Origin of the sequence: Shewanella maritima (assembly GCF_004295345.1) — a bacterium.
In the GTDB taxonomy this organism is placed as follows: domain Bacteria; phylum Pseudomonadota; class Gammaproteobacteria; order Enterobacterales; family Shewanellaceae; genus Shewanella; species Shewanella maritima.
This window is the reverse complement of the sequence record NZ_CP036200.1, coordinates 3,402,843-3,633,528: the sequence shown is the minus strand read 5'-3', so window position 1 is coordinate 3,633,528 and position 230,686 is coordinate 3,402,843. Positions and strand designations below refer to the sequence as shown.

At 44.4% G+C, this 230,686-nt stretch carries 171 protein-coding genes, 1 other RNA gene, 4 pseudogenes and 1 riboswitch (2 of these 177 only partly in view); of the genes and pseudogenes, 90 read left to right on the top strand and 86 right to left on the bottom strand.

Annotation, left to right across the window (positions count from 1 at the left end):
* A protein-coding gene (gene nhaA / locus EXU30_RS15380; protein ID WP_130601487.1) for a Na+/H+ antiporter NhaA crosses the window boundary here: on the bottom strand, positions 1 to 968 show its 5' portion. 205 nt of this gene lie to the left of the window's left edge; 968 of the gene's 1,173 nt are visible here — the first part of the coding sequence; it begins with the start codon at positions 966 to 968; the stop codon falls past the left edge of the window.
* A 433-nt stretch (positions 969 to 1,401) separates the two neighbouring features.
* Here nhaA and EXU30_RS15375 point away from each other — a divergent pair, with 433 nt between their 5' ends.
* The gene (locus EXU30_RS15375) at positions 1,402 to 2,253 is read left to right on the top strand and encodes a thymidylate synthase (protein WP_130601485.1); all 852 of its coding nucleotides are present in this window, start codon (positions 1,402 to 1,404) and stop codon (positions 2,251 to 2,253) included.
* A 200-nt stretch (positions 2,254 to 2,453) separates the two neighbouring features.
* Here the strand turns inward: EXU30_RS15375 and EXU30_RS15370 are convergent, their stop codons facing one another.
* From EXU30_RS15370 to rppH, 7 genes are all read right to left on the bottom strand, one after another.
* Positions 2,454 to 3,242, bottom strand: a complete 789-nt coding sequence (locus tag EXU30_RS15370; RefSeq protein ID WP_207234079.1) for a hypothetical protein — start codon at positions 3,240 to 3,242, stop codon at positions 2,454 to 2,456.
* 361 nt (positions 3,243 to 3,603) lie between these two features.
* Positions 3,604 to 6,744 carry an efflux RND transporter permease subunit gene (locus EXU30_RS15365; RefSeq protein WP_130601481.1) on the bottom strand — a complete coding sequence of 1,047 codons (3,141 nt, stop codon included), beginning with the start codon at positions 6,742 to 6,744 and terminating at the stop codon, positions 3,604 to 3,606.
* The gene (locus EXU30_RS15360; protein WP_130601479.1) at positions 6,741 to 7,790 is read right to left on the bottom strand and encodes an efflux RND transporter periplasmic adaptor subunit; all 1,050 of its coding nucleotides are present in this window, start codon (positions 7,788 to 7,790) and stop codon (positions 6,741 to 6,743) included. Before EXU30_RS15360 ends, EXU30_RS15365 begins: the two co-directional genes overlap by 4 nt.
* A gap of 983 nt (positions 7,791 to 8,773) precedes the next feature.
* Complete coding sequence (locus tag EXU30_RS15355) at positions 8,774 to 9,901, bottom strand: hypothetical protein (RefSeq protein WP_130601477.1); 1,128 nt, start codon at positions 9,899 to 9,901, stop codon at positions 8,774 to 8,776.
* Positions 9,902 to 10,250: 349 nt separating this feature from the next.
* Entirely contained in the window at positions 10,251 to 11,051 is an 801-nt protein-coding gene (locus tag EXU30_RS15350) for a sulfite exporter TauE/SafE family protein (RefSeq protein WP_130601475.1), read from the bottom strand.
* A gap of 37 nt (positions 11,052 to 11,088) precedes the next feature.
* On the bottom strand, positions 11,089 to 13,329 hold the full coding sequence (ptsP, locus tag EXU30_RS15345) for a phosphoenolpyruvate--protein phosphotransferase (RefSeq protein WP_130601473.1): 2,241 nt from the start codon (positions 13,327 to 13,329) through the stop codon (positions 11,089 to 11,091).
* Positions 13,330 to 13,537: 208 nt separating this feature from the next.
* Positions 13,538 to 14,059, bottom strand: a complete 522-nt coding sequence (gene rppH, locus EXU30_RS15340; protein ID WP_130601471.1) for an RNA pyrophosphohydrolase — start codon at positions 14,057 to 14,059, stop codon at positions 13,538 to 13,540.
* A 758-nt stretch (positions 14,060 to 14,817) separates the two neighbouring features.
* Here rppH and mutH point away from each other — a divergent pair.
* On the top strand, positions 14,818 to 15,486 hold the full coding sequence (gene mutH / locus EXU30_RS15335) for a DNA mismatch repair endonuclease MutH (RefSeq protein ID WP_130601469.1): 669 nt from the start codon (positions 14,818 to 14,820) through the stop codon (positions 15,484 to 15,486).
* A 227-nt stretch (positions 15,487 to 15,713) separates the two neighbouring features.
* Positions 15,714 to 16,736: an adenylate/guanylate cyclase domain-containing protein gene (locus EXU30_RS15330; RefSeq protein ID WP_210147182.1), complete on the top strand. Its 1,023-nt coding sequence runs from the start codon at positions 15,714 to 15,716 to the stop codon at positions 16,734 to 16,736.
* Positions 16,737 to 16,843: 107 nt separating this feature from the next.
* On the opposite strand, the gene oxyR is transcribed toward EXU30_RS15330, so the two are convergent.
* From oxyR to mnmL, 3 genes are all read right to left on the bottom strand, one after another.
* A complete protein-coding gene (gene oxyR, locus EXU30_RS15325) occupies positions 16,844 to 17,755 on the bottom strand; it encodes a hydrogen peroxide-inducible genes transcriptional activator OxyR (RefSeq protein WP_130601465.1) in 912 nt (303 codons plus the stop codon).
* A gap of 311 nt (positions 17,756 to 18,066) precedes the next feature.
* Positions 18,067 to 18,432, bottom strand: coding sequence for an Hpt domain-containing protein (locus EXU30_RS15320; protein ID WP_130601463.1), 366 nt, complete (start codon positions 18,430 to 18,432; stop codon positions 18,067 to 18,069).
* 225 nt (positions 18,433 to 18,657) lie between these two features.
* Positions 18,658 to 19,584: a tRNA modification radical SAM protein MnmL/YtqA gene (gene mnmL, locus EXU30_RS15315; protein ID WP_130601461.1), complete on the bottom strand. Its 927-nt coding sequence runs from the start codon at positions 19,582 to 19,584 to the stop codon at positions 18,658 to 18,660.
* A 515-nt stretch (positions 19,585 to 20,099) separates the two neighbouring features.
* Between mnmL and gltB the strand changes: the two genes are divergently transcribed.
* From gltB to EXU30_RS15275, 8 genes are all read left to right on the top strand, one after another.
* Positions 20,100 to 24,548: a glutamate synthase large subunit gene (gltB, locus tag EXU30_RS15310; protein ID WP_130601459.1), complete on the top strand. Its 4,449-nt coding sequence runs from the start codon at positions 20,100 to 20,102 to the stop codon at positions 24,546 to 24,548.
* A 6-nt stretch (positions 24,549 to 24,554) separates the two neighbouring features.
* Positions 24,555 to 25,964 (top strand): FAD-dependent oxidoreductase, encoded by a 1,410-nt coding sequence (locus EXU30_RS15305; protein WP_130601457.1) that lies wholly within the window; start codon positions 24,555 to 24,557, stop codon positions 25,962 to 25,964.
* Positions 25,965 to 26,263: 299 nt separating this feature from the next.
* On the top strand, positions 26,264 to 27,493 hold the full coding sequence (locus EXU30_RS15300; RefSeq protein ID WP_242620418.1) for a Xaa-Pro dipeptidase: 1,230 nt from the start codon (positions 26,264 to 26,266) through the stop codon (positions 27,491 to 27,493).
* A 138-nt stretch (positions 27,494 to 27,631) separates the two neighbouring features.
* Entirely contained in the window at positions 27,632 to 28,324 is a 693-nt protein-coding gene (locus EXU30_RS15295; RefSeq protein WP_130601453.1) for a 5'-methylthioadenosine/adenosylhomocysteine nucleosidase, read from the top strand.
* 141 nt (positions 28,325 to 28,465) lie between these two features.
* Entirely contained in the window at positions 28,466 to 29,476 is a 1,011-nt protein-coding gene (locus tag EXU30_RS15290) for a cobalamin biosynthesis protein (RefSeq protein ID WP_130601451.1), read from the top strand.
* 81 nt (positions 29,477 to 29,557) lie between these two features.
* The gene (locus EXU30_RS15285; RefSeq protein ID WP_130603536.1) at positions 29,558 to 29,938 is read left to right on the top strand and encodes a DUF2721 domain-containing protein; all 381 of its coding nucleotides are present in this window, start codon (positions 29,558 to 29,560) and stop codon (positions 29,936 to 29,938) included.
* Positions 29,935 to 30,555: a trimeric intracellular cation channel family protein gene (locus tag EXU30_RS15280; RefSeq protein ID WP_130601449.1), complete on the top strand. Its 621-nt coding sequence runs from the start codon at positions 29,935 to 29,937 to the stop codon at positions 30,553 to 30,555. The genes EXU30_RS15285 and EXU30_RS15280 overlap by 4 nt, the downstream gene beginning before the upstream one ends.
* A gap of 24 nt (positions 30,556 to 30,579) precedes the next feature.
* Positions 30,580 to 31,056, top strand: a complete 477-nt coding sequence (locus tag EXU30_RS15275; protein ID WP_130601447.1) for a nuclear transport factor 2 family protein — start codon at positions 30,580 to 30,582, stop codon at positions 31,054 to 31,056.
* Between the two features lie 377 nt (positions 31,057 to 31,433).
* On the opposite strand, the gene tyrS is transcribed toward EXU30_RS15275, so the two are convergent.
* Positions 31,434 to 32,633: a tyrosine--tRNA ligase gene (gene tyrS, locus EXU30_RS15270; RefSeq protein WP_130601445.1), complete on the bottom strand. Its 1,200-nt coding sequence runs from the start codon at positions 32,631 to 32,633 to the stop codon at positions 31,434 to 31,436.
* Positions 32,634 to 32,765: 132 nt separating this feature from the next.
* Here tyrS and EXU30_RS15265 point away from each other — a divergent pair, with 132 nt between their 5' ends.
* The 4 genes from EXU30_RS15265 to EXU30_RS15250 all read left to right on the top strand — a co-directional run bounded on the left by EXU30_RS15265 (position 32,766) and on the right by EXU30_RS15250 (position 36,497).
* Positions 32,766 to 34,265 carry a peptidoglycan DD-metalloendopeptidase family protein gene (locus EXU30_RS15265; protein ID WP_130601443.1) on the top strand — a complete coding sequence of 500 codons (1,500 nt, stop codon included), beginning with the start codon at positions 32,766 to 32,768 and terminating at the stop codon, positions 34,263 to 34,265.
* Positions 34,266 to 34,304: 39 nt separating this feature from the next.
* On the top strand, positions 34,305 to 35,417 hold the full coding sequence (locus EXU30_RS15260) for an anhydro-N-acetylmuramic acid kinase (RefSeq protein ID WP_130601441.1): 1,113 nt from the start codon (positions 34,305 to 34,307) through the stop codon (positions 35,415 to 35,417).
* Positions 35,418 to 35,522: 105 nt separating this feature from the next.
* Positions 35,523 to 35,909 (top strand): DUF2750 domain-containing protein, encoded by a 387-nt coding sequence (locus EXU30_RS15255; protein ID WP_130601439.1) that lies wholly within the window; start codon positions 35,523 to 35,525, stop codon positions 35,907 to 35,909.
* Positions 35,910 to 35,951: 42 nt separating this feature from the next.
* Positions 35,952 to 36,497, top strand: coding sequence for a hypothetical protein (locus tag EXU30_RS15250; RefSeq protein WP_130601437.1), 546 nt, complete (start codon positions 35,952 to 35,954; stop codon positions 36,495 to 36,497).
* A 129-nt stretch (positions 36,498 to 36,626) separates the two neighbouring features.
* On the opposite strand, the gene erpA is transcribed toward EXU30_RS15250, so the two are convergent.
* From erpA to EXU30_RS20310, 3 genes are read right to left on the bottom strand one after another with little or no spacing between them, the layout of a single operon-like run.
* The gene (gene erpA, locus EXU30_RS15245; protein WP_055024237.1) at positions 36,627 to 36,977 is read right to left on the bottom strand and encodes an iron-sulfur cluster insertion protein ErpA; all 351 of its coding nucleotides are present in this window, start codon (positions 36,975 to 36,977) and stop codon (positions 36,627 to 36,629) included.
* A gap of 19 nt (positions 36,978 to 36,996) precedes the next feature.
* Positions 36,997 to 37,509, bottom strand: coding sequence for a DUF6776 family protein (locus tag EXU30_RS15240; protein WP_130601435.1), 513 nt, complete (start codon positions 37,507 to 37,509; stop codon positions 36,997 to 36,999).
* A 20-nt stretch (positions 37,510 to 37,529) separates the two neighbouring features.
* Positions 37,530 to 37,685 carry a hypothetical protein gene (locus EXU30_RS20310; protein WP_165398933.1) on the bottom strand — a complete coding sequence of 52 codons (156 nt, stop codon included), beginning with the start codon at positions 37,683 to 37,685 and terminating at the stop codon, positions 37,530 to 37,532.
* A 167-nt stretch (positions 37,686 to 37,852) separates the two neighbouring features.
* Here EXU30_RS20310 and EXU30_RS15230 point away from each other — a divergent pair, with 167 nt between their 5' ends.
* The 4 genes from EXU30_RS15230 to hemL all read left to right on the top strand — a co-directional run bounded on the left by EXU30_RS15230 (position 37,853) and on the right by hemL (position 43,663).
* On the top strand, positions 37,853 to 39,577 hold the full coding sequence (locus EXU30_RS15230) for a chloride channel protein (RefSeq protein WP_130601431.1): 1,725 nt from the start codon (positions 37,853 to 37,855) through the stop codon (positions 39,575 to 39,577).
* Between the two features lie 111 nt (positions 39,578 to 39,688).
* On the top strand, positions 39,689 to 40,876 hold the full coding sequence (locus EXU30_RS15225) for a glucosaminidase domain-containing protein (RefSeq protein ID WP_242620239.1): 1,188 nt from the start codon (positions 39,689 to 39,691) through the stop codon (positions 40,874 to 40,876).
* Between the two features lie 454 nt (positions 40,877 to 41,330).
* Positions 41,331 to 42,350 (top strand): aspartate carbamoyltransferase, encoded by a 1,020-nt coding sequence (locus EXU30_RS15215; protein ID WP_130601429.1) that lies wholly within the window; start codon positions 41,331 to 41,333, stop codon positions 42,348 to 42,350.
* A gap of 26 nt (positions 42,351 to 42,376) precedes the next feature.
* Positions 42,377 to 43,663, top strand: a complete 1,287-nt coding sequence (gene hemL, locus EXU30_RS15210; RefSeq protein WP_130601427.1) for a glutamate-1-semialdehyde 2,1-aminomutase — start codon at positions 42,377 to 42,379, stop codon at positions 43,661 to 43,663.
* A gap of 393 nt (positions 43,664 to 44,056) precedes the next feature.
* On the opposite strand, the gene EXU30_RS15205 is transcribed toward hemL, so the two are convergent.
* Positions 44,057 to 44,311 (bottom strand): hypothetical protein, encoded by a 255-nt coding sequence (locus EXU30_RS15205; RefSeq protein ID WP_130601425.1) that lies wholly within the window; start codon positions 44,309 to 44,311, stop codon positions 44,057 to 44,059.
* 60 nt (positions 44,312 to 44,371) lie between these two features.
* A complete protein-coding gene (locus EXU30_RS15200) occupies positions 44,372 to 46,273 on the bottom strand; it encodes an alkyl/aryl-sulfatase (RefSeq protein WP_130601423.1) in 1,902 nt (633 codons plus the stop codon).
* A gap of 121 nt (positions 46,274 to 46,394) precedes the next feature.
* Here EXU30_RS15200 and EXU30_RS15195 point away from each other — a divergent pair, with 121 nt between their 5' ends.
* Both EXU30_RS15195 and EXU30_RS15190 read left to right on the top strand, forming a co-directional pair.
* Positions 46,395 to 47,294 carry a LysR family transcriptional regulator gene (locus EXU30_RS15195; protein WP_130601421.1) on the top strand — a complete coding sequence of 300 codons (900 nt, stop codon included), beginning with the start codon at positions 46,395 to 46,397 and terminating at the stop codon, positions 47,292 to 47,294.
* A 345-nt stretch (positions 47,295 to 47,639) separates the two neighbouring features.
* Positions 47,640 to 48,950 (top strand): MipA/OmpV family protein, encoded by a 1,311-nt coding sequence (locus EXU30_RS15190; protein ID WP_242620238.1) that lies wholly within the window; start codon positions 47,640 to 47,642, stop codon positions 48,948 to 48,950.
* 42 nt (positions 48,951 to 48,992) lie between these two features.
* Here EXU30_RS15190 and cobO read toward each other — a convergent pair whose 3' ends face one another.
* The 8 genes from cobO to EXU30_RS15150 all read right to left on the bottom strand — a co-directional run bounded on the left by cobO (position 48,993) and on the right by EXU30_RS15150 (position 57,064).
* Complete coding sequence (gene cobO / locus EXU30_RS15185) at positions 48,993 to 49,628, bottom strand: cob(I)yrinic acid a,c-diamide adenosyltransferase (RefSeq protein WP_130601417.1); 636 nt, start codon at positions 49,626 to 49,628, stop codon at positions 48,993 to 48,995.
* Positions 49,625 to 51,163, bottom strand: a complete 1,539-nt coding sequence (locus tag EXU30_RS15180) for a cobyric acid synthase (protein WP_130603532.1) — start codon at positions 51,161 to 51,163, stop codon at positions 49,625 to 49,627. Before EXU30_RS15180 ends, cobO begins: the two co-directional genes overlap by 4 nt.
* A 150-nt stretch (positions 51,164 to 51,313) precedes the next feature.
* A complete protein-coding gene (gene cobU / locus EXU30_RS15175; RefSeq protein ID WP_130601415.1) occupies positions 51,314 to 51,946 on the bottom strand; it encodes a bifunctional adenosylcobinamide kinase/adenosylcobinamide-phosphate guanylyltransferase in 633 nt (210 codons plus the stop codon).
* On the bottom strand, positions 51,943 to 52,731 hold the full coding sequence (locus EXU30_RS15170; protein ID WP_130601413.1) for an adenosylcobinamide-GDP ribazoletransferase: 789 nt from the start codon (positions 52,729 to 52,731) through the stop codon (positions 51,943 to 51,945). Before EXU30_RS15170 ends, cobU begins: the two co-directional genes overlap by 4 nt.
* A gap of 71 nt (positions 52,732 to 52,802) precedes the next feature.
* The gene (cobT, locus tag EXU30_RS15165) at positions 52,803 to 53,852 is read right to left on the bottom strand and encodes a nicotinate-nucleotide--dimethylbenzimidazole phosphoribosyltransferase (RefSeq protein ID WP_130601411.1); all 1,050 of its coding nucleotides are present in this window, start codon (positions 53,850 to 53,852) and stop codon (positions 52,803 to 52,805) included.
* Between the two features lie 51 nt (positions 53,853 to 53,903).
* A complete protein-coding gene (locus EXU30_RS15160) occupies positions 53,904 to 55,013 on the bottom strand; it encodes a FecCD family ABC transporter permease (RefSeq protein ID WP_130601409.1) in 1,110 nt (369 codons plus the stop codon).
* Complete coding sequence (locus tag EXU30_RS15155) at positions 55,007 to 55,864, bottom strand: ABC transporter ATP-binding protein (RefSeq protein WP_130601407.1); 858 nt, start codon at positions 55,862 to 55,864, stop codon at positions 55,007 to 55,009. Before EXU30_RS15155 ends, EXU30_RS15160 begins: the two co-directional genes overlap by 7 nt.
* Before the next feature lie 72 nt (positions 55,865 to 55,936).
* Positions 55,937 to 56,102, bottom strand: a riboswitch (cobalamin riboswitch).
* A gap of 260 nt (positions 56,103 to 56,362) precedes the next feature.
* Positions 56,363 to 57,064 (bottom strand): histidine phosphatase family protein, encoded by a 702-nt coding sequence (locus EXU30_RS15150; RefSeq protein WP_130601405.1) that lies wholly within the window; start codon positions 57,062 to 57,064, stop codon positions 56,363 to 56,365.
* 225 nt (positions 57,065 to 57,289) lie between these two features.
* Between EXU30_RS15150 and metH the strand changes: the two genes are divergently transcribed.
* From metH to EXU30_RS15130, 4 genes are all read left to right on the top strand, one after another.
* Positions 57,290 to 61,006 (top strand): methionine synthase, encoded by a 3,717-nt coding sequence (metH, locus tag EXU30_RS15145; RefSeq protein WP_130601403.1) that lies wholly within the window; start codon positions 57,290 to 57,292, stop codon positions 61,004 to 61,006.
* 230 nt (positions 61,007 to 61,236) lie between these two features.
* A complete protein-coding gene (locus EXU30_RS15140) occupies positions 61,237 to 62,265 on the top strand; it encodes a YHYH protein (RefSeq protein WP_165399031.1) in 1,029 nt (342 codons plus the stop codon).
* Positions 62,265 to 62,858, top strand: a complete 594-nt coding sequence (locus EXU30_RS15135; protein ID WP_130601401.1) for a hypothetical protein — start codon at positions 62,265 to 62,267, stop codon at positions 62,856 to 62,858. Before EXU30_RS15140 ends, EXU30_RS15135 begins: the two co-directional genes overlap by 1 nt.
* Positions 62,859 to 63,019: 161 nt before the next feature.
* Positions 63,020 to 64,033, top strand: a complete 1,014-nt coding sequence (locus tag EXU30_RS15130; protein WP_130601399.1) for a TolB family protein — start codon at positions 63,020 to 63,022, stop codon at positions 64,031 to 64,033.
* A gap of 34 nt (positions 64,034 to 64,067) precedes the next feature.
* Here EXU30_RS15130 and EXU30_RS15125 read toward each other — a convergent pair whose 3' ends face one another.
* Together EXU30_RS15125 and EXU30_RS15120 are read right to left on the bottom strand one after the other, a co-directional pair.
* Entirely contained in the window at positions 64,068 to 65,267 is a 1,200-nt protein-coding gene (locus EXU30_RS15125; RefSeq protein WP_130601397.1) for a GGDEF domain-containing protein, read from the bottom strand.
* A 233-nt stretch (positions 65,268 to 65,500) separates the two neighbouring features.
* Complete coding sequence (locus EXU30_RS15120) at positions 65,501 to 66,502, bottom strand: cytochrome-c peroxidase (RefSeq protein ID WP_130601395.1); 1,002 nt, start codon at positions 66,500 to 66,502, stop codon at positions 65,501 to 65,503.
* Positions 66,503 to 67,078: 576 nt separating this feature from the next.
* Here EXU30_RS15120 and EXU30_RS15115 point away from each other — a divergent pair.
* Complete coding sequence (locus EXU30_RS15115) at positions 67,079 to 67,747, top strand: cold shock domain-containing protein (RefSeq protein ID WP_130601393.1); 669 nt, start codon at positions 67,079 to 67,081, stop codon at positions 67,745 to 67,747.
* A gap of 133 nt (positions 67,748 to 67,880) precedes the next feature.
* On the opposite strand, the gene pbpG is transcribed toward EXU30_RS15115, so the two are convergent.
* Positions 67,881 to 68,771, bottom strand: coding sequence for a D-alanyl-D-alanine endopeptidase (pbpG, locus tag EXU30_RS15110; RefSeq protein WP_130601391.1), 891 nt, complete (start codon positions 68,769 to 68,771; stop codon positions 67,881 to 67,883).
* A 220-nt stretch (positions 68,772 to 68,991) separates the two neighbouring features.
* Here pbpG and rpiA point away from each other — a divergent pair, with 220 nt between their 5' ends.
* On the top strand, positions 68,992 to 69,651 hold the full coding sequence (gene rpiA / locus EXU30_RS15105; protein WP_130601389.1) for a ribose-5-phosphate isomerase RpiA: 660 nt from the start codon (positions 68,992 to 68,994) through the stop codon (positions 69,649 to 69,651).
* 115 nt (positions 69,652 to 69,766) lie between these two features.
* Here rpiA and EXU30_RS15100 read toward each other — a convergent pair whose 3' ends face one another.
* Positions 69,767 to 71,629, bottom strand: coding sequence for a methyl-accepting chemotaxis protein (locus EXU30_RS15100; protein ID WP_130601387.1), 1,863 nt, complete (start codon positions 71,627 to 71,629; stop codon positions 69,767 to 69,769).
* Between the two features lie 327 nt (positions 71,630 to 71,956).
* On the opposite strand from EXU30_RS15100, the gene EXU30_RS15095 reads away from it, so the two are divergent.
* The 3 genes from EXU30_RS15095 to EXU30_RS15085 are packed head-to-tail and all read left to right on the top strand — an operon-like array spanning position 71,957 to position 74,162.
* Positions 71,957 to 72,481, top strand: coding sequence for an RNA polymerase sigma factor (locus tag EXU30_RS15095; protein WP_130601385.1), 525 nt, complete (start codon positions 71,957 to 71,959; stop codon positions 72,479 to 72,481).
* Positions 72,478 to 73,155 (top strand): hypothetical protein, encoded by a 678-nt coding sequence (locus EXU30_RS15090; protein ID WP_130601383.1) that lies wholly within the window; start codon positions 72,478 to 72,480, stop codon positions 73,153 to 73,155. The genes EXU30_RS15095 and EXU30_RS15090 overlap by 4 nt, the downstream gene beginning before the upstream one ends.
* Entirely contained in the window at positions 73,152 to 74,162 is a 1,011-nt protein-coding gene (locus tag EXU30_RS15085) for a DUF4097 family beta strand repeat-containing protein (RefSeq protein WP_242620237.1), read from the top strand. The genes EXU30_RS15090 and EXU30_RS15085 overlap by 4 nt, the downstream gene beginning before the upstream one ends.
* A gap of 119 nt (positions 74,163 to 74,281) precedes the next feature.
* Here the strand turns inward: EXU30_RS15085 and EXU30_RS15080 are convergent, their stop codons facing one another.
* The 4 genes from EXU30_RS15080 to EXU30_RS15065 form a co-directional block, all read right to left on the bottom strand.
* A complete protein-coding gene (locus tag EXU30_RS15080; RefSeq protein ID WP_130601381.1) occupies positions 74,282 to 77,866 on the bottom strand; it encodes a S8 family peptidase in 3,585 nt (1,194 codons plus the stop codon).
* A 51-nt stretch (positions 77,867 to 77,917) separates the two neighbouring features.
* On the bottom strand, positions 77,918 to 81,721 hold the full coding sequence (locus tag EXU30_RS15075) for a S8 family serine peptidase (protein WP_165399030.1): 3,804 nt from the start codon (positions 81,719 to 81,721) through the stop codon (positions 77,918 to 77,920).
* Positions 81,722 to 81,909: 188 nt separating this feature from the next.
* The gene (locus EXU30_RS15070; protein WP_130601377.1) at positions 81,910 to 84,033 is read right to left on the bottom strand and encodes a DUF5050 domain-containing protein; all 2,124 of its coding nucleotides are present in this window, start codon (positions 84,031 to 84,033) and stop codon (positions 81,910 to 81,912) included.
* A 576-nt stretch (positions 84,034 to 84,609) separates the two neighbouring features.
* Positions 84,610 to 87,198, bottom strand: coding sequence for an acylase (locus tag EXU30_RS15065; protein WP_130601375.1), 2,589 nt, complete (start codon positions 87,196 to 87,198; stop codon positions 84,610 to 84,612).
* A 946-nt stretch (positions 87,199 to 88,144) separates the two neighbouring features.
* On the opposite strand from EXU30_RS15065, the gene EXU30_RS15060 reads away from it, so the two are divergent.
* From EXU30_RS15060 to EXU30_RS15020, 9 genes are all read left to right on the top strand, one after another.
* Positions 88,145 to 88,570, top strand: coding sequence for a DUF4339 domain-containing protein (locus EXU30_RS15060; protein ID WP_130601373.1), 426 nt, complete (start codon positions 88,145 to 88,147; stop codon positions 88,568 to 88,570).
* 64 nt (positions 88,571 to 88,634) lie between these two features.
* The gene (locus EXU30_RS15055) at positions 88,635 to 89,576 is read left to right on the top strand and encodes a DUF4339 domain-containing protein (protein ID WP_130601371.1); all 942 of its coding nucleotides are present in this window, start codon (positions 88,635 to 88,637) and stop codon (positions 89,574 to 89,576) included.
* 235 nt (positions 89,577 to 89,811) lie between these two features.
* On the top strand, positions 89,812 to 90,480 hold the full coding sequence (locus EXU30_RS15050) for a DJ-1/PfpI family protein (protein ID WP_130601369.1): 669 nt from the start codon (positions 89,812 to 89,814) through the stop codon (positions 90,478 to 90,480).
* Between the two features lie 307 nt (positions 90,481 to 90,787).
* Positions 90,788 to 92,848, top strand: coding sequence for a TonB-dependent receptor plug domain-containing protein (locus EXU30_RS15045; protein ID WP_242620236.1), 2,061 nt, complete (start codon positions 90,788 to 90,790; stop codon positions 92,846 to 92,848).
* Between the two features lie 42 nt (positions 92,849 to 92,890).
* Entirely contained in the window at positions 92,891 to 93,394 is a 504-nt protein-coding gene (locus tag EXU30_RS15040; RefSeq protein WP_242620235.1) for a YfiR family protein, read from the top strand.
* Between the two features lie 5 nt (positions 93,395 to 93,399).
* A complete protein-coding gene (locus EXU30_RS15035) occupies positions 93,400 to 95,445 on the top strand; it encodes a putative bifunctional diguanylate cyclase/phosphodiesterase (protein ID WP_130601367.1) in 2,046 nt (681 codons plus the stop codon).
* A 108-nt stretch (positions 95,446 to 95,553) separates the two neighbouring features.
* Entirely contained in the window at positions 95,554 to 96,978 is a 1,425-nt protein-coding gene (locus EXU30_RS15030; protein ID WP_130601365.1) for a DEAD/DEAH box helicase, read from the top strand.
* A gap of 652 nt (positions 96,979 to 97,630) precedes the next feature.
* Entirely contained in the window at positions 97,631 to 100,963 is a 3,333-nt protein-coding gene (locus EXU30_RS15025) for a hypothetical protein (RefSeq protein WP_130601363.1), read from the top strand.
* Between the two features lie 436 nt (positions 100,964 to 101,399).
* On the top strand, positions 101,400 to 101,630 hold the full coding sequence (locus EXU30_RS15020; protein ID WP_130601361.1) for a cytochrome c3 family protein: 231 nt from the start codon (positions 101,400 to 101,402) through the stop codon (positions 101,628 to 101,630).
* 96 nt (positions 101,631 to 101,726) lie between these two features.
* On the opposite strand, the gene EXU30_RS15015 is transcribed toward EXU30_RS15020, so the two are convergent.
* Both EXU30_RS15015 and EXU30_RS15010 read right to left on the bottom strand, forming a co-directional pair.
* Positions 101,727 to 103,541, bottom strand: coding sequence for an alpha-amylase family glycosyl hydrolase (locus tag EXU30_RS15015; RefSeq protein WP_242620234.1), 1,815 nt, complete (start codon positions 103,539 to 103,541; stop codon positions 101,727 to 101,729).
* A gap of 29 nt (positions 103,542 to 103,570) precedes the next feature.
* Complete coding sequence (locus tag EXU30_RS15010) at positions 103,571 to 104,539, bottom strand: aldo/keto reductase (protein WP_130601359.1); 969 nt, start codon at positions 104,537 to 104,539, stop codon at positions 103,571 to 103,573.
* Positions 104,540 to 104,735: 196 nt separating this feature from the next.
* On the opposite strand from EXU30_RS15010, the gene EXU30_RS15005 reads away from it, so the two are divergent.
* Positions 104,736 to 105,626, top strand: coding sequence for a LysR family transcriptional regulator (locus tag EXU30_RS15005; RefSeq protein ID WP_130601357.1), 891 nt, complete (start codon positions 104,736 to 104,738; stop codon positions 105,624 to 105,626).
* 167 nt (positions 105,627 to 105,793) lie between these two features.
* Here EXU30_RS15005 and EXU30_RS15000 read toward each other — a convergent pair whose 3' ends face one another.
* Positions 105,794 to 107,917, bottom strand: coding sequence for an alkyl/aryl-sulfatase (locus tag EXU30_RS15000; RefSeq protein WP_130601355.1), 2,124 nt, complete (start codon positions 107,915 to 107,917; stop codon positions 105,794 to 105,796).
* Between the two features lie 277 nt (positions 107,918 to 108,194).
* Here EXU30_RS15000 and EXU30_RS14995 point away from each other — a divergent pair, with 277 nt between their 5' ends.
* Positions 108,195 to 109,019: a LysR family transcriptional regulator gene (locus EXU30_RS14995; protein ID WP_130601353.1), complete on the top strand. Its 825-nt coding sequence runs from the start codon at positions 108,195 to 108,197 to the stop codon at positions 109,017 to 109,019.
* Between the two features lie 130 nt (positions 109,020 to 109,149).
* Here EXU30_RS14995 and EXU30_RS14990 read toward each other — a convergent pair whose 3' ends face one another.
* Positions 109,150 to 109,821 carry an energy transducer TonB gene (locus EXU30_RS14990; RefSeq protein ID WP_130601351.1) on the bottom strand — a complete coding sequence of 224 codons (672 nt, stop codon included), beginning with the start codon at positions 109,819 to 109,821 and terminating at the stop codon, positions 109,150 to 109,152.
* Positions 109,822 to 110,212: 391 nt separating this feature from the next.
* Here EXU30_RS14990 and EXU30_RS20305 point away from each other — a divergent pair, with 391 nt between their 5' ends.
* From EXU30_RS20305 to EXU30_RS14975, 4 genes are all read left to right on the top strand, one after another.
* Positions 110,213 to 110,386: a hypothetical protein gene (locus tag EXU30_RS20305; protein WP_165399028.1), complete on the top strand. Its 174-nt coding sequence runs from the start codon at positions 110,213 to 110,215 to the stop codon at positions 110,384 to 110,386.
* 457 nt (positions 110,387 to 110,843) lie between these two features.
* The gene (locus EXU30_RS14985; protein WP_130601349.1) at positions 110,844 to 112,916 is read left to right on the top strand and encodes a M13 family metallopeptidase; all 2,073 of its coding nucleotides are present in this window, start codon (positions 110,844 to 110,846) and stop codon (positions 112,914 to 112,916) included.
* A gap of 309 nt (positions 112,917 to 113,225) precedes the next feature.
* Complete coding sequence (locus EXU30_RS14980; protein ID WP_130601347.1) at positions 113,226 to 113,681, top strand: hypothetical protein; 456 nt, start codon at positions 113,226 to 113,228, stop codon at positions 113,679 to 113,681.
* Between the two features lie 11 nt (positions 113,682 to 113,692).
* Complete coding sequence (locus EXU30_RS14975; RefSeq protein ID WP_130601345.1) at positions 113,693 to 114,073, top strand: hypothetical protein; 381 nt, start codon at positions 113,693 to 113,695, stop codon at positions 114,071 to 114,073.
* A 109-nt stretch (positions 114,074 to 114,182) separates the two neighbouring features.
* Here the strand turns inward: EXU30_RS14975 and EXU30_RS14970 are convergent, their stop codons facing one another.
* From EXU30_RS14970 to acuR, 3 genes are all read right to left on the bottom strand, one after another.
* Positions 114,183 to 114,536 carry a hypothetical protein gene (locus EXU30_RS14970; RefSeq protein WP_130601343.1) on the bottom strand — a complete coding sequence of 118 codons (354 nt, stop codon included), beginning with the start codon at positions 114,534 to 114,536 and terminating at the stop codon, positions 114,183 to 114,185.
* Positions 114,537 to 114,704: 168 nt separating this feature from the next.
* On the bottom strand, positions 114,705 to 115,685 hold the full coding sequence (gene acuI, locus EXU30_RS14965) for an acrylyl-CoA reductase (NADPH) (protein WP_130601341.1): 981 nt from the start codon (positions 115,683 to 115,685) through the stop codon (positions 114,705 to 114,707).
* Between the two features lie 89 nt (positions 115,686 to 115,774).
* Positions 115,775 to 116,473 carry an acrylate utilization transcriptional regulator AcuR gene (gene acuR, locus EXU30_RS14960; RefSeq protein WP_130603520.1) on the bottom strand — a complete coding sequence of 233 codons (699 nt, stop codon included), beginning with the start codon at positions 116,471 to 116,473 and terminating at the stop codon, positions 115,775 to 115,777.
* A gap of 293 nt (positions 116,474 to 116,766) precedes the next feature.
* Here acuR and EXU30_RS14955 point away from each other — a divergent pair, with 293 nt between their 5' ends.
* From EXU30_RS14955 to EXU30_RS14945, 3 genes are all read left to right on the top strand, one after another.
* A complete protein-coding gene (locus tag EXU30_RS14955; protein WP_130601339.1) occupies positions 116,767 to 117,219 on the top strand; it encodes a hypothetical protein in 453 nt (150 codons plus the stop codon).
* A gap of 29 nt (positions 117,220 to 117,248) precedes the next feature.
* Positions 117,249 to 118,751, top strand: coding sequence for an ATP-binding protein (locus EXU30_RS14950; RefSeq protein WP_130601337.1), 1,503 nt, complete (start codon positions 117,249 to 117,251; stop codon positions 118,749 to 118,751).
* Between the two features lie 86 nt (positions 118,752 to 118,837).
* The gene (locus tag EXU30_RS14945; RefSeq protein ID WP_130601335.1) at positions 118,838 to 119,527 is read left to right on the top strand and encodes a response regulator; all 690 of its coding nucleotides are present in this window, start codon (positions 118,838 to 118,840) and stop codon (positions 119,525 to 119,527) included.
* A 191-nt stretch (positions 119,528 to 119,718) separates the two neighbouring features.
* On the opposite strand, the gene EXU30_RS14940 is transcribed toward EXU30_RS14945, so the two are convergent.
* The 3 genes from EXU30_RS14940 to EXU30_RS14930 form a co-directional block, all read right to left on the bottom strand.
* Positions 119,719 to 120,912, bottom strand: a complete 1,194-nt coding sequence (locus EXU30_RS14940) for an OmpP1/FadL family transporter (protein WP_207234078.1) — start codon at positions 120,910 to 120,912, stop codon at positions 119,719 to 119,721.
* A gap of 144 nt (positions 120,913 to 121,056) precedes the next feature.
* The gene (locus EXU30_RS14935) at positions 121,057 to 122,046 is read right to left on the bottom strand and encodes an efflux RND transporter periplasmic adaptor subunit (RefSeq protein ID WP_130601333.1); all 990 of its coding nucleotides are present in this window, start codon (positions 122,044 to 122,046) and stop codon (positions 121,057 to 121,059) included.
* Positions 122,043 to 122,696 carry a magnesium transporter gene (locus EXU30_RS14930; RefSeq protein ID WP_242620232.1) on the bottom strand — a complete coding sequence of 218 codons (654 nt, stop codon included), beginning with the start codon at positions 122,694 to 122,696 and terminating at the stop codon, positions 122,043 to 122,045. Before EXU30_RS14930 ends, EXU30_RS14935 begins: the two co-directional genes overlap by 4 nt.
* Before the next feature lie 247 nt (positions 122,697 to 122,943).
* On the opposite strand from EXU30_RS14930, the gene EXU30_RS14925 reads away from it, so the two are divergent.
* A complete protein-coding gene (locus EXU30_RS14925) occupies positions 122,944 to 123,879 on the top strand; it encodes a LysR family transcriptional regulator (protein WP_130603518.1) in 936 nt (311 codons plus the stop codon).
* 112 nt (positions 123,880 to 123,991) lie between these two features.
* Here EXU30_RS14925 and EXU30_RS14920 read toward each other — a convergent pair whose 3' ends face one another.
* From EXU30_RS14920 to rimK, 11 genes are all read right to left on the bottom strand, one after another.
* Entirely contained in the window at positions 123,992 to 124,486 is a 495-nt protein-coding gene (locus EXU30_RS14920; protein WP_130601331.1) for a hypothetical protein, read from the bottom strand.
* 167 nt (positions 124,487 to 124,653) lie between these two features.
* The gene (locus EXU30_RS20690) at positions 124,654 to 125,007 is read right to left on the bottom strand and encodes an MBOAT family O-acyltransferase (RefSeq protein WP_242620231.1); all 354 of its coding nucleotides are present in this window, start codon (positions 125,005 to 125,007) and stop codon (positions 124,654 to 124,656) included.
* Positions 125,008 to 125,171: 164 nt separating this feature from the next.
* Positions 125,172 to 125,831 (bottom strand): nitroreductase family protein, encoded by a 660-nt coding sequence (locus EXU30_RS14910; RefSeq protein ID WP_130601329.1) that lies wholly within the window; start codon positions 125,829 to 125,831, stop codon positions 125,172 to 125,174.
* A 563-nt stretch (positions 125,832 to 126,394) separates the two neighbouring features.
* Complete coding sequence (locus EXU30_RS14900; RefSeq protein WP_130601327.1) at positions 126,395 to 127,054, bottom strand: nitroreductase family protein; 660 nt, start codon at positions 127,052 to 127,054, stop codon at positions 126,395 to 126,397.
* 505 nt (positions 127,055 to 127,559) lie between these two features.
* A complete protein-coding gene (locus EXU30_RS14895) occupies positions 127,560 to 127,805 on the bottom strand; it encodes a hypothetical protein (RefSeq protein ID WP_130601325.1) in 246 nt (81 codons plus the stop codon).
* A gap of 74 nt (positions 127,806 to 127,879) precedes the next feature.
* Entirely contained in the window at positions 127,880 to 128,962 is a 1,083-nt protein-coding gene (locus EXU30_RS14890; protein WP_130601323.1) for a GGDEF domain-containing protein, read from the bottom strand.
* Positions 128,963 to 129,221: 259 nt separating this feature from the next.
* Positions 129,222 to 130,166, bottom strand: coding sequence for a zinc transporter ZntB (locus EXU30_RS14885; RefSeq protein WP_130601321.1), 945 nt, complete (start codon positions 130,164 to 130,166; stop codon positions 129,222 to 129,224).
* A 24-nt stretch (positions 130,167 to 130,190) separates the two neighbouring features.
* Complete coding sequence (locus EXU30_RS14880) at positions 130,191 to 131,057, bottom strand: mechanosensitive ion channel family protein (protein ID WP_130601319.1); 867 nt, start codon at positions 131,055 to 131,057, stop codon at positions 130,191 to 130,193.
* A 24-nt stretch (positions 131,058 to 131,081) separates the two neighbouring features.
* Complete coding sequence (locus tag EXU30_RS14875) at positions 131,082 to 131,513, bottom strand: ATP-dependent zinc protease family protein (protein ID WP_130601317.1); 432 nt, start codon at positions 131,511 to 131,513, stop codon at positions 131,082 to 131,084.
* Entirely contained in the window at positions 131,510 to 132,553 is a 1,044-nt protein-coding gene (locus tag EXU30_RS14870; RefSeq protein ID WP_207234077.1) for a succinylglutamate desuccinylase/aspartoacylase family protein, read from the bottom strand. Before EXU30_RS14870 ends, EXU30_RS14875 begins: the two co-directional genes overlap by 4 nt.
* 9 nt (positions 132,554 to 132,562) lie before the next feature.
* Entirely contained in the window at positions 132,563 to 133,468 is a 906-nt protein-coding gene (gene rimK, locus EXU30_RS14865; protein WP_130601315.1) for a 30S ribosomal protein S6--L-glutamate ligase, read from the bottom strand.
* Positions 133,469 to 133,640: 172 nt separating this feature from the next.
* Between rimK and EXU30_RS14860 the strand changes: the two genes are divergently transcribed.
* Both EXU30_RS14860 and EXU30_RS20680 read left to right on the top strand, forming a co-directional pair.
* Positions 133,641 to 134,210, top strand: coding sequence for a LysR family transcriptional regulator (locus EXU30_RS14860; RefSeq protein WP_242620230.1), 570 nt, complete (start codon positions 133,641 to 133,643; stop codon positions 134,208 to 134,210).
* Between the two features lie 50 nt (positions 134,211 to 134,260).
* A complete protein-coding gene (locus tag EXU30_RS20680) occupies positions 134,261 to 134,482 on the top strand; it encodes a hypothetical protein (RefSeq protein ID WP_242620229.1) in 222 nt (73 codons plus the stop codon).
* Positions 134,483 to 135,288: 806 nt separating this feature from the next.
* On the opposite strand, the gene EXU30_RS14855 is transcribed toward EXU30_RS20680, so the two are convergent.
* The 7 genes from EXU30_RS14855 to EXU30_RS14825 form a co-directional block, all read right to left on the bottom strand.
* A complete protein-coding gene (locus EXU30_RS14855; RefSeq protein WP_207234076.1) occupies positions 135,289 to 135,777 on the bottom strand; it encodes a phosphatase domain-containing putative toxin in 489 nt (162 codons plus the stop codon).
* Positions 135,778 to 135,834: 57 nt separating this feature from the next.
* Positions 135,835 to 136,854 carry an ACR3 family arsenite efflux transporter gene (gene arsB, locus EXU30_RS14850; RefSeq protein ID WP_130601313.1) on the bottom strand — a complete coding sequence of 340 codons (1,020 nt, stop codon included), beginning with the start codon at positions 136,852 to 136,854 and terminating at the stop codon, positions 135,835 to 135,837.
* Positions 136,855 to 137,072: 218 nt separating this feature from the next.
* Complete coding sequence (locus EXU30_RS14845; RefSeq protein WP_207234075.1) at positions 137,073 to 138,932, bottom strand: DUF885 domain-containing protein; 1,860 nt, start codon at positions 138,930 to 138,932, stop codon at positions 137,073 to 137,075.
* Between the two features lie 276 nt (positions 138,933 to 139,208).
* The gene (locus EXU30_RS14840) at positions 139,209 to 141,383 is read right to left on the bottom strand and encodes an OsmC domain/YcaO domain-containing protein (protein ID WP_130601311.1); all 2,175 of its coding nucleotides are present in this window, start codon (positions 141,381 to 141,383) and stop codon (positions 139,209 to 139,211) included.
* Positions 141,384 to 141,760: 377 nt separating this feature from the next.
* Positions 141,761 to 142,000, bottom strand: coding sequence for a hypothetical protein (locus tag EXU30_RS14835; protein ID WP_130601309.1), 240 nt, complete (start codon positions 141,998 to 142,000; stop codon positions 141,761 to 141,763).
* 400 nt (positions 142,001 to 142,400) lie between these two features.
* Positions 142,401 to 143,675: an NADH:flavin oxidoreductase/NADH oxidase family protein gene (locus tag EXU30_RS14830; protein WP_130601307.1), complete on the bottom strand. Its 1,275-nt coding sequence runs from the start codon at positions 143,673 to 143,675 to the stop codon at positions 142,401 to 142,403.
* 50 nt (positions 143,676 to 143,725) lie between these two features.
* Complete coding sequence (locus tag EXU30_RS14825; protein WP_130601305.1) at positions 143,726 to 144,376, bottom strand: TetR/AcrR family transcriptional regulator; 651 nt, start codon at positions 144,374 to 144,376, stop codon at positions 143,726 to 143,728.
* A 324-nt stretch (positions 144,377 to 144,700) separates the two neighbouring features.
* Here EXU30_RS14825 and EXU30_RS20675 point away from each other — a divergent pair, with 324 nt between their 5' ends.
* On the top strand, positions 144,701 to 144,949 hold the full coding sequence (locus EXU30_RS20675) for an EF-hand domain-containing protein (RefSeq protein ID WP_130601303.1): 249 nt from the start codon (positions 144,701 to 144,703) through the stop codon (positions 144,947 to 144,949).
* A 377-nt stretch (positions 144,950 to 145,326) separates the two neighbouring features.
* Here EXU30_RS20675 and EXU30_RS20670 read toward each other — a convergent pair whose 3' ends face one another.
* From EXU30_RS20670 to EXU30_RS14810, 3 genes are all read right to left on the bottom strand, one after another.
* Entirely contained in the window at positions 145,327 to 145,617 is a 291-nt protein-coding gene (locus EXU30_RS20670; RefSeq protein WP_242620228.1) for a hypothetical protein, read from the bottom strand.
* Positions 145,581 to 147,068 carry an AMP-binding protein gene (locus EXU30_RS14815; RefSeq protein WP_242620227.1) on the bottom strand — a complete coding sequence of 496 codons (1,488 nt, stop codon included), beginning with the start codon at positions 147,066 to 147,068 and terminating at the stop codon, positions 145,581 to 145,583. Before EXU30_RS14815 ends, EXU30_RS20670 begins: the two co-directional genes overlap by 37 nt.
* Positions 147,069 to 147,545: 477 nt before the next feature.
* Positions 147,546 to 147,956 (bottom strand): ribosome recycling factor family protein, encoded by a 411-nt coding sequence (locus EXU30_RS14810; RefSeq protein ID WP_341274631.1) that lies wholly within the window; start codon positions 147,954 to 147,956, stop codon positions 147,546 to 147,548.
* 157 nt (positions 147,957 to 148,113) lie between these two features.
* Here EXU30_RS14810 and EXU30_RS14805 point away from each other — a divergent pair, with 157 nt between their 5' ends.
* From EXU30_RS14805 to EXU30_RS14795, 3 genes and pseudogenes are all read left to right on the top strand, one after another.
* Positions 148,114 to 148,950: a mechanosensitive ion channel family protein gene (locus EXU30_RS14805; RefSeq protein ID WP_130601301.1), complete on the top strand. Its 837-nt coding sequence runs from the start codon at positions 148,114 to 148,116 to the stop codon at positions 148,948 to 148,950.
* A gap of 314 nt (positions 148,951 to 149,264) precedes the next feature.
* Positions 149,265 to 149,968 (top strand): annotated as a pseudogene (gene trmH, locus EXU30_RS14800) (tRNA (guanosine(18)-2'-O)-methyltransferase TrmH).
* A 263-nt stretch (positions 149,969 to 150,231) separates the two neighbouring features.
* Positions 150,232 to 150,840 carry a DsbA family protein gene (locus EXU30_RS14795; protein WP_130601299.1) on the top strand — a complete coding sequence of 203 codons (609 nt, stop codon included), beginning with the start codon at positions 150,232 to 150,234 and terminating at the stop codon, positions 150,838 to 150,840.
* Between the two features lie 145 nt (positions 150,841 to 150,985).
* Here the strand turns inward: EXU30_RS14795 and EXU30_RS14790 are convergent, their stop codons facing one another.
* Positions 150,986 to 151,411, bottom strand: a complete 426-nt coding sequence (locus tag EXU30_RS14790; RefSeq protein WP_130601297.1) for a MarR family winged helix-turn-helix transcriptional regulator — start codon at positions 151,409 to 151,411, stop codon at positions 150,986 to 150,988.
* A gap of 148 nt (positions 151,412 to 151,559) precedes the next feature.
* Between EXU30_RS14790 and EXU30_RS14785 the strand changes: the two genes are divergently transcribed.
* The 4 genes from EXU30_RS14785 (at position 151,560) to EXU30_RS14770 (ending at position 154,690) form a co-directional block, all read left to right on the top strand.
* Entirely contained in the window at positions 151,560 to 152,051 is a 492-nt protein-coding gene (locus EXU30_RS14785) for a DUF2798 domain-containing protein (protein ID WP_207234074.1), read from the top strand.
* A gap of 78 nt (positions 152,052 to 152,129) precedes the next feature.
* Positions 152,130 to 152,432, top strand: coding sequence for a DUF3861 family protein (locus EXU30_RS14780; protein ID WP_130601295.1), 303 nt, complete (start codon positions 152,130 to 152,132; stop codon positions 152,430 to 152,432).
* A 246-nt stretch (positions 152,433 to 152,678) separates the two neighbouring features.
* The gene (locus EXU30_RS14775) at positions 152,679 to 153,836 is read left to right on the top strand and encodes an acetyltransferase domain-containing protein (RefSeq protein WP_130601293.1); all 1,158 of its coding nucleotides are present in this window, start codon (positions 152,679 to 152,681) and stop codon (positions 153,834 to 153,836) included.
* Between the two features lie 182 nt (positions 153,837 to 154,018).
* Positions 154,019 to 154,690: a transposase gene (locus tag EXU30_RS14770; protein ID WP_130601291.1), complete on the top strand. Its 672-nt coding sequence runs from the start codon at positions 154,019 to 154,021 to the stop codon at positions 154,688 to 154,690.
* A 244-nt stretch (positions 154,691 to 154,934) separates the two neighbouring features.
* Here EXU30_RS14770 and EXU30_RS14765 read toward each other — a convergent pair whose 3' ends face one another.
* Entirely contained in the window at positions 154,935 to 155,576 is a 642-nt protein-coding gene (locus EXU30_RS14765; protein WP_130601289.1) for a LysE family translocator, read from the bottom strand.
* A 363-nt stretch (positions 155,577 to 155,939) separates the two neighbouring features.
* Here EXU30_RS14765 and EXU30_RS14760 point away from each other — a divergent pair, with 363 nt between their 5' ends.
* Together EXU30_RS14760 and EXU30_RS14755 are read left to right on the top strand one after the other, a co-directional pair.
* The gene (locus EXU30_RS14760; RefSeq protein WP_130601287.1) at positions 155,940 to 156,557 is read left to right on the top strand and encodes an NAD(P)H-dependent oxidoreductase; all 618 of its coding nucleotides are present in this window, start codon (positions 155,940 to 155,942) and stop codon (positions 156,555 to 156,557) included.
* Between the two features lie 2 nt (positions 156,558 to 156,559).
* A pseudogene (locus EXU30_RS14755) lies at positions 156,560 to 158,466 on the top strand (monovalent cation:proton antiporter-2 (CPA2) family protein).
* A gap of 113 nt (positions 158,467 to 158,579) precedes the next feature.
* Here EXU30_RS14755 and EXU30_RS14750 read toward each other — a convergent pair.
* The 10 genes from EXU30_RS14750 to EXU30_RS14705 all read right to left on the bottom strand — a co-directional run bounded on the left by EXU30_RS14750 (position 158,580) and on the right by EXU30_RS14705 (position 169,259).
* Positions 158,580 to 158,825, bottom strand: coding sequence for a DUF3297 family protein (locus tag EXU30_RS14750; RefSeq protein WP_130601285.1), 246 nt, complete (start codon positions 158,823 to 158,825; stop codon positions 158,580 to 158,582).
* A gap of 130 nt (positions 158,826 to 158,955) precedes the next feature.
* On the bottom strand, positions 158,956 to 159,921 hold the full coding sequence (locus EXU30_RS14745; RefSeq protein ID WP_130601283.1) for an ABC transporter substrate-binding protein: 966 nt from the start codon (positions 159,919 to 159,921) through the stop codon (positions 158,956 to 158,958).
* A 336-nt stretch (positions 159,922 to 160,257) separates the two neighbouring features.
* Entirely contained in the window at positions 160,258 to 160,686 is a 429-nt protein-coding gene (locus EXU30_RS14740; RefSeq protein ID WP_130601281.1) for a CBS domain-containing protein, read from the bottom strand.
* A 258-nt stretch (positions 160,687 to 160,944) separates the two neighbouring features.
* On the bottom strand, positions 160,945 to 162,153 hold the full coding sequence (locus tag EXU30_RS14735; RefSeq protein ID WP_130601279.1) for an acetyltransferase domain-containing protein: 1,209 nt from the start codon (positions 162,151 to 162,153) through the stop codon (positions 160,945 to 160,947).
* 159 nt (positions 162,154 to 162,312) lie between these two features.
* A complete protein-coding gene (locus EXU30_RS14730; RefSeq protein WP_130601277.1) occupies positions 162,313 to 163,584 on the bottom strand; it encodes a DUF3526 domain-containing protein in 1,272 nt (423 codons plus the stop codon).
* Complete coding sequence (locus EXU30_RS14725) at positions 163,584 to 165,005, bottom strand: DUF3526 domain-containing protein (protein ID WP_130601275.1); 1,422 nt, start codon at positions 165,003 to 165,005, stop codon at positions 163,584 to 163,586. The genes EXU30_RS14730 and EXU30_RS14725 overlap by 1 nt, the downstream gene beginning before the upstream one ends.
* On the bottom strand, positions 165,002 to 165,724 hold the full coding sequence (locus EXU30_RS14720) for an ABC transporter ATP-binding protein (protein ID WP_130601273.1): 723 nt from the start codon (positions 165,722 to 165,724) through the stop codon (positions 165,002 to 165,004). Before EXU30_RS14720 ends, EXU30_RS14725 begins: the two co-directional genes overlap by 4 nt.
* Positions 165,725 to 165,914: 190 nt before the next feature.
* On the bottom strand, positions 165,915 to 167,732 hold the full coding sequence (locus EXU30_RS14715; RefSeq protein WP_130601271.1) for a TonB-dependent siderophore receptor: 1,818 nt from the start codon (positions 167,730 to 167,732) through the stop codon (positions 165,915 to 165,917).
* Positions 167,672 to 168,028, bottom strand: a complete 357-nt coding sequence (locus EXU30_RS20815) for a TonB-dependent receptor plug domain-containing protein (RefSeq protein WP_130601269.1) — start codon at positions 168,026 to 168,028, stop codon at positions 167,672 to 167,674. Before EXU30_RS20815 ends, EXU30_RS14715 begins: the two co-directional genes overlap by 61 nt.
* A gap of 337 nt (positions 168,029 to 168,365) precedes the next feature.
* Positions 168,366 to 169,259, bottom strand: a complete 894-nt coding sequence (locus EXU30_RS14705) for a helix-turn-helix domain-containing protein (protein ID WP_130601267.1) — start codon at positions 169,257 to 169,259, stop codon at positions 168,366 to 168,368.
* Between the two features lie 169 nt (positions 169,260 to 169,428).
* On the opposite strand from EXU30_RS14705, the gene EXU30_RS14700 reads away from it, so the two are divergent.
* The 16 genes from EXU30_RS14700 (at position 169,429) to EXU30_RS14595 (ending at position 197,270) form a co-directional block, all read left to right on the top strand.
* Positions 169,429 to 170,805 (top strand): acyl-CoA dehydrogenase family protein, encoded by a 1,377-nt coding sequence (locus tag EXU30_RS14700; protein WP_242620226.1) that lies wholly within the window; start codon positions 169,429 to 169,431, stop codon positions 170,803 to 170,805.
* Complete coding sequence (locus EXU30_RS20665) at positions 170,694 to 171,233, top strand: acyl-CoA dehydrogenase C-terminal domain-containing protein (RefSeq protein ID WP_242620416.1); 540 nt, start codon at positions 170,694 to 170,696, stop codon at positions 171,231 to 171,233. Before EXU30_RS14700 ends, EXU30_RS20665 begins: the two co-directional genes overlap by 112 nt.
* Before the next feature lie 398 nt (positions 171,234 to 171,631).
* Positions 171,632 to 172,663 carry a CPBP family intramembrane glutamic endopeptidase gene (locus EXU30_RS14695; protein WP_130601265.1) on the top strand — a complete coding sequence of 344 codons (1,032 nt, stop codon included), beginning with the start codon at positions 171,632 to 171,634 and terminating at the stop codon, positions 172,661 to 172,663.
* 1,333 nt (positions 172,664 to 173,996) lie between these two features.
* Positions 173,997 to 174,446 carry a hypothetical protein gene (locus tag EXU30_RS14685; protein ID WP_130601261.1) on the top strand — a complete coding sequence of 150 codons (450 nt, stop codon included), beginning with the start codon at positions 173,997 to 173,999 and terminating at the stop codon, positions 174,444 to 174,446.
* 108 nt (positions 174,447 to 174,554) lie between these two features.
* Positions 174,555 to 175,055, top strand: coding sequence for a Na+/H+ antiporter subunit E (locus EXU30_RS14680; RefSeq protein ID WP_130601259.1), 501 nt, complete (start codon positions 174,555 to 174,557; stop codon positions 175,053 to 175,055).
* Positions 175,055 to 175,351, top strand: coding sequence for an MrpF/PhaF family protein (locus EXU30_RS14675; RefSeq protein WP_130601257.1), 297 nt, complete (start codon positions 175,055 to 175,057; stop codon positions 175,349 to 175,351). The genes EXU30_RS14680 and EXU30_RS14675 overlap by 1 nt, the downstream gene beginning before the upstream one ends.
* On the top strand, positions 175,348 to 175,689 hold the full coding sequence (gene mnhG, locus EXU30_RS14670; RefSeq protein ID WP_130601255.1) for a monovalent cation/H(+) antiporter subunit G: 342 nt from the start codon (positions 175,348 to 175,350) through the stop codon (positions 175,687 to 175,689). The genes EXU30_RS14675 and mnhG overlap by 4 nt, the downstream gene beginning before the upstream one ends.
* Positions 175,690 to 175,715: 26 nt before the next feature.
* A complete protein-coding gene (locus EXU30_RS14665) occupies positions 175,716 to 176,726 on the top strand; it encodes a Na(+)/H(+) antiporter subunit B (RefSeq protein ID WP_242620225.1) in 1,011 nt (336 codons plus the stop codon).
* Positions 176,707 to 177,069: a cation:proton antiporter subunit C gene (locus tag EXU30_RS14660; protein ID WP_130601251.1), complete on the top strand. Its 363-nt coding sequence runs from the start codon at positions 176,707 to 176,709 to the stop codon at positions 177,067 to 177,069. The genes EXU30_RS14665 and EXU30_RS14660 overlap by 20 nt, the downstream gene beginning before the upstream one ends.
* Positions 177,069 to 178,544, top strand: a complete 1,476-nt coding sequence (locus tag EXU30_RS14655; RefSeq protein ID WP_130601249.1) for a monovalent cation/H+ antiporter subunit D family protein — start codon at positions 177,069 to 177,071, stop codon at positions 178,542 to 178,544. Before EXU30_RS14660 ends, EXU30_RS14655 begins: the two co-directional genes overlap by 1 nt.
* The gene (locus EXU30_RS14650; RefSeq protein WP_130601247.1) at positions 178,541 to 180,031 is read left to right on the top strand and encodes a monovalent cation/H+ antiporter subunit D family protein; all 1,491 of its coding nucleotides are present in this window, start codon (positions 178,541 to 178,543) and stop codon (positions 180,029 to 180,031) included. Before EXU30_RS14655 ends, EXU30_RS14650 begins: the two co-directional genes overlap by 4 nt.
* Entirely contained in the window at positions 180,021 to 180,392 is a 372-nt protein-coding gene (locus EXU30_RS14645) for a hypothetical protein (protein ID WP_242620224.1), read from the top strand. Before EXU30_RS14650 ends, EXU30_RS14645 begins: the two co-directional genes overlap by 11 nt.
* Positions 180,379 to 182,079 (top strand): Na(+)/H(+) antiporter subunit D, encoded by a 1,701-nt coding sequence (locus EXU30_RS14640; RefSeq protein WP_130601245.1) that lies wholly within the window; start codon positions 180,379 to 180,381, stop codon positions 182,077 to 182,079. The genes EXU30_RS14645 and EXU30_RS14640 overlap by 14 nt, the downstream gene beginning before the upstream one ends.
* Positions 182,080 to 182,490: 411 nt before the next feature.
* Positions 182,491 to 194,088 (top strand): PKD domain-containing protein, encoded by an 11,598-nt coding sequence (locus tag EXU30_RS20660; protein WP_242620223.1) that lies wholly within the window; start codon positions 182,491 to 182,493, stop codon positions 194,086 to 194,088.
* Between the two features lie 277 nt (positions 194,089 to 194,365).
* On the top strand, positions 194,366 to 195,046 hold the full coding sequence (locus EXU30_RS14600) for a response regulator (RefSeq protein ID WP_130601243.1): 681 nt from the start codon (positions 194,366 to 194,368) through the stop codon (positions 195,044 to 195,046).
* 10 nt (positions 195,047 to 195,056) lie between these two features.
* A complete protein-coding gene (locus EXU30_RS14595; protein WP_165399026.1) occupies positions 195,057 to 197,270 on the top strand; it encodes a tetratricopeptide repeat protein in 2,214 nt (737 codons plus the stop codon).
* A 257-nt stretch (positions 197,271 to 197,527) separates the two neighbouring features.
* Here EXU30_RS14595 and EXU30_RS14590 read toward each other — a convergent pair whose 3' ends face one another.
* Positions 197,528 to 202,543, bottom strand: a complete 5,016-nt coding sequence (locus EXU30_RS14590; RefSeq protein WP_130601239.1) for a S8 family serine peptidase — start codon at positions 202,541 to 202,543, stop codon at positions 197,528 to 197,530.
* Positions 202,544 to 202,981: 438 nt separating this feature from the next.
* Here EXU30_RS14590 and EXU30_RS14585 point away from each other — a divergent pair, with 438 nt between their 5' ends.
* A complete protein-coding gene (locus EXU30_RS14585; RefSeq protein WP_130601237.1) occupies positions 202,982 to 203,881 on the top strand; it encodes a LysR family transcriptional regulator in 900 nt (299 codons plus the stop codon).
* 7 nt (positions 203,882 to 203,888) lie between these two features.
* Here the strand turns inward: EXU30_RS14585 and EXU30_RS14580 are convergent, their stop codons facing one another.
* Together EXU30_RS14580 and EXU30_RS20920 are read right to left on the bottom strand one after the other, a co-directional pair.
* Positions 203,889 to 204,692 carry a LysR substrate-binding domain-containing protein gene (locus EXU30_RS14580; protein ID WP_242620222.1) on the bottom strand — a complete coding sequence of 268 codons (804 nt, stop codon included), beginning with the start codon at positions 204,690 to 204,692 and terminating at the stop codon, positions 203,889 to 203,891.
* 39 nt (positions 204,693 to 204,731) lie between these two features.
* Positions 204,732 to 204,878: pseudogene (locus tag EXU30_RS20920) on the bottom strand (LysR family transcriptional regulator); the annotation flags it as partial.
* A 265-nt stretch (positions 204,879 to 205,143) separates the two neighbouring features.
* Here EXU30_RS20920 and EXU30_RS14575 point away from each other — a divergent pair.
* Positions 205,144 to 206,688: a phospholipase D-like domain-containing protein gene (locus EXU30_RS14575; protein ID WP_242620221.1), complete on the top strand. Its 1,545-nt coding sequence runs from the start codon at positions 205,144 to 205,146 to the stop codon at positions 206,686 to 206,688.
* 292 nt (positions 206,689 to 206,980) lie between these two features.
* Here EXU30_RS14575 and EXU30_RS14570 read toward each other — a convergent pair whose 3' ends face one another.
* Entirely contained in the window at positions 206,981 to 209,203 is a 2,223-nt protein-coding gene (locus tag EXU30_RS14570) for a M3 family metallopeptidase (protein ID WP_130601233.1), read from the bottom strand.
* Positions 209,204 to 209,765: 562 nt separating this feature from the next.
* Here EXU30_RS14570 and EXU30_RS14565 point away from each other — a divergent pair.
* The 5 genes from EXU30_RS14565 (at position 209,766) to EXU30_RS14545 (ending at position 215,265) form a co-directional block, all read left to right on the top strand.
* Positions 209,766 to 211,070 carry a hypothetical protein gene (locus tag EXU30_RS14565; RefSeq protein ID WP_130601231.1) on the top strand — a complete coding sequence of 435 codons (1,305 nt, stop codon included), beginning with the start codon at positions 209,766 to 209,768 and terminating at the stop codon, positions 211,068 to 211,070.
* Between the two features lie 356 nt (positions 211,071 to 211,426).
* The gene (locus EXU30_RS14560; RefSeq protein ID WP_130601229.1) at positions 211,427 to 212,335 is read left to right on the top strand and encodes a nuclease-related domain-containing protein; all 909 of its coding nucleotides are present in this window, start codon (positions 211,427 to 211,429) and stop codon (positions 212,333 to 212,335) included.
* Positions 212,332 to 212,643, top strand: a complete 312-nt coding sequence (locus EXU30_RS14555; protein ID WP_130601227.1) for a CU044_2847 family protein — start codon at positions 212,332 to 212,334, stop codon at positions 212,641 to 212,643. Before EXU30_RS14560 ends, EXU30_RS14555 begins: the two co-directional genes overlap by 4 nt.
* Positions 212,636 to 213,769, top strand: a complete 1,134-nt coding sequence (locus tag EXU30_RS14550; RefSeq protein WP_130601225.1) for a S1 family peptidase — start codon at positions 212,636 to 212,638, stop codon at positions 213,767 to 213,769. The genes EXU30_RS14555 and EXU30_RS14550 overlap by 8 nt, the downstream gene beginning before the upstream one ends.
* Positions 213,745 to 215,265, top strand: a complete 1,521-nt coding sequence (locus EXU30_RS14545; RefSeq protein WP_130601223.1) for an STAND family AAA ATPase — start codon at positions 213,745 to 213,747, stop codon at positions 215,263 to 215,265. Before EXU30_RS14550 ends, EXU30_RS14545 begins: the two co-directional genes overlap by 25 nt.
* A 469-nt stretch (positions 215,266 to 215,734) precedes the next feature.
* Here the strand turns inward: EXU30_RS14545 and gcvP are convergent, their stop codons facing one another.
* The 6 genes and pseudogenes from gcvP to EXU30_RS14515 form a co-directional block, all read right to left on the bottom strand.
* On the bottom strand, positions 215,735 to 218,623 hold the full coding sequence (gene gcvP / locus EXU30_RS14540; RefSeq protein ID WP_130601221.1) for an aminomethyl-transferring glycine dehydrogenase: 2,889 nt from the start codon (positions 218,621 to 218,623) through the stop codon (positions 215,735 to 215,737).
* A 529-nt stretch (positions 218,624 to 219,152) separates the two neighbouring features.
* Complete coding sequence (gcvH, locus tag EXU30_RS14535) at positions 219,153 to 219,542, bottom strand: glycine cleavage system protein GcvH (protein WP_130601219.1); 390 nt, start codon at positions 219,540 to 219,542, stop codon at positions 219,153 to 219,155.
* A 164-nt stretch (positions 219,543 to 219,706) separates the two neighbouring features.
* Positions 219,707 to 220,801, bottom strand: coding sequence for a glycine cleavage system aminomethyltransferase GcvT (gcvT, locus tag EXU30_RS14530; protein ID WP_130601217.1), 1,095 nt, complete (start codon positions 220,799 to 220,801; stop codon positions 219,707 to 219,709).
* 219 nt (positions 220,802 to 221,020) lie between these two features.
* Positions 221,021 to 222,244 carry an FAD-dependent oxidoreductase gene (locus EXU30_RS14525; RefSeq protein ID WP_130601215.1) on the bottom strand — a complete coding sequence of 408 codons (1,224 nt, stop codon included), beginning with the start codon at positions 222,242 to 222,244 and terminating at the stop codon, positions 221,021 to 221,023.
* A 51-nt stretch (positions 222,245 to 222,295) separates the two neighbouring features.
* Positions 222,296 to 223,563: pseudogene (gene ubiH, locus EXU30_RS14520) on the bottom strand (2-octaprenyl-6-methoxyphenyl hydroxylase).
* Positions 223,564 to 223,735: 172 nt separating this feature from the next.
* The gene (locus tag EXU30_RS14515) at positions 223,736 to 224,311 is read right to left on the bottom strand and encodes a UPF0149 family protein (RefSeq protein WP_130601213.1); all 576 of its coding nucleotides are present in this window, start codon (positions 224,309 to 224,311) and stop codon (positions 223,736 to 223,738) included.
* 211 nt (positions 224,312 to 224,522) lie between these two features.
* Here EXU30_RS14515 and EXU30_RS14510 point away from each other — a divergent pair, with 211 nt between their 5' ends.
* From EXU30_RS14510 to EXU30_RS14490, 6 genes are all read left to right on the top strand, one after another.
* Entirely contained in the window at positions 224,523 to 224,831 is a 309-nt protein-coding gene (locus tag EXU30_RS14510; RefSeq protein ID WP_130601211.1) for a cell division protein ZapA, read from the top strand.
* Positions 224,832 to 224,876: 45 nt separating this feature from the next.
* Positions 224,877 to 225,059, top strand: a non-coding RNA gene (ssrS, locus tag EXU30_RS14505) — 6S RNA.
* A gap of 372 nt (positions 225,060 to 225,431) precedes the next feature.
* Positions 225,432 to 226,901 carry a glycerophosphodiester phosphodiesterase gene (locus tag EXU30_RS14500; protein ID WP_130601209.1) on the top strand — a complete coding sequence of 490 codons (1,470 nt, stop codon included), beginning with the start codon at positions 225,432 to 225,434 and terminating at the stop codon, positions 226,899 to 226,901.
* A complete protein-coding gene (locus EXU30_RS20655) occupies positions 226,891 to 227,535 on the top strand; it encodes a hypothetical protein (protein ID WP_242620220.1) in 645 nt (214 codons plus the stop codon). Before EXU30_RS14500 ends, EXU30_RS20655 begins: the two co-directional genes overlap by 11 nt.
* Entirely contained in the window at positions 227,514 to 229,373 is a 1,860-nt protein-coding gene (locus tag EXU30_RS14495) for a hypothetical protein (RefSeq protein WP_242620219.1), read from the top strand. The genes EXU30_RS20655 and EXU30_RS14495 overlap by 22 nt, the downstream gene beginning before the upstream one ends.
* Before the next feature lie 69 nt (positions 229,374 to 229,442).
* Positions 229,443 to 230,686: the 5' portion of a hypothetical protein gene (locus EXU30_RS14490; RefSeq protein WP_130601207.1), read on the top strand. It continues 649 nt past the right edge of the window; only the first 1,244 of its 1,893 coding nucleotides appear in the window; it begins with the start codon at positions 229,443 to 229,445; its stop codon lies off the right edge, out of view.

Here is a 230,686-nt window from a genome sequence, read left to right as displayed (position 1 = left end):
ACACCTTGTGGCAGCTCAGCCCACTTCATCTTCACAGCTAACCAACTCATTAATAGCACGCCTACAGGCTTACCTAAAACTAGGCCAAGAATAATGCCGATAGTGATTGGCTCAACAAATGACGCCATTGTCATACCTGATAGCGATAGTCCCGCGTTAGCAAATGCGAATACCGGTAGAATCAAAAAGGTACTCCACGGGTGCAAGCTGTGCTCTAAATGCTCTGATGGAGACGAGCCATCTTTTGCACGCAGTGGAATACAGAACGCAATAATCACACCAGCTAAGGTTGCGTGCACGCCAGACTTAAGTACGGCAATCCATAAAATCACGCCAAGTAAACCATATGGAATTAATGAGCTTACGCCTTTTCGGTTGAGACCAACCATCAGTGCAATCGAAATACCTGCCACTATTAGGCTGACCATTGATAGCTCTGCACTATAAAACAGGGCAATAATCACGATAACACCAAGGTCATCTATAATCGCCAGCGCCAACAAGAATACCTTTAGCGCCACAGGTACGCGATTACCCAACAACGCCATGATACCAAGTGCAAACGCAATATCAGTTGCCGCAGGAATAGCCCAGCCAACCTGAGTTTCAGGATTACTCATGTTAAAAATCAAGTAAAACGCGGCTGGGAACACCATACCACCTACCGCAGCAAACGTCGGTAGCGATGCTTTAGAGCGGCTAGATAGTGCACCTTCTAACAACTCTCTCTTAACTTCTAAACCAATAAGCAAGAAGAATAGCGCCATTAAACCATCGTTAATCCATAATAATAACGGCTTGTCGATGTCTAGCGAGCCTACGCGCACCTGAACTTCTGTGCTTAACAACCCCTCATATAACCCTGCAATCGGAGAGTTAGCGAAGATCATCGCTAGTACAACTGCTCCCATTAACAAAATTCCCCCAGCCGACTCTTGGCTGAGGAAGTTCTTAATTGCCTTTTCCATAAATCACTCCAAATTCATTCTGCGAGCAAGGTTATACGACAAACAAAATTCATAAAAATCGAATCTTTTTACCATTTAACTCGAAAAAACCGAGCCTTTAATTTTAACTTAAGCCTAAAATAAACAAAAAACCAGTAAATTCAGCACTTAATCAAACGCTACAACAACATAATTTAACGCAATAAATGCATAAATTCGCAATTAGCATAGAGCTTTACAGCAAAAAAAATGTGACAAAAATCACTTCTGTAAAATCAACATTAAGTTATGCCATTAATCTATTAAGATATTTTTAAGGTTTACAGCTCAATTATGTACAACACTTGATTGCATATTTTTATTATCGATTGAGCCTTCGCTATCAATTACACCTTTGCTTTAGTTATAATCTGTTCACAAAACTAAAAATACAGATCAATTAGGTTTCCTACACATGAAGCAATATTTAGATCTATGCCAGCGCATCGTCGACGAAGGTGTGTGGGTAGATAACAAACGTACCAATAAACGCTGCTTGACTGTGATTAACGCAGATCTCACTTATGATGTTGCGAATAATCAGTTTCCTCTGGTAACTACTCGTAAGAGCTTTTGGAAATCCGCCATTGCTGAAATTCTAGGTTACCTACGCGGCTATCAAAATGCGGCACAGTTTCGCGAACTAGGGACTAAGACTTGGGATGCCAACGCCAATGAAAATGAAGCTTGGTTAGCTAACCCTCACCGCAAAGGTAAAGATGATATGGGGCTGATTTATGGCGCTCTAGGTCGCGCTTACCCTAAAGTCACTGGCGGCAGCGTTGATTTGCTGAAGAATATTGTTGATGATTTATCTAACGGCATAGACAACCGAGGTGAAATCCTTACCTTTTTGCATCCTGGCGCATTTGAACTGGGGTGCCTGCGTCCATGTATGTACGAGCATCATTTCTCGCTACTCGGTGACACGCTTTATTTGAACAGTACACAACGTAGCTGTGACGTACCACTTGGATTAAACTTTAATATGGTGCAAGTGTATGTGCTGCTGGCATTAATGGCACAGATTACCGGCCATAAGCCTGGTAAGGCATACCATAAAATTGTGAATGCGCATATTTATGAAGATCAACTTGAGCCGATGCGTGATATTCAGCTAAAGCGTGAGCCTTTCCCTGCGCCAAAACTGATTATCAATCCAGACATTAAATCACTAGAAGATATTGAAACCTGGGTAACCTTGGATGACTTTAAAGTTGAAGGTTATGAGCACCATGACGCCATCTCATATCCATTTGCAGTGTAGATTAAAAAACTCAGCACATCGGTAAACGGCCTAAAGCCACAAACACAAGTTTGTGGCTTTTTCATTTATCGACCCTTTACGGGTAATTACAGGACAGACCAAGTAAAGAATTCACCTTCTGAAGTAGGTGGTTCAGGGACTGAAAACAAAAGGGCCAAACACTATGTGCTTGGCCCTTGTTAGTGTTCTACAAACTTCGATTAGAAGTAGTAAGAAACACCAATTTCGAATTTGTTGTCGTTGTCGACGCCAGTAAAATCGATGGCTTTAACTGCTGCATCAGTACGAGTGTATGTGTGACTTAACTCTGTCCACCATAGACCGTCTGCACTGATTGGCATACCGAAGCCCGTTTTTACTTTAAATACGTTTGCTTCGCCTTTACCTTGAACACCTTTTGGCTCAAGGTCAACGCTCATGAACTGAGGCTGGATAACAAGGTACTTACCCGCTTCATCTAGAGCAATAGAACCAAATAGGTTGACTTGGTAACCTTTGATGTCAGCTTTGATGCTTGGGTCTTTAGACTCCGCGCTACCAGTTACGTAAGCAAGGTTAGGGAAAATAGAAACCGCTTCCCATGGCGTCGTTACTTTTGCAATCGCACCTAATGCGACAATGTCTGTCGAAATAGACTGATCTGTAGCAGCCCACCATTTCATGTAATCAACAGAGAAACCAGCTTGTGGAAGCGCCGCACTGCCGGTGTCAATGACTTGGAAGTAACGTAGGCGAGAGTTTTGTGCCTTGTGACCGTTGTCAGTAGTCTTAGTCGATACGCCATGCTCAACTAGACCGATAAAGTTATTGCCTTCAGAGTAAGCACCTGCAACACCAACCATACCTTGGATTTTACCTTGGTCGTCAACAGTTGCGAATGCGAAAGAGTTAACTGCTGTTAGATCAGATGGATCTGGTTGCTTGTCTTCTGCGAAAGTAGGAGCTGCAACACCTACGGCAAGAGCTAATGCTAATAGAGATTTTTTCATCTTGTACCTCATCTTGAATAAATACCTTAGCGGCATTGTTGGTTACTAAGGCAGGTCAACTTCCTCATATATCGAATTGGTCAAACTTAGTAACTTTGCTTTGGTAACTATTCTAAGGATTAGCATTTGCTAGACATCATTAAGAGAACTGGAAACAATTGGTAATAGACGAATTTGGCAAGTTAATTCTTGGTAATCTAACTAGTGGAAGTTGGGCTCCAGATGCTAACGACTTGAAGTCAACAAACCCGCAGATAGAAAAGTGATCGGTAAAGGCAGTATGCCTAAAACCACCTATTGAAGTAGATGGTTTTAGGCAGAAAAAAGCCCTGGCAAATGCCAGGGCTTTCAAGCGTGTTGATTAACTCTGCGCAGCTTGTTGCTCTGCTGGCTTGTTAATCTTTACGTCAATGCACTTTTCACGCAATGTTTGCAGCATGATGTAGATAACTGGAACCACAATCATACCAATTACTGTTGCCGAAATCATACCACCACATGCGGCCCAACCAATTGCTTGCTGCGCTGCGTAACCCGCACCATCAGAGAACATAAGTGGTACCAGACCTAAGATGAAACTTAGTGCTGTCATTAGTACCGCACGGAAACGCATCTTAGTCGCAGTTACACCTGCATCAACAATGCTATAGCCCTGCTCTTCACGTAGTTGCTTAGCAAATTCAACAATCAGAATTGCATTACGTGCCGCCATACCTACAAGTAGTACCATCGCAATCTGTACATAGATGTTGATATCAGTGCCCATAGCCCAAACGGTAAATAGCGTACCTAGAAGTGCTGTTGGAACACACAGAATAATACACAGCGCGACAACCCAAGACTCATACTGAGCAACCAGTAGTAGGTAAGTAAATACAATCGCTAGGATAAATGCTACAACTGCCGCGTTACCCGCTGCTAGCTCTTGCTTAGTTAGACCTGCCCATTCGATTTCAAAACCTGCTGGTAAGTCTTTTGCTGCTTCTTGTACTGCCGCAATCGCATCACCAGAGGCATAACCTGGAGCTGGGTAACCGTTAATGTTAACCGCCTGCATTAGATTGAACTGCTGTATAACCTGAGGACCAAATACAGTCTTAGGTGTGACTAGCGAGCTGATGTTGATTAACTCACCATCTTCGTTACGTACAGTTAAGAAGTTTAAGTCTTCAATATTCTTACGTGTCACCTGCTCAGCTTGAACAAACACGTAGAAGTTACGACCATCGCGGTTAAACTCACCTGAATATGCACCAGCAAATTGTGCCTGAATCGTGTTGAACACTTGGTCCATACGTAGCCCCATCATCTTGATCTTTTCACGGTCAATCTCAAGCTTGATGTTTGGTGTGTTAGCATTAAAGGTAGTGTAAGCACCAACAACACGTGGGTCAGCGTTAATTTTCTCGATGAATGCATAAGCAGCATCAGCTAGTTCAACTGGGTCACGAGCTTGAGTGTCTTTGAACATCAAGTCGAAACCAGATACTAGACCTAGTTCAGGAATAGCTGGCGGTGCGAAAGCAAAACCGTATACAGACTCGTTACCATCAATTGCAGCTTGTACTTGCGCAAGAATAGTCCACTGATCTTGGTTACCCGCTTCGTTACGCTCTTCAAGATCCGCAAGTGAAACAAGTAGCAGACCCGCGTTAGGACCTGCAGTGTTAGTAATAAGGTTAAAGCCCGCTACCGAAAGCGCCGTGTTAACACCATCAATCGCTTGTACTTTGTCAGAAATATCTTGCATGACTGCGTCAGTACGGTGAAGTGCAGCACCATCAGGAAGCATGACTACGGCGAATAAGGTACCTTTATCTTCATCTGGTAAGAAACCAGTAGAAGTGTTGTTACCAAGGAAAACAATCGCGCCAATAATCGCTGCCATGAATGCGCCAGCAATTAGGAAGCGACGACCCATGAAGTTAACTAGACCACCTAGACCATCACGCGTGGTATCAACACCAGTGTTGAATACGCGGAATAACCAGATTTTCTTAGACTCGCCGCGCTTCATCAGCAGCACACACATAACCGGAGTAAGCACAAGAGCAACAACGGTCGATACAACTACTGCAGCACTAATTGCGATACCGAACTGACCGTAAATGATACCTGTCATGCCTGGCATAAATAAGGTAGGACCAAATACAGACAGTAGTACCAGCATAGATGCGATAATAGGACCGGTTACTTCGTCCATAGACTGAAGAACGGCATCACGTATAGATAGGCTTGGGTCTTCCTCCAATAAGCGCTCAACGTTTTCAATAACGATGATCGCCGCATCAACCACAATACCAATCGCAAGGATAAGACCGAACATCGAGATGATGTTAATTGTCATACCTGCTGCAAGCATGATTGCAAAGGTAGCAATAAGCGAAACTGGAATAGCTGTTGCGGTAATTAGCGTTACACGCCAGCTTTGAAGGAATAGTAAAGTAACGATGATTACTAGGATAATCGCATCAAATAGTGTACTAAAGATGTCATCAATCGCAGCCTGTACGAATACAGTACCGTCATATGGCACATCAATAACAACACCGTCTGGTGTATTTGCAGCGGCTAAGTATTCTTTTACAGCGTTACCTACATCCATCGCGTTAGACGTTGGTGAGCGATACATAAATACTGTGGTTGCAGCTTGGTTGTTATGGTACGTATTTGCAAGGTACTGGGCAGAACCTAGTTCAACGCGAGCAATGTCTTTAACCTTAACTACACCGTATTGATCAGAGCGAACAATCACTTCTTCAAACTGTTCAGCGCTGTTAAGTGCACTGTCTACTTTAAAGGTGTATTCCCAAGAGTGCATACCAACGCTTGGCTCAATACCAGAGCGACCAGCAGCAAGAATTTGGTTTTGCTCCATTAGCGCCGCTTGTACATCTTCAACAGCCAAGTTCATTGAAGCCATTTTAGATGGGTCTAACCAAACACGCATAGAGTATTCTTTTTCACCAATTACGGTTACACGAGAAACACCTGAGATGCGTTGTAGACCTTCTTTAAGAGCTACCGAAGTCCAGTTAGATAGCTCAATCGCGTCCATCTTCTGGGTTTCGTCACGTACAGAGAACGCCATCAACATACCAGAAGATACTTTCTCAACCGTTACACCATAACGACGAGCACCTTCAGGTAGACGCGATAGCGACTTGTTTACACGGTTTTGTACTAGGGTTACCGCGCGGTCAGCATCAAGACCAATCTCAAAACTGATCTCTAACGAGTAAGAACCATCGTTACCGATGTTTGACTTCATGTACGTCATGCCTTCAACACCGTTCACTTCTTTTTCAATAATAGAAGCAACCGACTTTTGCATTACATCAGTAGAACCACCGTCCATGTTGACGTAAACCATTACGGTTGGTGGTGCAACGTTAGGGTACTGACCAACGGGTAGCTGGGTAATAGCAATTGCGCCGATTAGGGTCATGAACAATGCCACAACCACGGCGAAATTAGGTCGTTCAATAAAGAATTTACTCATGGATTACCCTTAATTTGAACTTCAAGACCAGGGTAAAGCTTCATGGTCGCACTAGTGATCACTTGGTCACCTACGCTTAGGCCTTCAACAATTTCGTTTAACTCGTGAGTACCATGAGTGGTTACGCGCTTAGCTTCAATCTTGCCGTCAACGACTACGTATACGAAACGACCTTGACGGTCAGTTAGTACAGAAGCTTGAGGAACAACGATGTTACCGCGCTCAGATACGTTAGAAAGCACAACTTTAGCGAATTGACCGTCTAGTAAGTCGCCTTTGTTTTCAAAACGGTAACGTACACGTAGCGTGCCTTTTCGAGGGTCAATTGCACCATCAACAGCGAACAACTTACCGTTGTCAGCGTATGGTTGGTTGTTAACAACTAGGTCAGCAGATAGATTGTCGATGCTGTTGATGAAGCTGTCGCTACTTGGAATTTCAACAACTGCGTCAATAAGCGCGTCATTAACAATGTAGCTAACTTCATCACCACGTGAAATCACCTGACCTTCATCTACGTATAACGCAGTGATTTTACCGCTAGTCGTTGCACGGATTTTAGTACGCTCTAGCTCAACTTTAGCGCGCTGCTCAGTAGCAATCGCAAGTTCATACTGAGCTTTAGCCGTTTCATAAGCGGCTTCCATGCTGTCAAAGGTAGACTCAGATAAGTCACCACCTTTACGTACTTTAACAGCACGCTCATAAGCCGCTTTCTTCTCTTTAAGTGTTGCCTTAGCCAGGCTCACATTCGCAACCGCTTTCTTATGCTCAATTGCGTAATCAATATCTTCAAGCTCAACCAGTAAGTCACCTTCTTTAACAGTTTGACCGTTGCGAACGCGCTTGTTTTCCAGGAAGCCTGTTGTCAATGCGATGATTTGTACGCGCTCAGAAGCAATCAAACCAGTACTGTATGTCTTGGTTTGGTAGATTGGCTGGAACTGTGCTGTTTGAACACTAACTTGTGTAGCTTCGTTAGCGTGAGCGGCGACTAAGACGGTTGGTGACAATGCAGCTAGCATGACGAGAGTGGAATTTTTCATTATTTCTCCTAGCGGAAACAAACCAAAAACTTGTTTCCAAATCAAAAATTTGTCTTTAGCAGATAATCATGGCCAACAGGTCATTCCATAGTTTTTCCAAAATTGTTCCTTGATACACGAACATGGACCTATATGGATTTATCTTTAGCTTGAAATTAATGACATCCCGATTACTACGCATCATTATGAATTTTAATTAATAAATTCGAGTGTTAGACATGCCCTGTTAACATTCCGCCTAACTTGATCCACACCACATTCACACAAAAACCGTGAAGCTGATGGGTTAGCAAATCGACAAAGTGATGGAGTTATGTGACTCACCTCAAACTCCAAACTATTGTTTAGTTATTTGCAGCTAATGAGGAGATTTAATGAAAACGTTAATCCATTTATGGTAATTACCAAGTTCTCACACGCTATGCTCAGTAATATTTCTGCCTTTACAACGCAAAAAACCACTAAAAAAAGCGGTTTTCAAAGTTATTCAACTATATTTTTCAGTCAAATTTATACAGTCAAAACCAAATCAATAACGTTATTAATCATACAAATCAAATCGTTAGTTAACTTAGTCAGGTTCTATGGACAAAAAATATCAAACCCACGTAACCATAACTGTCATTCATCACTAATAATTACCAATAAGGAGATATGTAACTAAGCAGGAAAACTAGCGACTAGACGTGCGAATCACTAGGCCTGTTGAATTTGGCACTGTTGAAGTCACAGCAACTTGGCAACAAGAAACTGTAAGCGGTTGATTAATAGTGGTTTGCAATAACTATTCAATACTAAGCAACTAGGAGAGGTTTGCTAATGTTAAGATTGCCCATTAACAAAATAGCTAATTACAATGAATACTTGATGAGCCCCAAATAGACCTCAGGGCCAGACTAGATGATGTACAGTTTGTTTTGTGTGACTCAAGCTTTTTCACTCGCGCTTTGATGTCACTGTCGCATTAGCATGACTTTACTAATTTAAAAGTAATAAGCCATATTACAGTTGACGCGTTTATCCCAGTTATTGGCTTCAAGAGGTAACCCAACATGATTATTCGCTTTAGATAAAAACACCAGGTTATGACCGACAATGTAATCTAGCATCACCTCAATAGGACCGACTCGCGTGGTAACGCCTGTGACATTTTGCACACTGTTTGCAAACTTAGGATCATTTACATTTGGCGTCATTAGTCCAAAATCGTTGTATAGCTTAAGCTCACCCCAACTTGTTTTCACTTTACGAGCGAGGTTGGCATTGTACACTTTTGCCTTTGAGGCAACTTCGTAACTAGAGCCTGCTAACGACATTGCAATACGATTTTTATCTTGCGAATCTGGAGCATTGAACTGATATTCCATCATTTGCAGTTGCAGTGTCCAATCGTCAACTTTTGACTCTAGGTGCACAGCCCAAGCACTGCGATCACCTTTAGTCTTATTCTTTTGATGAATAATCTGACCATATTGATACGACACACCTAGCGCGAACGAGCCGCGTGAGTGATTAAAACTTTCGGTATGGCGTAAGTTAAGCTGATTAGCTTCTTCATTGTAGTACTGCTTACCACCAACTGCACCAACATGTAAATCAGCCGCGTATCGATTTTTATTAGTGGGTGAGTACTCAGAACTAACATAATAAGCGAACTCAGTCGTCGCGCCATCATGCTTAATGATTGACTTCAGTCCCATGTCCTTATCATCTTCAAAGCCAAGGTAGTAAGGTAAACCGAACCAGTAACTGTTTGAAATTAGGTTTTGATTACCAAAAGGAACGGTGTTCAACCCAAGCTGGAAATGCAGAGTATCACTAGGCTGATAGTAGCCATAGGCGTATTTAATGTATTGATGATCGGTTTTAAATCGATAATCGGCAGATAAGCCAAACTTACCTTGCTTTGAATCAAAGCTCAGTGAGCCAACATCATAGTAAAAGTCACCGGCAGTGCCTTTAGAGTCTGGCGAATCTACCATGTACTTATAGTTAAACTTTAACGCACCACCAATACGCATAAAGTCATCAGACTCACGTGCCTGCAACGGAGAAAAGACAATGGTTGCAACACATAAACAAACTGCACTGACTAAAAAACCAAGCTGCATTAACTACTCCACTGTCTTAGCATCAGCTCTCTCACTGCTAACTACAACCGCCAGTTATAATCACCAGTTATAATCACCAGCTAAGAGAGAAATTCATCGAATGCTCTGATGCTAAGAAAGGAGCGTTAATTAAACATCACTAGCAATCATAGTTTTAATAGGGAGTAGTTTTAATAGGGAGCAATTTTAAAGGGAATACAACAGCGTTAACCCAAGGTTAACGCTGCGGAGCATAAAGCTAGTCTATGGCTAGAATGACTTAGCGTTTAAAAGCGCTAAGCTAAATGAAGAATTACAGAACGTAATGAAGAGCGCAATAAAGAGCACATACACAGAGGAGGATTTCAAGTTAAAACCACATCAGCTTGATACCTACAACAAACAGCAATAACGCGAAGATCCGCTTGAGCACTTTTGTCGGCCACACAGTGGCGGCTTTGGCTCCGAAAGGTGCAACTAACATGGAGCTTAATATAATGCCAATCAGTGCAGGAATATAAATGTAACCTAAGGTGCCCATTGGCATCTGATCAACATTTAACCCCGCCAATACATATCCCACGGTTCCTACGAACGCAATAAGAAAGCCTGTTGCAGACGAAAAGCCAACCGCTTGACGCATTTGCAAGCCACAATAGCTTAAAAATGGCACTAACAACACACCGCCACCAATGCCCATTAGGCCAGCTACCATTGCAATCAGCAGTGAGCAGATAAACATAACCGTTAAGCTTGGCATGGTTTCACTTTTACTGGGTTTAAACTGAAATGCCATTTGCAGTGCCATTAACACCACAAATACCGCAAACACTTGCTGCAATTTGTCAGATGATATTTGCTCAGAAATAAACGCTGAAGATAATGCGCCGACGGCGATGCCCGGCACAATTGATTTGAACAAAGGCCAGGGAATATTGCCTTGTTTGTGATGAGCCCTTGCAGAAGACAATGAAGTTAAAATAATTGTGGCTAGTGAAGTTGCGATTGCAACATGGGTTAATTGCTCGTTGTCAAATCCAGCCCAAGGAAGTAGATAAATCAGCGAAGGCACAATAATCAGCCCACCGCCAATACCTAGCAGTCCAGCCAAAAAGCCGACAATCGCACCGATAGCCAAACAAATAGAAAAAATTAGAAAAATATTATCCACTTAACTTCTCGCTTGAATATTTAGTTAGCCTGAACTCTTAATCAACGATATGACACAACTCATGTTTGCGTACGAACGCCATCATGGTCTCGCGAACCTGATGGCCATTCGCAAGCATCATGACTTGCTTTAACACACCCTGCAGCTCATGCTGGTTTACTCGGCGCAATAAATAATTAACTCTAGCTAGGCTTGCCTGGTTCATACTCAATTTGTGATACCCCATCGCAACCAGCAATAGCGCGCCCAAAGGCTCACCTGCCAGCTCGCCACAAATACTGATATCAAGATCATATAAACGGCAATCTTCAACCGCACGCTTAAGTGCTCTCAGTACGCCAGGATGAAAACTATCAAACAAGGTACTGACACTCGGGTTATTGCGATCCACTGCCAGCAAATACTGAGTTAAATCGTTGCTACCCACTGACACAAAATCAACCCGCTGAGCAACATCTTGAAGCTGAAACAGCAATGCTGGTACCTCTAACATCACGCCAATTTTAGGTTTGCATATCTCTATATTTAACTCTTGTGTCAACTCTTGATAAGCTTGCTCAAGATAACCGAGCGCAGCATCGACCTCGGCAAGATTACTGACCATCGGCAGCAGAATATGTAGCTGCTGACACTCGTCGGCAGCTTGAAGCATTGCTCTTAGTTGCACCAAAAAAAGCTCAGGGTGATCTAGCGATAATCGTATGCCGCGCCAACCCAAAAATGGATTGTCTTCATTAATAGGGAAATAAGGTAAAGGCTTGTCACCGCCAACATCTAAGGTGCGCATCACTACTGTCTTGCCTTGAGCGGCCTGCAATATGGTGCGATAGACTGAAATTTGCTCGAGCTCACTTGGAAACCGCTGCTGCAGCATAAATGGGATTTCACTGCGATATAACCCTATGCCATCGGCGCCGTGGGTCGAAACATTTTCTACACCAGAAATTAGACCTGCATTCATTAGCAACTCAATACGCTGACCGTCTATGGTAACCGTAGGTTGATTAATTTCTGACTCAAATGCTTGTTGCTTCTGTATATCCGCAGTTAATAGCGCTCGATATTCATCGACCACTGAATTTGATGGAGAGACAAGTAACTCACCACGGTTTGCGTTAACGATCAGTAATTGCTGCTCAGTGCCTGCTGAAAGAATTTGCTCAACACCAACAAGCGCAGGGATCCCCATAGCTCGCGCAAGGATGGCACCATGGGCATTGACACCACCTTGTTCAGTAACGACCCCCGCTAGCTTATTTCGCGGGAATGCAACCAGCAAACTTGCATCAATCTCCTTGGCGAGAATGATCACAGGCTCATTGTATTCAAACTGTAACTGCTCAGGCTCAATAAGCTGTTTTAAAACCTTTTGCCCTAACTCGCGAATATCACTGGCTCGCTGCTGCAAGTATGGATCATCCATTTGCTCAAACTGAGCGATATAACGCAGCGACACACGGCTAACGGCTGACTCAGCTTGCCAGCCTTGGTTAATCTCATTGATATACTCGCCACCAAGACTATGCTCATCAAGCAAGAGTTGAAATGCGTTAAAAATAGATACTACGTCAGCAGCACTTTCTTGTTCGAAACGTTGCGACAGTGAAGACAGTTCTTCCATGCACGCTTCTTTTGCAAGTTTTAGCCTAGCTATTTCAGCATCTACCGCATCGGGTTTAATGGCAACGTCTTGCTGCTCCAACGCGATCGCACCACCAAACACGACCCCTTTAGCAATGGCAATACCACTCGATGCAGGTGTACCTTTATACACAACCTGATGCGCTGCACTATCGATTGAATCTTTATATTTTAAACTCTTTATCACTACGGCAAGCTGAGCGGCTAGCGTCATCAAAAAAGCTTCTTCACCCTCATCAAACTGCCTTGCTTGAGGTTGCTGCACCACAATGACGCCAACGACCACTTTTTGATAGATGATCGGAGCCGCTAAAAAAGCACGGTATTCATCTTCTTTGGCACCTGGGAATAATTTAAAACGAGGGTGAGTGCGTGCGTCAGCAAGGTTAACTAATTCTTCGCGCTGGGCTGCAAGACCAACTAACCCCTGAGTAACTGGCATCGCGACTTTGCCAATCGCATCAGGACTTAATCCATCTGTTGCCGATAACACCAGTTGTTGTTGCTCGAGAATATACACTGAGCAACATTGAGTTTGCATGGCGAGTTTAGTTTGCGTAACTAAGGAGGCTAAGGCATGCCCAAAGTCGCTAGCAGTAGCTACGGCTTGTGTGATATCCCTTAGCGTTTTAATCACTGTTTCACTCCTTATGAAATCAGCCTAGTTGTTGGCCTAAACTCAAACGGCGATGTTCTAACTTAAGCAGGCGCCAAAGCTAGAGCGAATAGGATGGAGAGCTAAAACTATTGAACTGGTATTGCAGCTCTAAGTTACTGGCTAGGAATAGTAAATACTGGAAAGTAGAAACGCATCATCACTACTATAGCTATGTGAGTAAACTCCCCTAACCTCTGCCGTGGCGCCCCCTTTTACGGTACGACTCTTTGCTCTGCAGCGACAACGTCGTCGATGCAAACTCCTTCATTACCTTTCTATATACATCACGTTTAAAAGACACGACTTGCCTAACAGGATACCAATAACTCACCCAGCGCCAGTCATCAAACTCAGGATGGCCGGAAGAATCAAGGTTAATCGCACTATCGTGACTTTTTAATTGTAGTAAATACCATTTCTGTTTTTGGCCAATGCACACAGGTTTGCTGTCATGACGCACCAAGCGCTTTGGCAGGCGGTAACGCAGCCATGAACGGGACGTAGTCAGAATTTTTACATGTTCTGGCTTTAGACCAACCTCTTCATATAACTCGCGGTACATCGCTTGCTCAGGCGTCTCACCATCGTCAACGCCGCCTTGCGGAAACTGCCATGAATGTTGACCGAAACGTCTAGCCCACATGACTTGACCAAACTTATTACAGATAATGATGCCCACATTGGCGCGAAAACCGTCGCTGTCAATCACATGGACTCCGAAATCATAAATCTTGTTAATACGTCTGATTGTTTCACAAAGCTCCTGTATCAGCAAATGGGGTTTAGCGCCATTTCTTTGGATAACCCTACGTCATTTACACTTTTATCAACAGATAAAGGTAATCAGTTTTATAGCTATCCACAATTTCTGTGGATATCTCTGTTCGAAACTCATTTATATCTGTGATTTTTTGCAAAAGATTAAAATATTACATATTAAAAACAGCTAACCAAAACACATAAACACAAACTAAATCATCAGTTTAACTAAAATCCCAAATAGATGACACCAACACCAACTTAAAGTGTATAAAAAAACACCACAAAAATTTATCAACATCGATTGTTATAACATCAGCTAAAGTTATTCACATAACGCAAGATAAAAATAGCAAAAAAACTGAAAAAAAAGCGTGAAAATGCCGTTGACGTCGACAATATGATCCTTTATAGCGTGTATTTTATTGGAGTTATCCCAATATTCTGTGGATAACTATGTTGGAAAGCGGCGGGAAAAGGTTAATTAACGGCTAACTCAAATAGCGAACGAGACTACCATTTCGACAAAAGTCTAAATAAAACAGTGTGATAATAAATATCCATGAGTAACTAATATCCTCAATGACTCGCTATGATGATATTTTGAACGCTACTGATAAATCTCAGTAACGCCACTTGCGAACCAAGAAAAATTACTGGAAGCTATCACTGGTAACCTCCCATTATTTGTCAACTAGAGTCACACCAATGCCAAGTTCTAGCCCTACATCAATTAGTGAACTCATGGCGCGTGCCAACCATATGGCTGGTATTCGCCTAGCCGATATTGCAGGCGAACATGGTATTCCAGTGCCTGAGAATCTCAAGCGCGAAAAAGGCTGGGTTGGACAACTCATCGAAACCGAGCTTGGCGCCCTAGCTGGCTCAAAACCCGAACCAGATTTTGCCCATCTTGGTGTGGAGTTAAAAACCATCCCAATTGATAATCAAGGCAAGCCAATGGAAACCACCTACATTACTGTTGCACCACTAACCGACATTGGCGGTCTCAGGTGGGAGCAAAGTGTGGTTTATCATAAACTGCGCCATGTACTTTGGATCCCTGTGCAAGGAGAACGCCATATTCCAGTGGGAGAACGCCGTGTGGGCAACCCGGTTTTATGGCAGCCTAGCGAGCTTGAATTAGCTCAGCTTCGCCAGGATTGGGAAGAGATAATGGAGCTTATTGCTCTTGGTAAGGTCGATACCATTACTGCTAAACATGGCGAAGTGCTGCAACTAAGGCCTAAAGCAGCTAATAGCCGTGTGTTAACTGAAAGCATCGGCCGCAACGGAGAAATTAAACTTTCTAACCCACGTGGCTTCTATTTAAAAATTGCATTCACTCAACAGATTTTGCGACGCGCATTTACATAAGTCCTTAGACTGAACCAGAGCAAGAAAATAATTCTACGGTTTTATCGACATAGGTTGGAATTTATCGACCCGAATTGATCTAGGTCACAATATTTACTAACACTCTGTGCAGATTTTCTATAAACTACTGGCTTTGATTTTTCAGCCAAAAGTACCGAATACCCCTAGTGAGAGCACGTCGACAAACAAAAAAATTACTCTTTGCCATACTGGCATGGTTTGTCGCCATGGCTGCGTTTGTATTTTTCCGTTATGCCCAATCACCTGAACTGCCGCAATGGGCTATTGGCGCTGCAGATCTTGCCACCCTTGCTGTGTTTATGGGCTTTGTATTTGGTAGCCTGCATTGGATGTCGAATGTCATTGCCGACATCAGTGCCATTAGTCGCCTGCCCTATATCTTCTCGGTAATTTTCAAAGGTTTATTCCTGTTGCTAGGGGCGATGACGCTGGCTTATGTCACCCAATTCTTAAATATGTGGGCTATTGAAAACCACATGGTGACGCTAAGGCAAATGCTCACAGCGCACATTCTATATACTCCAGCGTTTCAATCACTCATTCTATATTTAGTTGCGGTACGTGTTGGCCTGGCTTTTATTGAGCAAATGGGGCTTTTAGTAGGCCCACGAGTGCTACTTAACATTGGTATGGGCAAGTATCACCAACCAAGGTACGAGCAACGCCTGTTTCTATTTATCGACATGGCATCTTCTACCGCCCATGCAGAAAAGCTCGGTGACTATCGCTTTAGTCGCTTGATTCAAGATAGCTTTAGCATGCTTGCTGACACAGTAACTAACAACGAAGCTGAAATTTACCGTTATATGGGTGATGCAGTGCTAATTCATTGGCCGCTAAAAGAAGGCGTGAAAAATGATCGCTGCATGAACATTTACTATGAGTTTTGTCAGCAACTTAACTGGCAACGCAGTTACTTTGAAGAGCAATATGGATTTGTGCCTAAGTTTAAAGCCGCAGCACATTGTGGCCAGGTCGTAGCAGCCGTAGTTGGTGTACACAAACAAGAGATTAGCTTCTTTAGCGATGTACTCAATACCTTAGCAAGACTGCAAGACCAGTGTACGCCGCTAGGTCAGCGCATGCTTATTTCTGGTAGCTTACAACAGCGTCTAGACTTGACTGACAGCCAGTATGTTCTGGATAACTTAGGTCTTGTTACCCTCAAGGGCAAACAACACCCCACTGAAGTTTTTGGCGTTGCCCCTAAACGCTCTGCCAGTAATTAGCGCCAAACAAATCGTCCCAAACACCTATATCCTACATAACAAAACGGCGCACATATTCATATGTACGCCGTTTAAGTATCTATTCCACTTGTGTTCAATTGCTATATTTATTCAGCTTGTTGCAACAACTTCTCTCTAATCGCTAGACCTAAGGTTCTAAAGGTTTTAATGCGACTGGTAGTTTGGCGCCAAACCAAACCAATATCACGATACGGAGACTCACCTGGCGGCAACATGATATTCAAATCAGTGTCGTGCAATATCCCTGCATCGATAGCCATTTGCGGTAAAAAAGTAGTACCTAACTTGCTATTCACCATTTGTACCAAGGTATGCAGGCTCGTGGCGGCAAACGGATTAATCTTAGCGCTGTTACCTAGCTGGCAAGCAGTTATTGCGTGGCCCGTTATACAGTGCTCAGCCTGCAGCAGAAAAATACTTTCATCAGGCATTTCTTGGTAATTAATTGGCTGTGCCATGTCTAATGACAAATCTTGGTGGATCACCATTTTGAAAGGATCAATACCCACCTTCATACTGTGGAAGCCGCTAGTGTCCACAGGCAAAGCCAAAATAAGTAAATCGAGCTCACCCTTACCTAGCGCATCAAGCAATCGTTCTGTAGTGTCTTCTTTTAGTAGCAAGCTCAACTCAGGGTAATCCTGATGACACATCTTAACCACTCGGCTTAGTAAGAATGGTGCAATAGTCGGGATACAACCTAAGCGAATTTCACCAGTCATCGGCTCACCCTGATTCTTCACTAGCTCAACCAGATCATCAACATTGGTCAGAATATTACGCGCTCGCTCAACCACTTCTTCACCCGTTGCAGTGAACATAAATGACTTATGGTCGCGCTCAATTAACTGATGTCCAAGCTGCTCCTCGAGGTTTTGAATACCACTAGAAAGCGTTGATTGACTAACAAAACACTTCTTAGCCGCGCGGTTAAAGTTCTGCTCTTGATGCAAGTTAACCAAGTAAAATAGGTTTTTTAAGCTAGGTAGATTTTTCATAAAACCGATTGCTAAATTAAGATTTAATGAAGATAGTGAATTATCAACGCAGTTTTCACAAGTTAAGATGCTGTTATTGTGACCGGGATAAACAAATATCGCAGAGCATAGTACACGTAGAATCTAGATATGTGTGTTGGTTATTGACGCAATAGCTAGATAGGGGACTTAAGCTACTCGAGAGAGGGAATGAACAGCAGTGAATCGACTGGAAGTCACAAGCCGATAAAACAAAAACGCACAAGACGAATCAATCGCTTGTGCGTTTTAGCTAGAAACTTTTTACAGTCTAAACTTTCTTTCGATCGTGATTATGACTTAGCTTCTAAGAATAACTTTAGTTGTTGTAAATCTGCTTCTGCATGCTCTACAACCTCAGCTAGCCAAGCTTGGTTTTCTGTTTCCCAGCTCGCTTCTTCACCATGCTGCAGCTTTTGTGCAAGCTGTTGAATACGCTTAAGACCAACTGAACCAGCGGCACCTTTGAACTTGTGAGCTTCTGCACAAAGAGTATCTTTGTCACTAGCTTCGCTAGCTTTAACTAAGCTACCAACATACTCAGGCATAAGTTGCTCAAATAACACTACACTTTTAAGTAATGTTGCTGCACCAATTGCGCTGATATATTGCTCAAGTGTGTTGAGATCTAATACTGTCTCTAGTTCTGTCGTGGCCATTAAGGGCACCTCTAATTACAAGTGTAAGACATTGAAGTTAGGAATATCATACTCAGTAAAAGCGCCCATGCAAGAATAGCGACCGCTAGGCAGAGATATTAGCCAATACCCGCACAAAACTTTAACATTTTAGCAAGATTAATATTACCACCGCTCAAAAAAGATACGATTTAGTCGACTTTTGCACATTTAGTAACATTTAACCATAACTATTTGTTGGTAGTTTTAACGTTCAAATAAGGCACTGCCTTGACCACCAAATTCGCGTAGTTGATCGACAATGGCAACTAAGCCCTCCCACCTAAACGCACACCAATCTGGCGCCAACAACATTGGCTTTTTAGCATAAGCAGTGACTCGGTGAAAAATCACATCGCTTGGAGTATGACGAATAAGTTTAGCAACGTTTGTTGCATAATCTTGTTTTGAGATAGTATCGAGTGAACCATAGCGCCATTGTTTGGCCATAGTACTACCTTCGACTATATGTAGCGGGTGTACCTTCAGTCCTTCAACGCCGACCTTGAGCACATAGTTAAGACTATTCATATAATCTGCTTCAGATTCACCGGGTAGCCCCAAGATCAAATGAGTACAAACTTTTAGCCCTCGTTGATGAGCTCGTTCAACTGTATCTTGATACTGTGCAATACTATGACCACGATTAATGCGCTTCAACGTTTGCTCATTGGCAGTTTGTAGTCCAAGTTCCAGCCACACATAGATACCACGGTGTTGATACTCAACCAACAGGTCTAACACTTCATCTGGCACACAGTCTGGGCGCGTACCTATGTGCAAGCCAACGACGTTCTCATCAGCAAGCGCCTGATCATACTTATTTTTGAGTACTTCATACTCATCATAAGTGCTGGTGTAAGCCTGAAAATAAGCAATATACTTAGATTTTGACTGACGTGCACTGGGCAACAGGTTCTGCTTACCTTGGTGCAATTGCACCTCAATGCTTTGGCCTTTGCCTTGTTGCTCGTTGAACGAAGAAACATTGCAAAAAGTGCAGCCACCTTTACCTAAAGTGCCGTCGCGATTGGGGCAAGTAAATGCAGCGTCAATAGTGAGCTTTTTAATGCGTCCACCATAACGGCGTTTGCACTCTGCCCCAAACGTGTTGACGTAATCATCTAAGCCCATTGCTACTGCCTTTCATTAAAAAAGGCGCAATTTTAGGGAAAACTTAAACAGGAAACTTGGCGCTAAATCAAAAAACATGCTTTTTTTGCCCATATCGCAGGCAATCTAGCTAATTAACTGTCAATGTTTTAAACAAAACTGTCCTACAAACTCAATCAAAGTGAATAATTATACAAATAAACCCAATTAATCCCACAAAACTGTACTTGAAATAAAATTCAATATTTCTATATCAAAAACAATACATATGAAAATTTCAAACTAGGTCACACAATCGACAAAAACCAAACCAAAACACTATATATCAACAACATAAACCAACAGACCAACTCTTTACGTCAACGTAAACTTGACCGATATTTTCAAAAAATCAGTAATTAACTTTCATAAACTGCAGTTTTTTTGGTTTGACCTTTATTCATTCTCGGTTTAATTTGGATGGTTCGGGTGCATATATATGGAATATTCTAATTTTAACCCCGATGTCGTGTATCTATATAGCTTTAGGGGGTTGTATGAGCCTATATCATCCCAGTTTCGAAAGAGACAATTGTGGGTTTGGTCTGATTGCACAAATGGATGGTGAAGCCAGTCACCGAATTGTACGTACTGCGATTCATGGTCTTGATCGCATGAAACACCGTGGTGGTATTGCCGCCGACGGACGTACAGGTGATGGCTGTGGTTTGCTAATGCAAATGCCTAGAGAGTTTTTCAAAGCTGTTGCAGCAGAAAACGATTGGCACCTTAGCCGTAACTTTGCGGTGGGAATGTTGTTTTTAAGCCAAGATCAGCAAAAAGCTGACGAAGCCAAATTTATTCTAGAAAAAGAACTACAACGAGAAACCTTAGGTGTTGCAGGCTGGCGTAAAGTGCCTGTTAACAAAGAGGTACTAGGTGAGATTGGTCGCGAAAGTCTGCCGCAAATCTATCAAGTATTAATTAATGCACCTGTTGGCTGGCGTGAAAAAGATCTTGAGCGCCGCTTATATATGGCGCGCCGTCGCCTTGAACAACAAATTCAGTCAGAGCAAGACTGCTATGTCGCCAGCCTGTCTGGTCAGGTTATCGTTTACAAAGGTCTATTAATGCCTGCGGACCTACCGCATTTCTATCAAGACCTTGCTGACCTGCGCCTAAAAAGTGCGATTTGTTTATTCCATCAGCGCTTCTCTACTAACACTTCACCTAAGTGGCCGCTTGCACAGCCATTTAGATACCTTGCCCACAATGGTGAAATTAATACCATTACCGGTAACCGCCAATGGGCACGAGCGAGGGCTTATAAGTTTAGCTCGCCGCTACTACCTGATTTACAGCAAGCAGCGCCGTTTGTGAACGAAACCGGCTCAGACTCATCGTCGCTCGATAACATGCTAGAAATGCTGCTATCGGGCGGTATGGATCTATACCGCGCCATGCGTTTGCTTATTCCACCAGCGTGGCAGTCAAATCCAGAAATGGATGACGAGCTAAAAGCGTTTTACGACTTCAACTCTATGCACATGGAGCCTTGGGATGGCCCTGCGGGTATTGTAATGACCAATGGCCGTCATGCTGCTTGTGCGGTTGACCGCAATGGTTTGCGTCCGTCTCGCTATGTGATCACCAAAGACAGAATTATCACCCTAGCCTCAGAAGTGGGGATTTGGGACTACGCGGCAGATGAAGTTGTTGAGAAAGGCCGAGTTGGCCCTGGTGAGCTATTGGTTCTCGATACCCTTAATGGCAAGCTTTATCAATCATTTGAAATCGATAATGACTTAAAACGCCGTCATCCATACAAAGAGTGGATGGCGAAGAATAGCCAAACCCTCATTCCTGCTGACAAAGTTGATCAAGCAAAGCTGGGTGCGAGCGTGTTTGACAAAGACACCCTACTGCAATACCAAAAACAATTTGGTTATAGCCGCGAAGAACTTGAACAAGTCATTTGGGTATTGGCAAACAAAGGCGAAGAAGCCACTGGCTCTATGGGTGATGACACGCCGATGGCAGTGCTGTCGAAAAAGTCACGCTCGCTTTATGACTACTTCCGTCAAAAGTTCGCTCAGGTGACTAACCCTCCGATTGACCCGTTACGTGAAAAGCACGTAATGAGTCTGGCAACCTGTGTCGGCCGTGAGCAAAACCTGTTCTGCGAAACCACAGGTAACGCCTACAGGGTGATGTTTGACTCACCTATTTTACTGTTTAGCGACTTTAATCAATTGTTGGGGCTAGATAGTAATTACTACCGCGCCAATACGGTCGACTTAAATTACGATGCCAGCGAAAGCTTGGAGCAAGCTATCGAGCGTATTACTGACGAATCTGAGCGATTAGCTCGCAGTGGCACAACCTTGTTGGTGCTATCTGATCGCGCCGTCGGTAAAAATGTACAAGTTATTCCTGCGGCGATGGCCGTAGGTGCGGTGCAAACTCGTCTAGTCGATAAAAGCCTGCGCTGCGATACTAACATCATTGTTGAAACCGCATCTGCGCGCGACCCGCATCACTTTGCCGTGCTGCTTGGCTTTGGCGCAACTGCGATTTACCCATATCTGGTCTACGAGTCAATCTCGGCAATGGCTAAGCTTAACCAGGTAGACGACACAGCAGCACTAATGCTTAACTTCCGCTCAGGCACTGAAAAAGGCCTACGCAAAATCATGTCGAAAATGGGCATTAGTACCGTTGGCTCTTACCGCTGCTCGCAGCAGTTTGAAGCTGTGGGTCTGTCAAAAGAGGTGGTTGAACTATGTTTTAAAGGTGTTGTGAGTCGTATTGAAGGCGTGAGCTTTGAGCACATTGCTAGCGACCAAAAAGTGCTACACAAGAGCGCCTATCGCAAGCATGTACCCCTGCCTCAAGGTGGTTTACTGAAATACGTTGAAGGCGGTGAATACCACTGTTTCAACCCAGATGTCGTTAATACACTGCAAGCTTCACTCAATACTCGCGACTTTGCTAAATATCAAAAGTTTGCCGAGTTAGTTGATGACCGCCCAGTTGCCACCTTACGCGACCTTATCGGTATTAACGGCAATCAAAGCAGCATTGATGAAGCTCAGGTAGAAGATGCCAGCAACTTATATGGCCGCTTTGACAGCGCCGCCATGAGTATTGGTGCACTTAGCCCAGAAGCCCATGAAGCTTTAGCAGTAGCCATGAATCGTTTAGGTGGGCGCTCAAATTCAGGTGAAGGCGGTGAAGATCCAAGTCGCTTTTACTCAGAGCGAAACTCCGCGATTAAGCAAATCGCATCAGGTCGCTTTGGTGTAACGGCGCATTATCTGGTTAACGCTGAAGTGCTACAAATTAAAGTTGCCCAAGGCGCAAAACCGGGTGAAGGCGGTCAGCTGCCGGGTCATAAGGTAAGTGTGGAAATTGCCGGTCTGCGTCACTCGCGTCCGGGCGTGACCTTGATTTCACCGCCGCCGCACCATGATATTTACTCGATTGAAGATTTAGCTCAGCTAATTTTCGATTTAAAACAAATTAACCCAACAGCGCTGGTATCAGTGAAACTGGTATCTGAGCCTGGCATCGGCACCATTGCTACAGGTGTGGCAAAAGCCTATGCCGATATGATCACTGTCTCTGGCTATGATGGTGGTACAGGCGCAAGCCCAATCACCTCAGTTAAATATGCCGGCTCACCATGGGAGCTTGGCCTTGCCGAAGTGCATCAGGCGTTAGTTGAAAACGGCCTGCGCCATAAAATTCGTTTGCAAGTTGATGGCGGCCTAAAGACAGGTACTGACGTCATTAAAGCCGCGCTACTAGGCGCAGAAAGCTTTGGTTTTGGCACTGTGCCTATGATTGCATTAGGTTGTAAATACCTGCGTATTTGTCACCTGAATAACTGTGCGACTGGTGTGGCGACGCAAGATCAAAATCTTCGCGACAATCACTACCACGGCTTACCAGACAAAGTAGTCACCTACTTTGAATTCGTTGCCAAAGAAGTGCGTCAGTGGATGGCGAAACTAGGCGTAAGTGAGTTTGATAAGCTGGTTGGCCGCAGCGATTGGCTGCAAGCTTTAGATGGTCAAACCGAAAAACAACAAGGTTTAGACCTAGCACCAATTCTGTACCAGCCACAAGTACCACAAGGCACTGATATTACTTGGAAAGAGACTAATCCACCGTCTGATCCTGGTGCGCTAAACCAAACCTTAGTGACCGATTGTGAAGCCGCAGTATTGAATGCTGAGCCTTACGCAAATCAGTACGCAATTAACAATACCGACCGCTCAGTGGGCGCGAGTCTTTCTGGCTTTATCGCTACAAAGGTTGGCGTAAACGGCGCCAAAGAGACTATCTCGCTTGGCTTTAACGGCAGTGCAGGTCAAAGCTTTGGCGTGTGGAATAGCCCAGGCCTTGAGTTAAAACTATGCGGCGATGCCAACGATTATGTGGGCAAAGGTATGAGTGGCGGCAAGATTGTCATTCACCCACCTGTGGGCAGCCCGTTCCAGTCAGAGCGCAGCGCGATTATGGGTAACACCTGCCTTTACGGTGCCACTGGCGGCCGCGTATACGCTGCAGGTAAAGCCGGTGAGCGTTTTGCTGTGCGTAACTCAGGCGCTATTGCGGTAGTCGAAGGCCTAGGTGACAACGGTTGTGAATACATGACTGGTGGCATCGTGGTTGTGCTGGGTAAAACCGGGGTTAACTTTGGTGCGGGTATGACAGGTGGCTTTGCTTACGTGTTTGACCAACATCGCCGCTTCCACCGCCGGGTGAATACCGAAATGGTCGACACCCATAAGATTGAATCAAGCATTCAGCAGGCACACTTAAAAGAGCTGATCCAAGCCCATGTGCAAGAAACTGGCAGCGAACACGCCAATATGATTTTAAGCGACTTTGACAACTGGATTGACTGCTTTGTTCTGGTTAAACCTAAGAACATTGCAGTGGGCGATTTATTAAAAATCGAGCAGAAAAGTCCAGAGTTAGCGGTAAAGGCGGGGTAAACCAAGATGAGTAATGATTTTCAATTTATCGAAGTCGGCCGCGTAGACCCAACCAAACATGCTGCCGAGAAACGTGCGATAGAGTTTATCGAGATCTATCAACCATTCACACAAGGCCAGGTTGATGAGCAAGCAGACCGCTGCCTTGATTGTGGTAACCCGTATTGTGAGTGGAAGTGCCCACTACACAACTATATTCCAAACTGGCTCAAGCTGGCTAAGCAAGGGCGGATTATGGAAGCGGCTGATCTAGTTCATGAAACCAACACCTTGCCTGAGATTTGTGGCCGCGTGTGCCCGCAAGACAGACTTTGCGAAGGCGCATGTACCCTAAATGATGACTTTGGTGCCGTTACCATTGGTAATGTAGAGAAATACATTACCGACACAGCTATCGCTCAAGGCTGGCGTCCTGATATGACGCATGTTACGCCGCGTAAAGAGCGTGTTGCTATCGTTGGCGCGGGGCCTGCGGGCCTTGGCTGTGCAGATATTCTCGCTCGCAATGGTGTACAAGCCGTGGTGTTTGATAAGTACCCACAAATTGGCGGCCTACTTACTTACGGTATTCCGGCGTTCAAGCTAGACAAGTCTGTGATGGCAACTCGCCGCGCAGTGATGGAAGGCATGGGCATTGAGTTCAAGCTTGGCGTGACGATTGGCAAGGATATTAGCTTCCAGAGCTTACTGGATGAGTATGATGCCGTGTTCCTAGGTATGGGCACTTACAGCGCAATGAAAGCGCGCCTGCCAAATGAAGACGCTGAAGGCGTGATTCAAGCGCTGCCCTATCTTATTGGTAATACCCACCAGCTAATGGGTACAGAGTCAGCTGACACGCCTTACTTAAGCCTTGAAGGGCAAAAAGTTGTGGTACTCGGTGGTGGTGATACCGCTATGGATTGTGTGCGCACAGCTGTGCGTCAGGGCGCTGCGAGCGTAACTTGTGCATATCGCCGCGACGAAGCCAATATGCCAGGCTCGGTGCGTGAAGTACAAAACGCCAAAGAAGAAGGGGTTAACTTCTTATTCAATCGCCAACCAACGGCTATCAAAACTCAAAATGGCAAGGTAACTGGCATTGAATGCGTTGAAACCCAAATGGGTGAAGCTGATGAGTCTGGTCGTCAACGTGCTGAAGTGATTTCTGATAGCGAGCAAGTGCTAGAAGCTGACGCCATCATCATTGCCTTTGGCTTCCAGGCAAGTCCTGCTGACTGGTTTAAAGACTTTGGTATTGAGACCAATGATTGGGGTCTAGTTAAAGCAACTAAGCTTGATGACAATCCATTTCAAACCACCAATCCTAAAGTGTTTGCCGGTGGTGATATGGTGCGAGGCTCTGACCTAGTAGTTACAGCCATCGCCGAAGGTCGCGATGCTGCACTAGGCATCCTTAATTATCTTGAAGATTAATCACCTAACCTAGCTACAGAGCTAAAACGGCTCAAATAGCTAAAACGGCTCAAATAGCTAAAACGGTTAAACTAAAAAGTGCGCGGCTTTTATCAGCTGCGCACTTTTTATTGTCAGCCCTTTAACATATATCTAGCTGGCCTTAAATCCGCGCATTACAAAGGCTAGATTTTAATCAGCACTATCGCTTATGATGAATCTAGATTCACAATTTATACAGGACGTTCCTAGATGTGCCTTATTGCAAAAGTTGATAACAACAAAATAAAAAAAACACTACTGCTAACTCTGGGGCGGCACTGCTATCGCCGCTAGCAAATGCATCAGACACCCTGATTATTGCTGATGCTTATGTCGATGTCGCCAAGGGCAAAACCATTGAAGATGCAGCGATTGTGATCAGCGGTAATCAAATCACTCAAGTCACCCAGTACGATAAGCTCAGTAACCACAACCTATACAATGTCATCGACCTTAAAGGTAAAACACTAGTACCAGGTGTGATGGATATGCATGTTCACCTTTCGAGTAATGCCGATGACAACTTCCTCGCGGCAAAAAACCAATCGATACCGCGCAAGACCATTAAGGCGGTTAAAAATGCCCGTAAAAGCTTAATGGCAGGTTTTACCACGGTGCGCGATCTTGGCTCATCGGGTTATGCGGTTATCGCCACCCGAGATGGCATTAACGACGGCGACATTGTTGGCCCGCGTATATGGGCTGTGGGTCACTCCATTAGTGTCACCGGCGGCCATTGCGACGACAACTTCTCAGCCCCTGAAAAGCAAATTCGCGCCCAAGGTGTGGCAGATGGCCCATGGGCAGTGCGCGCGAAAGTGCGCGAAAACATTAAATATGGCGCTAACGCCATTAAAATTTGCGCCACTGGCGGGGTATTTTCTAAGGGGACTAAAGTCGGCATCCAACAACTTAGTGATGAAGAAATTAAAGCTGCGGTAGATGAAGCTCACATGCAAGGCATGGTGATTGCTGCTCACGCCCATGGCACTGGCGGCATCAAGGCTTCTATTAAAGCTGGCATCGACAGTATTGAGCATTGCAGCTTTATGGACCAAGAAGCCATTGATATGGCGGTTAAAGCCGGTACCTACTTATCTTGCGATATCTACAACACCGAATACACCCTCGCCTTTGGTGAAGCTAATGGTGTCCCGGAAGAAAACATCAACAAAGAAAAGCTGGTTTCAAAAGCCCAGCGTGATAGCTTTCGCCGCGCAGTTAAAGCGGGTGCAAAAATGGTATTTGGCTCAGATGCGGCGATTTACCCACACGGCGACAATGGTAAGCAATTCTCGCGTATGGTGAAGTTTGGTATGACGCCCGCTCAGGCCTTGCAAGCCGCCACCATCAATAGTGCAGCGCTGCTAAAACAAGACAAATTAGGGCAAATTAAGCCCGGCTTTCTAGCCGATATTATTGCAGTAGATAGCGACCCACTGAAAAACATCAGTGTGATGGAACACGTACGCTTTGTGATGAAAGATGGCGTGGTTTATAAGCAGTAATTAGCAATGACTCAGTGATTAACTCACCAACCTAAACCTGTGAGATAAAGCTCACCTCTGGCCGCCAACGATTTTCATTAATCTTGGCGGCCATGTTATATTGTCGCCTTTAATTTCAGTTATTTTTTAAGGTTGATTATGACTATCGCGATTATCGGCGCCATGGAACCAGAAGTGGTTCACTTAACTCAGGCTATTGTCGAACCTGTGCACACTACAATTGCAGGCATCGAGTTTGTAAGCGGTAAAATTGCTGGTAAAGACGTGGTGGTCACTCGCTCTGGTATTGGTAAAGTGGCTGCAGGTATCGCCACTACCTTAGTGATTGAAAAATTTGGCGCAACTCAAGTTATCAACACAGGCTCTGCAGGCGGCTTCGCTAAAGAACTTGCCATTGGCGATATTGTTATCTCATCAGAAGTTCGTTACCACGATGTAGATGTCACCGGCTTTGGCTATGAAATTGGTCAAATGGCAGCGCAACCAGCAGCTTTCATTCCAAATGCTGAGCTTGTACAAGCTGCGCAAAAAGCCGTTGCTGAGCTAGGTGAAGTAAAAGCCATTGAAGGGCTAATTTGTACTGGTGATAGCTTTATTTGCGATCCAGAGCGTACCAAAGTAATGGTTGATAACTTTCCAACCATGGCGGCATGTGAAATGGAAGCGGCAGCTATTGCACAGGTTTGTCATCAGTTCGGCACGCCTTTCGTGGTGATTCGCTCAATTTCAGACAATGCTAACGATGACTCATCAGTCGACTTTGACACTTACATTGTTAAAGCAGGTCATCACAGCGCACTAATGGTAATTGCACTGCTGCAACAGCTATAGCTTCTCCACCAGATATAGCATCTGCTACGCTAGGTTAGCGCATCTTTAAAAGGTAAAGGTTTTCGAACCTGATCGCTAACCTTGTAGCAGCGGCAAAACAAGCATATCCAACCTAGAGCCTCAAGGATTGAACCAGCCTAAATGAATAGCTTAGAGCCTATATGGCAACAGCTCACATCAGCCGAGGGCAGCTTACTGCAAAGTTGCGCGGTACTACTGTCGGCAATCTTGCTCGCCCGTTATGTGCCTATCATCAATGCATTAAACCCACTTATGGCATTTAGGCGGCTGGCTCACGGTATGGCGACAAAGGTCAATAAACCAGGGCGAGCCAATAGTCAGCGGCAAGTAGCCGGCATAATGGCAACCCTTTGTTTAACGCTGCCAATCATTGTCGCCAGCTATTTTATTACCTCACTTGCCGCTTACCCTTGGTTCTTTGAGTTCCTCATCTTATACCTTTGCTTGCCTGAGCTAAGCTTTTCAAGTGTTGCCGCGCAAATACAAAAGTTGCTAGCAAATGGTGACAAAGCCAAAGCCCGAGAACTACTTGCCAAGCATATTGGTTTTAAAACCGATTCACTTTCAGAAGTGGGCATCGCCAAAGCCACCATTGAGCTACAACTCACTGCGCCGCTGCATGGCTTTATTAGTGTTATTTTACTGTTCCTTATTGGCGGGCTGCCGCTAGTCATTGCAGCCAAACTGCTACGTCAGCTAGAGCTAAGCTGGCCAAGCTACCATCCCCAATATCAGGCGTTTTCGTCACTGGTATTTGCCTTAAATCGGGTGATTTACTTCATTCCTAAACTATTGTGGCTAGCTACCCTATCCCTGCCGCTAGGCCGCTCGCCAATGCCTTCATTTAATGCTGAGCTTACAAATCGTCAGCCAAATAATGACTATGCGTGTCATCATTTGGGCGCACACCTGCTTGGGATTGAGCTTGGCGGGCCGCAGCAGTTCGAGTCGACCACAAAAGGTGAAGTCACCCGTGTCGCGCGCGATAAAATCATCGCCGGAGCTATGCCGAGCAGAGATACAATAGGCGCAGCGACTAAGCTAGTGAGCCCAGCTTTTTACTTCTGGCTGGCACTTACCCTAGCGTTGCCGATTATCTGGTTTGCGCTAAAGTGGATTCGGAACATGTAATTTCCCCAGCAAAGGCGTTATTATCGCGCCTATCCTTAGCATCATGATTACGACCGAAAAGGTATCGCTTTGTTTGAACATATTCAGGTGTCACTCACTACACCAGCACTATTGTTTCCTGCTATTTCACTCCTGCTGCTGGCCTACACTAACCGCTTCTTTTCATTGGCGGCGCTTATTCGTAGCTTGAGTCAGACAAACGAGCCAGTACATCAAAACCAAATTAAGAACCTTAAGCAGCGCATTACCATCATCAGACGCATGCAAGAAACTGGCGTCAGCAGTTTTGCCCTATGCGTGCTGTGTATGATCTTAATTTACATCGGCTTTAATAAAGTTGGTTCACTGGTATTTGGTCTTAGCCTACTGTTGCTGCTGTATTCACTGATTTTATCTGTGATTGAAATTCGCATTTCAGTAGACGCATTAAACATTCACTTAAAAGAAATGAGTGATTCATGAACTGGATTTACTTTTTTGACCTATGTGGTACAGCCGTGTTTGCATTATCAGGCGCGTTAGCAGCAGGTAAGCATCGCATGGACCCATTTGGGGTTATCGTGCTCGCGGCGGTTACCGCTGTGGGTGGCGGCACAATTCGCGACGCCATTATTGGTGCCACGCCTGTATTTTGGATTACCGATCCTAACTATATTGCGGTAATTTTAGCCACTGTAGTGGCGTGTCTTATCTTTATTCGCAAGCCATACAAACTTTCTAACAAATCTTTGCCGATTGCCGATGCCTTTGGATTAGCCCTATTTACTGTGATTGGCGCTGAAAAGGCACTATCGCTTGAACTATCCGGTATGGCAGCCGTAGTGGTAGGATTGATCACCGGCGTCGGTGGTGGCATTATTCGTGACGTGTTGTGCAGGCAGGTGCCTATGGTGCTTCGCACCGAAGTTTACGCAACGGCATCAATTGTTGGTGGTATTAGTTACACCATAAGTTTACAAGCTGGGATGGGCAGCATGACGGCATTATCGTTAGCCATGTTAAGTACATTGATTATTCGTCTTAGTGCCATTCATTGGCATCTATCATTGCCAGCTTTTGATCTAAAAACCAAAAAATAACCAAAAGATATAAGAGATAGTACTGTGCGTGTAATTGTTTTGCTGCTGTGTTTGTTGTCACTTCCAACTAAAGCCAATGGTTTTGGCGAAATGCCTATGGAGCAACAATACGCCCTGCAATACATTCAAGCGCTCACCCACCACAACTATAAAGAGCTACGCAAGTTCTACTCGCGCGATAGTACCTTTTTCGATAAAACGGCTAATGTGAAATACACTGGTAGCCGTAACATTATCGAGTTTTTCACCCGCGCCCACAGTGGTGTGCTGGAATATCGCTTCGACCTCGACCACATGTTTAATCATGGCTCGCTAGTCGTGCTAATTGGCAGTTACCGTCTTCGCGGCCCAGGTGAACAATACGGCAAACCTGGTAAAGTGATTGATATCGCCGTACCCGGCATTACCACTTTAAAGTTTGATATGGATAAAAAGCGCGTTACCGAACATATTGATTTGATGGACTATCAAACCATGTCAGATCAATTGGCATCACAGTAATTGCAACCGAATCCACCATAGTCAAATTGTAAATTACCTCCTTCTAAAGAAGGTAACTTTGTGTTTCCTCCCTAAAAGGGGACTTTCAGTCATTTTGTAGTCTCAATGGTAGCTATAAGTAATGATATTTAAAGCCATTGAAAACATGGATGTTTTCGTTGAGCCCACAGGGAGGTGCTTGCCGCGTGCTTTTAATATCATTGCATAGCTAACTCAACCTCAAGCTAATCATGTCATGTAAACAAAAATACAGGCAAAGCCTAATTGATTGTGGCCACCTACTGAAGTGGGTGGTTTGGGACTTATAAGTGAAAACAAAAAAGCCAGTCTTGCGACTGGCTTTTCTACTTTTAATAACACCCAAGTGTCAAACGGGCTTAACCAACGGTTACTTTGGCAAACTTACGTTTACCAACCTGGAATACCGCGGTAATACCTGCTTCAAAGCGTTGGCGTGTATCAGTAACTTTCTCGCCGTCCATCTTAACAGCACCTTGCTTGATCATACGCATGCCGTCAGACGTTGAGTTAACTAGACCTGCATCTTTAAGTAAGTTAGCAATCGCTAACCCATCTTCTGGCGCAGTTAAGGTCACTTCTTCAATATCATCTGGCATCGCACCTTTTTGGAAACGATTGATAAAGGTTTGGTGAGCAGCTTCAGCTTGTTCATCGTCATGGAAGCGAGCGATGATCTCTTTAGCTAGTGCAATCTTAATGTCACGCGGGTTAGTGCCGTTCGCCACATCTTGTTTAAACTGAGCAACTTCTTCCAATGGACGGAAAGATAACAGCTCAAAGTAGCGCCACATTAGATCGTCAGAAATTGACATAATCTTACCGAACATGTCATTAGCAGGCTCGCTCACACCAATGTAGTTGTGTGCTGACTTAGACATCTTCTTAACGCCATCAAGACCTTCTAGCAGCGGCATCATGATAACTGTTTGTGGTTTTTGACCTTCAGCCTTTTGTAGCTCACGACCCATTAGTAGGTTGAACTTCTGGTCAGTACCACCAAGCTCGATATCAGCTTCTAATGCAACTGAGTCATACCCTTGCAGCAGTGGGTACATAAATTCATGGATAGCAATTGCTTGGCCAGAGCCGTAACGCTTTTTAAAGTCATCACGTTCCATCATACGCGCAACGGTTTGCTTTGACGCTAAACGGATCATACCCGCAGCACCTAACTCTTCTAACCAGCTTGAGTTGAACTCAATGCGAGTTTTTTGAGGGTCGAGGATCTTGTAGACCTGCTCTTTGTAGGTTTCCGCGTTAGCGATTACTTGCTCACGTGTCAGTGGCGGACGTGTGCTATTTTTACCACTTGGGTCACCCACCATGCCAGTGAAGTCACCAATCAAGAAGATCACTTCGTGTCCAAGCTCCTGGAAAGCACGTAGCTTGTTAAGAATAACAGTGTGACCAAGGTGAATATCTGGTGCGGTAGGGTCAGCGCCTAACTTTACGCGCAGTGGACGCCCTTCTTTAAGTTTTTCAATCAGATCTGCTTCCAGAAGAATCTCATCTGTACCACGTTTGATCTCTGCTAATACTTGCTCTAACTCAGCCATCTGTGCCGCAACTCCCACAGCCTAAATAAAATATAAAAATAAAGAGGCCTATGTTACTTGTTAGCCACAGCAAATGAAAGAGTGTACACTGGGCTGATAACAACGAAAAAGGCGAAATTGGTACATAAGTCAATGGCAAAGCTGATCACATTATTTAAATTACTGCCAAAGGCACATCAAATAATCATTAGTGTGCTGGCTGTATTTACTCTTGTTATCTTAATGATCCCTGCCGACAACGCTCAAGCATCAAAGCAAACTGGCAATGCCAATGAGCAGACTGACGAGCTCGCCCTTAATACGCGTTATCAAGTTCCCCTTTCTCAGCGCACACCAACGGCGCCAAGTCGCCGCTCAAGCACAGATGGTACAGATACCGAAGACGATCGCATTCTTGCCGAGCATCTCGCTAACCAAACCAGACTGGTAAAAACCCAAAAACACACTCAAGGCCAAGATGATATCACTCAGGATACCCCTCCTTATGATGAACAGGTTGCCGAGGTTGAGCAGGCAATTGACCAAGCCAAAGCTGAGTTAAGACAAGATCATAAAATTGAATACTATGAAGTCGCTAAAGGCGATACCTTAGGCGGCTTATTTAACCGCGCTGGGTTAACTCCAAAAGATGTTTACGACATCACCCAACTGCCACTCGCGAAGAAGAACCTGCTTAAGATTATGCCAGGTGAAGAAATCGCGATCACCAAGAGCCAGGACGAAAAACTCGTCCAGCTAAGCTATCAAATGAGCAAGATTGAAAAGCTCATCATTGATAAAAAAGACGGCAAGTATCACGAGCAAGTAGAGAAGAAGCAGGTCGAAACCCGCACCGCATTTATTGAAGCTAAAATTAGCAGCAACTTCTGGAATGCTGCCGCAAGTGCAGGTTTGTCAGCCAACCATATTATGCAGCTCGCCAATATCTTTGGTTGGGACGTCGATTTTGCCTTAGATATTCGTAAAGGCGATCATTTCGCGCTGATATTTGAGCAAGAGTATGCGGATGGTCAGTTCCTGCGTGACGGTAATATCCTGGCTGCGGAGTTCTATAACCAAGGCGACAGATACACAGCGGTGCGATACACCGACGGCGAATACTACTCTGAAGAAGGTAACAGCATGCGCAAAGCCTTCTTACGCTCACCAGTTGATTTCAAATACGTCAGCTCTAACTTTAACCCGCGCCGTTTGCACCCAGTAACTGGTCAGGTAAAAGCCCACCGCGGCGTCGACTATGTTGCCGCTATCGGCACACCAATTAAAGCCGCCGGTAAAGGTAAGGTCATCAAGTCTAGCTATAACAAATACAATGGTAACTATGTATTTATCAAACACAACGACACTTACACCACTAAGTATTTGCATCTTAACAAACGCAAAGTAAAGCAAGGCCAAACCGTTAAACAAGGGCAAATCATTGGTACCCTTGGGCGAACTGGTCGCGTCACCGGCGCGCACTTACATTACGAATTCATCGTTAACGGCGTACACCGTAACCCGCGCACAGTTAAATTGCCTAAGTCGACACCAATAGCCAAAGCCGAAAAAGCCAAGTTTAAACAGCTTAGCGCGCAGTTAATGGCTAAACTTAAATCTAATCAGCAACAGCAACTCGCTAGTAGTGAATAACAACAGCTAGCGGCTTGCCGAGTTCATAGTTTAACAATCATGACTAAACCTCAGTATTATATTGGCCTGATGTCAGGCACAAGTATGGATGGCGTAGACGCCGTATTAGTAGACTTTGCCGCAGGCGTGCCAGCCTTTGTTGCCGCCCATAGCGAACCTATTCCGCCGCATATTCTCGCCAACTTGCAGCAACTTTGCGCGCCTGCAAACAACGAGATTAACCGCGTAGGCCAAACCGACAGACACGTTGGCCAACTGTTTGCTAAAGCCGTCAATGCATTACTAGAACAAACTGGGCTTAACTCGACCGAGATTATTGCCATTGGCTCCCACGGCCAAACCGTGCGTCACATGCCAAACCTTGACCCTGGCTTTACCTTGCAAATTGGTGATGCCAATACCATTGCGATTGAAACAGGCATCGATGTAATTGCAGATTTTCGCCGCAAAGACATTGCCCTTGGCGGTCAAGGCGCGCCGTTGGTGCCAGCGTTCCACCAGCAAGTATTTAGTCAACCAGAGTTAGACCGAGTCATACTCAACATTGGCGGCATTGCTAATATCACCTTCCTAAGCGGCGATGGCGAAACCGTAATTGGTTTTGATACCGGCCCAGGCAACACCTTAATGGATGCCTTTATCCAACAAGAAAAGCAGCTTGGCTATGATGAAAATGGCGACTGGGCGCGCTCGGGTGAAGTACACAAAGGCTTGTTGTCGCAACTGTTGTCTCACTCGTATTTTGAAATGAGCTACCCAAAAAGCACTGGGCGAGAGCTATTTAATAACGACTGGTTAAGCCAACAACTGGCTAACTTTAGTCAAATTGAGCCACAAGATATTCAAGCAACCTTGCTTGATTTCACCTGCTATTCCATTGCTAATGATATCCGCCGCTTGACCTCAACAGGTGAAGTAATTGTTTGCGGTGGCGGCGCACTTAACCAAGCGCTGATGGCAAGGCTCACGCAAATTCTTGAGAACCATAAGGTGACCACCACCCAAAGCCTAAATATCGACCCTAAATGGGTTGAGGGAATTGCCTTTGCTTGGTTAGCTACGCGCTTCAACCACAGACAAACCGGCAACTTGCCCGCAGTCACAGGCGCTAGCCGCCGCGCAGTGTTAGGTTGCTTGTATCCTGCCAACTAATCACAGATTAACCTCAGCGCAGATGAATGCTATTATCTGCGCAATTAAATTATGTCGCTAACGGCTATACAGCCGTTAGCCCTCTACAGAGATAAGAGAATCGTCATGAGCCAAAAACAAAAGTCTGTATCAGAGCTAGTTAACGCTACTCCTGAAGCACGTTACGACTACCTAGTTGAACAGGTTAAAACCACCAAACAAATTTGGACACTTCAAGACCAAGACGGCTGCGTGATGCTAACCACAGAAGATGAAGACTGTATCCCAATGTGGCCAAGCGAAGAAACCGCTAACCTATGGGCAGTTGATGATTGGAAAAACTGTGAGCCACTGATGATCCCACTAGAAGAGTTTCAAGCTCGCTGGGTTCGCGGCATGGAAGATGACGACCTATTCATCGCGGTATTCCCAGTGCAAGAAGACCTAGGAGTGGTTGTACCGCCTTACGAAGTCGATCAGCGTTTAACACCACGCGCTAAAATCAAGCACTAATTCACTGTTACAAATGTAAGTTAGCAACGAGAACTAACCCATATGAGCGACAACAAGCTTGAAGTAACTGCCTCAGCCCAACAGCAACCTTCTCAGCAGCGATCTACTCAAAAAGAAAGTGAGCTACCAGAAAACGCGCAAGTGGCAAATGGGCAGTCAGCAAATGAACAAATCAGTCTAGCGCGCTTTCCTAAGCGATTACTGATTTTGATGGTAGTTTATATCCTAACCTCAGTCAGCGGCTTGCTCGCCAGCGATACCAGTAACAAACAATCACTGCTGTTTTGTGTACTCACGCTAATGTTGGTTGCTGCAGTATTTGGCCGCCAAAAAGCGGCGCTGTATATGCTGCGGGGTTATGCTGTGGTGCAAATGGCATTTTACAGCATGTTGCCGCTATTGATGTCAGGCGATGCGACGCCGCGAGAGCCCACTCGCTTTGAAGTTGGTCAATACTTTATTGAACTTGGTGATTGGTTTATTTACGGCTTGTTATTCGCGCTTGGTTTATGGCAACTGTGGGTAGGTTTCAGTAAGAGTGTCGCTAACTGCTTTGTGCGCAAAGTAAATATGAACATTCTCAGCTAGCTTAATTAAAGCGACTAGTAAAAACTAAAAAAGCCGTCATAAGACGGCTTTTTGTTTTTACTACCCTAGATACTTTATGTGCACATACCAAATACACTATGCGCATCTATCAGTTAGTGACAATTCTCATTAAACCGAGAAGCTAGCACCACAACCACAAGTGGTGGTCGCATTTGGGTTTTTCACGAAGAAACGTGAACCTTCAAGGCCAGATGTGTAATCCACCTCACCACCCACTAGGTACTGCAGGCTCATTGGATCGACAACTAGCTGTACGCCTTGCTTCTCAATGGTGAAATCACCCTCATTTACCTTTTCATCAAAAGTAAAGCCATACTGAAAACCTGAGCAACCACCGCCTGTCACATACACACGTAATTTTAGCTCTGGGTTTTGCTCTTCTTCCAGCAAGCCCTTCACCTTAGTTGCCGCAGCATCGGTAAATTGAATTGGCATTGCTGCATCAGTTTGTTCAGTCATTACTACCTCATACTTCTGTTTACTGCTCGGGATTATCCTTTACCTGACTATTTTGTTCAAGTATTACCCGCTGTTCTTTTTCACCTTGCAGTAGCTCAGGCACATGGAAAGTTGCAAAGGTTTCGCCACCTTTCACGCCACGCCTAGCTTTTACTTTTACTCTGACTTCAATACGCTGCAAGTTAAAGTCCTCAGGCACATTAAACTCGCTGTCAGCTACCTGAAAATATTTAAAGTCAAATTCGAACTTGTTATCAACAAGCTCGCCTAAATCAATTTGTTTGGCTTCACCCTGCTCAATACCAACAAGGGTAATAAACGCTTGGGCCTTAGACTGCTGCTTGCGCTTTTGCAGCTGAGTCAAAATCAAGCGCAACTTAAACTGATCAGGCAACATGCCATGAGACAGCTCTAGCGCATGAATACCAATGCCGTCTACGCTGTCATCTGGCACCATTAAGCTACGATAAAACTTAAGCTCTGTTTCTAACGCTTGCTGCTTCTGAACCTGCTCATTGAACATCTGCCGCATTGAAGTATTCGCTTGCTGCGCTACCCCAATGTCAATTTGATGTTGGCCAACTCACGATTAAGGCTTTTTATTTGGCGCTCAAGTTCAAGCTTTTGCTGGTCTTCTTGATGCTCCTGCACCTCTTCCCAGTCGAGAGCGATATTGTAAACGCTGCCCCAAGTAAAAATGCTACACACATCAAACTCAGCAAATAAAAGCTAGATGAGCGACTTTTACGTTCAAATACTTGCAGTCGATCTAACCAGCGGTGATAATTTAGCATTAAGTAACAAGCCTTTAATTCAAAATTGATTCGGTTTTGAGTACGTTTATTTAATTCGCCAACTTGGTTTAAAGCAAACTTGTGCAATCGAAACTAAATAAAGCCGCTATTATTCACGCCAAGCGGGCGACACGCAAATATCTGCGTAATGAATTTCGCGACAAGTTGTCGCAGGCCAAAATCAGTGTGCAATTGTGTGCGCTGGCGCTTATCTTTGCCTTGATTGCCTCAGGGGTGATTATCCTATTTCGTTTGCTGCTTAACTGGGCGAGCGACTTCACCATATCAGAAGCCAGCAACTTTAACGAAACCATTACCGACTGGCGCAGTTATCTGCCCATTGTCGGCTCAGGCATTATCTGGCTATTGTACAAAATTGGCTCTAAGCGCCACCGCCGTATGGGTATCGCCTATGTACTACACCGCATGAAGCTGCATTACGGAAAACTGCCACTGCAATCTGCACCTGGACAGTTTTTTCAGGCACTTGCTGCGCTCATCACCAACTTCTCTGTCGGGAGAGAAGGCCCAGCCATTCACTTAGGTGCTGTCAGCGCCAGTGTATTGGCTGAGAAATTCCAGCTACCCGATAATAGCGTACGCATTATGAGCGCAAGTGGCATCGCCGCAGGTATTGCTGCTACCTTTAACGCGCCGTTAGCGGCGGTGATTTTTGTTTTTGAAGTCATTATCCGTGAATATAAAATCCACTACTTCTTCCCGATTATGCTGTCGGCGATTTGTGGCGCATTATCCAGTCAATTAGTGTTCGGCAATATTCACGAGTACGATCTCATTAATGTGATTCACATTCCGTTGGATCACTACCCTATTTTATTACTCGGTGGCGGCGTACTTGGCGTAGCGGCTGCGACCTTTAATTACTCATTGCTCAAAGTCACTGAAAGCAGCCAAAGCTACCCATTACACCAAAGGCTGCTGGCCGCAGGTGTTATCACCACGCTTATCGGATTAGTGCTACCACAAGCACTCGGCTCTGGTGATTTAGCCATCCATGAAGCGGTGAGCGAAAGCCCAAGCATCTTATTCTTGTTGTTACTACTCACTGGCAAAATCATCGCAACCATTGCTGCAATCGGCTTAGGTGTACCCGGCGGCTTAATTGGCCCGCTTTATGGCATTGGTGCGCTGGTTGGCGCTATTCTCGCACTAGTTAGTATGTTGATGTTCCCTGGTATCGAGCCTTTTGTTGGGCTTTACACCATTGTCGGCATGACAGTTATGATGGGTGTATGTTTAAGCGCGCCATTGGCGGCATTAGTTGCGCTGCTTGAGCTGACCAATGATGCCTCGATTATTTTGCCAGCAATGTTCGTGACCATTCCAGCATACTTGCTTGCTTATCAGGGCTTAGGGGCAAAATCGGTGTTCTTAAAACAGCTTGATATTATGGGGCTTGGCTATAAGGTGCCGCCAATGAACCAAGGGCTGCAAAAGAAAGGCGTTCGCACTCTAATGGACAGCCGCTTTGTGATTGTAAAAGATGACTCAGAGCTATTATTAGAGGTACTAAAACGCGCCGAGGGTCGCCCTGTGTTGGTGAGAAATGACAATGATGAAATTGAAATGCTGCAACTGGAAATGCAATCATTTGAAGACTCTACCACGCTTTCACGTCACACCATTGAAGGGCTAAGCGATAACCGCACCCTTGACGATGTTTATCAAGTACTGTCGAAAAAACGCAGCGGCGAAGTGTTCATCTACCGTGGAAACCCGCACAACGTCGTTGGCGTGATCAGCTGGAATATGCTTTATCAAGAGATCCGCTCAGGGCAGCTATAGTACTCGTAAATGCAGCCAAGCGAGCTATGCTTACAAAATTGAATAACATCATTTACTACGATTTCTCAGTGTCGAATGGCTGTACAGCTGTCGCAAGCGCAAGGAATAAATATGACCAGGTTGATCTCGACAATGAACAGGGAAGCTAGCTTGTTGTGCGGTTTATTTATCACTTTATTTATTATGGCCAGCATTGGGTTAGTTGGTTGCAAAGATAATAGCGATTTACCGCAAGCTGGGAGTCTCGATGCCGCAAATGTTGAAGGCGCTAACGCTAAAACCGCTAGCCAGAGCAATACTGCGCCAAATGACGGGGCAGATAACAGCGAAGCTGATGAGCAGAAAAAGTCAGAGCAACATGCAGCAAATGCCAATAATTCGACCGCAATCGTGGAAGAGGTCGAGCTACCACATCTTGAGAATCGCAATAATACAGGGCTACAAAAAAGCTTTCGCTATGTATCTAACAATCGCCCATCAAAGCCAGCTAAAGATGTAGAAATTGACTCTCTTGATGATCTAATGGCGCTGTTCTCGTCACTTAATTATGATTATGAAGCTTGGCAACGAGGGCATCGCGCAGTGCCAAGACTGACCTTCAATCACGTTAGCAAGCATTGGCAACAAAGCTCACATAACCTGCCGGTTAATGTAAAAAAAGAAGTGTTCTTTCGCTTAATGGCACCGTTAATTTTAAGGGCCAATGAAGAAGTGTTACTCACGCGCAAATTCATTCAAGATGCTAGAGCGGATGACTCCAACCTCATTATTCTTGCCAATCGTTATCGAGTAACTAAAGACAATCAGCAACCATTGACTGACGAACAGCGTACACAGCTTCTTGTTAATGTGGATATTGTGCCGCCGTCGTTAGTCCTTGCCCAGGGCGCTGAAGAGAGTGGCTGGGGTACTTCACGCTTCACTCTTGAAGGCAACGCCTTTTTTGGCCAGTGGGATTTTAGTGGCAATGGCATGGTACCGAAGCAGCAACGCAAAGAGCTAGGTAACTATGGTATCGCTCGTTTTGACAGCCCATTAGATTCAGTCAAAGGCTACCTATTTAACCTCAACACTAACCCAGCTTATCAAGCCATGCGCCAATATCGCGCCGAGCTTCGTGCGCAAGACAAGCCAATAACAGGGCTTGAACTTGCCACCACGCTCGACAAATACTCAGAGCGCGGTCAAGCGTACATTGATAGCATTCAAGGGATGATCCGCTATAACCACCTTGAGTTAGTTGATGAAACCTATTTAAGTGACGATGCGCCGCTGCATTTAATTCCACAGGGTGACTAGGGCCGGTTGACCTTTCAAGATTATTTTTGCAGCTGCTTGTTGGAATTTTATACAAGGCAACGACTTTGATGTGTGGTGTTCCACATGATAAGTCGTTAACGCAGTAGAAATGACAACAAGCGCTGCCTGAAAGGTTCGTTTAAAAGCACTTTACTCTTTGTTGCGAGCGAATTTGTGTAGATGACTAGACGTCATCGCTCACGCCGCGATTAAAGTGCTTTTAATTCGAACAAATTCTAATCAGCAAAGATCAACAGGCCCTAGCTGCTATCAAGCCTTGTTAAAATCACTGTGGATCAGCATCTGCCACACTATCTGGCGCTATGTCTAAGTTCAGCTTATGCGTGTAGCCTAGCTCATTAGAGTTTGCTACAATTGCGCCTCAGCCACCCTACACAACAATAGGTATTATCACAGCCCAGTGATACTGCCCCCAAACTTGGAATATAGGCTGATGACTCAGTTTGAAGGTTCACACATCCTCTCGGTAAACCAGTTAGATCTGGACGCAATTAACACCATCTTTAACGTTGCCCACAAAATGACTCCTTACGCGCTACGTGAAAAACGTACCAAGGTGTTAGACGGTGCAATTTTAGGTAACTTATTCTTTGAGCCAAGCACGCGAACTCGCGTCAGCTTTGGCTGTGCATTCAACCTACTTGGCGGCGCCGTGCGCGAAACCGTTGGTATGGGAGCTTCTTCACTGTCAAAAGGTGAGTCGCTGTATGACACTGCGCGCGTGTTATCGACCTACTCAGATGTCATCGCTATGCGTCATCCAGATGCATACTCGGTTGAAGAGTTCTCAAAAGGGAGCCGCGTGCCAGTAATTAACGGCGGTGACGGTTCAAACGAGCATCCAACTCAAGCCTTGCTTGACCTATTTACCATTCAAAAAGAGCTAGCACATGCTGGCCGCGACATTAGCGGCATGCACATTGCGTTAGTAGGTGACCTCAAATATGGCCGAACTGTGCATTCTTTGTCACGATTGTTATGCATGTATAAAGATATCCAGTTCACATTGATATCACCGAGTGAATTAGCAATGCCTGATTATGTGATCGCTGACATTGAAAAAGCCGGCCATAAAATCACAATAACAGAACAGTTAGAAGGCAACTTAAACCAAGCCGACATTCTGTATCTAACTCGAATTCAAGAAGAGCGTTTCCCATCACAAGAGGAAGCGAACAAATATCGTGGTAAGTTCCGCTTAAATCACGCCATTTACACGCAACACTGTAAATCGAACACTGTGATCATGCACCCGCTCCCACGCGACTCGCGCGAGGCAGCGAATGAACTCGATAATGATTTAAACAGCCATCCTAGTCTGGCAATTTTCAGACAGGCAGATAATGGCTTACTTATTCGTATGGCACTTTTTGCATTAACTCTTGGAGTTGAAAATCAACTCGAAAAGTATGAGTGTCCAGTAAATTGGTATTCACGCAAAGCCGATAGATAATCGGTTGTATAAGGTAAGGAACACAAATGACTCGTTCTGCAGATTTGTTCGAACAAGCTAAACAAACCATTCCAGGCGGCGTTAACTCGCCAGTACGTGCATTCAACGGTGTTGGTGGTAACCCACTATTCATCGAAAAAGCTGACGGTGCATACATTTACGATGCAGACGGCAAAAAGTATGTTGACTATGTTGGCTCTTGGGGACCAATGATCTTAGGTCATAACCACCCTAAAATTCGCCAAGCAGTACTAGATGCAGTTGAGAACGGTCTATCTTTTGGTGCACCAACAGAGCTTGAAGTACAAATGGCTGAAAAAGTCATTGAAATGGTGCCATCAATGGAACAAGTTCGCATGGTAAGCTCAGGTACTGAAGCTACCATGAGTGCGATTCGTTTAGCACGTGGTTTCACTAGCCGTGACAAAATCCTAAAGTTTGAAGGCTGTTACCACGGCCACGCTGACTGCTTGCTTGTTAAAGCTGGTTCTGGCGCGCTAACTTTAGGTCAGCCAAGCTCGCCTGGTATCCCTGAAGACTTTGCTAAACACACCCTAACAGCAACTTACAATGATTTAGATTCAGTACGTGCATTGTTCGAGCAACACCCAGAAGATATCTCTTGTATCATTCTTGAGCCAGTTGCGGGCAACATGAACTGCATTCCACCAGTTGAGGGCTTCCTTGAAGGTCTACGCGCGATGTGTGATGAGTTCGGCGCACTGCTAATCATTGATGAAGTAATGACGGGCTTCCGCGTTTCAAAAAGCGGCGCGCAAGGTCACTACGGTATCAAGCCAGACCTTACAACCTTAGGTAAAGTTATCGGCGGCGGTATGCCAGTAGGTGCTTTCGGTGGTCGTAAAGATGTAATGCAGTTTATCGCGCCTACAGGCCCTGTATACCAAGCGGGTACGCTTTCAGGTAACCCAATTGCAATGACTGCGGGTCTTGCGCAAATGGAAGCCCTAAGCGAACCTGGCCTATACGAAGAGCTAGCAGCAAAAACTAAACGTATTGCTGAAGGTTTCAAAGCGGCGGCAGACAAGCACGGTATTCCACTAAGCATCAACTATGTTGGCGGCATGTTCGGTTTCTTCTTCACTGAAGACACTGCGCCGATGACTACATTTGATCAAGTAACCAAGTGCAACATGGAGCACTTCCGTCACTTCTACCACGCTATGCTAGATGAGGGTGTTTACCTAGCACCATCTGCTTATGAAGCAGGCTTCTTATCTATGGCGCACGGTGAAGAAGAGCTTGAGTACACGCTAGCAGCAGCTGAACGTGTATTTGCAGCGATGAAGTAAATCCTAACTGAGGATTTATTGCTTAGAGGATTTAACGCTTAGAAGTTTTAAAGCTGTAAGACTTTAAAGCTTAAAGATTTCAAAGCTAACAGCAAAAGGCTAATCGAGAGATTAGCCTTTTTTGTTGGTTGGTAATTTTTTGGTAAGGGCGAAACGAAGGACTTAGCCAATCTGATACTGCGTTTGCTGATTTCTTGCTACAGGACGCCGTTAAATCGTCCCTGATGGCTTCACCATTGCATCCAAACAGCAAAGTTCTGAATCAATAACACCAACTGGTAGTTCACTGTCACCCTATACTTGAACAGTGTCGGTGAATATTTCGATTGATATTTTAAATTGGGCGTAGAAACCTATTATCTGATAGTCAAAGTTGATAAGCCACTACACTCACTAAAAGCTTCTAACGTTGTGACAGACCTTTTTACCTTCTTGCTTATGGCAGACCTTGATCAGTTTCAGGCTCGCTTTCGTTTTCATTATCGACTCGAGGTCATAACCTGCTGGTTGCACCGACTTGCCTTTCTCCAACGAAGCTAAAAAATCATCGGCGCTAGTCACTTTGGGCAGTGTGAAAACGACATCTCCATCGCAAGCAAATACAGACTGAGAAGCAAGAAAAAGTGCTAGATACATTACTTTTTTCATATTTGAGCCTTAACTAGTGGCACTCTCTAATCTTTAGACAGTGCCACTATTTCAACGATCTTAGCGTACGGTTAGAGCAGGATTCTCTACAGGTTTATCAAGCAAATTAAAGAAGATTGGGACAAGGTTAGCCTCTCCCTCTACTTTTAACTGACCACTAGAGGCTGCTTGGTTAAGATCTAGATTCCTAGTCAGCAAACCGAGAAATGCCATCTTAGACATGCGAATAGTGGTTTGTGCTTGCCCTTCAAAATCTTCATGGAACTGAGCTACTCCACGTCTAACTTCCAACGCGTGTGTTTCGTCAGTATCGGTAAACGCAAACGCAATAGTAAAGTGCTTGTCTATACTGCGTTCAGCATTCAATGAGTACTTCAAACCATCAACCAATTGGTTAGTCGTAAACTCTTTCAAGAGATCAGGCGCTTGCAAGTTGATTTTTTTACTGTAATCAATAGTCCCATCCAGCTCTTGCGCCGACGTCAGATACCAGTTTCTCCAGTTATTGTTGGTCTCTTGATATGCCAATGCACGCAACGCTCTTGCTTTAAGTAGACGAGGTTCCATATCTTCAAGGTCAAGTCTCACAACATGAGTAGATAGTTCCGCACACCATTGCCAATCTTGATTGTCACAAGCATCAATCGCAAACTTCATCATCTTAGCTTTGCCGCCAACCATATCAACATAGCGCTTTGATGCTTCCACCGAGTGAAGTGGGTTGAGGGTCGTTGGGTCACCATCAAACCAACCTAGTTCGCCAACAAAAATTTGCTTAGTTGCGTGACGAATAGAACCGTAAAAATCACCAAGCCATGGATGGTTTTCAAGGTGTGGTGGTAGGGTAATATCTCGAATGAGATCCTCTTGAGTTGCACCACTATTGATGGCTTTGATGGACTGATCATAAGTAAACTGGATCGCATCCCGATAGGCGGTCAATGTATCATCAACATGGGCTTTTCCGACTACTGGGCGACCATGAGAAACTAAAAGAACATCCGCGTTAAACTCGCGAAGCACATCAATGCCTGGATACCAAACACTCGGATTACGATATTTAGTGCCGCGGATTGTGTGTAGATTCGGGAAGCTCTCACCTTGTATTACTTCTGCGCCCCATAATAATTCTTGCTCAGGGAAGTAAACGATGATTTCATCGGACGCTTCAGAGGGAACGTGAACAATCTGCATATCCACACCTGCTATTGTTGTTCTCAGCTCGCCTCTATACCCAGTAACTAATTCATTTGGCACAATTAGACTGTGTTCCCGAATCTCAAAGTCTGGACCTAAGCCACCATTGATTCTTCCGCCCTCTTCTACGTTAAGCAGCGTACCCAATGAGTAATCCACACGGAACCCAAGCGCAGGTCCAGTGCCACCCATAGAACCTTTAACTACGTTATCCATAAACGATTCATGTGCAATAATCTTGGCATTCTCAGCGCCTGCAATACCACGAACACCGGCATAGTGATCTGGGTGCCAATGCGAGTATAAAATCGCACTCACCGGCTTTTTGTTTCCCGTAACGCGACGAAAATCAGTCATTACATCACGCATTTTGTCGACAGACTCAACAGGGTCAAGAACAATCAGGCCATCTGTACCATCAATGATAGTTGGCGATGTCAAACCATAGCCATATACAGTATGGAAAGTGTTTTTGTAGCTAAATATGCCCCTATCCATTTTTTGAGAGTGGGCTGTTAGTGTTGGATTTACCTTAGCTGAAGGCTTGCTATACGCATCGTTACCACCTGTCGGTGTCCATGTCATATCACCTCGATTCTCACCATGCCAATAGTGTGTCGCCGTCGAGTCTTCACCAAGATAGTGCTTATGAGAAAGCACCGGAATCATTGGCTCATTTATCTCTAAAGGTTCAGCATTCGCTAACGCCAGTGCATTTGCACCAAATAAAGCAGTAACAATACTCGTCGCTATGATTGTTCTCATTCTGTTTTCCTATTAATCAACTCAATACGGATGAAGTATTTCAAAATTTAATCAAAATGAGCGAATATCATTTATAATCAGAGCTTATAATCATTGGAAAATAAGCTTTATATATAAGAGAATGAAGCATACAGACCTAAGTTTAATCCCAATATTTGTCGCCGTAATGGAAGAGCGAAACCTATCCAAGGCAGCCCAGCGCCTAGGTATTAGTCAACCTGCAGTGAGCCAGTCTCTAAAAAAGCTCAAGGTACTTTATGACGATCAACTCTTTACCCGTTCCGGCAATGGTGTGACACCCACTACGTTAGCAATAGACATCTATCCCGCCTTGGCACAATCCCTTGATACCGTCACCACCACGTTTCCAAATAGCCGTAATTTCAATGCGAAAAGTGTTGATAAAACTTTTTCGATAGCAGCGATTAGTGTGGCAAGTTATAACGTCCTACCTGAGCTGTCGCATCTTTTGCAGCGTGACGCCCCCAATGTAAAAATGGAGGTACATCCACTTTATGGTGCAGATCTAGAGTCCGAGCTGCGTTTTCAAAAGTTTGACATTATTTTGAGTGCGTACCCTGAGAACTATAAACACCTAAGAAACGCTGTAATACTCAGTGAAAATCTCGTCGTTCTCGCTGCTAAAGAGCATCCTCGAATACATGACTCGATAAGTGCTGAGCAGTTCATTACAGAAAAGCACGTTGTTCATGCTCAATGGGATTCACGTACAAGCTACTTGGAACCGATGGGAGTGGAACTGTTAAATCAACGAGAGACTTACTGGCGCGCCGCTAGTATTTTAGAGATGTTTCCTATCGTACAAGGCTCTGACGCGATAGCTGTTGTCCCTAAATCCTTAGCTAAAAAGTATGCCAACGTATTTGATTGCCGTATCGTAGAAGCCCCTTTCCAACCAGACTCAGTATCAATGTCGATGCTTTGGCACCCATCACGCACCAATGAACCAGCACATAAGTGGTTTAGAGCCATGTTGTTAAGAGCGGGGGAGCGGCTATAAGACAACAAATTAAGAAGAGCTTGACCACGCTAGCAGCAGCTGAGCGTGTTATTGCTTAGAAATTTTAAAGCTCAAAAGAAAAAGTGAGTTCAACAAGCATGGTTTGGTATTTAGGGATGCTCAATAATCATAGGCAGCAATGTTTTAGCGCTTGATTGCAACTGCTAGCTCAGCAACCTTTCCATTAATCATTCATTTTCAGACTAATTCGCCAATAATCCGCTATCCTGATAACATTCCTTTATCATTATTCGTGTTAAAGCCTTTCGTACCAAATACAGTGCCACTATGATTCGAAATATGTCTTACCAGCTCATCAAATTGATTAGCTTATTAATACTCCCAATGAGCTTGGCATACGCCAATCCCTCTCAACGCGACAATGACGAAACCACTCAAACGCAACCACAAATATCCGATGGTCTGCGGTATGACACCTGGGGCATAGCTATCGGTGTACGCCGAGGAGATATCCCATACGCTGTTGAAGATGATGAAGTATACGATGTGTTGCCACTACTCAAGTATCAAGGCGCATATGGCTTCATTGACGGTATGGAAGCCGGGCTACATCTTTGGAAAAATGATACTCACCAAGTGAACGCGTATACCCGATTTCGATTTGTAGACATCCCCAAAGAGCTACAAAATGAATCTCAGGCACAGGCCTTTGATTTTGGTCTGCAATACAAGTTTAACGATGGCCCATGGGAAGCAGATGTCGCACTGCTTTCTGACTCCAACAAACGTGGTTACATGTATACACGTGCTAAATACCATTGGCATAATGGTGATTGGGATCTGATCCCTTATGCAGAGCTCCAATGGAAAACCGATAAATTTAATCAACACTATTATGGTGTCGGTACATATGATGCCGAAGGAGGGTTACAATTCAACGCCGGCATCACCGCCCGCTACCATGTGTCACGTAACCTCTACTTATTAGGCAAGTTTGGCGTCGGCCGACTTGAAGACGCTGTCGCAGAATTGCCGACAATTGATAGCCAATATCAGTATGAAAGCTTCCTAGGATTTGGTTTCTTCCCCGAACCAGGCAAACAACGTTTTGACCACAGAAACCCAAGTGCAACGAAAGATAATGATCAATTCTTACGTATTGCTCATGGGTGGGCCACCCCTTCAAACCTTAGTGATATTTTATCGGGCAACGCCGAAAAAGACCCTTACAATAACCAAATGACATCCTTGTTTTACGGCACAAGGTTGACTGATACCTTGTTTACTTTGCCTATAGAGTTGTATTTCACTCCTGGTGCGGTTTGGCATTATGACTCTGAAGTGCAAAACGATATTGTCGAGGCCGTTGTCGCCATCAAGGCATTCTATACCTTCAAGTTTGGCCCTCGCTGGCGTTTAGGGGTAGCGGAAGGCCTATCTTATGTTAGCGATCTTACTTATATTGAAGGCTCAGAAATCGCAGAAAAAGGCTACAAGCCATCTAAACTGCTCAACTATCTAGATTTCTCATTTGAGGTCAATATTGGCGATATTATTAACAGTCAATCAATGCAAAATTTGTGGCTCGGGTATAGTATTCACCACCGCTCTGGCATATTTGAATCCAGCTCAGCGTTTGGTCGAATTAAAGGGGGCAGTAACTACCAAACTGTAACCCTGCAATGGCATTTTTAGCCCAGTCACTTTTGGGCGGTTATGCCGTTCTGCACAACTAAACTAATAGTCAAAACCAAGCTGAGCTTTTACACCCGCATTAAAAGCGTGTTTGGTTGGCTGAACTTCGCTGACGGTATCTGCAAGTTCAATAATGTCTCGGTGACAAGCGCGACCTGTGATGATCACGTGTTGCATGGCTGGGCGTTTATTGAGTGCGTCAATAACCCGTTGTAAATCTAAATATTTATAAGTCACCATGTAGGTTAGCTCGTCCAGCAATACTAGGTTAATTGACTCATCTTGCAGCAGCTTTTCAGCTGCTTGCCAAGCTTCAAGTGTTGCGGCAGTGTCCTTTTCTCTGTCTTGCGTTTCCCAGGTAAAGCCGGTGCCCATAACATGAAAATCAACGCCGTTTTTCTCAAGTAAGTTGCGCTCGCCGCATTCCCAACCGCCTTTAATAAATTGCACGACAGCCGCTTTTTGCCCGTGCCCTACCGCACGAGTAACTGTGCCAAATCCGGCAGTCGATTTACCTTTACCATTGCCGGTGATTACCATTAACACGCCTTTTTCAATTTGCGCGGCTTCAATTTTGGCATCAACTTGTTGTTTTACTTTTTGTTGCCTTTGCTTGTGACGCTCGTTCTTGTCGACCTTGGCATTCTCATTAGCGCTGTTATCTAGTTCGGTACTCATCTGATTATCCTTATCAATTTTTCAATGTCTAAATGCAGCTCAAGCACATCGGCTAGGCGCTCTAATTGCTGCTCGCGTATCTGATTAATATCAATGGGTTGTGCCTGCTCTAGCCCTGCCCAGCTAAGTAGCTGCTGACAAGCCTGCTTTGAGTCGAATAGGCCGTGTACATAGGTGGCAAAGATTTGCTTATCTTGGCTTTCAAAACCATCTTGATAATGATTACCTCGTAAGTCACTAATGGCTACTGGTTGTTTATCTATTAGTGGTTCGGCTGCTGATTGTGCGGTGCTGTGCGCGAAAAGTTGCGACTGGCCGCAGTGGATTTCATAACCTGTAATTTCTGTAGTTTGTCCGTTAAGAGTTAACTTGCCAGTGACTTGCTTGAGAGCTTTATCTTGCTGCAATACCGTGTGCATTGGGATTAAGCCTAAGCCCTGTGACTCCCCCGGTTTATCTTCAATACCATGTGGGTCGTTAATGCTTTGCCCAAGCATTTGATAGCCGCCACAAATACCAATAACCTTGCCGCCGTAGCGAAGGTGTCTTAGCAGTAATTCATCCCAGCCCTGCTGCTTTAGGAAAGCTAAATCGGCGCGTACACTCTTACTGCCGGGCAAGATAACTAAATCAGCCTGCTCGAATGCGGCTTTGGCATCATCATTAATGCTAACGTAGTTAAAGTTAACTTGTGGGTGCAGCCTTAGCGGGTCAAAGTCAGTGTGATTACTAATGCGTGGCAGCACTAATACCAGTACATTCAGTGCTTGCTTAGTGGTTACTGCGCCGCCTGAAACAAGCGCATCTTCAGCGTCTAAATGCAGATCATGCAAATAAGGCAGTACTCCAAGTACTGGCTTTTGGGTGTGCTGTTCTAGCCAATCAATGCCAGGTTGCAGCAAGCTAATATCACCGCGAAAACGGTTTATTACAAAGCCTTTTACTCTGGCTTGCTCAGACTCACTCAGCAGCGCTAGGGTGCCAACAAGGTGAGCGAACACACCGCCTTTATCAATGTCTGCGATGATAATCACTGGGCAATCAGCTTGTTCAGCAAAGCCCATATTGGCAATATCGCCTTCACGCAGGTTAATCTCAGCAGGGCTGCCAGCTCCTTCAATAAACACTAATTGGTATTGCTGTTTAAGCCTGTTGTATGACTCAAGTACGGCTTTTAATGCTAGCGATTTATAGTGTTTACTTTCTGGCCCAAAAAACGCTTTTGCTTCGAGCGTTGATAACGCCTTGCCGTGAATAATCACCTGCGCGCCAGTATCTGAGCTTGGTTTTAGTAGCACAGGGTTAAAGTCGGTATGCAGCGGCTGTTTGGCAGCTATGGCTTGCAGTGCTTGGGCGCGGCCTATCTCGCCACCATCTGCGGTAACTGCGCTATTGAGCGCCATATTCTGTGGCTTAAATGGCGCAACGCGAGCATCACAGTTCACACCTTGGTGGGAAAGCATGCGAGTAAACAAACGGCAAAGGCCGGCAACTAACGTGCTTTTACCTGCATCTGAGGTGGTGCCTTGCACCATTAATGCGCCAGTAACCTGCTCGGTTTGCAATAACTCTTTGTTGGAACTTTTATTTAAATCTTTAGACAAGGGCTGTCGTTACTCTTTTGATTGGCTTGCTGGGTTATCTTTTATGGGTTTGGGTTGCTTTAAACGCAGCCGCTTTGTCGATTATTTATCGCCTTTTAAACTCAGTGGCAAACCTGCAACCACCAGTGTTACTTGGTCAGCGATTTGAGCAATAGCCTGATTCAGCCAGCCTGCTTCATCAACAAACTCGCGCGACAACTCACCCATCGGCACTATGCCTGAGCCAACTTCGTTACTAACAATGACCAAATTTGATTTCATTTTTGGCAATACCGCTAATAACTGCTGCTTTTGTTGCTGCCAGTTCTGGCTGAGATTGACCTTATCTAACTGGGCGCGAACAATAGCGTTGGGCTGAGCATCACGCAGCGCAACCGCTTCGTCGCTGCTGTCACCTTGTTTTAGCAAATGCTGGGTTAAATAAAGGGTTAGGCAATCAACAAAGATGGTTTGATTAGGTTTATCAATCAGTTTGAGGGTTTCAGCTAGATACAGTGGCTCTTCTAATAACTGCCACTCAATCTTTAGCTCGGGATGGGTCACGTGGGCGCGGTCTTGCTGATGACGCTCAATGCGTTGGTGCATTTCATCATCAAACGCCTGTGCGGTTGCCAAATAAACGCAAGACTGACCAAGGTTGGCAAACTTTGCTACCGCTGACTCACCAAAGTGACTTTTGCCACTGCGGGCACCGCCTAGAATAAGTTGGATCATGAATTAAACCCCACTGCCAATAAAATCATATAACAGACAATTTCAGCGACTTGCTGACTTGCCCCTAAGGTATCGCCCGTGTAGCCACCAATTTGACGATTAAAACCAAAGCATAGCAACTGCCTAAGAATATAAAGACCCACTAATAAACTAAACCCTGCCACTGACGGTAAACAAAACAACACAGCTAATCCCGTCAGCAATAGAATCATTAAGTCATTAATGTGCTGCTCGTTAGCCAGCGGCTTCACTTTACTGACATCAATATCTTGCACATAGTTTTCGGTAAATATCATGCTCGACGCCAGCACACGGCTAAGCGTATGCGCAACAACTAATGCGCTACAAGCCACCCATGGGCTGTATAGTGCCAGCTCAATCAACAACTGCCATTTAAGCGCCAGTGTCAGCACTAGCGCTAACGCGCCATAGGTACCAAGGCGCGAGTCTTTCATAATGTTGAGCTTGTCTTCTAGTGTCCAACCGCCACCAAAACCGTCGGCGGTGTCGGCTAAACCATCTTCATGAAAACCGCCAGTGATCAGCACACTGGCGATCATCGACAGCATTACCGCAACGCCGATAGGTAACACTAGCTGAGCCAGATAAAACACCAGTGCAGAGAGTGCGCCCACCAGCAAACCAACCATGCCAAAGTAACGACTGGCGCGATTCAAATTATCATCGCCATAATCGACCCACTTAGGCACAGGGATGCGAGTGAAAAAGCTAAGCGCAACTAACAACAGATTTAGCTGACTTGCACTCACGCTCGGCTTTTCCATCTATAACACTTCCCTTTTAAGTCATAAACTGATCAAATTAATTGAGGCTTAAAGTGACCGCGAAAAAACGACTAAACCACATCTTCAACACCAGCTGCGGCAAAGCTTGCCATGTCGTTATAAAAGTTAATTGCAGCTTGAACCAGTGGCAGCGCTAACGCCGCACCCGTGCCCTCACCTAAACGCATATCTAAATCTAGCAGTGGCTCAGCTTTTAAGTGCTCAAGCATGATTCTGTGTCCTTGCTCATTAGATTTATGAGCAAAGATTAAGTAATCGCGCGCATCTGGGTGCAGTTTAACCGCAGCAATCGCTGCCGCTGTGGCAATAAAGCCATCGATAATCACCATCATTTTACGGTCTGCAGCCGCCATAATAGCGCCAGTCATTTGCACAATTTCAAAACCGCCTAAGTGCGCCAAAATGTGGATAGGAGATACAAGCTTACTGCGGTGCAGTTTCAGCGCCTCGTTAATTAGGGCAGATTTACGCTCAAAGGTTTTATCATCAATACCTGTGCCGCGACCAACACAGCGGCTTACATCTAGCTCCAATAACGCTGCCATCATTGCCGTTGCCGCAGAGGTGTTACCTATGCCCATTTCACCTAACGCAATGAGGTTTGAGCCAGATAAATGATGACGCTCAACCACTTCTTCTGCGTAACCAAAGCCGTGACGAACTTGATCAATACTCATCGCAGGCGCTTGGTGAATGGCGTTGGTACCTTCACCTAATCTATGCTGAGTGACACCGCGATAGTTATCCAATGGTTTCGCGATACCGCAATCAATCACTTCAAGGTTAAAGCCCATTTGCTTGCTAAACACGTTAATCGCTGCGCCGCCAGCAACAAAGTTTTGCACCATTTGTCTGGTGACATCAATCGGCGCAATCGACACGCCAAACTTGGCAATGCCATGGTCGCCAGCAAATACCAACATGCCGGGTTGGGTGATTTCCAACTTTTTACATTCAGAATCTTTGCTGAGCTGCACTCTAGCAATTTGCGCAGCTAGCGGCTCTAATTTACCCAAAGCGCCTAACGGCTTGGTTTTTTGATTAATGGTGAGAGCGATTTGCTCATCAAACTTGCGACTAACCGGATCTACTGCAAACATCTTGACTCCGAAGTACAAAATCTAATAACGCCGGGCACTGAACTCAGTGAGTTAACGACGGCGACGTAAAATTAATAAGAAAAATACACTACCAATGGCTGAGGTAATAATCCCCACCGGCAGTTCCTGATTCGCTAGGATGCATCTAGCGACCACATCAACCCAAACTAAAAATAATCCGCCAAACAAGGCAGTAAGTAATAATGGCGACCGCCCAGGTAGGCACAAGCGTATAGTATGCGGGATCATCAAGCCAACAAATCCGATGCCTCCGCAGCTTGCCACCAGCACCGCAGTGATTAGAGAACAAAGTAACAACATGCTTAAACGCAAACGCGCCACATTAACACCCAGCGTGTGCGCAGACTCATCGCCCGCCTGCAGCGCCATAATTTGTCGTTTAAATGCTAAAATCACCAGCAAGCCGCCAACCACCACCAGCGTGGGCAATAGCAAGCCGCTCCAACTGGCTTTGGCAAAACTGCCTAAGGTCCAAAACAGTACCGACGCTGCCGCTTGCGGGTCTGAAAAATACAACACTAGTGTGGTAAGTGCGCTAAACATGAATGAGGTGGCAACGCCCGACAACAACATGCGCTCAATTTGCGCATGTAATCCACTGCCGGATAAAGCCAGCACCAGCAGCACCGACAAGCTAGCGCCTATAAATGCACCGATTGGCAAGCTTAACTGCGCAAGCGGGTTATCTTGCCATTGGGCGAGCAATGAATAGTCAAACCACTGCCCAAATAAGCTAAATACCACCACAGCGCCAAATGATGCGCCAGCACTTATGCCAAATAAATAAGGGTCGGCCAGTGGGTTGCGAGTCACGGTTTGCAGCACACTGCCCGCAATGGCAAGGCCAGCGCCTGCCACAAACGCCAGAATAACCCGAGGAAAACGAAGCTCAAAAACGATGCGCTCAACTAATGGGGATACAGACTCACTACCTGAACCTGCAGCGCCCGAAAAAGTAGCGCCGAAAACTTTAGCGCCTAAGCCAGTTACAATATCGCTAAAGCCAATATTGGCTGCGCCAAAGCTGGCTGCCAGTATCGGGGTAATCATCAGCATGATGCCAGTTAACACACAAGCGAGATAGTAGCGCTGCGTCTGTTTATCTACCTGCGCTATTGGTTTAGTTAACCGCCCTAGCATTGCGCAGACTCCTTTGACCCAAACTCCGAGTCCAGTTGAGAATATTTGCTATAGCTAGGAGTATTAAGCTCGCTTGAACCTTGGTAACCATAGAAATAAGTAATCAATGGGCTTTGGTTTTGTGGATGCTCACCTACCTGGCAGCACACACCAAATACATCACCAATGCGAGATTCGGTCAGTACCGTTTTAGGCTCTCCATGGGCAACCACTTTGCCTTGATGCAACATAACTAACTCATCACACAAGGCGCTTGCGAGGTTTAAGTCATGAATTGAGGCAATCACGGTAATGCCTAGACTTTTTACCAGCTCAAGAATTTGAATTTGATAGCGCACATCTAAGTGGTTAGTCGGTTCATCTAGCACCAAAATTTGTGGCTGCTGCACTATGGCGCGGGCAATGAGCACTCGTTGTTTCTCACCACCTGAAAGCGCATTGAACATCTGCAAGGCTTTATCGCGCAGCCCTACCTGCTCAATCGCATCACTCACTTGCTGTTTATCTTCTTTGGTAAGCCTTGCCATTAACCCTTTGTGCGGAGTCAGCCCCATCGTCACTAGCTGAGTAACAGTTAACTCCACATGGGCTGGGGTATCTTGTTGCACCACAGCAACATTGAGGGCTAATGACTGCGACGAGTATTCCTCAATCGGTTTGCCTAACAAGGTAATGTCACCGCTATCTGGGGTGATGTAGCGGTATAAGCAGCGCAGCAAGCTAGATTTACCCGCACCATTCGGGCCGATAACGCCGAGCATCTTGCCTTTATCAAGACACAAACTCACATCATCAAGAATAAGCTGTTTACCCACCGTCCAACTCACGGCGGATACAGAAATGGCTGTCATAAACTACTCCGCTGAGTAACCCGCTCAGCATCAATTAGGTAAACTGGATTTGATTTATCCTGCAGGACATCTGCAAGACATCGGCATAGGTATCTGACTTAGGCGGCTTGTTTCACTAACTTCACTCACTTCAAAGGTGAAGTTAAACAATAACCACCATCACAGTTGCGGGTACAGTTCGGGATTGCCCGATTCCCTGATGCCAAATCAAAATGAATTTAAATATGGGTTAACCGTCAAGGCAAGAGCATGACTGCTCTAACCATCGGAGCACACGAACTTTGATAGCGCAAGACGCCGTAAAATCGTCCCCTATCTTTACATTATGGGCTCCACTTTAGCATCCCTGCTAAAGAGGCTTGCTACCTCAAAGCTCATATACTCCCAATACACATGAATAACAGGTGCGATAGACATTCACAATTGAGGTCAACCTTCATATAACGCTTTGATTATCGCTTAACTTAAGCGACTCTCCAATAGCCGTTACAAAATCCTTTATATTTCAGGCCAGTTCAAACAAAACTGACAGTTATCAATATCATCGCCCTCGACATACACATCCAAACTTAACAGCGCAGCATAAGGCAGTTTAAAGTGACTGAACATTGAGGCTGTTTGCCCCGTACTTAATACATGTGCCAGCAAGGCTTTTATCACCCCGCCGTGAGTCACTATTAGCGCGCTAGGCACAAATGCCTCTGTTTCCCCACTGTGATTAACATGAGTGTTGGAGCTCATATTGGCACTAATATTGGTATCAGGTTCAATCTGCGCCACCTGATTAATCACAGGCTCTAATGCTAGCAACACCCGCTGCTGAAAACTCAATAAAGACTCACCATTTTCTGGAGTATGTTGCTCATCCCATGGATCGCACCAGTAGGCTTGCATTTGTTCATCATAGTCTTGATAAAGCTGCTCGAAAGATTGCCCATCCCACACGCCAAAGTCGATTTCTTCTAGCCCTTCAACCAGCTGACATTCAAGGGATTTTTCCTTTGCGTACCCCTGACTCCAATTGGCGCAGCGCTGCAGCGATGAGCTAAACACTCTATCAACGCTTGGCTCAATGCGTGATGCTGCGCGGCTCATTTGTGCTTGTCCAGCATCAGATAACGCGACATCAACCTTACCACGCAGAATTTGTCCGCCCTCACATTCACCGTGGCGCAATAACCACAACTTAATAATTTTCATAAAACCGCCTTGCTCTATTCTAAGCAACTCGCTTATTATGGACGTCTATACGTATAAAAGTCTAAAACTCCGAACTGCTAGACTCAACTAGTTTAGTTATTTAAATCATTAAATACCCATAAATAGTTAGTTAACTAGCGACATTGTGGTAATAAATAATACTCAGCACAATGCTACACGCGGATGATAAACGACAGTAAAAGCTTACTTAGAGGTACCTTAGTAATGGATAAAGCGCGTTCCCATAGCCAAACCCTACAGCAAATAGAGCAATTGCTAGAGCAGCGCACGCTGTTTTTAGATGGCGCTATGGGTACCATGATCCAGGACTACAAGCTTGAAGAAGCTGACTTTAGAGGTGAGCGTTTTAAAGACTGGCACTGCGATGTCAAAGGCAACAATGACATGCTGGTGTTAACCCAGCCAAATATCATCAAGCAAATCCACCGCGAATATCTGCTCGCAGGTTGTGACATTCTTGAGACCAATACCTTCAATGCGACCACCATCGCCATGGCCGACTACGATATGCAAGCGCAGTCAGCCGAAATTAACTTTGAAGGTGCGCGCCTTGCCCGTGAAGCCGCAGATGAAGTAGAGGCCGAGACAGGTCGTCGCTGTTTTGTTGCCGGTGTGCTTGGCCCAACTAACCGTACTTGCTCTATCAGTCCAGATGTAAATGACCCAGGCTTTCGTAATATCCACTTTGATGACCTTGTCGCTGCCTACACTGAGTCTACTCAAGCGCTAATCGATGGCGGCGCTGACATCATTCTGGTTGAAACCATTTTCGATACCCTAAACGCAAAAGCGGCGCTATTTGCCATCGAGTCAGTATTTGACAATATTGGTGAGCGCTTGCCAGTGATGATTTCAGGCACGATTACCGATGCGTCAGGCCGCACTTTAACCGGGCAAACCACCGAGGGGTTTTACAACTCGTTAAGGCACATCAAGCCTTTATCTATCGGTCTTAACTGCGCCCTAGGCCCAAAAGAGCTGCGCCCTTACATCGAAGAACTTGCACGTATTTCTGAGTGCTACGTGTCCGCGCATCCTAATGCGGGTCTACCAAATGAGTTTGGTGGCTACGATGAAACGCCTGAAGAAATGGCTGAGGTGATTGGCGAGTGGGCTCAAGCTGGCATGCTTAATATTGTCGGCGGCTGCTGTGGTAGTACGCCTGCCCACATTAGCGCGATAAAACAAACCGTTGAGCAATTTAAGCCGCGCAAGCTGCCAGATATTCCGGTGGCCTGTCGTTTATCGGGTTTAGAGCCGCTGACCATTGATTCAGACTCACTATTCGTAAATGTGGGTGAGCGCGCCAACGTGACTGGCTCAGCTAAGTTTTTGCGCCTTATTAAAGAAGAAAAGTTTGAAGAAGCGCTGGATGTAGTGCGCGAGCAGGTTGAAAACGGCGCGCAGATCATCGACGTCAATATGGATGAGGGCATGCTTGATGGCGTCGCCAACATGCAAAAGTTCTTAAACCTTATCGCCTCTGAGCCAGATATCTCCCGCGTGCCGATTATGATCGACTCATCTAAGTGGGAAGTGATTGAAGCTGGCCTTAAGTGCGTTCAGGGCAAGTCCATTGTTAACTCCATCTCGATGAAAGAAGGCGAGCAAGCCTTTATCGAGCAAGCTACGCTGGTTAAACGCTATGGCGCAGCTGCCATTGTGATGGCATTTGATGAAGATGGTCAGGCAGATACCCGCGAGCGTAAAACCGAGATTTGTACTCGCGCCTATCACTTACTGGTAGATGTGGTTGGCTTCCCGCCTGAAGACATTATTTTCGACCCAAATATTTTCGCGATTGCCACAGGTATTGACGAGCACGACAACTATGCTGTCGATTTTATTGAAGCGATTAAAGACATAAAAGCCACCCTGCCCCACGCCATGATCTCAGGCGGCGTGTCGAATGTGTCATTCTCGTTCCGTGGTAATAACTTGGTGCGTGAAGCCATTCACGCGGTGTTCTTATACCATGCGATTAAAGTCGGCATGGACATGGGTATTGTTAACGCCGGTCAGTTAGCGATTTATGATGACATCGACCCAGAGTTAAAAGAGAAAGTTGAGAACGTGGTGCTTAACCTTCCATGCCCAGTTGAAGGCACCAGCAATACTGAAATTTTATTGGACGTAGCAGAGAAGTTCCGCGGCGACGGCAAACAAGCAGGTAAAAAAGAAGACCTAGCTTGGCGTGAGCTACCTGTTGCAGAGCGCTTATCTCACGCCCTGGTAAAAGGCATTACCGAGTACATTGACCAAGACACCGAAGAAGCGCGCCTACAAGCCTCAAGACCACTGGATGTCATTGAAGGGCCGTTGATGGACGGCATGAACGTGGTGGGTGACTTATTCGGCGCAGGTAAAATGTTCCTGCCGCAAGTGGTGAAATCAGCTAGGGTAATGAAAAAAGCGGTTGCCTACCTCAACCCATTTATTGAAGCCGAAAAAGTCGAAGGACAGTCCAACGGCAAGGTGTTGATGGTGACCGTAAAAGGCGATGTTCACGACATTGGCAAAAACATTGTTGGCGTCGTGCTGGCGTGTAACGGTTATGAGGTCATTGACCTTGGGGTAATGGTGCCGGTTGAAAAAATCATTGAAGTCGCCAAAACCGAGAACGTCGATATTATTGGTATGTCGGGGCTAATCACTCCAAGTCTTGATGAGATGGTACACAATGTAAAAACCTTTGAGCGTGAAGGCCTAACCTTACCCGCCATCATTGGCGGCGCTACCTGCTCGAAAATTCACACAGCAGTAAAAATTGCGCCGCACTATCCACATGGCGCTATCTACATTGCTGATGCTTCACGCGCCGTACCTATGGTCTCTAAACTAATCAATGACGACACCCGTCACACTACGATTGATGAGATATATAAAGAATACGACGTAATGCGAGAAAAGCGTCTGTCACAAACCAAGCGCAAAAACATTGTCTCTATAGAAGATGCGCGGGAAAACCGCTGCCAACACGATTGGGATAACTACACGCCGTTCACTCCAAAAGTGCTAGGCAAGCAAGTGTTTGATGACTACCCATTAGAAGATTTAGTTGACCGTATCGACTGGACACCATTTTTTAGAAGCTGGGAGCTACACGGCCGCTTCCCAGATATTCTTGAAGACGAGGTAGTCGGTGAAGAAGCGCGCAAGCTGTTTAAAGATGGTAAAGCCATGCTTGAAACCATTATCAAAGAAAAATGGCTGACCGCCAAAGGCGTCATTGGCTTGTTCCCTGCCAATACAGTTAACCATGACGATATTGAGCTATATACCGATGAAAGCCGCGAGCAAGTACTGATGACGACTCACCATCTACGGATGCAACTTGAGCGCGTAGGTAACGACAACTTCTGTTTAAGTGATTTTGTCGCACCAAAAACTAGTGGCGTTGCGGATTACATGGGTGGATTTGCAGTAACCGCGGGGCATGGCATTGATGAGCATATCGCACGTTTTGAAGCCGCTCACGATGACTACAACGCGATTATGCTCAAATGCTTAGCGGACCGCTTAGCTGAAGCCTTTGCTGAGCGTATGCATGAACGTGTACGTAAAGAGTTTTGGGGCTACGCGTCTGATGAGGCCTTAGACAATGAAGCGCTTATTCGCGAGAAGTATAAAGGCATTCGCCCAGCCCCAGGCTACCCTGCTTGCCCAGATCATACAGAAAAAGGCCTGCTATGGGATTTACTTAAGCCCGATGAGTGCATTGACCTGAATATCACAGAAAGTTACGCCATGTACCCAACGGCAGCAGTGTCTGGCTGGTACTTTGCTCATCCACAATCGCGCTATTTTGGTGTGACTAATGTCGGTAAAGATCAGGTAGAAGACTACGCTAAACGTAAAGGGATGACAGTTGCTGAAACCGAGAAATGGTTAGCACCTGTGTTGGATTATGATCCTGAGTAGTTTTTGATGTTAAAGACGCGGCTGAGTACAACCGAGACTCAACAGTAATTATCAGCCGCAACTCACATCTCGAAATAACAGTAAGCCCAAAAACACCTCCAATCACCCAGCGGTTAGCTTATTAAACTACTGGACAGACAAATCTGCACGATCTCTGCACATTTTCTACATCAACGATGCACATTTGCCTACTAGGCTACAATTAACAAACTGTTAACTGGAGCCTGGTTATGACATTTACCCGCTTGTTCAACCTTCAATGTACTCACCTTGCAATCATATCAATGGCTAGCCTAACGCTAGTCGGCTGCGGCGGTGGCTCTGATAATCAAGCTGCGAGCGAATCACCTGTCTCTGACGGCTCCGGGGACAACTCTGGAGAAGATTCGGGTGGCGACTCAGGCGATAATTCGGGAGACACAGGTAGTTCGGGGCTGACCGCTAATGTGCTTTGTGATTATGAAAATAGCAGCTACAACGAGTCGCCATCGGTAATGAATACCAGTAATGCCAAATGGACATGCGATAGCAACGCTAGGCTGCTAGATGCCAACGGCATACCTGATCATGCAACTGGCGAGTTTCCCAACTCTGGCAACCCAAACTACATCTATGAATATGATGTAACTGCTAGCTACAGCTTAGACCCGGTGCAAACCGATAATGCCACCACACTTGGTGGCCCACGAGGCGTGCTGGGTTACGTACTTAATGGTGTAAAAATCGATGCCAGTACAGCAGGTACCTGCGATGACTCGGGCAATAACTGTAGCTTAATTGGCAACGAGGGCAACTGGAATATCGAAGCTCTCGGCCAATCAAACTTTAATTTTGGTACCGATGACAATAACGCGCACGTACAACCTGACGGTCAATATCATTACCATGGCATGCCGGAAGGGTTTATCGAATTACAAGGAGGCGGCGAAGGTCGTATCACCTTAATTGCCTGGGCGGCTGATGGCTTTCCTATCTATGCGCGCTATGGCTATGACCAGGCTGAAAATGCTAGTTCAAGCATTCGCCCCATGCTGGGCAGTTATCAACTCGTTAGCTCTACAAGTAGCAATCGCCCCAGTGTTGATATCTACCCTTTAGGTACCTTTGCTCAGGACTGGCAATACGTCGCTGGCAGCGGCGATTTAGATGAATGCAATGGCCGCTTTGGTGTTACACCCGAGTTTCCGCAAGGCATCTATCATTATTATGCCACTGACACCTACCCTTACTTTCAACGTTGCATCAAAGGGGCGATATAATGTCACTAAAGACCTCTCCCCTTTGGCTCGTGTTAACGCTAGTAGCAGCGTTTGTTAGCGGCCAGAGTAACGCTCACATGATGGTGGCACAAAAAGGCACGCTGAACATAGTCGATAACCAAGTGTATATGGTGTTATCTCTGCCGGTGTCAGCCTTTAATGGAATTGATGATGACCAGGATGAACTGTTATCAAGTGCGGAGCTTGAGCGTCATCGCCAATTCATTAAGCAGCAAGTCTTATCGCGAGTGCAACTGTCTAGTGTGGCTATCGCAGCGGAAGGTGCGGCGGGAAGTACAGTAAAAAATGCCGCCGACAAAGATCTACTGCCACTTCGCGGCATCATGCTATCACTGGCTTCCCATGGTAAATCGCCCTCAAAACAGCTCATTGTGCTGGGTCAATTTACGCTTAAGAGTAATCAACTCGATAACCAAAATTATCGGCACGCCAGCCTTGAATTCGCTGTAGACACATTTGGCACCGAGGCAAATGAACAGCAAATTGAAATGACCGTGACGCAAGATAAAACCAATCGGCGAACATTGTTGTTTACACCAAAGCTTGCCAGTCAACAATTGCAGCCACACTGATAAATGCGAACTTTAATTCACATTAGTGTTTAATCAGGTTATGATGTCGACAATTTAACCAGTGCCTGTATTCGGCAGGTTCTTCGCTATGCCGTAAGTTGCTGGTTTTGTATCGCAAGCCTTGTGTTTATGACCAAGAGCAGCCCCTAACAGGAAACATCATGACCGACATTCACCACAAAGCATCGACTCAGCTGAAAAGTAAACTGACATTTGCAGCAACCCTATTACTCACCGGAAGTGCGCTAATTAGCAGCCAAATAGCCTGTGCGGCTGATACGACTAATATCAAAAAGGCTAGCAAGGCTCCATATTACAACCCTGCGGCTTACGATAAAGCAGTCGAGTTTGCTCCTGGCATCATCTCAACCAAAGCCCATTTTGAGATCAACACTGTGTTTAATAAAACTGGCGATAAGGTGTTATTTGCGCGCTGCAGTGATGATTTTAGCCGCTGCACCATGATGGAATCTGACTACAAAAATGGCCAATGGCAAACGCCAAAAGCCCTACCATTTTCCGGTAAATATCTTGAAGCCGACCCTTATTACAATGCCGACTATAGTCAGGTCTACTTCGTATCAAAAAGACCAATTAATCAAGGCGAGGCGCTGGCAGAGACTGTCAACATTTGGCGGACTAAGCTTATTGTTTCAGCAGACGGTGTGTCTGGAGACAGTGTTTCGGGAGATATCTCAAGCTGGGAGGCGCCAGAATACCTAGCAGAGCTAAGCTCAAATGCCGATGATTTATATCCATCGATTACAGATAGTGGTGACTTGTACTTCCCTTCATTTAGAGATAACCGTCGCACCATGTATGTGGCGAAAAAACAGGGGAAAAATGGCTTTGCTAAACCTGTCGCCTTAGATGAAGCTATCTTTGGTAAAAATGCCAGTATTGGCGACTCTATGGTAAGCCGCGATGGCACGGTAATGTTGCTGAGCATTAAGGGACGTGCAGACAGTTTAGGTAAAGGTGACTTGTACATTGCCCGTAAGGTCAATGGCGAGTGGACCAAGGCCAAAAGCTTAGGTGATAAAGTGAATACCGCTAACCATGAGTTCACCCCAATTATATCGCCAGATGGCAAATACCTATTCTTTACCCGAGTAGAAAATGGTCGCGGCAACCTTTATCAAATTCATCTGAATGCGCTAGATAATGTTGAGTAACCGAAGACAATGAGGGGCTTTGCCCCTCAGCAAATTAAAATGACGGTCTGGCTTCCAATAAAATAGGCGCATCACCATCATGGAAGCTCACCTGATTGCGTCCCTGGCGCTTTGAGTGGTACAGGGCAAGATCTGCTCGGTGTAATAGCTCTTCCCAATGAGGATCATCCCGCTCTTGCTTGGCAATACCAATGGATACAGTCAGCGGAATTGAATGCCCTTTAAACTCCAGCGGCGAGTTCTCAATCCGCTGCTTAAGCCGCTGTGATAACAGGTGCAAGTTCACCACATCTTCACCGCTAAACAACAGCAAAAACTCCTCTCCACCGTAGCGGAACAAATGATCACTGGTTCGCATCGACTCCTGAGCTAATTTGGTTACATGCTTAAGCGCCATATCACCAAACTGATGCCCGAAGTCATCATTAATCTTCTTAAAGTGGTCGATGTCGATCATCACAATACAAAAATCGCTATTACCTTGTTTGCCCGCATCAAATGCTTCCGATGCCACGGTATCAAGTGCGCCGCGATTCATCCAGCCGGTCAGCTGATCTGTATGCGAAGCCTTGCGCAGGGCTATTTCTTGCTTGCGGAACACAATCAAACCACAAGCCATGTTCACCAAAGACAAAAATGCTAATACCGCGAGGGAGCCAGAAGTTTGCAAGAACTCATCACCTGCTTTGGTTAATGGTAGTTGCTGATCAAATACCACCACCAAAAAGCGCACAAACTGCTGAGTGAAGAAAATCACCTCAGCAAACATTAAAGGAAAATAAGCAATGTGATAATCCGGCGCCTTAGATACAGCGCGGATAAGCACCCACAGCACCGACAGGTTTATCACCATCAATAGCGGGTAAATAATTAATAAGCGATTGGTAATGGTATCAAGCAACCCAGGTACATAATGACAAATAAACAGTGCCAGTGACGCGAGAATTGCCACGTCCCATCTTGGTAATAATCCAAGGTGACGACGAATGCCAACCCAAATCGCAAGATGAGCCAGCAGGTACAACATATTGGCTAGAGCTGGGCCAAGAATATACGGTACAGGACCATAGTAGCTGAGCAAACCAATACAGTTACTGATAAAAAAGAACAATCCAGATAACGACCAATCTACAAGGCAGCGGTTGCGGTTGCTTGATAGGTATAGCGATAACAGCGTAAGGAACATAATGGCACTGGCCATCGCTGTCGAGACTTGTAGGGTGTAAGCGTCCATTGCTTGTCACTCGAGAGATTATTTACAACATAAGGGTTTTACCACTATACCGATTCAGGCAAAGCATTTCAGTATCGGTGATAAACATAACCCTCGCAGTCAGTATTAAGTAGGATAATTTGCATTAAATTCCATCACTGGTAGCGTTAAACATAACAAAATCTAAAACTAAAAAGCGCGCCAGAGTATCTGACACGCTTTTAACCTAACTTGGTTATTCAACCAAAAAATGCTTACTTAAACGGCACTGGGCGAGGTGTATTAGCATTTGATGGCGGTAAGATTGGCAAGGTTATTTGTGGTTGCTCGCCAGTTAATGTTTTTAAGAACTCAACCATTTGCTTAGTTTCTTGCTCGGTTAACGCCTGCCCTAACTGAATGTCTGCCATGGTGTTTACGGCTTCTTCTAAGGTCCATACGCTACCATCATGGAAGTATGGGTAGGTTAGCTCAATGTTTCTCAGCGTTGGCACCTTAAACACAAATTTGTCGGCTTCTAAACCCGTTACCGCTTTGCGCCCCTCTGATGGGTTATCGGTGTGGAAAGGTTTCACTAAGCCCATCTTCATATACATGGTACCGCCTACTGCTGGGCCATTGTGGCATGCAGTACAACCTTGATCTTTAAACACCTGATAGCCAGCTTTAGCATCTGCACTAATGGCATTTTTGTCGCCTTGAAGATACTTATCAAAATCACTGTGTGGCGTTACCAAGGTTTTCTCAAAGGTGGCAATCGCATCGGTAATACGGTCGATGTTCACTTCCTCTGAGCCATAGATTTTTTCAAAACGAGCAACATAAGCTGGCATTGAGCGAATCGTGTCTACTGCTAAGTCATGGGTATAACCCATCTCTTTTGGATTCGCGATAGGCCCCGCCGCTTGCTCTTTTAAGTCCTTAGCGCGGCCATCCCAAAACTGTGCCAGCATAAAGTCGGCATTAAGCACAGTTGGAGAATTAATCGGTCCTTGTTGCCACTCGTGGCCGATGGATGTAGGTAGTGCATCAACACCGCCTAGCGATAAGTTATGGCAAGAGTTACAAGAGATAAACCCCGACATAGACAGTCTTGGCTCAAAGAACAGCATTTTGCCTAGCTCAACTTTCTCAGGCTCAGTAATTTTTGCAGGCTCAATAATGCTGATAGGCTCCTCGGCATTAGCAACCCCAAAGGATAATGCACAGCTAACAGCGAGAGTCGATAAACTCAAAGACGTAAGTGACTTGGTCATGTTTAAACCTTATAAACTATGTGGATTTAGATACAGAGTAATTAGTCACTGTTTATGGGTAAATCAACATAAATAGATTAAGTCTATCTAGAGATTAGATAATAAAAACATGACCTTAGTCACTGATTAATTCGATAGAGGTGGTAGGTTAAGCGCTAACGCTCAATTTGTATGACTTTTTTGACTGCTTAGATAGCAAAAGTGTGACACGTAATTGGATGTAAATACGGTAAACATGATTAAATGTCGACTAAGTGTATAAAAAAGTGACAACTGTGCCGCCCTCTCAAAGATACAAATTGAAAAATAGTTTGTCTTTACTCTTTGCTTTCCCAGTAATTATCATATTTTAAAACAACATGTTACAGATTCATTAATATTTGTAGTAGTGGGCCCAACGGACCATTTGTTTAATGAAGTTACTATGATTGCCTAAGTACGCATATATACCGTACTTTTGCCTATTTGCGCATCACCGCTCAACGCCCCTTTAGGGGTTAAGCGGTGATAAAGCTTTGTTTAAACATCACCCTACCTGGCTCCTAGTCCACTATATAAAGTAACTAAGGAAAGCACGTGAAAGGTGAAATCATCTCGTATATGTCGAGCAAGAAATATGGTTTTGTAAGAGGTGAAGACGGCGAGAGTTACTTCCTCCATATTTCGAGCCTTGGCAATCCAGAATTAGAACCTCAGCTTGTACCAGGCGTTCAGGTAGACTTTACCCCTACCCCAACACCAAAAGGTATTGCAGCAAAAGAGGTCAGCATTTGTCGCTCATATTTTGTTAAGTCACTTTCTGACTTTATTACCACTAAACATAAGACGCCAAAATCGGGGGCAATTGAAGTTGGACACAGTGTTACTACCCGCTTCTTTAAAGACCCTAATCAAGGGCGTGAGCATTTACGTCAAATCGCAGATAAGATGGGCTGTAATGCCATCTTAAATCTACGTAGTGAAAAAGAAATGTTTGCCAAGGGTAGCCAGCGCATCACTATGTATGCATTTAAAGCTGATATATCAATTGTGACAGAGCTGTCACCGTGCAGTGAGCAGTCTCAACAAGATGCTTCATTTGCTGAAGTTGATACTAAGGTAAAACAAGCAAGTAGCCTTGTTGCTAGCATTAACGATACTGAACAAACAGAGCGTAACAAGCAGCTAAGAGACAACTCTTGGATGTACAAGGTAGCGGCAATTGCCTCCATCGCACTCCTTGGTTTAGCCTTGCTAATTGATTAACGTGCTTTAGCAGTTAGCAATACAAACTCAGGTATAAAAAAGGAGGCTAGATTTAGCCTCCTATTTTCGTTGCTAACAACAGCAAACATCTATTCGGTGAACTGCTGAAATCGCAAACGACTGATATTAGTAACTACTGGGTTTGCTTCTGCTGTTTGTATTTTTGCGCCTCTTTTGGCACCTTGGATACCTTGCCAGTTTCAAGATACCGCTTAAAGCGATTGGCGTCAGCTAGGTGAGTGTATTTACCAAATGCGTCTAGCACCACAAACGCAACTTCGCGCTTATTCATTTCAGCCAGCATCACTAAACATTGCCCAGCTTTACTGGTGTAACCCGTCTTGGTTAGCGCTATATCCCAGCTATCCTTAAAAACCAACTTATTGGTATTGTGAAAATCGAGCTTGTAACGTGGTTTAGAAAAAATAACATGGCGCTTTGGCATTGAGCTCAAACGCTTTAGCTCTGGGTAACTCTGGCTGGCTTTTAACAGCTTAATCAGATCGCTGGCGCTAGATACATTGTTCTCCGACAAACCACTTGGCTCATCAAAATGGGTTGAATTCATCGACAGCGCTTTCGCTTTCGCGTTCATTGCTTTAACAAACGCTTTAAAGCCGCCGGGGTAATGATGGGCAAGTGACGTTGCCGCGCGATTTTCTGAGGCGATAAGCGTCATGATCAGCATATTTTCGCGGGTAACTTTACTGCCGATACGAATACGTGAGTGCACGTTGCGCATAATAGGCGATTGCGATACATCAACGGCAATCTTTTCTTTTAACGGTAACTTAGCATCAAGCACGACCATAGCCGCCATTAGCTTAGATACCGAAGCTATTGGGCTCACCTCATCGGCATTTTCAGCATGCAAAACTTTATTGGTCTTTAAATCCACCACCATCACGCTATTAGCGGCAAGCGGTTGTTTAGAAATTACATCTGACTGAGCAAACGCATTGAAATGGCTTAACGCCAACAAACACCCAGCAACTAATGCGGATGAAAAACAAAAACGAGACATATTATTATGATAATTAACCAAACCCACCCGAGTATACGACAATTACATAGGAATTTAACCTAAGCGAAAACACTCGCCGAAAGTTTAAGCAATTGCTAACCTAAATGGTTTATCACAGGCACAATCTCTAGAGCAAAAAATACCTCAAGTTCTCCCTCTTATTTGAAGCAAGTTTTGCTATAATCTCGCCAATTTAATCATACCCTATGGAATTCAGGCCATGACTCAAGACGAAATGAAAAAAGCCGCAGGCTGGGCTGCACTAGAATACGTTGAACAAGGAGCGATTGTTGGCGTAGGCACAGGCTCGACTGTGAATCACTTTATCGACGCATTAGCAACGATCAAAGATGATATTGAAGGCGCAGTATCTAGCTCAGAAGCTTCAACTGAAAAGATGAAGTCTCTTGGCATCGAAGTGTTCGACTTAAACAGCGTGCCTGAGTTCGATGTTTATGTTGATGGCGCTGATGAAATCAACGGTCATATGGACATGATCAAGGGTGGTGGCGCTGCGCTAACCCGCGAAAAAATTGTTGCCGCTGTGGCCAAGAAGTTCGTTTGTATTGTCGACAACACTAAACAAGTCGACATTCTTGGCGAGTTCCCACTACCAGTTGAAGTTATCCCTATGGCGCGCTCTTATGTAGCTCGTGAACTAGTAAAACTTGGTGGTGACCCGGTGTACCGTGAAGGTGTGGTGACTGACAATGGCAATGTGATTTTAGATGTTTACAACATGAAAATCATGGATCCGAAAGCACTAGAAGAAAAAATAAACGCGATTGTAGGTGTGGTAACTAACGGTTTATTCGCTCATCGCGGCGCAGATGTACTGCTTGTTGGTACGCCTGAAGGGGTAAAAACCATTAAGAGCTAATTGGGCTTTATCGTCTATCTTTGCGTGATAGGCCTAAAGTTGCCGACACAAAAAAGCCTAACTTACGTTAGGCTTTTTTAATGGGTAAATACTGCCAAGTTAAAGACTCATAAAGCTACACCTTAAACTGGCTAACTGCCTGCTGCAGACCATCTGCACGCTGACGGACATCATCAGAAGATGCGGCATTTTCTTCAGCTGCATGTGATGACGCCTCTGCAATATCACGGATCACCACCACATTCTTATTTACCTCAGCAGCCACCGCTGACTGCTCTTCAATCGCCGCGGCTATCTGAGTGCTCATATCCATAATATTGGTCACGTCTTCGTTAATCTGCTGCAGTAAATCACCGGCACTAGCAGCCTCTTGTGCACTCTCGGTGCCCTGCTGCTGACTTGTTTCCATCAAACGCACAATGGCTTGGGTGCGGCTTTGCAAATTACTAATAATGCCTGAGATCTCTTCTGTAGATTCTTGAGTGCGCATTGCAAGATTACGAACTTCATCAGCAACCACCGCAAAACCACGCCCCTGCTCACCCGCACGGGCGGCCTCAATTGCCGCATTTAGCGCTAACAAGTTGGTTTGCTCAGCGATACCTCGGATCACATCTAACACACTACCAATGGTTTCACTGTCGCTTTCAAGATCAGACACCACTTGCGATGAGTCATTAAGCTGTTTGGCTAACAGTTCAATCTTATCAATTGTTTGCTTGACGCCTGTTTGACCAACCTGAGCGTTGTCGTGGGTTTGCCCAGCCTTTTGCGCAGCAAGCTCAGTATTTTTAGCAATTTCCTCAATAGTTGCCCCCATTTCGGTTACCGCGGTGGCCACCATATCGGTTTCATTTAGCTGACGTAACACACCTTCTGACGCTTGATTCGCATTGTCAGAAAGCTCATGACAAGAATGGTTCATCGCTACTACAGAATCATTCACCTGCTCAATAAGGTGCTGGAACGAGGCGACCATAGCATTAAAATGCTGAGCAATGCGTGAAAGTTCATCGTTGCCGCTCTCATCGCAACGCAGAGACAAATCTTTGTCGATTTCGATTTGCGTTATCACCTCGGTAATATCTTCAACTGGACGAATGATATTGAGAATAATGTAATAGGTCACTGAGCCTAAGGTAATCGCAATTAACAGGAAGGCAATAAGACTCGTATAAAATGCGCTATCAATCGCCGAGTCAACCTCAACGATAGTTTTTTCACGCAGACTCTTAATAACAGCATCTGTTTGGAAAATGGCCTCACGTAGCTGACCCAGCTTGCCGTCATTTTCGGTTAACCCTAGCTTGATTTCATTATCCGTTAAGTTATTAAAGTCAGTACGATACTGGGCTATTTTTGCTTTGAGATTGTTTTTAACGCTGTAATCTAAGTCTGATGCATCAACTGCGGCACTAAAAGCCTCAATATTGCCATTAAAGCGCTGAATGTATTTAGCATCACGGCGCAACATAAAGTCTTTTTCGTTACGTCTTAGCTGCAACATCATCACTGACAAACTGTCTTGCTGATGCTGCTTTAGTATTTCCTCGACTCCGTGCACTGCAGAACGTAGAGTGCCATAAAGGCCGGTTTTAGGCGTGAAACCGATCACCTGCTTCATGGCGACCAGTTCATTAAAGTAGGAGTGATAAACCCGCACGCTTTGCGCTAAGCTCTTGAGCTCATTGGTCGGCATACCGCGATCTTCCATCGCCTCATCTACATGCCCAATAAAGCCCATAATATCGTCAAAGTTCTTTTGGTGGGCCTCGACATATTCCATATCTAAGCGTGCAAGAAAGTCTTTTTCTTCTTTACGCAGTTCCAATACTTCTTTTTCGATACTTAAGATGTCTTCGGTCACTGTGCCAAGATCTTCTAAAGTCGAAGTGGTGAAGGTTTGCAGAAAAAACATTGCTAGTACGGCCACTAAAGACACTGTTGCGTTAGCTATTAGTTTTGTTCTTATCAGCATTCTTAGCTCCTTACAGGTGCTGCGATAAAAAGGGTTAGCCTTTATAACGGCAACTATTTAGATTTCTAAATAGTAAAATCAGGTATTTACTAATGATATGTTAATGAGTTGCTACTCAACACAATATCAAAACCTTAGCTGGCGGCAAGCACTATCTGCCATCGCTATTCGTTAGTGTTAAACCCAGCATGTAAATTATAGTTGGCTTTCAATTTTACGAAAAAAATCAAAAACAAATTTTTTGCATAAACCATTTTCAACCTGCTTGTGTCTAATTAGTTAAACAAGGAAACCGTTATCAAAAAGGACACCACTATTAACAGCCCAATGTCAGACCCTGAGCTTGTCGCGCTGGCACGCCAAGGAGACAAACACGCATTCCATAGCTTGTACTTGCGCCATCATGGCCGGGTGTATGCCATCTGCTTGCGCATGGCAGGGCAAGCAAGTGTGGCTGAAGATATTACGCAGGAGTGCTTTGTTCGCCTTTGGCATAAGCTGGCGCAGTTTGAGGGTAACAGTGAGTTTAGTACCTGGCTGCATCGTTTGTGTGTGCGTCAGGCGATCAACAGCATTAAGGCACAAAAGAGCTTTTGGCAACGGTTTGTATCCCATGAGCAGTTAAATCAGCAAGATCAAGCTTTTGCTGATGAACACACTAGTAGCACTGAGTACCACCAACTAGATAAGTTGATTGTGCGACTGCCTGAGCGCATGCGCATGGTGTTTGTGCTAGCCGCGCTTGAGGGCTACCAGCACGATGAAATTGCCAAGCTGCTTGGAATAGCCGTGGGCACCAGTAAAAACCAGTATTTTAAAGCCAAACAACTATTAAAGGAGATGCTGTCATGAGTGAAAACCCTGTCATAAATGAAAAGACTGTCACGAATGAAAACAACGTTAGCAGCAATGACTCCAGCACGTCACCAACAAATGGCAACAATGGTCAAATCGATTTGCAGTCGCTTATTGACTCGGCACCGAGCGACATTAAACCCCAGCGCGATTTATGGCGCGCTATTGAGCCCGAGCTCACTGATTGTAGACAAACCAGCCATACGCAAACAGACAATAGCGACAGTCAGTTTTGGCAACCACTGGCTATCGCCGCCAGCTTTGCTTGCGTGTGTTTACTCACCTGGCAGTTGATTGATACCAATGCACCTGCACCAGTGGAAGACTCAACTGCTGTTATTTCCGAACCTGTTAATTATGTTGAGCCAGTTAATCATGCCGAGCTAGTCGATGAAATCCACGCCATTGCTAAGACGCACCAACAGCAGGTCAGCACGCTGGAGCATTATATTCAAAGTGTAAGTTGGCAAGATAGCGCATTGATACAAGGGCTTAGTGAGTTAAGACTCGCCGCTGAGCAAACTCAAAAGGCCCTAGAACAAAGCCCTGCTAATCAACAGTTGTGGCAACTGTGGCTTTGGTTACAACAAAGAGAATTACGACTACTCAAACAACAAAGACAACAATCTCAACATTACTTTCAGCAACAGACTCAAGGAACCTCAATATGAAGCTAAGCACTCATTTACTAGCAAATAAGGCTATGCCGCTTGCCAATAACTTAACCAGCGCAATTAAAGCAGGCCTTGTTATCGCCGCGACTCTAAGCTTCAACGCTTACAGCGAAGAGCAGGTTTCAAAGCAAGTTGCTGTCAGTGGCTCACCGAATATTGATGTGCAAGTACAGCGCGGCAGTGTGCAAATTATCGGTTGGGACAAAAATGAAGTATCAGTAACCGGCACCTTGGATGAGCTATCAGAAGGTCTGATATTTAAGCAACGCGGCAACAACATTGAAATTGAAGATAAAATGCCAAAGCAGTATCAAGGCAATAACAAGCAAGGCTCAAATCTGATCATTAAAGTGCCCAATGAATTGCAGCTTGAAGCCGAAGGCGTATCGGCAAACTATTCACTTAATGATTTGCAAGGAAAAGTGGAACTCGAGGTGGTGAGCGGCAACATCGAGGCGAAAAAAATTAGCGGCGATACCGAGCTAACCACAGTATCTGGACACATTAATAGCCAAAATACCCAGGGCAAGCTAGAGCTAGAAAGCGTGTCTGGCAACATTAAAGACATAAATAGCATGGGCAAAATTAGCTATCGCCTAGTCAGTGGAGACCTTATTGCCAGCAGCAAAGCAACCAAAGCCACTGTTGAAACCGTATCAGGCGATATTCGCGGCCAATTTAGCGATGTAGGAAAAGTGAAGGTGGTGACGGTTAGCGGCGATGTTGAGCTTGGTTTCTCAGACAGCTTGCGTAAAGGCCATATTGAAAGCGTCAGCGGTAACCTTAGTATCGGCTTTTCGACTATGCCATCCATGCAAGTGTCTATTGCTGGCGGCCCAGGTGGAAAGATCCGTAACAAGCTGACAGAAGATAAGCCAGTTAAGCCTAAGTATTTGCCAAGTTCAGAGCTTAACTTTGTTGCCGGCAGCGGAGATGGCAAGCTAAGCGTAGAAACCATTAGCGGCAATATCACAGTTCAAAATGCGCAAGTGACGGTTGATTAAACAAAAAAGGCCCGCTAGGCGGGCCAAACACATCCAAATGGACTGAACACTTTTTTATTGAAAACAGCTCTCTATTGAAAGCTGCTTTGTAACAAGCGCTAATTGAGCAAACAGCTAAATTAGCTAGCCATTGCAACCTTTAGTAAGCGTCTGCGACTCGCAGCGACTAGCATCAATAGCGCAGCGAAATAGCCTAGCGCACCACCACTGTCTGAAGATGGTGTTGGCTCCGGTTCAGGTGTTGGGTCAGCAGGCGCTGGCGCTTCACTCACCACCACATCAAAGCTTTCACTTACCGTTAATTCGCCATCTGATGCGGTCACTGTCAGGGTAACAGTCGCAGCGGCGTCTACAGATAAGGTCAACATTGTGCCATCAATGTTTGCACCGTCATGGCCTGCGACTGAAAGCGTTAACGCATCACCGTCAGGATCGCTAAACACGTTAGCCAGATCCATAGTCATGGTCGCAGCGCCATTATCATCTAACTCAAGCTCGGCATCGGCAATAGCATTTGCCAACACAGGTGCTTGATTTGGTGTGACTTCAACTGGGGCTTTAGCTTCCACTTTGATTAACGTTGCACCCACGTTGCGCTTAAGATTTGCTGTGGTGCCTAGCTCTAGTAAGCCGTAATACACCTCACCTTCTTGCATTACTTCGAGCTGCTCGTTGTCATCTAAATAACCATTCACCGTCAGGGTGACGTCAAAGGCTTCATCTTGAGCAACACTGGTTGGCGCGTCGATATCAAAGCTTTCATTGTAGGTGTATGCGACCTGAGTGATACGCAGTGTCACATCGTCACTCTCACCATCAACACTACCTTGATAGTTATGGGCGAAAATCCAGTAGTTACCCGTAGCAGGCGTTTCTATCACGCACAATTCATTCGAGTCCACCTGACCACTGATACACAGTAATGAGTAGTAGACTTCCCATGCATCTGGCTGACCATCACCGTTTTCATCAATACCGACATATAAATCCATATCTGGCGCGGTAGATGACGTAATTTCAGCAATCAGGCGCTTAGTGTAAGGCTTAACCACAACACCCACAGAGTGAATGGTGTCTAGGTTATTCCATGGCGACTCACGCTCATCACTAGTACTTGATGCAACAGCGTCGCCCGGATATTCAACCGCTGGGAAGAAACCGAAACCTTTAGTTTGTAAGTCATTGGTACCCGATGTAGTCACATCTTTAATCACTACTTGATTGTCTACATTGTTAAGCTCAGCCGTCATTATCTCAACTAGCTTGCCCGCTTTAAAACCAACGGTAGCTTGCAGATGAGTGTCGCTCATTGAGGTATCGGCATTAGTAAGTTTTACATAGCCATGTACCCACTCGTCAGCTAACTCAATGTTTGCCGCTGCGGTAATGGTTAACTCTTGCGACTCACCTGCGGCCAAACTAAAGCTTGCTGGCGATACAGTTAGGTCAAAGCCAGGTGTGAGGTACTCATAACTTGCACTCCAGCTACTTGCTTTAACTGCCGTCACTGTACGTGTCCATGTGCAGCTAGACACACACTCACTTTGCACCATAGATGTACTATTTAGTGCACTTGGATCACCGCCATCTTCTGGGTTGGCATCAACGTATTCTTGCTTGCTGATATCAAGTACTAAACCTGCGTTAATGGCATCGGCAATACGGATACTACCCGCACCTTGGTCGAAGAAATCTGAGCGCTGTTTTGTGCCAGAATATTCATCATCCTTATATGTCATCTGATGCGCAGTCGACATGACCGCTGACTGCACTTGCGCAGGGCTCCAATCAGGTTGAGACGCATGAATCAGCGCTAGTGCACCCGCAACATGAGGACTAGACATAGAAGTACCAGACATAGTGACATAAGGCGTGCCGCCACCTGTTTCAGTAAATGGTCTATCTTCAGCATTAGCAGCGTAAATATCGACACCTGGCGCGGCAATATCTGGCGCAAAGATGTTTGGATAAGGCAAGTTAGGGCCACGTGATGTGAATACACCAGCGATATCGCCTAGCTCTGGATCTTTAATCAGCTGTGAATCGCCAATGGTAGCCTGATGACCTTCACCAGCAGCTAGCCAGTCAACGACAGTTTGACCGTCAGTTGCCGATAGGTGGATTGCCGGCAGCAAATGGTGGTCTGAATCAATTGACTCTGCGCCGCCAGCCACATTGATTAAGATAAGGCCGCCTGCGCCGCCATCGAGCACGTTTTTACCTTTACGAACCCTAGCAATATCGCCGCGCTCACACACCACGATTTCGCCGTCAAAGGTGCCCGCTTCAAACGGTGTTAAACACTGACCATCACCAAAATCAGCAGCGTTAACAACGCTTGCAGTATAGGCCGCTGTTGCGCCCTTGCCCGTTAATGCTGCTGGTTTAGTATCGCCGCCGACAAAGTCAGATAATTGCTTTTCGCTAAAGCCGCGATCGTGAGTATAAGCGGCAACTGTGGTGATCCAAGGTGAGTTACCCGGCGAGCCAATCGTCTGCGCATTAGGGCCCGAGTTACCAGCTGAGGTTGCCACATGAATCCCTGCTTCACGTGCATTTAAAAACGCTACGCTGTCAGCTGAGCTCCAAGGGTCTCTCGCTGAGCCACCCACAGAGTAGTTAAGTACGTTAACGCCATGAGTAATCGCATGTTCAACTGCGCGAATGGCAAGCTCTGGATAACAAGCACCGTTATAAGTACATACCTGATATGACACGATATTAGCGTGAGGTGCAACACCGCTAATGTCATCAAATACAAAGCCACTAGGCCCAGAGATAACGCCTTGCTCGTCTTCCACTGCAAGATAATAGTTAACGTCTTTAACTATGTTGCCCGCAGCGGTTGAGGCAACGTGAGAGCCGTGACCATTGAAGTCATAGCCTATTTGTACTTTTTCTTCGATATCTGCATAACCTTGACCAACAATTTCAGGGCGGTTATCGACAATCTCTGGGTAACTGACAATACCAATCAGTTTATCGTTACAAAACTTAGCAAAGGTTTGGCAATCTCCCAGATATTGGCCTTCACCTAATGGGTTGACATGCTCATAACCATCAACACCAACCGCAGCAAAAGACGGATGGGTTGCGTTAATGCCGGTATCAATAATACCCACAATCACACCTTCACCTTGAGTGGCTAAGTTGCCATTAGCGCCCTGCCAAACCTGCTTAGCACCAATAAATTCTGGCCCTGATGAAGTATGTAATTGATGCATGCCCACAGGCTCTACGCTGGCAACATCCGCATCGTTGGCAATAAGCAGCGCTTCTTCAGCGCTTAGCTCAACAGCAACAGCATTCAGCACAATTTGATAGCTATGTTTAATGTCTAAACTACGCTTTAGTTTTTTGCCTAATCGAGAAGAAATAGTTTGCTGTTTATTGGCTAAATAGCGGCTGTAACTTACGCTCGCAGCAGATTTTACATCCAATGTACCAGCTTTAGTGGTGTTGCTGCCTTTGCTCATTTGCGTGGCGGCTAAACCCATAATATCGCCGCGATAAGTAGCTAATGGCTCATCGTTAAAGCGAATAAAATATAAATTGTCACTGCGGGTTTTATCGTTTTGTACTTGTTTTAGTTTTTCTTTACCCGGAATAACTGTGTGGATTGGGCTGGCGTCATCGGCGATCACATTTGCCGACATCGCTGACATAGCAAGGCCCATAACCAAATTAATGCGACTTAATTTCATTTGATTTCCTTAATAAAAAGGGAAAGCCCAGGTGGGCTTTCCCAATAAGCGCTAGGCGCGGCGACGTAGACCAATAAAGCCTGCAATTAACAATGACAACCAACCTAGGCTGCTGCCAGAGTCATCGTCAGTGGCAATCATTTCTGCTGCCACATCAACGCTATGGCTCACTTCATGCTCGCCATCAGAAGCGGTAACAGTAAATTGATAGTTACCAGACGCTTCCACTTCACCCATGACCATCATCCCGTCTAGGCTCAATGACTTAAAGCCATCACCCATTACCGAGTAACTCAGCGCATCACCTTCAACGTCAGTAAACAGGCCTGCAATATCAACACTAAAGCTTGCGCTCTCGCCTTGATTAAAGCTAAGCGCTGGTACGCTAATCGCATCAGCAACCGCAGAGTTTAGAGTTGGCATGACATCATTGATGTTGCCAACGTTTACTGTGACGACTGCAGTTTCACCAATAGTATTACCACTCTTAGCTAGCAACTTGATGTCATAGCTTTGCTGGGCTTCATAATCCAATGCGTCAGGGTTAACCACATATAGCTCATGGGTTACCTGGTTAATCGCAAATGGTGTGCCCGGAAGTGAGTTCACAATCATTAACTCGAAGTCTTCGGTCGAATCACCGTTAATAGCAAAGAAACCTGATGTTTCTAACTCAAGTTCACCAACCACAGTGCCAGCGGCGGCGTTTTCCTCAACCATAAACATTTGGTTGTCGACTACTTTAGCAATCACGTTACCGTCTGCATCACGGTAGCCATTAACACCAAACTGGAAGAAGTCATCATTGCTACTCATCACCATAAAGGCTTTATCGGGCTCACCGACTGGGCCACCCCAAACCTCTGGTGCAGAAGCTGATGCGATATACACTTCCTCACCTGGTGCCACGGTAATTTGATGCGAGAAGGTTAAGCTTGATACATCATCACCGTCTGACTTTCTGGCGAAACCAACATTAACTGACTTATCGGTCACCACATCTTCACAGTATTCGTTACCAAACCAGTCAGTGAAGCACTGAGTTTCTGAGGTGTAGTAACCTTTGCGTAGTGGGTTAACCATAATCAGGCCGTCCCCTTTATCGATACCCGCATCACGGTCAGTCTCGATATGGAAACCAAAGTTTTGGTCAAAGTCTTCCACGCTGTCTAGGTCATGGTGGAATAAGTCTTCAACACATAACTGAGACACAATGTTGCGGCCATTGTTGGTAAAGTAAGTCGGCACGCTTGATTCAGTGTAACGACCATTGCGGTTTGCCGGGTCAAACGCCTTGTTGTAGTCGATAAAGAAAGTCGTTGGCTGACCACTGTCATTTAGGGCTACAAAAGGTTGGTTAACTATCATTGCTTCATCGTAAATGTAAGCGCCTAGAAAGCTCTCATCCCAGCCATTATCGCGGACTAACTGCTCGTAAAATAAATCGTAGAAGAACAGCAGCGGACCGATTTTATCGCTGTAATTGGCTGTCGCCATTTGTGCAGGCTGAAAAAAGTTAACTGCAACCACGAGTTTCTTACCGGTTTCGCCACACATAGCATCATCATAAATACCGCCACCTACTGCGCGGATTTTATGACCAGCGACCTCTTCTTTTCCCTCTGGTTCCATGTCTTTCTTGATCCAAAGTGGGAAAGCTTGAAAGGTCGTTTCCGTTTGTGAGTTGTTGGTAAAAGAGGCGGCAAACGCCTGATAATGAGGGTCACCATACTGGTTGTCAGGGTATAGGCTGCGTGCCCAGTCAAAATGTGACCACTCAGTTTGCCCCAGATCTGAATTCCAACCTAAGTACTCTGGAAACTCTTTAGCCATCGGCTTTTTGCTGATTTTAGTGCTGTTACGCGCTTGCACCATCCAGCCAAGTTTTAGTGGAGGTTTACCTTCAGCGGTAAACTGTAAGTAGCCGTTTAGCTCTGTCGCCGTCAGGTTTTCATCTGTGTGATCTTGAGTCATAAATAGCGGCCAGCGCGGGAGCATGGTGCCATCAATGGTCAAGGTGACATCCACAACCACAGTCGCATTTGCAGGAATGCTCACTGATTGAGGCAGGTTTACGGTAATCGCATCTTGCGCGGCTTTGTCACCAAATGGATTAAATTCAACGGCGTAGGTTTGCGCAGTATCTGACACATTCTTAATGGTTACTTTCTTATGAATGACTTTTTGCTCATCCACTTCGTGCATACCAAATTGTATGTATGGCTGATGACTGCTTGACTCCCACATCACTACTGGCGACGCCACTGCAGCTGCAACATCTTCTACACCATGGCCCACAGATAGCAGCTCAGCGGTGGTTGTACCGTCAGTACGTAAGATACCGTCATTTACCGCGGTATTAGCCAACATGGCTTTGATTTCAGTTGGGCCAAATGATGGATGGTGACTCTTAATCACTGCCGCAGCCGCCGCAATTTTCGCAGCGCCCGATAGAATATCTGAGCGAGTGCTCATGCGCGGCGCATCTGGGTCTTCATTAGAGATTTTGACCACAGGCACATCATTGGTGTGAGTGACAATTTCAGGCTTTAAAGCTTGTGAGCCGCGTACTGGCCCCATTGGTGCCCAGGCTGGGACGACTGTATTGCCATCTTGCAGCTCAACGCCACCAACCGTAATGGCTGATGTTGGGCTACCTTCGTATGAAATCCAGCTGCGGTGTTTAGCCTCTGCCATCCCAAATGTTGAGTACTCAGCACCATTACCCGCGTGAGTCACGATAGTCATACCTTGACCCGCGGCTTTTTCAATCATCAGCTGCATCAGGCCAGGACCAGCGTTACCGTCAATATCAAAAAACGCTCCTGCGCCGCCCGCATCAATCAAACTGATATCCAGACGGTCTGACATATCGCCATCTTGGTTAGGGTCAAGTGCATGCTCAAGTGCCATGATGATTTTTTCCATGGTCGGCACTTGTACTTCAAGAGTGTCTGGGTCCCAGCTCGCAGGAGACACATTTGCTACTTTGTAAGCATGTAGCTCAGCGCCAGGCGCAAGCTGGTGGACGATACTGGCAATCTCAGTACCTAACCCCGTTGGGAACACCCAACCATTCCAGCTTTCATACTGGTAGTTTTGATCGATTGGGTTGGCATCGTTACCCCAGTTTTCACCCGCAAAATCCCAGCCACCTGTGACAACAGCAGTCGGGAAGCCATCATATTCAATCGCGCCATTTACTAGCGCATCCATGTAGGTGCCTTTTGCTGGTGGCACTTCAGGATCTGAGGTATCACCATATTCACCAGAGCCGCCGAACTCGGCTAAGGTGTAATCAATACCAGTGGAAATAATCGCAACACTGACACCATTACCCGCGGTTTCGCTACCTGTGTATGGCGCTAACTTAGCTACATCACCTGCTTCACTCATTTGCGCTGATTGGGTTGCACTTAACACCGCCTGATTGCTCATTAAATCAGTGCTTTTACTGCTTCCCAACACCACGGTTTCTGCAGCTTTAAAGGTGTACTTAACGTCGGTTAACGCTTGAACTGCCGGCAGATTTTCTGGGTTTAATTCAATGGTAACTATGTTGGCTAACAGGCGAGAGCTAGACACCAGTTTGGCATTACCGTCAATCTGGTTTACCGCATCAAAAAAGGCTTGCTGCTGCTTTTGAACCTGCGCCAAGCTAGCCTTGGCTTGGGTTTCACTCGCAAGCATAGACACATCATTAAGATAAAAAGTGTACGCGGTTCTTAGCGCTTGTTGTTGGCCATATGCCGGTTTTACATCTGTCGAAACAGTCGCATCAACCTGAGTGGAAAATGCGGTCGTCATGAGTGCGGCTGAAACGCACATCGCGAGAGTACAGTGTTTGAATTTCATTTCCATTCCTTGTCGTTATAGTTGTTTTTCAGCCTCGTTAACAAAGCTGTCACAATTAATAACCTTGAGCGAAATGGGGCTCAATCTGATAAAGCTCAGATAATACTCAGTTTTTAATCTTTAGATATCTTTTTGACCTCTTTTAAAAATCTATTACCATAACAATCATTAGCTTACGTAAAATTAAATTAATCGTTCGCTAATGGGTATTTCATTACATCAGCCTCATTTGCCACCTTTAAAGTCAGCAAAATAGACCCTCCATCGGCGGGTGATAAGCCATAGAACTTGCGTATGGTGTTAGCAGAAAAACTTAACACGGTTTGCTGCTCGCCGCTTAACGAAATACGCTCAATTTTGTCATGCTCATTTGTTCGCATCACAAAATAAACATAACCATCTTGGTAGAAAAATGAGCCAAAATCGTACTTGGTTAACGCATCAGTAATTCGGGTAAGCTGTGAAGTGTTGCGGTCAAAACGCCAGATGCCATTTTGGTTAAATTTAGACAAATACAAAATATGCGGTGCTTCACCTTCGAGTGCGTAATTGCCCTCACCTTCAAGCACCACCGTTTGTTGCTTGGTGGCGATATTGTATGCATAGATCGCATTTTCGCCAGCTTTGGTGCCTTTAAAATACAAGGTGTTACCGTCGCTAGACCATGACAAGTTCTCAGCTGTCACCCCTTGGGTATCAACTGGGGTAAAAATCGCGCTATTGATATCACCCAGATACAAGGTTTGGTCATTATCTTTATTAATGCTGACGGCAAATTGCGACGATGTGGGTGACACACTGGGCACGCCAGCATTGCCCATATCCTTGGTTAGATTAATGCTACTGGCACCATTGTTTTTCCATACAGCCCAAAGCTGGGCGCGGTTCGACAAAAACAGCACATCTTGAGTTTGTTTGGAAAAGCGCGCGTACATGTCGCGTGAAGATGATGAAATGGTATTGATGGTTTGTTTATCGGCAAGCTTCACCTGAGCTATGTACTCTTTGGAAATATGTTGACTGCTAAACAAGGTTTGTTTGGCTTGGTCAAAACTCAGATTACTCGGCATGCCGCTATGGGGTATTGATTGTAACAATTCACCATCAAGGCCGATTTTCGACAATAATAACTCACCGCCATCTAGGTAATTAACGTAGAACACTTGCTCGCTAACGTCATAATCAAAGTCGACGATGGTCACCCGATTTTGAATGAGTGGCGTCAGGCTTTGCTGCTTTTCATCATCAGTGATTGGCGTTTTTACTTTAGCGCCATTTTGCACTAGTAGGCTCATCTGCATTGAGGCACTTTTCTCGCGTATAAATGCAAAACGGTTTTGGCTAGCTAATTCGTGGGGAGCAAAATCGACTTCGTTTTCAGCAGGAAAGCTCACCTGCTGCGACTGCCCAGTTAGCTCTGAGTAGGCAAAGAGTGCAACTCTGTCTGCTAACTGCTTCGCGTAAATCAAGGTGTCATCATCATGACTTGACCAGGTTAATACCCGCTTAAACGGCAAGTAAAAACAATCGCTTGCGACTAGGGTATCGGTATTATTTTGTAAATGGCGTACCCTCACCTCGCAGCTACCAGCGTCATCAATGCGCACATAGGCCAGCTTACTATCCGACAAAGACCAAGCTGGTGAGGCCTCTTCATGTTCACCTAAAGTTATTTGATTAAGCGGGGCTTGTTGCTGGGTAAGGTCTTGAATATAGATCTTGCCTAGCTGCTCTCCAGCGCGCCACTGCATCGCTAAATACTGCCCAGAATGCGAAACGGCAATATGCTCTTCAACACCTTCGTAGTTAGTGACTTTGCTTTGTTTTACCGTGTTAGTTTGCACTTTTACTGGCGCTTGCGGATCCTTAGGCCAAAAAGCCTGAGCCACAATCACCATGATTAACAAGACGACGACACCTGGCCACAACCAAGGCTTCGCTTGGCGGCCTGCTTGCGGTTTTGTCTCAGTATTAATCGTTGCTACACTGTTTAGCGCTTGGTTGCTCAGCAACAATTGATAGCCCACTTTGGGCAAGGTAAGAAAAACTTCGTCTTCGACACCTAGATCTTTAAACGCTTTACGAATAACCCAAACCGAGTTGGTAAACCCCTTTTCGCCAACGCCTTGATTCCCAGCCCAGATCTGCTCAATAGCATCAGCTCGTGAAACAATATTCTCTTCACTGGTCAGAAAAAGCTGGAGTAGTTCACACACTTTTGCGGGGAGTTTTTGCTGCAACTCATTACAGCTAAGCAGCAAAAGATTTGTATCTAGGGTGCAAGGGCCAATTTGGTATTGAGCCAGAGTCATCCGCTCTCCTTGGGATTATTGTTATTATTTTAAGCTATGACATTTAATTACCGGCTAGCCGATAAATTCTGAGACAAGTATGTAAAGGCCGCGTTTACAAATAGTTAGCCGCAGCTGTTACTCGCCTGTAACATTTATAATAAAGACAGACTAAAAACTCGCTCAAGTAAAAACTGATACAAGTGCAACAACAACTGTATAAGCCTTTGTAATTTATTAAAAAGCAAAACGTAACAGTTTGTAATGCACACGTAGAGCATCATCTTTATGCACTATTTTTGACTAAAACAAAAGTGCGCAGCCAGAAGAGTTAAACAGTTTTACCATCAACAAGCCTGTTTAACATGCTAAATCGAGCGCTTTTTGTAGATTAATCACCCTTAAAAAGGCTCAAGTAGTTTGGTAGCCAGTTATTTCTTCCGATAATGGTAAAACACATGCAATAAGCTCAGCAGTAACTCAAAGTAAAAAGCCCGCATAATGCGGGCTTCAAATCACTCATTTGTCAGTTTAGCTAACAGACAGCTGTGGACTCTAGTTATCTATGGCGTTCAGCTATCTATTGAGGTTAGTCACCTATTGAGCTTTAACCATCGACAGTTCAACTGTTGATTCTACATCTGCAGCAATTTCTGCTTCAGTGAACAACATAGGGTGGAACTGCTTTTGGCTTGAGTACAGCTGAGTCTGGTCACTAGCGTTTTCGCTAAGCACGTTACCTGACTGGGAATAAGTCAAAATACCGCGTGCTTTTGGACCTTCTTCAGTAAAACTTACCGCCATCATCCAGCTTGAGCCGTAACGAATATGGTAGCCCTCTTCGGTCATTCCTGAACGTAAATTTGTGCCAGATACAGGGTCGACTACACGAGTATAGGCATGCTGTGGAATAAGCGTATCATCTCCACTTGTACTGGTTGAAAATACGTTAAAGCCGCCTTCAGCATTGTGAGTACCAGGCCAAGGTAACTTGGCACCAGAGGCTTCACCTGTTGGCAGAGACGCCTCGACAAACTGCACCTCACCCAGTGGCGCATCTAATGCAAAGCCAGCGGCTTCAACGTTCAATGCTGCACGCGCTAATGCCACTAATGCACTGCCATCTGTGGTTAAAGTGTTAGGCGTCGTTGCCGCCATAGTGTAATCAAATGGCACAGTTAGCATGTTCGACTGACTAAACTGGTGAGCAAACTCACGAATAAGTGCGCCAGCTTTGCTGTCATTATCTTGCACACCATTCCACATTTTCAGTGCGTTGCATGCGCCGCTGATATCTTTGCTCACGCCAGTTGCAACATCCACTGGTGTATCGCCTTGCGCTTCACACTGAGCAATTAAGTCAGTAAGTACCATTTCTGGTAAATAAGCGCGGTTATTGAGCACCGCAGCTTCAAGCTCATCAAGGTTAAACTTGCCATCGTCACCTGCAGCATCTTCAAGCAGCTTCAAACCTAAGCGGGTACGCATTGATAGCTGTCCACGCTCCACACCATACATAGGTGAGTAACCTTCTAATGGTGCTTCTAGGTTAGTCGACCAGAACGAATTATTTGAGTTCTGTACAAAGTCACTGCGCTCAAGCTTAGGTGCCCGCTCATAAGGTGTCGGTCCATCAAAGGCAAACATCGACAAGCTTCCTGGCAATACCGTAAAGCCAGCCATTTGCTTAATGGCAATGATCTCAGGGTTAGTTTTTAACTGAGCAACTGCTACTTCAGATAGGCCTGGTACAGTTGAGTCATCGATATAAAAAGTATTACCTTCTTTATCGGCGTACATGGTGTTGTTGAAGATCACCCCATCAAAGTCTTTAAAGGCTTGTTGGAACTCATCTTTATTTGATGCACGGTTCATCGCTAACCAATGATCCAGTGGATCTTTGTTCGCCATATTAACGTCTTGCACCATAAAGGCTTGATTGTCATCCCAACCAAATGGCGCAACATTCGCTGGCGCTTCAACGATAGGACCTTTGGCTGTGGTGTAGATGTCTTTCTCCACCGTTAACATGCCAGCAGGGCCACCATTAACCACAATTGAAACTGTCTCTTTGGTGATTGGCATTGGCTTACCGTCCACCAAATAAGTCATTCGGTCACCCTCAGCCAATGTGAGGTTGTACATCACAAAATGCTCTGCGGTCGAGAAGGTGTGAGTCCAGGCAACGTCTTTGTTAAAGCCGATGTTAACCAAACCAGGCATACCTACAAGTGAGCCGCCCATAACATCTATCTGATTTGGAATAGTTAAATGTGATTGCCAGAAACGCAGGTTACCTGTGTGTGGGAAGTGAGGATTACCCAGCACCATGCCCATGCCGTTTTCTGTTTTATCTTTACCAAGACCCCAACCATTTGAGCCAAGATCGCCTTTATTTAACTCCGGTGTGGTAATACGCGATGCTCTATCAACCAGGCCGCGCTGCATATCGGTAAAGAAGGCTGTTGATTGCGCGGTTGTTGCTGCGCCAACTGTTCTTGGCAGATATTCATATCCATCCCCAGGATTAGCAAAGAAAATCAAATCGAGGAAGTTAGATGCGCCAGGCAGCAGTGCAATTGAGAACAGGTAAGTAGCAATATCTTCACCGGTAATCGGTTTAACCCAAGGCTGACCAGCACAGAATGGGTCTGCCGCTTGTTTTTCTGCGGCAACATCAGCTAAGTACTGGTTGTAACCAGCACTAAACCCTTCCATTAACGCGCGCGAGTTATAACTAAATTGCGAATATTGCTCTTCAGCCAGCTGACGAATTTTCAACGCCTTGTAGCCAAAATCTGAAATAAGGTTGCCGTTGTCTTCCGCCGTTGGCATACCTGTGGTGAAGTCAATTGACGCATGAGGGCCAAAATACATTGAGCGCTCAGAGTTCGCTTTGACAAAGTTGTCGGCCAAAATACACAGGTTGTCTTGAGCCTGTGCGTAACCACTACCAAAACCTAAGCTTTCCAGGTTATCGGCTTCAATATGAGGCACACCATAACTAGTACGGCGAATCGTCGCGTTAAGGGTACCATCAGTATCAAACGCCTGTAGTGGCGGAATGACTTCTGGCTCTGGTTTTGGATCGATAGTGAATTTTTCGAAGGTGGTGTCGTCGCCACAACCGGTAATAAACACCCCGGTAGCTACGCCGATGGCTAGCATGAGTTTGTTGAGTTTCATTATTATTATCCTTGATGTATTTCGTCACTCGCCGCTGCATTACACCCAATTACTATTGATTGTAAAAATGCGACTAAGTTATTCGAATAAGGCTTCACGTCCTGTGTGTCTCAACTTCACTTCCCTACCGCCCCTCTTAGGGAGAGCAAATACATCAAAGACACCTCCGACCATTTAAGCAAGCATTCAAACGTCTGTCTACATTTTATCAAAACCCGATCCCATAAAATGTAAGCAAGTCTTTGAAGTGTTAAAATTCAAACACTTAAAATCGAAGCGCCAGAAAGAGAGCTATCTATATTCGCAAGTAGCATAGCTATTTATTTCCCCCAAATCAGCGCCAAGCACCTAGCAAACCTCCCCGTTTCGCAGAGGTCTTTGTAAGTGGTAATTTACAACGGCTAGGACTTGAGTCGTAGTTCATAATTTTAGCTTGATACAAACACGTAAATGTCATTCGACTTCCCACAGATAAATACATCGCGAAAATGACTTAATGATCTGCGATCAGCTCGAGCACAGATCGTCAAGATCGCCAGTGAGGATAAAATCCCTTCCGAACAAACTTTAATCCTTTATAACAAGCTGTGATGAATTTAATTCCATCCTATGTAATGCCCCGCACACGGGGTTTATATAACTTATTCATTTTTAGAACACTGTTTTTATATTTTTTGATCCAATAAATTGATCTGCGCGATCGCCTTTAATCAAGGGATCGAGGCTAAGGCAGTTTAAACTGCATTAAAAAATTTCAATTGAATTAATGACAAGTGTAGCGATGTGAACAAATTTAAGTTAATGTAACGAAATTGTATCGGTGCTATTTGCGTTACCCTGCCAGTGCAGCCTACGCCTCTAGAATCTAATTGTTTCGAGTGCACCGTAACAATCTGATTTAATAGGAATAAGTTAGCTAAATGCTAGTTAAGGATAAGAGTCGACAATGAAACAGTGGTATTTCTCAAATAACGGTGAGGTAAGTGGACCGCTTGGATTAGCTGATTCAAATGAATTTATTAAAGCCAATCCTCAAAGTTATGCATGGCACCCATCTTACGCTCATTGGATCCCAGTTTGCGACGTCGAAGAATTCGATATCGCTGTATCTCCACCGCCTCCGCCAATCGATGTGCCACAAGAGCTGATTGAAAAAATGTTGGCAAAAGAGCAAGAACTAAACTCTGCGTTGAATCGTATTGAAGGCACACTTCAGGTTATTCACGGTTCTCTGAACGATCTAGACCGTGATACCAACAAGTGTAAAACCACAACGCAAAACTTGAACGAGCAAGTGAAGAATACCCTCCGCAGTGTAAATGAGCAGTATGCGGCATTACAGAAAAACCTTGCTGGCGTTTCAGATAATTAGTTCGAACATATTTTTACCACTTGAGTTAGCTCATGTTGGTTAACCTGATATAAGAGTCACGATTATGACTAAATGGTTTATTTCAAAAAATGGTGAAGTAACAGGTCCCATTTCTGAAGCAGAGGCACAAGCCATTGTTCAAAATGCACCTGATTGTTACGGTTGGAATCCAGCTTTTACCCACTGGAAACCTGTAGGTTCAATTTCTGAATTTGCTGGTCTAGTGCCCGAAATGGCACCACCAGCGCAAATTCCGCAATCTATGATTGATGGTTTTGCCGAGAAAAAGCAGGAATTATTTACCAAGCTTGAAGCAATGGATGATGTAGTTAAGTTTACCAAGACTTATCTGTACGAGCTTGAGCAAGAGATCAATATCTATAAGCGCCTAACGAATAATTTAACTGACGAAGTGAAAGGTAACATCAAGCCGTTTGAGCAAAAGCACGATGGCTTCCATGCGACGTTTGATGAGTTAGCTAGCGCACTTAGTATTGCCAAGGCCGAAATTAATGAAGTCGTTGCAGAGTTTGATAAACGAGTGGCAGAACGTGAGGCTGAATCACTTGCAAGCCAATCTGTACCGCCATCAGCGGTAAGCAATATTGCAGACCTGCATGACAATGTCGCTGAGATAAAGCCTAAGTCAGCTTCATTAGACAACGTCGCAGTGCGTCCAAAAGATGCTGCTAGCCTTGACCCTGTAGCTGAAGCGCCTAAAAAAGCTGCTAAAGCTAAAATAGACAAAATTGAATTTACTGAAGAGCCACAAGCTAAAGAGCCTCAAGTTGAAGAAGAGAAGTCTAGTGTTACTGGTATCTTAAAGTCTGTGTTCAAAGGTGACGCAAAAAAGTCGGATAGCCAAGTCGAAAGCAATGTCACTCAGTTGACGACTGGCGAAGACGACCCTCAACCAGCAAATGAACCCGTTCAAGAACTTCACGACGAGGAAGAGGTTGAAGCGGATCGCGAAGGCCGTATGAGAAGACGTAGAAGACGTCGCTAACTCAGTTCGCATGTGACATACAAAGGCCAATCAGTTGATTGGCCTTTTTCATACATAGAAGCAGATAAAAAACCTTAAAACTCGAATTTTTTCTAGATTTAGCGCTTCACATCAAGGTTCTAGCAGTAGCAGTGCAATATAATGCTCAGCTAAATTACTCACATGAGCTTTTATTATGACTTCTCGCCGCCATTTTCTAAAAACTAGCCTCATTGGGCTCAGTGCAGCTCCTTTCATGTTATCTCCGGCTCTGGCGGAGCCACAATCAGGTTTAGTTAGCCAAGCCCCACTATTTCAAGCAGGTAAATACCGAATTCTAGCGTTAGTATTTGATGATTATGAAACACTTGACCTTCATGGACCAATCGAAATGCTAGGGCATATGCCAAATGCCGAAATTAAGTTAGTAGCAGCAAAAGATGTAGTAAGAAGTTATCAAGGGCCGCGCGTGGTTGCCGACTGTTTGACCAACGCCTTGTATGAGTGTGATTTGTTCATTATTCCGGGCGGCTTGGGGACACGAACCTTAGTTAATGACGCAGCACTAATTAACTGGATGGAGCGTCAGGTTGCATTGAGTCAGTCAGTTTTCACCATTTGTACCGGCACTGCGCTTATCGCAAAAACCAAGGTTATGAATGGCTTAAAGGCCACCACCAATAAAATGGCTTACCCTTGGGTTACCTCACTCAACGAACACATTGTGTGGCAACCAAAGGCACGTTGGGTAGATGATGGTAAGTTCCTCACCTCATCCGGTGTATCAGCAGGCACTGACGCAGCCCTATATTGGGTTGCTAAACTTCACGGTGACAAAGAAGCAAGACGCATCCAAAGGTTGACAGAGTATCAATGGATCAACGATGCCAACAACGACCCATACGCAGCTCACTTTGATCTATAATTTCTCATAATTCTGTGGTTCAGGCCATGCTATATTTATAGATAACATGGCTTTAGCTAATTTCATCACCGGAGCTTCAACCACATCAACACCCAACTAAGCAATATCCAGATTACTTGATCGACTACTTCTCCTAAGCCCATCATTCTAAAGTCTGACTTATTTCATTTCCGTACACTTTTTAAACGAGCAAGCATAATCTATTAGCCTAGATCTTCGCTCTTTAGTGCTTATGTACTAGGTTTTATTGTACGGATTGATGATAAAAATAAACCTTTGGATATTGATTTAGCTAGCAGGAGGCTCATTGTTTAAAACTGTCGTTGCGCTAAGCAGTTTAGCGCTTTGTTATCATGGCAATGTGGTTGGTGCCGATCTGCTGCCAGCTCTTGATATTGAGTCGCTAATGTCAATGGATGTGCAAGCCACATCAGCTATGAAACGCGCCGAAACAGCATTTAATACACCAGCCTCAATCTACGTGCTCACCAATGAACGCATCGCCCACTCCGGGGCGCAATCGGTACCCGAAGCACTTAAAATGGTGCCGGGGCTAGTCGTACGTCAACTCGACAATAATCAATGGGCGATTACGAGTCGTGGTGTTGCCTCACGCTTTTCTAGCAAGATGTTAGTGCTGATTGACGGCCAAAACTTATACACGCCTAAATTTTCTGCGGTTTATTGGGAAACGCTCAATGTCCCTTTATATGACATTGAACGCATTGAAGTTATTCGCGGTCAAGGTGGCTTATTATGGGGCAGCAATGCAACCAATGGCGTGATTAACATCATTACCAAAAACAGTTTCGACACCCGTGGCATATATGCGGATATGGCAACAGGTAGCTTGACAAATTATCAAACTAATTTTCGTTATGGTGGCGATATTGGATCAAAAGCGAGTTATCGCGTCTATGGCCAGCTGCGCGACGGTGAGCCGTCTTCCACTGCACTTGATTTACCGCCGGTAGATAACATAGAGCAAACATCATTTGGCGCCCGCTTTGATGTCAATATCAATGACAGTTGGTCCGGGTTTATTCAAACTGATCATACTCGCTCTGACTATGGTCAGAATTATCGCGGTGTAATTGATGAAACAAACTTAAACACTCCGCTTAGTGGTCAATTTAATCGTAAAGACATCCGCGTGATGGGGCGAATTGAAAACCGTATCTCGTCGCAAGCCAACCAAATGCTCCAGTTATCCTGGCTTGAACAAACAGGCTCACACATTTATTTAGAAGAAGAGTTCACATCCATCGATGCTGATTATCAACTCAATTTTCTCTACCAAGACTTGAGATTCGATTTAGGCTTAATCTACCGAGCTATCGACGTGAACTTTAACGACAGTCCTTTTATTTTTAGTGATACAAGACTCAACACCCTGCACCAATATGGCGGATTTGTGCAGGCGCAATATAGTATCATTCCGGAGCAACTCAAACTCATTGCAGGTATTCGTAGCGAGCATAACGAGCTGACCGAATGGGAGCATCAGCCATTAGTGAGAATGTTATGGCACCCAAGTCCTAGGCATACATATTGGGCTTCCGTTTCTCGCTCCAGCCGTATCCCAGCGCTAATTGAATACAATGACAATTATGTAATCAATGGTACTAAGGTAAAGAGTATTCTGCCTACTGAAACAGGGATTGAGTTCATCGACAACTATGCAGTCAGAACCATTCTTAATGGCAATAACCAAGTAGACTCTGAAAAATCCACCTCTTACGAGTTAGGTTATCGCTACAGTGATCATAAGTGGCAGTTAGACTTATCGTTATATCGCACTCAATCTACTGATGCGACGGTACTGACGATTGAGCCGGATGTTCATCTTTTCGATAGCTTTTTCAATCATTTAAATCAAGGACAGCTAGCCAATGCTCTTGATGCGCTGCGCTCAACCAGTATTAGCCTGGACATGGTATCTAATGCTGAACTTAATACCTATGGCGGCGATATTGGCGTAAGCTGGCAAGTATCAGACAACTTCAACACTGAACTTGGCTACAGCTACAACCACTTTGAATACGATCTGCAAGCTAACACCTTCCCCGCCATCGGGCGCAACTCCACCAGCAAACAAACCTTTTTTAAAGCAGATTGGCGCTATGTTGCAGGTCAAAACCTTTTCGCCGTACTCAGACATGAGCAAAGCAATGCCTATAACACTGATAACTACACTGCATTAGATGTTACCTGGAACTGGGCGATTAGTGACTACATCACCTTTTCTCTCATAGGCAAAAACCTGATTGCTAACACCCATTTAGAATTTGAAAATACCAACGAGACATACACCATCCCCAACTACATAGACGAGAGTATCACTGGCAAACTAGCGGTGGACTTTTAAATTATGCTTTGGCGCCAGTTAAATCGGCTCGTGACCAACCTTATGGCCATTACCCTTATGTGCGGCGCTGCCATACCTTCAGTACAAGCCAGCGACAAAGAATATGCTATTAAAGCAGGCTTTTTATACAACTTTGCCTTATATGGACGTTGGAGCTCATCATTTACGGAGCGCGACAACTTTGTCATTTGCAGTCAGGACCATAACTTCATTGCTATAGCTAACCGAGTACTCGGTGACCGTAACGTAAAACACAAACCGATCACCACCCAAACGATTTCCCATTCTGCTGCATCGATACAACAGTGTGACATGTTTTTTGTCAGCGCCAATACTCAAGAAAATTGGCCAACCATCAATCATCAGCAACACCAAAATACTATGTTCATCGGCGAAACAGAGCATTTCATTAAGCAAGGTGGTCACATACGTTTTTTTCTAGCAAGTGGTAAAATTCGTTTCGAAATCTCCCCCAAACACCTCAAGCAATCAGGGCTATCCATGAGCTCAAAAGTGCTTAGGCTTGGCCGTGTGGTTGAGAGGTAGTGCCAATGGGAGACATATTTGCACTCAACTCTATCGGCAAGAAGCTACTGCTTATCTTAATGAGTGTGGCAATCACAGCTATTGTCATAATCACCTTTACCTTCAGTGCTTATGAGTACACCACAGCTAAACAAGAACAAGTTGATAGCCTGAATACCCTTGAGGAAATTCTATCGCCAACCATTACCGCTGCCGTATTGTTCGATGATAAAGATGCTATACAAGAACTTATAGACCCAATACTTATACGCAGCGACATTGTGTCAATTCAAGTCACCGACATTCAGCACAATGTACTCGCCAGTGCTAATAAAGTCGTCAGTAACGACAGTCATTCGATACGCGATCAATTAATTGATACGACTACTATCGCCCATGAGCTCGTACTCGACGGCAGGCGCTACGGTTATTTGGTTATTGTTGCCGATGACAGCTACATCGTTAATAAAGCCACTGTATATGGCTATTTTGTGGTGGGATTGTTGATATTTACGCTCGCGATGAGTTTGTTACTGTCGTTAATTTTGCGGCGTAGATTCCTCAAACCAATTTTACACCTTGCTAAAGTAGCTGACGATGTAAGTCATTCAAATGACTACAGCCTGCGCGCCAAAGAGCTACCCAACGATGAGGTCGGCCAGCTAAGTAATCGATTTAACGACATGCTTAAAACCATTGAACAGAGGGATAATATCCTTGAAACCAAGGTGAAAAGGCGTACAGAAGAGTTAGAAACCGCTAATGAACAGTTACTCGAATTAGCCTACAAAGACGGTTTAACAGGTCTACCGAACCGGCGTTACTTTTATGAGAAATTACAAGGGTTGCTACTCATCAAAGACAAGTTTTTCGCACTTATCTTTCTTGATTTAGACGGCTTTAAAGAAGTTAACGATACCTTAGGCCATGACTATGGCGACTTATTGTTGCAGCAGGTTTCTAAACGTTTAAAGAACTGTGTCCGTGAGCATGACACTGTAGCTCGACTGGGCGGCGATGAATTTACCATCATTCTCGAAGATGTTTGTAGTAAGCAGCAGCTAACTAAAATTGCGAACCAGATAAAAACAACACTGATGGATCCCATAGTTATTAAAAGCGAACGGATTCAGATTACAGGTAGCATCGGCATCACCATTGCACCAAAAGATGGCGATACGCTAGAAGAATTAATCAAACATGCAGACCAAGCTATGTATTTGGCGAAAAACAAAGGTCGTAACCGCTTTGAGTTTTTCTGCTATTCCATTGAAGAACAAGCTATTAAAAAACGCCAGCTAGTGGAAGACTTAAAGACAGCTATTTACGACTCACAACTAACGCTGCATTATCAGCCAATCTTAAAAGCTAATGAGCCACTAATCACCAAAGCTGAAGCTCTGCTTAGGTGGCAACACCCAGACAAAGGTTTGTTGGGTCCCAGCGAGTTTATCCCTCTAGCGGAAGAATATGGGCTGATTAAAGAGATTGGTCAATGGGTCGTTAATCAGGTGATCAACGATGCTTTAGAGCTGCAGCAAATTAACACCGACATTCAAATTAGCCTCAATACATCACCACTTGAAATTGACGAACGCGGAAAGTGGGCAAGAAATTGGCTGCAAACCTTGGCAAATAACCCGATTAAGCCTGGCTCTATTTTAATCGAGGTTACCGAAAACACCTTAATGACACCAGGCACTTCTATCCAGCAACAAATGCAATTGCTCAGCCAGCAGGGAATTAAATTTGCTATCGACGATTTTGGAGTAGGCTACTCATCGCTTTCATACTTACAGCAGCTTGAAATCGATATCATAAAAATCGACCATTCGTTTGTCGCCAATCTAGAAACAACACCATCAAGTCACGCGTTAATACGAGCCATAGTTACCATGGCACACAATATTGGTTTAAAAGTAGTGGCAGAAGGGATAGAAAATCAGGCTCAATATCAAACACTCAAAGATCTTGAGTGTGATTTTTTCCAAGGTTTCTTGTTCTATCGACCGTTAAGCAAACAAGAATTTATCAGCCACTGCTTACGCAAAACTTACCATCGAAATGAATAACGACGTGCATTCACTACGCCAGCACCGTGATTGCTGATACAATTGACCTCTATGAGCAGCGCTAGGTACTGCTTAGTCAATATCACTCCCATAAATCGAGATTCATTCATGTCATTTGCCAAGCTTGGACTATCCCAACCTATCGTCAACGCCTTAGATGAGCTGAATTATCAGCAGCCAACGCCTATTCAAGCTAAAGCGATTCCAGTGGCGCTATCTGGCAATAACATTATCGCAGCGGCACAAACCGGTACCGGTAAAACTGCTAGCTTTGTGTTACCTATTTTACAGCGATTAGTAGCAAGCGGCGCAGCGACTCAAGGCGTTAGACCAAAACGCATTAAAGCACTGATTCTAGCCCCAACCCGTGAACTGGTGTTGCAGGTCCAAAGCAACATTAAAGCCTATAGCAAAAACCTTAACATTAATGCGTTAGCCATGTACGGCGGCGTTGACAGCAAACCACAAAAGCAAGCATTGATTGAAGGGGTACATATTCTGGTAGCCACACCCGGCAGGCTCTTAGACATGTACACCCAGCGAGCATTGCATTTTGATGAGCTTGAACTGCTGGTTCTTGACGAAGCTGACCGTATGCTCGACATGGGGTTTATTGATGATATCAATCGTATTGTTGAGCGTTTACCTGAGCGCCGTCAAAGCATGTTGTTCTCAGCGACCTTAAATAATGCGGTTCGCAGCCTAGCTAAAACCAATATCAAAAAAGCCACAGAAATATCACTGATAAGTAAAGAACGTAAACCACTTATCGAGCAGTGGGCAATCCCTGTAGATAAAGATAAAAAATCAGCCCTATTAAGCCACCTTATCAGCCAAAATAGCTGGCTGCAGGCACTTATTTTTATCGGCACTAAACATGGCGCAGCAAAACTTGTCAGTCAGCTAGAAAAGCGTGGCATTGAAGCGGAAAGTTTTCATAGTGGTCGTAGCCAAGCTGTGCGTGAGCAAATCCTGCATGACTTTAAAGCGGGCAAGGTCAAATATATTGTCGCTACTGGTGTGGTTGCTCGTGGTATCGATATTGACGATCTTAAGCTAGTCATCAACTACGACCTGCCCTACCCAGCTGATGAATACATTCACCGCATTGGTCGTACCGGCCGCGCAGGCAATCAAGGTCAAGCTGTGTCACTGCTGTCTAAAGATGACTTTAAGAACTTCTGCGCGATTGAACGTAAGCTACAACAGATCATCGAACGTAGAGTCGAAGCTGAATTTGAGCCCAAAAAGCCTCTGCCAAAGTCTGACTTAAATTTTGTGCCTAAGAAAAAGCCTGCAAGCAAACTTGATGACACAAAACCTTCCAAGCCCGAGCGTATGTCAAAAAGTCATGGAGCTAAAGGCCACAGTGTTACTCAAATAGGTAAAAAGTCGAAATCGAATAAAGCTAAGCGCACCCAGCTTGAACGACAAAGATCTGACAAGCCAACTAAGCGCGAAAACACTGACAACCAAAACACCAAGGCTACACCAAATGGTGATGGTAGTTTTAACCCTTGGCTGAAACGCTAACCACAGATTAAGTTATTGCGTTTAGGCTGTTGCTTACATATAGCCCAGCCTGAACGCTCTATCCTTTTTACCTTTAGCATTTAGCATTTAGCATACTCACAAGCAACCTTTTCAAATTATCTTGTACAACCCTCCCGTAGTCATTTTTTAGTCTGCATGCTTTTTGTTCGCGGCATAAATTTACTCAAACAGCACTTCGTAAGACCAAGTTAACACCAGCCAGCTTTGACTGTTTGCCTGTATAAATATCAAAAACGCAATACATTGAATTACTTGATGAAAATCCTGGTGATACACAAATGATAACGAGTTGTTAAAAAAATTTGATAAATTGAACAAAACTAATGTATCTTGTCCTTTTATTGGGAATCAAAGACATAAGAAAATCATTTACTTTGTCTGCTATAACAACAAATAACAATATCAGGTGTTACGCACCAATTTTGACATTGCATTTAGCATTCTAGAGTTTGAAATAACAGCATAAAAACAGCAACTCGCTGCATAGCTGTTATGAAAATGACCAGCAACAATCATTGCTTAGGGATAAGTAATCATGCCCAAGTTGAGTCTTTGCAAAGCCGTTTTTTTAAGACGATAACCCTAACTCGAACATCGCCTGAGAATTCGACAACATTTGCCGGAAAAACAAATGAATGCAACTAGTGCCAACACAACTAATCAACAAAATTTGATAGTTGAAGAGATTAAAAATCGCGTCTTGGAAATTGACGCACTACGTCATGGCAACAAACATCCTGACAATATCGAGCTCCCCCTTGATTACATCGAAGCACTTGATGAAATCACTATCCTAGAGCGCCAAGAGATCGAAGAGATTGCTCGCAGCGTTATCGCCAAGCACAAAAACATCGTCCGCACCCCTGCGCCAAAGAAAAAACCAAAAACCAAAGAGCGTGGTATCAACGAGTGGCTAATTAACATTTCCGGTGTGTTAATAGTCGTTGTGGTAGTCAAAGTCGCCTTCGTAGAAGATGAAGAGCCGCGTGATCTTAATGAGCCTTCGCTATTTACTCGTATAGCCAAAGTCGATTACGCGGGTATTAAAGACTCAATTGTTGATGGCGCTGAATCGGCTTACACTACAGTAGCAGAACTCATTCCAGAAGCTACACCAGAGCCGCATGCGACTGCAGCTGAAGAAGCGCAGCTGGCGAGCACTGCTGATACGCCAGAGCAAAACCTCGAATTTGAATACCAAGACGCACGTGAACTTACTACTAATCAAAATGACAATGAGCAAGTTAACGTTATTGCTGCGCAATCGAATTCAGTAGCAAATAAAGCTCAAGCAGTAAGTGAAACTCAAACGCTAAATGAGGCCGCTGCGAGCGAGCCAACCCCAGAGCCAGTACGACTCACAGAGTTAGCATCAACAGCACAAAGCGCGGTTGAAGCCGACGAAAACAACAAGCCAGATACTGAAATCAAAGATACTGAACCTGCCATTGCTGAGCTAGAAACAGTTGTAGTTCCTGTTGCAGAAACTTTGATTGCTGAGGCCAGTGCGAATCATACAGCTGCAGAAGTTAGCGACAACCAAATCGAAGCACAACAAGAAACGCAAACACTGTTAGCCGAAGCCGCGACGATTGAAAACAAGGTTGATTCAGCTAATAATCTCACTAACAGTGTTACTGGTAGCAATGATACTAAGCCAGTAGCAACAGAGCTCCTAGCAACAGAGTCCGCAGCAGAGCTAGCCTCAACAACCGCTAAAGCAACCTTATCAGAAGACACCTCGATTGAAGTTACTGCAGAAGGCACGCAAATAACTGACAAGCAATTAGACAACACTCTGTTGGCTAACGATTATCTAATAACTGACGCAACAATCCCACAAAGTGCAGATGAAGCCCCTACGGCCAAGGTGGAAGCCATACAAGCTTCAGCGACAGGCGTCGATACAGAGAACCTTGAGCTAGCTACTGAACTAGTGACGACCGAACTAGCCACTACTGAACCCGCCACCCCTGAAAAACTTATCCCAGAGCAAGCAACAGAGTTAGTCGCGGCGAATGAATCAAACGTTCCTGAAACTTCAGTTGAATCACATATAAATCAACAGACTGCTGCAGACGTGGAGTCTGAACAAGATCAAGTTGTCGCCAAAGCTACAACGCAGAGCATCAAAGAAGTATCAACACAAGCGCCACGCGCTCAGGTGAAAGAGCCTGGCTTTTTTGACAAGCTAGTCATCGCATTTAATGATTTTATGGCTGACGATGAGCCCGCTTCACCGCAATTAGCAGCAACTAACAAGCAAGCTAGTACGGCTAGTAAGAGTAATAACCCTGCAGATACTCAGCTCAACGACGTTCAAGTACATTTAGATAAGCCAAATACACTTGCTGAGGTTAATGACGTTTCAGTGGCTAGTGATGTTTCAAAGGTCGTAAATAATGGAGGCAATGCCGCGGCGATAGCATCTGAGCATACTGTAAATTCGCAGGAACCAGATACAAGTAGTGAAGTGATTCAGATTGCAATTACTGAACAAGACAATGTAGATGACATTACTCAAAATGCTATTGCTATGGCGCAACCTCCACAGCTAGATGATGACGCACAACAAGTCGCTGATCTCAACGCAGATAGCAAGGTAGCAAAAGAATCGCCTAGCTTAGATATGCAACCTGTTGAAGCGACTGTTTCTAATGAGCCGGTCGTACTCGCTGACGCCGCAGAAATCGTTGACTCCGAAGAAATTGTTAACTCAACGGAGGCTATCAGTACTCAAGAAAGCGTGGCGCAAACTACGCAAACAGATATGCAAACCGATGTTGTAAAAGAGTTAGCTACTGATGAGCTAGTCGCCAATAACAACCAAGTTGAATTAATAAACGTTGATGAAACAGAAATATCGACACAAGCCACACAACCTGCTGAAAAACAGTCAAACATTGCAGTCGCAGAGCAATCAGTTAAGCAGGAAGAACAACTTGTTACGGCGGCTAGTACCAATATCAACCCAGTTGAAGTTGATGCCCAAGCGACTCCAGAAAGCATGGATTCTAATGACACACAAGATCAACTAGCATTAGCTTCCCAAACACCTTCAGAGACCGTTGGAGCCTCTGCTGTAGCAAATCCAATTGACGAGCCAGCACTAGTTACGGCGGCTGAGGTAACGGGTCAAGCACTAGAAGAAACCAGTACAAATACTGTTGTTGATACTCAAACCATCCAAGCTGAGGTTGTTGATACACAGGACGTTGTTGATACACAGATAGCAGATATCGAGGCTAACGTTGGAACAGAAGTTGAAACTAGCGTAGCTGAGAATACTGAAACGCTCGTTGCCCAAGCACCAGAGACTGACGAGTCTGCCAATCAAACCTCTGATGAAGTGCTAGTAGACAATACCCAGGTGACAACAGAAGATGCCAGTCAGCTCGCTCCTATCTCAACTGCACCGGTAGCATTCGAAGAGCCGGTAACCCAGATTATTGCTAATGCAGAAAATGGCACTGAACAACAGCCGGATGCAATCGATAACCTTCTTGCTATCGAAACAGCTGCAACCAATGCCAATCCTCAAATTGCAGCTATTCCTGAAGTAAACCCAAATGCAATTGATATGACTGAACAGCTCGACGCTATCGTTGATATGGCTGAGCTAGCAAAGATGTCAGTATCTGAGTTTTATCTGTTTAAGAACCGCTTACCTAAACCAGCAGATAAGATTGTACTACCAGTAAACTACTTTAAAGCTCACCCTATGGTAGACAGTATTTACCTGTCAGAGCGCAGCCATTTAGTCGTTGAGCTAGCAGATGATTTTGGTAGTCAAAAGCAAATTACCTTTGTGCCAAATGTATCAGGTAACACCAGCCTAATTGACTGGGAGTGCGATACTAATATCAGTTCAGACATGATTGCTGAGCCACAAGGCGCAAGCTGTACAATTTCAACGGCTAATGCGGCAAATGCAGATTCGAGCGCAGGTACAGCGCTAAAATAACAGTGGAGAAAACCTCTTTGCTCAGTTGTAGATAACAACATGAGCAAAGATTAATTATCAGTCAAAGGTAGCAAAGTACACAAACCAAGACGGGTCGAAACTTTGTTGTTTTTACAAAAAACTACTGAAAATTAGGTATTTGACTTACACCTTATCCGACAAATAAACATGATCAAGATCTAATTTTTTTAACAATTGTTGGTGAAAGTTCTCAGAAACGACCACAAATTTCAGGATTTCGAGTGCAAATCAGTTTAAAATTAACTTTGAGTGAGAAACACAGGCTGTGATGTCAGCCTAACAACAAATGTGCTTTCAATGAACTATCTAATGATTCGCAAATGGATGATTGTCGAATGTAGACTGGCTTCATGGTAGTACACAACCTTCAAGCTAGGTGATGTTACTTAGCTAAAACGATGAGACTGGAGCGACGATGAAATATTTAGCCCTAATTGCTGCACTTGCTTTTACTGGTTCAGCTTACGCGACTGATTGTGTGGAATGCCACGAAGTTAACTTAGAAGAGCACGTAGAGATGGAAGCTACTCTAGGTACTTGTAACGACTGTCACGGCCTAGCTGACGCGCATGACGTTGACATGGAAATGCACTCTGAAGAGCTAACTATCACTGAGTGTGCAGACTGCCACGAACTAAGCAAGTAATATAAGCATTTAAATTGCTTATAAACGAAAGGGGCTTAATCGCCCCTTTGTTATTTCTGCCTGCAGCTAATCTCTAGCTACAACCTCAACCTTATGTTATCGCTTCTCTAGAATGGCATAACTTAGTCTTGGCAGTTGTACACTAATGATTTGCCCTTCAACATTAATATCCACGCCATCTGGCGCACTAATTAACTGGTAATCTGCTTTATCTAGGCTTATTTTCCCCGCTTGTCTGCCTGAGTTAAACACCATTAACCACTCAGTATCACCATAAACTCTAGCAAACGCGAACATTGGGTTATCTTGCTGGTAAAACCTTGGCTGATACTCACCGCGGCGCATGACTATATTACGCTTGCGCAACTCACTTAGCTGCGCAATTGCGTTAAATATAGGGTGCTCTGTATCAAAGTTATCATCAGCGGTCGACTTATCTGTGCCTAAAAGCGCATTGTCATTGTAGCTAGCCACCTGTGATGCAAACATATCTTCTCTGGCATAAATATCGTTACCGTCGCCAGTAAAACCCTGCTCATCGCCATAGTAAATCACCGGAATACCGCGGGATAAAAACATATAAGCATGAGATAAAATACTGCGTTTAAGCTTGTCAGCATCACTTTGCTGAGCGTCATGTTGATTAATGAAATAACCGCTACGGCCCATGTCATGGTTGCCTAGAAACGTCATCAATAAATCTGCGCCGCTGTCATGGTCTTGATACAAGCCATCTTGAGCAAACAGCGCCTTAGCATGCACAGGACTTTTACCACGATAGAAAATATCGGCGGCCACGCGCTGAAAACCAAAATCTAATACCGAGGGCAATTTACCTTGGGTGGTATAAAGGCTTAACGCCTTAGGATCAGAGTCATAAACCTCACCAAAAACATGGAACTGAGGAATACCTATTGATTTAGCATGGGCGACAATTGCCGGGCTAAAGCTTTGCCAAAACTCAAGGTCTACATGGCGTACAGTATCAATCCTAAAGCCATCTGGTTTAAATTCTGTGATGAGATTTTTATAGATTTCAGTCATTCCCGCTAATACCTGTGGATGACTGGTATCAAGATCGTCAAGGCCATTAAAATCGCCATTTAACGAACTCTCACCACGAAAAGTGCTGTCCCCTTGATTATGATAATACTGAGGGTCATTCAACCATTGTGGCACCTTTAACCCTTGTTCACGCTCAGGCACAAATGGCGTGTATTTATCACCTGCTGCAACTTGCTCAAGCGACTTGTATTCACAATGAGTATTGCCCACCTTAAAGCTGCCATCAGCATTGTGACACTCAGCAAACTTAATTACGTCCGCTGTATGATTGGTAATAATGTCGAAAAATACCTTAATTCCCTTGGTATGCGCGGCGGCAATCAGTTGTTTCAACTCATCATTGGTACCAAAGTGTGGATCAATTTCGGTAAAGTCGACAATCCAGTAACCGTGATGTGCCACACCGTCTTTCTGCACCGCTTTGTTGCGCAAAATCGGCGTCATCCAAATGGCAGTAACACCCAGCTGCTGCAAGTAATCTAGCTTTTGCTCAATGCCTTTAATATCGCCGCCATGGAAACCGCGCTCAGTAGTCACATCTAAACCGCCGTGGGAAATACCCTTGGCATAACCCGGCGCCGCGCCATTGTCATTCGCCGGGTTTCCATTATTGAACCTGTCGGGCAACACAAAATAAAAAATGTCATCTCGTACATCACGGTTGAGATAGTCTTGATAGATCGCGGGCACAGTCGCTTGTCGCTTTTCAGTGGCATCAGAGCTTGATTGTTCACCTAACGGCTTGACTAGTTCTGCATCCTGCCCCTGACTCTGGCAGCCCATTAGGCCAACGCCTAATGCAAGGCTAGCGCCTATAACAGCTGCGGTTCGATTAAATACGCTCATTAATTAAATCCTTTTTCCAGTGGGCAATATTAGGGTAGCTCGACGCCTTTAGCGCTAACATACAAGGCATACCAGTGTTCGCGGCTAAGCTGCAGCTTATTCACCTCGGTGCAGGCCTTAATTCGTGCAAGGTTCGTTGTACCAATAACAGGTTGAATATTGCTAGGGTGGCGCATTAACCAGGCGAGCAATATCGCCTCAGCACTTACGCCATACTCGCTTGCCAATTTAGCTACAAGCTTGGATGTTTGGTGAATAGCTTGGCTCGCTTGCTCTGTGGCAGCGCCTGTATATTGCCCCTGACACAAGCTACCCCACGACTGAATTTGCACCTTTTCAGCCTGGCAATATTCAAGCATGCCTGGAGCAAAGTTAATGTCACTGCCCGCTTGATTACCGGCATAGACACCTTCATCAACAAAGCTGTGTTGTTGCAAACTCATCTCTATTTGATTAACCGCTAACGGTTCGCCTATCGCATTCACCAATGCCTGCATTTGATATTGCTGCATATTCGACACCCCAAGGTGTTTCACCTTACCCGCCTGCTTGAGCGATAAATAAGTTTGCGCAATTTCATTAACGTCCATTAAAGGATCTGGGCGATGCAGCAGTAAGATATCGAGGTAATCACAATTAAGCTGAGCTAGACTGTTGTCGACGCTGTGCTTAATCCATTTCACTGATAGGTCATAACGTTTTGGGCCAAGGTTATCATCAAAACGGATGCCGCATTTGCTTTGAATAATCATCTGCTCGCGGTCATTTCGCTGCGCGAGTGCCTGACCGAATACTTGCTCTGCTTTGCCAAAGGTATAAATATCAGCGTGGTCGAAAAAGTTAATGCCATTATCTAAGGCACAATCAATCACCTGCTGGGCTTGCTTTACATGAGTGCTTTGATAAGGCTCATCACTCCATGCGCCCCCAAGCCCCATGCAGCCGTATACCAGGCTTGATGCGTGAGGAAATAAAGTTTGAATTGGCAATGTCGACATAGTTTGCTCAGTTAATCTGCTTATTTATTTGTTATCAGTGTAATCAAGCTAGATTGTGATGAAAGAGCAAAAAGCAAAATCATTATTTGTTATAGCGAGCAATTATTGATTTAAGTTTGCTGCTATGAGCTAATAACAGTAAACAGCCTTGAGCCCAACACTCATAAGTAGAACAGCCCTGAGCAAGAGAGCAGCTATGAGCCAATCCAGAGAACATAAGAAATTTGAGCGCTTATTTCTATTTAGCGAAGTCGCCAAGCAACTCAGTTTTACTGAGGCTTCAGCAAACTTAGGGATCTCTCGCGGTTACTTATCTGAGCAGATTAAGCAACTTGAGCAAGACTTTGGCAGACCATTACTTGTTCGCTCAACTCGCAGCGTCAAGCTTACCGAGCAAGGACAACAGGTGTTATCCAGCATGGGGCAGGTAAAATCTCAGCTGATAGACCTAGAAAGGCAGATCCGTCACGATCATCAAACCATAGCGGGTGATATTAGTATTACCGCACCAAGTCAGTTTACCGCCCGTTTTTTATTGCCGATTTGCCAGCAATTTCATCGCCAGTATCCGCTGGTTAATTTTAAAATTGATACCAGTTACACTCAGCACGACCTTAACCAATCCGACTTTGATATCGCCTTTCGCGCCACCACTACACCGCCGCAAAATATGGTAGCTAAAAAGCTGTTTGACTATCGTCACGTATGCTGCGCATCACCGGCCTATATTGCCAAGCACGGAGCGCCGCAATCGGTCGATGACCTAGCTAAACATCAATGTCTCACCACAAGTGAGCAAGCTAACTGGAAGCTTGACGGCCAAGCAATTAACGTATCTGGCGCCATTGCGATAAATGACAACCATATGCTCAAATCATTGGCACTGGATGCTCAAGGCATCATTCTGGTAGCGGAGTACCTTGTCGATGAAGAGCTAAAGTCAGGGCAACTGCAAACAGTGCTAACGGGTTGTGACACCATGCAATCGAGTAGCTATTTACTGCATCCTCAGCTTATTCATCAATCAGCAAGATTAAAGCTGTTTATTGAGTTCGTACAGCAGCAAATTGGCCTTCATTCCAGCTAAAAACAGGAATTTGAAATCAGATATTCAGAGACAGGAAGTTAGGGCTCGCAAGATTTAAGCAAAACAACAGGAAATCAGCCCTGGCACGCTTCACTAATTATTAAACTAGCAAGGTGTACCAGAGCTGATTGGGGGATGAAAACTATTTCTGACTAAGCTGTTTCAGGCTATTTCAAGTAAAGCTCGGCATCGACTTCCTGGCCTTTCGCAGGTTGTGGCACAATCTCAAACTTGTCATCAAATTCGACTTGGGCTGCTTGCAGCTTAGCTAGCACACTCGCATCACCTACAATACTTGCTTTGCCCGCTTTTAGTAATTGCTCAAGCGTCACTTGTCCCATCAAGATTTTCGCCACATCACCATGCTCAATACGCAGCGTTGCATCAGCCTTTGGTTTAGGCGTATTAGCTAACTCGTCTGCATACTTGCTCCACTCAAAGTTGTTGAAGTTACCATTAGCCATTTCGGTGACGTAAAACGCCTTGGTGTCTGTTACCTCAATGTTCATAGTAAACGGCGTATGCTGGGCGACAGTTGAATCGACTTTTACAGCAATATAATCCAGCAGATTATCAATGCCCATATTGGCGAGTACATCAGCACTTGCAGCTTTGATCGAGCCAGGTTGAATACCCACGCGTGTTTCCTGTGCGCCAGTTAGGTATACGTTACGCCAGCCGGCACTTTCTGCTTGATAGCCAAGTTGCTCATAGGTGTCAGCCAGTAAACTGCGCGCCTGTTGATTATCAGGGCAAACGTTGACAACCTTATCCATCGCTGTCGCCACAAAGCGATACTCACCTTTAATAAAATCGGCTTTGGCTTTTTCAGTCACAGCTTCACAGCCTCCCATGTACTCAACAAACTTTTGTGCTTCTGCGGCAACAGGTAGCGGGTTTAAGTTAGATGGATTCATATCAAAATAACCCAGATACATGTTGTAAACCGCTCTGGCGTTATGGCTATAGCTACCGTGGTAACCATTGGTGTGCCAAGACTGCTGAATCGACTCTGGCATTACCGTATAAATCGCATCGCCAATGTCCTGCATTACCATGCCGTTATTGGCTAAGCGCAGAGTTTGATTATGGGTAAAGCCATAAGCATCACGCTGCATCTTTAAGTATTCTTGGATATTGTCATTTTCCCAAATCGGTGCTGAATGCGAGCCAAACAGGTACTCAGCCTCATGACCCCAAAGCATCAACATCTCATTGATTTTCTTTGACCACTTGAGTGAGTCGCGCACTTTTGCTCCGCGCAAAGTGTAAATATTGTGCATGCCTTGGTAGGTAAGCTCACCTGTCCATAACGCCTTGTGTTTAGGAATATATGTCACCATTTCTGATGCGGCTTCGGTACCTGACGCATCGACAAAGTGCATTTCAACACCATCAATGGTATGCACCTCATATTCGTTGTCCCAGTTCATTTCTTTGTGTGGCAACACGTACGATAATTCACCGTTGGCGACACCTTTTGCTAACGCAGCATCAACAATGCCGTGGGCATGACGGCCGAGTGAGTTACCGTATTGGTAAGTCACGCGACGTGACATGGCGTTACCTGCAAGTACGTTCTCATCGACAATCTCTTTGGTAATGTTACGTGAACCATATACTTTCACGTCAGGATTGTGTTCATATACTGCGCGTGAACCACCGAAGTGATCACCATGTGAGTGCGAGTAAAGCATGGCAACCACTTTCAAATCGCCACCTTCAGGCACTTCAGACAAGAAAAAGTTTAACGCGGCAGCCATCGACTCTTTGGTCGTCAGCACGTCATACACGATCCAGCCGGTTTCACCACGAATAAAAGTAGCTGAAGCAAGATCGACACCGCGCACCTGATAAACCTCTCCCGGAATGACTTCATAAAGGCCATTGGCTGCCTGATTAGCCACAGCCTGACGCCACAAAGATGGGTTGACACTGTCTGGATAATCAACTGCGGCCTCAGGGGTAACGTCAATAAAATCAGTAAACTTGTCGCGAATAATCTTACCGCTGGCACTATCAAGGACTGCAATCAGGCCACGATTAGTGTCTTCAAATGCTTGAGTGTCAGCATAATTGAGGGTTTTCGCCACTTGCTTGTTAGCCTTAATGGTTGGCAGCGTTGCAGGTTTACCGTCCATATTTCTAAGCTGATCTGGCGTGAAATGCTCAAGCTCACATAAGTGTTCGTCTTCATGATGGGCATGGTGACCCGCGTGTTGGTGCTGGGCAGCGCTAACCATACCTGAAAAAGCAGTAAGTACTGTTAAAGCAATAATTGACTTGTTCATAAACACCTCATCAATGCATTGAAAGTTTGGAAATTGGTAACTTTTAGTTAGTAGCTATTAGTTGGTAACTAACAGTTGATGAGGTCATTTTATGGTCACCATGCAGGTAAAAACATAAGCTGGCAATTGTATACGTTATAAGCTGAGCTTATACTTAAGGCACCTTTTTCTTGCATTAACAGTGCTTAAACCCTGGTTTAATGCCAGTAGGCAAAACACAAAAATTACTGAGTCACGCGACGACTAAAACGCTAATGTGCACGACAATGGGGAAGATATGGACTTAAACCTACTCAGCACCTTCATTCAGGTCTACAACTGTAAGTCTTATACAAAAGCATCAGTTGAGATAGGCATTAGCCAAGCGGCAGTATCGCAACGAATCAAGCAGCTTGAGCAGCAACTCGGGGCTGCGCTGTTTATTCGTAAAGGTCGCTCCATTGAGCCAACTTCTCAAGCCAACTATATGATGACTAAGCTGGCTCCAGCGGAAAACCTGGTACGCGAAGCACTCTATGAAGTAGGCTACAAGGTATATGTGCAAGAGCAGTTTGCTTACGATCTTGCTAACTCTGGGCTACACCTAGTTGATGCGCCCCATAGCCAAATGCAGATATTTGAAGACTTGCGCAATCGCAAAGTCGATTTGGCTATCGACTTCGTCACTGCAAATGACCCAAGTATAGTGAGTGAACCATTATGTAGCGATAAGATGATCATTGCCCTAGCTAATAATCACCCTCGTATTGGTGATGAGCTAACCGAGGAGCAATACTACAATGAGCAACATGTCACCATTAAAACCCGCCGTCAGGACATAGACACCTTTACTATTCTGGCAGAAAATCCAGCGCCGCGAGATATTGTGTTTAATGCTGGCTCCATGAGTGCACAGCTTACCTATGTGGCAAACAGTGAAGCGCTAGGATTAACTACAGAGCGCATGAAAAAGTATGTCCAAGCGTTAGGCCTGCGTTTTGTTGAGCCGCCAATCAAACTAATAAACGTCGAGTTTCAACTGCTATTTCATCGAGCAAATCTTAGCAACAAGGCTCACAAGGAGTTGCGGGCAAAAGTAAAACAGCTTATTCAAGCTGTCTAGGTAAAGGTCAAAGAGTAAGAAGCCGCCTAAGTTAGCGACGGCTTCTGGCTGATGATAAAGTACTGATAAAAATGTGTAAGCCGTACCTTATCAAGTGCTTCTAAAATAGCGGCACTAGAGCAGTTAACAGCTAGTTATCAAGCGCGAAATCTAACCTTACTTGTAGTCCAGTCTGCGCAACGGCTTTGCCATCAATTAGCTTGGGCTTGTACTTCCAATTGCTAATGGCTTGCAGTGCAGCGCGGTTAAAAGTGCGCTTGGGCTCAGCTTCAATTACCTTGGCATTTAATACACCGCCCGCAGCGCTGATATCAAACATCACCACTACATAGCCTTCTTTACCATCACGCGCGGCAATAACTGGATACTGCGGCTCTACCTGAACCACAGGTATCGCATCTGAATTAGCCTTTGTTTGACCAAAAACTTCAGGGTTATTTTCAATCACAGGAGCAGGCACGTTAGTAATTAAGGCATCAGCACCTGAGGTATCCACTGCTGGCGGCGCAATTCTATCTACCTTTACTGGCAGAGGTTGAGGCTCTATATATGACTTTTTTGTCACCTTTGGCTCAGGTTTAGCTACAAACCCAATGTCAAACTGCGGCGCATTCGATGGCGAGTCCACATAGATATGATCAGTTTTAATGAGCTGCGCCATAAACACAAACAATCCAAAGGTCACAATTGCGCCAATGGAGGAAATAACTGAGCGGCTAATAAGCCATTGTACAAATGGAGTTTGGCTAACTGATGTTGAGGTAACACTTTGAGCGGCAAAACAGCTTGAGTGATTAGTCATATACAGTCCTTTTGTTTATGTTTATCGCTATTAAATGAGTAGCACCCTCGCTCAAAAAATGACAAATGTTTTGTTACATATACAAAAATCACCTTAAAATTTAACAAAATAACAACCAACAAATTACACCCGCAAAACACTTACAAGAAATTCAGTTAACAAAATCACAGTTTCAAACTTAGTGCATCTACCTAGCCCATGATGCACTCACAATTGTTAACTAGATCGCTTTTTTATTAAATTTACCCTGCTAAATTGCCAATTAAGCACTCACTAATATTTCGTATATTTTTCAGTCAACAGTGAGTGGACAGTGTTATTTTGACTTTATTATCAGATATGTAGCTGCACATGTATTGATAGCAGCTGACAAAAGTTTGAGGGTATTTATATGGCACAAGTAATTAACGTCATTCCAAACGATGCTGAAATTAACGCAATCGCCCAACCTAAAAATCAACAAGCAGCTGAAGAGCTTGCTAGACGCAAAAATGTTAAACGACGCCTTGATGATTATCTCGAGCGACAACAACTTAAACAGGCTACCGACGAATTCTGGGCCTAACGCTTTGCCAATTTAAAGCAACCAATAACCGACTCCCGTTTTGGTGTTCAATTACCGTTTCCTCACTCCATACGTGAACACCAAAACGCTCTCTTCTTTCTATCCATTGGCTTCTTACTCAGCGTTAAGCGTGCCTTATATTAAAAATACCTTGATAAACCTCAGTTAACGAAGCAGCGAACTGTACAATTTCGCAACAGACACTCCACCAACACCCCAACCCAAGCGCATGAAAATTAAAAATAAAAATAGCGTTCTCAGCTAGCCGCAACTTGCGTTAACAATTTGTTCGTTGACATTTTTGCTCATATCCACAATATGTCAGAGTTTAATTGCATAAATGACATCTACCTCTCGCGCTCAAACGATACACCAACACCGTTGAAGCTAGGCAACACTTGGTAGATTCAGACAATAAAAACCTGACTCAAATGGAAGGGAAATCAAGGAAGCAACAATGAAAAAATCGTTAATTGCCATTGCTTTAGCTACTAGCTTTTTAAGCGCATGCGGTAGCTCAGATGTTAGCACTCAACCAGCCGCAGATACCACAACACAACAAGTAAAAGGTAAAGCCGAACTCGGTAGCTTTGGTGTGGATTTAAGCGCGCGCAACGAATCAGTCAAACCTGGTGATGACTTCTTTATGTATGCCAGTGGTACATGGTACGACAATTTCGAAATGCCAGCGGATAAGACTCGCTACGGTGCATTTAACGCCCTGGCTGAGCGCAGCGAAGAGCGTGTTAAAGAGATTATCAACGACATCACCAATCGCAAAGATTTAAACGCCGAAGAACAATTAATTGCTGACTTTTACCACGCTTACATGGACACAGACACCATCAATAAGCTAGGTATTACCCCAGTTAAGCCAATTCTAAATGACATTAATAACATTAAGTCGATTGACGACTTAACTCGTATTTTCGGTCAATCATGGTTAACCAATGCAGAATCACCTATCGGTGGTGGCATGTGGTTCAACCGTTTAGACCCAAACAAATATGAATTGTCACTTGGCGCTGGCGGCCTTGGTATGCCAGACCGCTCATACTATCTAGATGACAGTGAGCGCTTCGTTGACATCCGCAAAGCCTATGTCGACCACATTGCCGCTATGCTTGCTTTTGCAGGTATTAAAGATGGTAAAGAGCGCGCTCAAGCCATCCTTGATCTTGAAATCAAAATCGCTGAAGGCCACTGGCCACGTGAAAAACGCCGTAACCGCGACCTCACCTTGAATCAAATCAAGCGCGAGCAACTTAATACACAATACGCTGGCTTTAACTGGGATCTGTTCTTTGAGCAAACCGGGTATAAAGTACCGCAAGTCAATGTTGCTCAACCTGAGCCGATTAAGGCGATGATCAGCTTGATCAATAACGAGCCGCTAAACGTTTGGCAGGATTACCTCACTTTCCACACCTTAAGCAACAACGCGGGCTTATTATCTGAAGATGTATATAACGAAAGCTTTGCCTTCTTTGGTAAAACTCTGAGTGGTCAAGAACAGCCTCGCCCACGTTGGAAGCGCGCCGTGACTGAAATGTCTGGTACTCAATCTCTTGGATTCGCCATTGGCAAAGTGTATGTAGCACGTTACTTCCCTGAGTCGTCTAAACAGCAGATGGCAGAGTTAGTTGAAAACCTACGTACTGCACTAGGTCAGCGTATCGACGGCCTTGACTGGATGAGTGATGAAACTAAGGTAAATGCCCGCGCTAAACTGGCAGCGTTTACCCCAAAAATTGGCTACCCAGATGTATGGCAAGAGTTTGATGGCCTTGAGCTTTCAAATGATGATTTAGTAGGTAATATTCAAAACCTACGTAAATACTTCCACGACCAAAGCGTTGAGCGTGAGCTACAAAAAACTGACCGTAACCGTTGGGGCATGACGCCACAGCGCGTCAACGCTTACTACAATAGCTCATTTAACGAAATTGTGTTCCCAGCGGCGATTTTACAACCTCCGTTTTTCGACCCAAATGCTGACCCTGCTGTTAACTACGGCGGCATTGGTGCGGTAATTGGTCACGAAATGGGCCATGGTTTCGACGATCAAGGCTCTAAGTCTGATGCCAACGGTATTCAGCGCAACTGGTGGACAGACGCTGACCGCGCTGCATTTGAAGCTAAAGCTGATATGCTTGCTGCTCAGTATAGCCAGTATGAGCCAATTCCAGATAACTTCGTAAATGGTCGCAACAGCTTAGGCGAAAATATCGGTGACGTTGGTGGTCTAGCAATGGCTTACCATGCATACAAGTTAAGCCTAAACGGTAAAGAAGCACCTATCATCGACGGGTTAACGGGCGACCAACGCTTCTTCCTGGCCTGGGCTCAGGTTTGGAAAGAAAAGCGCACCGAGCAAAGCATGCTAAGTCAGCTACGAGCTGGTACTCACGCACCTGGTCGTTACCGCGCACTCGCGCCACGTAACCACGATGCATGGTACAAGGCGTTTGACGTAAAACCAGGCGATAAGCTATATCTTCCTGAAGATCAGCGCGTACGCATCTGGTAGTTAGCCTTAATCGCTTAACTGACTAACCAGTAGGTTAATCGCAAGTAAAACAACAAAAAATCCACCTTGAACAAGGTGGATTTTTTTATTGGCCCCATAACGGTTTTACAGCCTTATCTCTTAGTGATAATTCTGCTTACACAAGCTAAACGCTCAAATTGACACCAGATTGCACAACTGTATAATCGGCTTCTAATTTATTGCTTAGCTAACAATGCGATCATGGAGTCGATCACCACATAAATCATTTCATGAGGTCACCATGCTTACACGCCTAACACCTGCCTTCGCCCTTGCTATAGCTTCGCTATGCCTATACTCCCAGGCTCATTCGCCACAACACCAGATAACTCGGCAGACAAAGTGCGCACTGGCTTTAGCGCCGCAAATGGCCGCACAGCAAAAGAACAAGCTTGGGATGAATTCCTAGAATACAATCAAGAAGGTAGCAGCTTGAAAAGCCATTTTGACGCATTCAAAGCAATCTATACTCGCGGTGAGTTAAACCTTACTTTTGATTATAAAAACACCATTCAATGTAAAGCTGATAGCTACAAAGGCGCACGTAAAAACTGCTGGAAACTTGATGGCAAACTGTACTTCATTACTTCAGACAAGAACATTCGTGCCTACATGGAAAATCCAACTACAGAAGTCATTAACTATGACTCGCCAAATTCACGTCACGCAACCTTTGGGCAAGGGTTAACAATGCCACCATTTATACTGACTATTTACTGGAATATGGAGAGCGTAGTGGCGTAAAAAGCGCTCGCATGTCGATGCTATTGTCAGAAGATGGTTATAGCGATCACACCTATGTCGACATCATAGGTCAATGCCAAAACTACCAAGCGCAGTATAGTCTGGCGATGAAATCAGGAAGCGCTAATTGGCCTTACGATGGCTATCACAAGCACAAAGCCGTTGCGGGTAACTACAAATTATTCATTGGCGAGCAAGGCGTGAAAGTCAAAGCGAGCCCAAGGATCAAACTAACAGTTGAACTCACAAAGCTATTGAAAGCAAACACTGGCGAACTGGCAATTGCTAAAAGCGATGGCGCAAAGATCCCACTGACCTTTAAGGCAAAGAGCTTTGAAGCGGCCGCTGAAAAGCTTGACGCGCTTTGTAAACAAGCTATTAGCAGTAAGTAGGCAATTAGCTGATAGCTAGCAAAACAAAAAATGCCAGCCAAGACGCCCCTGTAACAGGGTCAACCTCGACTGGCATTTTCAAATCAGTTCTAGCCAACAAGTTAGTACATTAGTATGCAATTGGTGGCTGCATAACTTGAGTAAAGCTCATACCCGCGCTGCCACCGCTAATATACGCTGAGTCAACCGCAGTTGTATTTGATTGCTCAGCAAGTGCGACATCTGCATTAAAATGCTCGCGACTGTCAAACTGCTGCATCGCATCCATCAATTGCGCTTGCGAAATTGTCATGCAAGATTCACCATCTACGCTTGCGCCAATTGCAGCACTAGTCGCCATAGAGCTACCTATGCTCAAGGTATCAACTTGCACATCATCAGCGGCGAAGACTTCAAAAGCAAAAGTCCCCGCTAATAACGCCACAAGAGCCGCCACTTTAAAACGATTTCTTTGACTTAACATAGCACCCTCTCTTACCTGTTAATTCATTGGATTGATACTCATGGTAAGACTTAAAATCGAATTGATTTAATTAGGTTCTATATATAAAGCATATAGGTTGGCGGGATTGACAATAAAATGAGCAGAAAAAAGCGCCAGCTTGATACTGACGCTTTGCAAAAAAAGTGACTAATCTAGCTTAACCACCACTCGGCCTTGCACAGTCCCCGCGAGTAAAGCATCTGCAGTTTCAATCACCTTATCTAAGCTGATCTCAGTGGCGATTTTGCTGATTAGCTCTGCATCGATTAAGTCAGCAATACGATTCCAGGCAATTTCACGATCTGCAATTGGGCGCATCACACTGTCAACACCGGCAAGATTCACACCGCGCAAAATAAAAGGCATCACAGTCGCTGGTAAATCAAACCCCTGCGCCAAACCACAAGCAGCTACTGTACCGCCGTATTGTGTCGACGCGCAGGCATTAGCAAGCGTATGGCTACCAACACTGTCGACTACGCCAGCCCAGCGCTCTTTAGCAAGCGGTCGACCTGGCTCTGACAATGTATTGCGGTCAATCACTTCGCTTGCACCTAGCTCACTTAGGTATGCAGCTTGGTCAACACGTCCGGTTGATGCCACTACGTCAAAACCGAGTTTTGCTAGCATTGCAATGGCAAAGCTGCCAACACCGCCATTCGCACCTGTGACCAGAATAGGCCCTTTTGCTGGGGTTACGCCGTTACTCTCTAACGCCATCACACATAACATAGCTGTGTAACCGGCAGTGCCCACTGCCATTGCACTGAAACCATCCATCGACTCAGGCAGTGCAATTAACCAATCACTTTTCACTTTGGCGTATTGTGCCAGCCCGCCCCAATGGGTTTCACCGACACCAAAGCCATTTAGCAATACCTTGTCACCAACCTGCCACTTGTCAGACTCGCTATGCTCAACAACACCAACAAAGTCGATACCAGGTACCATAGGAAACTGACGCACCACAGGGCTTTTGCCAGTAATCGCCAGGCCATCTTTATAGTTAATACTGCTGTATTGCACTTTAACCGTCACATCACCTTCAGGTAGCTGTGCCTTGTCTAGCTGCTGCAATGAAGCGCGGTAGCCCTGATCATCTTTTTCAATTAGTAGCCCATTAAACATATCTTCTCCTCGGTGTTAAATAACCTGAGCCCTTATCCCGAGTTCAAGTCACACAATTTAGACTGATCGTCTATAAAATAGTAAAAAATTTAGCGAGGTAACCCCGCTAAAAAACAATCCAGATAATGCCGCAGAGGTTGCGCACGTTGTACAAGTCTTGCGCGGCTTACTGCACCTTCCCAACCCACCCAAAAGTGTTCAGCGTAAAGCTTACAATTGGTTGCTGGCGCAATCTCACCTTGCTGCTTAGCCAGTTCAAGACAAGCTTGCAGGCGTTGCTGCCAACTCTCAAAAATCGCAATAAGTTTGGGGCGAAAACTCCCAGGCAATTGATCGACCTCTTGCCCTAGGTTGCCAACTAAACAACCTCGTTTAAAATCAAACCTTGCCATGCCGTCAATCGCACTTTGTACAAAAAGAGAAATTCTCATTAACGGCGGATTTGTATCATCAAGCAAGTGCTTATCTAGCTTGTAAGCGAAGTAACTGGCATAACTATCTAGCACAGCCTGACCAAACGCTTCTTTACTAGCAAAGTAGTAATAGAACGAGCCTTTTGGCACACCGACTTGCTTTAAAATCGGGTCAATCCCAGACTGTGCGAAGCCCTTTTCGGTAAGCTGAGCAAGGCCGCTGCGGATCAATTCAGCCTTGGTATCCTCAAGCTCACGGTTAACCTTTGGTGGTCTGCCCCTGCGTGGCTTAGGCTTGCTCTGAGTGTTATTGCTCAGATCGTTAACCAAACTAGATTGCCCTGCAGATTGTGCTTGTTCATCAACTTTCGCCATCATTAAACCTCAACATAACCTGCATTCCCCTTAACTCGAATGATTTTAGACTGTGCGTCTAAAAAAATATAAAAATTTGATCAAAAATGCGATCAATCTCTGATTAGACCTTAGTCAAACATCAGTCAAACATCAGTCAAACACTCATTGTCACGGCAATAATCTTTGCAGTTTCAACACACTCTCTGCACATTTACTCCACATTTGCCTGCTAATCTTGGTCTGCTTTCTCAAGCTTTGCCCTCAAGCTTATAACATAGCCCCACTGACACTACGCGAATAAGGAGCCTGCAATGAATGTCAACTTCCCCAGTAATAACTATGCAATGCCAACCATGCAAACGGCTAGCCTCAGCGAAGATCAAAAGTCTCTCATTGAGGCAACGCTAAGTGAGTACGATGCTGACAATCTAAGCCAAGATGATGCCCTCGCCATCACAGAGACCTTTAAAGAGGCAGGGATTAACCCATCAAAGGCATTGGCAACGACAATGGAAGAATATGGGTTTGATGCCAAAGCCATTGGCGATCTTGCTGGAGTAACACCACCTCCGCCGCCACCTAAAGATAGTGGCATGAGCGAAATGAATATCACAGATGAGATGCTAGAAAGTTTAAATAGTCTTATTAATGAGTATTATAGCGATAACCAGTCTGATGAAGACAAGGCCTCAACTTTGGCGAATATCAAGCAAATTCTTGCTGATGCCGCGCCAGAAAACGGCTTAATTGATACGCAAGCTTAGTCAAGCACTAAGCCCATGGAGCCAATGACGTGAATCTGTCTAAAAAACTCATTTTAGCCTTTTTAGGCTTAACGCTTGTTGTGCTCCTTGCAACCCTGTCATTGGCTCGCTGGAGTTTCGAGCGCGGCTTTTTAGAATATACCAACAATCTTGAGCGTCAGCGTCTAGAGCTGCTAGCAACTAACCTAAGTAAGCTATACGACGGTAACGATTGGAGCAGTATTGAGCGCGCCAAGCTGCACCATTTTTTGCAGTTACATCCCTATTCACTGCTAGGACAAGTCATTAACGATGATGGTGAAATCCAACTTAATAGACGCCCTGGCGCCAAAGGGAAACCGCCTCGTCCGCCACGCGCTGGTGCAAAACCCAAACCTAGACCTCCTCACAAACCTAAACCACCACTCGATGCTGAAAGCAATCGCCAAGGACAACCTCAGTTTATTGACGATCAACGCGTGCCGCCAACCGCACTGCTTAACCGTGAACAGAAGTTTGTCGCAGGCAAACTACCTAGAGTCGATAATGAACAGTGGGTTCGCATCAATATTCTGGTTGATGACCAAGTGGTAGGCACCCTGGTCACTGCTTCAAAAAGGCGTTTTGACTCACCAGAAGAAACCGCCTTTTCTAAGCAGCAATGGATAACCAGTGGCATTATTGCAGCCATCGCACTTTTGCTTGCCCTTGCCGTGTCGTTATTGCTAACGCGGATTTTCCTTGCGCCAATTAAGCGTATGTTGCAGCGCATTTCCACTATGTCTAATGGTGACTATCAAACTCAGCTCAATGAAAACAGACGCGATGAACTGGGCTTGTTAATGAACGACCTTGACCGTCTTGCCATGCAATTGCAGCAAAATCAGAGCGCCCGCCAGCGCTGGATTGCTGATATTTCCCACGAATTGAGAACGCCAATCACGGTACTTAGTGGTGAGATTAGCGCGATAAAAGATGGTGTGAGACCACTTGATATGCAGCAAGTTGACTCTCTAGGACAAGAAGTTGAACGGCTACAAAACCTGATTGAGGACTTATATCAACTGTCGCTTTCAGATGTTGGTGGACTGCGCTACAACTTCAACAATATCAACATTATTGATGACCTTGATTACTGCATCGAGAAGGTCAGCAACAAAGCGAAACAACATGGTTTGGTAATATCGGCTAATCTACCAGAAGTGGTGATGGTGTCAGGCGACAGCGCTAGATTGCAGCAGCTATTTGGCAACCTATTGAACAATGCACTGGCTTATACCGATGCACCCGGTGAAATCGCGATTTCTGTCAATGTCGACCATGAGCTGACCATTTTTATCGAAGATAGCTCGCCTGGCGTCGATGTTAAAGAGTGCAACAAGCTACTTGAGCCATTATATCGCAATGAGATGTCTCGTAATCGCCGCCAAGGCGGCGCAGGACTTGGTTTAGCCATTTGCCGCAATATTGTGTTGGCGCATCAAGGTAGCATTAGCATTAATCCATCAGAGCTAGGCGGGATCTGCGTGATGATAAAACTACCGCTACTTTAATCAAGGCACATTTATAGGTTTAGACACTCACAGATTTAGCAGTTTAATCAGCATCAACGCTTAACCAAACAAGGATTGATTTGTACATGCAAGATAGCAAAGTTTTGGTAATTGAAGATGAGCAAAAAATCGCCCAGCTTTTAGTTGACTACCTTACTCTTGATGGCTTTGATGCCGAGGCGATTCATGAGGGAACTCACGCGGTTGAAACAATCAAGCAAATGGAACCAGACATGGTGATTTTAGACCTGATGTTGCCGGGAAAAGATGGCATTAGTATCTGCAAGCAAGTACGGGCATTCTCTGATGTACCCATCTTGATGCTGACAGCAAGAGTCGATGAAATTGACCGCCTGATCGGTTTAGACTCCGGCGCCGATGACTATGTTTGCAAGCCATTTCTGCCTAAAGAGGTCGTCGCCCGAGTTAAAGCCATCTTACGCCGTACCAAAGGCCGTGAGCAGCTAACACAGTCTGACAAGAGTATTGAGTACCGAGGTATCGAGTTGACCCAGGAAAGCTTTAAGTGTGTGGTCAATGCCAATGAAGTGGAGCTGACACCGGTGGAATTTAGGATGCTGCATACTTTGGTTGCAAAACCAGGACGCGTATATTCGCGAGAACAACTCATGCAAGCTAGCTATAAAGACGAACGTATAGTGAGTGACCGAACCATCGACAGCCATATTAAAAATATACGTAAAAAACTTGCGCCATATATCGCCAGTGATGAACTGATCCATTCAATCTACGGCGTTGGCTATAAGATTGACTAGCACTCGCTAGCACAAACAAACATAGATAGAAAGAAAAGAGCCGCTGCAGTGCACTCATTACTGCAGCGGCTGTGTTTGCTAAAGAAATAAGCTCACAGCAAACTAAAACTGATAATTAAACAGCACACCAAAAAAGTGTAAATCTGCATCATAGTCACCTTTCAAGGTGCTTTCTAAAGCTGTATCTTGCGCTAACGTGTAGTCAATACTCGGGTACCAGCATTAAAGTACTCGTAGTACATCTGCATGCGCCATTGCTCACTTATGTCGTAAGTAGCCCCTAGCCCTAGCTTCCAAATTTCCCCGGTTGGTACATCAGGGAACTGCAGCTGTGGGTCATCTTGTGGTGAGGTTTCATAATAAACACCAGACTCTAAACGCCAATCATCAGTTAACTGATAATGCACGCCAATACTTGCAGAGTAGGTATCTTGCCACTGACGGTCTATCCCTAGGCTGATGTTATTGAGCACAATAGGCGTTGCTTCGATTTGACTAAACTCAGTCCAACCAGCGCTCCACAATAAACTCATTTTCGACGACACTTTGTGAACGCCGCTCACAAGTAAACTCGCTGGCATGACAATATCAATGCGTGAGTTTGTGGCTAATTCAGTGGCAGATAAGTCCCCTTCCATTTGATGATCTATTTGCGAGCGATAGATAAATCCATACTGGTGTTTGTCGTTGTACTTATAGAAGCCACTAATGTTATAGCCAAAGCCCAAACTATCGCCCGTTGCTTTAACTGCTGGCAACAAAGCCTCATCACTGCCGGCAAAGTTTTGCTCCAATAAACCAAATTCGGTCACTAAACCCACACCGAATGACAGTTGCTCATTGACTGAATAGGCAAGGCTTGGGGTTAACTGCACTGTGGTTAACTGCGCATCTTGCAATAACACAGCGCCTGAAAAGTCATTGCCGTAATCAATCACAGAGCCACCCGCTGACGCCAAAGCTAAACCAAAATGCCAGTTGTCTGATAATGGTTGCACATAATAGCCTGATGCCACCGGCATGGCTGTGCCAGCCTGAGTTTGCTGCTCGCCATTAGCAAAAATGCCCGTTGAGCCAGTATCGGTATATTCAATACTCGAAACCATGCCTTGCAAGTTAAAAGCGATGGCAGCGCTATCAAACTCAGCCATTGCCGCTGGGTTGGCAAAGGCGGTTTCTGCGCCTTCAGCTATCGCCTGGGCACCAGCACCAGCCGTGCTGATATTCATCATCCCCAGCTCATTGAACATATATGCGCCACTATGGGCATAAGGCGCTGTCACAGAAGTAACAGCTAACGCCAATAAACCTACTTTCAGGTGAGAACTGCGATAGCGATTATGAATATTCAGCCATGAGGCTGGCTTTCGTTTTTCATTGAACATTGAATTACCCTGCTTTATTTGCGACCTGCCATTGCACAATAAAATCCCCCTCAGTCCGTTAACACCGGACCGAATAAGTGCATAAGCAAGTCAAAGATTCGGTTGATTTTGCCGGGCTAACCCACCAGCCCGGCGAATGACAAGTTACATAGCGTTAAAGTAAGACTTGTAAGAGTGTAGCCTTACTGTTGCACCACCAATCACGTCGATAAACCCAAAGAAAGGGTGCGGTTTTTTCGCAGCAATCCAGGCTGAACCCGTCGCACCAATCGGGATGCTTTTACCCTCTGGCTCAAAGATTTCCAAAATCACTGTGCGTCCGTGAGCACTGGTGTTGGCACCAACGTGTTGACGTACGCTTTGCGGCCCTTGGAACGGTGATACAGACGCCTCACCAGTGCCTGAGGTAAAGCTATGCACACGTGCGCGGAACACTTCACCTGGGTAAGCATCAACATAAAACTCAGCAAACTGCCCTGGCTCAACATAGCGATAGGTTTGGTCAGGAATACGCATCTCTACAAACTTACGGCCAGTGTCAAAGATGTGCATATTACCCATACGGCTACCACTCGCCACGTTAACCACGGCAATTTGCCCATCAAATGGGGCGCGCACGGTTTTACGCTCTTGCTCAAACTCAACTCTGTCATAATCTGCTTCTAACGACTCAAGGGTTGATTTCGCAATCTTGAGCTGCGAGCGATAATTCTCAACATCACGCTCGTTAAAAATCTCAGGAGATACATCAGCACGCTCGATGTCGCGCTTCATCTGCGCAATCGATTCTTGCTGTTGCACTATCGCAGCGTTGATTTTCTCGAGCTCGGCTTTAGAGCTGGTATCAACCAAGGTGTATATAACCTCACCCTCTTTAACATGCTGGTTATGGGTCACATGAACCTTATCAATCTGCTCACCAATTAATGGCGATAACACGGCATGAGGCGCTTTAACCGTTGATGAATACGTGAGATCAACCGGTGCCCATAAGCGCGACATAATCGCTAATACAGCCAGAATAAATGCGCCACCAGAGACAATCCAAAAGGCATTTTTTAGTGTCCATTTAATTGCACCTGTCGACACTAAAATCCACATGATTAAGATATAAGGGATCATTACTTCTTTCATGACGTCACCTCCTTACGGCCTTGCACCTGGGCAGTGCCAGACACCTTAAAACTTACTTGTTGCTGAGCTCTAAAAGCTGAATGCTCGCTTACCGAATTAGCTGCACTGACGACCTGATCACTTGCCTGAGCTTGAGTATGCTCAGCGGACTTGTTTGATTCACTTTTAGCGCCACTTTTACTATCTTCTTCCTCAGTGCGTAAACCATTGCGAATAATACGGCTAATTGATTGACCAATTTGCTGCCAGTTAGCAAATGCTATGATGATAGCCATTACCCACCAGGCTTTATGTAAGAACAAACCACATAGTGACAATGCAAACACCAACTGCACATGCATGCTGTTTTTCTTCTCGGCCTTATGCACCGCAACCTCATGTAATTGCCATAGCAAATACAAGGCAAATATCACTAAAGCGATGGTGACCGCGAATAAATAGCCACTGAAGTATTCGCTGTTGAAAAACATCATCATGGCGTTATTGGGGACATTGGTGAACTGAGTTAAATCAATGTCTTTCGAGTTAATTGTGCCCAAAGGCGCCAGCAAGTATGCACCAAGCAGCATTACAGCCATGAATGCAGAAAACTTAGCTAGCACCACAATGATGGTGACAATAACTCGAAAGAACTGGCGGATCATGCCCATAGTTATTCCTTAAAGTTAATCATTAGTTGCGGCAAACGCCGCAAAGCAATGAGAGATGAATTAACGACATCTCTGCGGCTAATTGCCTGAGAGATGTAAGAAAACTTACTAACGTGACATTTCTTGTTGAATGCTTGCAGAAAGGTATCTTAACTGATGCTTATATTAGCTATTTCGCACAGTATTTAGCTGATATGTGATATAACTATACTTATATCAGTAGGGATTTATTGCAGGTGTATAAGTGATGAAGCATTCAGACTATAGTCTCATTCCCACTTTTGTGGCAATCATGCAGACCAAAAATTACTCTAAAGCGGCCAAGCAACTTGGCATTAGCCAGTCGGCAGTGAGCCAAGGTGTGACTCGTCTAAGGGACGTGTTTAAAGACACTTTATTTATTCGTGCAAGCCATGGTGTCGAGCCAACTCAGTTTGCCCACGACATTTACCCTGCTTTAGCAAACGCAGTAGAGAACATCATCTATACCCTACCTGAATATCAAAAGTTTGATCCTGCTGAATGTGATAAAGAGTTTGTGGTGTCATCGCTTAGTGTGTTTGGGTTTAACATTCTACCTGAGCTGGCAATGCTGATGTCGCAGCAAGCGCCTCAGGCAAGCGTGCGTATCGAGCCGCTTAAGCACATTGACCAAACTGACATGTTACGCTCACAGCAATATGACTTACTTATTAGCGCAGGCTCTGATTATCGCGGGCCTTTACGCAGCCAGGTCATCATGTGTGACCAACTCAATATTATTTGCCGAACCGACCACCCTAGGCTTGAGTCAACCATTAACGAGCAGCAGTTTTTAACGGAAAAGCACGTCACTCTAGGAATACTTGGACAAGATAGTGACCGTCATGCCAATTACTTGATTGGTCAGGGTTTTACTAACGAAGCGCTGTTTACACAACGAAAAACCGCCTGGCAGGCAAGCAGTATTATGGAAATTTTGCCCATTGTTGAGCGCAGCGACTATCTGTCCTTATTGCCACAAAAGCTCGTCAACAAGTATATGGATATCTACAACTTAAAAACCCTAAAAGCCCCCTTTATGGAGGATTTAATTGACGTGTGTACATATTGGCACTCGTCACGAACCAATGACCCAAGCCATAAGTGGTTTAGAGGATTAGTGGCACAAGCAGCTAAGAATGTGTCCAAGCAATTGGATTAAAACCAGCTGACCTACCGCTATGGCCCAATAAAAGGAATATGCCATTGCGACTGACCGACGAAACGGTAATGCATGGTTTTGCGCGCGGTTACTGGCGCATCGATGCTCATTGTCAGCTCAACGGTAAATTCAGGATCTTGCTCGACACTAATGGCAAGTCTTGGGTAAAGGCTATGTATTTACAATCTTGGTTATAATTAATAAAACCCCAATTTAAACTAGAAAATTGTTTACCTGAATTAGTGGTTACTTTAATGCTTTCAACTTTAAAGTGCTTTTTGAAGTCATAGTGTTGCCCGCGCTCGATGGTACATACCAGAGCTGGAATTTTGTAAGGCGGCAGCTCAGGGTCACTATGATACTTTTTACTGCCTCTTGGCATCATTTCAACTACTAACGGCCCAAGTTGATAATCATCGCAGCGGCTCGCATCAGCAATACCTTGATACTCATTCATGCAGCCGCTCGCATAAGCCCCCTGCACCTGAGTATATACAAATGATTTGGTTGGCGGGCCGCTGCAGGCTGTTACTAGAAGACATGCTGTCAGTAACAGGCAAGTGATTAATAACGAGCCGTTAGTCTTAAGTGATTCTAATCTAGGCAAATACTTTAATTCCTTTTATGCACTCAGTTAGCTAATTAACACAGCCCCCTGCCGAGCAACTAGATAGCAAGCAACAATAATGGATACATTGACCACAGCGCGGACAATCCAGGGCCAATGAGCAAGGCTGAATTTATAATGCTTGCTGATATAAGCCACAACGCCCATCACACCAAACCAGGGGTTAGCACCAAAACCAGCTGCATCTTTATGAGAGAAATAGCCACATCATGCAATAACCCACTAACAACAAAGGTGGTAACCGTCGCCAAACCTTGGGGCATGAGCTTACTAGCAGGCTGCATCACATAACGACCCAGGTAGTAACCCCAAATTGGATTCCAATACAGCCAAAAGTGATGAAATGATATTGCCCCTAACGCATTGCGCAGCATGTTGGACAATGAGCCTTTAGCGCCAAGCGCAACGCCATTGCGCTTTTTGACGTATTGAGCCAACGTGATATGACCTAAGGACTCGTTATCACCCCCAGGTTTGCCATTGGTAAACTTGTTATTCAATCGTCTGCGCTTCCAAGCATTAATGACTAATAGCTAACACGTTACCAAGGCGTTTGGTTTGAGGCAAACAGGTTAAAGCGAATACTTAAAAACAAAAAACCAGCGTAATAACGCTGGTTTTCAAAGTGCTTTTACCGCTTTTTACTAATGACAAGCAGCCAAAATTATAAAGTGACAATGACTTCATCGATTGGCAATCGTGACTTAGGCAAGCCCTGGTTATAGTCTTCGCCCTCTAGATGGTATCCCATTGCAAGGGCAAAATTACACACATAGCCACCAAGCTCACCTTTGAACTCTTCACCAATTAACTCTGGATCAACTCCTTCCATCGGTGTCGAATCAATTTTTAAACGCGCCAGTGTGTGTAAGGTAGTGCCAAGGGCAATATAGGTTTGTGCTTTGGTCCACTGACCATTGTAGCCGCTGTCATCAGTGACCATTTCAACAAAACCAAATGCACCATCAAGCCTTGCTTGGTACGAGTCTTGGTTTAAACGCCCTAGTTTTAGCTCTTCATCTATCACCTTGCGGTAATCATCTTTGGTGTAATTAGGATTATGGGCAAACAAGACTATATGGGAAGCTTCAGTCGCGTGAGGCTGATTGAACTGATGCATATTGGCAAAAGTATCATGGAAACGCTGCTTAGCAGCTTCAGACTCAAGCACGATGAACTTCCACGGCTGCGAGTTAATTGATGATGCCGATAAGCGCAGCGTCTCGGTAATCACTGCAACATCCTCTGCAGAAATACGTTTGTTGGCATCGTACTTCTTTGCGGTATAGCGAAAGTTTAAATCTTCAATAATTGGGTGTGACATCGACTTACTCCAAATGGCATCAATTTGATAAGAACTCACAGCGGATCAAAAACAGCTGTTACCTATACGTGTAAAACAGTGCAAGTGTATCAATCTATTATTTAGGCAGAATTAATTCTGTGACTCGAGTCATGTAAGCTATCAAGACAGCTATCATTTCAAACAGCAAAGCAATAGGGAAGCTTAGCCGCGACGAAACAGTTAACACGCAGTACGTAAAAAGCCAGTCTCAATTTAATCAAGACTGGCTACGGGTTATTCGTCTAATAGCGATAACGACTTACGATTAACTAGGGCCTGTTGATCTTTGCTGATTAGAATTTGTTCGAATTAAAAGCACTTTAATCGCGACGCGAGCGATGACGTCTAGTCACCTACACAAACTCGCTCGCAACAATGAGTAAAGTGCTTTTAAACGAACCTTTCAGGCAGCGCTTGTTGTCATTTCTACTGTGTTAACGACTTACTCATGTGGAATAACCACACATCAAAGTCGTTGCCTTGTATAAATTTCCAACAAGCAGCTGCAAAAATAATCTTGAAAGATCAACAGGCCCTAGAAATTATAGTGTAGTGATAACCGCTTCTTGTGGTAAACGAGACTTCGGCAAACCGTGGTTATAATCTTCACCATCTTGGTGATAACCCATGGCTAGCGCGAAATTACACACATAATCACCTAGCTCTTCTTTAAAGATTTCACCAATCAGCTCAGGGTCAACCCCTTCCATCGGCGTTGAATCAATTTTCAGACGTGCCAGTGTATGCAGGGTGTTGCCCAGCGCAATATAAGTTTGCGCCTTGGTCCAGTGACCATTGTAACCATTTTCATCAGTTACCATTTCTGCAAAGCCAAATGCACCATTTAGCATGTTGTCGTACATTTCCGCTGGTAGGTGACCTGAAGACACTTCAACATCAACCACTTTACGGTAATCGTCTTTGGTAAAGTTTGGGTTGTGAGCAAACAATACAATGTGTGAAGCCTCTAATGCATGCGGCTGATTAAACTGATGCATATTGGCAAACGTGTCATGAAAACGCTGCTTAGCTTCATCACTTTCAAGTACGATAAACTTCCATGGCTGCGAGTTAATAGAAGAAGCAGATAAACGAATCGCTTCTTTAATCACGGTAATATCTTCAGCAGAAATGCGCTTGCTTGAATCATACTTTTTCGCTGTGTAACGGAAGTTTAAATCTTGAATAATTGGGTGCGTCATACTTATTACTCCAATCCAATGCCGCTGAAGTGTTATCTATAACGAAAGCGACTGATAACTGTTGGTGATTAACGCTGCAGCTGCTAACTCCCAAATTGAGTCTTAATGCAAACTCGCGTTAAGCGAATGAGGGCATGATACGTATGCAAGCAACCGAACATAAGGTCTATTAAATCCATTTATTATGGCCAAAAAACACCACAAAAATGCTATTTTATCGTCTCAAGTTGCTTCACCTGCAGGGTAATATCATGAACAATTGTCGCGCATTTTTTCGGGATTAATGAGCTTTGAGTAAGCAAGCCTCTTTAGCAAGGATGCTAAAGCGGAGCCATCAGGGATGATTTTACGGCGTCTTGCGCAATCAAAGTTCTTTAACCCTTAGTGTATGGCTAATAATTAATGACTCATGCGCTCACCCTGGCTTCAACTGCCGATAAACAGCCACAAAAAAGCAGCCACTTGGGCTGCTCATTCACGCTTATTATGGATAAAAAATACTAAGCTACTGCTTTTTAATACCGTTTTGCACCATGTCTTTACCATTAGCAAATACTTCATCACTAACCCAACGGCCTAATAGCAGCTTATGACCATCACCAAACACAGCAACAAAATGACGTCCATCAGCATTGCTCGTAGCCATGCCAATACCCGCTACACCTTCTAAACCCAGCACGCCGCTTTCTATCATTAAGATAAAACGCTCTAATTCAGCAAGGTCTTCAATTACATTTTCATCAAAATTCATCAGTTCTCTCAATCAAGATTCTGCAAGCCAGATTAACAACGGCTTTTCATAACACGATGGCGCTATTATATCGCTTATTCATGGTGCTGCATAAATTGATTTCGACCTGAGCGCTTAGCCTGGTACATAGCATCATCGGCTTTAGAGACAATGTCTTTCTCAGTATCTATATTGTTGGCATTAGTTAAATACCAGCCTACAGAGCATGTTACCTGGCCAAATTGACTTTGCACGTGAGGATAAGGGTCCTGGTGCCAACATTCAATAATCCGCTGCGCAAGTCCGCGGCAGTATTCTTCATCATTACCAAAAGTGGCAATAATGAACTCTTCACCGCCATAACGTGCGACGACATCAGAATCACGCTTAAAGATTTGCTTTAAAAATTTAGCCTGCTGCTGAATGATGGCATCACCTGCAAGATGGCCATAATGATCGTTGTAGCGTTTAAAGTGGTCAAGATCGACAATGAACACACACACGCTGCCGTTAGTACGTTTATGTAGCGACAATAAACTGTTGAACAGTGCTTTGTAGGTACGGCGATTATAAAGCTCTGTCAGCGGGTCTATTTTACTCAACTCTGTTAGGCGCTCATTAGCAGCAATTAACTTTTTCTGCGCTTGCTCAATTTGCAATACGCCAATTAAACACACGAGTAATGACGTCAGTACAAAGCCAACATTGAGAAAAGCATGGTCGCCATAAACTTCGCTGTGACCAACTAAAAATACAAAAGCGCCACTCACCAGTGCGGCGTAAATGACTGAATATTTAAAACTGAGCCGCAAAATAAACATAGCAAAAAAGCTATATAAAACAGTACCCTCATAAGCAAATGAAATATTTTCCTTATGCCACACAAGGTCAACAAACCACATATTGGTATATGCAATAAGCACCATAATGAAAGTGACTAGCGGGTAGTAGTAACGTTTAAAACTGGAATGGAAGCTCGCAACAAGAAACAGTAGACACAGCGGGATTTGCACCCCAACACGGGTGAAAAAATAGCTATCGTGGATAGCGGCTGGGATCACATGAAGATCCGCCGACATAAAACCCGCGATCAGTATAATGCCAACCACAATCAAAATTCTGATTTGGTTAATTTCAATTGGTAGAGCGGGATCTGGGCCTTCAAAAAATTGTTTCAATGACACCTCGCTAACTAGCTTCTGAGAGCAGTGTTTTATCTCTATCTATAGGCTAACTTATACTAGATACACCTGCTATGAAAATACCTCTTCCGTCACCTTTATTAATAAAAAACATTGAAATAAAGACAGATCGTTAGCGTAATCACTGAAGTTATCAACCAATTAAGATAAACCTATAAGAAGCAGCTGATAAAAACGCCTATTTCGTATGACTAAGCTTAAATTAGTTAACGCAAGAGCTGTTTTATCTAGCACATTACAAAAACTTTAGCCGCCTAAAAAGGTAGACTTCAAACAAACCAATACCCGTTAACGCACCACAAAACCAATAGAACGCACTGCTGTTTTCCACGCCAGGCATACCACCAATATTGATACCAAATAATCCAGTCAAGAAACCTAGCGGCAAAAACACACCTGCAATAATAGACAACAAATAGGTATTTCGATTCATCACCTCACTATTCAGGTGAGCGATACGGTTATTGATTACTTCAATTTGGGCAATGAAAAAATCGATAGTATCGACAATTCTCTGCAAAGTATCTAATTGGGTTGCTAAGGACACTTGATGCGCTTCAAACGTAGTAATTTGATTCTTAGCTAATGCAGATAAAGCGTAGCCTTGGGGTTTCAAAAATCGGTTTAGTCGCAGTAGTTTTCGATGTTGCAAACTAATTTCTGATACTTGTTCTTTCGAGAAAGTATCTATGTCTTGACTCTCAATAAAGGCCTCTATCGGTTCAATAACGGAGTCTATTTTGTCATTAAGTTGCGATAACAACTCAATAATTAGCCCCTCAATACTCTGAGGCCCCTCTCCTCGCTTAAGTGCGTTAACTAACGACTCAATCGCTCTAGAACGTTGCTGGCTACAAGTAATCACCCGCTGCGGCGAATAAAGTAACCTGACGGTTAACATGTCGTCAGGCTCTTTCCCTTTATTTAGATTGACCCCGCGTAAATTCAAGAAAAAGCTATTTTTACCTATCTGCTGAAATCGCGGACGCGTGTCACTCGCAAGCAAAGACTCCCTAACTGACTCGTCAACACCTTCATCTGTAAGCCATTGCTCAAACAAGGGTGAGCCTCGATTACAGTGCAACCAATAACCTCGGTCGGCTAGCTGTTGATTAGAAGTCAGTGCAAAAGGATTTTCAACATCATCCACTTGCCAAGCTTCAACGATAAAATCATGCATGCATAAACTCCTTTTCAACAGACCCTAAGCTTTACTGATAATATTCAAGGTGCCATCTAAATGTACATCACGTTGTGGAAATGCAACAGTTACGCCTTGATTATTAAATGCTTTATCTAGATCAAATCGGATATTGCTTGCCACGCGGCGCAGCCCACCTTCTACCTGCGAGTTTATCCAAAAATACACCTCGAACACTAAAGCATTGTCGCCAAAGTCTTGAAAGAACACTTGAGGCTCTTTACCACTGTCTTCTAACGTTTCAGGCTGTTCGTTGGCGACAGATAAGATAATATCTCTGACCTTTGAGCAATCACTGCCATAAGCTACACCTACTGAAACCGTTCCTCTAATCAACTTATCTCTAAGCGTCCAATTGATAACGGTATTCTCAAGCAACTTCGAATTTGGGATCAACATGTGCACCCCATCAACACGGCGAACACGGGTCGAGCGAGTGTTAATTTCTTCTACTATTCCCTTAACGCCCTCTACTTCTAAAAAGTCACCAATTCGAATTGGTTTTTCACCCATTAATATCCAACCACTAATAAAGTTGTTAATGATATTTTGCGCACCAAAACCAAAGCCTATAGCGATAGCACCAGATAAAAAAGCAAACGCAGTTATAGGGACATTCAACATGGAAAGCGTAGTGATAAAAATCACAGCTAACGCGACAATGTATAGCAGGCGCTGGACCAAGTGAACAATATTAGGGTCTTTGTTTTTGCTACGTAATCTGTCCCCTAACTTTGATATAAAATAGTGGGCTAACCATATACTTAACAGTAACCACAATGGTACTGCTAGCACCTCCATTACCCTTATCACTCGCTCATTGAACGTAAACAAGGGGTAAGTCAACCAGTATTTAATTTGCTCTAACATGACTCCCTCCAAACATCACAAGACTTAAACCTGAGATGCAATAAACGCGTTTGCCGCATCCATATAAAAATGCTCACCTAATGCCTGTCTACCTAGTAGCATCAGATAAGTCATATCTGATCTATCTGTCAGGGTAATTTCAATATCCCATTTATGTGCCCCTAACACCGCTGGTGTTTTGATGACATAACGCTGCTCACTTAAGCCGTTCGAAGACTTCACTTTGCGAATATCATGCAACAACGCAGTGCAGGGCACAGTTTTATCCACGTTGTGGATTTCTGGGTGAATATCAAACGACACCGCAGGCTTGTGCCCAATATGCGTACGCTGAATATTATCGACATGTAACGACGACGTTTGCGCGCCGGTATCAACCCTTACCGTTAACTGTTTAATCCCAAGCTCTGGCAACTCGATATTTTCGATATGTCCAATAATCATACGGCCATTCATAACAAGCCCTCGTTAGTATCAATCTTGTTAACTAACTCTTCTGCGATCTCAATATGCTCGGCAATGTGTTCATCATCTTCTTTAAAATAAGCGATGTGATACATAGCCTCACCCTCTTGCACTAGCGGAATGTTTTGCTTACCGATAATGACCCCACTTTTGTTAGCAAGCACTTGACCTAGTCGCTCGCCATAAGGACTGCCAATGTCTGCAAGTACATCGCCTTTTTTCACTTGGTCGCCCAATTCAAAATGGTGGCTAACAATACCGCTGCTAGTCGCTCTTACCCAGCCGCTATTGTTGGCAACAAACTGGTTCACGACCCCTTTACGCGCTCGCCCCTTGGGCATCATGTTTAAGTGCCTTAACACGTTTACAATGCCTTGGATCCCGGCACGAATTGAGTATTCGTCAAACCGTAGCGCTTCACCGGCCTCATAAAGTAGCACTCGGGTGCCATTTTCTACCGCAGCATCGCGCAATGAACCATCAATAATCTCGGAGTTCAAAATCACTGGCACGCCAAAGGCTTTGGCAAGCGCTAGGGTTTGCTCATCCTGCAAATGGGCGCGTATTTGCGGCAGATTAGAACGATGAATCGCACCAGTATGCAAATCAATGCCATAGTCGCAATGGCTCACCACTTCCTTAAGGAATTTATTCGCTACTCGCGCAGCCAATGAGCCTTTTGCCGAGCCAGGAAAACTACGGTTTAAATCTCTTCTATCTGGCATATAGCGGCTTTGGTTGACCACGCCGTAAACATTGACCATAGGCACAGCAATCAAAGTGCCTGCCGAGATCTTAAAACCCTTAAGGTTAATTAAACGGCGAATAATTTCGATGCCATTTAACTCATCACCATGTACTGCAGCACTCACAAACATCGTTGGTCCCGGCTTTTTGCCGCGAATGATATAAATTGGCAAATGCACGTCAGCGTCCGTATATAGCTTAGCTACTGGCAAATCAATTTTCTTAGTCTGCCCAGGTAAAATAGTGTGCTCGCCAATGATTAAGCTATCGATAACTTTTTTCATAACTCGTACCTAACCTCGCCCTTTAGTTTTGGTGGCATTGAATTTGGCGTTGTTTTCCAAAAACTCAATCACCTTACCCGCCACATCTAAGCCTGTTGCAGCTTCAATACCTTCAAGACCTGGCGAAGAGTTCACTTCCATCACCATAGGGCCATTGTGAGAGCGCAGTAAGTCAACGCCACAAAAGTTGAGTCCCATCGCTTTTGCCGCCTTGATTGCCGTTGCGCGCTCTTCTTTAGTCAACTTAACGATTTCAGCGCTACCACCTCGATGTAAGTTAGATCTAAACTCACCTTCAGCGCCTTGACGCTTCATTGCCGCGACAACTCGACCGCCAACCACTAAGCAGCGAATATCTGCCCCGCCAGCTTCTTTGATGTACTCTTGCACTAAAATATTGGCTCTTACACCCATAAAGGCTTCAATAATGCTTTCTGCTGCCTTGGCTGTATCAGCCAGCACCACACCAATGCCTTGAGTGCCCTCTAGCAGCTTAATTACCAGCGGTGCGCCGCCTACATTTTTAATCAAGTCTTTAATGTTGTCTGGTCTGCTTGCGAAACCTGTGCGTGGCAACCCTATCCCTTTACGTGATAATAGCTGCAGTGAGCGTAATTTATCGCGCGAACGGCTAATGGCTACCGACTCATTAATGTTAAAGGTACCCATCATTTCAAACTGTCTGGCGACAGCAGTGCCATAGAAGGTCACCGAGGCACCAATACGTGGAATAATGGCATCGTACTGAGGCAGCTCTTCGCCGTGATAACGCACCGCTGGACGACTGCTCGTGATATCCATATAGCAATGCAAAGTATCGATAACATCAACTTCATGACCACGCGCTATGCAGGCTTCTTTTAAACGACGAGTTGAATATAGGTTTTCGTTTCTAGATAAAATTGCGATTTTCATTTGCTTTCCCCCCTTTGGTACAGCCACATCAATTTTTTAAGCCAATGCTTGATGCCGACGTGTGATGCTCAGTTTTGATGGGAAGAAAATTAGTTGAATAAGTTTGAAAAGGAAATCAAAATAAACTGCACTATATAATAGATTTTTTTTATCAAACTAGAGGGTTGAACCCGTGAAGATTGAGCTACTGACCACCTTCTTAGAAGTGAGCCAAACCTTGCATGTCAGAGTGGCTGCGGAAAACCTTTACCTAACTCAGGCCGCAATTAGTAGCCGAATCAAACAACTTGAAGAAGAGCTGGGTGTACTGCTATTTGACCGTACCCAAAAACGTTTAAAGCTCACTGCCGAAGGGCACAGACTGGTGAAGCATGCTAATGAAATGGTGATGATGTGGCAGAAACTAAAGCATGACGTAGGAGTAACACAGGATAGCTCACAGCAGCTATTTGTCGGCTCCATGATGTCTATTTGGGATATCGTATTGCAAGATTGGCTGCAAAAAATTCATCGTAATCTCGACGATGTACATCTTCACACCCATACCTACTCGCCACTAGAGCTTAGAAAGCAAATCATCAGTCGACTTATCGATATCGCCTTCTTATTCGAACCGCCATTCATGGAAGATATTGTTAGCGAAAAAGTAGCTAGTGTACCGCTGCAGCTAGTCTCGACAGAGAAAGACATCACTACAAATGAGCTAGAAAATATGATTATGGTTGACTATGGGAAGCGGTGAACAGCCAGATCATGCGAAACTATAGTGACGTAAACATTATTAGCCACAATATGAGTCAACCTCGAATCGCGTTGAACTTTATCCTAGAAGCCTCCGGCTGTGCGTATCTGCCCAAGCAAATGTGCTTTGAGCACTTGAGAAAAGGCAAGCTACACATAGTCGACGGTGCACCAGAATTTAAACGTGATATCTATGCGATTTATCTAGCGAAGAGCCATAAAACTCAACTAGTTCAAGATGCATTAACCTTGTTCCCTTATGTTCGAGGTTAGGACCTATTGATCTTTCAAGATTATTTTTGCAGCAGCTTGTTGGAAATTTATACAAGGCAACGACTTTGATGTGTGGTTGTTCCACATGATAAGTCGTTAACGCAGTAGAAATGACAACAAGCGCTGCCTGAAAGGTTCGTTTAAAAGCACCTACGCTCTTAGCAAAAAGCTCAGTTTGTTGCGAGCCCTGTTGTTAAAATCAATAGGTTTAGGTGACTAGACGTCATCGCTCGCGTCGCGATTAAAGTGCTTTTAATTCGAACAAATTCTAATCAGCAAAGATCAATAGGTCCTAGTACACAAGCCTCAAACAATAAAAATAACCAAATAAATCTATCTCATTAATAAAATATATTTATCGATATTTAATATTTGCGTCCAGTGAGTACCTCTAGAGCAAAACACCTGTAAAAAGCGCTCATCAAAATCAGCTTAACGCAGTAAATTACCACCTTCTGAAGAAGGTGGCTTTGTGTGAGCTCCCTAAAAGGGAGCCTAGCTTCACCGATTGAAACTATAAGCTAGAGTTGTAATGACATCTAAAGCCTTTGAAAACATGGATGTTTTTGTCGAGCACACATGGAAGTGATTGCTGCGTGCTTTAGATGTCATTGCGACGTGAGCAAACAATCAAAGCTGCCAGATATGGAAAACACTAGAATTTACAGGCAAAGCCAAATCGAATGATAACCACCTACTGAAGTAAGTGGTTTTTGGCTGAAAATAAAAATGCCGTTAGTATCCACTAACGGCACGACTAAGGCTTTATGACAATTCTGCAGCCAATACTTCAACTAAAACTTCAACTAGTACTTCAAAAAGTACGCTAATTGCACTGGGTGTTTTAACGCTTTGGGGCGCAGTGCTTGAACCTGCTTAACCACCTCATCGCGTGGTAAGCCTAATGCCCGTAAAATGATACCAATAACTAGACCAGTACGCCCTGAGCCACCTTTGCAATGCACGGCAACACTCCCTTGCTTATTCAGCACAGACACGATCGCATCTTTATGTTGCTCCCAGGCGGTTTCGAACTCCTGTCCAGGCGCGGCATCATCAGCTATAGGTAGTTGCAGCCAGTTCATTTCGTTGGCGTAACAAACAGCGGCCAGATCGCTGGCATTGTTTTCAGCCATCTCTTTATCAAACATCAGGGTTAACAGCACATCAGCGCCAGCTTGCTTAAGTGTTGCCACCGAATCATCAATACTACTGCCTTTGGTGCCAGGGCACGGGGTAAAAATAAGCTGCGCGCCATTGTCTAACTTGAGTGCATCGTAAGGGTGAGTGATCATGTTGACTCCTAAATCCATTTAAAGGGCTAACCAAATGCTAACCCCTTTTGATAAATGCTATGCCTGATTAAACCAATTTTTGCTGCGATTCACTATTGCCACAAGTGATAACATCACCGGCACCTCAACTAATACACCGACTACCGTTGCGAGTGCTGCACCTGAATGTAGACCAAATAACGAAATGGCAACCGCAACAGCAAGCTCAAAGAAGTTAGATGTGCCAATCAAGCTCGATGGCGCAGCAATATTATGAGGCAGCTTCATCCACTTTGCAGCCAGATAAGCGATGATAAAAATACCATAAGTTTGTAGCACTAGCGGCACTGCAATTAAGGCGATGGTTTGTGGCTGACTCACAATGGTATTGGCTTGAAAACCAAATAGCAGCACCACAGTGGCAAGTAAACCTACCATAGACCAAGGCTTTAATGTCGACAGCAGCACATCCAGCCCTTGCGAACCTTTAGCATTAAGCTTTTTGCGGGTAATCACGCCAGCAATGAGTGGTAAAAGCACGTATAAAACGACCGAAACTAGCAGGGTCTCCCAAGGGACTTGAATATCACTCACCCCCAGTAACAAGGCTGTGATTGGCGCAAATGCAAAAACCATAATCACGTCGTTCACCGACACTTGTACCAAGGTATAGTTAGGGTCGCCCTTAGTGAGCTGGGACCACACAAATACCATAGCAGTACAAGGTGCTACCCCAAGCAAAATCATGCCTGCTATGTACTCTTGTGCAGACTCTGGGTCGACAAAGTCAATAAACAGCACCTTGAAGAACAACCAGCCTAACGCCGCCATGGTGAAAGGTTTGATTAACCAATTAATCACTAAGGTAAGGATTAAACCTTGTGGATTTTTGCGCACATCTTTCACTGCGGCAAAATCTATCTGTACCATCATTGGGTAAATCATCACCCATATGAAAACAGCAACCACCAGATTAACACTGGCAACCTCAAGCGTAGCAATAACCTCAAATACCTGTGGTTGCCACAAGCCAAGTGCGACGCCAAGGGCAATACTTAGCCCAACCCATAAAGACAAATAGCGCTCAAAAATTCCCATCGTTCACTCTCTCATCATAGAACTAACTTACATACGAACAATGTTATATCTGATTTTTCATATATTCAACATTTTAAATATCCATGTAGGATGATCAAACTCGCAGATCTCGCATTTGCACTCAGGATTTGCTCTATGAATTAGGTTTTGAGTAAAGCGCATACGAAAACGCCCTAGCTCACTGGCATAGGGCGCTTGTAGTGTACGCAGTAAAAAATTTAGAGCGTGACAGCCTCTGCTTGAGAAGCTAGGCGGTAATTGCGCGCATCATCAATATAGCCATCAATCACCTGCTCTAGAATATCCAATGGCATAGGACCATTTTTTAGCACCGCGTCATGAAAATCACGAATATCAAACTTGTCACCTAAAGCCTGCTTAGCTTTTTCTCGTAACTCCAAAATTTTGATCATGCCAACTTTATATGAGGTCGCCTGCCCCGGCATTACAATATAACGCTCAATTTCAGAAACTACGTCACTATGCACCCGCCCTGTGTTACTCGCCATATAGTCAATGGCTTGTTCACGAGTCCAACGCTTAGCATGTATACCAGTGTCCACCACCAAGCGCACTGCACGTAAAAGCTCATCAGCTAAGCGACCTATATTATCCGCTGGTGTTTTGACAAACCCTTGCTCATAAGCAAGACGCTCAGCATACAAGGCCCAACCTTCGGTATAAGCCGTAAATGGTGCAAAGCGGCGTAAAAACGGCATGCCTTCCAGCTCCATCGCAATAGCGACCTGAAAATGATGGCCAGGTATGCCCTCATGGTAAGCCAATGTGCGCATACTGTATTTTGGCGTAGCCTTTATATCGTAAAGGTTAGCGAAAAAGCGCCCAGGGCGAGAGCCATCCATTGACGGGCCTTGATAATATGCACCAGGTGAGGTTTTCTCTTTAAACTCAGGTATGCGAACCACTTCCATTCCAGCCTTAGGGCGAATGTTAAAGCTTGCGGCTAAGCCCTGGTCTATTTCATCTAAGATTTTTTGATAATCCTTAAGGATTTGCTCACGTCCTTCGTCGCTGTCGCTGTAATAAAACTCAGGGCGCGCAGAATATTCCTTCATTGCAGCCAAATAACCGTTACTGGTATCGACACCTTCTTGTTCAAATAAACTAAGCATTTCTTGATGAATACGCGCCACTTCCTGCAAACCCAATTGGTGAATTTGTTCAGCGCTGTAGTCGGTAGTGGTGAAAAATCGCAGTGCCACATCATAGGCTTTGTCACCATCGGGTAAATGCCAGTAGCCGTGATCATCGCCTGCTTTGTTTCTTAGACCACTGAAATAAGTAATAAACAAGTCATAGGCAGGATAAACCGACTCATTAATCGCAATTTGCGCCTTTGCCAGTAGCGTTTGATACTCAGTGCGGTCAATCTCGCTTAGTTTGTCGAGCTTTTCTTTAAACGAGGTATAAAGAATATTTTCATCCGCTGGGGTATCAACAAAGGCAATCATTTCATCTAGTACCCGGTCGATAACAAACCTTGGCGGGATAATGCCTTTGTTTTCTCTAATTTGTAGGCCATGAACATATTGACCAAATTTGCGCTCAACTTCAGCTAGACGCGACAGATAGTTATTCGCGTCGGTCACTGAGGTAATCGCATGTTGCGCCTGCATAAAACTCGGGAAGCCGCTTTGCACGCCAAACATTTGATTAGCTGGGTAATTATGGTGTTTATATGGCTCATAAGCTGCGAGAGTATCAAGCAGATATAAGGCGATTTGCTTGGAGAATTGCTCATTGGTGTTTAGGCTACTATCGTCATATTGCACCAAGGTTCGCTTGAACTTAGCGGCTTTTACGAACAGCTCTTCATCTTTTTGCGGGTCAACATCATCAAGATGAGCGTTGTGACCGTTAATACCAACAGACTCCAGTACGCCCAATGAGGTGAGGGTTTCAGGACTTTCAATAGCCATTTTAACCAGTTCGCGATCTAAGAAGGCCCTAAAAAATACTGGCTTTTCGGCATACCACTCGTGGGCAGCAAAACTTGCTGCAACAGCCGTTAATCCAACAGTACCTAGTCCAAACCACTTTAAGGTCTTCTTAATCATGCGACACCTTTATTGTTATTGTTATCAAGCGCAGAAAAGAAGTTAACAAATTGTTACAGACAAATAAAGGCTATTTCAAACTCTCGTTTTGATTCGCTCAAATATCGCTCAAACATCTATTAATACTGGGGTTATGTTTGTCTAACGTGTAAGAGCTAAATATGCGGTTAACCTATGCTTCAACCAAAAACGGACGCTAATCGCGTCCGCTTTTGGTTGTTCAAAGTGAGTTAACACATATCGTTAACCCTTAACGTGAAGCTTTAGAGATGTCCCTTAGCTCTTACGAGCCTGGTGTAGTTTCTTGTAGCTTTCAATTAAGCGTAAGTGCGGCTCAATACCTTCTAGCTCCATGCTGGTTTCAGTTAACCCATGGAAACGTACATCACCGTTAACCGAGCCAATAACAGCGTCAATTACTTGCTCACCAAACATGCGGGTAAAGCTAGTAAGGTAATCTTCAATCTCCAACTCATCGTCAATGGCAACCTCAAGCACCACATTCATCGCTTGATAAAATAGACCACGCTCAACCGTGTTGTCGTTAAACTGCAAGAAGTCACCAACTAACTCTTGCGCTTCTTCTAATGCACCCAACGCAAGGTAAATCAAGATTTTAAGTTCAATGATGGTCAGCTGCCCCCAAACGGTATTTTCATCAAATACGATGCCGATTAGAGTTTTAATATCTGTGTAGTTATCAAGCTGTGAGTCTTCTAAACGCTCTACCAATTCAGCAAGTTCATCATCTGACAAACGGTGCAGATTCAAAATATCTTCACGATAATTCAACGCCTTATTGGTGTTATCCCAAATAAGATCATCCACGCCATAAACTTCCGAGTAATCAGGCACTAGCATACGCACCGCACTGGCACCTAACTGAGTAAACTCGGCGCTGTACACCTCTTTGCCAATCTCAGCCATTATCGCAAATAAGCACTCAGCTTCTTCATCTGTGGTGCCAGAGAAATCCCATTCAACAAATTCATAGTCGTGCTTAGCGCTAAAGAAGCGCCACGAAATGGTGCCAGTTGAATCAATAAAGTGCTCAACAAAGTTCTCAGGCTCGCTCACTTCCAGACTATTAAATGTTGGCTTAGGCACATCATTTAATCCCTCAAAACTGCGACCTTGCAGCAGCTCGGTTAAGCTGCGCTCAAGCGCAACTTCAAAGCTTGGGTGAGCACCAAATGAAGCGAATACTCCGCCTGTTTTCGGGTTCATCAAGGTCACACACATCACAGGAAACTGCCCGCCAAGAGAGGCGTCTTTAACCACAATCGGGAATCCCTGCGCTTCAAGCCCTTCAATACCTGCAACAATAGCGGGATACTTGGCTAGCACCTCAGCAGGCACATCTGGCAGCACAATTTCTTGCTCAATGATTTGGCGCTTAACCGCACGCTCAAAAATCTCTGACAAGCACTGCACTTGCGCTTCTTTAATATTATTACCAGCACTCATGCCGTTACTGAGAAACAGGTTTTCAATCAAATTTTGCGGGAAGTAAACCGTCTCGCCGTCGCTGTGGCGAGTATAAGGAATAGCACAAATACCGCGCTCAACATTGCCCGAGTTGGTGTCAATTAAGTGCGAGCCACAAAGCTCATCATCAGGGTTATAAATTTCTAACGTGTATTCATCTAGCAGACCTTGAGGCAAAGCATCATCTTGCTCAAGCTCAAACCACTTCTCGTTTGGATAGTGTACAAACTCACTATTGGCAATTTCAGTTCCCAGATACCAATCGTTATAGAAGAAGTTGTTATTTAAACGCTCGATAAACTCACCTAGAGCAGAGCACAGCGCACTTTCTTTACTTGCACCTTTACCATTGGTAAAACACAGCGGCGACGCTGAGTCGCGAATATGCAGCGACCAAACGTTTGGCACAATATTGCGCCATGAAGATACTTCAATCTTCATGCCCAAATCGGCAAGCATGCCAGTCATGTTCTCGATGGTTTTCTCAAGCGGTAGGTCTTTACCGAGAATATAAGTACTGCTGTCGCCATCAGCTTGTCCCATAAGCATGGCGTTAGCGTCAGCATCCAAGCTTTCAACAGTTTCAATCTTAAACTCTGGGCCTGTTTGCACCACCTTTTTAACGGTGCAACGCTCAACCGAGCGCAAAATGCCTTGACGGTCTTTTTCAGAAATGTCTTCTGGCAGCTCTACTTGGATTTGAAAGATTTGGTTATAGCGGTCTTCCGGGTCAACAATGTTGTTCTGCGACAGGCGAATATTATCGGTAGAAATATCACGCGCCTTACAATACACCTTAATAAAATAAGCCGCGCACAATGCCGATGAAGCAAGGAAATAATCAAACGGACTAGGCGCAGAGCCATCACCCTTGTAGCGAATAGGCTGATCAGCCGTTACCGTAAAATCGTCAAACTTAGCCTCAAGCCTTAAGTTATCAAGAAAGTTTACTTTAATTTCCATTACTTACACCCAAATAGACACAACCACTCACAAACCAAGCAGCCGATAGAATCAAATTAGGGTGAATTATCGGTGTTTTTCAGCCATTAGTCTTGGGTTAATTACAAAAGAATCCCCAACAGCCACCCAAACCACCACTAAAACCAACAAATTGGGTCAGAGTAAACCTGTAAGTCATTGAGATATATACAGAGAAAAATGTGGCTTTCTTACAAATCACAAGCTAACCAACACTAATAACAACAGCGATAGCCAGTTAACTAGCCAATAAATAAAATTGGGTCAGAGTAAACAGCTAAACTATTGAATTATCGCATGTTAAAAATGTAGTTTGGTTACATTCCAATAGGTATTGTGGGCAATGTAAGCAGAAAGAGTCATTTATCTTGTAGGTTATTTTCCGCTTCACGCTTTACTAGAATAAATGTCAGATACATTTTAGTTGGCAGCGACATTGCCATACCGATAGCCACACACATGGCGCTGATGATAATCCCCTTAACACCCATCGCCTCAATGGTATGATTCCAGTTATGCAGATAAATTCCGAGCATAATCAAGCATAAGCCACAACAAATGACGACTTTTAATAGCTTAATCAAATTCGCATCAGACATTGCTTAGCTCAGCTTTAGATGAAGGTTAACTCCACCCTACCACCTGATAAGTAGCTAGCTATTGACGTACATCAACAGTTTCTAATGTGATGTTAAAAGTACAGATTTTGAATCTAAAGACAGGGTGTAAAAATTGGGTCAGAGTAAGTTTTACTATGACCCAGTTTGAGGTGTTTGCTACATACTTGCTGGAAATTTATTTAACCTGAACTTGGGATAAGGAAGTGCCAATGATTCTCTATTGCAGAGTTATACCTCGTATGAAGTTTCTAACGAGGTAGTTTTGTTTAGTTCAAGGCGAAGCTACGCGTCAATAGCTAGCCTATTGCAAGTAGCTTCAACGCAGCAATAAGCAAAAATAGCCGTTAGAAACCGATTTATTATCCCGAGTTGAGGTTATTTAAGCACGACGCTTTTTAAATGCGGTTGTGCCCATACTGGCGAACGTGCGCAGGACCGAAATCCAGGCACTCATGTTTGGCTTAGGCGACTTACCATGACCGATTAGACTTAGCTGCTGCTCATACCAAGTAATATTGAGCATCGCCATAAAGTCCAGCGCCTTAACGCCAGTGCTAAGCGGCTTCAAGCTAATTTTATGATTGATATCAGCGATCAGTTTATTGGATAAGTCTGGGTCTACTGACAACGGCCTTGCTATCCCCACCATGTCAGTCGCCTGCGTGGTTAACGCACTTTCCATTGCCCGCGCGGAGCGAAAGCCACCTGTTACGACCAAAGGGATCGATAACAGCTTTCGGGCTTTTTCCGCATAATCTAGAAAGTATGCTTCACGTGCGGCCGTCGAGTTTTTTACCCGCGCGCCCATCATGCTTGGGTTTTCGTAATTTCCGCCAGACACTTCAATTAAATTTATGCCATCATCTTGCAGCGCTTTCATCACCTGCATTGAGTCTTCTTCACTAAAGCCGCCTTTTTGAAAATCAGCCGAGTTTAATTTGATGCCAATTGGGAATGACTCACCCACTTTACTGCGAATGGCTTTATAAACTTCGCGCACAAAGCGCATGCGATTTTCCAGACTGCCGCCCCATTTATCTTCACGGCGATTGTGATGTGGCGATAAAAACTGACTTACCAGATAACCATGAGCGCCGTGGATCTGCACGCCAGTAAAGCCGGCTTCTTTCGCTCGCGCCGCCGCAACCGCAAAACGCTCGATAATGGCAACAATCTCTTCATCACTTAGTGCTTTTGGCGTGTTGAACCCAGATTGTAGAGCTTTAGCCAAAGGCACCACCGACGGCGCAACAGGCTCAGGACTTAAGTACTTTGGCGACTGCTTGCCTGGATGATTTAACTGCATCCAAAGTTGAGTGTTGTTCTCAGTTCCAGCTTGCGCCCACTTTTTAAATGGCTCGATTTCGGAATCTTTATCTAGCACCACGTTGTTTGGCTCACCTAAAGCACTGCGGTCAATCATCACGTTGCCAGTAATCAACAAACCTGTGCCACCTTGCGCCCACACCTTATAAAGATGAGCAAGTTGCGGTTTAGGCAAGAAGTTTTTATCACCTAACTGCTCACTCATAGCAGATTTAAAAATACGATTTTTAACCAATGCGCTGTTAGTTATAGCTAGCGGTGATGCCAATAGCTTTGGCGATTCATTTGCATCTAGCTGTAGTTGCTCGGCAGATAATGACTGACTCATGGGATATTCCTTTACTTAAACAAACTTAACTAAACTTCACTTAACTAAACCTAGTTAGATTTGTGGTTAAACCAAGACAAAGACTCAAGCTGTTCAAGCCCTTTAGGTGTGGTAATAAGAGTGAGCAGCACGGCTAATCTGTCGAATATTAAATGCCACTCCTGACTAATTTGATACTCAAGCAAACTGCCCTGCCAACTGTTAAAAAACTGTCTTGCAAGCGCATCAGCATCAATATCATCCCGGACATCGCCTTGCTGTTGTGCACGCATAAATTGCTCAGCAAGCGACTCTAACCATTGCTGCTCAACCTGCATTAGCGCCTGGCGGCAAAGTTCACTCGATTGCGCAATTTCAGACGCCATGGCCGCAACGAGGCAGCCGCAATTGTTGTTATCGACTACGCGCTTTTGTACCTTGTCGTAAAAGGTCAACGTCAACTTAACTAGCTCACTCTGTTGGCTATGGTTTGCAGATAGCTCCCGATACTCTTGTGCGGCTAATGCGCCATAATGGATAACGATTTGCGCCACAAACTCTTCTTTACTTGCGAAGAAGTTATAGAAAGATCCTTTTGGCACGCCAACTAAATCAAGGATTTGCTTAATCCCAGTACCGTGGTAACCATGAGCCAATAATTGCTCCATGCCTGCTGCAAGTAGCTCATCTTTTAAATGATCGTTTTTACGTGGTCTTGCCATAACACCGCTTAATTCAATAGCTGATTAATTTCACTCACAGCCAGTTTATGACCGCTCGTCTTAAAACTAAAATCGAGTTTACAGACACTCGTCTTAAAATTCAAACTTTGATTATAAATGGCTGTTTTCAATTGGAAGCGAATGGGCTTTTAAAAGGAGATATCAAGAGTAAGAAGTTAACAAACACGTCAGTTGAAGCAGCTCGCGAACTAGTGGTTTTATCGCCAATACTAGCTATCTACTCATTGCCTCCATACTCTCTGCACAATTTCGTTGTAACTTTCCGCTATCCCTTTAAATACCCTTGCCCAAGAGGAATAAGCCATGACACGAACACTTGTGATGACCAGCCTACTGCTAGCTCTATTTACCCTTTCGATTAGCTCAATTGAAGCGAGAGAGCGTGGTCAAAAACCACCTAGCTTTGAAGAAATGGATACCAACGGCGACGGCGTGCTATCCCAAGATGAGCTAAAGGGTAAACTGTTAGAAGAGTTTGAACAGCTAGACTTAGATGGCAACGGAAAGCTTAGTGAAGATGAGCTTCCTGAGCCACCGCAAAAACGCCGCTAGTTAACCTGACCACCTTCTAAAGAAGGTGGCTTTGTGTTGCCCCCTAAAAAGGGGGCTTCAGTGGTTTTGTATTCTCAATAGCATCTATAAGTGATGATATTTAAAGCCTTTGAAAACATGGATATTTTCGTTGAGCCTTCTAGTAAAACAAATGGGGGGATGTGCTTGCTGCGTGCTTTAAATATCATTACATAGCAGGCTCAACCTAACATGTCATGTAAACAGAAATACAGGCAAAGCCTACTCGATGATAACCACCTACTGAAGTAGGTGGTTTAGGGCTGAAAACAAAAAAATGCCGCGGCGCATTTCACAGCTAAATCCACGGCATTTTTTGCTATCTAAAGCGCGACCTGTCTAGCTCTAGCACGACTTGCTTAAGACGCTTTCTCCCACACTAACTGCTCATCTAAATTGGCTGTTAAGTAATGACTAAATCTCGCTTCAAGCTGTTCACGTTTAAGCTTAAGAGTTGGCGTTAATAGCCCATTCTCAATGCTCCATGGCTCATCAACCACGATTAAATGATCAAGCTTTTGATGAGGCTCAAGCTCATTATTCACTGACGCAAGCGTATCATTAAGCTGCTGTGACAACGCTTCACGCTCTATCGTCGCCTCCGCTCCCTCACCTAATACCACCAGCGCAATAGGCTGGCTACGACCCACCCCATCACACAAACCTGCTCAATATCAGGGTTACGGCCAAGGCTAGATTCAATCGGCACCGGCGCAACATACTTACCCTTACTGGTTTTAAATTGCTCCTTTACACGGCCAATGATCTTCCAACTACCATCAGCGGTTATCTCACCTTTATCACCGGTTTTAAACCAGCCATCTTCAAACGCTGCTGCGGTAGCTTCTGGGTTGTTGTAATACTCTTTGAAAACAGCGTCACCACGAATAAGCACTTCGCCTTCATCAGAGAGTTTCATTTCCACACATGGCTGCGCAGTGCCAATTGTGCCGATATGGTCATAATCAAACGGCATATTGGCACAAGACAAACCTGAAGTTTCTGTCATCCCCCAACCTTCGCCAATGCTAATGCCTAAAGCGTGATACCAGCGCAGTACATCCGGCGAAATCGGTGCACTGCCTGAGCCAAATAATTTAGCTTCATCAAGCCCAAGCTGAGAACGGATCTTCTTAGCGACGAACTTGCCCATTACTGGCAGTTTCAATAAAAACTGCAGCTTTTTATTCGGCACCTTTGCAAGAATTTGTGACTGGAACTTAGTCCATAAGCGCGGCACCGAAATAAAACTTGTTGGTTTGGCATAACGTACATCTTCGATAAAGTACTCTAAGGACTCGGTAAAGTAGATATCGCAGGCTTTATATAACGATGGCAAAGCAACCACGCAGCGCTCGGTAATATGTGCCAATGGCAGGTAAGACATTAGGCGTGTTTTGTCTTCCCCAGCCATCAACTCAGCCGCGCTACATGCCGATGACGCTACGTTCTTATGAGTCACTATCACACCCTTGGCAAGACCCGTGCTGCCAGAGGTATAAATAAGCGAAAACATATCGTCGGCTTGCGCTTCATGTAGCTCTGAAATTGGCTCGTATTGAGCCAACCAGTCATTCCAATTGGCTTTGCAACTTAAGGTCGGATATGGAAAAGCAATGCTTAGCATGTCATCAGGTAACACGCTCGCTAGCGCATCTTGACTGTCGAGCTTGCCAACGAATATCGCCTTAGCACCACTATGGCTCAATACATGTTTAATGTTGTCGGCATTGGCGGTTGGATAAATAGGCACACTAATTAACCCAGCCATCATCATCGCCATGTCGGTAATAAACCACTCGGCAGAATTCTTAGCGATAATGGCAACCTTGTCACCTTTAACTAAGCCATGGCTCAATAACCCCTGGGCAATTTTACGCGCCTGAGTGTCAGCCTGCTTCCAGGTGTAGGTATACCATTGACGATCTACTGGCTGGTGTAGCCAGGTTTGATCTGGGTGATTGGCAACATTATGCTGCATCTGCTGCAAAGGGAGGCGGTAGTCCATATTATTGTTATTTCCTCTAACTGTGTTCTCATCAGTAAAGTACTCCTCAACCTTCACTTGTCCCCAACTTGCACCGCCAGAAATGCTAATCAAACTGATTGCTGTTTACCTGACTAAATACAAGCAACTGTTTTTAAGTTAATACCAAAACGCACGATTTCACATACCTAGCTAGAGGTACATGGCCGCTTTTATGTTGTAAATAGAGTAAAAACTTAAAGCTATGGTTTAACTTGCCACTCAAACGGCCAATAATCCAGCAAAATTAGTAATAACTTATTTATTCTCCAGCTCCGTTTGAAACCACGACACATACAATGTAATTACAGTTTCCGCTGCATCGCATCCATTTAGATGTTTAGCGAGCACTAATCATTGAAGAAAACAGAATTAGATAAGGGATACGAGTTAAACCGCATATGTTGTTCAAAGGGCAAGCTATGAACGCTGGCTAGTTGAGGGTAACTCTGACAGATAAGCCTAAAAGGAGCCTAAAACAGGTCTTGATTCAAAAAAACTGCAAGATGCTCTGAAAACGACAGTGTTAAATCAGTATTTTTTGGTAGCTAACTAATCAAAATCTGCATTAAAACGTGCAGTGCGAGCTTGGGCCTCTGTGCATTGTGTCATGGCAATCAGTTCAGCCAGAGTTAAATTGGGCGATGCGTTAATCAATCTAACTAACTTAACCTCGATTGTCTCCAACTTGTCAGCATGTGGCACCATAGCCTTAGCAAGTCGAGTGGTAAAATAACTGTAGCTGTCACCTAAAGTTTGAACGTGTTCAAGCACTGCCTGCACTTGATGCGCTTCGCCTTGCAACTGCCAGTTTCGAGAGCGGCGCACGCGTTTTAACTCACAGCTAAAATTGACTGCGATTAGTTTGAGGGTTTGTGCTTGCTCCCGACCAATGCGATGGATTAACGCCGGAAAGCCAATAGAAATAACACTGTTCATACCCGCAAGTTTACTCTGACCCAAATGTTAACGCACCATAAAATCAAACTGTTAAGTAAGCTGCTTTGTTCAGCTATTGCTGACATGTGCTAAGCTGTGTGCAGTTTAACTTAATAGCAATGTTAACTTGCTAAAACTAATACCAATTTATTAGCGATTGGCTTATTGCAGGAGGCAACACATGCAAGACTATGTAGACAGTATCGATATTAATCAGTACTTACCTATGGTGATTGAGGGCGCTACCAATGTGCTACTCGCCGCAATCATTTTAGTTGTAGGTTTATACCTGGCAAATAAAGCCAGCAGCATCATTTTCCGTATTGGCGAAAAGTATGAACGACTTGATGATACTTTATTTCGCTTTTTAGGCAGTGTTGCCAAGTATATTATTCTGGCATTTGTGGCCATTGCGGTGCTAAACCGCTTTGGCGTGCAAACCGCATCAATTGTTGCCTTGCTCGGTGCGGCAGGTCTAGCGGTAGGTTTAGCGCTACAAGGCACGCTATCAAACCTAGCCGCTGGCGTAATGCTGTTAATGTTTCGCCCATATAAGGTTGGCGACTTCATTAGCGCGGCAGACCGTTTTGGTAATGTGCAACAGATTGATTTATTCACTACCATACTTAAAACCTTCGATAACCAACACATTATCATCCCTAACAGCCAAATCTGGGGCGCTCAGATTGTTAACCACTCGTTCCATGATATTCGTGGTGTCGATATGCATTTTGGTGTGGCATACAAAGAAAATACCGCAGAAGTGCGCAAGGTAATTGATAGCGTACTAGCTGCGCATCCGCACATTCTAAAAGACCCGGCGCCATTTGTTGAAGTCGAAACGCTAAACGACAGCTCAGTAGACTTCCTGGTTCGTCCGTTTTGTCATGGAGAGCATTACTTCGACATTCTTTACTCTGTACCTGAGCAAATCAAAAAGGCGCTAGATGACGCCAACATTGAGATCCCGTTCCCGCACAGAAAGCTCATTATCGAAAAAGAGTCTGATTTGGGTTAATCAAAAGTTTGTTAATTAGATGCGGCTTAGTGTCTCAGTCGATATGACTTAAACAACAAATAACCCAAACTAAAGCAGCAATGCGGTTCACATGGTGCAATAACTAGTGCAAAAAACTAGTGCAAAAACTATGCGAGCCGCATTTTTTATGGGTGAGTTTTATGCAGTTTTAACGTAGAATGCCCGCCGAATTTAGTCGCAGTCTTAAGCACTGTCTATAGCTGGAAGCAGAGCCTAAAGCTGCAACTACAGTCAGTACTGACTTTACCGCCTAAGTTAATACCTGTTGTTATACATCCGCTTTAGAGAGAATCATGAGTCCTGAACGCTACGCCCGCATCAATCAAATGCTTGATAATCGTCAAGTTGATTTAACCGTCTGCCTTGACCAAGTACACAAGGCGAATAACGTAGCTGCAGTAGTGCGCACCGCAGACAGTGTAGGTATACATCAGGTTCACGCGATTTGGCCAGATCACGAAATGTGGTTATCGGGCAATACCGCATCAGGCAGCCAGCAATGGGTAAAGACTAAGCGCCACGCAGATTTTAGCGACGCCAAGCAAGCGCTAAAAGCACAAGATATGCAAATTCTTGCGACAACCTTCTCTGATACCGCAGTGGATTTTCGTGAGATTGACTACACCAAGCCAACAGCCATCTTGCTTGGTAATGAGCGCGACGGCGTCAGCCCAGAAGCCATTGCGGGAGCTGACCAACACATCATCATCCCATGATTGGCATGGTGCAATCACTAAATGTGTCAGTTGCTGGCGCGCTTATCATGTATGAAGCTCAGCGCCAGCGCCAATTAGCAGGCATGTACGGCGAGCGCAAACTTGACGATGCCTACTGCCAAACCATGCTGTTCGAACAAGGCCACCCTATTTACGCCAAAGCCTGCCGCCGTAAACGTATTCCATATCCAGCCGTTGACGAGCAAGGTCAAATCGTAGCCGACAGTCGATGGTGGGAGAGGATGCGCGCACCAGACCCTGACGCCGAGCTAGAAGCTTAAAGTTGGGTCAGAGTAAACTGTTAAATCCTAATCTACTAGCCAGATTAATAATTAGTTTTTAGCCTAATAATTAGAACATAAAAATTCAAACCTCTCATTTATTAACATTTGGGTCAGAGTAAACTTGTTGTGCTAAGGCTTTAAGTGGCGAAAGCTACACTATGTTTAAAGCTAAGCGGTGTTAGAAGCTGCACTATGTTATTTGAGAATTACCGTTAAACTCGCTAGGATCGCCAGTCCTATTTTTTGAAGAAACATTCCTAATGAGCACTGAGTTATATTTTGTTTACGACAGCCACTGCCCGTGGAGTTACGCCGCGACTCGAATCGTTAACGAGTTACATTCGGCATACCCTAAAATGGTGGTTAATTTGCTGCACACAGCGCACTTTATTGGTAAAGACTGCGCAGGTGAAAAGCAGGTTAATGCAGTCATCAAGGCAAGTCAGATGAAGTTTGGCAAGCTGCATTTGCAACACGTAAACAGCCCGAAGAACTCAATAAAAGCCGCTAACTTTATGCGTTGGTTGCAAGCCAAGCAGCCGCAAAAACAACTGGATGTACTAAATGCCCTGCAACACGCTCACTTTGTTGAGGGAAATCCGCTAGATAGCAAGCACAACTTCAATACGATTACCGAGCAATTTAAGCTATCACCATCAGGCAAGGTATTTAAAAATGAGCTTAGTCTAGACGCTGAACAAACACTTGAAGATATTGCAGAAATCCAGCAGGTGTTAGGTACTCAGAGCTTTCCGGCACTGGTGATGGTTTTCAATGACAATGCCATTTTTATTGATCACTCTAAATACTTAGCATCGCCACAAGCTGTGCTTAAAGATGTAGAGCAAGAAATTAAAGCAATGAGTTGATCACTCCATTTTTTGCTAAAAAGCAAAAGGCCTGCAACAAGTATGATGCTTGTAGAGGCCTTTTTAATCCATGATGATCCAAAATCAAGTTAAGTTTCAGAACTGATAGATACTGCGAGCGAATTTACACAACTCGAAGTTCGCTCTACTTCCCCAAGTTATCCATTATTTTGGATACAGTCTGCTCAAAAGCGAGTTGCTGCTCATCACTCAGCCCTTGAGTCATTTTACTCGTCACCTTTAGGTCGATATCCGCAACTGTCGCAAGTACCTCCTTCCCCGCATCAGTTACGCATAAACACTGACTACGCTTATCATTAGGGTTAGGACGTTTTGCGATTAACTCTTGCTGCATTAGCGTGTTCAGAAGACGGGTGACTTGCGCTTTGTCCCTTCCTAAAAAGTTAGCTACATCAATTGCTGTGCACGCAGGCTTGCCACCAATGATCTTAAGCACTCTTACATGCATTGGTGTGATACCAAGGTCTGCCTCTTCAATATGTTGATGCATTTGCTTTTTCACGGCATGCAGTAGCTTAAAAATGTTCTCTAGCGAAGCTGGTTTACTCATCAACTCTGTCTCGATTTTGTTTACATATCTGGCAGCAGCGTATTGCCAATCCCTTTTACTCTGACGATATTAAATCACAAACTAGTTGACAATATCAACCAATGACAATATAGTTGACAACATCAACCACATTAAAGAAGGATAAACGATGTCAGAACTGATGCACGACACTAACTTATCTAACTCACAGCAATCACCTACACCACTTTGGTTAAAGGTACTACTTGTGACAAGTTTAATGTCCACTATTGCAGGCACATTAACGGGCGTCATGACCTACATGAATCTAGGGTTTAGCGAACTATTTTTTAGCCAATGGTTAAGCTCATTTTTATTTGCTGCAACAACGGCCATGCCAGCGGGGTTTGTGTTTATGACCTTGTTCACTAAGCTGATCAAATATCTAACGCCAAACCTTAAAGCGGTAATGCAGAACCTTATAGTCGGCTTGTTAATGGCGATTACCATGGAAGCATTGCTGGCGTTTATCACTACCACTAACAACCTAGGTTTAAGCAATAGTGCCTTTTTTACGACCTGGTTTGATGCCTTTATCGTCGCGCTACCAGTCGGACTTGTCATCATGCTAGTTGTGTCTAATACGGTAAAACCAAAGATTGAACGCATTCTGACGAGCTAATGGTAAATTTGAAAAAACACAGCTTCACCAGCTGAAGCCTGCGTTCAGCAACTAACAATCAAACATCGAGGTATTTATATGGCAAAGCACAATCAATATCGCGTAATTGTCGAACAAATTAGTGATGATAATCAGGCAATAAAAGCACTCAGTTTCGAGTATGAAGACAGAGAAGATCTATTTAAAACTATCGAAGCCATTGGCGATCATAGCGAGATAGATAAAGGCCAAGCTCCGAGATTAACGCTAGCACTTCGACTGCTAGGCCCAATGATGATGGCGGAGCGAAAACATGAGTTATTTAAAGATTTCATACCTCATTTCAAAACCTTCATGCAAAACCTAAAATCCAAAGTAAAAAGCGCGAAACCTGCAAGCTAATATCGAGTGTAGATGCTAACAAAGGCAGGACGCCTTCCAACAAACATGGCTAACATAACGCAGGATGTAGAGTTAACTGACAATATCAAACGCTAGCCTTTGCTAAGCCCTCATAGAGCACTGTTCATCATCTATGGCTTTAATCAGGCGCAACCTAACTCGAGCATAACGCTTGCTGGCAGTGATGATACTACGTATCATTGCTGATTCGTTTTTAGCCACCCTGTAGTTTCGAGAATCAGATTTATGACTCAACAAGAGCTTAAGCGCCGTATCGCCTCAATCGATATTTTACGCGGTATCGTCATTGTACTCATGCTGGTAGACCATGTGCGCGAGCGCTTTTTTTTACATGTGCAAGTATCTGATCCAATGGATATTAATACCACAACTCCTGAGTTATTCTTTACGCGCTTAAGTGCACACTTTTGCGCGCCAATCTTCGTATTCTTAACCGGACTTTCAGCCTGGCTATATGCCAACCCTGTCAACGGCAAGCCTCGAAGCGCACAAGATTTCTTATTAAAACGCGGGCTTATTCTGATTTTACTTGAAGCAACCGTGATCAACTTTTCTTGGTTTGGTTACTACGAAACCCTCTACCTGCAAGTCATTTGGGCGATTGGTTTAAGCATGATCGCACTCGCGTTTTTATCGAAATTGCCGCGAGTTTGGGTCGGCATGATTGGTCTGCTAATCGTATTTGGTCACAACCTACTCACACCAATTCAGTTCGCTCCGAATGAATGGGGTTACAGCCTTTGGACTATCTTGCACGACCGAGGCTATTTAATTAGCGAAGGTGCGCTGAAGATCCGTATTTCATATCCTGTATTGCCTTGGATAGGTGTGATTATGGTGGGTTGGGCGCTAGGGCCCCTATTCTCACCAAGCGTTGCCAGCGAAACCAGACGTAAACAGCTGCTAATGCTAGGCCTCGCAAGCTTAGGCACATTAGCAATCCTACGCGGATTTAACCTTTATGGTGAAACGCTGCCTTGGGCAAGCCAAGGGACAATGGCGCAAACAGTAATGGACATGCTTAACTTTACCAAGTACCCACCGTCACTGGCGTTCTTATTACTTGGCGTCGGCGTTGGGTTATTGGTGTTAGCCTGGCTTGAAAACGCAGATAACAAGTTACTGGATGCGCTAAACACCTTTGGCTCAGCGCCCATGTTCTTCTACATCATCCACTTATACACCTTGTTAATCGTCTACAAGGTAGCGGTCGCCATCTTCGGTACCAACACGCAATACTATGGTCAAGACTACCTGGGCTTTGCCAGCGTTTGGCAAGTTTGGCTATGTGCATTCGCCCTCACCTTTGTCCTTTACTGGCCAACAAAAACCTTCGCGGCATTCAAGCGCCGCACCAACATCGGCTGGGTAAAATACTTCTAACCAAACAGCATAATTGGGTCAGAGTAAACTCATAACTTATTGAATTTACTCGACTCAATTTTTGTAGTTTTTTGACACTTTGGGCGTGATTGATGGATAGATATTAATAACCAAAAGTTGTCAGGGTGAATTCGAATTTATCGACTATACTTTCGACTTCTTTTTGCAAACGGAACTTGCATATGCCCAGAACACTGAGGTTCACACCTAACGATATTCCCGTTCATATCATCCAGCGCGGTAACAATCGCCAAGCCTGCTTTTTTGACGAGCAAGACTACATTGCCTATAGCCACTGGTTAAAACAATATGCTCACGAATATAAGGTAGATATCCACGCGTGGGTATTTATGACCAATCATGTGCATCTGTTGTGCACACCAAGACAAACCAATGGTATTAGCTTGATGATGCAAGCGCTTGGCAGACAGTATGTACGATACATCAATAAAACATACTCTCGTAGCGGCACGCTATGGGAAGGAAGATTCAAATCTAGCCTGGTACAAACCGAGGCTTATTTGCTGCAGGTCTATCGCTATATCGAGCTAAACCCAGTCAGAGCAGGAATGGTAAGCTCACCCGATGATTATAAATGGTCAAGCTACCAAATTAACGCCAAAGGAAAACATTCAGAACTTTGCGCGCCCCACGAGGTGTACCTTGCGCTTGCCAATAGCCCTCGAGCAAGACTTGCTGCCTATCAACAACTAGTGAAGCAACAGCTTGATACCAGCATAGTAGCTGATATTACTCTTGCTACGCACAAAGGGCTTGCCATTGGCGATCCTCTATTTATGTCCAGAATTGAGGCTCTCGCAGTAAGCGCAACTTCTCATGCAAAGGCGAGTTAGAAGCAGAAGCTCGCTTCCTCTAGCAAAACACAAAAAGAACTCAACAGAACTTGGCTGCAAGTTTACTTTGATCCAAATGTTATGACCCAAATGCTACTCTACCCCAAATGCAAAGGCGCCAACCTCTGCACTCTCACTAATCTAATAATAAGATTAAAAATAAGGTATAGACCACAATAAAAGATTAAGATTTAACATTTTGCTCTGACCCAATTTTACCTGGGTCAGAGTTAAAGGGTTAAGTTTATGCAACACCTTGGACTTGAGAGGCTAGCAGCCAGATAGCTAACACAAAGAAAATCACGCCCATAAACTTGTTCTGGTTAGCGCGGAATTTTTCATTCTTGAGCAAAGGTTTACCTAGGGTTCCAACTAGTGCCACCAGCAATAAGTTAAAGCTTAATCCCATAACATTAAGCAGCAAGCCTAGCGCTAACATCTGCTCACCAGAGCTAGCCGTCAATTGAGATGAAACAAACTGGGGTAAAAACAATACGAAGAAGATGAGTGCTTTTGGATTAAGCAAGTTACTGAACACTGCTCGCTTATATAACTGTTTAGCCAAATTAGATTGGCAACTTACCTCTGGCGTATCAGCTGCGCCAGAACGCATACAATCCCAACCCATTTTTAATAAGTAAGCACCGCCCAATACTCGCAAGACTTCAAGTGCCATCGGGTTCATTGCTACCAATGCTGACACGCCCAGTGCAGCAAGCAGTGTCAAGATCACACCCGAGGTAGCATTGCCAAAACTGGCATATACACCAACCTTCTTGCCATAACTAAGGCTTGAGCTGGCAATCAATAGCATGTCAGGACCAGGAATAAGCAGCAAAGCCACTACCGCACTCAAATAGAGAGGTAGTAAAGCCATATCAATCATGAAAACACTCGAGCAATAACAAAAATCAACAAGGCGCGGATTCTACAGAGACTCAACATGAATAAAAGTCATGTTGGTGAAAATTGCGAAGCAATCATGGCAGTTTTTATTTACGGGTCGATTTAATAACCGATTGACTCATTCACCCGAGCAATAAAGTCGTAATCTTTACAATTTACTCTGACCCAAATGTTAATAACAATAAGTATACGGGATAGCAGTTTGTTGATTTAACGGTGCTTTTAAAACATGATGGTTAAAATTTGCCAAGTTTACTCTGACCCAATTTTTATCAGCACAGCTTTGCTTGAGGGTCTAAAGTTAATGTACTGCAGCTAACGCCTCGCTAAGGTTATCAAGCACATGAATAAAAAAATCTTATTACTATTCGCGCACCCATCTAAGCACCGCTCAGAGGTCAATTCACCATTGTTTGAATTTGCCAAGAAGCTCGACTTTGTTACAGCTGTCGACTTGTATGCAGAATACCCTGACTACAACATTGATATCGACAAAGAGCAGACTCGTTTGAACGAACATGACGTAGTGATCTTCCAATTCCCATTTTACTGGTATTCCACGCCATCAATTCTTAAAGAGTGGCAAGACTTAGTGCTGGAATATGGCTATGCCTACGGCTCAACAGGCACTGCACTTAAAGGTAAAACTTTCATGTGCGCAATTAGTGCTGGCGGTAAAGAACAAGCTTATCGAGCCGAAGGCTATAACCACTTTACGGTGCGTGAATTACTGCAACCTCTGGAGCAAACCGCCAACATTACCGGTATGAACTACCTGCCACCATTCGCGCTTTTTAGTAGCCGCACCGCGACTAATGACAATCGACTCGATAATCACCTTGAGCTTTGGCACCGCGTACTCAATCAGCTACATCAAGGTGCAATCGATCTCGTTGAAGCACGACAGCTCGTTATCATTAACGAGCTGTATTCAGATAAAACCAGCAGCGAGGGAGCCTAGCCATGACAGTTTATTTTATTCAGGCATTTATCTACCTTGCTGCAGCAGTTATCGCCGTACCGCTGGCTAAAAAACTCGGCCTAGGTTCAGTACTTGGCTACCTTATAGCGGGTGTAGTCATTGGCCCGATTGCCGGTGTCGTCGGCCAAGAAACCATCGCAATTCAGCACTTTGCTGAATTTGGTGTGGTGATGATGTTATTCCTTGTGGGTTTAGAACTGCAGCCTCAAATGCTGTGGCAAATGCGCCATCGTTTACTTGGCCTTGGCGGCCTACAGGTGAGTGTCACCGCCCTACTGATTGCGGCTATCGCATTTGCTTTTAATCAGCCCCCACAGTGGCATTAGCAATAGGTTTGATCTTCTCACTCTCATCCACAGCGATTGTGCTGCAAACCTTTAACGAAAAAGGCTTAACAAAAACAGAGGGCGGCCAAAGCGCATTTTCAGTGCTTTTGATGCAAGATATTGCCGTGATCCCTATGTTGGCATTTATTCCAATGCTCGCTTTGCCAGAGCTAGTTGCAGCCGCCGAACACGCACAAACTGCAGCAGAGCATCATGAAGAACTAAGCTTGGTTGCAGGCTTGCCTACCTGGGCTTATGCATTAGCAATTTTAGGCAGCATCTCTGGTGTGGTGTTCCTTGGCATGTTCGTCAGTCGCCCACTATTCCAATATGTGGCGAAATCAGGGCTACGTGAAATCTTTGTCGCGACGGCGCTGCTAATTGTTATTGGTATTGCTGCACTTATGAGCCTGGTAGGTTTATCTCCCGCTTTAGGCACTTTCCTAGCGGGCGTAGTACTGGCAAATAGTGAGTTCAGGCATGAGCTAGAGTCCAATATCGAACCATTTAAAGGCTTGCTACTCGGCCTGTTCTTTATCACAGTTGGCGCAGGTATCGACTTTGGCATTTTATCAAGCAATGCCGCGCTCATTATTGGTCTAACTCTTGGAGTTATGGTGTTAAAAGCGCTGGTACTTTGGGGACTAGCTATCATCTTTAAGATTAAAGACAGTCACCGTTGGTTGTTTGCCCTGAGTCTAGCGCAAGCGGGTGAGTTTGGCTTTGTACTCTTAAGCTTTACCATTCAAAACCACGTTATTCCAATCGAGACAGCCAACATACTGCAACTAGTTGTCGCACTGTCCATGTTCCTCACCCCTATGCTATTTATCTTATTCGACAAGGTTATCTTACCTCGCTACCAAGCTAGAGCTGACGATAAGCCTTTTGATGAGATTGAAGAAAAAGGCAAAGTCATCATTGCCGGTATTGGCCGCTTCGGGCAAATCATTAACCGCTTGTTAGTCGCCAATGATGTACCAACCGTAGTGATGGACTTAGATGCTACTCAGGTAGATAACTTAAGACAGATAGACATCAAGAGCTATTTTGGTGATGCTACCCGCCCTGAAATGCTGCACACAGCAGGCATTGAAGAGGCGGCGATGATAGTTATCGCCATTGATAATCGCGAAAACACCAAAGAGCTGGTGCACTATGTCAAACATACCTATCCACACGTGAAGATACTCGTACGTGCTTTTGATAGAGGCCATAACTATGAGCTGCGTAAAGCTGGCGCCGACATCATCATTAACGAGACTTATCACTCTGCACTTGAACTTGGCGGCGAAGCGCTAACCTCATTGGGCATGCACCCTTTCTTGGTTGAACAAAAGAAGCACGCCTTTAATAGCAGTGAAGAACGCACCTCAACCATGTTATATGAGAACTGGTTGAAAGGCACTGAGGGCGAGCAATACGATCAAGACTTCCGCAAACTGTTTATGCAACTGCAAGACATCATTAAAGAAGCGATGCAGCAAGATAGAATTGACAGGCACAACAGTGAAGAACGCGGCTGGACGCCTCCACCTAAAGGCTATGAAAGTGACTTCTAACGCTAAACTTTTAGCTTTTGGGTCAGAGTAAACTTAAAATTTACCCTTTAGCCCAACAAAAAAACGAGCCAATTGGCTCGTTTTTTTATTTATCGAAGCAAGTAATTACATACTTACTTATAAAAAGCTTCAATTTCGCCTTTTACTTTCATCAATAGCGGCTGCCCACGACGGTCTAGGGCCTTAGTTGATGCCACTTTAACCCAACCTTCGCTGATGCAATATTCTTCAACATCAAAACGCTCTTTACCGTTTACCTTGATACCAATGTCATACTGGAAAATTTCAGCAACATGGTGTGGGCTACGTGGGTTAATCGAAAGTTGATCTGGCAATTCAGGCTTAGTTGTCTCAGTCATGGTGTTATCCAATAAGTAAAATCTTGGCGTATTTTAGGCAATCACGTGCCAATGCTCAATCTACTTATCACGCTAACTCAACTTAAGTCGCAAATAATAGCTAACCACAAGCTCATAATGCCAAGCCAATTCAGTTTTTTATCTGAGCTTTTTGTTTGATATCGGCTGGCAACACAATACCCCATCGCGCTAGCTCAGCTTGGCTAAACACAAACGCGCCACGCTTAGGAGTGGCAATAGCTGGCATTTTGCCCGTCCGTAAAAAAGTATTCACATGGGAAGCTGCAGTTTCGCCCTGCTCTAACGCGCTGATCAGCAAGCCGCCAATGGCTTTGTCTTTACCTACCGAGTACGACCAGAAGGCAAATACCGGGAGCTCACTATTTGCGCTTGTCCAGCGCGTGACTTCATCAATCGGCACGTGCCGCCCATGCTCTTTAAGCCTTGCGTATACGCCAACAATAATCGCATCAAACTCTTGTTCCGGCGCTCGCTCAACCAGTTGCTGCCAATGGGAATAATCTTGAGCCCCGACTATATCGACTTCGACACCCGACAGACTTTGGCGCAGCTGACTATCGAAACTGCTATCAATAATTGCATCTGACGTAACAGACTTATCCATCATGACCAGCACTTTTTTCACTTTAGGCATAACCTTAGTCACTAGCACTGCTGAGCGCTTGAGCAAAGGGCGCTCTAATACACCAGAGGAAAATTCAGTCATTGCAATGTACTGACGAGGGTTAGCATTTATACCAAGGAACACGAACGGGATCCGATGCTCTACTAATTTGGGGCCAACATGCTTTAATGCATTATCGTCGGCTAATACCACCACATCGGCCTGTTTCGCTTGAATAAACTGCCAAGCTTGCTCGGTGACTTGTGCAAACTCACTAGGCGGTCGACGTTTGGTATCCATCTCGAACTCATGCACAGAGGCATCAGCGATGACACGATTAAAACCCTCGCGATATTCGACCACCCAAGGGTATTCAAAATGATAACTATGAATAAATACCAGCTCAGCTGACACTCCATAGCCTGATATTAGCAATAACAAGCCTGCAATCAGATGCGTTAGCCACTTCATATTGAGCCCCACAGCATAAATAGAAGTATTGGGACGCCTAATCCTTATAGAATAGTTTTGATTATTACTTTCAGAGTATTAATGCATGCCTACTAACAATGGGTAAACTGCACCTATCAACGCTAAAGCAGATGTAAGTAGCCCCTGTATTAACTCTAGAATAAAAAGTCGAATCCCACGACTTTAGCTTGTTGCTTGCAGCAATAATTTGCCGCCAGTGATGTTCCAAAATCTTTACTCTAGATTATTCCAAAACATGCCAGCCACTTCGCTATGACTCACTCCGCTGCTCCCTATTGCCGATCAAGATTGCCTCTAGCTAGTATGTAGCTGGGTTTATAGAGACTGCTTGACCAATAACACCTGGCACAACTTCACAAAGTCTGATGATGTCACAATGCCCTGCACCTTGTTGTGCTCATCAATTACTGGCAAACAGCCCAATTTATTGTCGATAAAGTACTGCACTACAACCGTAAGTGGCTCATCTAATCCTAATTTTTGTGCATCTGTTTCCATGATTTCCGCAATGGGCACAAAGCGCTCTTTTCTATCAAGCGCGCCCTGACCATATTTGTTAAGCGTGGTTAGGACTATTGAAATCATCTTCTTATGGGTGAGCAATCCCACAAACTCCCCAGTAGACTCAGAAATCACAGGCAGATGCCTAACACTGCGACTTTGCATCAACAAATGAGCATCCTTTAAGCTCGCTGCATCACTTATGCATATTGGGTTTGCAGTCATAATATCGCTAACGCGCATACAAAACTCCTCCATTTGGTGTCGCTATTCAAGTTACTTGCCATCAGCCTTGCTCATTGTTTAATCAAGTATAACCAACAACTAACTCAGTCTAAATGCTATGCTCGACATTTGAGACATCAAACATTTAAACCTAATGCAAAACTGCCAGTTAACTCCATACAGTTAAACAAAACCAAAAAAAAGCGACCCTCGAGATATACACAGGGTCACTTGATTTGGTTGGTTCAACTGTTTACTTTACAGGCCGACTAATATTTACAGATATTTCACCCACCACACAGTTGTACGTTTTTTGTAATCAGAAAATGCTTTGGTTGGGAAGTACAGCAATACAGCTAATATTGTGGTGGCGAGCCAAATCTGGCCGACCGAGTCAAAGCCATAATACATGCCTTGATTCCAGCCAAAATCTTTGACTTTAGTTGCACCAAATACCGCCTCAAGCACAGCATACGCCACAAGTAATACGTACAAATGCAAAATGTAGAAAAACATAGGCGCAGAACCAAATGACTCAACCACCTGACTCACACGATTATTTACGCGCTCTAATGCAGCCAGAATCAATAGCATAAAACCAAGGGTTAATAGCATAAAGCCAAGTGATGGCGGGTACTTAGAAAAATTAATCATGGACTTGAAACTCTCAAGCCAATCATTGCCCACAACCCAAGGCAACTCTTCACCAGCAATATTAAAACCACGTAAAAATGCAATTAATGCAAGTGCAGCGACGCCGCTGATAAACAGTACTTTTTGGCGTTTATCTGAATTTGCGTTTTTAGAAAACAACGGCCCAATAAAATAGCCAAGACACATAACGCCAAACCAACCCAGTACAGGGAAGCCACCAGCACGCACTTGCACAGGCCCATTCTCGACCAGCCAGCCGCCGTCATGCAGAATAGTCCACAAGCTATAACCCAACTCATGAGCCTCAAAACTAATAGGGTCAAGTAAACGGTTAAAGAACAATAGACCAAAGCCGACTGCGCCAATCACCCAGTAGTTAGCATGTACTAACAGTCCCAGCAGCACCATACACACACCAATGGTCCAAATTATTTGCAAATAAAGTACGTCATAGCTGCCAAGCCATGAGTAATTCACTAACGCAATCTCAATAAAGATTAAGAACAAACCACGTTTAACCAAAAATGAAGTGGGGCTACGATAAGGCTTGTTGGCGGGATGTGAATACAGCCACGCCGACAACCCGGTTAAAAAGACAAAGGTTGGCGCACACAAATGAGCAAGCGTACGCGTGAAGAACATTTCCGTGCTGGTATCGCTCAAGTCCATCGGGTTAGAGACCTGGTTGTGATACATAAAGCGCTCACGCGTGTGATCGAGCAGCATAATAAGCATCACGATACCACGCATGATATCAATTGAAGCAATGCGTTTTTTAATATGCTCTGCGTGGGTTTGTACTGCTGCAATTGGCGTATTGTTGTTATTCATTATAATTACTAAAACTTATCGTTATATTTAACGTCATCGCTTAAACGCTTAAAATTGATACCGCCATAGCAGCCGGTATCAAATCATAAAGTTTGAGCGAATCCACAAAGATGTAGAGGGGACTGAATAAGCTCGCCCTCACAACTTCAAAGCAAAACGCTATAAATGTGAAAACTCAGGAAGCTTTGCCATCTCCTGTTGGTCAAACTCAGCCTCACCAAATAACCTTGGATAATAAAAGTGCCTCATGGTCTGATGATAATCGCGAACGCTTTGCTCATAAGCGACTGCAGCTTGAGTATCTGTTTGTGCAATGGATGCAATCAGGCGTTGAGTAAACATCGGTGGGGATAGCAGCGCAAAACGCCCTGCTAACGTATCTTTAGCTATCTTTGCATCGCGAAAGCCTTGCGACAACTCATGCGTTTTTAAATCGCCGACATGCTGGAAAGCGTAGTACCACTTCCAATTGAAACCCTTTTCAGGTGGTTTGGTAGCAAGTTCTCGCCATTGAGGGTAATCAGTAAGGAACACATCCCATGTCTCTTTAGCTGGCAAATCCCAAGCATCATTAACAGCTTCTCGCTGAGTTAACACTATGTCACCACCATTTGGGCTATCTATCATATGATTGATAGCCATATCGCTAGCAACTGGCACCAACACAGTAACGGCGAGCCATGCAGACAGCAGCACTGACGCAATTTGGGCCGAAGTTTGTTTTTGTGCAAAGCTGCTCGCGGTATACCACAGCACCATTAACGACCAAAAAACAAGGTGACCTATCACGACTAGCGCCATAGAGGCAGTTAGCTTAATAGGCGTTTGTGACCAAAGTGCACCAGCTAGCAAAGGTAATATCAAAGCAAGCATCAACGCGCTAGTAAGCACGAGTGCTCTTGCTAGCCATAAATGCTTCCATGTACCAGCAGTCGAAATCAACAAATCATAACGCCCTGATGATCGCTCAGCAGCTCGCATATCATGCAATAGTAAAATCACGAATAAGGGTAAAAGCACGCTAGCTAAGAAGGCAAAGTCAAAACGCCCAACAAATGATAATTCAGGGTTAGCCGCATCGGTTTCGTAAATTTGTCCTTCTAGCGCCAACAGACGAATGCGATGCTTCCAAGGATGAATATCACGTTGACCAATCGCAGCAAATGCGGCACTTGATGGCTCAGAGTACGTTAAGTGAAAACTGTAGTAGCCTGCACTGCCATAATCTGACTTTTTGGTGAGAATATGCGCACGCTCTTGCGCATCTTTTTCAATTAAACGCTCAATGGTCTTAGATTGTGCTTGAGACTCCAAAATACCAGACCAAACCGCAAACACTGAAAGCGAAAACACAATAGACAATATCGCTAGCACATAGCGCTGTTTAAAAAGAAACCTAGTTTCTCTTTTAATGTGTGCTAAATAACTCATCAACTCACTCTCCTTAACGCCAAGCGCATCGACAGTCCAACTAGCAATAACCAAAACAGTAACTGCGCTGCATAAGGCAAGCTTCGCGCCACCCGAGTTGATGCTGAATCAGGCTTAAATGAGAACGTTGACAGCAGTTCCCAGTTGCTAGACTCTACGCGTGATGCAGGATCATCATATCCTTTCATATCGTCTTCATAGGTCATGTCGTCGGTTTGGATTTTGTTTAACGACTGCACAAAGTCGTATCGCAGGGTTTCTGCTTCTCGCAAAAAGCGATGATGAGTTTCAATACTGCTGCCAGCGATCACCATAGATAATGAACGCATTGCTGTCGTTGGTGACAGCCAACCGAATTGGCGAGCAATAAGGGCTTGGTTTAGTTCCTCAGCCATGCGTTGCTCGGCAAATTCATTTAGCACCGTAGTGAGTTTCTCTTCAAAAATTTGCACTGCTGTACCACGAAAGTTAAACGGCAAATCTTCAATTTTATCAACATTATACTTACTAAATAATTCTTGCTTTAACTGGTCAAAAGCAGGATCAGAAACATTGTGTCCATTACCAAGCTTTTCTAGCTCTTTGGTGACAATGAAGTCGGTTTCCAATTTTCCCGGAGTGGGTGCAATAGCTGAAGCGCCTGTACTGGCTATTCGAGGAGTCAAAATACATAGCACAATCCACAGTCCCACCAGCGTCGTAAAGCTAGCGCTACTTCTTTTATGCATGGCTGATGCGGCAATCACAATGCCACTCCAAATCAGAATGTATACAAGGTAGCCAAACACAAAACTCAAACTAGTCAGCAGCGCCTCACCATTTGATGCAGCCCAAATCACTGCGATTACAAGGGGTACAAGCATTAACAAACCACTTCCAGCTAAGGCGAACAACTTACCTAGCATTAAGCTCCACAGGCTGACACCTTGTGTAAGCATAATATTTAACGTTCCAGCTTCTTTCTCTCGGGTAATACTGGCGTAACCAACCAAGATAATGAACAGAGGCACAATCACCTGAAGCAAAAAGCTTGGAGTGAGATTACTAAAATGCGTCATGCCAGAGGCTTGCCCTTGCTCGGCGAACATAGGTGTATTTTGCTTGTGGCCTTCTAAGAAAATCGATGAGCCACTATAGTCATCTACGCCTGGCTCAATAATGCTAAGCGGTGCTGGCGTTCTAAACACATAGTGACCATAGTGCACCATACGATGCGGGTGTCGGTCAGGTTGTTCTAAAAATCGCGACTCAGAGGTATGTTGCAGATGTTCGCGCTCATGGGTGGCATGTTGCATCTCGACTGTATTGACAATAGCGGCTACCAGAGTGAGTGCTATCCCCATAAAAATAACGCTAACGGCAAGGCGAGTGCGCTTCCAAAAACGCCATTCGTCAGCCATGATGAGCTTAATTGGAGTCATGACTTACCTCGATTAGAGAACGCAGTATGCACCACTTCGGTATCGATTCGTTCACCCTCTCCACGCTCAAACATGCCCACTATGCGTCCCTGATCAAGCAAGCCAATTCGATGAGCAATTTGGCAGGCGCCATACACGTCATGGGTCACCATAAATACTGTGGTGCCTTCTGCCGCTAGGGTCGCAATTAGCTGGTTAAACTCATCAATGGCATTTGGGTCTAGGCCCGAGGTTGGCTCATCCAAAAACAGTACAGGTGCTTCACGTAGCAATGCCAATGCAATTGCTGTTTTTTGACGCATCCCCTTAGAATAGTGAGACATTTCACGGTGCCATGCTTCTTGCTGCAATGCTACGCGAACTAAAGCTTGTTCAATCTCAGTACTAGAGCGGTCCACATTTGCCAATGACAAGAAATATTCAATATTTTCAACACCTGTCAAATGTCCATAAAGGGTGACTGACTCAGGCAAATAGGCAACCTTACGGCGGATTTGGTCAATATCTTCTGCCACGTCCATTCCAAGTACGCTGGCACTACCACTGCTTGATTTAACAGTCCCTAGAAATGTTTTAAGCGTGGTTGACTTGCCCGCGCCATTGCCACCAAGAAGCGCAAACACCTCTCCTTCACCAATGGAAAAATCGACGTGTTCAAGTACTGTTTGATTATTGAAACTAACGCTTAATGATGACGCTTTAACTATCTCTTTATTCACAAATAAGTTCTCTTGTTTTTATCATTAATCAATGCTCTACGCCCATTGATGCAACCAAAAACTAAGCTGTCGATAGAACAAACAAAGCCGGCAAAATGCCGGCTAATACTAAACCAAAACAAGGCAATGATACTAGGTAACATTTTATATTTTTGGCTTGTTCAGGTTGGTTTGCTCAGAATCTGCTTACCTAAAAGGTGTACTTAACTGAGGCTTTGAACGTACGCGGAGCTCCCGGCATCGTCCAGGCTCGTTGGTACGAATTGATGTAATACTCCTCGTTAAACAGGTTTTCGATGTTAAAGCTCAACTCCAAGCTGTCGTTTAAGCTGACATTGGCAAACAAATTCAACAGTTGGTAGCTAGGAAGCTTGAAATCTTGATCGGTAAAGTCACCCACTTGCTCACCAACGTACTTAGCAATGAAGCCTGCATTACCTTCGTAGTTACCAATTTCAGCAAAGTGACGCACGATTAAACTCCCGCTATGTTTAGGTACATTGGCAAGGCCAGCACCTTTTTTAATCGGCGCACCCCATAACTTAATATCCTTAGCATTTTGCGCATCGATGTATGCATACGCTAATGACACCAATGTGTCTTCGGTTAAGTCATAAGCCAAATCAAGCTCAAAGCCCTTACTAGTTGCTTCCCCAATAGCCTCTGTTGAGCCATCTCCCGAAGGAGCACTGGCTAGAATATTGAATTTTTTAGTGTCAAAAATTGCTGCAGTGCCGCGTAAACCCAGTGCTTGCGAATCCCACTTAATCCCCAACTCATAAGAGTGACTTTGCTCTGGGTCATGGGCATTTCCCTTGGTATCAACACCAGCATTGGGGCGAGCACCTTCAGAGTAACTGGCATAAACACGCGCATCATTTGAAAGCTCATACACTAAGCCAAAGCGCGGGTTAAAAAAGGAGTAAGAACTTTTGACAGTATTGGTGTCACCTAATCGATTTGTGATCTCTTGACTGAAGTTGTCATAACGCATCCCAAACATCGCTTTCCACTTATCAGATAGATCAATCTGATCTTGGAAATACACGCCTTGACCTTTTTGCAACTCAACATCGTTGATGTTATCCCCCATCGCAGGCAGGTCTTTTGGATCGCGATATACTGGCTTGTCAAAGTCAATCGCATAATCACCTTTGTTGGCATTATCTCGGTATCGCAACACCACACGATCAAGTTCATACTCGTAGGCGTCACCGCCAACTAATAAGTTATGAGTCAGGCCTAATGTCTCAACTGAGCCACTAAACTCAAAACGTAGCGATAAATCTTCAGTATTAAAATCACGGTAACGACGCTGACGAGAAACCTGATTAGTTTCAGCAATATAGCCGGTAGCCTCTGTCGCTGTACCTTGGAATTGTGACGTACGATAACTTGCACCTGCGGTTAATGCCCAATCATTCTCAAAATCGTGCTGCACCTGGACTTGGTGCCCTAGTGCCTTAATCTTTACTGGACCATCACCAGGCTCACCATAAAAGCGATTGCGATTAAACTCTTTCCCTTCAACAGCAACAATACCGCGATCCATCACAGCTTCTTGATCAACGAGTTCAAGCTCATAACTTACCTTGGTGTCACGGCTCAGTTCGTACAAGAAAGATGGCGTCAACACGGTTTTCTTGTTGTACACATGATCGCGATAGCTTTCTGCATCTTCATGGGCACCATTAATGCGAAACGCTAAATTGTCAGTAATCGCATTGGTATAGTCACCTTCTGCACGGTAAGTATTGAAGCTGCCGCCAGTTAATTTAAATGAACCAGCCTCTTCAAACTGGGGCTTTTTAGTAGTGATATTAATTGTGCCACCAGGCTCACCGCGGCCATATAGCGCTGAACTAGGTCCTTTTAGCACTTCAATCATTTCAACGTTCGACATATCACGGTTACCGCTATAGCCACGGCCAGCGTTAAACCCGTTAATCAAATAGCCAGATGGTGAGTTCTCGTCCCCGCAAAACCACGAATGGCGAACATGTCCCACAAGCCGCCAAAGTCGTTTTGACGGCTGACACCACTGACTAAATCTAAGGTATCCATAAGATTGGTAATGCCTGCAGCTTCAATGGTGTCATTATCAATTTTAACCACAGCTTGTGGCATGTCTTTTTCTTGTACATTGCCACGGTACGCCTGACGCATACCGGTCACCTGAATAACCTCAACATTTGCAGTTGAATCACTAGTGTCTTGATCGCTTGCCTGAGCGGCTAACGGCAATGTACATAACAATGGCAATAACACCATGCCTTTAGGCGCACGGGTAACTTCGTTGCTCATTAAAAAATCCTGTTTAGCTTATTTATGATGTTCACCTCTAATTAAGCGAGCTTCACATCAATCAGTATTGAAGGGGCACACTTAATACCTATGGATACGTGAGCTGCAGTCTCAATAACCAAAGTAAGTTAGGTATGCTGAATTGGGCTGTATGGTATTCGCTAAAAATAAATCAAACAAAAATGATACACAGTATCATGAAGGCGATCGCAGAACACAAAACCGTAACACAGAGTTACTTGCAATGAACTTACAAGTACTGTAACGAATGAAAATAGTTTTCATTTGAGAACGCGTCTAGCAAAGATACTTTAAGAGATATGTACAAAACTAACAGCTAATAGAAAAGCAGCGGGTGGCTCAACTCACCCTCAACTAGTTGAGATAAATCGAGATTTTCATCTTCTGGGAATAGAGTACTCACCGTTAAATACGGCTCAGACACAAAAGCATTTGGCCCTAGCGCGCCTACATTTTGGCTAACACTAAAAAACGTCTGCAACTGACCACTAAGCTCCATCTGCACCCGATAACTCGCCATAGGCTCTAGCTTTGCGCCGCGCTGTTGCCAATCATCAGGTACATTCGGAGTTTGAGCCAAACGATTCAATAACGCCTCAATGCCTTGGTCGCCATTCATCAAGGTCGCTTGTTGCAGCGACATCAAAATCACCGACAAGGTATCTTCCCAACCGCTGATAATATTGCCAGCGCCTTGCTGGCTAAACAAAAAATCAAAATGGTTATCTACCTGTTCAAGGGCTTGTTTGGAAACCACATTTTGAAAAAATCCTACCCAACCTTTATTGACCATAAGGATGTTAGTTGAAGCGTCCATCAGCATTGCAGGGTATGGATCGTAAGCCCTTAATGTCAGCATCATAGCCTTGCGAAGCCACTTTAGCTCGGGCGCGTGAAAGTCTATCTTTTTCGGCTGCGGCGTGAAGCCTGCTGACACCATCAAATTTAACGAATCGCGCTGCCCTAAGTCCATTGCCCTAGCTATCGCCTCGACCATGGTTTTACTTGGGTGTACGCGGCTATTCTCCATGCGGCTAATATGCCGAGCAGACGAATCTAAACTAAAGGCCAAATCTTCCTGACTCATGCGACGAACGCCACGCCAAAACTTCAGCATACGTCCAAACGCTAGCTCACTTCTTTGGTCATTGTTGACCCCATCTGACGCTGTTTTTTCACTGACTAGGCTGGACTCAATTTGCTTGGGCATTTCCTTTCACTCTGGCTGACTGATCTGGCTAATTGGTAACAACTTGACCTGATAGGTCATGTTATCTGCGCAAAGGCCACTGCACAATCTGTTCACTAAACAACTCAGGCTATTCGATAACAATACAGTCTGTTAGAGACAAAAACAGCAGCTTAACAGGGAACGAACTATGCCAGCTCCAATACTTTGCGAACGCGATCTAGAATTCATGCTTTATGAGCTATTTGATGCCGAAAGCCTTACCGCGCGCCCACGCTATCGTGACCACAACCGCGAAACTTTTACCATGGCGATGAATACATCACGCACCATTGCCGAGAAGTACTTTCTACCTATTCGTCAAAAGTTGGATAACTGCCAACCCACATTCGATGGCGAAAAAGTCCATCAACCCTTCGAGCTAAAAACCGCCATTGATGCAGTAATTGAATCTGGCTTAGCTGCAACCACAGCCGACTTTGAACTTGGCGGCATGCAGCTGCCGGGAATCGTTGCCAATGCTGTTAGCGCATATTTGAGTGCTGCAGGCGGCGTCGCAATGGGCTACACCGCGCTGACTAATGCTAACGCTAATTTAATTGATGCTCACGGCACACCAAAACAAATTGAAAAATGGGTCGTGCCTATGCGTGAGGGACGCTTTGCCGGCACTATGGCAATGACCGAGCCAGGCGCAGGCTCTGGGCTTGCCGACCTGACCACAACCGCCACAATCGATAGTGATGGCAACTACCGCATATCGGGTAACAAGATTTTTATCTCTGGCGGTGATCATAATCTCAATGAGAATATCGTCCACCTTGTGCTCGCAAGAGTAAAAGGCGCGCCTAAGGGCGTTAAAGGGATCTCGCTATTTATCGTGCCCAAATACTTAGTCAATGACGATGGCTCATTAGGCGAGTCAAATGAGGTCGCACTAGCAGGCTTGTTCCACAAAATGGGTGGCCGCGCGCAAACCTCAACTGCACTTAACTTTGGTGAAGATCAGGGCTCAATTGGTTATCTAGTGGGTGAAGAAAACAAAGGCCTTGCCTACATGTTCCACATGATGAACGAAGCGCGTATTCTTGTCGGTACAGGCGCTGCAACCAATGCCTTAACTGGCTTTCAGTACTCACTCGATTACGCCAAAGAGCGCCCACAAGGTCGGTTACTATCAGAAAAAGATCCGCACTCGCCACCAGTTAGCATCATCGAACATAGCGACGTTCGCCGTATGCTGCTCGCACAAAAAGCCTATGCTGAAGGCGCCTATGCTTTGTGTTTGTTTGGCACCCAGCTTGCCGATGATGAGCGCACTGCGCCGACTGAGCAAGAGCGCAAAGATGCTTATACCCTACTCGACTTTTTAACGCCCATTATTAAAAGCTGGCCATCAGAATATGGCCCAAAGCTAACGACCTTGCTATTCAAGTGCTGGGCGGCCATGGCTATATTAATGAGCATCCAGTCGAGCAGCTATACCGCGACAATCGACTTAATCCTATTCACGAAGGCACAACAGGGATTCAATCGCTGGATCTGCTCGGCCGTAAAGTGCCAATGAACAACTTCGCAGGCTATAAAGCGTGTCTTGCAGAAATGAGGAACACCATTGAGAAAACTAAATTAACAGGCTCGCTGGAAAGCTATGGCACCGAGCTCGCTCAAGCTATCGATACGCTAGTTAAGACCACAGAAACCGTCATGAGCGCTACCCGAACGATGAATATTGATGCAGCATTTTCCAACTCGGTGAAGTACTTGGAGGTGTTTGGACATGTAGTCATCGCCTGGCTATGGCTTAAGCAAGGCTTAGTGGCTGACAAAGCCCTAAAAGCGCAGCCACATGAAAGTGACGCGCATTTCTATCACGGCAAGCTGCACACAATGCAGTACTTCTACCGCGCAGAGCTGCCGCAAATCTATCATTGGGCGAAGTTAGTGTCAGATCTCGACACCACTAACTTTGATATGCAACCAGAGTGGTTTTAAGTACTGTGAGTACTAAGATCAATTGTCAACTGCCAAGGGAAAACACAAGTTTACTCTGACCCAAATGTAAAAAAGTGCTGGCTTTGAGTCCGCACTTTTTTCACTGTCCCGATTGTAAAAGGTAACTTAAACCAGCTATTCAGGTTAGCATTTAACATCTTACTCTGACCCCAAATGCTACTGTTCCAGCCGCGACGAAACATCATAAGACGACTTGAAGACGCAAGCGTAAATGTTTCATGCCTACATAAAGCCTTACATTATTGATGCGATTGCCCAATTGACCATTCATGCGTAATAAACCCAAAATAGTGCGATACATATGGATACAAATAGCGCTCAGCATAGCTTCATTAGCTGAATAACTAGAATGACTCTTATCGTTAAAGGATTAGCAAATGGAATGGTTGAAAAGCGTTTCAACTCGGTACCCAATTTTAACTTTTATTTTCATCAGTATTAGCTTTACCTGGGCGGTGTGGTTTAGTGTCCCGTTTATTGCTGGAGACAATTGGGCGTTAGGCCGAATTGTGGTTGGCGCAGGTTTTGGGCCTGCGATCGCGGCAATTGTACTTAATCATCTCAGTGGCACTGGGACTCAGATAGGCACAAAAAATTGGTGGCTTTGCTTTGTCGTTTTTTTCACGATTTTACTTGGTCTTTACTTCTCGATTCTTGTGACTGGCGATGCGATATCAGCAGAGTCCTTTAGCAACGCTAAACCTGTGGGCTTCAGCGTCACCAGCATTCTAGCTTCTATCATCTCTGCCAGTGTCGGCAGCTTTATTATCGCTTGTTTACTCTGTAGTCGCTCAATTGCACTGAATTCATTGAACAAATGGCGCATATCGTACAAATGGTGGCTAGTTGCATTGTTTTTGCCAGCGTTATGGATGACTCTAGGCCTTTTGGTTGCTCAACAACAAGATGCAACCATAACTCCTATTTCGCACAGCCTTGAACAATCTACCTGGCTACTCTTTATTGCTCGCTCAATATTGCTCACTTTTTTAGTTGTGGCAATTGGTGAGGAATCAGGGTGGCGAGCCTGGATGCTACCTAAGCTTCAAGAAAGGTTCAGTCCTCTACTGAGTACTGTTTTTGTTGGCATTGTGTGGGGAGTTTGGCATTTGCCCTTGTTTTTAATTGGCCAATACGATGACCCACCAGAAATGATATTCGCCAAAACAGGTGCTTGCATCATGTTAGGTGTCATTTTTACCTGGCTATATAACCGTAGCGGAGGAAGCCTATTAATGGCGGTAGTCCTTCATACAACGATGAACAATACCCCGAAAATATTACCGTTTTCGGAGCAAATGGGCATATTCTTGCTGCTGGCGGTTATTTCAATGATTGTTGTTGATCGGATGTGGAGAACCAACAAAAGTGATGAGCTTGCTCAGCACGTAAACAGGGCATTGAATTAACTACAACTATATCCTCTCAGAACTACGGGCAAGTTTACTCTGACCCAGATGTTAAAAAGTGCTGGCCTATAATCCAGCGCTTTCTACTTTCTACTTTCTACTTTCTGCTTTCTGCTTTCTGCTTTCTGCTTTCTGCTTTCTGCTTTCTGCTTTCTGCTTTCTGCTTTCTGCTTTCTGCTTTCTGCTTTCTGCTTTCTGCTTTCTGCTTTCTAGATTAAAAAAGCTATTTAAGCCTAATATTAAGATCAGCATTTAACATCTTACTCTGACCCAAATGTTATGACCCAAATGTTAAAGCGCTAATTAGTGATTGGCGCACTAGTGAGAGAAGCCTATTCAATCACTGATTTTAGCGATTCTACTTAACGATTGTTAGAAACTAATTTTTAATACGCTGCTTAAACTAGCACAGAAAAACAAATCATAAAGTTGAGGTATTACAACAATATAAAGTAGAGCTTTTATTCAATTAAGACAGGGAAGTAAACAAGTTAACATTCAAGCAAAGAACATTATAAAGCGGGTCATTCAAGCCGATATATTTTCACGCTAACTGCGACTCCTCCAATCAAGATTAGTGATGAAGTACTCCATATTTTGGCAAGCTAACTTTATAGCAACGAGTTTGCCGTTAACGTCTTTCAATTAATACTCCCTCACCTTATATAACGAGCATAAAAAACAGCTCTAAATAACAAAAAAAACATCAAGACCCTACAACCTATAAAAGCTCAACCATCAACTAAAAAAATAACTACCTCCAACAAGCATAATTACCACAACAAAACCACTGATGATGGGTTACCGTTAATCGACCACAAACCTTAAAATAAACTTAATTTAAAATTAAACCAAAATGAAAAGCAGCTTAACTTAACATAAATTAAAGCTTAACTTTGCCCACCTCAGACTCAAACTCTTGCCACAAGGGAGCTGCAGAGCAAAGAAAATAAGGGTTTCACCCTTCAACTCGGAAATTCCTCAGCATTAAGAAACAAAATCCGAGTTTACACAGGCTAAGTATTTAAACTTAAATATTTTGTGTTATAAATAACTTAGGTAGAGCGAGAGGAGTTGGTTTCACATTGATTTCATGTTGATTTAAGCAAGCACATTAATAAGTGACAACATGGCTACCCAATCAATACATGCCAACTAGGTAGTATTGATATTACACAGCAAAAAAAGGCAACTACACTAAAGTGTTAGGTTTCAAACCATAAGTCCTAATACTTTTAGCCGACACAAAAACTGACTGTGAATAGCAATGAATACTCTTAGCTCCGCTGATTAATAATCAATAATAAAATCAACATAAAACCAAGGTGTTTATATGAAGATGATACAGCGCTTGTTAGTAGTAATATTTACCCTATCTTTTCCATTTTCTGCTACCGCAAATAATGTGCAAGACGAGCAATTACTGCTTTCATCTTGTTTATCTCAAAAAGCTTCACAGACCAATACGGCAAACTCACCCTGCGCCTACTATATTCAAGGCTTTCTAGTTGGCTCATTGAACTCTAATCAACAATATGAATTGAGAACAACGTTCAGCGGATTTGAAGACCGAGCGTATCGAACACGTGTGGGGAACCAAACATCGAAAAGACATGCTACAGGCGTGTGCATACCATCAAATCAAAGCAAACAACAACTGCTTGATAACGTGGTCAATCGAACAATAACCCAACTGCCAACAACAACAGACTCAATACAGCTATTACATAAACAAATCTACCAAGCACTGGCTGCCGAATCAGCTTGTAATCAAGGTGGATAACAAACAATCACAACCTAAACTGTAGTGAGTCTATGCAGCTCACTGCGAACATTGCCTGACGATATGGTACAGCCAACTTAATAGAGCCATTAAAAGACGTGAAATACTATGACACAAGAAAATAACACCAGCTTTGTTCCAAGCCACAAGCTGAGTCTATTGCTAACCTTAGCGCTGTTTTGGTGGATCAACTCCAACTACAGTAATCCTCTGCTGCTGTCACTAGGTGCGGCATCCATCATGCTGGTGTTGTATATATCTCAAAAAATGGATGTGATTGACCATGAATCTCAGCCAATCCACCTTTCAACCAGTATGCCAGGCTATATCTTATGGCTAGCAAAAGAGGTCATCTTATCTAACATCAATGTGGTCAAACGTATTTGGCTAGGCAACACGAGTATCGCGCCAACCTTAACCACCATTGATACTCGTCAGCGTACCGACATCAATAAAGTCATTTACGCCAACTCTATTACCCTTACTCCAGGTACCGTTGCCATCGACTTAATTGACGATCAACTCACCGTTCACGCCTTGCACAAGGCTGATATCGACACACTAAAAGCCGGCGAGATGGACCGCCGTGTAAGAGAGCTAGAAAAATAATGTTAGCTGCAGCCACCATTGCCATTCTCGTCGTGATGTTGCTAGCGATACTTCGCTGCATCGTCGGTCCAACCCTTTACGATCGCATATTAGCCTTCAATATGTTTGGTACTAAAACCGTACTGCTGATCTCTGTATTGGGCTTTTTAATGGGTCGCCCAGAGTTTCTCGACATCGCGCTCGTCTATGCACTGATTAACTTTATCAGTGTTATTGGCGTGCTACGTTTTTCAGACTCAGCAGAGTTCAAGGTCACGCCCTATGAACACGAGTCAAGCAAGGGAGATGAGAAATGAGCCTGTTTCTGGAAATCAGCAGCGCCATATGCCTATTTGTAGGCAGCTTTCTATGTCTATCTGGTGGGGTTGGCATCTTACGCTTTCCTGACTTCTACACCCGAATGCATGCGGTAAGTGTCACCGATACATTAGGTGCAGGCTTAGTCCTATTGGGCTTAATGCTGCAAACCCCAAGCGGTATGGTGCTAATTAAACTCATCTTAATTTTAGTATTTACCCTATTTATCAACCCGTCTGCTAGCCATGCACTAGCTAAAGCGGCGCTTCACAATGGCTTAGAGCCTAAGCAGCACAAAGACGCCGATGAGGGAGGAAACACGTCATCGAAACTATAGTTGATATTGTACTGCTCACCTTTTTAGTGGTGATTGCAATCGCAATCGTTCGCACCAGAGACTTGCTAGCAGTCGTTATGTTAACCGGTATTTATGGTCTACTTTCAGCCAGCTTTTTTGTGGTGCTCGATGCTGTTGATGTCGCCTTTACTGAAGCCTCTGTCGGTGCCGGTATATCTGGGCTTTTGATGTTAACCGCCATTACCATGACTGGTCGCAAAGAACAGTCTGGACGTCATAAGCCGTTCCTTGCCTTGTTTGTGGTTTTGGTTACAGGTGGCATGTTGATTTACGGCACGCTAGATATGCCTTATTTCGGCGCCGTTGATGCTCCTGTTCATATGCATGTAGCACCGCGCTATATTCATGACTCCATGCAAGAGGTCGGTGTGCCAAACATTGTTACTGCGGTATTAGGCAGCTACCGTGCCTTTGATACCTTAGGTGAAGTTGCGGTTATCTTTACCGCTGGCATAGGTGTGCTGTCATTACTTGCCTTACCTAGACGCAGCAAACAAGCCAAGTCAGATGAAGCGACCGTAGAGCAAATGCATGAGCGTCACATGGTATTACGTATTGTCAGCAAGGCGTTAATTCCGTTCATCTTACTATTTGCGCTATATGTGCAATTCCACGGTGACTTTGGTCCCGGCGGCGGATTCCAGGCTGGGGTAATCTTTGCCGCGGCAATCATTCTCTACACCATGCTCTTTGGCTTAGACACCGCCAAGCGCGTATTCAACCAAGGGCTAATTAGGCTACTTGCCGCAATCGGATTACTGCTTTATGCCTGCGTTGGTGTGGTTTCTATGCTCAACGGTGCTAATTTCCTCGACTATGACGTATTAGCTGAGGATCCGGTCGCTGGTCAGCACTTAGGCATTCTACTCATTGAACTCGGCGTGGGTATCACGGTGACATCTGTGATGCTAATTATCTTCTTCAGCTTTGCTGGACGTCGACAAGCGCAACAAAAAACTGCAGAGCATAACGGCACTGAACAACAAGGGGAGCAAGATGTTTCTCGGACTCTATAACTATTGGATTGTGGTGCTGCTAATGATGATAGGTTTCTACATCGTTATCGCCCACGGTAACTTGATTAAAAAACTGGTTGGACTGACGATTTTCCAAACCTCGGTATTTATTTTCTACATTACTGTCGGCATGGTTGAGCGCGGCAGCGCACCGATTTTAGCCGAAGGGATTAGCGACTACTCTAACCCACTTCCCCATGTGCTTATTCTAACTGCCATTGTTGTTGGTATTGCGACGACCGCCCTTGGTTTAGCGTTGGCGGTAAGAATTAAAGAAGCTTATGGCTGCGTTGAAGAGGACGAAATCCAAAAACAAGATCTGCTTAACGAGGACAATTCATAGTGCTAGCTCACCTGCCTATTTTACAAGTTGTGCTGCCACTGATTGCAGCCCCGTTATGCTTGTTTATCAACCGTTCTAAATTGGTGTGGATCTTTGCCTTATTAGTGAGTGTGGCGGCCTGTGTAAACAGTGTACTGCTGCTTGCTGAGGTAATGAAAACCGGCACTATCATCTATGAGCTCGGGGGCTGGGAAGCACCTTGGGGCATTGAATACCGCATTGATAAGCTCAATGCTTTCCTACTGCTGATTATTTCAACTATCGGTGCAGTAGTGTTATTTGCGGCCAACAAGAGTATTCATAAAGAACTCAGCGAAGACCGCCACACCCTGTTCTATAGTTTATACCTGCTATCGCTAACCGGTATGTTTGGTATTGTCGCGACCGGTGATGCGTTCAATGTATTTGTATTTTTGGAAATATCATCACTGTCAGCCTACGCGTTAATCGCCCTTGGGCGTGATAGACGTGCACTGTGGGCAGCCTACCAATACCTGATCATGGGGACTATTGGTGCGACCTTTATTTTGATTGGTATCGGTATGTTGTATCAAATGACCGGTACGCTCAATATGAACGATTTAGCTACGCGATTGGCGGACGTTGGACAAAACCGTACTGTGTTTGCTGCGTTTGCATTTGTACTAGTGGGGATTTGTTTAAAGCTGGCACTGTTTCCACTGCACCTGTGGTTACCTAATGCCTACGCCTACGCACCATCAATTGTCACCGCATTTTTAGCAGCAACCTCCACTAAAGTCGCGGTGTACCTGCTGATCCGTTTCACTTTTACTGTATTTGGCATTTCGTTCTCATTCTCGAGTTTGCCACTGCAAAGTATCTTGATGGTATTAGGGTTAGTTGGGGTATTTGCCGCCTCTATCGCTGCTATTTACCAAAAGAACGTCAAGCATATTTTGGCCTACTCCAGTATCGCGCAAGTAGGCTATATGATCATCGGTTACTCCATTAATACCAGTACCGGCGTGATGGCCACCTTATTGCACCTGTTTAACCACGCGTTAATGAAAGGCGCACTGTTTTTAGCCCTTGGCGCGGTAATGTATCGCATCGGTAGCGTTCAATTGAGTCAACTCCAAGGCTTAGGTAGACAGATGCCACTCACCATGTCAGCCATTGTTGTTGGCGGGTTAAGCTTAATTGGTGTGCCATTAACCGTGGGCTTTGTCAGTAAGTGGTATCTGCTTATTGCCACCGTTGAAGCAGGCATGTGGCCTGTCGCCGTGCTTATCCTACTCGGCTCAATATTAGCCGTGGTCTATATTTGGCGAATCGTCGAAGCCGCCTACTTCAAACCACCAATTCCTGGACGTGAAGTCAAAGAGGCGCCTTGGTCTTTCCTTGGTCCAATTTGGGCTTTGGTCATCGCTAATATCTATTTTGGTATTGATACTCGCCTGAGTGTGCAAGTAGCACAGGCGGCTTCTCAAAGTTTGTTTGGAATTAACCCATGAATCTTTCTTTGACGCTGATGTTACAGCTAACGATTTTATTACCTTTGTTTGCCACTGCAGCCATTGCCGTAACAGGAAGCAAACCTAACCTTCGAGAAGCGGTAACCATAACGACAAGCCTTGTGGTGCTGTACTGCGTGGTCAACCTTTATCAAGCACTGCAAGCGGGTACAAGCATTGAAGTAACCTGGTGGGAGCTCATGCCTGGCTTAGAGATAAGCTTTGTTGTTGAGCCGCTAGGAATGCTGTTTGCGTTAATCGCTAGCTTTCTTTGGATAATTACCACCATATACGCCATTGGCTATATGCGTGGTCATAACGAAGATAACCAAACCCGCTTCTTCATCTGTTTCGCACTGGCTATCAGTGCGGTAATGGCGTTGGCCTTTTCTGCCAACCTATTCACGCTGTTTGTGTTTTATGAAGTGTTGACCCTATCAACCTACCCGCTGGTCACCCATGCTGGAACTGATAAAGCTAAGCAAGGCGGTCGTGTTTACTTAGGGATCTTACTCAGTACTTCTATTGCTTTTTTCTTGCTCGCCATCATCCTTACTTGGATAGTCGGTGGCAGCCTAGAATTTAAAGCCGGCGGTGTGTTTGATGCCAATGTCAGCCCCACCATTGCAGGGGCAATATTGGTGCTGTTTATATTTGGTATCGGCAAAGCAGCCATTATGCCATTTCACCGCTGGTTGCCAGCGGCGATGGTTGCGCCAACGCCAGTCAGTGCATTACTTCACGCAGTTGCCGTGGTAAAAGCTGGGGTATTTACGGTACTCAAAGTCTGCATCTTTATCTTTGGCCTAGACTTACTACCTAAACTACCAACCACCGACTTTTTACTGCATTTGGCGGCGTTTTCAGTGCTAATGGCATCGGTTGTCGCCATGCAACAGGACAACCTCAAAGCACGATTAGCCTACTCAACAGTGAGTCAACTTGGCTATATCACCATTGGCGCACTGCTAGCCAATTCGTCAGGAGTGATAGGCAGCTCAATGCACATTGCCTCACATGCCTTTGGCAAAATCACTTTATTCTTTTGTGCCGGCGCAATCTTAGTTGCCGCCCACAAATCAAAAATCAGTGAAATGCGCGGCCTTGGCTACACCATGCCAATCACCATGGCGGCCTTTTTCATTGCCAGCCTGAGCATTATTGGCGTGCCTCCGACTGGCGGTACTTGGAGCAAATGGTTCTTATTGATGGGTACAGTTGAAACTGGCCACTGGGTGATTATGGCAACCTTAATGCTGAGCTCATTGCTCAACATCGCCTATCTATTACCTATTCCTTACCATGCGTTTTTCCCAGGTAAAGACTTCACGCCACCGACTGGCGGCATAAAAGAAGCGCCATTGCCTTCGCTAATCGCGTTAACTATTACCACGTTAGGCTGCTTGATTATGTTCATTCATCCACAGCCCTTTTATGAACTGGCGAAAGCTATCTTGACTGTATCAGGAGTCAGCCATGGACAATGAGAAGCAGTACTTCTTTGACAACCCTAAAAATATTCAGCGTATTTTATATGCACTGTACGCCTGCTGTGGCCTGCTTGTGGTACTTGATTTTGTGAACCACCGTCACGTTTACCATAGCTGGGAAAATCTACCGATTTTCTATCCCATTTATGGTTTCGTTGGCTGCGTTATCTTGGTGTTAATCGCCAAATGGATGCGTACCTTCTTAATGCGCCCAGAAGACTATTACGATGAAGTTGAAGCGCCAGAATCACTAACAAACTCTGAGTCTACAAGCTCTGACTCAGCACGCGATTCAGATAACGCTAACATCAACCAAGTTAACCCTACTCATAAAGGTGATCATAATGTGGATGCTTGAGCTACCGCCATTTGTACTGTTTTTAATCGGCGGCCTGATTGCAGCAACAACACGTGGAAAACTGCGTGGCGCATTGATGATCGCAATTCCAATTCTAAGTGGCTTACATCTGTGGACCGTACCTGAAGGTATCCATCTGCAAATGATGTTCTTGGACTATGAATTAGTCCCCTACCGTGCAGATAAGCTCAGCTTAATGTTCGGTTATATTTTCCATATTGCTGCGCTAATCGCGGTTGTCTACTCCTTGCATGTGAAAGATACTGTGCAGCAAGTCGCTGCCATGCTTTATGCGGGTAGTGCTATTGGTGCGGTGTTTGCTGGAGATCTGATCACCCTATTTGTATTTTGGGAATTACTTGCCTTTACCTCAGTATTTTTGATTTGGGCTCGCCGTACTCAGCGCGCATACAGCGCGGGTATGCGCTACCTAATCATGCAAGTACTCTCAGGTGTCATTTTGTTAATTGGCGCACTTTTCTATGTGGGCGAAACCGGCAGCATCAGCTTTGACTTTATTGGCTTAGAAGGCGTTGCAGGCTGGCTAATCTTCATCGCTTTTGGCATCAAGTGTGCGTTTCCTTTCGCTCACACCTGGCTTACCGACGCCTACCCAGAATCAACCCCAACCGGTACTGTGCTGCTAAGCGCATTCACTACCAAGGTAGCGGTTTATGCGTTAGCTCGCGGTTATCCTAGTACAGAGCTGCTCATATACATCGGCGCGGCAATGACCTGTTTCCCGATTTTCTTTGCGGTTATCGAGAACGATCTTCGCCGCGTGCTTGCCTATAGCTTGATTAACCAAGTTGGTTTTATGGTGGTAGGTATTGGTATCGGTACCGAACTGGCACTTAACGGCGCTGTGTCTCACGCATTTAACGATGTGATATTTAAAGGCTTACTGTTTATGAGCATGGGCGCAGTGCTGCATATGACAGGCCGAATCAATGGCTCAGATCTTGGCGGTCTGTATAAAACCATGCCCAAAACCACCATTTTATGTATTGTCGGCGCGGCCTCTATTTCAGCCTTCCCGCTATTTAGTGGTTTCGTCAGTAAATCGATGGTGATGTCAGCTGCCATTGAAGGTGGACATGATTGGGTTTGGTTGATGCTGCTATTTGCTTCTGCAGGCGTATTCCACCACGCAGGTATTAAGATCCCTTACTTTGCATTCTTCGCCCACGACTCAGGTATTCGAGCTAACGACCCACCAAGCAATATGCTGTGGGCAATGTTTATTGCGGCGTGTCTATGTATTGGTATTGGTATCTATCCATCAGCACTATACTCGCTGCTGCCTTACGATACAGGTTACAACCCTTATGATGCGACACACGTGCTAGCACAAACTCAGCTGTTACTATTCTCAGCACTGGCCTTTGTATGGTTGAACTTAAAGAACATGTATCCGCCAGAACTGCGCTCAACCCATTTGGACGTAGACTGGGTATACCGTCGCCTTATGCCTAATATCGTGCAGCGTATGTTTGCCGTTATCTGGAAGGTGGATGGCAAACTACGCCAAGCAGCATTAGGTAAGCTGAGCCAATGCCAAGCATTTTTAGCTCGCCAACATAAAGGCAATGGTAGCTTTATCTCTAGCGCCTACCCTTCAGGTAACATGGTGCTGTGGGTCGCAGTGATTCTCGCAGCCTACCTGTTTATTGGTTTTATCAGATAAAACATACACATAACCAATAAAAACGCGGCTCAGCATACTGAGCCGCGTTTTTTATTTATAGCTTAAGCAAACGGTTAAAGTCTTTCTCATAGAAGAATGACAAAACCTGCCTGTTATAGGCTTAAAGCTGAACTCGTCAAATCATCCAAAAGACTTACAAATGATGCATCTGTCAGCAACGATTCCTTTAGCATGCAAGGTCAATAGACTAGCTATCAAATAAAGATAAAAAGCACTTAAAAACAATAGATTAAACCAAAAGCACTGGACAAGCTCGTCACAACACATTCGAATCCTAAACGCTTAAAATAAAATCACTTTGCATATTTGTTCCTTATTTCTTCCTTATTTGTTGAATAAAATCGATCTTCATCACACTTTTGCAAAATAAATGTAACCTTGGTGCCGAATATGAAGTTCAAGTTTCCTCTGTTGTTAACCACCCTTTTTGGGGTGATTAGTATAACTTCACCAATAAAAGCTAATGCGACAGATACCGACGACGACGGTGTACTAGACGTTGTAGATGTCGATATTGATGGCGATGGCCTTATCGAAATATCTACCCTTGCCCAATTTAATAATATCCGTAACAACGAAGGCGGCACGGCATACAACGACGGTGGCGGTGACGACTCGACAGGTTGTGGTAACAATGTGGATGTACTGGCTTGTTTTGGCTATGAGCTAACTGCCGATTTAGATTTCGATGAAAACGGTAACGGCGATTTAACCGATGATAGCTACTGGAATGCTGGTGCTGGCTTTACTCGCATTGAGCGCTTTAGCGGTACGTTAGATGGCAACGGCCATAGCATTTCTAACCTAACCATTAATAAAGCAAGTTCAGATAGAACGGCACTATTTCGCATCATCAACGGCGTAACGATTAAGAATTTATCACTGTTAGATGCCAATGTTACAGGTCGTACTGAAGCCGGTATTTTAGCGGCAAAGACTGAATTTACTAACACCAGTTATTTTGAAAATATCACCATTACTGGCTCGTTAACTGGCGTCAAAGAAATGGGCGCTTTAGTCGGTGATTTTTCACAAACAGGTGAAATTTCAAACGTACATATTGGCGTTGATATTACCGCGACAGGCGATAGTGTCGGCGGTTTTTTAGGTTACGTAACCTATCCAATCAATATTGAAAACTCAAGCTTTAAGGGCAGCATTACCGGTGATGAAGAAGTAGGTGGCTTTATTGGTTATGGTGACCAAGTTAATGTAACCGACAGTTCAGTCGCGGTAAATATTGATGCAACCAACGACAACGTTGGTGGTATTGCTGGTGATGCCCAAGGCATATCGAGTGTTGAACGTGTTGTTGTTACAGGCTCAATTAGTGGTGACCGTAATGTCGGTGGCTTATTCGGTGAAGCAACCTTAGCGACAAGTGCATCTGATGTGCTTGTCACAGCAAGTGTGCAAGGTAATGATGTCGGCAGTACCGGGGTTTCACGCACTGGTGGCCTCGTCGGTTTGTTAAGTAATGATTTGACTCTTGATCATGTTTTAGTCACCGGCGCGATATCGAGTGTCATCGATAATGATTCAACACTAGGCGCGTTAGCTGGCTACAGCGCAAGCCACACAGTGATAACTACAACGTCAGTGTGGGACTTCGAGAAAACCGGCACAAACCAGTCCGTTAACGATATTGGCGATGGCTACGCATCAGCAGATATTAACTGCCCTACGTCAGTTTCCGATGCGACGTGTTCAACAAATCCATACAGCGCCTGGACGAGTAGCAACTGGGATTTTGGCTCTGATAGCCAACAGCCTGTATTGAAGATCAGTGGTCAGTCATACAGAGATACAGATGGTGATGGCTATTTCGATTTTGAAGATGCATTGGATGCCGATCCTACAGAACACTTAGATACTGATAATGATGGTGTTGGCGACAATGCCGATGCCTTTCCAAATGATGCAGCAGAAACAGCTGACAACGACAATGATGGCACGGGTGACATTGCCGATTTAGATGACGACAACGACGGCATTGCTGATACGTCAGATATTGACGCTGATGGTGACGGCTTAATTGATATTTCAACTCTCACTGAACTTAACAATGTCCGAAACAACCTCGGCGGCTTCGCTTATAACGACGGCAATGGTGATGTCACGACTGGATGTGGTAATGGTAGCGATGTTTTAGCTTGTTATGGTTATGAATTAGTTAATGATTTAGATTTTGATGAAAATCAGGATGGCATCAATAACGATAGTTTTAACACAGGTGAAGGCTGGACACCTATTGGTGATATTAACACCCCATATATCGGTATCTTCAACGGTAATAACTTCACAATCTCAAACCTTTTTATCAACAACACCACTTTATCAGGCGATGACGACAGCCTGGGTTTATTCGGTCATGCTGAAAATGCCACTATCGAAAACCTTCACGTTGATGGTCAGGTAACGGCTAGCGGTTATTACGTAGCCGGTCTCGTAGGTTATATCTATGGTAGCACCCCAAGTGTTATGACCAACATCTCGTTTAAGGGCACAGTCACCAGTAATCAAGCTGGTGCTTATGCCGGCGGTATTGCAGCTCGTGTTAGTCAAGCTAGCGTCAAGCAATGTTTAGCGACTGTTGATGTAACAGGCCAAGGTGATGCCGGTGCATTTGCAGGCGAGTTAGCAAATGGTAGCGTTGAAAACTGTCTGGTTAACGGCTCAGTCATTACCTCTGGCACAGTTGGTGGCGGCTTTATTGGTAACCTGACCAGTTCAGATGTCACCAATGTTGCTGCTCATGTCAGGGCTGAGGCGAGTATTGCTGTCGGCGGATTAATTGGTAGTGTTGCTAACGCAGCTTCAAGTATCACCAATAGCTACTCCACTCTTTCTGCCAAGCAAGCAATTAATAAAGGCGGATTAACTGGTTCTGGTTTAGGTACGGTCACGGATTCTTATTGGGATACCCAAGCCAGTAATATGAGCACCAGTGGCTCAGGTACTGGCTATACCACAGCTGAATTACAAGCACCTGTTGCAAACGTGGGCATTTATGCCAATTGGGATGAAGCCTACTGGAACTTTGGCGCATCAAACCAATATCCTGCGCCAATTATTAATGGCGTGGTTTACCACGATAGAGACAATGACGGTACACCTGACACGTTAGATGCTTTCCCAGATGACTCAGCAGAAAGTGTCGATTCAGATAATGACGGTGTCGGTGACAACGCTGATGCATTCCCAAATGATCCAACAGAGTGGTCTGATGCTGATGGCGATTTAATTGGTGATAACTCAGACCCTGATGCCGATAACGATGGCGTAGCCAATGAGTCAGATCTTTATCCATTTGATGCGACAGGCTCAACTGCAGCGCACGATGTTGATATTGACGATGATGGCTTAATTGAAATCTCAACCTTGGCACAACTACACGCGATGCGTGATGACTTAACTGGTAATAGCTTAAGTGGTGTTACCGCAGGTTGTGCAGGCTTAACTGACGGCACAGGTTGTATTGGTTACGAGTTAACGGCTGATTTAGATTTCGATACGGATGGTGACGGCGATCTTTCAGATGAAACCTACTACAACGCAGGTGAAGGTTGGCAGCCTATTGGTACTTCTGATGACCGCTTTGCCGCCAACTTCAACGGTAATGGTTTCACCATTCATAATCTATTTATTAATCGCCCAGATGAAGACTACCAAGCATTATTAGGTTATGTGGGTACAGTTAGTGTCACCAATATTAATATCGACGGTGATTTAACTAGCGTCACCGGCTTGAATAACTCAGCATTCTTAATTGCGCGAAACAGCAGTTCTGATTCAGCTGTACTGAGCAATATTAGTGTGCAAGGCACTATTATTGGTAATGATGACAGCGGCTTAGTTGCGGGTAGGCTTTATAACCTAGATGCAGATCAAGTTCATGCACAAGGTAATATCACGTCGATTTCTATTACTGGTGATGCTGGTTCGGACACCGGTGGTTTGTTTGGTCAATTATCAGGTACCAACACATTAGATAACGTGAGTTTTGAAGGCGATATTCAAGCAGTGACGTCTGCAGGTGGCTTAATTGGTGATGCAGAAAGCGTCACAATTAATGATAGTTACGCAATTGCAGATATCACCCTGATTGATGCGGCAGGCATTGAGACTGATATTGAAGTCGCAGGTGGCCTTATCGGTAAGATTGAGGGCACAAGCGTGTTAACTCGAGTATTAGCTCGAGGTAACATTACCGCTCCTACCATTCTAGGTGGCTTAATTGGTGATATTGATGGCGTGACAGAAATTGTCGACTCATTCGCTGATGTTTCCCTGTTGGGTGACTCGATTATTGGTGGTATCGCTGGTGACTTAAATGCCAACGCAACCTTTACACGCGTGTTAGCCGTTGGTTCGATTAATACCAATGATGGCCAAAATACCAATACCGGTGGCCTTTTAGGTTACAGCGCGTCAAATACATTAGCAGTGAATTATGCCCTTTGGGATACCGAAGCAACAGGCATCTCAACCACATTTAATAACTCTGGGGTTGGATATACCTCTTACGAACTTAAGTGCCCTATTACGCCGTACGATGCTGACTGTAGCAGCACAGCTTACACAGATGATTGGTCTTCAGAAAACTGGGACTTTGGCACCTCCGAACAATACCCAGCGTTGTTATTAAGTGGCAATTTATACCGCGATGCTGATGCTGACGGTTACTGGGCATTTGAAGATGCATTTGATAACGATGCATCTGAATACCTAGATTCTGATAGCGATGGTTTAGGCGATAACACTGACATATTCCCTAATGATCCAACAGAGCAATACGACACCGATGGGGATGGTGTAGGCAACAATACTGATACAGACGATGCCGGTGACTTGATCACTAGCTATGGCTTAAACGGTATTGCTTCAGCTTATGTGCATAACGGCGATAGAGAAATTTATATTACTGATGCCATTGCTCATGATAACGGCGTGTATTTGGTAGGTAGTTCATATCACAACACCCTTGATGAAGAGAGCGGTGTGATCATTGATGTGGACAACACGGGTGCAATTAATACTGACTTCGGTGACAGCGGCATTCTTTATGCACTATACGATGAAGTAGAAACCCATTTTGAAGTCGCACTTACCGCTGAAAATGGCATCAAAATTACTGGCGAAAAAGACAATCAAGTCTTTATCGCTCAATACGATGCAACAGGTGCGCTTGATACTAGCTTCAATGAAACGGGTATCTACGACAACGAAGATAACTTAATTGTTGATGGTGTAGACGTTGCCTCAACATTATCTGATGGCAGTACCGTCGTTTACGGCAAATACACCTATCAGAACTTTGGGCATAAGTTTAGCGCCGATGGTACGCTTGATAGCAATTTTGCTAATGCTGGCAGCCTGACAATTGGCACCCCTGCATTGGGTAGCGCCATTTATGTAGAAGATGCCATTGTGCTTGCTGATGATAGCCAAGTACTGGCGATGAAAAAGCAAGATCGCACGTTCTACCTGACCAAAATTGATGTCGACGGCAATGTAGATACCAGCTTTGGTACCGATGGTGAGCTCGCGCTTGATAGTGATATGCTCAGCCGCTCAATTAAATTAGCCAAAGATGCCGAAGGCAATATTTACACTGCAGGCACATCATTTGATGTACCTAAACGACTCAGTGTACTGAAAATTGTTGATGGCGAACTTGACAGCACATTTGCTGACAATGGCTATTCGGCCAACGATTTTGACGAAAATGTTAGCGTCTGGAATGTTCAAGATATTCATGTGCAACGTGATGGCCGCATACTGGTATTGAGCGGTGTAGAGGCTGATTATGCCCACGTTGTTCGTTTCACTGAAAATGGTGAGTTAGACAGCCAGTTCAATACCTTGGGTTACGTAAAACTAGATGTTCAAGATTACGACCCAATCAAAATAATCGTTCAAGACGATGGTAACTTGATAATCGCTGGCTCTGACTGGAATGGCTTTGGTATTCACCTAGTCAACATGCTTAACGACTTCGACCTTGATGGCGATGGCTTAACCAACGCTAATGATCTAGATGATGATGCAGACGGTGTCGAAGACATCAGCGATGCATTCCCTCTAGACCCAACTGAAACGCTAGATTCAGATAGCGATGGCGTGGGTGATAACTCAGATGCCTTCCCAACGGATCCAACTGAAACGTTAGATTCTGATAACGATAACGTCGGTGATAATGCTGATGCATTCCCGAACGATCCAACTGAAACGTTAGATAGCGATAAAGACGGTGTGGGCGACAACGCTGACGCATTCCCAATGGATCCAACTGAAACGTTAGATAGTGATAACGATAACGTTGGTGATAATGCAGATGCCTTCCCGAACGACCCAGCTGAAACGCTGGATAGCGATAACGACGGCGTAGGTGATAACGCTGACGCATTCCCGAATGACGCCTCTGAAACGCTGGATAGCGATAACGACGGTGTAGGTGATAACGCAGATGCCTTCCCGAACGACCCAGCTGAAACGTTAGATAGCGATAAAGACGGTGTGGGCGACAACGCAGATGCCTTCCCTAATGACGCCTCTGAAACTGTCGATTCAGATAGTGATGGCGTGGGTGATAATGCAGATGCTTTCCCGAACGACCCAGCTGAAACATTAGATAGCGATAACGACGGCGTAGGTGATAACGCAGATGCCTTCCCTAATGACGCCTCTGAAACACTTGATTCTGATAACGACGGTGTTGGTGATAATGCAGATGCCTTCCCGAATGATCCTGCTGAAACGTTAGATAGCGACAACGACAGCGTAGGTGATAACGCAGATGCCTTCCCATACGACAGCAGTGAGTGGTTAGACTCTGATAGCGATGGTCTGGGTGACAATGCTGACGTTTTCCCTAATGATCAAACAGAGCAATATGATACTGATGGTGATGGTATTGGTAACAATGCTGATACCGATGACGCCGGTGACCTAATCACAAGTTATGGCTTAAACGGTATTGCTTCAGCTTATGTGCATAATGGCGATAGAGAAATTTATATTACTGACGCCATTGCTCACGATAATGGTCTGTATCTGGTGGGTAGTTCTAGTCACAACACGCTCGATGAAGATAGCGGTGTGATCATAGATATTGATAGCACAGGCGCAGTTAACACTGAATTCGGTGAAAATGGTGTGCTTTACGCGCTTTACGACGAGGTACAAACCAACTTTAAATTGGCGCTAACCACTGAAAACAGCGTTAAAGTGACTGGCGAAAAAGACAATCAAGTCTTTATCGCTCAATACGATACAACAGGCGCCATAGACACAAGCTTCAATGAAACAGGTACCTACGATAATGAAGACAACTTAATTATCCGTGGGGCAGATGTTGCTTCAACATTGTCAGATGGCAGCACGGTAGTTTTCGGTCAGTACACCTATCAAAACATTGGTCATAAATTTAGCGCCGATGGCACACTTGATACCAATTTTGGTAATGCTGGTAGCCTGACAATTGGTGAGCCAGAAATAGGTAGTTATATCTATGTGCAAGATGCCATCGTGCTTGATGACGATAGCCAAGTGTTAGCATTGCAAAAACAAGATCGCACTTTCTATCTGACCAAAATTGACGTTGATGGCAACATTGATACTAGCTTTGGTAGCAATGGTGAACTAGCGCTTGATAGCGATATGTTTGCCCGCTCTATTAAGCTAGCAAAAGATGCTGAAGGTAATGTTTATGCAGCTGGCACAACCTCAAATGTCAGCGAACGCTTAAGCTTACTGAAAATTGTTGATGGACAACTTGACGGCTCATTTGCCGACAATGGCTATTCGGCCAACGATTTTGACGAAAATGTTAGTGTCTGGAATGTTCAAGATATTCAGGTTCAACGTGACGGTCGCATACTGGTATTGAGCGGTGTAACGGCTGATTATGCACACGTTGTTCGCTTTACTGAAAATGGCGAGTTAGACAGCCAGTTCAATACTTTAGGTTATGTAAAGCTAGATGTTCAAGAATATGACCCTATCAAAATAATCGTTCAAGACGATGGTAACTTGATAATCGCCGGCTCAGACTGGAATGGTTTTGGTATACACCTAGTCAACATGCTTAACGACTACGATCTAGATGGCGATGGTTTAACCAACGCTAATGATCGAGATGATGATGCTGATGGTGTCGAAGATATCAATGATGCATTCCCTCTAGACCCAACTGAAACCCTGGATTCAGATAATGATGGTATCGGCGACAATACTGATGCATTCCCATTTGATGCTAATGAAACAGTTGATTCCGACAACGACGGCTATGGCGATCAATCAGATGCCTTCCCTTACGACAGCAGTGAGTGGTTAGATTCTGATAACGATGGTGTGGGTGACAATGCGGATGCCTTCCCATTTGACGCTAATGAAAGTGTTGATTCCGATAACGACGGCTATGGCGATCAATCAGATGCTTTCCCTTACGACAGCAGTGAGTGGCTAGACTCTGATAATGACGGCGTTGGTGATAACGCAGACGCCTTCCCGAATGACTCATCTGAAACCTTAGATTCAGATAACGACGGAGTGGGTGATAACGCAGATGCCTTCCCTAACGACGCATCTGAAACTTTAGATTCAGATAACGACGGCGTAGGTGACAATGCAGATGCCTTCCCTAATGATGCATCTGAAACGCTAGATTCAGACAATGACGGTGTGGGTGATAACGCGGATGCTTTCCCTACCGATCCAACTGAAGCCTTAGATTCTGATAACGACGGTGTGGGTGATAACGCAGATGCATTCCCAACCGATCCTACTGAAACGCTAGACTCAGATAACGATGGTGTGGGTGACAATGCGGATGCCTTCCCATTTGACGCTAATGAAAGTGTTGATTCCGACAACGACGGCTATGGCGATCAATCAGATGCATTCCCATATGACAGCAGTGAGTGGTTAGACTCAGATAACGACGGCGTAGGTGACAACGCAGATGCATTCCCTACTGATCCTACTGAAACCTTAGATTCAGATAACGATGGTGTGGGTGACAACACAGATGCTTTCCCTACTGACCCGACTGAAACCAAAGATTCAGATAACGACGGCGTAGGCGACAACGCAGATGCATTCCCTACTGATCCTACTGAAACCTTAGATTCAGATAACGACGGTGTAGGCGATAACGCAGATGCTTTCCCTAACGACGCGACTGAAACAAAAGATTCAGATAACGATGGTGTGGGTGACAATGCTGATGCCTTCCCTAACGACGCATCTGAAACATTAGATTCAGATAACGACGGCGTAGGTGATAACGCAGATGCCTTCCCAACTGATCCGACTGAAACAGTGGATTCAGATAACGATGGTGTAGGTGATAATGCAGATGCCTTCCCAATTGATCCGACTGAAACAGTGGATTCAGATAACGACGGCGTGGGTGACAATGCTGATGCCTTCCCGAACGACCCAACTGAAACAAAAGATTCAGATAACGATGGTGTGGGTGACAATGCAGATGCCTTCCCTAACGACGCATCTGAAACATTAGATTCAGATAACGACGGCGTAGGTGATAACGCAGATGCCTTCCCTACTGATCCTACTGAAACCAAAGATTCAGATAACGACGGCGTGGGTGACAATGCAGATGCATTCCCAACAGATCCAACTGAAACCTTAGATTCAGATAACGACGGTGTGGGTGATAACGCAGATGCATTCCCTAACGATCCAACTGAAACTTTAGATACAGATAATGATGGCATTGGTAACAACGCCGATGATGACGATGACGGTGACGGCGTTCTTGATATCAATGACCCTAACCCGCTAACCCCAGGCGAGTCAGACACTCAAGCGCCTGTGATTAGTAATGTTGAAAGCATGACATTTGAAGCTACGGCCGAGTTAACTCAAGTACAAGTGCCTGAGCCAACGGTGTCTGATGATAATGACGCTTCACCTTCGCTAACAGTTGATACTGATAACTTTACCTTTAGCTTAGGCGAGCACGTTATCACCTGGACTGCGACCGATATATCGGGCAATGAATCGAGTGCGGAGCAAATCATTAAGATTGTTGATACTACTGCACCAAGCTTTGACGATCTAAGCGACATATCGATTAATGCTCAGGGACGTTTAACCAATATTGCTGACTTAGTTTCAATATCAGCAACAGACTTGGTAGACGGTGACATAGCAGTAAGCATTATGAGCGACACCCTACTCACGTCTGGTAGCCATATTGTTCAGGTAGAAGCAACTGACGCCCTTGGCAACATAGCGGTGTCATCATTCAATCTTGATATTGTGCCAATGCTCACTCTGCCTTCACAACGTCCTGTAGAGGCTGGTGGCGAGTATCGAGTCAATGCTTATTTAAGTGGTGAAGCAGCTAATTACCCAGTACAAGTCTCATATAGCTTGCTGGTAAATGGGCTTGTTAATAATCAACTAGTTGCAGACATTGAAGCAGGTCAAGTTGGCCAACTCAATGTGCTCATTCCTGAAGGCGTTACTAACCAGGATCAATTGCAGCTTCAGTTAGACTTTGGTGTAAACGCATTTATTGGTAATGCCAACACAACTGAATTAACAGTGATTGAACGCAATGCCGCACCAAGAATGAACCTAACAATGCATCAAGACGGTCATCTAGTTAGTGTTATCGACGCCAATGCAGGTATGGTTACTATCACAGCGAATGTACGTGATATTAACCAAAACGATACCCATACCCTGATATGGTCAAGTGTTGATGGACTCGTTGATGCTGACATTGATGATAGTTTGATGACTTTCGAGGTAGACCCAAGCTTACTGCAATCAGGTGTATATCAAGTTAATGCTATTGCCACTGAAACCAATACGAGTGACGCACTTGCCGTCACTCGCACAGCGCAACTAGTCATTGCAGACTTACCAGCGCTAAGTGGTGATGTCGATTCAGATAATGATGGTATCTCTGATAGTGATGAAGGCTATGCAGATAGTGACGGCGACGGTATTGCTGATTATTTAGATAATGATAGCAACACCACGCGCATACCAACTCAAAGTGATGCAGAGCCTGCACACACAGAAGATGGGTTATCAATGACCCTTGGTTTATTTGCAGCTCGACTTGGTGTTACCGCAGGCACAGCTAGTTTTGCTATTGAAGACCTAGCTGCGCTGTTACAAGCAGGTGATGCTGACCCACAAGATGAGTATTTTGACAGCATTACGCCTGTTTATAACTTCATCGTTAACGGCTTGAGTGAGCATGGTGGTTCTGCAGCAGTGGTCATTCCATTAGCTAAAGGTCAAACGCTGCCAGCTGACGCAATCTACCGTAAGTACAGCCCATCACTAGGCTGGTATAGCTTTGTTGTTGATGCTCGTAACACCATTAGCTCGGCGTTAGCAGATGAAAACGGTAACTGCCCTCTCGTAAATGATGCAGCTTATACTCAGGCTTCGGCTCAAGGATTAGTTGAAGGCAATAACTGTATTCGACTGCTCATTGAAGACGGTGGCCCTAACGACATCGACGGCCAAGCAAATGGAGCGATTGAAGACCCGGGTGTAGTAACGGTGCAAAACGGTACTCCTCCGGTAAACACTGCGCCATCGCTAGTAGTTGAGAGTCACAACAGTGAAGTTGAAGAAAACAGCAGTATTACCCTGACAGCAGTCGGTAGTGATGCAGAAGATGACTCACTGACGTATCAATGGCAGCAGTTATCAGGCCCAACTGCGGTACTTGAGAATCAAACCTCTCATCAACTGACGCTAACAACACCTGAAGTCAGCGGTGATGAAGTCATTGAGCTTCAAGTTACGGTATCTGATGGCGAATTAAGCTATTCAGTAACCACCAGCTTAACCGTAACCAACAAAGCTGAGACTGAGCCTGAACCAGAAGAGCCGACACAACCAGAAACAAACACCAATAGTGGTGGTGCCTTGGGCGTATGGTGGATGTTACTGATGTTAGTTGCTCTAAAACGAAGAAGGTACAAATAGGAAAATAATAAAACACATAGATAAGCCCGCAACACTTCAAACCTAGCGGCTCTCCTTAGCTAGATTGCCATCTTCTCGATTACCGCAAAGAGGATGGCAACATAGCTAAGCGGGAGTTTTTCACTATGCATCTTAACAAGATGGCAATCAGTCATTTACTATGGGAGAATAAATTCTAAACTTGTAATAGCCATGGACGTTTTACAATACTTAGTCGTTTTGTAACAACTAATAGGGGTAGTGCTGGAACAAGGAACGACCAGCAGCGGTATGCCACATGAACGAAATACAAGAAAAACAAAAAATTCTGATTGTCGAAGATGATCATGATATTGCCGAAAATCTGGCATTATTTTATCGTCACCAAAACTTTGAAACACTGCATATTGATGATGGCAACAATGTCACTCAAGCTGTTTCTACCTACCAACCTGATCTGATTATCTTAGATATAATGCTACCCAATAAAACTGGGATAGAGTGTTGTGACGAGATAAGACAGTTTAGCAATGTGCCCATAATCATGCTCACAGCCAAGTGCAATCAGTCTGATAAAAATCTCGGCCTAAGTACCGGTGCGGATGACTATGTCTGCAAACCATTTGATACCATGGAGCTGATCCTTCGCTCCAAAACACTATTGGCTCGCAGCCAAGGTACGGTGAGCTTTTCAAAGCTCACCGTAGACACAGAGAAAGGCAAGGTGGTTTATCAGGACAAAAAAGTCGAGTTATCCACCCTTGAGGCAAGCTTGTTCTCGCTGCTATACAACAAGCCAGACAGGATCTATTCGCGCGACGAAATATTAGACCTAGCCTACCCTCAATACCGTCATATTACAGATAGAACCATCGACAGCCATGTCAAAAAAATTCGTAATAAATTTAAAGAAGCCGGTATTACTGAAAACCCGATAGAATCGGTCTATGGAGCAGGCTATCGCTTCTGTCTTTGCTAAAACAGGCACAATGCATTCAATCAACAGCGCTTTGGGTTTATGCTTTAAAGTGCTGTTTTTCGTCGCTTGCATTCAAAGTATCATTATTTTTCAGGTTCAGGCTCAAGCGCAAACACAAGCCCAACCTCCCCTCACCTCTAACATTGAAGCTCAGCTTAATGACATAACATCGGCTTCGAAAAGTGCAGAGCAGCAGGTTGAGCAAATCATCAAAACTGCGACAGGTGACGACCTTGTTCACGCACAAATAAAGTTGGTGTCTATTTATCGCAGAAGCGGCCAGCAAGCCAAATCAGAACAGCTGTTAAATGATCTCGTCTCAGCGCTTCCAGGCTATAACAATGAGCTAAAAGTTAAAGTGCTCATCAGTACAGCGCTTTTTGAAAGACACAAAAATAACTATGCTAAAGCCGCTGAAATTATTATCGACCAGGCCTTACCTATCGCTTTGCCTGACGCCATTGAACTTGGGCGTTTATATCAATTAGCTGGCTCATTTCTTCGCCTGCAAATGAAGCTAAAAGAAGCTAAAGAATACTTCTTAATTGCCCTAGATATTTATCAGCAAAACGAAGATCATCACAACGAAGCGCGGATATTTAGCCAACTTGGTACATTGTACGAGTCGCAAGGCGATTTAGTTTTAGCCGCAGAATATCAAATTAGAGCCATGCGCTACTTTGAAACAACAAACGACATTGGAGAGCTCGCGGGCAACTACTTTAATCTAGGTGAGCTTTATTACCGCGCTCACGACTACAGCAAGTCGCTAACCTTTTACCTCAAAGCACTGGATTACGATAAACAGCTCAATAGCATTCAAGACATGGGATTTGATTACCACCGAATCGGCAGTATCTATCTTCAAACCAATGATTTTGACAAAGCCATTGACTACACCAATCAAGCTATCAATATTTTCATAAGTGAATCTGCCAACCAACTGCTATCTCGCTCTCACCTGCAGATGGCGAAGATATACCAAAAACTTAACGATAATAGTCAGCGCTTCAAGCACTTAACCATAGCGGTAGAAAAGGCTCTGCTCGCACCAACCGACCATCAATTACGGCATGTGTGGCATGACCTAGGTGCTTATTATTTAGAAGAATTTGATTACCCAAAAGCAAAACAATACCTAGAAAAGTCACTCATTATCTCCAACAAGCTTGGTCTGCTAGATCACCAGTTAAGCGATAATGAACTACTTAGTAATATTCATCATGAACTGGGTGAATACGATGACGCGCACCAGCATTTAGAGGCTGCTTTTAAGATAAAACTGCAGCTTCATTCAGAGCAAAGAATTAAAGAGATCGAAAAACATAAGCGTGATATCAACCTACTTGAAGAACAAGTCAAGGTCGCAAAATTACAGGAAGAAAATAGAGCCGTAGAGGCCGAAGCCCAGGCGCATAAAACTATTTCTCAAGGGGTGATATTTATCTCATTTGTGCTGCTTTTACTGTTTTCGGTGCTGATTTACTTTTTCTATCAACGCCGTAAATTAGCCGTATTAAAAGCCAGCCTTTATCAAGATGCATTAAACCAAAAAAACCAGATTCTAGCAGACGTTTCTCACGAGCTACGTACACCGTTAACCGCGCTAAAATTGCAGGTGGATGCGCTTAAATATCAATTGGTTGATGATGTAGATGTTAGCTACCAAAAGCTCGGCACTAAAATTGATGATTTGAATCATCTGATTAGCGACATATATGAGCTCGCCCTATCTGATGTGAATGGTTTATCGTTTGAAGCGAGACAAGTCGACTTTGTACCAATCTTAATGAACTGGGGCGAAGAGTTTGAGCACTATGCTAATGCTGAAGGCTTCGAGTGGCATCTGTCTATTAATGCCGACACAGCGCCAGTGAATATCGATACAGACCGCATCAAACAAGTGTTATCGAATTTGCTCACAAACAGTATTAAATACACAGACGCACCCGGCCAAATCTCATTAAGCCTAGATGTTAGTTCGAACAATTTACTACTGGTATTGAAAGACAGCTCACCCGGCGTACCAGATAAAGAGCTCGAAAAGATATTTGAACGACTCTACCGAGTAGAGAAGTCGCGCAATAGACGAACTGGTGGCTCAGGCTTAGGGCTGTCCATCAGCCAAAACATTATCCAAGCCCACGACGGCACTATCTCCGCCTCACAAAGTGACCTAGGCGGTCTGGCTGTGACGATAACCATCCCACTCTGTCATGGTTAATTCATCGCTAACTTAGCTGAATCACTTGGATGAAGTTATCCGTAAATAGCTCCCCAAAGGCCATCCCTAATTTTACTCTGACCCAGATGTTAAAAAGCGCTGGTTTGTCATCCAGCGCTTTCCTTATATTAGATTTAACAAAGCGTTTAACGTTAGAACACTCAAATGCCAACATATGAGAGTTATCTTAGACTTGGAAAGACTCCAATAAGATAACTCTCACACTATCTATTACTCATAATTAGAGCAAATAATAGTTAGCTATGCTTACGGCGCATGCCGACAGCTAACCACAACAATATCAAACCAACGAAACCTAACTGACCACCTGAATCAGATTCTGGTGCTGGCGATTCCGGTGTCTCAGGCGATTCCGGTGCTGGCTCAACGCCATCCGAGTTCACCGTTAACATAAATGTGGTTCGTGCAGCATCATTAGAATAAATGTTATCTGCAACCGTCACCGTTACCATTGTTTCACCATGGAAGTCAGCATCTGGTGTGATATCAAATGTAGAGCCTGAAGTATGTCCATGCACTACTGCAGAGATATTATCACCGGTCACAGTAATGGTGTTGCCTGATAAACCGCCATCGTTGTCAGCATAGCTAACGCTAATACCAGTCAATGTCGTGTTCTCCTCCATGACATGATCAGCAATCTCAGCCATAACAATATTAGATGCAACTGTGATTGTTTGCGTCTGATTAGCATTGCTAATGCCTTCCACTTCACCTGTCAGTGTCACGCTTTGGTCAATACCTAATGCTGAGTCGGTCACTTCAGCCTGCATACTGACCACAATCATACTTTCGCTTGGGCCGGTAATGTCATAACACACAATTAAGTCATCTTGCAGTTTGTCTGTTAAGTCATTGAAGGCATAGCTCACACCAGTGTGACCGCGTAATGGACCATAAGTACCTCGAGGGCCATGGTAGCCACGCACACCAATAGAACCTTCACCAGGCTCACCCGCAAAATCAATGTTGTCATAAGCCATGATTAGCTCGTACTGACCCGGTTTGTGATCGGTATTGGCTTTCAAGAATACTTGGAAGTCATAACTATCTCCGCGAGGGGTAATTGACTCATTCCAGTTTTCATCCCAGCTCTGATCATGGGTACCTGCTTTGTTCCATTCAATAATGGTGTAGTCATCAGCATAGGCCAGTGTGACACCTTTAGACTCTGATAACTGCCAGTTTGGCTCGTACATGGCTAAGTTCCATTTTTGATTTCCAAAGAAATCGCCAACGGCATCTTTACCGCCCCAGAAAGGTGCAATGATAAAATCAGGTGGCGTAGAGTACTCTGTATTTGGCAGCTCTAAGTACATGCTCATCGGCACAAAGTCCCATGGGTTGTACTGCAAGTAATCCAGTTGTAACCAACCTTTCGAACTTAAAATAAGCTTGTCAGTGGTGAAATAGTCTGCATTATCAAATACTGTGGTTTCACCTGCAGCAACTGGGATTTCAATATCATGGACCCAGTTACCCCAGCCCCACTCGTTGACCTCATAGAAGCTACCCCAAGAGACATCCATGCCAAAGCGTGACAGGTTCAAGTAGCCACCGTTGACTGGCTCGCCATCAGGATAGTCAATATCCAGCGGTGTACGACACATGGCGTCTTCAAGACTCGTGGTGATCTTGTAGTTCGTTGCCATATCAGCAGTGTTGATTTGAGATGTCAGTAATGAGAAACCACTATCTGTAATGGTTAATCCTTCCATTTCTTTGATAGAGTCAGGCACTAAACGTAAGCCGTCTGAAAGCATTGCCGTCAATTCAACATTGCGATCACTACCAGAAAGGTTAGGCTGGATGACTACATCGACATTAATGATGTCACCTACACGAGCAGCATCTTGAGAGCTATCGATTGATACGCTGTCTACGCCACGAGTGATTTGTAATGGTACTAATGCAAGTGAGCCTTCTGCATTGTCACCTGCAGTAATGGCTGCAGCAGAGTAGTAACGCTTGCCTTGCTCCATCGGCATATTCCAATCAATCGTCAGATCAGAGTTACGCTCAGCGCTATCATCAAATTGCAGTGTAATGTCAGTTGATTCCTGTTTAGGAATAATCACATGCGCCATTTCAATGGTGTCGATATTGTCGTATGGCGGCATTGGATAGGCATTCATCACTAAAATAGTGTAGTCACCCGCATCAGGGTTTTCTAAAGCACAGAACTCCCCTTTGGTGGTTTGACCGTTCATAGAGCCACAAATGGCTTCTGATTGGTGTAAACGACCATCTTGATTGTAATCTCTAAAAATATAGATACTGGTATCAAGATACTGGTTGTACGGACTATCTTGTTCTGAACTGACTCGGCCCAGTAATTCTGCACGGAAGACTGCAGTGTTTTCAGGTACAGTGACCTCAGTGGTATGAATATGAGGTAAATCTAAGTTCCAGTAAAATTCATCATCAATGATGATGTCTGTAAACTGGCGGCGAGGTAATTCAATCATCTTAGCTTGCGCTTCAACAGCTTGATATACAACGCCACTTAAACTTGATGCTGGCGCCCCAAAAGGCACATCGGCAATCACATGACGCGACTGATCATCGTGTGCTGTGATATTGATGGTACTTGGTAGGGTTTTACCTGTGTAAGTGGCGAGGAATGGCCAGTGTGACGATGGAATATTGGCATCTTCTGCTACAAGCTCAATATGGCCTGCAGTCGTTTGCACTGTCCCCTCATACCAAGCCATGTCAGATTCTTTGAAGAAGCTGGTGACCGTTAAATCAATGCTTTCACCGGCTTTTAGGGTGAATGTTGATGGTGTTACCGTCACTTTAGCTGTTGGGTCGAGGGTAAAATCCCAGAACAGCGGACTACGATCACTAAAGTTAGTATTGACGTTCCAAGTACCGTCTTTAGTCGCAGTGACAGTTCTAATCCAACTACAGCTTAAGCCACAATCTTTATTAATTAATTGAGGCAGGTTCAGCTCACGAACTTGACCACCATTATTAGGGTTTGCACGGCGGAAGTTATCAGCCGACTCATCCATAATTAAACCTGCATTGATGGCACGTTCTGCATTAGCCAAACCGTGACCAGCACGGTAAGGACCGGCAACTTCCACTTTGCCATCAAGTGGGTGTGTGGTTTTAATTGCTTGGTTGTCAGCGGTCATTTGCAGTGCTGATTGCACTTCTGAAGCAGTCCAATCTGGATTGGCTTGACGTACTAACGCCATGATACCGGCAATATGCGGGCTCGCCATTGAGGTACCACTAATTGCATTGTAATTACGGGTATCCGCTTGTGGGTTGAGTGGGTTTTCATCATTCCAAGGCGCAAAAATATCCACACCCGGTGCAGCGATACCCGGTGAGAAAATCTCATCGACTGTGATTGATGGCCCACGTGATGAGAAGTTGGCAAGCCAATCTGCATCATCTGGGTTAATCTCGCGGGTGACATTTGACGCCGTTACTGTGCCTTGATGGCCTGTACCCGATGCTAACCAAGGTTGTAACCCCATGGTTTGCCAGTTACCGTACCATTGTGTGGCTGTGATATGGATACCTGGAATCGCGTAGGTATCATTCACTATCGCATCACCTTCATCCCAAGTGTTATACAGTACAAATGCACCAGCGCCACCTGCTGCAGCATTGACTGCTTTTTCTACACGAGCAATATCGCCACGTTCACAAACAACAATGTGATCGGATGAGAATGTACCAGCCGGGAAAGGACTATTACAGCGAGCATCACCGTAATCAGCTGCTAATACAAATTGACCAGTGAATGCGTCAGAAATACCTGCGCCATCTAATCGGCTCGGCATTAATGCGGCGTCACCACCAGAGAAATTATCCAGTGCTTTGTCAGCAATTTTGATACTGCGAGCATGGGTGGTTGCAGCAACATTCAGTACCCAAGGCGAGGTGTGATCGACGGTATACAGTGAGTCAGTACCAAAGGCTTCACCTGAGTTACCTGCTGATAATGCAACGGCTACACCGGCTTCACGTGCTGAAAGGAATGCCATTTCAAATGCATCATCCCAAGGGAAGCTTTCTGCGCCACCAATAGACATGTTGATCACATCAACACCATCTTTAATTGCTTGTTCAATGGCAAATAACATGGCGTCGCCAGAGCAACCACCACTGACCATACACACTTGATATGAAATGATATTTGCGCGAGGTGCTACACCTGAAATACGCGGCATTTTCACACCAACTGGGTGGCCTGTACCACCACCAAGCTCAGAACCTACAACGTCAACGTCATAGAGTACGTTACCAGCAACCGTGCCGGCTACGTGGCTACCATGACCTTGGAAATCTTCACCAAATTTTGGCGCTAATGGATTACCCCATTCATCAACAAACTCAGCGGTAACATCTTTATGGGTGTACACACCAATTAGCTTGTCATTACAACGATTAGCGAACTCTTCTAACGCACAGTCGCCTAGATAGTTGCCGCTGCCTAATGGGTTAGTGTGGGTATATCCATCGGCATCAGTGGCGGCAAAAGAAGGGTGATCTGTGTTCACACCAGTATCAATGATCCCCACAACCATCCCTTCACCTTGATAAGCACCACCATCACTGGTTTTAGTGCCATCCCAAACACCCATCGCACCCACATGCTCAGGGCCAATATCAGTGTGTAATTGGTACACTTTTGAGCGTTGAACATAAGCAACTTCAGACATGGCTGCAATTTGTGCGGCCTCATACTGAGTTAATTCAGCGGTAATTGCATTAGCGGCTAATGTAAATTGCTGCTTGGCTTGGATGCCCGCTTTTTGAATAACACTATTTTGGTTATTGAGTAAGTGGTTGGTGTACGCATTGATGGCGCTCGATAGTGCACCGTTTGCTTTTCCTGCAGTAAACAGTTTACCGCGCTTACCATTGGTTGTTGCTTTGGTTGCTGGTAAGCCGGGTAACCCACCGCCATAAGTCGCAACAGAGTTACCGTGCAGACGAATAATATAGGTATGAGTGCCGGTTAAATTGGGTTCTATCTTTATTTTGTCTTCTGTTTTTTTGGGAGCAAACTGAATGTTTGTCATATTCGAGCGACGAAGAGGTTTAAAATTTTCATCAACTTGATGCGATTTTAACTCTTGTTGAACGCGATATAGTTCCATTATATCAACAGACTGTAAATTCACTTTGGCATCATTTGTCGTAGCATGATTACTCGCTGCGACATTGCCGGCACCAGCAGCATACATTGCTGCTAATGTCATTAATGTGAGCTTCTTTAGTTTCATGGATGATTCCTAATTTATTATTATGGGTACAGGAAGATATTCTCCCTTAACCATTATTACAATCTCGCAACAAAAAACTCCAATGCATAATCTGTCTATTATTGATGCTATTTTGTAATCAATAAAAAAAGACAAAAACTTTAATTAATTTATTTTTGTAATCACAACAATTAATTTTTGTAATCGATTAATAATTTCAAAAATGATACATATTGAAACATAAAGCATTACGCACAACACAATAAAAAACAACAACTTAACCAAGGAAAAACCTGCAGAAGCATCCGTGAATAAAATAAAAACCAACATAAGCAATCGTTAGAAAACCAATTTAACAAGCCAACTATTGATTAAATTATATTTTTGCGTATCTTGTCGTAATTGTTATCAATCGGTAATAGCTATATATATCTTTTGCATATTTATTGAGAGGATTCGATGGAGTTGCGACATTTAAAACATTTTTTGGCGGTAGCACAGTCAAAACATTTCCATCAAGCAGCAATGCAATTAAATCTTGCACAACCATCACTTTCTCGTAGCATTCAGAAAATGGAGGAATTATTAGGCGTAAAATTACTAGATCGCTCCTCACGTTCCGTTACATTAACGCCAATGGGAGAAATAGTGGTTTCTCATGGCACCCGAATTGTCCGGGATGTCGAGTTTATGAAGGCAGAAATTCAAGCGATACAAGAATTAGGTAATGGAGATTTAAGTATTGGCGCCAGCGCAATTCCACTTAATAGTATTGTTGGTCCGGTTATGGGGCAGTTTATTCACGCATACCCCAAAGTCAGCGTAGATTTAAAAGTAGGTCAGTGGCACAGCTTATATCGACAACTTTATAAAGCTGAGATCGGTTTATTCATAGCAGAAACTAAGGCAACTGAGCTCGATAAAAAAAGTGAGCTCGAAATAATCCAATTACCACCATTTAAAGTCATCTTTTGCGTAAGACATTCACATCCTCTCGCAAAATGCTCAACGGTTTCACTGAATGATTTGAAGTCATTTCCACTTGCTATACCAAGTGCGATGCCTAAAGGCATAACCGAACAGTTCGACGATCTGTTTAGGAAAAGTAGGCAAGGGTTTGCTGGCTTAATTAAATTTGAACAATTTCAAGCCATTAAAGATTCTTTATCAGATTGTGATTTGATTGCTTTAGCACCTGATATTTCGGTCGAAAAGGACATGAAACAGGGCGAGCTAACCACCTTACCTGTTAGTGATATGCCTGAAATTCAAGCTTCATTTAGTATTGTATATTTGAAGCATCGACAGCTCCTCCCCTCAGAAAGAGCCTTTGTGCATTATATTCAGCAGGCGTTATAAGCTTGCGCTACAGTATTGTTTCAGCTCTCGCGTCAAAACAAGGAGCTACTGATTCTAGCTGAACGTGATCGCGTCGGTATTCATGCTGCAACATATCTTCGATAGTCTCATAAAACCACTGATGTATAGGTGAATTTCGATGACGATAGTGATAACAAAATGCACTATCTAACATCAATGGAGAGTCCTCTATATATATGAACTTTTTGCTGACTTGTTCTGAGGATAAGTCGTAGTAATTTGCAACGATGGGATGCAATAACTGTGTTTGGGACACAACGTTAAGAATTGAACTAGGATGAGGGCTACGGTATTCAATTTTAGGCGTAACTCCAAATCGAGACAAATAGCGCTCTGTATAGGTTATGTGTTCGTTCCAACCCCGCACATGCAGAATTGCCAACGCATATTTTGAAAACGTATGTTGGTTAATTTGCTCATCAATTAGCGGATGCTGGTTATTAAGGTATAGCTTAGCGTACAACTTAGGCAGCCTACGTTGACTCACCTCTTTTGACATATCCAATGGGTCAATGGTAATGCCAAAATCCAGCTTACCCTCCAGTAGCTGTGCTTCGGTGTCATTGCTCCACACAGATATCACCAATTGCACATTGGAGGCACGCTGCTTTAGCTCGATAAATAGCTTGTCACTGAGTAAATCAATATATAGCGGATGCAATGCAATGTTTAACTGACCAGAAAGCTTCTCAATCTGAAACTCTTCTTCATGATTAATCACCTCTTCAAGATCACGCCAAATTTCAGGTAGCTTTTCCGCCAAAAAATGCGCTTTATTAGTTGGCTTCAATCCCTTGTGAACCTTAACGAAAAGTGGGTCATTAAATGCGTATCTAAGTTTCTGCAAATGACGACTAATAGCAGGCTGACTAAGGTTCAGCTGCTTGGCAGTGCGATACGTATTAAGGCTTTCATATAGAGACAGAAAAACTTTAATAAGATTCAAGTTCAAGGTGTCAAAAGGCGTATTTTTCATTGTAGTAACGTGGGCTACTCCGAAATAGGAGAAATTGAGTCAACGCTGCTAATGTATCAATTGCCGTTTAACTAAACCTTAAAGGGTTTCTAAACGATACTATTTCACAGTGACATTGGATTTCATCAGAGCTTTGACTTCGAAGTATGCCCTCTATAGCAATACCTTACTCTGACCCAAATGTTAAAAGTTGCTTGCTTCAGCTTAAAAATCATTAAGGAATAACGTACTCTAACGGCAGGTAGCCCAACATGAGTGAAACAACTTGGAACGTTCGCATCAGATACTGGTAAAAATTGCATCGGCATTAATTAGCTTGATGCTTATCTCTTCATGTTCGGCCAATGAGCAGTATTTACCGATTTATAGCAAAGATCATTGCAAGCAAATCCCTGCAACAGAGCAAGGCAATTTGAATCAATATCTCGCTCCCTTCACCGATAAAATGACATCAAGCACGGGCGTCTATGTTCTCGAACAAGGCACCGAAGCCATGCTCACCAGAGCTTGGTTAAGCCAGCAAGCACAGAAAACCATTGATATTCAGTACTTTATTTTTTCAGCTGACAATATCGGCCTAATTGCAGTTGATTACCTAGTGAGGGCAGCCAACAGAGGCATAAAAGTACGTATTCTGGTTGATGATATTTTGGTTAACGCCACAGCTGAGCAACTATTGAAGCTCTCAGCCCATAAAAACCTTGAGGTCAAAATCTACAACCCCAATATCAACATTGGTAAGAATATCGCGCAGAAGCTTTATAACGTGGTGACCGACTTTCACGGCGTAAATCAGCGCATGCACAATAAAACCTTCACGGTTGACGGTCAGGTATCGATTACAGGTGGGCGAAACGTGGCTGATGAATATTTTGGCTATGACCATACCTACAATTTTAGAGACAGAGACGTGCTAGTTTTAGGTGGCGCAACCGATGACATTCAAACGTCATTTAACGATTACTGGCAAAGCGCGTTGAGCGTACCTATCGAAAAGCTCGTTGAAACATCCACTAAATTCACCGACGACTACAGCGATTTACACAACTACGCCTGTAACCCCGACAACTTTGTCCCAAAAGTCAGGCAGATGATCAATGATCTCCCTAAGGTATTTGCTGAAATCCAACAAAGCGGCCAGCTCCACTGGTTAAATGATGTTGAATACATTGCCGACATACCAGGTAAAAATACCGAAGATGACTTCTTAGGTGGCGGCGGTAAAACCACTGATAAACTGATTGAGCTAGCAAAATCAGCCAAAACATCACTAACAATACAAACGCCCTATTTAGTAACCACCAAAACAACCAGAGCCTTATTAAAGTCACTGGTTGATAGCGGCGTGAAAGTGAAGGTCCTCACCAACAGCTTAGCCTCCAACGACAACCTTGAGGCATTTAGCGGCTATCAAAGAGACAGGGAAGAAATACTAGAAACTGGCATCGAGCTTTATGAGTTCAAACCAGATGCGCAGATCAGGCAAAAAGTAATGTCAGAAGTCATGCAAAAACAACTGCCTGAAATGCCGATATTTGGTTTACACGCCAAAACCATGGTGATTGATAATCACACCGCAGTCATCGGCACATTCAACCTCGACCCAAGAAGCACTCACCTTAACACCGAGAGCTTAGTCATCATCCCATCAACACAAATCGCCAGCGAGGTAAAACGCGGTATGCTAGCTGAAATGCTTCCAGAAAATGCCTGGCGGATAACACCTGACTCGAACCCTGACAGCGAAGTCGGCAGGCTAAAGCGAATGAAAGTGAAGTTAAGGCGAGTCGTGCCTAAAAGTATTCTTTAGTAGCTTTGATTCAGTGCTTTGATTCAGTGCTTTACAGAAAAGCGCCGAACTAAGAAGCTGCTTTAATGCAAATTTTACTCTGACCCAGATGTTAAAAAGTGCACACAAGCAAAAAGACTACCATCTTCTAATCGATTAAAAATTCACTTTACACCCAACAAACAGATTAGGGTTTAACATCTTACTCTGACCCAAATGTTACTGACCCAAATGTTACACTTTGCCCCGATGCTACAAAAAAATGCCGCTTCACTGAAGCGGCACTTTTGAACGATATTGCTATTAACTGTGGTTACTGCTTAAAACCACGATTTTCTAGCAGTGCATCTGTGGTTGGTGCGCGACCACGGAAGCTCTTATATGCTTCATCGTAATTAAGCGTATCGCCTGTACTAAATACGTATTTATATAGCTTATCAGCAGTTTGTTTATCGAAGATATCACCCGCTTCAACAAACGCATTGAAGCCATCTGAGTCTAAGATTTCAGACCACATGTACGCATAGTAAGCTGATGAATAGCCGCCAGCAAAGATGTGACCAAAGTGAGGACTACGGTGACGCATGATAATTTCTTCAGGTTTACCGTAATCGCCTAATGTCTTGTCTTCAAAAGCACGTACATCTATCGAATCTACTTTGGTCATTTTGTGATACGCCATATCAACAAGTGCTGATGCAGTAAACTCAACCGTTGCAAAACCTTGATTAAAGGTGCTGGCCTTTTTCATACGCTCAATAAGCGCATCTGGCAGTGGCTCGTTCGTTTTATAGTGCAAAGCAAACTTTTTAAGCATTTGCGGCTGGGCAATAAAGTGTTCATATAGCTGCGCCGGGAACTCAACCCAGTCGCGTGACACACTAGTACCAGCAAGCGTTGGGTAAGTTACGTCAGACAACAAGCCATGCAGCGCATGTCCGAATTCATGGAACAAAGTAGTGGCATCCGAGAAGCTCATTAAGGTTGGCTCGCCTTCAGCTGGCTTGTTCAGATTCATATTATTGATGATAAGCGGCTTAACGTTACCCGCTAGTTTTTGCTGAGTTCTAAACGCACTCATCCAAGCACCTGAACGCTTAGTAGAGCGAGCGTAGTAATCACCAAAGAATAAGCCAATAACGTTTTTGCTTGCGTCTCTTACTTCCCACACGCGAACGCTAGGGTTATAAACAGGAATGTCGGTGCGCTCAGCAAACGTTAAACCAAACAGTTGTTCAGCAACATAAAACTTAGCTTCGAGCATGTTATTTAACTCGAAGTACTGGGTGATCTCACCTTGATCTAAGTCAAAGCGGGCTTTACGTACTTTTTCTGCGTAGTAACGCCAGTCCCAAGCAGCAAATTCGTGTTTTGCCCCTTCTGCCGCCATTTGCTCTAAAATCCATTCACGCTCTTTTTTAGCTTGTTTAACAGCTGGGTCCCAAACTTTCAAAAGCAAATCCATCGCTGCTTCTGGCGACGCTGCCATGGTGTTTGATAATACGTAGTCTGAATGGTGCTTATAACCTAGCAACTGTGCGCGCTCAGCACGAAGTTTGACGATTTGCTCAACGTTTTTCTTGTTGTCGAACTCGTTGTCGTTGTCACCACGTAATGCCCAACCTTTAAAGGCTTTCTCACGCAAATCTCTGCGGTTAGAGAACTGTAAGAAGGGCTCAACACTTGAACGCTGCAGCGTAATAACATACTTACCTTTCAGGCCTTGCGCTTCTGCCGTTGCAGATGCCGCTTCAATCATTGACTGCGACATACCGTCTAGGTCAGTTTCTTCCAGCACTAGCTTAAATCCACGGCTGTCATTAAGCGTGTTTTGACCAAAGCTTGTGGTCAAGCTTGAGATTTGCTCATTAATGGCTGCAAAACGTTCTCTCGCTTCACCTTCAAGGTTTGCACCAGAACGAACAGCGTCGTTATACATGCGCTCAACTAAGCGAAGCTGCTCAGCATTAAGATTACTTTGCTCACGTGTTTGGTAAACAGTTTTAATGCGCTTGAACAGGTTTTCATTCATTTGAATGGTCGTGCTATGACGGCTTAGCATAGGTGAAATTTCACGTTGCAATGCTTGCATGTCAGCGTTTGACTCTGTACCTGTAAGGTTAAAGAACACCATAGCAACGCGAGTTAAATCAGCGCCAGCCAGCTCTAAAGGCTTAATGGTGTTATCAAATGTCGCCGCTTGCTCATTGTTGGCAATGGCATCGACTTCTTGTAAATGCGTTTCCATTGACTGCTTGAACGCAGGCAAGAAATGCTCAGTTTTAATATCGTCAAACGGCGGTACACCGTAAGGCGTGTCCCAAGTGTTGAAAAATGGATTACTACCATCCTTAAGCGAAGCTTGCGTAGCTATTTGTGCAGCTTCAGCGCCAACTGTTGCGTTCGCTGCAGACGGTTCAGCTTGTTTAGCCACTTTTGATTCTTGTTCTTGTTGATTGCTACAACCTGTTGCCAAAATTGCGATTGAAACTGCACTTGCGCAGGCAAGTACTGAAAATCGTCGATGAATGGACATGTCTCTTCCTTATCAATTGATTTAAGTGAGGCCTAGATCTTGTGTTCTTATTTATGTTTCTAAAGTTGGGCAAACTAATGCCACAAACCCCTAGCTAAAAGTGATTGATAAAACGATTCAGCTTTTCAAATTCATTAGAGGTTTCAAATATAAAGCGAATTGCATCATATGTTACAAGGTATCATTTGTCGATAACGCAAATGTAACTTTTGATAATTGATATTGAAGAGTGACTGATAGCTGTTTGTAAGATAAAGCATGTAGCGGTTTCGCAGCCCAAAGCGCAGAACTAGGGATCAGTTCAGATACAAATCTAACTCTGACCCATATGTCATAAATCAGATTATAAAATCATTTTCAGACGAACAAACAGATTAGCATTTAACATCTTACTCTGACCCAATTTGTTGGGTTTAGAGATTTCATTTCACTTTGTGCTGAAAGGTAAAGCTGCATCAGAAATAGGTTTTACTCTCGTAATGATTTAGATTACTTTAGCTACTCATTAACTAACTTCAAGTTAATCAAGCAATTAAAAAGAAAACGGAAAAAAGGAAAGTACATGCTAAACGGATTTTTAAAGCCAACTATCGCGCTGGTTGCGCTACCTTATTGCCTACTCAGTTTTTCAAGCCATGCCAACGACAGTTGCGATGTAAAAGTGACGGGCTCTGTACCTCAAGAGTATCCTGTAGAAAACATGTTACTGCGCGCTTATAACAAAGATATTCCAATCACTCAGCGTGAATTTTCTGTCTGTTTGAGCAAGCAAGACTTGGCCGTCCCGGGCAAGTTTACCTCCAATAACCGAGTCTCACTAAGCTATAAGCAAGGCGCCATTCCAAAAGGGATTTATAGTGCCGGCGTTTTTGTACAAACTACCGAGGTCGAACTTAACCCTCTTTCAAGCATGGCGGTAAATGCTTGTGACTCGCACTGCAACTACTACCTTTATCAACAAGTGCTAGCATCTGAAGATCTCGCAATAGCGGCAGAAAAATACCCTAAAGAACGTGCCAAGATTCGAAAAGATGACTGGGATGCCATTGTCAAACTAAACACTAAACAGGCTGAGGCTCTAACAGCTATCGTTAACAAAACAGCTAGTGTTCAGAGTATTGATGTTGAAAAGAACCCTGTAGATTCACCTGGCCCTTATTCAGGCTCAAGCTATAAACTTATCGACAAAGACGACTACCAAATAAGATTGTTCTTAAACGAGTTCAGCACGTCGGTTAAACGAGCAGCAATTGACAAAAAGCAGCTCAAAGCCTTCGGTAAAGCCAACAAACAAGCGTTTGATAAATTGACTAAAACAGGTAAACGCAACTGGCAAGAACAGACAGCTATAATTAATGAGTTGATCGCAAAGCTTCAAAGCGATGGCTCGGAAGTTGCCACCAAGGTAGCAAAAGCGATTGAGCACAGCCGCGACAAAGCTGACAAGCAGTATCAGGATTATTTAGCTAATGACAACCACACCCCATTCCCACGACTAAATAGCGCCAAACAACCCTTTGAGCTAGTGCTAGCTAATTGGACAATGTCGGCATATCTATCCTTCGACAACGAACAAACCTTTCCGGCATTATTTAGTGAAAAGTTCAAACAAGAAGCCACCAGTAGTGACAAAAGATCCATAGATAAACCATTGAGCCAACTCATGTACATGCCAGCATCTTTCGCACTAATGGATATCACCAAAGGCTACGAAAATATTCAGCGTGGCTATAAAGGGTTACTACCTGACTCAGAGACTAAATATCACTTTAGTGACGCCCTACACTCAGTCACTTTTGTATACGAAAAAGGTGCATGGCGATTAGATCAAGTATCTCAAATTCCATTAAACCACTACGAGTTGTAGGTTTGAACTAAACACCATTCAATCCATAGCCAGCATTAGCCCACATTGGGGTCATGCTGGCATGGTTTCTTTCAAGGATGTAGCTCTCTTACTCAAGCCATTCAAGCCCAAAATCAAATAAAGCTGATTACAAAAGCACTTTAAGACGAATAAACAGATTAAGATTTAACATCTTACTCTGACCCAAATTTTTGAGTTGTGGTAATTAACTGGAGCAAAAATTTACTTATGTAGCTTGATTCTAAACCAGTTTTTAGACTAAATTGTGAGCGCACAAACAAAACGGATTTGAGTTTAATCGTATGCTAAACGCTAAGATTTAGCATATTGAATTGTAAAAGGAATTATTCAAGTTAATGAAAGAGATCTTCATTCAATTGCTTGCTGTAGCGATCGTACTTTCAAGCATGCTGGTCACTCTTGGCATCATGTACATTTTACTAAAACGCAGAGACGCGACAGTTCAACTCCCTATAGATAGAGAAAAGCTTCAACGCCTACCCGCGTTGGGGCTTCAACAGCAAATCCAAGACCTACAAATGGACTTACTCGCTGCTATGCTAATGGGCTTAATGGCAGTCAGCCTACCCTTTGCCTTTAAAAGTGTCACCGCCTACCTCACAGTTGGAGAATTCCCTTGGTTATTTGCTTTCGTTGCCATCATAGGACTTATAGCAACTGCAGTAAAAATCACTAAAACATTTGGCAAACTCACCAAACTGCGCCTAGGACATACCGCTGAAGTTGCCACAGCTAACGAGCTAATTGCACTACAAGCTAAGGGTTATCAAGTATTTCACGATATACAGGCCGATGGTTTCAACATCGATCATCTAGCCGTAGGAACAAATGGCGTGTTCGCCATTGAAACTAAAGGCCGTTACAAACGACATAAAGACAATAAGAATAACGGCAAGAACTACCAAATGAGTTTTCAAGATGGCCGCTTAGCGTTTCCATCGTGGACTGAATCCAAGCCTATTGAGCAAGCACAAAGACAAGCTAAATGGGTAAGCCAATGGTTAACTAAGGCAACAGGGAACCCTGTTACTGCTACACCAGTGCTTGTGTTTCCTGGCTGGTACATCACCAATAAAAGCAGACCACCTTTCCCTATTTTAAATCACAAACAACTCGCCAAAACGCTACCAACGATGACTTCGAATCAACAAGGTGGAAAGCTACTAAGTCCACAAGAGGTTAAAGCGATTGTTTATCAGGTAGCACAAAGGTGTTTATCAACGACAACAAGAGAACAAATATGAATAAAGTTGTAGAACTGGAAGATGGTCTCGAATTAGAAGTGTTTATTCCAGAAGATGATGCCAGATTGATATCATCTGGCAGTAAAGTTCAAGCACGAATAGATGATATTCAAGCACTACTTTCAAAAGTTATAACCCCTATATCAAACACGTATAAAGAACTTAATAAATCTGTAAGCATTGCGGAAACTAAAGTCTCATTGGGTGTAAAGCTATCGATGGAGAGCGGATTTGTTGTTGCAAAATGTTCATCTGAAGCTCACATCCAAATTGAAATGACATTAAGGGAGTCGGAACAAGGTGAATAGTTCAATAGTAAAAGTAACAAACAAAAGTGGAAACACCTTAGGTACAGGCTTTGTTATAAAATCAGATAAAAATGGTTCATATATAGTCACATGCAATCATGCACTAGGTGATCACAGTGGAATAAAAACAAACAATATCTTATCAAGCTTAATAAATAAATGCGAAGAAAGAGACTTAGCAGTACTATATACAGAAGGATTAAAACTGGAACCTCTAAAATTAGCTGCACCTGGAAACGGAAAGGTAAAAGTAACAGGGTACTCAAAAATAATCGGCAATGAAAAGAAAGAAACCATACATAACATAGAGATAAAGAGAGACATCACAATAAGTGACAACAGCTATATAAAATTATATCCAAAAGAAAGCATCGGGGAGGGTTATAGTGGTTCACCAGTAATCTGTGAAGTAACCGATAATGTCGTCGGCGTCGTATCCATCAAACAAAAATCTGAAAACTACGCCATTAGCTCGAAACATATAAAAGACCTAGTTAACATCACAATAAACGAAGCAATAGACTCTAAAAAATCAAGGCTAAAATCAAATCTAAACCAGGTTGAAAAAGCAATAATATCTAAAGAGCTAGAAAAAAACTTCAATAACGCCCTATCATCTTTCTCAACACAAAAGAACTCTTGGGTAACTCCTAACATAAATAGAAAGGATGAATCGGAATCAAGGAAGAGTGAAAAAGTTGAACTAGAATCAATAATAAGAAATCCCTGCTCATTAGTAATAAACTCTAGACAGCAATATGGCGCAACGACACTTTCACACTATTTGATAAAAGAAGCATGGAATGACTGTGACGGCTCTTCATTTTGGTTATATCTTGACGCCACGAAGTTAAAGCCACATAAAAAAGAAATAATAAAGTATATAAACAGGAAACTATCTGATCTTTCTATAGCTATGGAAGATATTGAGTGCATAATACTTGATGAATTTTCAACATCAATCACCAATGGAAGCAGGTTACTGGAGGAAATTCACTATTTATTTGAGAGCAAACCGATTATATTAATGTACTCTATGGATGATAACCCATTAATTTCAGAAAAAATCGCACTTCCAAGAAAATTCCACGAACTCTATTTATGGGCATTAGACCGAAAAGGGTAAGAACTTTAGTAACAAACTACAATGCAATAGACATTATTGATGATGAGTCAAGAGTCCTAAATAAAGTAGTGTCAGATCTCGAAGCTTTAAACATCCCTAGAACTCCCCAAAACTGCTTAACAATATTAAAAATATCTGAAAGGGATTTCGATGACAGCCCGGTAAACAGAGCAGAAATGATCAGTCGAGTTCTTCATTTGCTATTTAACATAGATGACATCCCAAACTATAAAACAAGGCCCGATCTAAAGGATACTGAATTCACATTGGGATTTTTTTGCGAAAACATCATAAAGTCAAAAAAAATTTACTTCACTAGAAATCAATTTATTGAAGAAATTAACTCATTCTGCAAGACAAACGAGATAGACCTAGACGTAAATGTAATCTTCGACATACTTTATAAAAACAATATAATCGTAAGTAGACATGAACAATTCTGCTTCAAGTTTACATACTGGGTATATTATTTTGCAGCACATAGAATGCTACATAATGAGGATTTTTGCAGCCACATACTTAAGGATATGAATTATGTTCACTACCCAGAAGTAATCGAATTTTATACAGGAATAGACCGTAGAAGAAACGATGCTATTGTTCAGATAACGAACGACTTAAGCTCAGTAGAACGTATAGTTAATGAGAAATGTGGTTTACCAGAAGGGTTTGACATATATCAGTACGCTAAGTGGCTTCCAACTAATCAACATTTAGAAATAATTGAAGAAGAAATCACAAATGGAATATCAGCCTCAAACCTACCAGACGAAGTAAAAGATGACTATGCAGACAGAAAGTATAATCCAGAACGCCCATTAGCCCAAAATCTAAATTACATTCTTGAAGAGTATTCTCTCTTGAGATTAATGCAATGTATTAAAGCCGCTTCATTAGCTTTAAGGAACAGTGACTTCATCGATACAAACAAAAAACACGAACTTCTTGCAGTGATCTTACAAGGAATTAGGCAAGTTACAAATGTACTGGTCGCACTTTCCCCTGTATTAGCAAGTAGAAATCATGCGAAAGTGGAGGGGGCACACTTTTATCTAACCAGCGAGTTCAGTCATAAGCCAGAAGAAAAGCTCAATGAAATTATCACTTGTCTACCTAACAACATGATAAGTTGGTATGTTGATAAGCTTGTAACCAAAAAAATGGGAACGCTCATAAACAATAGAATACTCAAAGAAAATGACCATTACAAACGTCACTTACTTAATCTAATGATGATAGCTAAGCGTCCTAAAGGTTGGGAGCAGACACTTGAAAACTACATCATCTCACTAGACAAAAACTCTTTTTATCTGTTAGACGCAATCAATGGTTTGAAAGCTGAATACACTTATAGCTACACATCTCCAGCCAATATACACAAATTAGGAAACCTAATTAAATTGTGTACTGCAAAGCACATTAACAAAACTAAAAAAACTGCTATAAAAAGTGCTAAATCATTACCAGATAAATACTTACCTAAAAGACAGGTTTAAATGATTAGTTAACTATGGATACACAATAATATGACCAACAAACAGCGAACTAATCGGTTCACTTTTTCTATCACCAGATTCCCGCTCAAAAACATTGCGGGAATGACTTTTGGGTAGCTATACCAAATAGCTTTACTACCACAGTAAGACAACAAAAAAGCGACCCTAGGTCGCTTTTTTTACCCCAAGATTCCCGCTAAAAAACGTTGCGGGAATGACTTTTGGGTAGCTATACCTAATAGCGTTACTGCCGATTGTAAGACAACAAAAAGCGACCCTAGGTCGCTTTTTTAACACTCTGATTCCCGTTAAAAAGCCTTGCGGGAATGACTTTTGACCATCTATCACCATAATTGCGTCGCTGGCGAAGCTAGTACAAGGCGAACCGAAGGCTCTAGCGCGGAGTTGACTGTTGTCAATGAGCACTGGAGCCAAGGTTCAACGCAGTAATAGCGAGACTAAGCAGCAATTATTCGTAGTCGCTAAGTGGAACGCACGAGCACATCAAGTTTCTGTCACCATAAACATCATCAATACGATTCACCGTTGGCCAGAACTTGTTAGCCTTAACTGCATCGCATGGGAAAACGGCTTCTTCACGGCTGTATGGGCGTGAGTCGAACTCGCTGTCCATAATGTCTGCCATGGTGTGAGGTGCATTGCATAGTGGGTTGTTGTCCGCTGGCCACTCGCCTGCTTCTACTTTGGCAATCTCGCCGCGAATGGCGATCATTGCTTCGATAAAGCGGTCTAGCTCAACCTTAGACTCAGACTCAGTTGGTTCAACCATTAACGTACCCGCAACTGGGAAGCTCATGGTTGGCGCGTGGAAGCCGTAGTCGTTTAGACGCTTAGCAATGTCCATCTCAGTTACGCCTGATGACTCTTTGATTGGGCGTAGGTCGATAATACATTCGTGCGCTACGCGGTCATTACGGCCAGTAAATAGCACTGGGTAGTGAGCTGAAAGCTTCTTAGTCACATAGTTAGCGTTTAATAGCGCCATCTGAGTCGACTTTTTCAGGCCTTGGTTGCCTAGTAGCTTAATGTACATCCAGCTGATTGGTAAGATGCTTGCGCTGCCGTATGGCGCGGCTGATACTGCACCATTGTTGTCGCTTTCGCGGCCTGGCTTAATCACAGTATGACCCGCTACGAATGGCGCAAGGTGTTTTTTAATACCGATTGGGCCCATACCTGGACCGCCACCACCGTGTGGGATAGCAAAGGTTTTATGTAGGTTTAAGTGCGATACGTCTGCGCCGATAAAGCCTGGTGATGTTAGACCAACCTGTGCGTTCATGTTCGCGCCATCTAGGTATACCTGACCGCCGTGCTGATGCACGATGTCGCATACTTCGCGGATTGACTCTTCATACACACCGTGAGTCGATGGGTACGTGATCATGATGCACGATAGGTTGTCAGCAAGCTCAGCCGCTTTCGCTTTTAAGTCTTCTAAGTCAACGTTACCTTGCTTGTCACAAGCAGTAACCACAACCTTCATGCCTGCAAGCTGCGCCGATGCTGGGTTAGTACCGTGTGCAGATTGTGGAATTAGGCAGATGTCACGGTGCGCTTCACCGCGAGACTCGTGGTATTTTTGAATCGCTAGCAGACCAGCGTACTCACCTTGCGCGCCAGAGTTAGGCTGGATACATACTGCATCGTAACCTGTGATGTTCACAAGGTAGTCAGATAACTCATTGATTAGCTGAGTGTAACCTTCAGCTTGATCTAGCGGGCAGAATGGGTGCATGTTAGCAAATTCTGGCCAGCTTACTGGGTTCATTTCAACCGCAGCGTTTAGCTTCATGGTGCACGAACCTAATGAGATCATTGAGTGGTTAAGTGCTAAATCTTTGTTTTCTAGACGCTTGATGTAACGCATCATTTCAGTTTCGCTTTGGTAGCGATTGAAAGTTGGGTGCGTCAAGATGGCATCTTTACGGATAAGATCAGCTGGAATAGATTCAACCTTACCTGCTAGTACGTCAGCATCAATCGCTTCAACGTCTAGGCTGTGGCCTTCACCTAAAATCACATCAAATAGCTCAGAAATGTCAGAGCGAAGTGTAGTTTCATCAAGGCTCACACCGACAATGCCGTCTTCGTCATAACGTAGGTTAAGCTCAGCAGCGACTGCGCGCGCTTTAACAGCTTCAACGTCTAGACCTTTGAAAGAAATAGTGTCGAACCAAGTGTTGTTCACTAGCTCAACGCCTTTGGCTTTAAGGCCTGTCGCAAGAATGTCAGTTAGACGGTTAATGCGGCTAGCAATGGTTTTAAGGCCCACTGCGCCGTGGAATACTGCGTAGAATGAAGCCATGTTAGCTAGCAAGATCTGCGCAGTACAAATATTTGAGTTAGCTTTTTCGCGGCGGATGTGCTGCTCACGAGTTTGCATTGCCATACGCAGTGCGCTGTTACCGCGAGTATCTTTAGATACACCGATAATACGGCCAGGCATAGAGCGCTTGTGCGCGTCACGTGCAACAAAGAATGCAGCGTGTGGACCACCATAGCCCATAGGAACACCAAAGCGTTGTGCACTACCGAATACCACATCTGCGCCCATTTCACCTGGTGATTTCAGTAGCACTAGCGACATGATGTCAGTTGCTACAGTTACGATGGCTTTCTTTTCTTTAAGCGCCGCAAATAGCTCTGTGTAATCAGTAATTTGACCGTGGCGGTTAGTGTATTGGAACAATGCGCCAAATAGCTCGTAGTTAGCCGCTTCGCTTGCTGGGCCTACAACCACTTCAAAACCAAAACATTCTGCACGGGTTTTCACTACGTCTAATGTTTGTGGGAACACATCATCAGCAACAAAGAAGATGTTAGCTTTTTTCGCTTTAGATACACGCTTAGCTAGCGCCATGGCTTCAGCAGCTGCAGTTGCTTCATCAAGTAGTGAAGCTGATGCTAGGTCAAGACCAGTTAGGTCCATCGACATTTGCTGGAAGTTAAGAATCGCTTCAAGACGACCTTGAGCAATCTCTGGCTGGTAAGGCGTGTACGCTGTGTACCAACCTGGATTTTCAAACACGTTACGCTTGATCACGTTCGGCACTTCAGTACCGTAGTAACCCATACCGATGTAGCTTTTAAATACTTTGTTTTTGTCAGCTAAACCACGGATGTAAGCAGTACCTTCAGCTTCGCCACAGGCATTACCAACGGCCAATTCTTCTTTTAGGCGAATGGCACCCGGCACAGTTTGCGCGGTTAAATCTTCAAGCGATTCAGCGCCAACAAAGTTAAGCATGTCTTGCTGCTGTTGTTCGTCAGGGCCAATATGACGAGTCAAAAATAACTCATGCTGCTCTAATTGTGTCAGTGTTTGCTTAGTCATGATAAATCGTGTTCCCAATCGTCCGGTGATGTTGCTGTAGGGCACAGAGCCGGAATCTATGTTGTGTGATTTGTAGCACTCAATTAACGAGAATGCCTAAGGCGTAGTGCTTATCTTATTGTTCGATAGCAAATACCAATTAGCATAAGAATGTGCTCATTCTTACTGGTTAAAATCACTTATAACTTCGTTGCAAATTTTGTAGGTAGAACAACTAGCTAGCTTCAATTTGCGCCTTGTTCTAAGCGATTTTTCCTGCGTAATATCTGATCACTCATTTATCCTAATTGGTATAGTACGCTGATTGGCGCGGTAACGACCATTTATTAGCGGTTTTGTTACCTAATCCTTAAACGCTTAACGCATTAAGGCTTGATTAATACCCTACTCTTGGCGGCAGGCTTTGTATTAATCCAATTAGTATTAATCTGTTTATCCTCTGACTGCTTTACACAGTTGATGCGCAATCATTGCGCTTGAGGAAAAACAAAGAAGCTCCCGAGGGAGCTTCATTTATCGTCTGCGACGATTATTCTTCGTCGATTACTTCTTGGTAACCGTCAGCATCTAGTAGAGACTCTACTTCAGCTTCGTCAGAAGGCATTACGCGGAAGAACCAACCGTCACCGAAAGCGTCGCTGTTTACTAGCTCTGGTGAATCTTCTAATGCTTCGTTGATGGCAACAACTTCACCTGAGATTGGTGCGTAAATGTCTGAAGCCGCTTTTACAGACTCAGCTACTGCGCAGTCTTCGCCAGCTGATACAGTGTCGCCTACTTCTGGTAGCTCAACGAAAACCATGTCACCTAGTAGTTCTTGTGCGTGCTCTGTGATACCTACTGTGTAGCTACCGTCAGCTTCTTTGCGAACCCACTCGTGTGAAGAAGCATATTTTAATTCTGCTGGAATGTTGCTCATGGTGGTTATTCCTATATTTACTAATTTTGCTTGTTGCTTTGCCCGATTAAGACAAAGCTATTGTATTAATTCGAGACGCTAGGCCAACTAGTGTTTTACGCTATTTTGCTTCGCAATAACACCTATACGTTAGTCTTGATGCGACTTGTCTCTAAAATTTGTTTCTAAAAGGCTTGTTTGCCGTTGCGTACGAATGATGGCGCAATCACTTTTACCGGTACACGCTTCTTACGCATTTCTACTTCAGCTACTTCGCCAATACCGTTTGGTACGCGCGCCATTGCAATAGAGTAGCCTAAAGTTGGTGAGAAGGTACCACTGGTGATTTTACCTTGGTGCTCAACGCCGTCTGCATCAGTGAAAAACACTGCCATATCATGGCGTAAAACACCTTTGGCTTCCATGACCAAACCGACTAATTTGTCAGTTCCTTGTGCCTTGATTGCAGTTAATGCTTCACGGCCAATAAAGTCACGGTCTGTTGGCTCCCACGCTACTGTCCAGCCCATGTTGGCCGCTAGCGGGTTGATGGTTTCATCCATATCTTGACCGTAAAGGTTCATGCCAGCTTCAAGGCGCAGCGTGTCACGTGCACCTAAACCACATGGGCGAACGCCTGCATCAAGCAGCTTTTGCCATAAATCTTCAGCTTGCTCTTGTGGCACGATGATTTCGTAACCCGCTTCACCTGTGTAACCAGTGGTTGCGATAAACAAGTCGCCTGCTTGCGCGCCAAAGAACATCTTCATGCCTTCAACCGCTTGTTTTTGCTCATCAGAAAATACTTCAGCTGCTTTTGCTTTAGCATTTGGGCCTTGTACGGCAATCATCGCAAGCTCTGGGCGCTCAGTAACGGTTACGTCAAATGCTGCCGCTTGCTTGTTGATCCATGCTAGGTCTTTTACGCGAGTCGCTGAGTTAACAACAACGCGGTAATGAGTTTCAGATAGGTAATAAGTAATAAGGTCGTCAATTACGCCAGCGTTTTCATCTAGCATGCCGCCGTATAGCGCTTTGCCAGGTACGGTGAGCTTAGCAACGTCATTAGCTAACAACTTACGTAAAAATGCCTTAGCGTCAGTGCCTGTTACGTCTACAACTGTCATGTGTGACACGTCAAACATACCAGCGTCTTGACGAACTGCGTGGTGCTCTTCGATTTGTGAGCCGTAGTTGATTGGCATTTCCCAGCCATGGAAATCAACCATCTTCGCATTAGATTCTAAGTGCTTAGTGTAAAGTACAGTTTTGCTAGCCATTATTATCCCTTATTGTGGGCCATCACAGCGTCTTGGCGCTATGTAGGTATTTGATAAAATGCCGCGAAATTATACTCAGCCAAGCTGAATTGTATACAAGAATTTTTTCTAATCTGAGGGCTCTCGCATTAGTTTAGCTAATGCGAGAATTTAGGCTTTTTTGTATGACAAACGGCTATGTGGCTGGATCGATTGATATATAACCGTTTTTAACACTTATTAGTGAGAATTTGTTTTCTGGCACAGCTCAGGCAAATTGATTTTATTGCCCATGGCCTGTTTGATGAACACTGTTTTCAGTCCAGCGATATTATCTACCAGTGATAATCCAAGATCGCGCACAGCTTTTTTCAGTGGATTACTGCCTGCAAATAGTCGTTTAAAGCCTTCCATCGCCGCGATCATTTCCATTGCCTCAGCTTTGCGCCAGCGCTCATAACGGCGAAGGTTGGCATAATCGCCAATATCTTTACCTTGCTCATGCAGCTCTACCACAATTTGCACCAAACTTGCCGCATCTAAAAAGCCAAGGTTCACCCCTTGCCCTGCTAACGGGTGGATTGTATGGGCTGCATCGCCAACAAGGGCTAAACGGTGGCGAGCAAAATGACGGGCATAACGCATACGCAGCGGGAATGACTGACGCTCGCTCACCACTTCACACAAACCTAAGCGGCTATCAAATGCAGCTGTTAAGGCTTTATTAAACTCGCTGTCGTCTAACGCCATCAATTGCTCAGCTTGCTGCGGGTCTACCGACCACACAATTGAATTTAAGTTATCTTCAAATAGCGGCAACATAGCGAGTGGGCCATCAGGTAAAAATGCCTGACGCGCAGTGGCATCATGGTTTAACTCAGTGCGCACGCTGGCAACAATGGCGTGATGGCCGTAATCCCAAAAGGTAAGCGGGATTTGGCATTGCTGACGCACCCAGGAGTTAGCGCCATCCGCGCCAACAACCAAGGCAGCCGATAGGTTATCGCCACTTTCAAGCGTCAGCCAAGTTTCGCGCTCACCAAAGGCCACTCGCTCAAGGCGTTGGCCTTCAAGATGGGTAATATTGCTTAGCTCTGCCGCGCGTTTTGCTAGCGCATAGCTAATCGCCTGATTTTCGATAATAGTGCCCAAGGTCGACTCGCTAATACTGGCAGCATCAAAATCGATTTTACCTAGCGCATCTTTATCCCACACCGCCATTTTTTGATACGGGCCTAGGCGTTCACCATCAAGATATTGCCAGGCACTAAGGTTAGTGAGTAATTGCTGACTTGCCTTATTAATTGCGCTGACACGAAGTTTGGCATCACCTGTACTCGGCGCTGTGGTATTTGCATCAATCACCACTACTGATAAATCAGCTTGAGCTAAGCCAATTGCAGTAGCTAGGCCAACCATACCTCCGCCAACAATGGCGACATCATAGGTTTGGGTTTGATACATAGGTGTTCCTTATTCCTTGGTGATCGACAAATGACTAGTTCTAGGAGTAGCTTAGCGCCACCCCATGGCAATTTCAGCAACCGGCGTTTTTAACGGTGGCAGCCAAGATAGCAATCTTAGCCCTAAGCTGCGCCCTGCCACTAGTGGCCAATGCTGATTTGAGAAGCCGCGCACTAAAAACTCGATATTATTGAGAGTGGCATCCCTGTCTTGCTGACGACTTTGATAATAGTTGTGAATAAGCTCGCTACTGCCAAGGTCTGCTTCACCAGCAGCCAGTGCCTGCTCGATAGCCTTGATTAAACCATTAATATCGCGTAGCCCAAGGTTAAAACCTTGCCCTGCTATTGGGTGTAAGGTTTGCGCGGCATTCCCCACAAACACGCAGCGATGATAAAAAGGTCTTGCCATATAACTCAGCGTTAGCGGGTAGCTCACTAGCGAGCCGACATCAGTAAAGCGACCGCAACGATTACCAAAAGCAGTTTGTAGCTCAGCCAAAAACTCACTCTTAGGTAAGGCTTTAACGCGCTCAACCTCAGTTGGTTGCATCGCCCACACCAAAGACAATCTGGCTTTGCCTTGCACATCACTCATTGGCAGCAGCGCAATTGGCCCATGCTCGGTAAAGCGCTCAAAGGCCCAGCCTTGATGCGCTTTGTCACTAACCACGTTGGCAACAATGGCAAACTGCTCAAAATCAACCTGTTCACTTGGTTGATTAAGCTGAGTGCGAACTTTTGAAAATGCGCCATCGGCAGCAACCACGAGTTTGGCGTTAAGCTGCTCGCCTGTTGTTAGGGTGAGTTGCTGGTAATCTGCTTGCGCAGAAACTTCTTCAACACCTGCTGGGCAATACAAACTTAAGATATTTGGATGCTGCTTGCTGAGCTTTTCAAGCTCAGCCATTAACACCTGCCCACACTTGCAAGCTCAACCACCTGACCAAAAGTATCAACATTAAGCGACTCAGAAAGCAGCTCTGTCATGCCAAAGTGACCACGGTCTGACACATGGATTTGATTAATTGGCGTGCCTAAATGGGCAATGTGCTGCCAAATGCCAAGTTGTTGCAGCTGAAATATTGAGCCGTGGGCAATGGCGATTGAACGAGCATCGAATCCAGGGTGACTAGCGTCTACTTGTTTGGCTTCAATAAGCGCAATACGCAGGGGTTTGTTTGGCTGCTGAGCAGAGAGCTTAGTCAGCGCTAGAGCGAGAGTTGCGCCCGCCATTGCGCCGCCGACAATAACCACATCAAACAGTGCTTGAGATGAAGTAGCTGATTGAGATGAAGGTGCTGATTCAGATGTTGGCATCTAGCATTTCCGTGTGCGAAAAAATGTGCAAACAAAATGAAGTCGCTAGCGCTTTAGGCTCTAATATCAAGGTCTAGACTGCAGCCCTATACAAAACAGGTAAGCGACTTCATCAACATAAGTTCTTAGATAAAAGCTAACTTAGATACAAGCTAAGCTAATGAAAGCCAAGTTAGTGAATCGTCGGCTTGCTGTCATCTTCATTTGGGGTAATTTCAGGGCCAAACTCCGAGTAACATAAAATAGCTGACATACGCACAAACTCTTGAAGCTCGGTGTAAGCCGCCTCTGACTCTTCGTCATCTTGTACGTCAAACTCAACCTGAGCGATCTCAGCTAAGTCTTTAATCACTTCTTTTACATCGCTTGATGCGCTGTTTAGCTTAGGTTGAATTACCGCAATCGCGGTTAAGAAGCTTTGGGTCCATAGTGCTAATGCTTCAACGCGATGGCTCAGCTGCACTTCTTCTTCAGGTAGCAATAAAGTAAAACCAAACTCGTAATCACCTAAACGCGCTACCGTGTCTTGATAAAGCTCGGTAATTAAGTGCTGTAAATCATTTGGCAGCGGCTGACCATCATTCATCAAGTCAATAAGCGCTTTTTGCCAGGCATTACCTTGCTGCTCAACACCGCCACATATAAGTCCAACTAACGCGCCGTGAACCTCAACCGGATGCTGGCCAATTTCTGCCGCATCAAGGGCTTGTTTTAACTTATCAATACACAGTGAAGGTGGGGTTGCCATAGTCTTTTCTCGCTAGAACATTAATGACTTAATGCTAACAGAGTTGCCCCTGCTCACCAAATGATCGCCCCTATGTTGTAGGAAAAAAGTACCGATTTGCTCAGACAAACAGCAAATAAGAAAATTAACCTTGCTGTGCCTTGCTCTTTTAAATATTGCCCTATATAGTTCGCCAATATCGTGAATAAATTAAGGAAGACGCAAACTAGGTATGAGTAATCGTGCAGTAGAAATTACCCTTCTCGGTCGCACCTACTCAATCGCATGTCCTGAAGGACGCGAGGCAGCCTTGCACGCAGTCGCCAGCGAAGTTGAAAGCCAACTGAGTACCTTAAAAGCCCGCACGAACAATTTAAGCCGTGAAGAGTTAGCCATTATGGCCGCACTCAATATTGGCAACCAACTGTTTGAAGAAAAACAACAAAACAAACAGTACATGGCGCAAATGGACGAGCGTATCTCTCTACTTCAAGCAACGCTAGAAAATGCCTTGATTGAACGTAGCCACAAGGACGACTAAACTAGAATTTCTGATACACGCAACTGCGATTATCAACCCTGTTTTTGCTCCCTGGGATATGCGTTTAGCTGGTAATGTCCCTGTGCCGATATTTACAAACCCAGGGTAGATGCTTTTATTGACATTGCGCATGCTTGGCAAGTACCGAGAAGCCTTAGGAGATAAACATTTACCCGCCTTGAACCTACGGTTCAAGGGCTACACCGGCGACGGTATCTTGGGGAGCATTCCAACTTTATCTTATCTGTTATATCCCCCCTTCTGTTTAATACCTTGTCACGGGTTCAACTACTCTTCAGATAAAATCACGCCAAGTTAAACTGTGCTGTTTTGATAACCGCGCAGTCAGTGCTATTTAATTCTCTCTCCAAGGTTGCGTTTATAAAATCACGATTTGCCAGTCACATACGCCAAAGCTATCAATCCATTCAAAGAGCGCATACAAGCAAATAGTCGATACAAGTATAGGTAAATGCATCATTTATCACCGTGAAAAATAAGCGGCTTGTATCGTTTTGGTAAATCTCCCCATATGCCAATTGTTAACCAACTAATGCTGAGGTATAACGCCTTCAATATTAATGGTTTGCAGTATGGATTATGACAAATAGATTACAAAGAGGGCTGTATTGTTGCTTGTTGTCACTCACGACAATTTGGCTCATAAGCGGTTGTTCTTCCGCCCCAGAACCTATCAAACCTGCCACAGAAAAAAGACCTGCTGCACTGGCTAACTTTCCTTTAGATAGTCAATTTAGAGGAAAAGATACCGTCGATATTCAACTCGCATTAGCTGATCGCAACTTATACCTGAATATCAACGATGAAATAAAAATGTTGTCTACCGAGCAGTGTGCTCTAGACATTTCTGCACACAGGGGAGACTTTCGCCAGCCAGAGAGTGGTCAAATGGCGATTGCAAGTGCATTAGTCGACAACTTTAACAGCGTAGAAATTGATGTGATGCTGTTAAGAGACGGTACCTGGGTTAATCATCACGATGAAGAAACAGGCCGAGCAACCGTGCATTACACCGGTGAGAAATACAAACTCAACCGGATGAATTTAAAACAATACACTGAGCTGAAACTAAGGGATAAACACACCCGAGAACTCGTCAACATACGACCAATCACGGCACTTGAAGCCTTTCAAACCTTTGCCTACTACCGCCATAGAGGACAGTCCCTTAATGTAGAAATTAAATCCTCTGCCAATGTCGAGCGATTAACTGAGCTAAACCAGATGTTATTGACCTATGTTGGTCAAGGGCACTTTTACTACTCAGCTGACGATATTCGTACTTTAGAAAAGCTTCGTGACATTAACCCAAATGTTTATCTTGGCTTGGTGCAAAAAGCTCACCCAACCAGTGTCGATATCTTACTTGCCGATATGAAGAAGGGTGTCAAGAATGATGCTTACTATCTGGATAATCAGCGCAATTTCGAGCGTGGGCATCGCTACGGCACCAAGCGATATCGTAGCAGATATCAAGATCACACCAGCAGTGCGGCATTAAATAAAATACAGCAAAAACTCGGCAGTCATTCCGGCTTACATTTGGATATTCGCAGCTTCATGCAAACGCCTGCAGTAAAAGCAAGAGCCAAACAGCGAGGAATGCGGGTTTACACCTACACGATTAACGGCACGGCCTATCATCAGCAACAGTTACAACGTTTAACCTCAAATCAATTACCTAATGGCGCAATTGTCGACGCCACACCATTTGAAGTATGCCAACGCTTATTTTCAGCCGCCAAACCTAAAGGCCACTATCAGCCATCGTCCGCCATGGGCAAATACATTGCGTCATTGCCAATTGATGCTGACTTTACTCAGTTCGCACAAATGCAGGGCTACCAAAGCGAGGGTTATTACATATCGCTTAATCATGGTCTTAAACGCATTGCACACACAAACGTAGCCGTTGCTGCTGAACACAAAACGCCTGATACATCTAAGGATGAGCCATTTCGTTTCCCGACGATTAGTGATGAAAAAATAGAACGAAACAATGGCGAAACCATCATCATCACATTACCAAGTAAGCACAATGAGCAATAATAAACAAAGCCCTTTTGCCAGTGGTTTATTGAACCAATCTCCGACACAGCAGCAGATGTCGCAGGCAGAAAAACAACTAGCAGATACCCAAAAACAGCAAGCAAAAGCCGAAAAGCAACAAGCTAAACAGGCAAAGCAAATTGCGCAAATTACTGCATTAGGCAAACCATTTTGGTGGATGCTGACCATGTTTATTTGCTCGGTGGTTTACCTTTTTCCTGAGGCGGTATTTAACGCGGCGCTAGTAAATGTTGCAGGCGGTAAAAATGCCACAGAAGCCGAATTGCATGCAGTGGAGCTTTTCGGGCGAACCATTAGTGGTATCGGTGTCACCCTGTTATTAGCCGATTTATTACTTAAGGGAAAACGAGTAGCCACGATTCCAAGCGCATTAGGCAGCTTTGCATTAATCGCCATCTTAGTTTGGCCGACAGTGTTTTTTGGCCAAAAATGGTTGGTCGACTATTTCATTATTGATGCCTCTACTCCAGAGCAGCGACAACAAGCTTACCTTTCACAGGTGCTTCGTAGCGCGTTGATCGAAAAGTCGATTCAATTTGAAGGTATTGAATACGATCCAGATCTGCCCCACACGGGGTTGAGAAGACGTTCTTGTCTGTATTTGGCGGTTTAGTGTATGCCGATGATGTCTTGGTTTCAGAGCTAGAGCAACAAAAACGCCCTATTATGGAAAAGTTTGTCCGCGACCGCGCCATGGCAAACTTCGACAGCCACTATCAGCGTTACGACAATTTCCGTAGTGAGCTTCAGCAAGCTTATACGGACTACCTAGCGGGGTCAGCAGAGTACAATGATGCTTTGGCAACGTCACCCCAACGAGCTGATGAATATTGGCTCGACACACAAAACCAAGTTAAACAAGGCTGGCAGCAATACCAACAAGGTGAAGCGGCCTACGAAGCCCGAGTAGAAGCGCGCGCACAAAAAATAGCCCCACAAATTTACGCGTATTTTGAGCAGCGTAGTAAATGTGCTGACATGAAAAAAGGCAGCCGAAGAGATAACTGCTTCGAGCGTATTCAAACTCGTTACGACCGCGAATTTGAAAAAAATAGCATGCCTTATATTGAGCCCAATGAGTGGTTAATTCGCGAAGAGATTTCTACCTCAGAAAATGTCACCAACTCCATCGTAACAGGCGTAATGACCTTAGGCTTATTTACCGCTATGCAGGCCATTGATGCGGCTACTGGCGGCGATGCTGGTATACGCGATCATCGCATGGTGTATACCAATGATGTTAATCACTATAAAAATATTCTACTGGTCAAAATGGAAGGTGACTTCATAAAAGAGTCTGGTGGCTACCCGCGCGAGATAAACGATATTCACCGCTTTAGGCATCACAAACTGACCAGTGACAAGGTGCGAACCCGACTCAAGCAAAAAGGTTTACACCTTGCTGACAGCTGGCAGATGGCCAATCGAAGTGAGTTTGACAATGCTGTGGCTAGCAAAGTCAAACAAGAAGCTGACACTCGGTGGCGTAATGAAATGCGCAACAAAGGTTATAATATTCCTCCCAATTTATCTTGGCAGGCATTTCAGCAGCATCAACAAACCCAACAACGAATACAAGCTGAAATGGGTGACATGTATGTGTCTCCCACGCTAGCTGACTGGAATAATAAGCAATTTTTAAACCGAGTAGTTGAGCCTAATATTCAGCGCAACACCACTGAATTATTGCGTGTGCTCGAAGCACAAAAAGCAGAGTTTGCCGATGGTGGTGCGTTTGAAGCATCAGGAAAATCAGCACTGAGAGCGACCATCATTCCGCCAATATCTATGTCACTAAGCTTAGCCTTAGTGTTACTGACGGTGCTAAAGCTGCCTATAAAAGCATGGGAATTAATCAAAGCCGCGAAACACAACCCTGCTGAGCCGCGCACCAAGCACTCTAAACAAAAACTGATTAATGTGGGCATATCGGCGACACTACTGGCCTCCATTTTTGTGGTGCCCATGTCATTTAGTAGTAATCAGTTCACCCTTGAAGACAGCGCTACCAATTACTTTTTCAGGCAGATGGAAGCCAATGATTCCGCCAGTATTTCCTATGCTTTGCGCTGGCTATTAACCACACAGCCGCTAGTACAGCCTATTGGTGATGCACTAGATAGCAGTTTGCAAATTAGCCGCGGCTTTGACGCTATCAGTGGCCCGATTCACCACCTTGATGAGGCCATGCAAGGATTCTCAGCAAACAGCAGTAAAGCGCATCAGCCCACTCAAGAGACAACAGCATTATTGCCGCTAAGCATTATCACCAACGCCGACAATGCACGTATTGCCGTGATGAATATTAAACCCAAATACTCACCACAAATGCAGCTACCGCAGGGCGCATATGACATTAAAGTCACTGCCCCTGGATATACACCTGAGCGCCAATGGGTGAATTTAACGGCAGAAAGCACTGAGTTCACTATCAATTTACATCGACAATAATCGCTATTTAAGCATGCCATTTCACATGCCTAAATCGCTCACTCATTCATTAAGTAGTAGGATTTTACAGTGAGTCAATTACAAGCGTTTCAAGATTACATTCGCAAGAATGGCCAAGACTTAACGGGTGAAAAAGTCCCTGTAGTGCTCAGTGATGAGCAAGCAAAGTCACCTAACCTTAAGTTTCATTTTGGTTGGACAATTGAAATTGGGGTCAATAAACACGACCATGGCCCCCATTGCCCGAGCGGGGTGAACGCAGGTAGCTCTCAGCAAGCTTGTGATTGTGCCCATGAAAATGCGAAACAGTATGTTAGCGGTCAAGACCCTTTCTTTAATGAAACTTTTAAAGGCATGCTGTCTAACGATGTCGCCAAAAACTTCGTCATTCGAGATAAATCGCTAGGCTCAGCACCCGATAGGTTTGTGGGCAGCGATCCATGCTATGTCTGCCATGGTACAGGGCAATGTGATTGTGGCACCTGTCATGGTAATGGCAGTACAAGCTGCACTCAGTGCGGTGGTAGCGGCCGTAACCATGTGACTCGACAAGATCACAATAATCGCACTGTATACACAACGGAAAGCTGCTCATCTTGTTATGGTTCGGGCAGAAAAACCTGCTACACCTGCCATGGCAGCGGTAAAGTAACTTGCGGAACGTGCGATGGCGGGGGCTATCTTTATTACAGCTACACCATTGACGGCGATGCTAAACGGTCAACAAAATGGTTCTTCAACAGCACGGATTACCATGACTGGACCCAAGATTATGTGGCCAATTCGGGGCTAGATATTATTAACGGTATGACTGATATCACCGAGATTGACGTCCGTGAACCACTTGAAGGTTGTACTTTTCTTTACGGTCTCACCGCTGATCTCCCCACACTACAATTTACTGCGCATATCGATAATGTCGATACAAAAATGTGTTTCGCAGGGAGCCATAATGCCACCCATGATGCCGGTGGCGTATATGACCCTGCTGTGTGGAAACGAGCTCAAAAGCTTGGCGAAGGCAATAAAGAGTCTGATAAACAAGTATTAGCAACACCAGCGATTAAAGCTGTGATTGAAGCGCATGAAACCAATACGAAACTTGCCCTGTTGCAAGAAAACTGGGTTTCCAAGGATATAGCAGCCGCGGTAATGAGTAATTACCAAACGCTACTATCACAACTTAAAAAGCAGACTAATGCTGGTTTTACCTGGAAGCTGACTAAAAACTTAGTTCACTTTAGCTATATTTTCATAATGCTTGCAGCAGGTGTTGCGCTGCTATTGCCAGAAGTCGCTTTTGAGTCACAACA

Bases quoted from the DNA above. Each gene is read 5' to 3' on its own strand.
- EXU30_RS15375 (WP_130601485.1), top strand. From the start codon at position 1,402: ATGAAGCAATATTTAGATCTATGCCAGCGCATCGTCGACGAAGGTGTG.
- EXU30_RS15370 (WP_207234079.1), bottom strand. From the start codon at position 3,242: ATGAAAAAATCTCTATTAGCATTAGCTCTTGCCGTAGGTGTTGCAGCT.
- EXU30_RS15365 (WP_130601481.1), bottom strand. From the start codon at position 6,744: ATGAGTAAATTCTTTATTGAACGACCTAATTTCGCCGTGGTTGTGGCA.
- EXU30_RS15360 (WP_130601479.1), bottom strand. From the start codon at position 7,790: ATGAAAAATTCCACTCTCGTCATGCTAGCTGCATTGTCACCAACCGTC.
- EXU30_RS15355 (WP_130601477.1), bottom strand. From the start codon at position 9,901: ATGCAGCTTGGTTTTTTAGTCAGTGCAGTTTGTTTATGTGTTGCAACC.
- mutH (WP_130601469.1), top strand. From the start codon at position 14,818: ATGCCAAGTTCTAGCCCTACATCAATTAGTGAACTCATGGCGCGTGCC.
- EXU30_RS15330 (WP_210147182.1), top strand. From the start codon at position 15,714: ATGGCTGCGTTTGTATTTTTCCGTTATGCCCAATCACCTGAACTGCCG.
- oxyR (WP_130601465.1), bottom strand. From the start codon at position 17,755: ATGAAAAATCTACCTAGCTTAAAAAACCTATTTTACTTGGTTAACTTG.
- EXU30_RS15320 (WP_130601463.1), bottom strand. From the start codon at position 18,432: ATGGCCACGACAGAACTAGAGACAGTATTAGATCTCAACACACTTGAG.
- mnmL (WP_130601461.1), bottom strand. From the start codon at position 19,584: ATGGGCTTAGATGATTACGTCAACACGTTTGGGGCAGAGTGCAAACGC.
- gltB (WP_130601459.1), top strand. From the start codon at position 20,100: ATGAGCCTATATCATCCCAGTTTCGAAAGAGACAATTGTGGGTTTGGT.
- EXU30_RS15305 (WP_130601457.1), top strand. From the start codon at position 24,555: ATGAGTAATGATTTTCAATTTATCGAAGTCGGCCGCGTAGACCCAACC.
- EXU30_RS15295 (WP_130601453.1), top strand. From the start codon at position 27,632: ATGACTATCGCGATTATCGGCGCCATGGAACCAGAAGTGGTTCACTTA.
- EXU30_RS15290 (WP_130601451.1), top strand. From the start codon at position 28,466: ATGAATAGCTTAGAGCCTATATGGCAACAGCTCACATCAGCCGAGGGC.
- EXU30_RS15280 (WP_130601449.1), top strand. From the start codon at position 29,935: ATGAACTGGATTTACTTTTTTGACCTATGTGGTACAGCCGTGTTTGCA.
- tyrS (WP_130601445.1), bottom strand. From the start codon at position 32,633: ATGGCTGAGTTAGAGCAAGTATTAGCAGAGATCAAACGTGGTACAGAT.
- EXU30_RS15265 (WP_130601443.1), top strand. From the start codon at position 32,766: ATGGCAAAGCTGATCACATTATTTAAATTACTGCCAAAGGCACATCAA.
- EXU30_RS15260 (WP_130601441.1), top strand. From the start codon at position 34,305: ATGACTAAACCTCAGTATTATATTGGCCTGATGTCAGGCACAAGTATG.
- EXU30_RS15255 (WP_130601439.1), top strand. From the start codon at position 35,523: ATGAGCCAAAAACAAAAGTCTGTATCAGAGCTAGTTAACGCTACTCCT.
- EXU30_RS15250 (WP_130601437.1), top strand. From the start codon at position 35,952: ATGAGCGACAACAAGCTTGAAGTAACTGCCTCAGCCCAACAGCAACCT.
- erpA (WP_055024237.1), bottom strand. From the start codon at position 36,977: ATGACTGAACAAACTGATGCAGCAATGCCAATTCAATTTACCGATGCT.
- EXU30_RS15240 (WP_130601435.1), bottom strand. From the start codon at position 37,509: ATGCGGCAGATGTTCAATGAGCAGGTTCAGAAGCAGCAAGCGTTAGAA.
- EXU30_RS15225 (WP_242620239.1), top strand. From the start codon at position 39,689: ATGACCAGGTTGATCTCGACAATGAACAGGGAAGCTAGCTTGTTGTGC.
- EXU30_RS15215 (WP_130601429.1), top strand. From the start codon at position 41,331: ATGACTCAGTTTGAAGGTTCACACATCCTCTCGGTAAACCAGTTAGAT.
- hemL (WP_130601427.1), top strand. From the start codon at position 42,377: ATGACTCGTTCTGCAGATTTGTTCGAACAAGCTAAACAAACCATTCCA.
- EXU30_RS15205 (WP_130601425.1), bottom strand. From the start codon at position 44,311: ATGAAAAAAGTAATGTATCTAGCACTTTTTCTTGCTTCTCAGTCTGTA.
- EXU30_RS15200 (WP_130601423.1), bottom strand. From the start codon at position 46,273: ATGAGAACAATCATAGCGACGAGTATTGTTACTGCTTTATTTGGTGCA.
- EXU30_RS15195 (WP_130601421.1), top strand. From the start codon at position 46,395: ATGAAGCATACAGACCTAAGTTTAATCCCAATATTTGTCGCCGTAATG.
- EXU30_RS15190 (WP_242620238.1), top strand. From the start codon at position 47,640: ATGAGCTTGGCATACGCCAATCCCTCTCAACGCGACAATGACGAAACC.
- cobO (WP_130601417.1), bottom strand. From the start codon at position 49,628: ATGAGTACCGAACTAGATAACAGCGCTAATGAGAATGCCAAGGTCGAC.
- EXU30_RS15180 (WP_130603532.1), bottom strand. From the start codon at position 51,163: ATGGTGCAAGGCACCACCTCAGATGCAGGTAAAAGCACGTTAGTTGCC.
- cobU (WP_130601415.1), bottom strand. From the start codon at position 51,946: ATGATCCAACTTATTCTAGGCGGTGCCCGCAGTGGCAAAAGTCACTTT.
- EXU30_RS15170 (WP_130601413.1), bottom strand. From the start codon at position 52,731: ATGGAAAAGCCGAGCGTGAGTGCAAGTCAGCTAAATCTGTTGTTAGTT.
- cobT (WP_130601411.1), bottom strand. From the start codon at position 53,852: ATGTTTGCAGTAGATCCGGTTAGTCGCAAGTTTGATGAGCAAATCGCT.
- EXU30_RS15160 (WP_130601409.1), bottom strand. From the start codon at position 55,013: ATGCTAGGGCGGTTAACTAAACCAATAGCGCAGGTAGATAAACAGACG.
- EXU30_RS15155 (WP_130601407.1), bottom strand. From the start codon at position 55,864: ATGACAGCCATTTCTGTATCCGCCGTGAGTTGGACGGTGGGTAAACAG.
- EXU30_RS15150 (WP_130601405.1), bottom strand. From the start codon at position 57,064: ATGAAAATTATTAAGTTGTGGTTATTGCGCCACGGTGAATGTGAGGGC.
- metH (WP_130601403.1), top strand. From the start codon at position 57,290: ATGGATAAAGCGCGTTCCCATAGCCAAACCCTACAGCAAATAGAGCAA.
- EXU30_RS15140 (WP_165399031.1), top strand. From the start codon at position 61,237: ATGACATTTACCCGCTTGTTCAACCTTCAATGTACTCACCTTGCAATC.
- EXU30_RS15135 (WP_130601401.1), top strand. From the start codon at position 62,265: ATGTCACTAAAGACCTCTCCCCTTTGGCTCGTGTTAACGCTAGTAGCA.
- EXU30_RS15130 (WP_130601399.1), top strand. From the start codon at position 63,020: ATGACCGACATTCACCACAAAGCATCGACTCAGCTGAAAAGTAAACTG.
- EXU30_RS15125 (WP_130601397.1), bottom strand. From the start codon at position 65,267: ATGGACGCTTACACCCTACAAGTCTCGACAGCGATGGCCAGTGCCATT.
- EXU30_RS15120 (WP_130601395.1), bottom strand. From the start codon at position 66,502: ATGACCAAGTCACTTACGTCTTTGAGTTTATCGACTCTCGCTGTTAGC.
- pbpG (WP_130601391.1), bottom strand. From the start codon at position 68,771: ATGTCTCGTTTTTGTTTTTCATCCGCATTAGTTGCTGGGTGTTTGTTG.
- rpiA (WP_130601389.1), top strand. From the start codon at position 68,992: ATGACTCAAGACGAAATGAAAAAAGCCGCAGGCTGGGCTGCACTAGAA.
- EXU30_RS15100 (WP_130601387.1), bottom strand. From the start codon at position 71,629: ATGCTGATAAGAACAAAACTAATAGCTAACGCAACAGTGTCTTTAGTG.
- EXU30_RS15095 (WP_130601385.1), top strand. From the start codon at position 71,957: ATGTCAGACCCTGAGCTTGTCGCGCTGGCACGCCAAGGAGACAAACAC.
- EXU30_RS15090 (WP_130601383.1), top strand. From the start codon at position 72,478: ATGAGTGAAAACCCTGTCATAAATGAAAAGACTGTCACGAATGAAAAC.
- EXU30_RS15085 (WP_242620237.1), top strand. From the start codon at position 73,152: ATGAAGCTAAGCACTCATTTACTAGCAAATAAGGCTATGCCGCTTGCC.
- EXU30_RS15080 (WP_130601381.1), bottom strand. From the start codon at position 77,866: ATGAAATTAAGTCGCATTAATTTGGTTATGGGCCTTGCTATGTCAGCG.
- EXU30_RS15075 (WP_165399030.1), bottom strand. From the start codon at position 81,721: ATGAAATTCAAACACTGTACTCTCGCGATGTGCGTTTCAGCCGCACTC.
- EXU30_RS15070 (WP_130601377.1), bottom strand. From the start codon at position 84,033: ATGACTCTGGCTCAATACCAAATTGGCCCTTGCACCCTAGATACAAAT.
- EXU30_RS15065 (WP_130601375.1), bottom strand. From the start codon at position 87,198: ATGAAACTCAACAAACTCATGCTAGCCATCGGCGTAGCTACCGGGGTG.
- EXU30_RS15060 (WP_130601373.1), top strand. From the start codon at position 88,145: ATGAAACAGTGGTATTTCTCAAATAACGGTGAGGTAAGTGGACCGCTT.
- EXU30_RS15055 (WP_130601371.1), top strand. From the start codon at position 88,635: ATGACTAAATGGTTTATTTCAAAAAATGGTGAAGTAACAGGTCCCATT.
- EXU30_RS15050 (WP_130601369.1), top strand. From the start codon at position 89,812: ATGTTATCTCCGGCTCTGGCGGAGCCACAATCAGGTTTAGTTAGCCAA.
- EXU30_RS15040 (WP_242620235.1), top strand. From the start codon at position 92,891: ATGGCCATTACCCTTATGTGCGGCGCTGCCATACCTTCAGTACAAGCC.
- EXU30_RS15035 (WP_130601367.1), top strand. From the start codon at position 93,400: ATGGGAGACATATTTGCACTCAACTCTATCGGCAAGAAGCTACTGCTT.
- EXU30_RS15030 (WP_130601365.1), top strand. From the start codon at position 95,554: ATGTCATTTGCCAAGCTTGGACTATCCCAACCTATCGTCAACGCCTTA.
- EXU30_RS15025 (WP_130601363.1), top strand. From the start codon at position 97,631: ATGAATGCAACTAGTGCCAACACAACTAATCAACAAAATTTGATAGTT.
- EXU30_RS15020 (WP_130601361.1), top strand. From the start codon at position 101,400: ATGAAATATTTAGCCCTAATTGCTGCACTTGCTTTTACTGGTTCAGCT.
- EXU30_RS15015 (WP_242620234.1), bottom strand. From the start codon at position 103,541: ATGAGCGTATTTAATCGAACCGCAGCTGTTATAGGCGCTAGCCTTGCA.
- EXU30_RS15010 (WP_130601359.1), bottom strand. From the start codon at position 104,539: ATGTCGACATTGCCAATTCAAACTTTATTTCCTCACGCATCAAGCCTG.
- EXU30_RS15005 (WP_130601357.1), top strand. From the start codon at position 104,736: ATGAGCCAATCCAGAGAACATAAGAAATTTGAGCGCTTATTTCTATTT.
- EXU30_RS15000 (WP_130601355.1), bottom strand. From the start codon at position 107,917: ATGAACAAGTCAATTATTGCTTTAACAGTACTTACTGCTTTTTCAGGT.
- EXU30_RS14995 (WP_130601353.1), top strand. From the start codon at position 108,195: ATGGACTTAAACCTACTCAGCACCTTCATTCAGGTCTACAACTGTAAG.
- EXU30_RS14990 (WP_130601351.1), bottom strand. From the start codon at position 109,821: ATGACTAATCACTCAAGCTGTTTTGCCGCTCAAAGTGTTACCTCAACA.
- EXU30_RS20305 (WP_165399028.1), top strand. From the start codon at position 110,213: ATGGCACAAGTAATTAACGTCATTCCAAACGATGCTGAAATTAACGCA.
- EXU30_RS14985 (WP_130601349.1), top strand. From the start codon at position 110,844: ATGAAAAAATCGTTAATTGCCATTGCTTTAGCTACTAGCTTTTTAAGC.
- EXU30_RS14980 (WP_130601347.1), top strand. From the start codon at position 113,226: ATGCCTATACTCCCAGGCTCATTCGCCACAACACCAGATAACTCGGCA.
- EXU30_RS14975 (WP_130601345.1), top strand. From the start codon at position 113,693: ATGTCGATGCTATTGTCAGAAGATGGTTATAGCGATCACACCTATGTC.
- EXU30_RS14970 (WP_130601343.1), bottom strand. From the start codon at position 114,536: ATGTTAAGTCAAAGAAATCGTTTTAAAGTGGCGGCTCTTGTGGCGTTA.
- acuI (WP_130601341.1), bottom strand. From the start codon at position 115,685: ATGTTTAATGGGCTACTAATTGAAAAAGATGATCAGGGCTACCGCGCT.
- acuR (WP_130603520.1), bottom strand. From the start codon at position 116,473: ATGGCGAAAGTTGATGAACAAGCACAATCTGCAGGGCAATCTAGTTTG.
- EXU30_RS14955 (WP_130601339.1), top strand. From the start codon at position 116,767: ATGAATGTCAACTTCCCCAGTAATAACTATGCAATGCCAACCATGCAA.
- EXU30_RS14945 (WP_130601335.1), top strand. From the start codon at position 118,838: ATGCAAGATAGCAAAGTTTTGGTAATTGAAGATGAGCAAAAAATCGCC.
- EXU30_RS14940 (WP_207234078.1), bottom strand. From the start codon at position 120,912: ATGTTCAATGAAAAACGAAAGCCAGCCTCATGGCTGAATATTCATAAT.
- EXU30_RS14935 (WP_130601333.1), bottom strand. From the start codon at position 122,046: ATGAAAGAAGTAATGATCCCTTATATCTTAATCATGTGGATTTTAGTG.
- EXU30_RS14930 (WP_242620232.1), bottom strand. From the start codon at position 122,696: ATGGGCATGATCCGCCAGTTCTTTCGAGTTATTGTCACCATCATTGTG.
- EXU30_RS14925 (WP_130603518.1), top strand. From the start codon at position 122,944: ATGAAGCATTCAGACTATAGTCTCATTCCCACTTTTGTGGCAATCATG.
- EXU30_RS14910 (WP_130601329.1), bottom strand. From the start codon at position 125,831: ATGTCACACCCAATTATTGAAGATTTAAACTTTCGCTATACCGCAAAG.
- EXU30_RS14900 (WP_130601327.1), bottom strand. From the start codon at position 127,054: ATGACGCACCCAATTATTCAAGATTTAAACTTCCGTTACACAGCGAAA.
- EXU30_RS14895 (WP_130601325.1), bottom strand. From the start codon at position 127,805: ATGAATTTTGATGAAAATGTAATTGAAGACCTTGCTGAATTAGAGCGT.
- EXU30_RS14885 (WP_130601321.1), bottom strand. From the start codon at position 130,166: ATGCATGATTTTATCGTTGAAGCTTGGCAAGTGGATGATGTTGAAAAT.
- EXU30_RS14880 (WP_130601319.1), bottom strand. From the start codon at position 131,057: ATGTTAGAGCAAATTAAATACTGGTTGACTTACCCCTTGTTTACGTTC.
- EXU30_RS14875 (WP_130601317.1), bottom strand. From the start codon at position 131,513: ATGAATGGCCGTATGATTATTGGACATATCGAAAATATCGAGTTGCCA.
- EXU30_RS14870 (WP_207234077.1), bottom strand. From the start codon at position 132,553: ATGAAAAAAGTTATCGATAGCTTAATCATTGGCGAGCACACTATTTTA.
- rimK (WP_130601315.1), bottom strand. From the start codon at position 133,468: ATGAAAATCGCAATTTTATCTAGAAACGAAAACCTATATTCAACTCGT.
- EXU30_RS20680 (WP_242620229.1), top strand. From the start codon at position 134,261: ATGAGTCAACCTCGAATCGCGTTGAACTTTATCCTAGAAGCCTCCGGC.
- EXU30_RS14855 (WP_207234076.1), bottom strand. From the start codon at position 135,777: ATGATCACTCACCCTTACGATGCACTCAAGTTAGACAATGGCGCGCAG.
- arsB (WP_130601313.1), bottom strand. From the start codon at position 136,854: ATGGGAATTTTTGAGCGCTATTTGTCTTTATGGGTTGGGCTAAGTATT.
- EXU30_RS14845 (WP_207234075.1), bottom strand. From the start codon at position 138,932: ATGATTAAGAAGACCTTAAAGTGGTTTGGACTAGGTACTGTTGGATTA.
- EXU30_RS14840 (WP_130601311.1), bottom strand. From the start codon at position 141,383: ATGGAAATTAAAGTAAACTTTCTTGATAACTTAAGGCTTGAGGCTAAG.
- EXU30_RS14835 (WP_130601309.1), bottom strand. From the start codon at position 142,000: ATGTCTGATGCGAATTTGATTAAGCTATTAAAAGTCGTCATTTGTTGT.
- EXU30_RS14830 (WP_130601307.1), bottom strand. From the start codon at position 143,675: ATGAGTCAGTCATTATCTGCCGAGCAACTACAGCTAGATGCAAATGAA.
- EXU30_RS14825 (WP_130601305.1), bottom strand. From the start codon at position 144,376: ATGGCAAGACCACGTAAAAACGATCATTTAAAAGATGAGCTACTTGCA.
- EXU30_RS20675 (WP_130601303.1), top strand. From the start codon at position 144,701: ATGACACGAACACTTGTGATGACCAGCCTACTGCTAGCTCTATTTACC.
- EXU30_RS14805 (WP_130601301.1), top strand. From the start codon at position 148,114: ATGCAAGACTATGTAGACAGTATCGATATTAATCAGTACTTACCTATG.
- EXU30_RS14795 (WP_130601299.1), top strand. From the start codon at position 150,232: ATGAGCACTGAGTTATATTTTGTTTACGACAGCCACTGCCCGTGGAGT.
- EXU30_RS14790 (WP_130601297.1), bottom strand. From the start codon at position 151,411: ATGAGTAAACCAGCTTCGCTAGAGAACATTTTTAAGCTACTGCATGCC.
- EXU30_RS14785 (WP_207234074.1), top strand. From the start codon at position 151,560: ATGTCAGAACTGATGCACGACACTAACTTATCTAACTCACAGCAATCA.
- EXU30_RS14780 (WP_130601295.1), top strand. From the start codon at position 152,130: ATGGCAAAGCACAATCAATATCGCGTAATTGTCGAACAAATTAGTGAT.
- EXU30_RS14775 (WP_130601293.1), top strand. From the start codon at position 152,679: ATGACTCAACAAGAGCTTAAGCGCCGTATCGCCTCAATCGATATTTTA.
- EXU30_RS14770 (WP_130601291.1), top strand. From the start codon at position 154,019: ATGCCCAGAACACTGAGGTTCACACCTAACGATATTCCCGTTCATATC.
- EXU30_RS14765 (WP_130601289.1), bottom strand. From the start codon at position 155,576: ATGATTGATATGGCTTTACTACCTCTCTATTTGAGTGCGGTAGTGGCT.
- EXU30_RS14760 (WP_130601287.1), top strand. From the start codon at position 155,940: ATGAATAAAAAAATCTTATTACTATTCGCGCACCCATCTAAGCACCGC.
- EXU30_RS14750 (WP_130601285.1), bottom strand. From the start codon at position 158,825: ATGACTGAGACAACTAAGCCTGAATTGCCAGATCAACTTTCGATTAAC.
- EXU30_RS14745 (WP_130601283.1), bottom strand. From the start codon at position 159,921: ATGAAGTGGCTAACGCATCTGATTGCAGGCTTGTTATTGCTAATATCA.
- EXU30_RS14740 (WP_130601281.1), bottom strand. From the start codon at position 160,686: ATGCGCGTTAGCGATATTATGACTGCAAACCCAATATGCATAAGTGAT.
- EXU30_RS14735 (WP_130601279.1), bottom strand. From the start codon at position 162,153: ATGAATAACAACAATACGCCAATTGCAGCAGTACAAACCCACGCAGAG.
- EXU30_RS14730 (WP_130601277.1), bottom strand. From the start codon at position 163,584: ATGAGTTATTTAGCACACATTAAAAGAGAAACTAGGTTTCTTTTTAAA.
- EXU30_RS14725 (WP_130601275.1), bottom strand. From the start codon at position 165,005: ATGACTCCAATTAAGCTCATCATGGCTGACGAATGGCGTTTTTGGAAG.
- EXU30_RS20815 (WP_130601269.1), bottom strand. From the start codon at position 168,028: ATGAGCAACGAAGTTACCCGTGCGCCTAAAGGCATGGTGTTATTGCCA.
- EXU30_RS14705 (WP_130601267.1), bottom strand. From the start codon at position 169,259: ATGCCCAAGCAAATTGAGTCCAGCCTAGTCAGTGAAAAAACAGCGTCA.
- EXU30_RS14700 (WP_242620226.1), top strand. From the start codon at position 169,429: ATGCCAGCTCCAATACTTTGCGAACGCGATCTAGAATTCATGCTTTAT.
- EXU30_RS14695 (WP_130601265.1), top strand. From the start codon at position 171,632: ATGGAATGGTTGAAAAGCGTTTCAACTCGGTACCCAATTTTAACTTTT.
- EXU30_RS14685 (WP_130601261.1), top strand. From the start codon at position 173,997: ATGAAGATGATACAGCGCTTGTTAGTAGTAATATTTACCCTATCTTTT.
- EXU30_RS14680 (WP_130601259.1), top strand. From the start codon at position 174,555: ATGACACAAGAAAATAACACCAGCTTTGTTCCAAGCCACAAGCTGAGT.
- EXU30_RS14675 (WP_130601257.1), top strand. From the start codon at position 175,055: ATGTTAGCTGCAGCCACCATTGCCATTCTCGTCGTGATGTTGCTAGCG.
- mnhG (WP_130601255.1), top strand. From the start codon at position 175,348: ATGAGCCTGTTTCTGGAAATCAGCAGCGCCATATGCCTATTTGTAGGC.
- EXU30_RS14660 (WP_130601251.1), top strand. From the start codon at position 176,707: ATGTTTCTCGGACTCTATAACTATTGGATTGTGGTGCTGCTAATGATG.
- EXU30_RS14650 (WP_130601247.1), top strand. From the start codon at position 178,541: ATGAATCTTTCTTTGACGCTGATGTTACAGCTAACGATTTTATTACCT.
- EXU30_RS14645 (WP_242620224.1), top strand. From the start codon at position 180,021: ATGGACAATGAGAAGCAGTACTTCTTTGACAACCCTAAAAATATTCAG.
- EXU30_RS14640 (WP_130601245.1), top strand. From the start codon at position 180,379: ATGTGGATGCTTGAGCTACCGCCATTTGTACTGTTTTTAATCGGCGGC.
- EXU30_RS20660 (WP_242620223.1), top strand. From the start codon at position 182,491: ATGAAGTTCAAGTTTCCTCTGTTGTTAACCACCCTTTTTGGGGTGATT.
- EXU30_RS14600 (WP_130601243.1), top strand. From the start codon at position 194,366: ATGAACGAAATACAAGAAAAACAAAAAATTCTGATTGTCGAAGATGAT.
- EXU30_RS14595 (WP_165399026.1), top strand. From the start codon at position 195,057: ATGCATTCAATCAACAGCGCTTTGGGTTTATGCTTTAAAGTGCTGTTT.
- EXU30_RS14590 (WP_130601239.1), bottom strand. From the start codon at position 202,543: ATGAAACTAAAGAAGCTCACATTAATGACATTAGCAGCAATGTATGCT.
- EXU30_RS14585 (WP_130601237.1), top strand. From the start codon at position 202,982: ATGGAGTTGCGACATTTAAAACATTTTTTGGCGGTAGCACAGTCAAAA.
- EXU30_RS14570 (WP_130601233.1), bottom strand. From the start codon at position 209,203: ATGTCCATTCATCGACGATTTTCAGTACTTGCCTGCGCAAGTGCAGTT.
- EXU30_RS14565 (WP_130601231.1), top strand. From the start codon at position 209,766: ATGCTAAACGGATTTTTAAAGCCAACTATCGCGCTGGTTGCGCTACCT.
- EXU30_RS14560 (WP_130601229.1), top strand. From the start codon at position 211,427: ATGAAAGAGATCTTCATTCAATTGCTTGCTGTAGCGATCGTACTTTCA.
- EXU30_RS14555 (WP_130601227.1), top strand. From the start codon at position 212,332: ATGAATAAAGTTGTAGAACTGGAAGATGGTCTCGAATTAGAAGTGTTT.
- EXU30_RS14545 (WP_130601223.1), top strand. From the start codon at position 213,745: ATGGGCATTAGACCGAAAAGGGTAAGAACTTTAGTAACAAACTACAAT.
- gcvP (WP_130601221.1), bottom strand. From the start codon at position 218,623: ATGACTAAGCAAACACTGACACAATTAGAGCAGCATGAGTTATTTTTG.
- gcvH (WP_130601219.1), bottom strand. From the start codon at position 219,542: ATGAGCAACATTCCAGCAGAATTAAAATATGCTTCTTCACACGAGTGG.
- gcvT (WP_130601217.1), bottom strand. From the start codon at position 220,801: ATGGCTAGCAAAACTGTACTTTACACTAAGCACTTAGAATCTAATGCG.
- EXU30_RS14525 (WP_130601215.1), bottom strand. From the start codon at position 222,244: ATGTATCAAACCCAAACCTATGATGTCGCCATTGTTGGCGGAGGTATG.
- EXU30_RS14515 (WP_130601213.1), bottom strand. From the start codon at position 224,311: ATGGCAACCCCACCTTCACTGTGTATTGATAAGTTAAAACAAGCCCTT.
- EXU30_RS14510 (WP_130601211.1), top strand. From the start codon at position 224,523: ATGAGTAATCGTGCAGTAGAAATTACCCTTCTCGGTCGCACCTACTCA.
- EXU30_RS14500 (WP_130601209.1), top strand. From the start codon at position 225,432: ATGACAAATAGATTACAAAGAGGGCTGTATTGTTGCTTGTTGTCACTC.
- EXU30_RS20655 (WP_242620220.1), top strand. From the start codon at position 226,891: ATGAGCAATAATAAACAAAGCCCTTTTGCCAGTGGTTTATTGAACCAA.